Below are 202,340 nucleotides of genomic sequence, written 5' to 3' on the forward strand. Positions count from 1 at the left end.
CCGCATCGCGGCGAGGGCGGCGAGCGACTTGCCCGACCCGCTCTCGCCCACGAGGCAGACGATCTCGCCCGCGCGGACCTGCAATGTCAGCCCGTCGAGCGCCAGCGGCCGGTCGCTGCCCGGCGGCAGCGCGACGGTCAGGTCGCGGAACTCGAGGACCGGGGCGCCGTCGCTCATTTCTTCTGCCGCGGGTTCAGCGCCTCGTTCAGCCCCTCGCCCATCAGGCTGAAGCTGAGGACGGTCAGGAGGATCGCGATGCCGGGCAGGACCGCCACATACCAGTCCGAGCGCAGGACCGAGCGCCCCTGCCCGATCATGTTGCCCCAGCTGGCATGGTTCGGATCGCCGAGCGCGAGGAAGGCGAGCGCGCTTTCCAGCAGGATCGAGGTCGCCATGATGACCGAGGCGAAGACGATCACCGGCGGCAGGGCATTCGGCAGGATCTCGCGGAAGATCGTGGCGACGGGCCGCTGGCCGAGGCTGCGGGCGGCCTCGACGAACTCACGATGCCGCAGCGACATGAACTCGGCCCGCACCATGCGCGCGGGCGAGGTCCAGGAGACGATGCCGATGCCGAAGATGATGCTCTCAAGCGACGCGCCCATGATGGCGACGAGGGCGAGCAGCAGGATGAAGCTCGGCACCGTCTGGAAGGCGTCGGTGAAGCGCATCAGCACGTCGTCCACCCAGCCGCCCCAATAGCCGGCCACGGCGCCGATCACGATGCCGATGCCGACCGAGATCAGCGTGGCGACGACGCCGATCATCAGCGACACGCGCGCCCCGTGCATCAGGCCGGCGAGGATGTCGCGGCCGAGTTGGTCCGTGCCCAAGGGCGCCACCGGGTTGGTGAAGGGATCGGTCAGCGGCTGCGCCACGCGGCGCAGCGGGTCGCCGGGGGTGATGACATCGGCCAGCAGCGCGGCGGCGACCACGAGGACGAACAGCACGAGGCCGAACACCGCCGCGCGGTTGCGTCGGAAGCGGCGCCAGAACACGGCGAGGCGGCCGGGCTCCTCCGGCGGCAGCTCGGACGGCTCGACGAGGGCCGTGGCGAGGTCGGGATCGAGGCTCATCTCAGCTCGATCCGCGAGTCGAGCCGGGCATAGATCAGGTCGGTGATGAAGTTCACCGCGATCACCAGCAGAGAGGACAGGAAGACGATCCCCATGAGCGTGTTGAGGTCGCGCCGGATGACCGAGTTGTAGGCCAGTTGCGCGATACCGGGCAGCGCGAACATGGTCTCGATCACGACCGAGCCGCCGAGCACCGTGGCGAATTGCAGCCCGAGCAGCGTGACCACCGGCAGCATGGCGTTGCGCATGATGTGGTGGCGCATGATGCGCCCCTCGGGCGCACCCTTGGCCCGCGCGGTGCGGACGAAATCGAGCTCGGAGACCTCGATCACGCTCGACCGCATCAGCCGCATGTAAAAGGCGAGATAGATCAGCGACAGCGCCGCCACCGGCATGATCATGTGGATTGCCATGTCGAGCCACAGCCGCCAGCCGGTGTGGAAAGCGGCGATGTCGCGCAGGCCGCCCACCGGCAGCCAGCCAAGATGGATGGAGAAGAGCAGGATCATCAGCAGCGCGAGAAAGAAGTTCGGCATCGCATAGAAGACGAGGCCAAGCGTCGAGATCAGGTTGTCCGCCGCGCTGTAGGCGTGCCGCCCGGCCCAGGCGCCGAGGGCCACGCCGCCCACGAAGGCCAGCGTCAGCGAGGCTGCCATCAGCGCCAGCGTCACCGGCAGGCGGTCCAAGAGCAGCGTCGAGACCGGTTGCTCGTAGACATAGGACCAGCCGAAATCGAAGGTGGCGAGCTTGCCCATGTAGCGCATGAGCTGCACCCAGACCGGCTGGTCGAGGCCGTATTCCTGCCGCATCCGCGCGATGAAGGCGGCATCCGCTCCGCCCATGTCGCCCACGAGCGCGTCCACCATGTCGCCTGGCGCCAGTTGCATCAGCAGGAACGTCCCGACCATCACGATGAGGATGGTCGGGACCGCCTGCAGCAGCCGCCGCAGCGCATAGGCAAGGATCGGGGGCATTCGCATCGGGTTTCCCTGTCGCGGCGATCCGGGCGGACGCATCACCCGCCCGAACGCCCGCGTCAGCTCACTGGTTCAGCCACAGGTCGTACCAGCTCGAGCTTTCCCACCGCGGCGTGTTGGTGTGGTTCATCAGCACGTTGTTGTAGATGCCGATGAACGGATGCTCGATGGCGAAGATCACCGGCAGGTCGATCATCTCGAGCCGCTGGATCTGGTGATAGAGGTCGGCGCGTACCGCCGGGTCCAGCTCATGCGCGGCGGCGTCGATAAGGGCGTCCATCTCGGCCGACTGGTAGCCGAACTGGTTGGTCCAGGGCTGGCCGGGCGGCGTGCCCGAGCGCAGCCAGACCGTGGTCGAGACCGCCGGGTCCGAGCGGAACTGGTGCCAGCCGTTCGCGGTGTCGAAGTCGTGGTCGCGGTAGACGCCGTTCAGGAAGGCCGGCGTGTCGTTGGTGACGATGTCCACCTGGATGCCGATCTCGCGCATGGCCTGGGCGAAGTATTCCCCCCAGAGCTGCGTGTATTCGCCATAGGGCGCTGAGCGGTGGCGCAGCGTGAAGCGGATGCCGTTGTTGCCGACGGGGTATCCCGCCTCGTCCAGCATCTGCCGCGCGAGGTCGGGGTCGTAGGGATAGGTGGTCACGTCGTCGGTGTAGTTGATGCCGCCGGTCGAGGGGATCGGCCCGCGGCCTTCCTGCGCGAAGCCCCGCATGATGCTGTCGATGGCGAATTGCAGGTCGAGCCCGTGATAGATGGCTTTCCGCACCTCCGGGTTGGCGAGGATCTCGTTGCGCAGATTGAACTCGATGGTCGAGTGGGCGACGTTGTTCTCGTAGCCCTTGGTGCCGACCGAGAAGCGCGGATCCTCGCCCAGCCGGATCATGTCCGCCATTGGGATGCCGATGAAGCCCGAGCCGTGGATCTCGCCCGCCTCGATCGCCGCCGCCGCGGCCGACTTGTCGGGGATGAAACGCCAGATCACGCGGTCGAGATAGGGGAACTCCTCGCCGCGCCAGTAGTCCTCATTGCGCTCGGCGATGATGTGCTGGCCGCGCTGATACTCGCGGAAGACGAAGGGGCCGGTGCCCACGGGCGCGGTGTTGTGCTCGTTGCGCTGGTAGTCGGTGCCCTCGTAGAGGTGTTTGGGCACCGGATGGCCGAGGTCCGGCATGGCGGCGACCATCAGCGCCAGAGGCATCGGCTTGCTGTAGTTGAAGACCGCCGTATGCGGGTCCGGGCAGTCCACCGACTCAAGGTTGGCCTGGAGGGTCGAGCTGTAGTTCAGCAGCGGCTTCCAGAACTCCATCGCCGAGAAGGCCACGTCATCGCAGGTGAAGGGCTCGCCGTCGTGCCAGTTGACGCCTTCGCGCAGCTTGAAGGTGATCTGCAGCCCGTCCTCGGACGAGGACCAGTCGGTCGCCAGAACGCCCACCGGGCCGTCATAGGTCAGGTCGATCAGCGGCTCCATGATCTTGCCGGTGATCTGGTAGACGCCGGTCGAGGCGCGCAGCGCGGGGTTCAGCACGCCCTGCTCGGTCACCAGATGGAAGATCGCGGTGCCCCCGCGCTTCGGCTCGGGGGCGGCGGCCTCCTGCGCGAGCGTCGCAACGGGCAGCACGGTCGAGAGCGCAAGGGCCGCGAACAGGGTGCGGTGGGTCATGGGGTTCTCCTCGTGGCGGATCGGGCGGCGGGCGCCCCGGCCTCGTCGGTTGACACTTGCTGACTAAAGCTGTGCGACTGTCAAACGCAAGACGGCAAAGGGATTGGCATGGGCGCAGGGGCGGAAGGCGGCAGGCCCGCGGTCTGGATCACGGGCGCAGGCTCGGGGATCGGCCGCGCCATGGCCGTGGCCTTCGCCGCAGCGGGCTTTGTCCCGGTGCTGACCGCGCGCGGCAGCGAGGGACTGGAGGCCACGGCCGCCGCCGTGGCGCAGGCGGGCGGCGACTGCCTGCTGCGGCCCGGCGACGTCCTCGACCGCGCCGCGATGGCCGCCATCACCGAGGAGGCCGAGGCCGCGGGCCGGTCCTTCGCCGTGGTCTGCAACAACGCCGGGACCAACGGCCCGAACCGGAGCTGGGAGGCCCTCGACTGGGCCGAGTGGGACCGCATCCTCGATCTCAACATCAAGGGCGCGCTCGCCGTCATCGCCGCCGCCCTGCCCGCCATGCGCCGCCGCGGCGGAGGCACCTTCGTCCACACATCATCATGGGCCGGGCGCTTCCATGCGCCGCGGGCGGGCGTGCCCTACGGCGCCTCGAAGCACGCGCTGAACAGCCTCTCGGCCAGCCTCAACGACCTCGAAGGGCCGCATGGCATCCGCTCGACGGCGCTCTGCCCGGCGGATGTGAGGACGCCGCTGCTCGCCCGCCGTCCCGGCTACGATCCCGAGAACCCGGCGCTCGACCCCGAGGTGGTCGCCCGCGCCGCGGTCTTCGCCGCCACCCTGCCGCCCGGCGCGGCAGTGCCCGAAATCACCCTGACCGCGCTGCTGCGCGCCATGCCCGAAGGAGCCCCGACATGACCGACCATCCCGTGACCGGCATCGACCACGCCTTTCTGCTGGTCGACGACCTCGAGGCCGCCGCAGCGGACTGGCGGCGCATGGGCTTCACGCTCTCGCCGCGGGGCCTGCACAGCGCCGCCATGGGCTCGGCCAACTACACCATGATGTTCCCGCGCGACTATCTGGAGCTGCTGGGCGTCGTCAGCGCGGTCGAGGGCAGCGCCGCGCACCGCAGGAAGCTCGCCGAACAGGGTCAGGGCCTCCACGCCATCGCCGTCCGCATCGAGGGCACCAAGGCCGAGGACGCGACCGCGCGGCTTTCGGAGCGCGGGATCGCCACCGGCGCGGTGCAGCACTTCTCGCGCCCCGTGGACCTGCCCGGCGGCGGTCAGGGCGAGGCGGCGTTCTCGATCTTCCCCTACGCGCCCGAGGAAATCCCGCAGGGCCATGTCTTCGCCTGCGGCCACCACACCCGCGACACGGTCTGGCTGCCGGAACTGCTGGAGCATCCGAACGGCGCGCAGGGGCTCGACAGCTTCACCGTCCTCAGCCCGGAGCCGGAGAAGGCCGCGCGCGGCTATGCCCGCCTCTTTGCCCATGGCGAGGTCAGCGCCGAAGGCGACGGCTTCCGCGTGGCCACCGGTCTCGACTCGGCCGTGCTGCGCGTGCTGCCGCGCGAGGCCGCCGCGGCCCTCTGGCCCGGCCTCGATCTGACCCGCCTGCCCCGCGACGCCTATGCCGGGGTGGCGATCAGGGTCCGCGACCTCGCCGCGACCGAGGCGCTGCTGCGCGGCGCGGGCCTGAACCCGGCCCGCCTGCCGTCGGGGAGCATCGCCCTCGGCCCCGAGGCGACCGCGGGCGCGGTGGTCGAGTTCGTGGCCGACTGACCTCACCCGCCCCCGCCCAGCACGGCGCGGGCGGGGGTCCGCGTGCCATTCCCGGCCCGGACCAGCTCGTGGATGTCGCGCTCGACGGCGGGGGCGAGGAACAGGTAGCCGGTCGAATACTGGCCGGTGGCGATCAGCGCGGGCAGGTTGTGGATCAGCACCCGCCCCTCGGCCAGGGTGCAGACGCCCTCCAGCCGCAACTCGCGCAGCAGGCGGTTGACGTGGACCGCGGTCATGCCCGTGACCTCGGCGAGGTCGTTCTGCGACAGCGGCAGCGTGTAGCCGTCGGGCATGCAGAGGCCGCGGGCGTAAAGGCGCACGAACATCTCCGACAGGAAGTTCGCCAGCCGCGCCCGTCCCGCCAGCCGCCCGGTGCGGAACACCCAGTAGCGGTAGATCGAGGCGTCGATCAGCGAGATGTGCCACAGCTTGCGGTAGAGATCGGGCCGCTCGCTCTCCAGCCGGTCGAGGTCGGCATGCGCCGTGGGCCGCACCATCGCATCGCCGAGGGCGTCCACCTCATGATCGAGGACGCGCAACTGGTAGGCCGAGAGGTCGAAATAGTCGCCGGGGATCTGCAGCGCGAGGAACTGCCGCCGTCCGCGCCGGTCGAGGTTGTAGCGCCCGACGAAGCCGCGGGTGAGATAGAGGCTGCGGTCGAGAGGGACGAAGGAGCGCACCACTCGGGTCCGCGCACGGCAGAGCTCGGGTGGTCCCATCATGCCCGCGAGCCGGGCCGCGTCCTCGGGCGAGAAGATGCCGGGATACGCCCGGTCGATGGGGAAGTCCTGCAAGGTGGCGGTCTCCGTCTTTACTTCATCCGACGGTTGAGGCGTGCCATCGCGCCCGCGGTACGGGACGTGCCATCGTTTTCCAGAGGGTTTCGCGCATACCCGCGCAAGTTCCGGCGGCGCAGGCTGATTTAGTTGAGTCTGGTTCCACAATGCGCCGTGCGGAAGCTCAAGTCTAGTTCACGGGAATGTCACACCGTGCCCCCCTCGCCCGGAACACGGCAAGGCGAGGATGCGTTCACGCCACGACTGCCTCCTCGCGCCTTACGGCGCAGCGCCGAAAGGAAGCCTTCATGAACGACGCCTCGCCGCTGCCGCTCTCCCTCTCCCGTACCGACGCGGCCCACGCCGAACCGCTGATCTGCTTCTCGCATCTGCGCTGGGACTTCGTGCTGCAACGCCCGCAACACCTGATGCGCCGCTTCGCCAGGGACCGGCGCGTCCTCTACTGGGAGGAGCCGATCCCGACCGAGCATCACCTCGCCTATCTCGAGTTTCACGGCTTCGAGGGCACCACCGTGCAGGCGATCCGCCCGCGCCTGCCGATGCGCTGGTCGCCCGAGGAGCAACAGGCCGCGCTGCCGCGCCTCTACGACCAGATGCTGGCGCTGACGGGCATCCGGCGGCCGGTACTGTGGTTCTACACGCCGATGATGTGGCCCATTGCGGCCCATGCCGAGGCCGCCGCCGTGGTCCACGACTGCATGGACGAGCTGAGCGGGTTCCGCTTCGCCCCGCCCGAGCTGCTGGAGCGCGAGGCCGAGCTTCTGGCCGCCGCCGACGTGGTCTTCACGGGCGGCTGGTCCATCTGGGAGGCCAAGCGCCACCGCCACGACAACATCCACGCCTTCCCCTCGAGCGTGGACGCCGCCCATTTCGCCGCCGCCCGACGCGGGTTGCCGGAGCCGGCGGATCAGGCGGGAATACCCGGCCCGCGGCTCGGTTACTATGGCGTCATCGACGAGCGGCTGGACCTCGACCTGATCCGCGCGGTTGCATCGGCGCGGCCGGGCTGGTCCATCGTCATGGTCGGGCCGCTGGCGAAGATTTCACAAGCCGACCTGCCGCAGGCGCCGAACCTGCACTGGCTGGGGGGGAAGGATTATGCCGAGCTTCCAGCCTATCTCGCCGGCTGGGATGTGGCGCTGATGCCGTTTGCGATCAACGACGCCACCCGCTTCATCTCGCCGACCAAGACGCCCGAGTATCTGGCGGGCGGCCGGCCCGTGGTCTCGACGCCGATCCGCGACGTGCAGCGCCACTATGGCGATCTCGCCGCCGTCCATATCGCCGAGCGCGGCCAGCCCTTCCTCGCCGCCTGCGACGCGGCGATGGCTCAGGCGCGGCGCCCCGGGGCGTGGCGCGCGGCGGCCGACCGGGCGCTCGCCTCGCTCAGCTGGGACACGACCCATCGCCGCATGGCGGAGCTCGTCTCCGAGGCCGCCCATCGCCGCATGGAGGCCGCGCCCACGGACCGCTTCCCCGCGCCCGGCATCCGCCGCGGGATGCGCCGCTATGACGTCACCGTCTGCGGCGCCGGTTTCGCGGGCGCCGTGTTGGCCGAGCGGCTGGCCGAGGCATCTGGTCAGCGGGTGCTGATCGTGGACCGCCGTCCGCATGTGGCGGGCAACGCCTACGACCACCGCGACGCGGCGGGCATCCTCGTCCACCGCTACGGGCCGCACATCTTTCACACCAACAGCGACGATGTGGTGGCCTATCTCTCGCGCTTCACCTCATGGCGCCCCTATGAGCACCGGGTGCTGGCGCAGGTCGGCGAGCAGCGGGTGCCGATGCCGATCAACCGCACCACGCTGAATGCGCTCTACGGCCTTTCGATGACCACCGACGAGGAGGCCGCTGGGTTCCTCGCCCAGCAGGCCGAGCCGGTGGCGCAGATCCGCACCTCGCGCGACGTGGTGGTGAATGCCGTTGGATCAGCCCTCTACGAGACCTTCTTCCAAGGCTACACGCGCAAGCAATGGGGCCTCGACCCGAGCGAGCTCGACAAGTCGGTCACGGCGCGGGTGCCGACGCGCACCAGTGACGACGACCGCTACTTTACCGACAGCTTCCAGGCCATGCCGGCCGAGGGCTTCACGCGCATGTTCGAGCGGATGCTGGACCACCCCCGCATCGACCTCGCGCTCGGCGTGGACTACCACGACCTGCCCGCCTCCGATCGCGGCCCGCTCACGGTCTACACCGGCCCGATCGACGCCTATTTCGGCCAATGCTTCGGCCGGTTGCCCTATCGCAGCCTGCATTTCCGCCACGAGACCCACGACTGCCGCCGCTTCCAGGAGGTCGCGGTGGTGAACTATCCGGCCGAGGAGGTGCCCTGGACGCGGGTGACCGAATACAAGCACCTGACCGGCCAGGTGCATCCCAGGACCTCGATCACCTACGAGTTTCCCGCCGCCGAGGGCGACCCCTATTACCCCATCCCGCGGCCCGAGAACCAGGCGCTCTACCGCCGTTACGACGAGCTTGCCGCGCAGCAGAAGGACGTGATCTTCGCCGGGCGGCTGGGGAGTTATCGTTACTACAACATGGACCAGGTGGTCGGTCAGGCCTTGGCCACCCACCGCCGCCTCGCGCCGCGCTTCGCTGCCCTTGGCGTGTCCGCCGCTGGGGCCTGACGGTGGCGCGACCGCTGCGCCTGCTGCTGGCGACCGACAGCCCCGAGCCGTCCGGGGTGGGCGAGCACATGCTGACGCTCGCGGCCGAACTCGCGCGTGGGGCGGTGGTCACGCTGGCCTTCTGCGACCACGACGCCGGGCGGCTGCTGGCGCGGCGCGCCGACGGGCTTGGACTGGTGGCGCGGATGGTCGCGGAAGACTGGTGCGAGGCGATTGCCGCCTGCGCGCCCGACCTCGTCCATGTCCATGCCGGGATCGGCTGGGAGGGGCATCCGCTCACCGCCGCCGCTTCGGCTGCGGGCGCGGCGGTGGTCAGGACCGAGCATCTGCCGTGGCTGCTGAATGACCCGGCTCAGGTGGCCGAGTATGCGGAGGCTTCCGCCGATGTGGACGCGGTGATCGCCGTCTCGCGGGCGGCGGGCCTTGGGTGGCGGCGGGCGCTCGCGCCGATGCCGGGGCCGCGCCTGCCGCTCGCCTGCGTGCCGAACGGCATCGCCGCGACCCCTCGCCAGCGGCGGCCGGACGGCCCCACCATCCTCTGCGTCGCCCGCTTCACGCCGCAGAAGCTGCACGCGACGCTGCTCTCGGCCTTCGCCCGCCTGCTGCGGCAGCGTCCCGATGCGCGCCTCATGCTGGTCGGCAACGGCCCGCTCGAACCTGTCCTGCGCCGCCGCGCCGCCCGCCTCGGCATCGCCGATGCCGTCGCCTTCCTCGGCCGCCGCGACGATGTGCCCGACCTGATGGCGCGGGCCTCGGTCCTCGCCCTCCCCTCCGCCTTCGAGGGGCTGCCGCTGGTCGCGCTCGAGTCCATGTCGGCGGGCCTGCCCGTCGTCGCCACGCGCATCGGCGGCACGCTTGAGGCGCTCGGCCCCGATCACCCCTGGCTGGTGCCGCAGGGCGACGCCCGCGCGCTTGCCGCCGCGCTGGCCGAGGCGCTTGCGGAACCGGATCGCGCAGCCGCCGTTGCGGCGTTGCAGCAGGCGCGGTGGCGGCAGCAATTCACCGCCGCGCGCATGGCCGCGGACACCAGACGCATCTACGAGGCCGCCCTGAAGCGGCGCCGGAACGAGGGACCTATGCACCACGTCAGACTGGGCTTCATCGGCGCGGGCGGCATCGCCCACCGCCATTTCGGGGTGCTGGAGACCATGCCCGATGTCGAGGTTGTGGCGATTGCCGACCCCGACATCGGCCGGGCCGAGGACGCCGCCCGCCGCATGAACGCGACACCCTATGCCGACCACGAGGCGATGCTCGCCCGCGAGGACCTCGACGCCGTCTATATCTGCGTCCCCCCCTTCGCACACGGCGCCCCCGAGCGCGCCTGCATCGCCAGCGGCCTGCCGTTCTTCGTGGAAAAGCCCATCTCGCTCGACCTCGACCTCGCCGAGGAGATCGCGGCCGAGGTCGAGACCGCGGGCCTTGTCACCGCCGTCGGCTATCACTGGCGCTATCTCGACACGATGGACGAGGCCCGCGCGCATCTGGCGCGCAACCCGGCGCATCTGATGCAGGGCTTCTGGATCGACCAGACGCCGCCGCCCGAATGGTGGTGGCGCGAGGACCGCTGCGGCGGGCAGGTGGTCGAGCAGGCGACGCATATCATCGACGCCGCGCGCTTCCTCGCGGGCGACGTGACCGAGGTCTTCGGCCTCAGCGCCCGCCGCGACCGCGAGGATTTCACGGGCCTGACGGTGCCGACCGCCACCGCCGCCACGCTGCGCTTCGCCTCGGGCGCGCTCGCGAACCTCGCCGCGACCTGCCTGCTGCGGTGGAACCACCGCGTCGGCCTGCATGTCTTCGCCGACGCGCTCGCGCTCGAGATCACCGATTTCGACCTGATGGTGGACACGGGCCAGGGCCGCCCGGTGCGCCGGGCCGAGGGCGATCCCGTCTGGCGCGAGGACCGCGACTTCGTCGAGGCGGTCATGGGCCGCGAGAACCGCATCCGCTGCCCCTATGCCGAGGCGCTCGAGACGCACCGCGTCGCCCTCGCCATCAGCCGCTCGGCGCGTGAGGGCGCCCTCGTGAAGATGGAGGGGCTGCGGGCTGACCCGCAGCCCATCTTTCGTGCGGCCCTTGCGTAAGGCCCCGACAGTGCCGACCGAACACCGCCACATCCGCAGCCTCGGCATCGAGGTCGAGGGCCAGCCGTTCTTCTTCGGCTATGACGAGGGGCCCGCGGGCGACGGGCAGGTGCGCCTCGACCTGCTCTACACCGGCCTCAGCGCCGGAACGGAACTCACCTTCCTCAAGGGCACCAACCCCTATCTGCACAGCCGCTGGGACGGCGAGCGCGGCGTCTTCGTGCCGGGCGAGCCCTCGGCCCGCTTCCCGGTCAACTTCCTCGGCTACATGGAGGTCGGCCGCGTCTGCGACTCCCGCGCGGCGGGTTTCCGGCAGGGGGATGTCGTCGCCTCGACCTTCGGCCACAAGACCGGCCACACCGCGAACCCGGCGCATGACCTGCTGCTGAAGCTGCCCGAGGGAATGGACCCGATGCTCGGCATCTTCGTCGCGCAGATGGGCCCGATCGCGGCGAACGGCATCCTGCATGCCGATGCCGAGCAGTTCGGCGCCAACGTTCCGCATCTCGGCGCGGGCGTCGAGGGCCGGCCGGTGCTGGTCTGGGGCGGCGGCACCGTGGGTCTCTTCTGCGCGCTCTTCGCCCGGCGGGGCGGCGCGGCCGAGGTCGTCGTGGTGGACCCGTCGCCGTTCCGGCAGGACCTTGCGCGGCGCATGGGCTTTCTGGCGATGGGCGAGGAGGAGGCGGTGCATTACGCGAAATCGGCGTGGCACCACCGGGTCGGCGGCAGGGGCGCGGAATACGTCTTCCAGACCCGCGCGCGCTCGGACAGCCTGAACCGCGCGCTGCGGGCGCTGAGGCCGCAGGGGACGGTGATCGACCTCGCCTTCTATCAGGGGGGCCTCGGCGAGACGCGGCTGGGCGAGGAGTTCCACCACAACGGCCTCTCGATCCGCTGCGCCCAGATCAGCCGCATGCCGCGGCCGCTCGCCCATGCCTGGGACCAGCGGCGGCTGGCGGCCGAGACGGTCCGGCTGCTGGAACGCGAGGGCGTGGCGATCCGGCAGCACATGATCACCCATGTGGTGCCCTTCGACGAGGCCCCGGACTTCCTGCGCCACCTCGTCGCCGAACGGCCCGAGTTCCTCCAGATCGTGTTCGACGCGACATGACCCTCGAACTGGAACAGAACGCGGCGATGCTGACCGAAGCGCCGGAAGCGGGCGCGGAGCCCGCGCATCACGGCGCGCAGGCGACCGAACACGTCTGGGGCACCATCCCGCCCGACCACTTCCCGCAGCCGCATCCGGACGCCGGAAAAATCCGCATCCTCTTCGTCTTTGCGTGGCTGGTGGTCGGCGGCGAGGAGACCGAGGTGCGGCTGCTGGCCCCCAACCTGCCCCGCGAGCGCTACCGCATCGACGTGATCCCCTGCTTCCGCAAGGAGGGGATGCCGGACCAGTCGCACGACCAGCTGCGCGACCTCGGCATCCACGTGGATACCGCGGCCTACGAGATGAGCTTCGAGGACACGGTCGACTACCTGCGCCGCAGGCTGCCGGGCTATGACGTGGTTATCTCCTGTCAGGACGTGGCCGACATCTACCCCGCGCTCGAGCGGCTGAAGCTGCGGCCGCCGCTGATCGAGCATGGCGGGCTCGTGCGCGAGGCGCTGTCCGGGCCGAAGCACTTCACCGCCCGCTATGTCGGCGTCTGCGACAACATCCGCGAGGCCGCGGCGTCGCGGATGCCCGACCGGCCGCAGCACGCGATCGAGATTCCGTCGATGGTGGACCTTACGGAGTTCCGGCCGGAAGCGCGCGGTCCGGCGCGGGCGACGCTCGGGGTGGCGCCGGGCGAGGTGCTGATCGGCTGGGTCGGGCGGCTGGACCGCAAGAAGCGGGTCGAGGATTTCATCGAGGCCGCGGCGGCGGTTGCGGCGAAGGAGGCGAAGGCGCGCTTCGTCGTCGTCGGCGGGCCGGATGCCTTCATGCCGGAATATGCCGAGGAGTTGCGCGGCCGCGCGGCGGCCCTCGGCCTTGCCGGGCGCCTGATCTTCACCGGCGACCGGCGCGACGTGCCCGACCTCATGGCGGCGATGGACGGCTTCTGCTGGCTCAGCCGCGGCGAGGGGATGCCGCATGTCATTGCCGAGGCCGGGGCGGCCCGGCTGCCGGTGATCGCCACCCCCGACAACGGCGCGCTGCAGCAGATCGTGCACGGCGAGACAGGCCTCTTCGTCCCGCACGAGGACCCCGCCGCCGTCGCCGCCGCCATGCTGCGCCTGATCCGCGAGCCGCGCCTGCGCGCCCGCCTCGGCAATGGCCTGCGCGCGCATGTCGAGGCCAGCTACTCGGCCGAGGTCGTCGTCCCGCGATGGCAGGCGCTGATCCATGAGGTGCTGGCCGAGGTGCCGCCCGCGCCGCCGCCGAGCCTGTTCCGCAGTTTCGTCCTCGGCGGCTGGGAATGCTCGACCCACCGCGTCGGCTGGACCCACCACCGCGACCTGCTCGCCGCCACCGGCCACGATGCCCACGCGGCGCAGGACTATCGCCAGCTTGCCTCGCTCGGCATCCACGCCTGCCGCGACGGCGCGCGGTGGCACCTGATCGACCGCGGCGGCAGCTACGACTTCTCCAGCCTTACGTCGATGGTCGAGGCCGCGCGGGATACCGGCACGCAGGTGATCTGGGACCTGCTGCATTACGGCTGGCCCGAGGACATCGACATCTACCGCCCCGACTTCGTCCACCGCTTCGCCCGCTACGCCCGCGCCGTGGCCGAGCACATCCGCGGCCTGACGGATGAAACCCCCTTCTGGTGCCCGGTCAACGAGATCAGCTTCTTCGCCTGGGCCGGCGGCGATGCGCGCTATCTCAACCCCTACGGCGCCGGACGCGGCTGGGAGCTGAAATGCCAGCTCGCCCGCGCCTCGATCGCCGCGATGATCGAGCTGCGCGCCGTGGACCCGCGCGCCCGCTTCGTCCATGCCGAGCCGCTGATCGCCATCCACCACGTCGACTGGACCGGCCGCCCCCGCTGGGAGGCGCAGGGCTGGCACGACGCCCAGTTCCAGGCCTTCGAGCTGCTGGGCGGCTGGATGTGGCCGCAGATCGGCGGCGATCCCTCGTTCCTCGATATCGTCGGCGTCAACTATTACTGGAACAACCAGTGGATCCACGGCGGTCTTCCGGTGGACGTGGACGACGTGATCTACCGCCCGCTCTCGGACCTGCTGGTCGAGGTCGCGGCGCGCTACGGCCGGCCGATGATGATCGCCGAGACCGGCACCGAAGGCCCGCGCCGCGGCCCGTGGTTCGACTATGTCGCCGCCGAGACCGTCCGCGCGCGCGCCCGCGGGGTGCCGGTCGAGGGCATCTGCCTCTACCCCGTCGCCGACCATCCCGGCTGGGACGACGACCGCATGTGTCCGAACGGCCTCCTCGGTCCCGATCCGCGCGGCGGTGCCCGCGCCGTCGATCCGGGCCTCGCCGGCGCGCTGCGGCGCTCCGGGCTTGTCGCCACGGCGCGATGACGGTTGCGGCGGGCGGCCCGGACCGCTACCCAAACGCTTGCTCTCCCGGCGCTCCGCCGCGCCCCAGCCGAGGTCTGACGCTTGGACCCTGCCATCGACGCCATCGTCCGGCGCGCCGCGATCCTCGAGACCGCGCCGCCCGCCCTGCAGGATCAGGTGCTGGCCGAAGCGAGCGTGCGGCGCATCGCGGCCGGCTCGACGATTTTCCTGCAGGGGGAGCCCGCGCAGGCGGTGTTCATCCTGGCCGAGGGCTGGGTCAAGCTCTACCGCGTGACGCCCAGCGGCAACGAGGCCGTGGTGTCGGTCCTGACGCGCGGCCGCAGCTTCGGCGAGGCGGTGGCGCTGCGCGAGCTGCCCTACCCGCTCTCGGCCGAGGCGATCACCGACGCGACCCTCGTGCGGATCGACGCCGCGCGGCTGCGCCAGAAGATGCAGGAGAACCCGCAGATCGCCATCGCGCTGCTGTCGGCGACCTATGTCCACCTTCAGCACCTGCTGAACCAGGTCGAGCAGCTCAAGGCCCGCTCGGGGCTGCAGCGGGTGGCGATGTTCCTCGCCGACCTCGCCCGCTGCGAGGACGGCGCCTGCGAGGTGACGCTGCCCTACAACAAGGCGCTGATCGCCGGGCGGCTCGGCATGAAGCCCGAAAGCCTGTCGCGCGCCTTCGCCCGCCTGCGCGAACACGGGGTGCAGATCGACAGCAACACCGCGCGGATCGAGAGCCTCGAGGCGCTGCGCGACCTCGCCTCGGACGACCCCGGAAAGGCATGGAGCCGATGACCCGACTCGAGACCGCCTTCGCCGCCATCGACGCCGCCAACGCCGCCGATCCCCGGCGCGAGAACAGTGAGCCGGGCGAGTTGCTCTACGGCCGCCGCATGACGCAGGAGCAGGAGCGGATGCATCCCGGCGCCTCCGAGTCGCTCAGGATCGCCTGCCGCGGGCAGCATATCGAACGCTGGCTGCTGCCGCGGGCCGAGTTTCCGCCGGGCCGCGAGGGCTATCTCGCCTGGCGGCGCGAGCAGGGGCGGCGGCACGCGGACCGCGTCATGGGTATCATGCGCGCGGCAGGCTACGGCGAGGCCGAGGCCGAGGCCGCCGGGCGGATGTTGCGCAAGGAGGGAATCAAGCGCGACCCCGAGGTGCAGGCGCTCGAGGACGTGGCCTGCTTCACCTTCATCCGCCATTATCTGGGCGATTTTGCCAGCACGCAGGACCCCGACGCGCTGCTGAAGATCATTGAGCGGACCGCGCGGAAGATGTCGCCTGAGGCGCGGGCACGCGCACTCGAGGAGTTCCCGATGCCGGATGCCTTCGCGGAGGCGTTCCGCGCGCTCGAGGGGGCGCGCTAGGCGGCGAGATAGAGGCCGAAGGCCACCGCCATCACGAGGCCGAGCGCCAGACCGAAACCGCGCCCCACGGCCGGATAATCCGCGAGGCCGAGATAGGTGCCAAGGATCACCCGCGCCTTCATCCAGGCAAGGATCAGGATCGCTACCCCTGTCAGCCGCAGCGCGTCGGGCGCGAGGCCGGGCAGGAAGATCGCAATGGCGGTGGAGGCGGCCGAGAGGACCAGCAGCCAGATCCAGGCGCGGGTGAGAGGATCGCGCATCACCCTCACCGCAGCAGGTAGATGATCGGAAACAGGATCACCCAGACCAGGTCCACCATATGCCAGAACTGCGCCCCGGCCTCGACCTGATCGGGCTTCAGCCGGATCGCCACGAGGGCGAGGACGATCACGCCCGCCACGACATGCGCGGCGTGAAAGCCGGTCAGCAGGTAGTAGAAGGTGAAGAAGGCGTGGGTCTCGGTGCCGAGACCCTTGGCGGCGGCGTCGGCGTATTCGACGCCCTTGAGGATCAGGAACACGATCCCCAGCAGACCCGCCGCAAGGAGGTTCCAACGGGCCGCGCGGTTGCGCCTGGCCTCGGTGTCGCTCACGGCGCGGGCGGCGAACCAGCCGGAGGTCACGAGGACGGCGGTGTTGATCCCGGCCGAGACGCGATGAAGCTGGTCCTGCGCCGCGGCGAAGCCCGCGGGGTCCGCGAGGCGCACGGCGAGGAAGGCCAGCAGCCCGGCGCTGAACACCGCGAGTTCGCTGACGATCAGCACCCACATCATCAGGTCGCCCGGCAGCGGTCGGCGGGCCGGGTCGGCCGCCCCGGTCACGCCCCGACCAGCTGGCGGTAGATCTGCGGCAGCGCCTCGGGAAGGCGATCCGGGTCCGCGATCAGCGCATGGCCTCCCTGCCCGAAGAGCCGCGGGAACCACGACTTGCCGTCACGATCCACGGCAATGCCGAAGACCGCTTGGCCCGCGCGCCGCGCCTCGCGCACCGCCATCGCGCTGTCCTCGATGCCGTGGCGGCCCTCGTAATGGTCGAGGTCGTTGGGCTTGCCGTCGGTGATGACGATGAGCAGCCGCCGCTTCTTCGCCTCCGCCGCGAGGCCCGCCGAGGCATGGCGGATGCCGGCGCCGAGGCGGGTGTAGAAGCAGGGGCGCAGGCCGGCGATGCGGCTCTCGATCGTGGCGCTCATGGGTTCGTCGAAGCGTTTGCAGGTGGTGACGAAGACCCGCTCGCGGCGCAGGCTGGAAAACGCCTGCACCATCACCCGGTCGCCGCAGGCGTCCAGCCCCCAGGCGAGGGCCGCAAGCGCCTCGCGCTCGACGTCAATCACCGGGCGGCCCGTCACCGCGCTCTCGGTCGAGCGCGAGATGTCGAGCAGGATCGCCACCGCGAGGTCGCGCGCCTGCGGGTCGGTGCGCTTCCAGATGCGGTCGCTGCCCTCGCCCGCAACCTTGAGGCCGACCTCGCGGCGGACGGTGGCGTCGAGGTCCAGCTCGTCGCCGTCGCGGTGGCCGGAGGTCGTCACCCGCCCCGGCCGCAGCGCCTCGAACTGGCGGCGGACGGCGCGGATGCGTCGGCGGGCGCGGGCGTCGAAGGTGAAATCGCCCAGGCGCTCGGGGTCGATGTCGTTTTCCAGCACGCGGACATGGGCGGGCAGGTACTTGCCCGAGCGCGCCTCCCATTCGGGATAGGTGAAGACGCCCGCAAGCGCCTCGCGGTCCACGTCCTCGGGCGCGAGGTCGAGATGGACCTTGAGCCGCGTGGCCGGGGCCTTGCTGATCTGGCCGAGACCCAGCTCCTCCTGATCGTCGAGCGCCTTCCTCGCATCGTCGTGGTCGTCATCCTCGACCCGGCGGTTGAGGTTGAGGAACTCGGCCCAGCTCAGGATCGCCTCGAAGCGGCTGATGATGAGGCTGTCGCGCCGCTCGGCCTGATCGCTCTCGCGGCGCTTGGCGCGGACGGTCTTTTCGGGACCCTCGGAGACATCGGGCGCGCCTTCGGTCTCGCGGCTCTCGACGCGGGTGGCGGCGGAGTGGGTGGAGGTGCCGGTGTGCGGCCAGAGGACCACGGGGCGCATGGCGCGGTAGCCCTTGGGCGCCTCGCCCGGCGGGTCCGTGGCGAGCGGCGGCAGGGGCGCATCGTCGCCCAGCATGTGACGGACGAGCGCCTCGACCGCCGCCTCGGCCTCGGGCAGCTTGCCGACCGGCCGCGTCGCGAGGGTCAGGGCGCGCAACTCTTGGTAGAGCGGCGCGAGGCCGGGGGCGGCGTCCAGCGTCGCGTTGATGGTGGCCTCGACCGCGGCGAGGCGGGCGAGGTCGGCGCGCAGCGGGTCATCCTCGGCCGCCGCCGGCACCGCATGGGCGGCGGCGGCGGCGAGCCAGAGATAGAGCGCGCCATTCGCCTCGCGCGCGGGCATCACCGCGAGCGAGGCCGGCAGGCGCAGGATCTCGCCGTCGAACTCGGCCTGCGGGGTGACCTCGACCGCGTTGCCGAGCCGCCGCCGCCAGCTCAGGCGGTGGCGGCTGACGCGGTCGGCGGCGGCGCGGATCTCGACCGAATGGGCGCCGCCGAGGCCGCGGAAGAGGACCGCGAGGCGGCCCGCGACCTCGGGCAGGTGGACCCGCGCGGTGTCATGGCTTTCGGGCGCGTCGAGGCCCGAGGCCCAGCCGTGCCACAGCTTGCCGACCGATTCCTCCGGCTCCCAGAACTCGATCTCGCGCCAGCCCGCCGCCATCGCCCCAGCCTCAGCCGAAGACCGCGACCACGAGGTCCTGCAAGCCGCGCTTGACCTCGGCGTCGTCGGTCAGCGGTTCGATCATCGCCGCCTCGATGGCGCGGGGCAGCGCCATGCCGCCCGCGATGAGCGTCGCGGCATAGACCACGAGGCGGGTCGAAACCCCCTCTTCCAGGTCCTGCCCCTTCAGCGCCCGCAGCTTGCCCGCCAGCCGCACGAGCTGCGCGGCCCGGGCCTGATCCAGCCCGCTCTCCTGCACCACGATCGCGGTCTCGGCGGCGGGCGCGGGGAAGTCGAACTCCATCGCCAGGAAGCGCTGCCGGGTGGAGGGCTTCAGGGTCTTGAGGATGTTCTGGTAGCCGGGGTTGTAGCTCGCCACCAGCATGAAGCCAGGCGCGGCCTGCAACTCCTCGCCGGTGCGGTCGATCGGCAGGATGCGCCGGTCGTCGGTCAGCGGGTGCAGCACCACGGTCACGTCCTTGCGGGCCTCCACCACCTCGTCGAGATAGCAGATCGCCCCCTCGCGCACCGCGCGGGTCAGCGGCCCGTCCACCCAGACGGTCTCGCCGCCCTTGAGCAGGTAGCGCCCGATCAGGTCGGCGGCCGAGAGGTCGTCGTGGCAGGCGACGGTATAGAGCGGCCGCCCGAGGCGCGCGGCCATGTGGGTGACGAAGCGGGTCTTGCCGCAGCCGGTCGGGCCTTTCAGCAGAACCGGCAGGTCGTTGGCGGCGGCCGCCTCGAACAGCGCGACCTCGTCGCCCTGGGGAAGGTAGAAGGGGGCCGAGGCCCCCTCCGTGTCGTTGGTCATGACGTTCACGTCAGGGCTCCTCACTCGGCCGGGGTGGCGCGGGGATCATGCGCCTCCTCTTCGATCCTGCGCTGCAGCGGGCCGGGATCGACCACCTCGCTGCGGACGACGAGCACCGAGTAGATGAAGAGCAGCGCGCCCACCACCACGGCGACACCCGACCCGAACCGCATCCAGTAGAAAATGAGAAGCTGGTCCTGGACGTCCATGTAGGCCTCGCCGTTCACCCTTTGAAGGTGGGTCTGCACGGTGCCGGCGAAGGTCAGCGTGAAGGTCATGAACAGCATGCCGCCCGAGAGCAGCCAGAAGCTGGCCATGTTCAGCACTTGGTTGTAGGGATCGCGGCCCCGCAGCAGCGGCATCGCATAGGTGACGATCGCCAGCACCAGGCAGACATAGGCGCCGTAGAAGGCCAGGTGGCCGTGCGCCGCCGTGATCTGGGTGCCGTGGGTGTAGTAGTTCACCCCGTGCAGCGTGTGCATGAAGCCCCAGACCCCGGCGCCGAAGAACGCCAGCACGGTGCAGCCGAGGCTCCACAGCATCGCGGCCTTGTTCGGGTGGTCGCGGCGGCCCTTCCAGACCATCACGAAGCCGAAGGACATCATGGCGAAGAAGGGCACGACCTCGAAGCTCGAGAAGATCGAGCCGATCCACTGCCAGTAGGCCGGCAGGCCGATCCAGAAGTAGTGATGCCCGGTCCCGAGGATGCCCGAGAAGAGGGCCGTCGCGACGATGACATAGAGCCATTTCTCGACGATCTCGCGGTCCACGCCGGTGAGCTTGAGCATCAGGAACGCGAGGATCGCGGCCATGATGAGCTCCCACACGCCCTCGACCCACAGGTGGACGACATACCACCAGTACATCTTGTCCAGCACGATGTTGTGCGGGTTGTAGAAGGCGAAGAGGAACAGCAGCGCCAGACCCCAGAGGCCCATCAGCAGGATGGTGCTGACCGCGGTCTTGCGGCCCTTGGCTACGGTCATGGTGACGTTCCACAGGAACAGCAGCGCCGCCACGACGATGCCGATCTTGACCCAGGTGGGCTGCTCGAGGAACTCGCGCCCCTGGGTGCCGAGGAAGTAGTTTCCGTGGAACCAGTTGAAGATGTAGGTCAGCACCGCGCCCAGCGTCCCCACGACGAGGATGATGAGCTGCAGATAGGCGATCGCGGGCGAGTGGATCTCGCGCTCGGCCTCCTCGGGCACGAGGAAGTAGGCAGCGCCGAAGAAGCCCAGCAGCAGCCAGACGATCAGCGCGTTGGTGTGCAGCATCCGCACGATGTTGAAGGGCGCGATTTCGGCCAGGAAGTTCGGGCGGACATACATGTAGCCCATGGTCAGGCCGAAGATGACCTGCAGCCCGAAGAGCGCCATCGCCGCAACGAAGTACCAGTAGGCGACGCTTTGGGTGGAGTATTTCATGATGTTCTGTCCCCTCTCAGCCGGCGTCGTTCGGCGGCCAGCCCTGCGTGTCGACCGAGTTCACGAACAGCAGGAAGTCGGCCAGCGCGCGGTATTCGTCGTCCGACAGGTTGAACCCAGGCATCTGCCGCCGCCCCTCGATCCCGGTCGGCATCGCGTCCATCCAGGCCTTCAGCGCCTCCATCGCCGCCTCGGGGTCGTCCCGCACGCCCCAGCGCGCCATGACGTTGCCGAGTTCGGGGGCGAAGTAGGCGCCCTCGCCCAACAGCGTGTGGCAGTTGATGCAGGCCTTGTTCTCCCACACCAGCTTTCCGGCGGCGACGCTGTCGGTGAGCATGGCGGGATCGGTCGAGACGTTCCTGGCGTGGAGATGGCTGTGGACGGACAGCGCGCCGAAGATGGCTATGAAGAACAGTGACCCGCCGTAGAAGACGTTTCGGGCCATGCTCTTGGTCATGACGTCGCTCATGGCGGCGGGTTCCTTCGAGCCGTTGCGTGGATCACGAAATCGCGCGGCGAGCGTGACACAGCCTTAACGAAAGTCAAACCCGGGGTTTTTCTCTCGCCGCGGACTGGGGCAGAGATGCATCATGCGGGCGCCAGCAGCTCGAGCCGCGTGCCGGGGAAGGCCGCGAGGGCGCGGTCGATCGCGCGCCGGTCCATGACGCAGGCCGCCGTCGAGAGCGCGTCGGCGAGCGCGGCCGAGGGCGCGCTGACGGAGGCGAGCGACCATCGCGGCGCCCCGCCCCTGGGGTCGAGGATATGCGGCGCGTCGCCCTCGGGGCCGATGCGGGTGCCGAGCGGCGCCGAGGTCGCAAGGGCGCGGTCGCGCAGCGTGAGCCGGCGCAGCATCCTGCCGTCCGGCGCCGCAATGCCCGCGTCCCAGTCGCGCCCGGTGCCGACGATTTCGCCGGTGTCGATCAGCACCTCGCCCAGACCATGCCGCAGCGCCACCGCCGCCAGCCGGTCCGCGGCCCAGCCCTGCGCGATCCCGTTCAGCGTCAGCGCCATGCCTGGCCGCGGCAGCCGGACCTCGGCCTCCGAGACCGACACCGCGGCAAAGCCCAGCAGGGCGCGGTCGGGCGCCCTGCCCTCCCGCACCGCCTGCCAGAGCGGCTGCACCGTGGGATCGAAGGCGCCGCCGGTCGCATCGTGGACGGCACGGGCGAGGGTCAGCAGGTGCCGGAACTCCGCCGGGGGGCGCGAAAGCCTGCCGATGGCGTTGAGGCGGCGCAGGTCCGAGCCGCGATAGAGCGAGAAGCGGTCCTCGACCGAGCGCAGCGCGCGGGCCGCCTCCGCGAAGAAGGCGCGGGCGCGGCCCGCCTCCGCCCCCTCCACCCGCAGCACCACATCCGCGCCGAGGGCCAGGCCGCGCCACTCCCGCCGCGGCACCGCCGCCTGCGCGGGCAGCGCAAGGGCGCAGGCGCTGAGTGCGAGGAAACGGCGGCGCCCGATCATGTCGCGCCCTCCGCCGGGCGGCGCGGGGTGGTCCAGATCGGCCAGAGCGCGATCAGGTAGAGCGTGAAGGCCAGACACCAGAGCAGCCCCGCGCCAAGGGTGCCGATGTAGTAGAAGCCTCCCGGCCAGGTCGAAGCCGCCCACCGCAGCGCCACCGCCGCGGGGATCATCGCGTAGCCGAGCGCGACCGGGCCGGGCGCGACCAGCGGACGCCCCGAATGGCCGATCGAGGCGCGGCTCATGACGGCGAGCGTCATGCCGCCCACGGCGCCGATGCCGAGGATGTGGAGCGCGGCGACCTCAAAGCCATAGCCCAGTTCCGCCAGCCCCCAGGCGATCAGCCCGAGCGCCAGCATCGCGTAGCCCAGATGCAGCGCCCAGACGATCGGGTCGCCCAGCGTCCGCGCCGTCCGCCATCCCGCCAGCCGCACCGCCGCCACGCTCCCGGCGGCGAGGGCGAGCGTGCCGGTGATCCCCGCGGACAGACCGGCGAGCGCGGCGAGCGCGGTCAGGATCGGCAGCGCGATCCCCGCCATCTCGGCCGGCCGGCGCGAGACCGGCAGCGCGCTCTCGTCCACGCCGGCGCGCAGCAGCGCGTTGCGGGTGAAGGCGGGGGTCACGCGACCGCCGAGGACCGCGATCATCGCGCAGACGCCCAGCAGCCCGGCGCGCAGCCCCTGATACTCGGTCGAGGCGATGCCCATCCAATCGAGATGCACCAGCAGGTTCGCCGTCCAGACCAACGACAGCAGCAGCAGAAACATCATGTTCTGCGGCTTCGGCCGCTTGAGCAGCTGCGTCAGCACCTTCGCCGCCAGCACCGGCAGGAAGGCAAGATCCACCACCGCCACCAGCCACAGCGGCAGGTCGCCCGAGAACCACACCGCGATCCGTCCCGCGAGCCACAACCCGGCGACGATGCCGATGAAGCGCGCCGGCGCGGATTTCGCTCCGGTCCAGTTCGGCACCGCGGTCAGGAAGAAGCCGCCGAGCGCCGCGGTGGCGAAGCCGAAGATCATCTCGTGCCCGTGCCACAGATGCGGTGCCGCGGCGAAGGGCAGGTCGGACATCATGCCGCCCGCGGCATGGACGCCGAGATAGAGCAGCCAGACCAGCATCGCGAAGACGGCATAAAGGCCGGCGGCGACGAAGAACACGCGCCAGCCGTCGCGGAGAAGGAGGGGACTCATGGATGCACCTGTGTCGAACGGAAGGCAGGGGGCTGGGCCGAGCGGGCCGTGACCGTCGGCCCCGGCGTGACCGGCGGCGGCACCAGCGGCGGGACCGGGGCGGCATGGGCGCCCGAGGGATGCTGCCCGCCGGTGGGCGCACCGCGGGCCCGGCGCTTGAGCACCGGGCAGGTGTTCGGATCGTCCATGATGACCTGGCAGCGCAGGCAGAGATGGCATTCGTTGGCGTTGATCCGCCCCAGCGCGTCGATCGCGCCGACCGGGCAGCGCGTCTCGCAGAGCCGGCACTCGCGCCCGCATTGCGGCCGGCGCTTCAACCAGTCGAAGATCTTCAGTTTCGCCGGGATCGCGAGGCCCGCGCCCAGCGGGCAGACGTAGCGGCAGAAGAACCGCTCGATGAAGAGCGAGGCAGTCAGCAGCGCCAGGGCATAGGCGACGAAGGGCCAGGGCCGCAGGAAGCGCATCGAGATCGCGGTCTTGAACGGCTCGACCTCGGCCAGGATCAGCGCGTGCTGCATCGAGTAGAAGCTGAGCGCGACGATGGCGACGAACAGCGAATACTTGATGACCCACAGCCGCTCATGCAGAGCCTGCGGGACCGCGATCTGCTTGACGCCCAGCCGCACGGCGGCGGCGTTGACCAGTTCCTGCAACGCGCCGAAGGGGCAGAGCCAGCCGCAGAAGACGCCGCGGCCCCAGAACAGCATCCCGAGGGCGACCGCGCTCCACAGGATGAAGATCAGCGGCGCGACGAGGAACGTCTCCCAGCGGAAGCCCGAGAGCAGCGCGTGGAGGAACGCCACCACCTGCACGACCGAGAGCTGCGCCCCGAGGCCCCAGCCGAGGACGACGAGGGTCACGCTGAGATAACCCAGTCGCACCCACGGATAGAGGCGGGTCCGGCGCACCAGCCATTCCTGCCCGAAGAGGATCAGCGCGAGGACCAGCAGCATCGCCCCCACGACCGCGATCTGCGGCTTCTTGACTTGCCAGAACTCGACCCAGAGGGGGGTCTCGGGCGCGGGCGGGGCCTGGATGAACTGCGCCGGAATCGCGGTCGTGACCGTCACCGGAAAGGCGATCTCCGTTCCGTCCGCGGCCTCGCGGGTGCTGGTCACGGTGACATCGAGGGGCTGCGTCAGGTCGAAGCCGCCTGCCTCCGGGTCGGCAGGGATGGGAAAGAGGCTGATCTCGCGGAAGCTCGGCGCGCCTTCGGCCTCGAGACCCGCGATACGGGCCGAGCCCTCGGCGGTCGGCGTGAAGCTGCGCCCCGCCTGCGAGACGGTCACGCGCTCGAACCGGCCCGAGCGGCGCCATTCGGTGCCCCGATGCCCGGTCAGGCCGTTCGTCGCCACCAGCAGCAGCGCCTGATCGGGCGCGAGCGCGGCGGCGGCCTCGGCGAAGCGCGCGGGGCCCAGCAGGTTGCGCCCGATCGTGGGCGGGTCGATCACCCCGGCCCAGAGGTCGAGGAACTGCCGGTCGGACGGCGTGACCGGCCGCCGCGACGCGGCGAAGGCTTCGGCGGCCTCCGCCATCGTGGCGGTGGCGTGGCCGAGCGCGCCCATCTGGACGAGCGCCGCCCAGTCGGCGGGCGCGTAGCCCACGCGGTCCACCGGCCCGCCGCCGCCGACGCCCTGCGCCAGCGTCAGGATGCGCGCGGTCCTGAGGATCGCGTCGCGGATGACGCCGGTCGTCACGGTGGCGCGGCTGATGACGTCGGGCAGGGCGTCCGAATGGGCGAGCGTGTTGCCGCCGGCCGCCGCCTGCCGCATGTCGAAGCCGGCGAACCCGTCCACATAGGTGGCGATGTCGGCGTCGGAGATGCCGAGCGTCAGCACCGGCTCGTTATGGCGCATCAGCCGCGCGCCCGCGATCACGCCCGCGGGGGTGACGGCGACCAGCACGTCGAGCGGGCGGCCGGAATAGCCGAGCGACTCGGCCAGCTCCCAGGTCGAGCCGACGAGGCCGAGGGGCTGGCCACCGGCCGAGGCCCGCCAGGCGGGCGGCTGCTCGACCCGGGCCAGCGCGAGGCCCTCCTCGGGGACGCCGAAGAGGTCGGCGGCGAGGGCGTCGGTCGGTTGGGCGGCCGGCACCGTGTCGCCGCGCAGGACGCCGCGGTCGGCGGTCTGCGCCGTCGCGATCTGGCCCGGACCCAGCGTGGCGGCGGCGAGGCCGAGCGCGAGGAGAAGGCGGCGGAACGGGCGGAGGCGCGGAGAGGAGGACATGGTTTCCTTCGCGGCGGACGCGGCCAAGGGGACGCGGAGGGAACCGAACCACAGGCCGCTGGTTCCGGTCAGCGCGATCTTGCGCCAGGGGAGACGGGGCCATCCTTAACCGAAGTCAAGGAAAGTTGATTGCTCTCTCCCTATGCGCGAAGCTGTGCCTCACCACACCAGGGAGTGACTGTTCCATGCCAACCCCCGCGAAACATACCTCGCTCTGGGCCTCGGCGGCGCTTGCGCTCGTCCTCGGCTCGGGCTTTGCGGTCGCCCAGGCGCCCGCGCCGGCGCCCGACACGGCTGCTCCCGCAGCCGACGCCCCCGACGCCGCCGCCCCCGCGCCGGCCGCCGAGGCCCCCGCGGGCGACGCGGCCGGCGCCGACGCCCCGGCGGCAGATGCCCCCGCGACCGACGCGCCCGCGACCGATGCCGCGGCAGGCGAGGCCGCCCGCGACGCCGCCGGGACCGAGGCCGCGGCCGATCTGAACGCCGTCACCGGTCCGATCGCCGGACCCGACACCGAGGTGGAGATCGCGCCGCGCTCGCAAGGCGCGCAGCTCACGACCGAAGAGCAGAAGGTGATGGAGTCGGAGGTCCAGGACCACACCTCGAAGCCGCAGGACCAGTACGAGCCCGCGCTGACCACGCTGGCACAGGAGCAACTGGCGGTTCCCGGCGCCCCCGAGGGCGTCCCGACGCTGTCCCAGGTCGAATTCGACGAGGCCAACACCATCTACTTCGAGCGTTGCGCGGGCTGCCACGGCGTGCTGCGCAACGGCGCGACCGGCAAGGCGCTGACGCCCGACCTGACGCGCGAGCTGGGCTTCGACTACCTGCACAGCTTCATCACCTACGGCTCGCCCGCGGGCATGCCGAACTGGGGCACCTCGGGCGAACTGACCGAGGAGCAGGTGACGCTGATGGCGAACTACCTGCTGAACGACCCGGCCGCGCCTCCGGAATGGGGCATGCCCGAGATGATGAACTCGTGGCAGGTGTTCATCCCGCCTGAGGAGCGCCCGACCGAGAAGATGAACGACTGGGACATCGAGAACCTGTTCTCGGTGACGCTGCGCGACGCCGGCCAGATCGCGCTGATCGACGGCAGCACCTACGAGATCCGCAAGGTCATCGACACCGGCTACGCCGTCCACATCAGCCGCATGTCGGCCTCGGGGCGCTATCTCTTCGTCATCGGCCGCGATGCCAAGGTCGACATGATCGACCTCTGGGCCGAGGACCCCTCGGTGGTCGCCACGCTGAAGATCGGCCTCGAGGCGCGCTCCGTCGAGACCTCGAAGTTCGAGGGCTGGGAGGACCGCTACGCCATCGCCGGGGGTTACTGGCCGCCGCAATACGTCATCATGGACGGCGCCACGCTCGAGCCGCTGAAGATCGTCTCGACCCGCGGCATGATCTATGACGAGCAGACCTACCACCCCGAGCCGCGCGTGGCGGCGATCCTGTCCTCGCATTTCCGGCCCGAGTTCCTCGTCAACATCAAGGAGACCGGCAAGATCCAGCTGGTCGACTACACCGACCTCGAGAACCTCAAGATCACCGAGATCGAGGCCGAGCGGTTCCTGCATGACGGCGGCCTCGACAGCACCAAGCGCTACTTCATCACCGCGGCGAACGCGCGCGGCAAGCTGGTGGTGATCGACACCCAGGAAGGCCGCCTCGAGGCCATCACCGAGACCGGCGGCGAGACCCCGCATCCGGGCCGCGGCGCCAACTTCGAGCATCCGACCTTCGGGCCGGTCTGGGCGACTTCGCACCTCGGCGACGACTCGGTGGCGCTGATCGGCACCGACCCGGAGGGCCATCCCGACCAGGCATGGCAGATCGTGGACAGCTTCCCGGCGCTCGGCGGCGGCTCGCTGTTCGTGAAGACCTTCCCCGGCAAGTCGAACCACCTCTACGTGGACGCCACGCTGAACCCCGAAGCGGAAATCTCGGGCTCGGTCGCGGTGTTCAAGATCGACGAGATGCCCGGCGACGGCTCGGACCCGGAGATCATCACCCTGCCGCTCGCGGAATGGGCCGAGATCACCGAGGGCCAGCCGCGCGTCGTGCAGGGCGAGTTCAACAAGGACGGCACCGAGGTCTGGTTCTCGCTCTGGAACGGCAAGGACGAGGAATCGGCGATCGTCGTGGTTGACGATGCGACGCTTGAGCTGAAGCACGTCATCAAGGACCCGCGCCTGATCACGCCGACCGGCAAGTTCAACGTCTACAACACCCAGAACGACGTTTACTGATCGTTCCGGTTGAAACCCGCCGGGGGGCGCCAGCCCCCCGGCCCACCCCAGACACGGGAGTGACGGATGACGGGCAAGGTCTTCCTCATCGGCGCAGGACCGGGCGACCCCGACCTGCTGACCGTCAAGGCGCTGCGGCTGATCGAGAGCGCCGATGTGGTGGTCTATGACCGTCTGGTCTCGCCCGAGATCATGGCGCTCGTCCCCGCCGGGACGCGCCGGATCTCCGTCGGCAAGGAGGCCGGCAACCATTCCGTGCCGCAGGAGCGGATCAACGCGCTGCTGGTCGAGCTCGCGCGTGAGGGGCTGACCGTTGCGCGCCTCAAGGGCGGCGACCCGCTGATCTTCGGCCGCGGCAGCGAGGAGGCCGAGGAACTGGCCGCCGCGCGCGTGTCCTACGCTTATGTCCCCGGCATCACCTCGGCCCAGGGCGCGGCCGCCTCGACCGGCGTGCCGCTGACGCATCGCGGGCTCGCAACCGGCGTGCGCTACGTCACCGGCCACCGGGCCGAGGATGGCGCGCTCGACCTCGACTGGGCCTCGCTGGCGAACCCCGACACGACGCTCGTGGTCTACATGGGCGCCGGCAACATCGCCGAGATCGCGGCGCGGCTGATCGCCCACGGGTTGCCCTACGACACGCCGGTCCTCGCGGTGGCGAGCGCGACGACCCCGCGCGAGCGGCGCACGGCCTCGACGCTGGCGCAGATCGCGGCCGACATCGCCGCGAGCCCGATGCCCGCCCCGGTGCTGTTCATGATCGGCCGCACCGCCGGCCTCTACGCGACGGCCGGGCTGCCCCTGCCCTCGGCCAAGGGGCCGCATCTGAGGATCGTGGCCGCCAATGGCTGAGCGGCGCCTTCGCGGCGCGGCCCTCGCGGTGGCGGCGACCCTCGCGGCGGGCGCGGCGCCCACCGGCGAGATCTCGGCGGAACGTGCGGCGCAGTTGCAGCACATGGTCGTGCAGGATTGCGGCTCCTGCCACGGGCTGACAATGAAGGGCGGCCTCGGCACCGCGATCACGCCCGAGGCGCTCGCGGGCCGCGACCCGGAGGGGCTGGCCGAGATCGTGCTCGACGGCATCCCCGGCACCGCCATGCCACCCTGGCGGCCGCTGATTACCGAGGCCGAGGCGCTGTGGATCGCCCGCTGGCTGCTGGAGGACAAGACCGAATGACCCGACCCCTCGCCGCCCTCGCCGTCGCCCTGACGCTGCCGCTTGGCGCCGTCGCCCAGACGGTGCCCGGCACCCCGGCGGGCGTCGAGGTCCCGGCGGTGCCGGTCCCTGCCCCGCCGTCCGTCCCGCCCGAACTGCTGCGCGCGACCGGCGACCTAGGCGTGGTGATCGAGCGCGCGACCGGATCGGTCCTCGTCGTGGACCGCTCGGACCGCGCGGCGCTCTGCCGGGTCGAGGGGCTGGGCGACCTCTCGCACGCCAGCCTCACCTTCTCGCCCGACGAGCGTTACGCCTATGTCTTCGGCCGCGACGGCGGCTTGAGCAAGGTGGACATCCTCGCCTGCGCCATCGAGGCGAGGATCATCCAGGCCGGCAACGCCATCGGCGGCGCGATCAGCGACGACGGCCGGCTGGTCGCGGTGTCGAACTACGAGCCGGGCGGTGTGCGGGTATTCGACGCGGAAACGCTCGCGTCGGTGGCGGACATCCCGATGGGCGGCAAGACCGTGGGGCTGGCCGACGCGCCCGGCTCGCGCTTCGTCGTGGCGGGCTGGGATTCGGGCGAGGTCTGGGTGCTGGACCATTCTGACGACCCGGCGAACCCCGAGATCACGCGGATCGAGGACGTGGGCGCGAACCCCTACGACGCGCTGATGGCGGGGTCGCGGACGTATATCGTCGGCCTCTTCGGCGAGAAGGGGCTCAGCGCCATCGACCTCTGGGCCGACGAGCCGCTGGCCGAGCGTTTCCTGCCCGACTACGGCAAAAACGAGCCCGACCTGCCGGTCTACAAGATGCCGCATCTGCAAGGCTTTACGCTGACCGGCGAAAGCTGGGCGCTGCCGGCGGTCGGGCTGCATCAGGTGCTGTGGGTGGATGCCGCGACGCGCGAGGAGGCCGGGCGCACGGAGGTCGCGGGGCAGCCGGTATTCGTCGTGGCGCGGCCTGACGGGCGCGAGCTCTGGGTCAACTTCGCGCCGCCCGACAACGGCAAGGTGCAGGTGATCGACGCGGTGACGCATGAGGTGATCGAGACGCTCGAGCCCGGCGCAGGCGTGCTGCACATGGAGTTCGCGCCGCGTGGCCGCGAGGTCTGGCTCTCGGCGCGCGACGACAACAAGGTCGTGATCTATGACACCCGCACCTACGAGAAGCTGGGCGAGATCGGGGCGCAGGCGCCCTCGGGCATCTTCTTCACCCATCGCGCCCATAGGTCGGGGCTGTGAGGATGGACGCGCTCGACACCCGCCTTCTCGACGAGTTCCAGCGGGACCTGCCGCTGGTCCCGCAGCCCTTCGCGGCGATGGCCCAGGCGCTCGGGAGCACGGAGGCCGAGGTGCTGGCGCGCCTGCGCCGGTTGCGCGAGACGGGCCGCATCGCCCGCGTCGGCGCGACCTGCCGGCCAAACACCGCCGGGGCCTCGACCCTGGCCGCGCTCGCCATTCCCGAAGACCGCATCGAGGAGGTCGCGGCGGTGGTCGGTCGGGAGCCGGGCGTCAACCACTCCTATCTGCGCGAGGACCGCTGGAACCTGTGGTTCGTGGCCACCGCCCCGGACAGCGCCGAACTCGGCCGCAGCCTCGCGCGGATCGGTGAGGGCGCGCGGCTGCCGGTCCTCTCCCTGCCCCTCCTGCGGCCCTTCAACATCGACCTCGGCTTCCGCCTCAGCGGCCCGCGCGAGGCGCTCGGGCTGGACCGGCCCGCCGACATGGACGTGCTGCGCGGCGATGACCGGCCGCTGATGCAGGCGCTCTCCGAGGGGCTGCCGCTGGTTGCGCGGCCCTTCGCCGCGCTCGCCACGCTTCTCGGGCGTGACGAGGCGGAAGTGATCGCGCGGATCGACACCCTCGCCCGTGCCCGCCTCCTCACCCGCGTCGGCGTCATCGTGCGCCACCGCGCGCTCGGCTGGAAGGCGAACGCCATGGTCGTCTGGCAGCTTCCCGAAGCGCGGATCGAACCCGCGGGCCGGGCGCTCGCCAGTGTGCCCGGCGTCACCCTCTGCTATCACCGCCGCACCGTGCCGGGGGTCTGGGACTGGCCGCTCTTCTGCATGATCCACGCCCGCGCGCGGCCCGAGGCCGAGGCCGTCCTCGCCCGCGCCGAGGCCCTGCCGGAGCTTCGGGGCGTGCCGCACAAGACCCTGTTCTCGACCCGCTGCTTCAAGCAGACGGGCGCCTTGATCGAAAGCCGCGCCGCATGAACCGCCGCACTGTCCTGCCCGAGGGCAGCCTCGACGCCACCGACCGCGCCATCCTCAACGCGCTACAGGACGGCTTCCCGCTCTCGCCTCGTCCCTTCGACGAGGCCGCCGAACCCCTCGGCCTCGCCGGGGCCGAGCTGATCGCCCGCCTCGCCCGGCTCCGCGAGGTCGGCGCCACCACCCGCTTCGGCCCGTTCTTCGACGCCGCCGCGATGGGCGGCGCCTTCTGCCTCTGCGCCATGGCGGTGCCGGAGGCGGATTTCGAGGCGGTCGTGACAAAGGTCAATGCGCATGACGAGGTCGCGCACAACTATGCCCGCGACCACGCGCTCAACATGTGGTTCGTGCTGGCGACCGATACCCCCGAGGGGATCGACCGGACCGCGGCCGAGATCGAGCGCGAGACCGGGCTGGAGGTGCTGATGTTTCCCAAGCTGGAAGAGTTCTTCATCGGCTTCCGGGTGCAGGCGTGAACGAGGTCGCCGACCGGGTGCCCGAGACGCTCGACCCGGTGGACCGCCGGATCGTGACGGCGACGCAGGCCGGGCTGCCGCTGGTCCCCGCGCCCTATGCCGAGATCGGGCGCTGGCTGGGACTGACCGAGGCCGAGGTGATCGCGCGCATGGAGGCGATGCAGGCGCGCGGCGTGATCCGCCGCATCGCCGTGGCGCCGAACCACTACGCGCTCGGCATGACCGCGAATGGCATGAGCGTCTGGGACGTGGACGACGCCCGCGCCTCGGCGCTCGGGCAGCGGGTGGGCGCCCTGCCCTACGTCACCCATTGCTATCTGCGACCGCGCGCCCGGCCGATGTGGCCCTACAACCTCTTTGCGATGCTGCACGGCTCGACCCGCGAGGAGGTCGAGGCGAAGCGGCAGGACGTCGCGGCGCTGCTGGGGGATGCCTGCGCGGCCAGTGACATCCTCTATTCCACCCGTATCCTGAAGAAGACCGGCCTGCGGCTGCGCGACGGCGACTGAAAGGCGAGCGATGTTCCGACTGACCCAATACATGCACCAGCTGGTCGAGCCGACCCCGCCGCGGCGACGGTCCCGTCCCGAGGCGGTGCGGCCGGTGGTGATCTGGAACCTGACCCGCACCTGCAACCTCAAGTGCCGCCACTGCTACACGGTGTCGTCCAACAACGTCTTTCCGGGCGAGCTGACGCATGAGCAGGCGATGGGCGTTCTCGACGACCTCTCCGCGTTCCGGATCCCGGCGCTGATCCTCTCGGGGGGCGAGCCGCTGTCGCGCTTCGATTTCTGGCAGCTGGCCGAGCGGGCGCGCGAGCTGGACTTCCGCCACCTGTCGCTCTCGACCAACGGCACCAAGCTGGGGATCGAGGACAATGCCGACCGGGTCGCGGCCCTGGGTTTCGACTATGTCGGCATCTCGCTCGACGGGATCGGGGCCACGAACGACTGGTTCCGCGGCGTGGACGGGGCCTTTGCCGATGCGCTGAAGGGGGTGCGGGCCTGCAAGGCGCGGGGCGTCAAGGTGGGGCTGCGCTTCACCATCACGAAGGATAACGGCGACCAGCTGCCGCAGATGCTCGACCTCTGCGAGAGCGAGGGCGTGGACAAGTTCTACCTCAGCCACCTCGTCTATGCGGGTCGGGGCGACAAGCACCGGGGCGAGGATCAGGAGCACGCGCATACGCGGGGGGCGATGGACCTGCTGATCGAGCGCGGCTGGGAAGCGGTGGCCGGCAAGCGCCCGCCGCTGGAGATCGTGACCGGCAACAACGACGCCGACGCCGTGTGGTTCATGCGCTGGGTCGAGCAGCGGTTCGCGCCTGAGAAGATCGCCCACCTGCGCGGGCATCTGGAGGCCTGGGGCGGCAATTCCTCGGGCCTCGGCGTCGCCAATATCGACCCGCAGGGGAAGGTGCATCCCGACACCTACTGGTCGGACTACACCGTGGGCTCGGTCAAGGAGAAACCGTTCAGCGCGTGGTGGACCGGCGACGACCCGATGCTGGCAACGCTGCGGACCCGGCCGCGGCCGCTCAAGGGCCGCTGCGGCGCCTGCGCCTTCCAGTCGGTCTGCGGCGGCAACACCCGCATCCGGGCGCTGCAGCTGACCGGCGATCCCTGGGCCGAGGACCCCGCCTGCTACCTTTCCAATGCCGAGATCGGGGTCGCGGATGACGCCGGCCGGCTGGCCGTCACACCCTTCCGCGGAAAGTCGCATGATCCGGTTCATCAGTTTTTCTAAGGGTTCGTCGGCTGACGCCGCCGGCCTCCGGCGGGGATATTTGGACAAGGCAAAGCTGGCAGCCGCGGCGCTGTTGCTGGCGGGGGGCGCTTGGGCGGAGCCTGCGGCCGATTACGCCGAGCATTGCGCCTCCTGCCACGGCGAGGAGCGACTGGGCGGCACCGGCCCGGCGCTGATCCCGGAGACGCTCGGCCGGGTGCGCGGGATCGAGGACGTGATCGCGCATGGCCGTCCCGCGACGCAGATGCTTGGGTTTTCGGACGTGCTGGACGAGGCGCAGATCGCAGGGCTGGTGGAGTTCATCAAGACGCCGCTGGAAGCGGTGCCGGAATGGACCGAGGCCGACATCGCCGCCTCGCGCGAGATGGCGCCCGACTACGCCCCCGCCCAGGCGCCGGTCTTCGACGCCGATCCGCTGAACATCACGCTCGTGGTGGAGACCGGCGATCACCACGTCAGCGTGCTCGACGGCGATACGTTCGACGTCCTCGACCGCTTCCCGACGCCCTACGCCGTGCATGGCGGGCCGAAGTTCTCGCCCGATGGCCGCTACGTCTTCATCATGTCGCGCGACGGCTGGGTGCAGAAATACGACATCTGGTCGCTCAAGGAGATCGGCCGCGTCCGCGCGGGGCTCAACAGCCGCAACATCGCCATGAGCGAGGACGGTCAGTGGCTCGCGGTCGCCAACTACCTGCCGCAGACGCTGACGATCCTCTCGACCGAGACGCTCGAGCCGGTGAAGGTGATGCCTGTGGTCGCCCGCGACGGCACCCCCTCGCGGGTGAGCGCGGTCTACCAGGCCCCGCAACGCAAGAGCTTCATCCTCGCGCTGAAGGACGCGCCGGAGATCTGGGAGGTCACGACGGATCCCGAGGGCGGGCCGTTCCATGACGGCTTCGTCCACAGCTACGAGAAGGGCATGGAGGAGAGCGTCGGCGCGCAGAAGGGCCTGTTTGCCCGACGCCGGATCGTGGTGGAGGAGCCGCTCGACGACTTCTTCTTCGACCCCGACTACCGTCATCTGATCGGCACCAACCGCGAGGGCACCAAGGGCGTCGTCGTCAACCTCATCGTCGGCCGCGAGATCGCCGAGCTGCCGCTGCCGGGGATGCCGCATCTGGGCTCCGGCATCTCGTGGGAGCGCAACGGCCACCGCGTCATGGCGACGCCGCATCTGAACGAGGGGGTGCTGTCGGTGATCGACACCGAGGACTGGAGCATCGTGAAGACGATCCAGACCCACGGCCCCGGCTTCTTCCTGCGCAGCCACGAGACCAGCCCGCATGTCTGGGCCGACGTGTTCTTCGGCCCGCACAAGGACGAGGTCCACATCATCGACAAGCAGACGCTGGAGATCGTCGCAACCCTGAACCCCGCCCCCGGCAAGACCGTGGCCCATACCGAGTTCACCCGCGACGGCCGTTACGCGCTCGTGTCGATCTGGGAGGACGACGGCGCGGTTGTGGTCTATGACGCGCAGACGCTGCAGGAAGTGCGGCGGCTGCCGATGCGCAAGCCCTCGGGCAAGTACAACGTCTGGAACAAGATCACCTTCTCGGATGGCACCAGTCACTGAAGCCGCGATCATCGCCCACGGCCAGCCGGGCAACCCGGCGCCGATGCAGGCCCAGATCGACGATCTCGCGGTGCGGGTCGCGGGCGAGCTCGGTGGCGGCTGGGTCGTCCACGGCGCGACGCTGGCCTGCGGCTGCTCGATTCGGCGCGCGGCGCGGGCCTCGGTGGTCTATCCGCTGTTCATGGCCGAGGGATGGTTCACGCAATCCGAGATGCCGAAGCGGCTGCAGATGGCAGGAGCCGACGGCTACGCGATGCTGCGGCCGCTGGGCCTCGACCCGGCGCTGCCCGCGATCGGCTTGCGGCTGGCGCGCGAGGCGGCGGAGGGCGCGGGGCTGGACCCGGCGGTGACGCGGCTGATCGTCGTCGGCCACGGCTCGGCCGGAAAGTCGCGCGGCTCGGCCGAGGCAACGCGGGCCTTCGCCGACGAGATCGCGGGCACGGGCGCCTTCGCCACCGTCGAATGCGCCTTCATCGAGGAACCGCCGTTCCTGCACGACCTCGACGGCAGCACGCCCGCCGTCTGCCTGCCCTTCTTCGCCACCCCCGCGGAACATACGACCGAGGACATCCCCGAAGGCTTGGCTGCGGCCGGCGCGCCCGGCCCGATCGCCCCGCCCGTGGGCGTGGCAGCCGAAATCCCGGCGCTGATCGCCGCCGCGCTGAGGGCCGCAAGATGACCGACCACCGCAACCGCCGCCTCTGGCTGATCCTCTATCCTACCGTGACCTTCGTGGTCTGGATCAACTTCTGGATGCTCGCCCTGATCGGTCCCGCGCTTGGCCTGCCGGTGCTGTCGCCGACGCTGTCGCTGATCCTCTCGCCGCTGCTCGGCCTGCCCGCGACGGCGCTCGCGGTCCGCTGGGTGCGCGGCCTGCTGGACGAAGCCGAGGAGTAAGGCCGCCTTGCGCCCCTCCGCCACGGGGGGCTACATCGGGCCATGCATATCCTCGACCGCATCCGCGCCTACAAGCTCGACGAGATCGCCGCCGCCAGGGCCGCGCGCCCCCTCTCGGTCCTGGAGGCCGAGGCCCGCGCCGCCGGTCCCGTCCGCCCCTTCGCCGCGGCCCTCGATGCCGCCGCCGCGCAGGGCTACGGGCTGATTGCCGAGATCAAGAAGGCCAGCCCCTCGAAGGGCCTGATCCGCCCCGACTTCGACCCGCCAGCCCTCGCCCGCGCCTATGCCCATGGCGGCGCCGCCTGCCTGTCGGTCCTGACCGACGCGCCCTCCTTCCAGGGCCGGCCGGAGTTCCTGACTGCCGCCCGCGCCGCCTGCGATCTGCCGGTGCTGCGGAAGGACTTCCTCTACGACCCCTATCAGGTGGTCGAGGCCCGTGTCTGGGGCGCCGACTGCATCCTCATCATCATGGCGAGCGTGGACGATCCGCTCGCGGCGGAACTGGAGTCCGCCGCGCGCGAGCACGGGATGGACGCGCTGATCGAGGTCCATGACGAGGCGGAGCTGGAGCGCGCGCTGCAGCTCGCCTCGCCGCTGATCGGCGTGAACAACCGCGACCTGCGGACATTCGAGGTGTCGCTCGACACCACCCGCCGCCTCGCGCCGCTGGTTCCCAAGGACCGCGTCGTGGTGGCCGAGAGCGGGCTGTCCGGCCCCGCCGAACTGGCCGAACTCGCCGCGGGCGGCGTGCGCCGCTTCCTGATCGGCGAGAGCCTGATGCGCCAGCCCGACGTCACCGCCGCCACCCGCGCGCTTCTGGACACACCGACATGACGCTGACGCATTTCGACGCCGCCGGGCAGGCGCATATGGTCGATGTGTCGGAGAAGCCCGAGACCGCCCGCGAGGCCACAGCCGAGGGGGCGGTCGTCATGGCGCCCGAGACGCTGGTCCTTGCCCTCGGCGGGGCAGAGAAGGGCGACGTCCTCGGCGTCGCGCGCCTGGCCGGGATCATGGGCGCCAAGCGCACCGCCGAGCTGATCCCCCTCTGCCACCCGCTGCCGATCACCAAGGTGACGCTGGACCTCGCCGCCGACGAGGCGCTCCCCGGCATCCGCATCCGGGCCACGGTCCGCACCTCGGGCCGCACCGGCGTCGAGATGGAGGCGCTGACCGCCGTCAGCGTGGCGGCGCTGACCGTCTACGACATGCTCAAGGCCGCCGAGAAAGGCATGCGGATCGAGGGGATACGCCTGCTTTACAAGGCCGGCGGCAAGTCCGGCATCTGGGAGGCCGCGCCGTGATCCCGGTTGCCGAAGCCCTCGCCCGCACCCTCGCGCTTGCCGGTCCCGTTGCGGTCGAGGAGATTCCGCTGGTCGAGGCCTTCGGCCGCATCCTCGCCGCCCCCGCCACGGCCCGCCTGACGCAACCGCCCTTCGATACCGCCTCGATGGACGGCTACGCGCTGCGCCGCTCCGACGCCGATCGCGCCTTGCGCGTGGTGGGTGAGGCGGCGGCGGGACGACCATGGACCGGTCGCTTGGAGCCCGGCGCGGCGCTCAGGATCTTCACCGGCGCCCCGGTCCCCGACGGCGCCGACTGGGTGGTGATGCAGGAGAACACGGTTCGCGCAGGCGACCGGGTCACGATCAACGAGCCCGGAACGCACTCGAACATCCGCCTGCAAGGCAATGATTTCAGGGAAGGGTCGATTCTCGAACCGGGCCGTCGCCTGAATGCCGCCGATATCGGCCTGCTGGCTGCGATGAACTGCCCCCGGGTCGGCGTCGCGAAGCGCCCGCTGGTCGCCATCCTCCCCGGCGGTGACGAGTTGGTGCCCCCGGGCCAGACGCCTGCCCCCGGTCAGATCGTCAGCTCCAACGACCTCGCCATTGCGGCGCTTGTTGCCGAGACCGGCGCCCTACCCCGCATCCTGCCCATCGCCCGCGACACCGAGGCGAGCCTGCGCGAGAGCCTGGAGGCCGCTTCGGATGCCGACCTGATCGTGACCATCGGCGGCGCCTCGGTCGGCGATCACGACCTCATCGGCCGCGTGACCGAGGGCATGGGCATGGACCGCGCCTTCTACAAGGTCGCCATGCGCCCCGGAAAGCCGCTGGTCGCCGGGCGCCTGGGCCGCACGGCGATGCTGGGCCTGCCGGGGAATCCGGTGTCGGCCCTGGTCTGCGGCATGATCTTCCTGCAGCCGCTGCTGCGGCGGATGATGGGGCTTGCCTCCGATCCGCCGGTGCTCAAGGCCCGCCTCGGCCGCGATCTGCCGCCGGAGGGGCCGCGCCAGCACTACCTGCGCGCGGCGCTCGCGCCCGGCGCCGACCTGCCGGTGATAACGCCGCACGAGGATCAGGACAGCGCCCGCCTCCGGCTGCTGGCCGATTCCGGCGCGCTGCTGATCCGTCCGCCGGGCGATCCGGGGCGGATGACGGGCGAAATCATGGACTATCTCGCACTGCGCCGCGCCGGTTAACCCGCGATTTACCGCTTGCGCGCTATTCCGTTGACCGGGAGACGTGATTCGTCTAGAACGAACGCGGAACACTTTGCGGCGGGCAGCGCGGGGGCCACGAGATGTTGACGAAGAAGCAGGTGCAATTGCTGGAGTTCATCCAGAAGCGGATGGACCGTGACGGGGTGCCGCCCTCCTTCGACGAGATGAAGGACGCGCTCGACCTGCGCTCGAAGTCCGGCATCCACCGCCTCGTCACCGCGCTCGAGGAACGCGGCTTCATCCGCCGCCTGCCCCATCGGGCCCGCGCGCTCGAGATCGTCCGACTGCCGGACGCCATGGCCCGCGCACGCGCCCCCGGTTTCACGCCCGCGGTGATCGAGGGCGACCGGATCGATCCGCCGCGCGGCGCGATGGTGGTGGAGGCCGCGGCCATAGAATTGCCGGTCATGGGCCGCATCGCCGCGGGCGTGCCGATCGAGGCGATCTCCGAGGTCTCGCACCATATCGCCGTGCCGGGCAGCATGCTCGCGGGACGGGCGCATCACTATGCGCTCGAGGTGAAGGGCGATTCGATGATCGAGGCGGGCATCAACGACGGCGATGTGGTCGTGATCCGCGAGCAGACGACCGCCGACAACGGCGACATCGTCGTGGCCCTGGTCGAGGGATACGAGGCGACGCTGAAACGCTTCCGCCGCCGCGGCGCGATGATCGCGCTCGAGGCCGCCAACCCGGCCTTCGAGACCCGGATCCTGCCGGAGGAAAAGGTGAAGGTTCAGGGGCGCTTGGTGGGGCTGATCCGCAGTTACTGAGATCGGTGCTTGGCAGCACCTGTTCCGGGGCGCACCGGCTCTCGCCTTCTGAGCGACGGGGCGGTGATCGGAGGCGATAATGGCGAGGCATGTTGTCGCAGCCGAACATCGCAGGCTGTCGCCATCGGCGCGAGCCGCTGGTCCGGCGCGAGCCTTACAGCGGTGGCAATGCCATGAAGTCCGGCCCGGCTCGCTCAAGCAGTTCCGCCGCAAGATCGTCGCCCATCGCCATCGCGTCCGACTGGCTCCCCCGCCGCTCGCCGGTGATCGCGTCCGAGCCGTCGGGCCGCAGGATCTCACCGCGCAGCCACAAGCCGCCATCGGCCTCGATCTCGCAGAGGCCCGCAATCGGGGTCTCGCAGGAGCCGTCGAGGCGGGCCAGATACGCCCGCTCGGCCGCAACCCGCACCGCGGACGGCGCGTGGTTGATGGGCGTCAGAAGCATCGCGGTGAGGTCGTCATTCGCCCGGCGCTCGACCCCGATCGCGCCCTGCGCCACCGCGGGCAGCATCTCCGCCACCTCGACGGGGCCGCGGGCGACGTCGCGTTGGTCGAGGCGGCTCAGGCCGGCCATCGCGAGGAAGGTGGCGTCGGCCACGCCGTCCTCGAGTTTCTTCAGCCTCGTCTGCACGTTGCCCCGGAACTCGACCAGCTTCAGGTCGTGGCGGCGCAGCGCGACCTGCGCCCGCCGGCGCAGGCTGGAGCTGCCGACCACCATGCCCGCGGGCATGGAGGCGAGGCTCTCGAAGCGGTGGCTCACGAAGGCGTCGCGGGGGTCCTCGCGGGGCAGGATGCAGTCGATGACCAGGCCTTCGGGCTGCAGGACGGGCATATCCTTCATCGAATGCACGGCGATGTCGATCTCGCCATCGCCGAGGGCCTGCTCGATCTCGCGGGTGAAGAGGCCCTTGCCGCCAATCTCCCGCAGCGACCGGTCGAGGATGCGGTCGCCGGTGGTGCGGATGATGACGATCTCGAAGGCTTCGGTCGGCAGGTCATGGGCTTCGGCCAGCCGGTCGCGGGTCTCGTTGGCCTGGGCGAGCGCGAGGGCCGAGCCGCGGGTGCCGATGCGGAGGGGCTTCAGGGGCGTGGGCATGTCCATGCGCATCGGCTAGCGCGACCCGCGCGGCTTGACAACCATCCCCCTGCGGGGTGGAACCGGCCAAAGCCCGGAGGCCCCATGACCAAGACCATCCTGCGCGCCCTCGCGGGCGAGCGGCTGCCCGTCCCGCCGATCTGGATGATGCGCCAGGCCGGGCGCTACCTGCCCGAATACCGCGCCACGCGGGCGCAGGCGGGGGATTTCCTCAAGCTCTGCTACAACCCCGACCTCGCGGCCGAGGTGACGCTGCAGCCGATCCGCCGCTTCGGCTTCGACGCGGCGATCCTGTTTGCCGACATCCTGCTGGTGCCGCAGGCGCTCGGGGCCGACCTGTGGTTCGTGACCGGCGAGGGGCCGCGGCTCTCGACCGTGACCACCGGCGAGGGCGTGGCCGGGCTGCGGCCCGCGGGCGCGGTCCACGAGACGCTGTCGCCGGTCTACGAGACGGTTCGCATCCTCTCCCGCGAACTCCCGGCCGAGACGACGCTGATCGGCTTCGCCGGTGCGCCGTGGACCGTCGCGACCTACATGGTCGCCGGTCGCGGCACCAGGGACCAGGGCCCGGCGCATGATTTCATCGCCCGCGACCGGGCGGGTTTTCAGGCGCTGATCGACCTCATCACCGGGGCGACGGTGGAATATCTCTCGGCGCAGGTCGAGGCCGGGGCTGAGGTGATAAAGCTCTTCGACAGTTGGGCCGGCAGCCTGCGCGGTCGCGACTTCGACGACTTCGCCGTGGCGCCGACCCGCGCGATCATCGCGGCGCTCAAGGCGCGGCACCCGCACACACCCGTCATCGCCTTCCCGCGCGAGGCGGGGCCGCGCTACGAGGGCTTCCACAAAGCCGTTGGCGCCGATTGCGTGGCGCTCGACAACAGCGTGGACCCGGACTGGGCCGCGGCCCACGTCCAGCGCGACGGCTGCGTGCAGGGGAACCTCGCGCCGGGGCACATGGTCACCGGCGGGCAGGCGCTGATCGACGAGACCCGGCGGATCGTTCGCGCCTTCTCGGGCGGGCCGCACATCTTCAATCTCGGCCACGGCATCACCCCCGACGCCGATCCCGAGAACGTGCGCCTGATGATCGAGACGGTGCGCGAGGGCGCCTGAGCTTCCCATCCGCGGGGCGGCGGCTTATCCGGGCGGCCGACCGGCGGCGCGAGGAATCATGATCTATCAAGGCGGCGAGGACTGGCGGGCGGCCGAGGCCAAGCGCGTGATGCTGTTTGGCATGTCGGGCCTCGGCAAGACCTGGCTCTCGGCGCTGCTGCGCGGCTCGGGCGACTGGTTCCACTACTCGGTCGATTACCGCATCGGCACGCGCTACCTCGGCGAGGCGATCGCGGACGAGTTCAAGCGCGAGGCGATGCGGGTGCCCATGCTGCGCGAGCTGCTGATGAGCGATTCGGTCCGCATCACCTCCAACATCACCTTCGAGAACCTCGCCCCCCTCTCCTGCTGGGTCGGCAAGCCCGGCGATCCGGCCAGGGGCGGCCTGCCGATCGAGGAATACCGCCGCCGGCAGGCGCTGCACCGCGAGGCGGAGGTGGCGGCGCTGCTCGACACCGGGGCCTTCATCGACAAGGCGCGCGAGATCTACGGCTACCCGCATTTCGTCTGCGACACCTCGGGCTCGATCTGCGAGGTGGTGGACCCGGCGAACCCGGACGATCCGGTGCTGGACCGGCTCGGCGGCCTGATGCTGCCGGTCTGGATCAGGGGCAGCGAGGCGCATACGGAGGAGCTGATCCGCCGCTTCGACCGGGCACCGAAGCCGATGTATTACCGGCCCGAGTTCCTCGACGAGGCCTGGGCGGACTACACCGCCGCCCATCCCGGTCCGGTGGACCCCGACGCCTTCATCCGCTGGACCTATGCCCGCGCGCTGAAGGAGCGCCAGCCCCGCTATGCAGCCATGGCAAACCGGGGTGTCACCATCAGCGCCGAGGAGGTCGCTGCGCTGAAGACCCCGGACGACTATATCGACCTGATCGCCCGCGCGATCGACCGGAAGGAAGCCTGAGAGATGCCGATCACCCTGCCCGAGGACCTGCCCGCCTACGACATCCTGAAGTCGGAAGGCGTGATGGTCATGTCGCCGGGCCGGGCCGCCATGCAGGACATCCGGCCGCTCAGGATCGGGCTGCTGAACCTGATGCCGAAGAAGATCCAGACCGAGAACCAGTTTGCCCGGCTGATCGGCGCGACGCCCTTGCAGATCGACCTGTCGCTGATCCGCATGTCCGACCACGAGAGCAAGAACACCGCCGCCGACCACATGGCCTCGTTCTACCGGCCCTTCTCGGAGGTCGAGGCCTCGGGCGAGCGCTTCGACGGGCTGATCGTGACCGGCGCGCCCATCGAGCACCTGCCCTTCGAGGAGGTGACGTATTGGGACGAGCTGACCCGGGTCTTCGACTGGACCCAGAGCCATGTCCATTCGACCTTCGGCGTCTGCTGGGGCGGCATGGCGATGGCGTGGCATTTCCACGGGCTGCCCAAGCACCTGCTGGGGGGCAAGGCCTTCGGCTGCTTCCGGCACCAGAACCTCGCGCCCGCCTCGCCCTTCCTGCGCGGCTTTTCGGACGACGTGCTGATCCCCGTCAGCCGCTGGACCGAGGTGCGGCAGGAGGACATCGACGCCCGGCCCGGCCTGACGACGCTGCTCGCCTCGGACGAGGTGGGGCCGTGCCTGGTCGAAGACCCGGGCCACCGCGCGCTCTACATCTACAACCACCTCGAATACGACAGCGACACGCTGAAGCAGGAATATGACCGCGACGCGGCCCTGGGCGCCGCCATCGGGGTGCCGGTGAACTACTACCCCGACGACGACCCGTCCTGCCTGCCGACAAACCGCTGGCGCAGCCACGCGCATCTGCTCTACGGCAACTGGATCAACGAGATCTACCAGACGACGCCGTTCGATCTGGCCGACCTGCGCCTGCCCTGACCCCGCGCAGCCGCATTGCATTCGCGCGGCGCGGAGGGCTACGCCTGTGCAGGACGGGGGCACAGGGGGACGGCGTCGTGAGCAAGAAGTCCGGGCTGAAGATTCCCTTCGTCGGCGACATCACCCGCTACCTCAAGGAGGACGCCCCGAAGGAGGTCCGCCGCGCCATCGAGAAGGCCGACGAGGACGACATCCTCGACCCGAGCTATCCCTATCGCGACGAGATGAAGAAGGACGACTACAACGACGGCATCGACGCGCTGCAGGTCGAGCTGGTCAAGATGCTGCGCGACGTGATCAGCACCGGCAAGCGGCTGGCTGTGATCTTCGAGGGGCGTGACGCCGCCGGCAAGGGCGGCGCCATCGAGACCCTGCGCGAACACCTCAATCCGCGCAGCGCCTATATCGTGGCCCTGCCGACCCCGACCGAGCGCGAATCCGGTCAGTGGTATTTCCAGCGATACGTGGCCCAGCTTCCCGCCGCAGCCGAGTTCGCCCTCTTCGACCGCAGCTGGTACAACCGCGGCGTGGTCGAGACGGTGTTCGGCTTCACCACCGACGAGGACCGGCAGCGGTTCTTCCGCCAGCTTCCCGAGTTCGAGCGGATGCTGGTGGATGACGGCATCATCCTCGTGAAACTGTGGCTCAGCGTCGGCCGGGCCGAGCAGCTCAAGCGGTTCCTCAAGCGCGAGCGCGATCCCCTGAAGCAGTGGAAGCTGAGCCGGATCGACGTCGAGGGGCTGGCGAAATGGGAGGACTACACCCGCGCCATTTCGGAGACGCTGACGCTCAGCCATACGATCGACGCCCCCTGGACGGTGATCCGCAGCGACGACAAGCGCCGGGCCCGGATCGCCGCGGTGCAGACGGTGCTGGGCCGCGTGGACTATGCGGGCAAGGATGAGGGCGTCATCGGCGAGGTGGACGCCGGCATCTGCGGCGGCCTCGACCTGCTGGCGCCCTGAGGAAAGGAGAGACGGATGGAACTTGCTGAGCATCGGGTGGTGGTGACGGGCGCGGCCTCGGGCCTTGGCGCCGCGACGGCGGCGCATCTGGCGGCCGAGGGCAGCCGGGTGTTCCTGCTCGACCGCGAGGCCTCGGTGGCCGAGACGGCGGAGGGGATCGGCGGCGGCCATGCGCTCTGTGATGTCACCGACGAGGGCTCGGCCCAGGCCGCAATCGCGGCGGCGGTGGAGCACATGGGCGGCATCACCGCGGCCGTGAACTGCGCCGGGATCGCGCCCGCGGCGCGCGTGGTCGGCCGCGAGGGTCCGCATCCGCTCGACCTCTTCCGCCGGGTGATCGAGGTGAACCTGATCGGCAGCTTCAACATCGCCCGCCTCGCCGCCGCCGAGATGGCGAAGAACGCGGGCGAGGAGAAGGGCGTGATCGTCAACACCGCCTCGGTCGCCGCCTTCGAGGGGCAGAAGGGCCAGGCCGCCTATGCCGCCTCCAAGGCCGGGATCGCCGGGCTGACGCTGCCGATGGCACGCGACCTCGCAGGCTTGGGCATCCGCGTCTGCGCCATCGCGCCGGGCATCTTCGGCACGCCGATGCTGCGGGGGCTGCCGCAGGAGGTGCAGGACAGCCTCGCCGCCGAGGTGACCTTCCCGCGAAGGCTGGGAGAGCCGGAGGAGTTCGCGCGCACGGTCGCGTTCATCCTGCGCACGGGCTATCTCAACGGCGAGGTGATCCGGCTCGACGGCGCGCTCAGGATGCGCTGAGGCCCGATCCTTCGCCAGAAGGATCGTTTCTTCTGCGAGGAAACGGCTTTCAATCGAGCAGGCCCTCGCGCAGCGCCGCCTCCAACTCGTCCACCACTTCGGCCAGCCGCGCGTCGATGACCGGCAGCGCGTCGGACCAGTCGCCGATATGGCCGAGCTCGTCCGCCCCGTCCGAGATGCCGCGCAGCCCGATCATCGGCACGCCGAAATGCTGGCAGGCGCGGAGGTGGGCGTAGGTCTCCATGTCCACCATGTCCTCGGCGATGGCCGCGTAGGCGCCGCCGCTGACGACGTTCGCGCCGGTCGAGAGGCTGGCAGCGGGCAGGCCCGGCAGGCGCAGCGGCAGTTCGACCAGCACCGGCAGGTCGAGGAACGGCACCTGCCCGCGCGGGAATCCGAGGGGCGAGCCGTCGATGTCGCGCCAGGCGACGTGGCTGACCTGATAGACCTCGCCCTGCTTCAGCCGCCGCGAACCGGCCGAGCCGAGCGAGACCACGAGGTCGGGGCGCTCGGCGGCCAGCATCGCGGTCAGCCGGACGGCGGCCTCGACCGGGCCGATGCCGGTTATCAGCGGCGCGATCCGCGCGCGCAGGGCGGGCCCGTATTCCAGCTCCGCCGCCATGACGAACAGCACCCGCCTGCCGCCCATGCCTGCGATTTCCGTCATCCGTTCACCCGTCCTTAACCCCTGACCCCCACAATCGCGTCAACACCCGCGCGCCGCTTGCACGGGGCCAAGGGCGCCTCTAGCTTTCTGCCGCGAACTCCACCCGAAAGGCCACCTGCATGACCTTCCTCCGCCCCGCCCTGCTCGCCAGCACCGCCGTCCTGGCGCTCGGCGTGCCGGCGCTCGCCGCCGATCCCGAACTCACGGTCTTCGACTGGGCTGGCTTCGAAGAGCCGGCCATCTTCCAGGGCTACATCGACCAGCACGGCGACAGCCCGACCTTCTCCTTCTACGGCGACGACGACGAGGCGTTCCAGAAGCTCGCCTCGGGCTTCCGCGCGGACGTGGCGCATCCCTGCAGCCAGATGGTTTCGAAATACCGCGACGCCGACCTGATCGAGCCCTGGGACGTGAGCCGCATCCCGGCCTTCGGGACCATCGACCCCGAGATCATGGCCTCGCCGGTGTTCCAGGACGAGGGCGGCGTCTGGTACATCCCGGCCGACTGGGGCGCGACCGCGATCGCCTACAACACCGAGACGGTGCCGGAGGAGGACGTCTCGACGCTGCAGGTGTTCGTGAACCCGGACTACGCGGGCCGCACCTCGCTGCCCGACAGCGCGGATGACGTCTGGGCGCTGGCCTATCTGGCGACCGGCGTTACCGACTGGACCGACGTGACCGACGAGCAGTTCCAGGCCGCCGCCGATTGGCTGCGCGAGGCGCATCAGAACGTCTCGGCCTACTGGTCCGATCCCAATCAGATGGCGCAGATGATGGCCTCGGGCGCGGTGGACGTGGCCTGGTCGTGGAACGACGGGCCGACCTATCTCAAGGAAGACGGTTTCCCGGTGGGCTTCCAGCGCGAGGCGAAGGAGGGTTCCTCGACCTTCATCTGCGGCTTCGTGAACCTCAAGAACGGGCCCGGCAGCGAGGACAAGGCCTATGACTTCATCAATGCCTGGCTGGCCCCTTCGGCCGGGCCGGCGCTGCTCGACGTGATCGGCTACGGGCACAGCTCCTCGGCAGCGATGGCCGAGATCAGCGAGGAGGACAAGGTCGCGGCCGGGATCAGCGCGATCGACGCCCCGGTGCTGGAGCAGACCCCGAACGACCCCGCGCAGCGCGAGCGGCAGCTGGCCGAGTTCGAGAAGATCAAGGCCGGGTTCTGAGGGGATGCCGGGGTCCGGCGCCATGCCGGGCCCCGGTCAGAAGGCGATCTCGGCGCCGGTGTCGTCCACTTCCCAGGTCAGCGCGCGGCCGCGCGCGCGGCACTCGGCTGCGAGCAGCGGAAACTGCACCTCGGCGGGCAGCGGCTGCGGCCGGTCGAGGTCATGCGCGGCCCCGTCCAGCCAGCCCCAGAGGCCGTCGTCCCGCCGGGTCCGGGTGGCCTCCGCGACCAGTCGCCAGCCGGGACCGCCGCGGCAGACCAGCACCCGCCCGCCCCAGGGCAGCGCCGATTCGAGGCACATGACGCCGAGCAGGATCATCTTCGCCTCGCCGCGCGAGAGGTCGCCCTCGGCCTCGAGGTCCACGCGCAGCCGCGCGCTTGCGCCCGCGAGAAGCTGGCGCAGGTCGCCCCGCGCCATCCGCTGCTCGCCCCGGGCCAGCCCGAAGGCGAGACGGAAGGTCGAGATGCGGGCCTGCATCGCCCCGAGGCTGTCGGTGATGAGCGCCAGCTCGCCGCTCTGCCCCTGGGCGGGCATCGCCATCTCCAGCAGCTCGATCCCGTTGCCGATGGCGCCGAGGGGCGAGACGATGTCGTGGCACATCCGCGCCACCACGAGGCCGGCGAGCGTCGCGGGCTCGATCATTGTCCGGGGGGCGTTCATCGGCCCCGAGGCACCCCTTTGCAGGCGGCTCCCCCGATGAACGAGATGCTGGAACCGGGGATGCTCGTCCGCCATCCGGGCGCGCCGGAATGGGGCACCGGCCAGGTGCAGTCGCGCATCGGCGACCGGGTGACTGTGAACTTCGAGGAGGCGGGCAAGCAGGTGATCGACGGGCGCAGGGTCATGCTGATCGTGGTCTCCGGCACGTGAAGGGCCGGCGCACTGTGGGATACAACCAGAACGTGCGTCAAGTTTTAGGCAGACAACCGCCGACGCGATGAATGCTGTATTGACACATCTTTGTCACAGCCCGGTCAGACGAATTGCTCGCGGATCAGGCGCTCCTCCAGCCCGTGGCCGGGATCGTGCAGCAGGACATGCGACATCTGGGGAAAGGTGGTGATTTCGACCCAGACGACCGATTCGACCCCGCGCGAATCGGCGTGGGCCATGACCGGGCGCTTCTCGGGCTCGAGGATGTCGAAGCGCACCCTGGCGGTGTCGGGCAGGATCGCGCCACGCCACCGCCGCGGCCGGAACGGCGCGATCGCCGTCAGCGCCAGCACGTTCGAGCCGAGCGGCACGATCGGCCCATGGGCCGAGTAGTTGTAGGCGGTCGAGCCCGCGGGCGTGGAGAGCAGCGCGCCGTCGCAGACCAGCTCCTCCATCCGCACCCGGCCATTGACGCTGATCCTCAGCCGCGCCGCCTGCATGCCGACCCGCAGCAGGCTGACCTCGTTGATCGCAAGGGCCTGATGGCGGCCGCCGTCGGTCGCCTCGGCGATCATCTTCAGGGGATGGATCACGGTATGCTCGGCCGCGGCGATGCGCTCGGGCAGACCATCCTCGTGGTAGTCGTTCATCAGGAAGCCGACCGTGCCGCGGTTCATGCCATAGACCGGCAGGCCGAGATCGCGGTGCAGGGTCGAGAGCATCAGCCCGTCGCCGCCGAGCGCGACGATCACTGCCGCCTCCTCGACCGGCGTCTGGCCATAGCGGGCCACAAGACTTCCATGGGCGAGCCGGGCCGTGTCGGTGTCGCTCGCGACGAAATGCATCCGCTCCATGCGGGAGAGTGTTGGGAGCCCGCGCCCGGATTGGCAAGCCGGGCTTTGAAGCGGCGGCGGAACCGGCTATGCGGTTTTCCATCACGCCCGAGGGGAGACCGCCGATGTCCAGTGCCGCCACGACTGCCTTCTTCACCGAGGACCTCGCCACGCGCGACCCGGAGATCGCCGAGGCGGTCCGGCTGGAGCTGGGCCGGCAGCGCGAGGAAATCGAGCTGATCGCGTCGGAGAACATCGTCAGCCGCGCGGTGCTCGAGGCGCAGGGCTCGGTCCTGACGAACAAATATGCCGAGGGCTATCCCGGCAGGCGCTACTACGGCGGCTGCCAGTTCGTGGACATCGCCGAGGAGCTGGCAATCGAGCGGGCGAAGAAGCTCTTCGACTGCGGCTTTGCCAACGTGCAGCCGAACTCGGGCTCCCAGATGAACCAGGCCGTGTTCCTCGCGCTGTTGAAGCCGGGCGACACCTTCATGGGGCTGGACCTGAACGGCGGCGGGCACTTGACGCATGGCTCGCCCGTCAACATGTCGGGCAAGTGGTTCGACGTGGTCAGCTACGGCGTGCGCCAGCAGGACCAGCTGCTCGACATGGACCAGGTCCGCGACCGCGCGAGGGAGAGCCGGCCGAAGCTCATCATCGCCGGCGGCACCGCCTACAGCCGCATCTGGGACTGGGCCGCCTTCCGCGAGATCGCGGACGAGGTGGGGGCGTATCTGATGGTCGACATGGCGCATATCGCGGGGCTGGTCGCAGGCGGCCAGCACCCCTCGCCCCTGCCCCATGCCCATGTCGTGACCACGACCACGCACAAGTCGCTGCGCGGCCCGCGCGGTGGCATGATCCTGACGAACGACGCCGAGATCGCCAAGAAGATCAACAGCGCCGTGTTCCCCGGCCTGCAGGGCGGCCCGCTGATGCATGTGATCGCCGCCAAGGCCGTGGCCTTCGCCGAGGCGCTGCGGCCGGAGTTCCGCGACTATGCCGCGCAGGTGGTGGGCAACGCCCGTGCGATGGCCGACGAGCTGATGAAGGGCGGCATCGACATCGTCTCGGGCGGGACGGACAACCACCTGATGCTGGCCGACCTGCGCCCGAAGGGCGTGACGGGCAAGGCGACCGAGGCGGCGCTCGGCCGCGCGCATGTCACCGCGAACAAGAACGGGGTGCCGTTCGACCCGGAGAAGCCGTTCGTGACCTCCGGTGTGCGCCTGGGGACGCCGGCGGGGACGACGCGCGGCTTCCGCGACGAGGAGTTCCGCCAGATCGCCCGCTGGATCGTGCGGGTGGTGGACGGGCTCGCCTCGGGCGGTGAGGCGGGGAATGCGGCGGCGGAGGCGGCGGTGGCCGAAGAGGTGAAGGCGCTCTGCGCGCGCTTCCCGCTCTATCCGGAGCTGTAGGCGGTCAGACGAGGCCCCGCCGCACCATCATCCACAGCACGAAGGCGCCGAGCAGCAGCAATCCGAACAGCACCGTGGCGGCGATATTCGTCGCCCGGTGCTGCGCCCGGCTCATCTTCCCGAGGGGTCGCAGATGCCGCACGAGCGCCGCATGCGCGCGCTCGGCCGCGCCCTGGTCGATCTGCCTTGCGATCCGGGCCGAGCCGGCCAGCCGCTGCGTCTCGGCCAGCCGCTTCGCCTCGCGCCGGAGCGGGCGCGGCAACGCCCCGCCCCTGCGGCGCAGCATCAGATCGAGGTCCGCATGCGCCCCGCGCTTCAGGCCGCCGAACCGCTCGGCCATCAGCACCGCGATCTCGTCGGCCATCTGCCCGACCCGTTCGGCATCCATCCTGCGCGTCTCCCTGCCCTGGAGCCAAGCCTAATCCCCGTGGCGAACCCGCACCAGACCGGCTAGACCCGGCGCATGGAGCTGAACCGCATCACCACCGGCGAACCCGGTGCCGATCCGCCCGTGATCCTCGCCCACGGCCTCTTCGGCGCCGCCCGCAATCTCGGCGGCCTCGCCCGGCGGCTCGAGGGCCGGCGGCGGGTGCAGGTGGACATGCGCAACCATGGGGACAGTCCGTGGAGCGACGATCACTCCTATCCGGCGCTCGCCGATGACCTCGCGCGGGTGATCGAGGCCGAGGGCGGGGTCGCGGATGTCGTGGGGCATTCGATGGGCGGCAAGGCGGCGATGGCGCTCTCCCTCATGCACCCCGAGAAGGTCCGGCGGCTGGTCGTGCTCGACATCGCGCCGGTCGCTTACAACCACAGCCAGGCCGACATCGCCGCCGCCGCGCAGAGCGTCGACCTCGCCGCGGTTGAGCGCCGCTCGGATGCCGACCGGCTGCTGGCCGCGGCGGGCGTCGAGGACCCCGGCACCCGCGCCTTCCTGCTTCAATCGCTGGAGGTGCGGCCCGATGCACGGGCCCGGTGGCGGATGAACCTTGACGTGCTGGAGGGCGCGATGGACGGCCTCACCGGCTGGCCCGAGGAGGCGTTGACGCCGGGCGCCTTCGACGGACCCGTTCTCGCCCTGCACGGCGCGAACTCCAGCTATGTCAGCGACAAGGGCCGCGCCGGGTTCGGCCGCTGGTTCCCGCAGGCCGAGCTTCGCCGCGTCGAGGGCTGCGGCCACTGGCTGCATGCCGAGCGGCCGGAGGCAGTGGGCGACGCCGTGGCGGGCTTCCTCGCCTGAGCTCACTCCGGCGGGCGGTTGGGCTTCGTCACCACGCCATAGGGGTTGTCGGCATGCAGCCCCTCGGGGTCCTCGGGGTGATGCTCGATCTCGCGCCGGAGCAGCATCCGGGCGATGATCCAAGCCGCGGCGATGCCGATCACCGCGCCAATCCCGCCCCAGATCAGGATCGAGGCCGCGTTCACGTGGCCGAGCGACAGCGCCGCGATGACGCCGATCCCGGCGCAGCTGCCCATCGCGATGATGAGGATCAGGGGGAACAACCGTGTCATGCGGCCTCCTAGCGCGTGTCGGAGCGCAACATGCGCGCGATCAGGTTGTCGCGCAGCCAGAACTGGTGGAACAGCGCCCCCGCGATGTGCAGCAGCACGACCGCGACCAGCAGCGACTTCAGCGTGGCGTGCAGCTCGCCCACCGCCTCGGATTTGCTGAGCCAGGCGCTGAGCCCTGCCAGCGGGACGGCGTAGAGCAGCACATACATCGCGGTATGCGAGGCCCGCGACAGGAGCACGTCCCAGCGGGGCGAGGCTGGGGACGCGGGCGGCACCCCCTGCAGGGCGCGGGCCAGCGTGCGGAGGACGACGAGGACCAGGATCGTCGCGCCGATGCCCATGTGCAGCCGGGCCGTGGCGGGGGCCTCGCCCTCGGAACTGGTCTCGCGCACCCGCTCGAAGGCGTCGGCCATGTCGCCGCCGGTGAGGAGCTGCGCCACAACCAGCGCGGCGATGGTCCAGTGGATGAGGATCTGCAGGGTCGAGTAGCCGGTCGAGAGGCGCATGGCGGCGGTCCTTGATGCGTGGCTGCAAAGGCAACACCGGTCGCGTCAAGTCGTTCCCACGGCGCGGAAATCTCAGGCGCAGTTGACGCAATGGGGCGTGTCGGGCAGCGCCCTCAGCCGCGCCGGCGCGATCTCGTCGCCACATTTGACGCAGGTGCCGTAGCTGCCCTCCTCGATCCGCCCAAGCGCCGCGTCGATCCGCCGAACCTCGGCCCGTTCGGCCTGGCCCAATGCCGAGAGCACCTCGTCCCCCTGCCGCTCGCTCGCCGCATCCTCCCAGTCGCGCGGCATCGGGTCGTCGAGCTGGTCGGCGATGACGGCGAGGTTGCCGATGAGCTCGGCCCGGCGGGCGAGGAGACGGTCGCGGGCGGTGGCGGGGGTCATGGCGGGCTCATGGGTTGGGCATTGGGGGTGAGGATGGGACAGCGGCGGGGCTCCGGTCAATGATTGCGTGCGTGGAGGTTTGTTAAGGGATCTCGGGCAGGATGCAGGGATGTCGCGCTACAGCCGCCCTCACCTGCCCGGTGCCACGGTGTTCTTCACGGTCGCTCTGGCGGATCGGGGATCGGGGCTGCTGACGGCGGACGTGGCACGGCTGCGCGAGGCGGTGCGGCGGACGCGGGCGGAACGGGCCTTCGGAATCGAGGCCTTCGTGGTCCTGCCCGACCACCTGCATTGCATCTGGACGCTGCCGGAGGGCGATGCGGACTACGCGACCCGGTGGCGGATCATGAAGGCGCGTTTCTCGCGCGGGGTGGAGGTGGGGGAGCGGCGGGCGAGCCATGTGGCGCGGGGCGAGCGCGCGGTGTGGCAGCGGCGGTATTGGGAGCACCACATCCGCGACGAGGCGGATTTCGCCGCGCACCTGCGCTATTGCTGGTTCAACCCGGTGAACCACGGATTAGTAGCGCGGCCGGAGGATTGGCCGTATTCCTCGGTCCACCGCGAGATCGGCGGCCCGCGATGGGAATGGGCGTGGGGCGTTACGATCGACGTCCCCGAACCGTAGGGTGCGTGGTTTCCACGCACCGTGTTGCGGCGGGATGGTGCGTGCAGAGCACGCACCCTACAGGTTGTTATTGTTCGCTCAAAATGGAATACGATCAGGGTCCAATTCGTCCAATCGAGAAATTAGCTCATCAAGGGTTTCTTCGGCACCCGTCGCCTTCCGCTCAATGACCCTAATCATGTCCCTTATCCGAGAGAAGTAGGGCATTCCGCCTATATCGTCATCGGTAAAAGAGTCAACCTCTTCATCGATGAAATTATGAATGCTGATCTTGAAGAATGGGTGCGGATTGCCGCGCTCATCGACAGCCTCCATCTCTTGCAAAACAATCGTTTCACTCCCCATACTGGTTAGATACTTGCCCTCTTGAGCCGTCTTCTCCCAAGATATTTTTCCTATCTCAGTGAGCTTTAGCAAAAGATCGGTCAAGCGCCGCCATTTAGCTACCGTAGCAGTAGGAGCATCAGCCATTATTCGCCCTCGCGATACCTCGTAGCAACTCAACCACTTTCGTGATTTGATCCTTCTGCGCGGTGGCGACGCTCCTCAAGCGCTTTGCGTCTGAAGCGGCATTCGCCCGCCCGTCTCCCCGATCTGCCGACGCCGCGATGGTGCGAAACTGGTGCCCAGCCCTTGCCAATCCGGCGCGCGCATCCCCGTCCAACATTCCCTCTGTCTGTGCAACTACCGAATTGATGGCATCCGCTATCCGGTTGGCACGATCAGCTACAAGTATCCAAGTGTGCGAAGCGATCGCGGTATGCAGTTCGTCCACCATCCCGGCTATCCTTGTCGCCTCATATAGCAGGTCAACGTTAAGGACGCGCGCTCTTGCAGCCTCCGAGGCGCGTTGGGCAGCTCGTGCTGCGTGCTCAGCGTCCCTTGCGGCAGACCCTGCCTTTCTTGCGAAGTGAACAGTGAGAATGGTACCCACTAGGGAAATCAGTATCCCGAGAGCGCCGTATGTGTGAGCAAGCCAATTTGGCACCCTCACCCATCCATCTTCAACGCCGAGATGAACGCGCTCTGCGGGATCTCCACCTTCCCGAACTGGCGCATCTTCTTCTTCCCGGCCTTCTGCTTCTCCAGCAGCTTCTTCTTCCGCGTCGCGTCGCCGCCGTAGCACTTGGCGGTCACGTCCTTCCGCAGCGCCGCCAGCGTCTCGCGGGCGATCACGCGGCCGCCGATGGCCGCCTGGATCGGGATCTTGAACATGTGCCGCGGGATCAGGTCCTTCAGCTTCTCGACCATCGCCCGGCCCCGCGCCTCGGCCCGGTCGCGGTGGACCATGATCGAGAGCGCGTCCACTGGCTCGTCGTTCACCAGGATCGACATCTTCACCAGATAATCCTCGCGGTATTCGCTGATCTGGTAGTCGAAGCTGGCATAGCCCTTGGTCACCGACTTCAGCCGGTCGTAGAAGTCGAACACCACCTCGGCCAGCGGCAGGTCGTAGACCACCATCGCGCGCGAGCCGGCATAGGTCAGGTCGAGCTGGATGCCGCGGCGGTCCTGGCAGAGCTTCAGCACGTCGCCCAGATACTCGTCGGGGACCATGATCGTGGCCTTGATGCGCGGCTCCTCGATGTGGTCGATCAGCATCGGGTCGGGCATGTCGGCGGGATTGTGCAGCTCGCGCACCTCGCCGTCCTTCATGTGCAGCTTGAAGACCACGCTCGGCGCGGTGGTGATGAGGTCGAGGTCGTATTCCCGCTCCAGCCGGTCGCGGATCACCTCGAGGTGCAGCAGCCCGAGGAAGCCGCAGCGGAAGCCGAAGCCGAGGGCGGCCGAGGTCTCCATCTCGTAGGAGAAGCTCGCGTCGTTCAGCGCCAGCTTCTCGATCGCGTCGCGGAGCGAGTCGAAGTCGGCCGCATCCACCGGGAAGAGGCCGCAGAAGACCACCGGCTGCGCGGGCTTGAAGCCGGGCAGCGGCTCGGTCGCGCCCTTCCGCTCATGGGTGATGGTGTCGCCGACGCGGGTGTCGCGGACCTGCTTGATCGAGGCGGTGAAGACGCCGATCTCGCCGGGGCCGAGCTCGGGGATGTCCACCATCTGCGGGGTCAGGACGGCGAGCTTGTCGATGCCGTAGAGCGCGCCGGTCTGCATCATGCGGACCCGGTCGCCCTTGCGGATCACGCCGTCCATGACGCGGATCATGACGACGACGCCGAGGTAGGGGTCGTACCAGCTGTCCACCAGCATCGCCTTCAGCGGCGCGTCCCGTTCGCCCTTGGGCGCAGGCAGGCGGTGGACGATGGCCTCCAGCACGTCTGGGATGCCAAGGCCGGTCTTGGCGCTGATCGGGATGGCGTCGGAGGCGTCGATGCCGATCACGTCCTCGATCTGGGCCTTGACCTGCCCCGGCTCGGCGGCGGGCAGGTCGATCTTGTTCAGGACGGGGACGATCTCGTGCCCCGCGTCGATCGCCTGATAGACGTTGGCCAGCGTCTGCGCCTCGACCCCCTGCGTGGCGTCCACCACCAGCAGCGAGCCTTCGACCGCGCGCATGGAGCGGCTCACCTCGTAGGCGAAGTCCACGTGGCCGGGGGTGTCGATCAGGTTGAGGATGTAGGTCTTCCCGTCCTGCGCCGGATAGGCGATGCGGACGGTGTTGGCCTTGATGGTGATGCCGCGCTCGCGCTCGATATCCATGCTGTCGAGCATCTGCGCCTTCATGTCGCGCTCGGCGACGGTGCCGGTCAGCTGGATCAGCCGGTCGGCAAGCGTGGATTTGCCGTGGTCGATATGCGCCACGATGGAGAAATTGCGGATTTGCGAGAGCTCGGTCATGGCGCGGCTATAGTGGCAGGCGGGGGGGCTGGAAAGGGGCGTCAGCGGGCGATGCAGTCGGTCAGCAGCGGCGTTTCGTCCGGGCCTTCGTAGAGGCTGGCTTGGTCGCCCTTGGTCCAGAAGGTGAAGGGCGGCTCGCCTTCCACGGAGGTATAGCGCGCGCCCGAGCCGCTGATGGCTTGGGACATGGGCATCAGGCCCTCGCCGCGGGTGACGACGGCGTGGCTGTCGCCGGCCGTGGTGTTGATGAACACGGCCTCCAGCACCGCGCCGCTTGGGCAGTGATAGGTGACGTGGAGGAACTGGTCGCCCTCGGCATGGGCGGTAGTGGCGGCGAGGGCGGCGAAAGCGAGGCGGGTCATCGGCGGGCTCCTGGCTGGCGACGGCCAGCATAGCCGCCGATTCGCGCGCGCGGCACAAGATTTCGCGCGCGGGGAACCTTTCCCGCACCACCCCTGCGTGTTGAGCGGAAGGCCCGGTTTTGCTACCCTCGCCGGATCAAGAGGGGCGGCCAAGCGTCCCCGCGAAACATGAGGGACGACAAAGCCATGAACCGCGCACTCCTCGCCGCCGCCACCGTGGTCCTGACCACGCCCTTCGCCGTGGCCGGCCCCATCGACAACGCCTGCGTCCGGTCCGAGCGGGCCGCGCGCGCGGGCCAACTCTGCGGTTGCATCCAGCAGGTCGCGAACATGACGCTCTCGACCCAAGACCAGCGGCGTGCGGCGGCGTTCTTCCGCGATCCCGATCAGGCGCAGCAGGTTCGCATGTCGAAGAGCGGCGCCGACAACGCCTTCTGGGGCCGCTACAAGAACTTCGCCGCCACGGCCGAGGCCTACTGCGCCCGCTGAACCGATGCGGGTCGTGGTCCTGACCGGCGCCGGCATCTCGGCCGAGAGCGGGCTTGCGACCTTCCGCGGGGCCGGTGGGTTGTGGGAAGGGCATGCGGTCGAGGACGTGGCGACGCCCGAGGCCTTCGCCCGCGACCCGGCCCTCGTCCACCGCTTCTACGACATGCGCCGCCCGCGAGCGAAATCGGCGCAGCCGAACGCCGTGCATCGGGCGCTCGCCCGGCTGCGCGAGGTTCACGACCTGACCCTCGTCACGCAGAACGTGGACGACCTGCACGATCGCGGCGGCGCGAACGACGTGATCCACATGCACGGCCGCCTCGACGGCGCTCTCTGCGCCGGCTGCGGCCATCGCTGGCCGGCGCCGGAGAGCCTCGCCGGCCTCCTCTGCCCCGCCCGCGGCGCGAAGGAAGCGCGCCCCGACATCGTCTGGTTCGGCGAGATGCCCTACGAGATGGACCGCATCCTCGCCGCGCTCGAGGCCTGCGACGTCTTCGCCGCCATCGGCACCTCGGGCCAGGTCTACCCCGCCGCGGGCTTCGGCCGGATCGCGGCGCAGGCCGGCGCGCATACGGTCGAGCTGAACCTCGACCGCTCGGCCATCAGCCGCGACTTCCATGAGCACCGCATCGGCCCGGCGACCGAGACCGTGCCCGCCTGGGTCGAGGAACTCTCGGCCCGTGCCTGAGCGTCAGGGCGCCCGGTTGTAGCGGATGAAGGGCGACTTCACCGCCACCCGGTCGTAGAGCATCCGCCCGGCATAGTTGAACTCCTGCGTGAGCCAGTAGACCGCGGGCACAGCCGCCGCGTCGGCGGCGGCATAGACCGCCTCGATCAGCGCCCGCCCCACCCCGCGCCCGCGCGCCTCGGGGATCGTGTAGAGGTCCTGGAGGTAGCACACGCCCTCGGGCCGCCAGAGGTTCGGGTGGAAGACGTAATGCGTCAGCCCCAGCAGCCGGCTGTCCTCCTCGGCCACCAACCCGTGGAAGTCCCGCGGATCGCCCGAGAGAAGCCGCGCGAAGGCCTGGTCGAAGAACGCCTGCGGCTGGTCCGGCCGCTCGTAATAGAGCTGGTAGCCGTCATAGAGGACCTGCCACTGCTGCCTGTCGCCGGCCTCGACCGGCCTGATCCTGACGCTCATGCCATTCCCCCTCAGCCGCGCACAGTCTGGCCGAACCCCCGCGCCTGCGCCAGCCAAGCGCTAATTTTTTCGTACGAAAATCGTGGACGTTTCTTCGTACGAAGAAACGTGGCGCGCGGGGCGGCTGAACCGCGCGGCACCCCGGCGCGTTGCCGGCACACGAAACCGGAGGACCGATCATGGCAGAGGCCAGCGAGATCCAGAAGGACATGGAGGTCATCGGCGCCGATGGCGTGCATGTCGGCATCGTCGACCACATGGAGGGCGACCGCATCAAGCTCAAGCGCAAGGACGAGGCGCACGGGATGGAGCGGGACCACCACCACTACGTCCCGCTCGCCAATGTCGCGTCGGTCGATGGTGGCCGGGTGCGGCTGTCGGCCAAGGCGGCCGAGGCGAAGATCCTGATGGAGGAGAAGGACGGCTCGGGCGTCGAGGGCGCCTGAACGGCCGGGCGGCAGGCGGGTTCAGCGCCCCTGCCGCCGCGCCATGAAGGCCAGCCGCTCGAACAGCGCCACGTCCTGCTCGTTCTTCAGCAGCGCCCCGTGCAGCTTCGGCAGCATGCTGGCCGGATCGCGCTTCAGGTCCTCGGGCGAGAGGTCCTCGGCCAGGATCAGCTTCAGCCAGTCCAGCAATTCGCTGGTCGAGGGCTTCTTTTTCAGGCCCGGCGCCTCGCGCAACTCGAAGAACTGGTGCAGCGCCTCGTCCAGCAGCCGCGGCTTCAGGCCGGGATGGTGGACGTCCACGATCCGCTTCAGCGTCTCGGCATCGGGGAAGCGGATGTAGTGGAAGAAGCAGCGGCGCAGGAAGGCGTCGGGCAGCTCCTTCTCGTTGTTGGAGGTGATGATGACCACCGGGCGGTGCGCGGCGCGGATGGTCTCGCCCGTCTCGTAGACGTGGAATTCCATCCGGTCGAGTTCCTGCAGCAGGTCGTTCGGGAACTCGATATCCGCCTTGTCGATCTCGTCGATCAGCAGCACGACCTTGGCCTCCGCCTCGAAGGCCTGCCACAGCTTGCCCTTGCGGATGTAGTTCTTCACGTCATTGACGCGCGCGTCGCCCAGCTGGCTGTCGCGCAGCCGGCTGACGGCGTCGTACTCATAGAGGCCCTGCTGGGCCTTGGTCGTGGACTTGATGTGCCATTCGACGATCGGCAGGCCAAGGCTTTCCGCCACCTGCCGCGCCAGTTCGGTCTTGCCGGTCCCCGGCTCGCCCTTGACCAGCAGCGGCCGCTCCAGCGTCACCGCGGCGTTCACCGCCATCTCGAGATCGGGCGGGGCGACGTAGCTCGGGGTCGAGCGGAACTGCATGGCGTGACCTCCTGCGGCGGCGCGCAGGCGGGATAGCCCCGCCATGCGCCAGCCGCAAGGCGCGAGGGGCGTGACAAGGCGGCAGCCATACCTTAAGGGGACGCGCGGGAGGCCGGGTGCCCTCACCCCCGGCCGAGGGAGAGACTATGAAGCCGCAGAATTTCCTGCCTGAAGATTATCGCCCGGCCGAAGACGAGCCTTTCATGAACGAGCGGCAACTCGAGTATTTCCGCCGCAAGCTGAGAGCCTGGAAGCACGAGTTGCAGGAGCAGTCGGCCGAGACGCTGGAAGGGCTGCAGGACAGCGCCCGCAACGTTCCCGACATCGCCGACCGCGCCTCCGAGGAGACCGACCGCGCGCTCGAACTCAGGACCCGCGACCGGCAGCGCAAGCTGGTCAGCAAGATCGACGCGGCGCTGCGCCGGATCGAGTCCGGCGAATACGGCTATTGCGAGATGACCGGCGAGCCGATCAGCCTCAAGCGCCTCGACGCGCGGCCGATCGCCACCATGACGCTGGAGGCGCAGGAGCGTCACGAGCGGCGCGAGCGGGTGCATCGCGACGACTGACGGCGCGGGCAGCGACGCCGGGGGCTGCGCGCCCCCGGACCCCTGCGGGATATTTCCAGACAGAAGAACAGGGTGCGGCCATCGGTCCCACCCGGTTGGCGGGTGTGGCGCGATCCGCGAGGCTGCGTTAGCATCGCGGTCATGACCGAACCCGCTCGCCTCCACGAACGCCCTGTCGCCGTGATCGGCGGCGGCATCGCCGGGCTGACCGTGGCCGCGGCCCTCGCCCGCCGGGGCGCCAGCGTCACGGTCCATGAGCGCGCCGAGGCACTGCGCGAGGTCGGCGCAGGCATCCAGATCTCGCCCAATGCGCGCCGCGTCCTCGACGCACTCGGGCTCGCCGACCGGCTCGAGGCGATCTCGGCTCGCGCCGAAGCGGTGGAGTTGCGCGATGCCTCGGGGCGCAGGGTCACGCGGCTGGACCTGCAATCGCAGCGCCCCGGCGAGACCTTCCACTTCGTGCATCGCGCGCGGCTGCTGGCGCTGCTCGAGGAGGCGGCGCGGTCATCGGGCGTGACGATCCGCCTCGGCGAGGCCGTGGAGGATGTGCCCGACGCGGCGCTGATCGTCGGCGCCGACGGGCTGCACTCGCAGCAGCGCGAGCGGCTGAATGGCTCCGGCCGACCGTTCTTCACCGGCCAGGCCGCCTGGCGCGCGCTGATCCCGGCCGAGGCCAACCCCGCCCCCGTGGCGCAGGTCTTCATGGGCCCCGGCCGCCATCTGGTCAGCTACCCGCTGGGCGAGGGCTTGCGCAACATCGTGGGCGTGCGCGAGACCGACGACTGGACGGCCGAGGGCTGGTCGCGCGAGGACGACCCGGCGGCCATGCGGGCCGCCTTCCAAGGGTTCGGCGGCCCGGTGCACGACTGGCTGGCGAAAGTCGAGCGCTGCGGCTGGTGGGGCCTCTTCCGCCACGAGGTCGCGCGGCACTGGCATGACGGCCGCCGCGTCCTGATCGGCGACGCCGCCCACCCGACGCTGCCCTTCCTCGCGCAGGGCGCCTGCATGGCGATCGAGGACGCCTGGCGCCTGGCCGTGCATCTGGACCGCACGCCGCAGGCCGAGGCGCTCGCCGCCTTCGAGGCCGAGCGGCGGCCGAGGGTCACGCGGATCGTGGACGCGGCGACCGCGAATGCGCGGAACTATCACCTGACCGGGCTGCCGAAGGTCGCCGCGCATACGTTCCTGCGGGTGGGAGCATGGGTGGCACCGGGCGCGGTATTCGGGCGTTATGCGTGGGTCTACGACTACGATCCGACGGTGGAGTAGCGGCGCGGTGCGTGCAGAGCACGCACCCTACAGGAGCCGTAGGGTGCTTGCTCTGCACGCAGCCCCCCTCACGCCGCCCGCTCCACCGCCGCGACGATCCCCTCGACCACCTCGCGCAGCACCGCCTCGTCCTCGGCCTCGGCCATGACGCGGATCAGCGGCTCGGTGCCGGAGCGACGGATCAGCACGCGGCCCTCGCCGTTCAGCCGCCCCTCGGCCGCCTCGATCACGCGGCGGACCTCGTCGCGGGTCAGAGGGTCGTCGCCCTCGCGGTAGCGCACGTTCTTGAGCATCTGCGGCACCGGCTCGAACTGCTCGACGAGGCGGCTGGCCTTCTCGCCGGTCTCGGCCATGGCGGCCAGCACCTGCAGGCCGGCGATCAGGCCGTCGCCGGTCGTGGCGTAGTCGGTCATCACGATATGACCCGACTGCTCGCCGCCGAGGTTGAAGCCGCCGGCGCGCATCCGCTCGACCACGTAGCGGTCGCCGACCGCCGTGCGCTCAAGGGCAAGGCCGCGCGCGGCCATGAACCGCTCGAGCCCGAGATTCGACATCACCGTCGCCACGAGCGCGCCGCCCTTTAGCCGCCCCTGCTCGGCCCAGCGGCCGGCGAGCAGCGCCATGATCTGGTCGCCATCCGCCACCCGGCCCTTCTCGTCCACGATCATCACCCGGTCGGCATCGCCGTCGAGGCTGATGCCGAGGTCGGCGCGGTGGCGCAGCACCGCATCGCGGCAGGCCTCGACATGGGTGGAGCCGACGCCGTCGTTGATGTTGAGGCCGTCCGGCTCGACCCCGATCGGCACCACCTCGGCGCCGAGCTCCCAAAGCACCTCCGGCGCGACCCGGTAGGCGGCGCCATTGGCACAGTCCACGACCACGCGCAGCCCGTCGAGCCGCAGCCCCGCGGGGAAGGTGGTCTTGGCGTATTCGACATAGCGCCCGCGCCCGTCCTCGATCCGGCGCGCGCGGCCGATCTGGCGCGGCTCGGCCAGCGGGATCTCGCCGGCGACAATGGATTCGATCTCCGTCTCGGCCTCGTCGGAGAGCTTGAAGCCGTCGGGGCCGAAGAACTTGATCCCGTTGTCAGCCGCCGGGTTGTGGCTGGCCGAGATCATGATGCCGAGATCGGCGCGCATCGACCGCGTCAGGAACCCGACCGCGGGCGTCGGCACCGGGCCGAGCAGCAGCACGTTCATGCCGGTCGAGGTCAGCCCGGCCGTTAGCGCGTTCTCCAGCATGTAGCAGCTGAGCCGCGTGTCCTTGCCGATCACCACGCGATGCGCCGAGGTGCCGTCGCGGCGGAAGAAGCGGCCGGCGGCGGCGCCGAGGCGCAGCGCCATCTCGGCCGTCATCGGGTGGCTGTTGGCGCGGCCGCGGACCCCGTCCGTGCCGAAGAGCGTCCTGCCCATGCGTCCCCCGTCTTCTAGCGCGTGACCGCCTGCCACAGGGCCAGCCCCTGCGCCGCGTCCGCGACATTGTGGACGCGATGTATCTGCACCCCCTGCGCCACGGCGGCAAGCGTCACGGCCAGCGATCCGGGATCGCGCGCGGGCGCCGGCAGGTCGCCGCCTGCCGGGGCGCCGACGGTTCCGATGAAGCGCTTGCGCGAAACGCCGAGGAGGACCGCGCAGCCAAGACCGTGAAAGACCGAGATGCGGCGCAGGAGCGCGAGGTTGTGCGCGGCGGTCTTGCCGAAGCCGATGCCGGGATCGACGGCGATGCGCGCGCGCGGAATGCCTGCGGCCTCGGCCCGGGCGACGCGGGCCTCGAGCGCCTCGTAGACCTCGAACACCACGTCGCCGTAGCGCGGGTCCGCCTGCATCGTCGCGGGCAGGCCTTGCGCGTGCATCAGCACAAGATGCGCGCCGGTGGCCGCCACGGCGGCGGCCATGCCGGGATCGAAGTCGAGACCGGAGACGTCGTTGACCACCGCCGCGCCCGCCGCCACAGCCTCGCGCGCGACCGCGGCCTTTCGGGTGTCGGCGGAGAGGACCGCTTGACCCGAAAGCGCCTCAAGCACGGGCAGGATGCGGGCAGCCTCGGTCTCGGTGGGCAGTTCCTCGGCGCCGGGACGGGTCGACTCGCCGCCGATGTCGAGGATCGTGGCGCCCTGAGCGCCCAGATTGCGGCCATGCGCGACGGCGTCCGCGGGGTCGGCCCACAGCCCGCCATCCGAGAAGCTGTCAGGGGTGACGTTGACGATGCCCATAAGCTGCGGCCGGTCCAAGGCCAGGTCCGCGAAATCCGGCCGCGGTGCGGTGAGCGTCTCCAGCACCTCGGGCGGCGCGTCCTCTGCCGCGAGTTCCTCGGGGGCGCGCCCGGCGCGCAGCGTCTCGATGCGCGAGAAGCGGACCCAGCCCCCGGCGAGCGGCAAGCCGGATTCGGCGGGCACGGGACGATAGAGGCGGCGGTCGGTCATCGGGCGTCCGGCTTTGCGTGAAAGGCCGGAGGACGGGGGCCCCTCAACCCCTGCCCTCCGGCCGCGCCGGGCGACGCCGCTCCGCCAGGGAGGGCGTCAGCGCCGGCGCCCGTCACTCTAGGCAGGGCGCCGCGCGTTAAACAAGATCAAGCTGCGGAGGCTTGCGGCGGGCTCTCGACGGCGCCCAGCCCCAGCTTCAGCCGCAGCGCCGCGGGCAGTTGCCGCGCCGAGGTGACGCGGGGCAGAGGCGACTCGACGATGCGGCGGTCCGCGCCCCAGAGGCGCAGGTACTCATCGTAATTGTCGAAACGCGCGCGCTCGGCGTGATCGACCCAGGTCTCGGCCGGCGCGCCTTCCGCGAGGACGACGTCATGCGCCTCGGTCTCGATATGGTAGAAGGTCGCGCGCTCCGGCATTTCCTCGGCCGCAAGCCGCCGGATGCCGCGCCCGTCGACGAGCGCCGCGGCCGTGATCGCGAGCCCGCCGAGGATCAGCGCATGATCCGCCGTCACCACCAGATCGCGCCGCGGCAGCGCCGCCAGGTCCGGCCCGGCCCCGAGCGCCCCCGCCGCGATCCGCACCGGCGCCAGGCGCCCCGAGGCCGCGGCGCGGCGCACCGTCTGCCGTCCGACCCAGCGGACCGGAACCGCCCGGCCGTCGGCGGTCGCGACCTCGTCGCCGGGGGCCAGCGTCTCCACCGCGCGTTCGCCCGCAGGGGTGGCGATCAGCGTGCCCGCGGCGAAGCAGAAGAGCTGCGAGGGATCGAGGATATCGGCTGCCGCATTATCCCCACCGTCAAAGACCTTGAACGTGGAGTTCGGCAGCAGAGGCTTGTTCGAGGCGACGCCAACCGTGGTATAGCTGCCCCCGCCCCTGTCGACGTTGATGGTCCAGACCGTCTGCTCCGACCCGTCCGGGTTCCTGACCTCCATGCGAAAGCCGACATGGATCCCGGTGCCGGTGGGATAGGTCTTGCCGCCCATCGTCAGGGGCTCGAGCAGCCGCTGGAACATGCCCTCCACAATCTGGTCGTTGAAGGTCGTGTCGTTGTCCTCGACCCGAACGGTGAGGTAGTCGCTCGGCGTGAAGGAACCCGTGGGAATCAGATCGTTGATGCGGGACGTGAAACCCTCGGTGCCCGGATTGCTCCGATCCTCCCCGTTGAGCAATCTGATCCCGGTCCCGAAGGCGTCCGCGGCGAGGAACGAGATCGTGTACGTGTTGGCCACGGCATGCCTCGGTGATAATCCGGTCGCCTTCCCGCATACAGGCAACCCCGAACAATCTCCAAGAGAAATCTGCTGTGTTATTCAACCTTTGCATGTGATACGTGCAACGGCGCCACCCCGGCCGCCGCGCATGGCTTGACAGCCCCCGCCCCGCCCCGCACGGCTGGCCGACACCGCGATGGAAACGGGAGAGGCGGGACAAGCATGGCTGAGGCAGGCGCTGCCCAACCGCCCGAGCGGGTGATGCTCGAGGGCAGTCTTGGCATCGCCACGCTCGCCGCGCTCGCGCGCAACCTCGCCGACCTGCCGGCCGACCGGCCGCTGATCCTCGATCTGACGGCGGCGAGTTCGGTGGATACCGCCGCCGTCATGGCGCTGCTGGAGGAGCGCGACCGGCGCCTGGCCGCCGGCCAGCCGGTCGAGATCGCCCCCGGCCCTGCGCGCGAGCGGCTGCTGGCGCTGATCGACGAGACCGTGCCGCTTGCCCCCGACCCGGCCCCGCGACGCCGGACGCTCGCCGACGATCTGGAGCGGATCGGCCGCGGGACCGCGGGCTTCGTTGTCACCGGGGCCGAGCTTCTGGGCTATCTCGGCCTCTTCCTCGACCGCCTCGCCCGCGCCATCGTGCAGCCCCGGCGCTTCCGCCTGACGGCCTTCGTGGCGCAGGCCGACGCCGCCGGGCTGCAGGCGGTGCCGATCGTGCTGCTGATCTCGTTCCTGATCGGCGTCGTCATCGGCTTTCAGGGGGCGCTGCAGCTGCGCCAGTTCGGGGCCGAAATCTTCGCCGTGGACCTGATCGCAATCTCGGTGCTGCGCGAACTGGCGGTGCTGCTGACCTCGATCATCGTCGCCGGCCGCACCGCCTCGGCCTACACCGCCACCATCGGCAGCATGAAGATGAACGAGGAGATCGACGCCATGCGGACCCTCGGCATCGACCCGGTCGAGGCGCTGATCGTGCCGCGCATCCTGGCGCTGATCGTCACCCTGCCGATCCTCGTGCTGCTGGCGGACATCGCGGGCCTGATCGGCGGCGCGGCGATGAGCTGGGCCACGCTCAACATCTCGCCCAGCATGTTCGCCACCCGGCTGATCGAGGGCGTGGACTGGATCCACGCCGTCGTCGGTCTGGTGAAGGCGCCGGTCTTCGCGCTGCTGATCGGGCTCATCGGCTGCCATGCGGGGATGCGGGTCAAGGGCGACGCGGCCTCGCTGGGGATGATGACCTCGCGCGCGGTGGTGGCGGCGATCTTCGCGGTGATCGTGGCGGATGCCGGCTTCTCGATCGTCTTCGCGGAGGTGGGGTTGTGATGGCGGAACGCGACGCCGTCATCCGAGTCCGAGGCCTCAGGAACGCCTTCGGCGATCATGTCGTCCACGAGGACCTCGACCTCGACCTCTGGCGCGGCGAGATCCTCGGCATTGTCGGCGGTTCGGGCACCGGCAAGTCGGTGCTGCTGCGGTCGATCGTGGGGCTGCAGAAGCCGCAGGCGGGCACCATCGAGATGCTGGGAAGCGAGGTCACCGGCCCCTCGGACGCCGAACTCGAGGCTTTGCGCGGGCGCTTTGGCGTCATGTTCCAGGATGGGGCGCTGTTCTCGTCGCTGACCGTGCGCGAGAACGTCGAGGTGCCGCTGCGCGCCGTCGAGGGCCTTTCGCCCGAGGCGCGGACTGCGCTGGCCGATCTCAAGATCGCCCTCGTGGGCCTGCCCGACAAGGCGCGCCACGACTATCCCGCCGAGCTTTCGGGCGGCATGAGGAAGCGCGCCGGGATCGCCCGGGCGCTCGCGCTCGACCCGGACATCCTGTTCCTCGACGAGCCGACCGCCGGCCTCGACCCGATCGGCGCCTCGGGTTTCGACCGACTGGTGGTGGAACTCGCCCGCGGCCTCGGCCTCAGCGTGTTCCTCGTCACCCACGACCTCGACACGCTCTACGCCTGTTGCGACAGGGTCGCGGTGCTGGCGAACCGCAAGGTGCTGGCCGAGGGGACGCTGGACGACATGCTCAAGGTGGATCATCCGTGGGTGCAGGAGTATTTCCACGGGCCACGGGCGCGCGCGGCCTTCTCGGCGGGCGGATAAGGGAGAGACGATGGAGACCCGCGGCCGCTACGTCCTGATCGGCGCCTTCACCGTCTTCGGCTTCCTCGGGATCGTCGGTTTCCTGATGTGGTTCGGCGCGGCGCAATCGAACCGTCAGTTCGCCTATTACGACGTGCTCTTCGACACCGTCTCGGGCATCACCCGCAGCTCCGAGGTCCGTTTCGCGGGCCTGCCGGTGGGACAGGTGCAGGAGCTCGACCTCGACCCGCTTGGTTCGGGCATGGTCCGTGTGCGGCTCGAGATTGCGGCGCTGACGCCGGTGCGGACCGGCTCGGTCGCCACGCTCGAGGGGCAGGGCGTGACCGGCACCTCGATCGTCGCCATCACGCCCGGCGATCCCTCGCAGCCGCTGCTGCGCGACACCGTCGAGGGCGTGCCGATCATCCCTTCCGGCCTCTCGCCGCTGCAGAGCCTCACCGTCAGCGGGCCGGCCCTGCTCGAGCAGGCGCTGCAGGCGGCGGAGCGGATCAACACGGTGCTCTCGGCCGAGAACATCGAACACGTGGAGTCGATCATCGCCAATGTGGACGAGGCCTCGGCGCGGCTCGCGAACACGCTGGCCAATGCCGACGAGGCGATGGCGGGCATTGGTGGCGCGGTGGAGGCGATCTCGGGCCTCTCCGACGCCGCCAACGTCATCGCCGAGCGGGCCGGGCCGCTGATCGACACCGCCGGCGCCGCGATCCGCGATTTCGCCGGGCTGCGGGATCAGGCCGCGAGCGCGCTCGACGCCGGGACAAGGGCGCTGACGGCGGCCGAGGAGGCCATCGCCACCGACCTGCGGCCCGCGCTCGCCGATCTCGCGCAGACCTCGGGCCAGCTGCGCGAGACGGTGGCGACGCTTGCACCGGAAGCCGAGGGGCTGGTCAGCTCGTGGAACGCCACCGGGCAGGCCGCCGCCGCGCGACTGGCCGAGGCCGAGCCGCTGATCGCGAGCCTGACCGCCACCGCGCAGGCCATCGACGCCGAGACCATCGGCCGGCTGAACGCCACGCTCGACACCCTCTCGACCGAGCTGCCGCAGATCGCCGCGCAGCTGCGCGAGACCGCCGACGCCCTCGGACCCGGCGTGCAGGACCTGGTGGCGACCTGGGGCGAGACCGGGACGCAGGCCACCGCGCGGCTGGCCGAGGCCCAGACGCTGATCGCCTCGCTCGACGCCGCTGCCACGCGGGTCACGGCGCTGACCGATACATGGACCGCGGCCGGGTCCGCCGCCACCGCCCGCCTGAACGAGGCCGAGCCCCTGATCGCCAGCCTCCGCGCCTCGGCCTCGGCCATCGAGGCCGAGACCCTCGAGCGGCTGAACGCCACACTCGACACGCTCTCGACCGAACTGCCGCAGATCGCCACGCAGCTGCGGCAGACGGTGGACCGCCTCGCCCCGGGCGCCGAGCAGCTGCTGGCAACCTGGGACGAGACCGGCACGGCCGCCGCCGCGCGGCTGGCCGAGGCCGAGACGCTGATCGCCACGCTCGACACCGCCGCCGCCGCGGTGACCGCGGTGAGCCAGACCTGGAACAGCACCGGCACCGAAGCGACCGCCCGTCTCGACGAGGCCGAGGCGCTGATCGCGAGCCTGCGCGCCTCGGCCGATGCGCTCGACGCCGAGACCATCGGCCGGGTCAACGCCGCCCTCGACCAGATGGCCACCGACCTGCCGGCGCTCACCGGCGACCTGCGGCAGGCCGGGGCCAGCGCGGCCGAGGCCTTCACCGCGATCTCGGACATGGTCGGCCGCATCCGGGGCCCGCTCGACAGTTTCCTCAGCGCCGGGCTGCCCGAATACACGCGCCTCGGCGGCGACCTGCGCGGCCTGACCAGCAACCTCAGCAGCCTCGTCGCGGGCCTGCGCTCCGGCCCGGCCGGGGGGCTCATCAGCAATGACCGCAACGTCCCGGAGTTCCGCCGATGACCCGCCCCGCCCGCCTCGCGCTCGCGCTCGCCGCCGTCTCGCTCATGCCCGGCTGCGCCGCCCTCGGCGCGCTCGGCGGCGGCGGCCCGCCGCGCGACGCCTACGAGCTGCGCGGCCCTCTGCCGGGCGAGCGGCCCCCCGCGCGCACGAGCCTGCATGTGATCGTCGAGCCGCCCATCGTCACCGGCGCGCTCGACACCGACCGCATCCTGATCCGCCCCAACCGCCTGCAGGCGCAGTACCTGCCCGACGGCAACTGGACCGACAAGCCGGCCGAAATGCTGCAGGCGGCGCTCGTCCGCGCGATCGACGGCAGCGGCGCCTTCCGCTATGTCGGCCGCGAGCCGCTGGGCCTCGGCGGCGACTACGCGCTCGTGACCGAGATCACCGATTTCCAGGCCGAGGTGGGCTCGGACGGCAGGGTGACGGACCGGCTGCGGGTCTCGGCCAAGCTGGTGCGCGAGAGCGACGTGGACGTGATCGCGCAGCGGATCTTCGACGTGGCGGTGCCGGTGGCCTCCAGCGGCACCCTCGACATCGTGGCCGCGCTCGACGGGGCGATGACCGCCATCGTGGCGCAAATGACCGAATGGACCGTGGCCACGCTGACCTGATCTTTTCGGGGGCCAAGGATCGGCTTGCATATCCGGCCGCCGACCGCGACTGTTGCGCCCGGAATGAAGGAGCCCCCCATGACCAGACGCATCGCACTCGCCGGTTTCGTGCATGAAAGCAACAGCTTCGCGCCGACACCTGCGGGGATCGAGGCGTTCCGGCACGGCGGCGGCTACCTGCCGATGGCGCGCGGCGCGGCGATCTTGGAGGCGCCGCGCGGGGTCAACCTGCCCATCGTCGGCGCGATCCTGCATGGCGAGGCGCAGGGCTGGGACATGGTGCCGATCCTCTACGCGGGCGCCCTGCCCTCGGCCCCCGTGACGCGCGACGCCTATGACCGGATCGCCGGCGAGATCGTTGAGGGCATCGCCGGGGCGGGCAAGCTCGACGGCGTGTTCCTCGACCTCCACGGCGCCATGGTGGCCGAGCATCTCGAGGACGGCGAGGGGGAGTTGCTTGCGCGTATCCGCCAGGCGGTCGGCCCGGCCGTGCCGGTGGTCGCCGCCCTCGACCTGCACGGCAACATCAGCCGCGAGATGGTCGAGGCGGCGGACCTGCTGGTGGGCTTCCGCACCTATCCGCATGTGGACATGGCCGAGACCGGCCGCCGCGCGGCGAAGCAGCTCGACCGGCTGATCGCGCAGGGGAAGCCCGACGCCAAGGCCTTCCGGCAGCTCGACTTCCTCATCCCGATCGCGTGGCAGTCCACCTCCATGCAGCCGGGCGCGGGCCTCTATGAACTGGCCGCCGAAGCCGAGGGGATGCCGGGCGTCGCCTCGGTGTCGCTCTTCATGGGTTTCCCTGCGGCCGATATCCGCGACTGCGGCCCCTCGGTCGTGGCCTATGGCGAGACGCCTGAGTTGGCGCGCCGGGCTTGCGACCGGGTGGCCGACGCCGTTGGCATGTGCGAGCCCGCCTTCTCGGGCGAGGTGCTGGAGCCGGAGGCCGGGGTACGCCGGGCGATGGAACTGGCGCAGCGGGCGGGCGAAGGCCCGGTCATCATCGCCGACACACAGGACAACCCCGGCGCGGGCGGGGACAGCAACACCACGGGGATGCTGAAGGCCCTCGTCGCCTGCGACGCGCAGGATGCCGCCATCGGCCTGATGGTGGACGCCGAGGCCGCCGCCGCCGCCCATGCCGCGGGCGAGGGCGCCGAGGTCGAGCTGACGATGGGCGGCCGTGCCGGCATCCCCGGCGACACGCCCTTCACCGGGCGTTTCACCGTCGAGCGTCTCGCCGACGGCCGCTTCGACGCCAAGGGCCCGTTTTACGGCGGCGTGACGCTGGAACTCGGCCCCTCGGCCTGCCTCCGCATCGGCGGCGTGCGGGTGGTGCTGACCTCGGAGAAGACCCAGATGGCCGACCGCGAGATGTATCGCTTCGTCGGCATCGACCCCGAGGCCCAGGCGATCCTCGTGAACAAGAGCTCGGTCCATTTCCGCGCCGACTTCCAGCCGATCGCGCGCACGATCCTCGTCTGCGCGGCGCCGGGGCCGATGCCGGTCTCGCCCGCATCGCTGCCCTTTACGCGCCTGCGCCGCGGCGTCAGGCTGGCGCCGATGGGGCGGTCCTTCGTGCCCGCCTGAAGCCACTGGCCGGACCCGGCGCCAAGACCGGGCCGTCCGACCCAGAGTCCACCAGAGAGGAGACCACGAATGACCCTGACCTTCCGCCCTGCCCGCCTCGCGGCGGCCGCGCTGATCGCCTCGACGGCGCTCACCGGCGCGGCCTGGGCCGAGACCACCATCACCGCGGTGATGCATTCCGGCCTGCGCGTCCTCGACCCGGTGATCACCACCGCGCATATCACCCGCAACCACGCCTACATGATCTACGACGTGCTGCTGGCGCAGGATTCGAACTTCCAGCCGCAGCCGCAGATGGCCGACTGGACGGTCTCGGACGACAAGCTGACCTATACCTTCACGCTGCGCGACGGCCTTGTCTTCCATGACGGCGCGCCGGTGACCGCGGCCGATGCGGTCGCCTCGCTGAACCGCTGGGGACAGAAGGACGCGGCCGGGCAGGTCATCTTCGACCGCACCGCGAGCCTCGAGGCGACCGACGACAAGACGATCACCTGGACGCTGACCGAGCCGTTCCCGCCGATGCTCGACGTGCTCTCCAAGCAGTCGGCGCTGCCGCCCTTCATCATGCCCGCCCGCGTGGCCGAGACCTCGGCCGACGAGGCGATCACAGACTACACCGGCTCCGGCCCCTTCCGCTTCGTCGAGGCGGAGTTCCAGCCGGGCCTCAGCGTGACCTACGAGAAGTTCGACGACTACGTCCCGCGCGACGAGCCGGCCGACTGGATGGCGGGCGGCAAGGTCGTGAACGTGGACCGGGTGGTCTGGAGCGCGATCCCCGACATCCAGACCGCGGTGAACGCGCTCTCGGGCGGCGAGATCGACTATATCGAGCAGATGCAGGTGGACCTGATCCCGCTCCTCGAGGGCGACCCGAACGTCGTGGTCGAGGTGCGCGAGCCGACCGGCATGATGACCATGGTGCGGCCGAACTTCCTTCACCCGCCCTTCGACAACCAGGAGGTCCGGCAGGCGGCGCTGAAGGCAGTTTCGCAGGAGCCGGTGTTGGCGGCGATGATCGGCAACCCGGAATACTACACGATCTGCGGCGCGATCCTCGGCTGCGGCACGCCGCTCGGCAGCGAGGCCGGCACCGAGACCCTGACCGGCGGTGGCGGGGCCGACGCCGCGCGCGAGCAGCTGACGGCGGCGGGCTATGACGGCACGCCGGTGGTCATCATGCAGCCCACCGACATGGTGGCGCTCGTGAACCAGCCGGTCGTCGTGGCGCAAGCGCTGCGCGACGCGGGCTTCACGGTCGAGCTGCAGCCGATGGACTGGCAGACGCTGGTCACGCGCCGCGCGAGCCAGGCTGCGCCCTCCGAGGGCGGCTGGAACATGTTCATCACCAACTGGATGGTGCCCGAGATCTCGAACCCGATCGGCAACCCGATGCTGAACGGGCGCGGCGACGACGCCTGGTTCGGCTGGCCGACCGACGAGACCGCCGAGGCGCTGAAAGAGGAATACATCGACGCCACCACGCCGGAGGAGCAGAAGGCGGTGGCCGAGCGCATCCAGGCGCACGGCATCGACAACGTCCTGCTGATCCCGCTGGGGCAGTACACCCTGCCGCAGGCCCGGCGCAGCAACCTTGAGGGGATGCTGAACTCGCCCGTGCCGGTGTTCTGGAACGTCTCGAAGCCCGAAAGCTGAGGCTCGCGGCGCGGCCCTCCAAGGGGGGCCGCGCCATCAATCCCTGATCCGCTCCGAGGCCCCGTCCCCTGATGATCGGCTATATCCTGCGCCGCGTCCTGGCCGTCATCCCGGTCCTGCTGATCGTGGCGGTCTTCGTCTTCCTGCTGCTGCGCCTCACCCCCGGCGATCCGGCGGCGATCATCGCCGGCGATCAGGCGACACCCGCCCAGCTCGAGCGCATCCGCGAGGCCATGGGGCTGAACGACCCGATCCCGGTGCAGTTCGCCACCTGGGTCGGCCAGCTCGCGCGCGGCGATCTCGGCACCTCGCTGATCTCGAACCAGCCGGTGTCGAACCTCATCGCGGCGCGCATCGGGCCGACGATTTCGATCGCGCTGCTGACGATCCTGATGTCGGTCGCGCTTGCCGTGCCGATGGGGGTGCTGGCGGCCTGGCGGCACGGGAAATGGGTCGATTACCTCGTCATGACCTTCTCGGTCCTCGGCTTCTCGATCCCGGTCTTCGTGATCGGCTACCTGTTCATCCTGCTCTTTTCGATCGAGCTCGGCTGGTTCCCGGTGCAGGGCTTCACGCCCATATCGGCCGGCCTCGGGCCGTTCCTCCACAAGGCCTTCCTGCCGGCGCTGACCCTGACCACGATCTATGTCGCGCTGATCGCGCGGATGACGCGCGCCAACATGCTGGAGGTGCTGGGCGAGGACTATATCCGCACCGCCCGCGCCAAGGGCGCGCCTGAGCGGCAGGTGCTGTTCCGCCACGCGCTGAGGAACGCCGCCGTGCCGATCCTGACCGTGATCGGCACCGGCTTCGCGCTGCTGATTGGCGGCGTGGTCGTGACCGAGTCGGTGTTCAACATCCCCGGCATCGGCCGGCTGACGGTGGATGCGGTGCTGGCCCGCGACTATCCGGTGATTCAGGCCATGATCCTGCTGACCGCGGGGATCTACGTCCTCGTCAACCTGCTGATCGACCTCAGCTACACGCTCTTCGACCCGAGGATCCGCTATTGACCGACGCGACCCTCCCCCCGCCCGCTGGGCCGGGCCTCCTGCGCCGCTTCTTCCGCGGCTTGGGCTGGGCGCCACGCATCGCCCTCGTCGTGCTGAGCGTGATCGTCGCCGTCACGCTGCTCTCGCCCTGGATCGCGCCGCATGACCCGCTGGAGATGAACCCGCTGCAGCGGTTGCAGGGCCCCTCGGCCGAGCATCCGCTGGGCACCGACAACTTCGGCCGCGACCTGTTCAGCCGGGTCCTGATCGGCGGCCGCATCTCGCTGCTGATCGGCATCGGCGCCGCGGTCGTCAGCTTGCTGATCGGCCTCTTCATCGGCATGATCGCGGGTTTCTTCCGCCTCGCCGACGCGATCATCATGCGGCTGATGGACGCGCTGATGGCGATCCCCGCGATCCTGCTCGCCATCGCGCTCGTGGCGCTGAACGGCCCCTCGATCGGCTCGGTCATCGCCGCCATCACCATCCCCGAGATCCCGCGCGTCGTGCGCCTCGTGCGCGCCGTGGTCCTCAGCGCCCGCGAGGAGCCCTATGTCGAGGCCGCCATCGCCCTCGGCTCGCGGATGCCGAAGGTGCTGGTCCGGCATCTGGTCCCGAACACCCTCGCGCCGCTGATCGTGCAGGGCACCTACATCCTCGCCTCGGCGATCCTGACCGAGGCGATCCTCAGCTTCCTCGGCGCCGGCGTCTCCACCGAGACGCCGACCTGGGGCAACATCATGGCCGAGGGGCGGATGTTCTTCCGCCTCAAGCCCGAGTTGATCCTGTGGCCGGGCCTCGTCCTCTCGCTCTGCATCCTGTCGGTGAACCTGCTGGGCGATGCGGCGCGCGACATGCTCGACCCGAAGCTGAAAAAGAGGGCCGGCTGATGCATCGCGGACAGGATTTCTCGGCCGAGCCCGAGGTGGTGGCGATCCGCGACCTGACCGTGCGCCTCGCAGGCGTGCCCGGCGCCGCCCCGGTCCTCGACCGCGTCAGCCTCTCGATCCGGCGCGGCGAGACGCTCTGCCTCGTGGGCGAGAGCGGCTCGGGCAAGTCGGTCACGTCGCTCGCGACGATGGGCCTGCTGCCGGATGCGCTGACGGTCGCGGGCGGCTCGATCCGGCTGCTGGGCGACGAGCTTCTGGGCAAGTCCAAGGCCGAGATGCGCTCCCTGCGCGCGAGCCGCGTGGCGATGATCTTTCAGGAGCCGATGACCGCGCTGAACCCGGTCCTGCGCGTCGGCGACCAGGTGGCCGAGGTGCTGCAACTCCACACCCGGCTCTCCGCCTCGGCCACCCGCGCCCGCGTCCGCGACATTCTCGAGCAGGTGCATCTGCCCGATGTAGACCGGATGCTGCGCGCCTATCCGCACCAGCTTTCGGGCGGGCAGCGGCAGCGCATCATGATCGCGATGGCGCTGATCCTCGAGCCCGCGCTGCTGATCGCCGACGAGCCGACGACTGCGCTCGACGTGACCACGCAGAAGCAGATCCTGACGCTGATCGACGAGTTGAAGACCCGGCACGGGACCGCGGTGCTGTTCATCACCCACGACATGGGCGTGGTGGCCGAGATCGCGGATTCCGTCTCGGTCATGCGCCACGGCCGCATCGTGGAGACCGCGCCGATCGGCGGGTTGCTGCGCCAGCCGCGCGAGCCCTACACCCGCGACCTGTTGCAGGCGGTGCCGAGCCTCAACCCGCGCGACCCGCGGCCCGACCCGCCCGACGCCGAACCGGCGCTGAAAGTCGAGAAGCTCGAAAAGGTCTATGGCGGCGGCGGCTTCCTGCGAAAAATCCCCGAGGTCCATGCCGCGCAGAACGTGGACTTCACCCTCGCCCCTGGCCGCACCTTGGGCATCGTGGGCGAGAGCGGCTCGGGCAAGTCCACCGTCGCGCGCTGCATCATGCGGCTGATCGACCCGACCTCGGGACGGGTGCTGCTCGACGGCACCGACATCGCGCATCTGTCGCGCTCGGCCCTGCGGCCGCACCGGCGGAACATCCAGGTGGTCTTTCAGGACCCCAACCGCTCGCTCAACCCCCGCTGGACCGTGGCCGAGAGCCTGATCGAGGGGCCGGTCAACTTCGGCACACCCCGCCGCGAGGCGCTCGACGAGGCGCGGCGGCTGCTTGGCGTCGTCGGCCTGCCCCGCGACGCGATGGACCGCTATCCGCACCAGTTCTCGGGCGGCCAGCGGCAGCGCATCGCCATCGCCCGTGCCGTCGCCATGCGGCCGGACGTGCTGGTCGCCGACGAGGCGGTGTCTGCGCTCGACGTCTCTGTGCAGGCGCAGGTCTTGGAGTTGCTGGACGAGCTGCAGCGCGACCTTGGCATCGCCATCGTGTTCATCACCCACGACCTGCGCGTCGCGGCGCAGATCTGCGACGACGTGATGGTGATGCAGAAGGGCCGCGTGGTCGAATACGGACCCGCCGCCGAGGTGCTGGCCCATCCCCGGGACGCCTATACCCGCGCGCTGATCGAGGCCGCGCCGGGCCGTGGCTGGGACTTCCAGAACTTCCGCGAAATGGCCGCAACCGCTTGAAAGGTGACATGTCATGCCTGTGCTCCCCGAAATCGCCATCCGCGCCGAAGACCTGACCGCGGTCTTCCGCGACCTCCACGCCAACCCCGAGATCGGCTTCGAGGAGACCCGCACCTCGGGCATCGTGGCCGAGCGTCTTCGGGCGGCGGGGGTGGACGAGGTGCATGAGGGCATTGGCGGCACCGGCGTCGTCGGCCTGATCCGCGGCAAGGGCCAGGGCAACCGCCGCATCGGCCTGCGCGCCGACATGGACGCGCTGCCGATCGAGGAGGCGAGCGGCCTCGACTACGCCTCCACGAAGCCGGGCAAGATGCACGCCTGCGGCCATGACGGGCACACGACCATGCTGCTCGGCGCGGCCGAATACCTCGCCGCCACGCGCGACTTCGACGGCACCGCCGTGGTGATCTTCCAGCCCGCCGAGGAGGGCCTCGGCGGCGCGCGGCGGATGATCGCGGAGGGCCTCTTCGAGCGTTTCCCGGTGGACGAGGTCTACGGCATGCACAACGCGCCCAGCGGGCAGCCGAACCGCGTCGGCATCGCCAAGGGCGCGGCGATGGCAGGCGCGTCGTTCTTCGACATCCGCGTGAAGGGCAAGGGCAGCCACGCCGCCATGCCGCAGCAGTCGAAGGACGCGCTGATGATCGCGGCGGGCCTGGTGACGCAGTTGCAGAGCATCGTGTCGCGCAACGTCCCGCCGCTCGACGCCTGCGTCGTGTCGGTGACGCAATTCCACGCCGGCGCCGCCTACAACGTCGTCCCCGAGGTCGCGGTGCTGACCGGCACCATCCGCTTCTTCAAGCCCGAGGTCCGGGACCTCGCCCAGACCCGGATGCGCGAGCTTTGCGACGGCTTCGCCCGCGCCTTCGGCGTCGAGATCACCTGCGACATCCGCGAGGTCTTCGACGTGCTGATGAACGACCCCGACCTCAGCGACGCCTATATGGAGGCCGCGGCGGACGTGGTCGGCCCCGCCATGATCGACCCCGACGAGGAGCCCGCCACCGGCAGCGAGGATTTCGCGGACATGCTGCAACTGGTGCCCGGCGCCTACTGCCGGGTGGGTCACTCCGGGACGATCGGCCTGCACAACCCCGGTTTCGTTCTCGACCCTGCCATCCTGCCCGTGGGCGCCTCGATCTACGCCCGCATCGTCGAACGCCGCCTGCCGCTGAAGGAAGCCGCCTGATGACCGACGCCGTGACCACCACCGAGGGCCGCGACCCGATTGCCCTGCCCTTCGACGAGACCGACATGCTCGCACGCCTGCGGCCATGGATCGAGTGCGAGAGCCCGACCTACGACCCGGCCGCGGTCAGCCGCATGATGGACCTCGCCGCCCGCGACATGAAGGCGATGGGCTGGGAGGTCGAGGTCATCCCCGGCAGCGGCGGCTTCGGCTCGTCGGTCCGCGCGAAGGTGCCGCATCCCGACCACGGGAAGGTGCCGGGGATCATGGTCTCGGGCCACATGGACACCGTCCACCCAGTCGGCACGCTGCAGAAGAACCCGTGGCGGGTCGAGAACGGCACCGCCTGGGGGCCGGGTATCCAGGACATGAAGGGCGGCAACTTCGTCATGGTCGAGGCGGCGCGGCTGATCGCGCAGGCCGGCTGGCAGACGCCGCTGCCGATCACCTTCCTCTTCACCCCCGACGAGGAGGTCGGCACCCCCGCCACCCGCGGGCTGATCGAGGACGAGGCGAGGAAGAACGCCGCCGTGCTGCTGCCGGAACCAGCGCTCAGGAACGGCGACGCGGTCATCGGCCGCTTCGCCATCGCGCGCTTCAACCTGCGGACCGAGGGCAAGCCCAGCCATGCCGGCTGGCTGCTTAAGGAGGGCCGCAGCGCCATCGCCGAGATGGCCCGCCGCATCCTCGAGATCGAGGCCATGACCAGCGACGACTGCACCTTCTCGGTCGGGGTGATCCATGCCGGGAAATGGGTGAACTGCGTCAGCTCCACCTGCGACGCCGAGGTGCTGAGCATGGCGAAGACCCAGGCCGATCTCGACGGCGGGGTGGCGGCGCTGAAGCGGCTCGAAGGCGAGCGCAACGGGGTGGCGTTCACCGTCGCGCGCGGCGTGACCCGGCCGGTCTGGCCCCTCGGTCAGGCGGGCGACCAGCGGCTGCTGGCGGTCGCGCAGGGCGTGGCGAAGCGGATCGGGTTCCAGCTGGGGGCGCAGCCCTCCGGCGGCGGGTCGGACGGCAACTTCACCGGCGCGCTCGGCATCCCGACGCTCGATTCCATCGGCGTCCGCGGCGAGGGGCTGCACACGCTCGGGGAGCGGATCGAGACCGCGAGCCTCGTGGAGCGGGGCAAGCTCGCCGCGGGGCTGTTCATGGGCATCCGCTGAGAGGTCTCACCGCCGCCGCCGCGATGGCAGCACCGACTCGGCCGAGAGCAGGATCGCGACCGGCCGGGTCGCCGTGAACTCGCCCAGCACGATGATGACGCTCGCCGTCAACGGCACCGCGAGGATCGCGCCGGGGATGCCCCAGATCAGCGCCCAGAAGGCGACCGAGACCAGCACCACCAGCGGGCTGAGGTTGAAGGCACGGCCCATCAGCGGCGGCTCGATGGCGCTGCCGACGATCACCTGGATCACCGTCAGCGCCCCCATCGCGATCCCCGCGCTCCACAGCGAGCCGGTCTGCGCCAGCGTCAGCAGCACCGGGAAGGCCACGCCGACGACCGAGCCGATATAGGGAACGTAGTTCATCAGCCCGATCAGCACCGCCCAGAAGGCCGCGAACTCGATCCCAAGGGCCACCATCACCGGGTAGCTGAGGACGCCGAGGATCACGTTGACCAGCGTCTTGACCGCCAGGTAGCGGCCGATCCGCTCGTTGACCCGCGCGAGAACCGCGAAGGTCGAGGCCCGGGTTTCCGGGTCCTGGATGATGCGGCCGAGCTTGTCGGCGAAGGCGCGGCGCTCGATCAGGATGAAGGCGGAATAGAGCAGGATCAGGAAGATCGACGAGCCGAGGCCGCGCAGCGAGTTCAGGACCGTGACCGCGAGCGAGCGCATGTCGATCGAATCGAGCGTGATCTGGCGCAACCGCGCCCAGCCCGGCTCGCCCGAGATGCCGAGCCAGCCGGCAAAGCGGGTCATCAGCGCCACGATGTTGTCCTCGTAGCGTGGCAGCGCGGCGACGACGCGGGCGACGTTGTCGGCGAGAATCATGAGCATCACGGCCACACCGATGCCGAGGACCAGCGCCACCGCCAGGGTGACCAGCCATTGCGGCAGCCGCGCGGCCGGCGGAAAGGCGCGGACCGCCTGCGCGGCCTCGACGAGGACATAGACCACGATCACCGCGGTCAGCAGCGGCAGGATCAGCGGGCGGCCGATATAGAGCACCCAGACGAGCAGGATCGCGAAACCGAGGGCATAGACCCCGTCGCGCAGTCCGGTCGCCCAATGCATGTCCGCCATCCCTCCCTCCAACGGTTTTCGCGCGCAGGCTAGCGGCAGCGGCGGCGCTTGTCCCGCGCGACCTCGTCAGCGGCGCGCGACGATTTTTCGTACGAAAAATCGATCCGATTCTTCGTCCGAAGAATCGGGTTTCGGCGGCGCGCAACCGCAAACCGGGGCCGCACGCTCGACGCGGCCCTTGCGGCTGACCGGGCAGCGACCTAGGCCACCCCTGCCCGGCACGATGCGCGGGCTGGATAAATGTTGCTCCGGGGTCGGACCGCGATACACATGACCGAACGGTCGGTCCATTTATCGCGCGCCCCGGTCGGATCTGGGAGAACGGAATGGCCGAGGCATTCATCTGTGACGCGGTGCGCACCCCCATCGGGCGCTATGGCGGGGCCTTGTCGCAGGTGCGGGCGGACGACCTCGCGGCGGTGCCGATCGCGGCCCTGATGGCGCGCAATGGCGGCGTCGACTGGGCCGCGGTGGACGACCTGGTCTTTGGCTGCGCCAATCAGGCGGGCGAGGACAACCGCAATGTGGGCCGCATGGCCGCGCTGCTGGCGGGGCTGCCGGTCAGCGTGCCGGGGACGACCGTGAACCGCCTCTGCGGCTCGGGGATGGATGCCGTCGGCATGGCCGCGCGCGCGATCCGGGCGGGCGACTGCCGCATGGTGATCGCCGGCGGGGTCGAAAGCATGAGCCGCGCGCCGTTCGTCATGCCCAAGGCCGAGGCCGCCTTCAGCCGCCAGAACGCCGTCTATGACACCACCATCGGCTGGCGTTTCGTCAATCCGAAGATGAAGCACGCCCATGGCACCGACTCGATGCCCGAGACCGCCGACAACGTCGCCGCCGACTACGGCGTCAGCCGCGCGGACCAGGACGCCTTCGCCGCCCGCAGCCAGGCCCGCTGGGCCGCGGCGCAAGAGGCGGGGCGCTTCAGGGACGAGATCGTGCCGGTGAAAATCCCGCAGCGGAAGGGCGACCACATCACCGTGGACACCGACGAGCATCCCCGCCCCGGCACTTCGGTCGAGCAGTTAGCGAAGCTGAAGGGCGTGAACGGTCCCGACCTGACGGTGACGGCGGGCAACGCCTCGGGCGTGAACGATGGCGCGGCGGCCCTGATCGTCGCCTCGGAGGAAATGGCGGCGGCGCAGGGCCTCACGCCCCGCGCCCGCGTCGTGGCGATGGCGGCGGCGGGGGTGGAGCCGCGGGTGATGGGCATCGGCCCGGTCCCGGCAGTCCGCCGCGTGCTGGACATCGCGGGGCTGAGCCTCGACCAGATGGACGTGATCGAGCTGAACGAAGCCTTCGCGGCGCAGGGCCTCGCCGTCACGCGCGAGCTTGGCCTGCCGGACAACGCGCCGCATGTGAATCCGAACGGCGGCGCGATTGCCCTGGGCCATCCGCTCGGCATGTCGGGGGCGCGGCTCGTGACCACGGCGACCTGGCAGCTGGGCCGCACCGGCGGGCGCTATGCGCTTTGCACGATGTGCGTTGGCGTGGGCCAGGGCATCGCGCTCGTGCTCGAGAGGGTCTGACCAAGGCCGGACAGGGCTGGAGGGGAAGACGGCCGGGGCGAGCCGGTGGGACAGCGTGAGGGGGCTGACGAGACCCCGTTCAGATCGAAATCGGTGGGGCGGGTGCGGGCCATTCCCGTTCTGCCCGCCTTTCGGCCGGTCGTCTTGCACGCAGGGGGCCTCGCGCTCGACGCGGATGGTCAGCGGCGTCGGGTCCTCCATGACGCCGCCCTCGCATGGGGGTCACTCGGGCACGTGGCTGCCGGCGATGGTCCGCGCGAGGCCGCGGAAATGCGCGATGATGCGGCCGTCCTGGTTCGTCACGTCGACGTCGTAGACGCCCGAGCGCCCGGTCCGGGACTGCTCGCGCGCCGTCGCTGTCAGGCGGTCGCCGAGGCGGACGGGCGCGGTGAAGTTGATCGAGGCCTGCTGCGCGACCGTGACGGCGTTGTGGCTGTTGCAGGCGAAGGCGAAGGCGCTGTCGGCGAGCGTGAAGATGTAGCCGCCATGGCCGTTGCCGAGGCCGTTCAGCATCGCTTCGGTGACGGTCATGCTCATCACCGCCTCGCCGGGCGCCACGCGGTCGAGGCGCATGCCGAGATGCTGCGCGGCGCGGTCGTCAGCCCAGATGGCGGCGGCCGAGGCTTCGGCGAGCGCCTGCGGGGTCATGTCCGCGGCGCGGGTCATCGGCCGCGGAACCCGGCCGGACGCTTCTCCAGGAAAGCTGTCACGCCCTCGCAGTAATCCTCGCTGCGGCCCGCCGCGGCCTGCAGGTCGCGCTCGTGGTCGAGTTGCTCGTCGAAGCTGCGGGAGGCGGCGCCGTTAATCAGCCGCTTGGTCAAGCCGTGGCTCAGCGTCGGCCCGGCGGCGAGGCGGCGGGCGAGCGCGGTCGCCTCCTCCATCAGAACCGCGTCGTCCACGGCCTTCCAGATCATGCCCCATTCCGCCGCGGTCGCGGAGGGCAGCGGCTCGGCCGTCAACGCGAGGCCCTTGGCCCGCGCCTCGCCCACCAGCCGCGGCAGCAGCCAGCTTCCGCCTGCGTCGGGCACGAGGCCGATTTTCGAGAACGCCTGGATGAACGTCGCCGAGCGCGCGGCAAGCACGATGTCGCAGGCGAGCGCCACATTCGCCCCCGCCCCCGCGGCGACGCCGTTGACGGCGCAGACGACGGGCTTCTCGAGGCCCCGGATCAGGCGCAGCAGCGGGTTGTAGTAGGTGTCGAGCGTGGTGCCGAGGTCGGGGATTTCGCCGCCGTTCCTCGGGTCGCGCCCGCCGAGGTCCTGCCCCGCGCAGAAGCCGCGGCCCGCGCCGGTCAGCAGCACGGCGCGGATTTCGGCATCGTCGCGGGCGCGCTCGAAGCCCGCCTGCAGCGCACCGAGCATCTCGGGCGTGAAGGAATTGAGCTTGTCGGGGCGGTTGAGCGTCAGCGTCAGGACGCCCTCGTCCAGCCCGGTCAGAACGGTGTCGGTCACGCGCGAAGCCTCCTCCTCGCCAGCCCCTCCGGCGGCGCAAAGACCCGTCACATAGACCCGGCGGCCAGTCAATTCGGTTCGCAGGAGGGGGAGGAGAACGCCGCCGGTGCCTGCCCTGGCTGTTCACCGGCTTCCCTTCGGCTTGTCCCGCGATCCAGCGGTTGCCTCGGCCCCGCGCCTCCGTCATGCCAAGGCAGGCAACGGAGGAGCCAGACGTGACCAGCCCGACGCGCGATTTCCACCTGCCCGGCCGCTCGGCCGTCTTCGCGCGGAACGGCGCCTGCGCCACCTCGCATCCGCTGGCGGCCAAGGTGGCGCTGGACATCCTCGCGCGCGGCGGCAACGCGATGGACGCGGCCATCGCGGGGGCGGTGCTGCTCGGCGTCTGCGAGCCGCATATGTGCGGCATCGGCGGCGACTGCTTCGTGCTGGCCAGCCGCGAGGGCGAGGCGGAGGTCATCGGGCTGAACGGCTCGCGCCGCGCGCCCGCCGCCGCCGACGCCGCGCGCCTGCGCGAGCGCGGCATCGAGGCGGTGCCGCTGCACGCGGCCGAGGCGGTGACGATCCCCACGGCGATCGACGGCTTCCTGCGCCTGCTCGGCGATCACGGGCGGATCGGCGTCGATGCCGTCCTGGCCCCCTCGATCCGCTATTTCGACGAGGGCGTGCCCGTCGCCCCGCGCGTGGCCCATGACTGGCCGACCTACGCGAAGGCGCTGCATCCCGCGGCCCGCGGGCATTTCCTGCCCGGCGGCCGCGCGCCGCGGGTGGGAGAGATCTTCGCCCTGCCCGGCCAGGCCGAGGTTCTGCGCCGCATCGCCCGCGACGGCCGCGACGGCTTCTACGCGGGAGAGGTGGCCGAAGACATGCTGGCCGCGCTGTCCGACGCCGGCGGCGTCCACACCGCCGACGACCTGGCCGCCGCCGCCGGCGAGTATTGCGCGCCGATCTCGACCGACTACCGCGGCACCGAACTGATCGAGCTGCCGCCGAACGGCCAGGGCGCGGCGGCGCTGCTGATGCTCAACATCCTGTCGCATTTCCACCTCGCCGCCATGGACCCGTTCGGGGCCGAGCGGGTGCATCTGGAAGCCGAGGCGGCGAAGCTCGCCTACGACGCCCGCAACCGTTTCATCGCGGAGGGGGGCGGCCGCCTCGACCACATGCTGAACCCCGCTACGGCCGAGGCGCTCGCCGCGCTGATCGACCCGGCCCGTCCGATGGCAGATCCCGCGCCGCTGACCGAGGCGATCCACCGCGACACGATCTACATTACCGTGGTGGACCGCGACCGCATGGCAGTGTCGCTGATCTATTCGCTGTTCCACCCCTTCGGCTCCGGCATCGCCTCGCCGCGCTTCGGCATCATGCTGCAGAACCGTGGCGCGGGGTTCTCGCTGGCCGAAGGGCATCCGAACGAGATGGCGCCGGGGCGGCGGCCGCTGCACACGATCATCCCGGGGATGCTGCGGCGCGAGGGGCGCGTGGTGATGCCGTTCGGCGTGATGGGCGGCGCCTATCAGGCGGCGGGCCATGCCCGCTTCGTGTCGAACTTCGTCGATTACGGCATGGACCTGCAGGCCGCCATCGACGCCCCGCGCAGCTTCCCCGAGGCGGGCGCGCTGCGGCTCGAGCGCGGCTATGGCGATGCAGTTGCTGCGGAACTCGCCGCGATGGGCCACCGGATCGAGCGGCCGGAGGGACCCATCGGCGGCGCGCAGGCGATCTGGATCCGCGGGGACGGCGTGCTGGAGGCGGCGTCGGACGGGCGCAAGGACGGCTGCGCGCTCGGCTGCTGAGGCGATTGTGCCGCTTCCGGCCCCAGCCTAGACTGCCCGGCATGACCGACACCGCCGCCCCGCCGATCAGCGGCCCCGAGGCCGCCGCCCGCATCCGCGCAGGCCTGCCGCACGAGCCCTGCATCTCCGGCGCGGTCGAGATCCTGAAGGTCTGCGCCGACCTCACGCGGATGAAGATCCTGCTGGCGCTGCGCGGGCGCGAGATGCGGGTCGCGGACCTGGCCCGCGTCGCCGGCATCTCCGAAAGCGCCGCCAGCCACCAGCTGCGCCTGCTGCGCGCCCACCAGATCGTGGCCTTCCGCAAGGAAGGCCGCACCGCGTGGTATCGGCTGGCCGACCACCACGTCGCCACGCTGCTGCAGAACGCGCTCGACCACGCGCATGAGGGGCACGGGTCCTGAGCTTCATCGGCGTCCTGAGCCTCGACACGCGCTTCCCCCGCATCTTGGGCGATGCCGGGCATCCGGGCAGCTATCACCTGCCCGCGCGGGTGCGGGTGGTGACGGGAGCGGACAGCCCCGAGATCGTGCGCGACGGGGTGCCGCCGCCGGAGCTGGCGGAACGCTTCGTCGCCGCCGCCCGCGAGCTGGAGGCCGAGGGCGCGGTGATGCTCACCTCGACCTGCGGCTTCCTGGTCTCGATGCAGGAGCGGATCGCGCAGGCGGTGGCGATCCCGGTGCTGCTGTCGGGCTTGAGCCTCGTGCCGCTCGCGCGGGCACTCACGGGCAACCGCCCGGTGGGCGTGCTGACCGCCTCCGCCGCAAGCCTCGGGCCGCGCAGCCTCGCGGCGGCCGGGACTGCGCCGGACGAGGTGCGGATCGCCGGGCTGGACGGCTTCGCCGAGTTCGCGAGCGTGTTCCTGCGTCCGCGCGACGAGCAGGCCGGGAGCTTCGATCCCGCGCGGATGGGAGCGCTCGTCGTGGAGACCGGGCGCGCGCTGACTGCGCGGCACCCCGATATCGGCGCCATCGTCCTCGAATGCGGGAACCTGCCGCCCTATGGAGCCGCCCTGCGCCGCGCCCTCAAACGCCCGGTGCTCGGCATCCTCGACGGCGCGAGGATGCTGGCCGGCTGAGGCTACCCCTCGATCTTCGAGGCGATGCGGCCCACGCGGTCGATCTCGATCACGATCTCGTCGCCGGGCTTCATGAACACCGGAGGCGTGCGCGCGTAGCCGACGCCCGAGGGCGTGCCGGTGGCGATCAGGTCGCCGGGCTTCAGGGTCATGAACTCGCTGATGATCGAGATCGCCTTCGCGACGGGGAAGATCATCATGTCGGTGTTGGCGTCCTGCATCACCTGCCCGTTCAGGATCGCGCGGATGCCGAGGCCGGTGGCACCCTTGGGCAGCTCGTCGGGCGTGACGATCTCCTCGCCGGTGACGCCGGTGCGGTCGAAGTTCTTGCCTGGCGTCCATTGCGCGCCCTTGCGCTGATAGTCGCGGATCGAGATGTCGTTGAAGACGCCGTAGCCGAAGACGTGGTCGAGCGCCTGCGCCTCGGGGATCGCGCGGCCGCCCTTGCCGATCACGACCAGAAGCTCGGCCTCCCAGTCCATGCGGTCGCTGACCGCGGGCATCGGCACCGCCTCGCCATTGGCGGCGAGCGAGGTGTCCACCCGCAGGAACAGGCCCGGATAGTCCGGCGGCTCACGGCCGCCCTCCTTGGCGTGCTCGGCATAGTTCAGGCCGATGCAGATGATCCGCGCGCCGGGGATCAGCGGGATGGCCGGGGTCCAGCCCTCGGGCACCCTCGTGCCGGGTTGCAGGCCGGTTTCCGCGAGGCTGCCGAACGCTTCGGCACTGGCCGGGAAGGCCCCCGCGTCCCGCAGCCCGTCCTCCGTCCTGATGCCGATGCGGGTCTCGTTGCCCGTCCGATAGCTCACGATGCGCATTGTCTGCTCCCTGGTTCAGTCGTCTTCAGATGCCCGGCCGGAGGCGAGGCCCGACAGCCGGAAATAGGTTGCCCGCGCGGCATGGAGATGCGCGGTCATCACCGCCTCGGCCCAGTCGGGATCGTTGAGGCGGAAGGCGGCCAGCAGCTCGCGGTGATGCGACTGGCTGCGCTCCAGCTCCTCGGCGGTCCAGCCGCGGAAGGTCGGGCTGGTGATCCGCCGCCGCGCCACGCTGCGCACCGTGCTGTCGAGCGCGCCGCTGCCCGACTGCTTGAGGATCGCCCAGTGGAAGCCCTCGTTCGCCTGCCGGTAGAGGCGCAGGTCCGGCTCGGCCGCGAGGCGGGCGGTCTCCATCTCCGCGATCCGCGCCTCGAGGGCGGCGAGGAAGCCCTCGTCCACCCGCGACGCCGCCAGCTTCGCGGCCATCGGCTCGAGCCGGGCGCGGACCATGAAGATATCCACGACCGTGACCGGGTTCACCTCGGCCAGATAGGCGCGGCGGTTCTCGCGCCGCTCGATGATTCCTTCGGATTGCAGCCGCTTCATCGCCTCGCGGACCGGGGTGCGGCTGACCTGCAGACGCTCGGCCAGCTGCTCCTCGGGCATCGGATCGCCGCTGATATACTCGCCCGCGAGGATCAGGCCGCGGATCAGCTCATAGACGTCCTGGCGCATGGCTGCGTCAGACGAAGTCCCGCGCGCGCAGCCAGTCGAGGACATGGCCCGCGGCGGTGTTCAGGTGCTCGGGCTGACCGACGAAGTAGTGGTTCGCCCCCTCCACCAGATGCATCGTCTTGTCGCGGCTGCCCATCGCGTCGTGGATCAGGCGCGTATGGCTCTGCGGCACGGCATCGTCGGCGCCGCATTCGATGGCGAGGAACGGCACCGTGATCGCGCGGCCGCATTTCAGGCTGTCGGCGCGGGCGTCGTCGATGGACCATTGCGACAGCCAGCTGCGCAGCGTCGAGAAGCGGGCGAGGCCGACGGGGCCGCTGTTCACCGTCTCCGGATGGCCGAGATAGGTCCAGAGCGGCTTGCGGCCGTTCGGCTCGATCGTGGTGTCGATGAAGCGCGGGTCGGCCATGGTGCGGTAGGTGACGAAACCGCGCTCGACCTCGGCCCCGCCGCGGGCCTTGAGCGTGTCGAGCGTGTCGCGCACGCGGGCGGTGATGCGGCGCACGCGGTCAAGCTGGGCGGCGCGGTAGGTGTCGAGGAACTCCGCGTCGAAGCGCCGGTCGGCATAGCCGGGACCGTAGAGGTCGAGCGCCGGGTCGCGGTCGTCGGGGTCGTTCTCGTCCCGCACCGAGGGGTCGATCCATTCCGCCAGCAGCCGCGCCCGCGAGTAGTGTGCCGCGAGGTTCATCTGCGCGTCCGCGGGGATCAGCCCGGCGGCGCGGATATCGGCCGGATCGCCCGCGGGCGTGTCGGTCACGGTCGGGTTCTCGGCCTGGCTCTGGTAGTAAGAGGCCAGCGAGCCGCCCCCGCTCCAGCCGCAGAGGACGATCTTCTCGTAGCCCCAATCCTCCTTCGCGGCGCGGATATAGGCGCCGAGATCGACCAGCACGTTCTCCATGATCAGCGCCGTGTCGTTGCGCTGATAGCGGCTGCCGGCGGCGAGGACATGGCAGCCGAGCGCCGCGAGGCGGTTCGGCAGCGGCAGCAGTTGCAGCGTCGAGGCCGGGTGCATGAAGATCAGCAGGGTCTTGCTCTCGTGCCCCTGGGGGCGGATCAGCACGCCCTCGAGGTTGACCATGCCCTGACTGCCGGAGAAGCCGTAGGTTTCCGTGAAGGCGGCCGGATTGCGGAAGGCGATGTGCTTCCAGAGGCGTTCGACGGGGTATTCCTGCGCTTCGGTCATGTCGTCTTCCTGTGGGTCTTCGTGTGTCAGATCAGGCGGCGATGGCCGCGGCATCCTTCGCCGCCTCGGCGGCCACGGGGGTTCCGGCGAGCGCGCCGTAGAGGTGGCAGCGCGCCGTGCGGCCGTCGCCCTCGCGCAGCAGGTCCGGCTCCGCCCTTCGGCAGATCTCCTGCGCGTAGGGGCAGCGGGTCACGAAGCGGCAGCCCGCAGGCACGTTTAGCGGCGAGGGCACGTCGCCCTCGAGGACCACGCGCGGGCGACGGACCAGCGGGTCCACGTTCGGGATCGCCGCCATCAGGCGCTGCGTATAGGGGTGCTTCGGGTGCCGCAGGATGGTCCGGACCGGCCCCTCCTCGACCACGCGGCCGAGATACATCACCGCCACGCGGTCGCAGATGTAGCCCACGGTGGCGATGTCGTGCGAGATGTAGAGCACCGCGAGGCCGAGATTGCGCGACAGCTCGTCCAGCAGTTCCAGCACGCCCGCCTGCACCGACACGTCCAGCATCGACACCGGCTCGTCGGCGACGATGAAGGACGGATCGAGGACGAGGCCGCGGGCGATCGCCACCCGCTGCCGCTGGCCGCCCGAGAGGTCGGAGGGGAAGCGGTCCTCGAACTCCTCCGGCGGCAGGCGGACCTTGCGCAGCGCGTCGCGCATCCGCTCGGTCCGGTCGGCGCGGGTGCCGATGCCGTGGATCTGCAGCGCCTCGCCGACGATCCGGCCCACGGTCAGGCGCGGGTTCAGCGAGCTGTAAGGGTCCTGAAAGATGATCTGCGCGCGGGCGCGATAGGCCTTGAGGCGGGCGCCCGCGATGCCGGTGATCGGCTGGCCGTCGTGGAGGATCTCGCCGCCGGTCGGCTCGACCATCCGCACGAGGGTCATGCCGAGGGTGGACTTGCCGCAGCCGCTCTCGCCCACGAGGCCCACGACCTCGCCCGCGCGGATCGTCAGGTCGACGCCGTCGAGGGCGCGGGCGACTTGCGGCTTCTGCCCGGCGAGCGCCGTAAAGACGCCGCCGCCGACGCGGAAATGGGTCTTCAGGTCGCGGGCCTCGATCATCGGCGCGGCGGAGGCTGGCTGTCTCACGCGGCGGCTTCCTTCACGGCCCAGGTCTCGGGCAGCAGGCCCAGCCGGCGGAAATCCTCGGCCCGCTCGGCGTAGTGGCAGGCCGCGGAATGGCCCGGCTCAAGCTCCCGCAGGGGCGGAGTTTCGACCCGGCAACGCTCGGTGGCAAAGGGGCAGCGCGGGGCGAAGCGGCAGCCGGGCGGGGGGTTCAGCAGGTTCGGCAGGCCCCCGGCGATGGAGATCAGCGGCGGCCGCGCCTCGCCCTCCTCCGGCATCCGCGGGAAGGCGTTGTGCAGCCCGATGGTGTAGGGGTGGCGCGGCTTCACCAGCACTTCGGCTACCGGCCCCTTCTCGATGATCTGGCCGGCATACATCACCGCCACCATGTCGCAGTTCTCGGCCACGAGGCCGATGTCGTGCGTGACCAGGATCATCGAGCGGTGCAGCAATTCCTGGATGCCGCGGATGCGCGACATGATCTGGTCCTGCATGATCGGGTCGAGCGCGGTGGTCGGCTCGTCCGCCAGCAGCAGCCCGGCGTTGAGGCTGAGCGCCATGGCGATCACCGCCCGCTGCCGCATCCCGCCCGAGAACTGGTGCGGGAACTCGTTCAGCCGATGGGCGGGGAGGCCGACGAGGCGGAACAGCGTCTCGGCCCGGCGCCACGCGGTGGCGCGGTCCACCGCCTCATGCGCGCGGATCGACTCGACGATCTGGTCGCCCACGCGGATCACCGGGTCGAGCGCGTTCATCGCGCTCTGCGTGATGAGCGCGACCTTGTTCCAGCGGACCCGGCGGAGGGCGCGCTTGTCCATCGCCAGCAGGTCCTGTCCATCGAGCAGCACTCGCCCTTCGATCCGCGTGCCGTCCGGCAGCAGCCGCATCAGCGCCTTGACGACCGTGCTCTTGCCACAGCCGCTCTCGCCCACGAGGCCGAGGACGGTGCCCGGCTCGACCTCGAAGGAGATGCCGTCAACCGCCTGGAACGGGCCGCGGCGTGTGCGGTAGATGACGCGCAGCCCCTCGACCGTCAGCCGCACCGGGGGCTTGAGGTTCAGGCGGCGGTCGAAGTCGGTTTCGGTCGCGTCGGCCATGGTCAGTTCCTCCGCAGGCGGGGGTTGGTCTGCTCCTCGAAGGCGCGGCCGATCAGGTAGAGTGCCGAGATCAGCATCACGAGCGCGACCGAGGGCGGCACCACCCACCACCAGGCGGTTCGCAGGTTGCCGCTGGAAAAGGCGGTGTTGAGCATCTGCCCCCAGCTGACCACCGAGGGGTCGCCGAGGCCGATGAAGCTGAGGCTCGCCTCGGTCAGGATGGCGAAGGCGACCGACATGGTGATCCACAGGAACACCACGCGGAACACGTTGGGCAGGATGTGGCGCAGGATGATGTGGAGGTGCGAGGCCCCCGCCGCCCGCGCCCAGCGGACATAGACCCGCTCGCGCTCGGTCAGCACGGCCGAGCGGATGATCCGCGCGCCGTTGCGCCAGAACAGCAGCGCGATCACGAGGATGATGTTGTTGATGCTGGGACCGAGAAGGCCCACGGCGACGATGGCGAAGGGCAGCGTCGGGATCGACAGCGCGACATCGGTGATCCGCATCAGGATGTCGTCGATCAGACCGCCGAAATAGCCCGAGATCACCCCGAACATCGTCGAGATCACGCCCACCGCAAGCGCGCCCAGCACTCCCACCATCAGCGCGATGCGGAAGCCGAGGATGAACTGCGAGAAGACGTCATGGCCGAAGGTCGTGGTGCCGAACCAGTGCTCGGCCGAGGGCGGTTGCAAGCGCAGCAGCCGGCCCTCGGGCGAGAGCGCGGATTCGTAGGGCGGATGGGTGGCGATCCAGGGCGCGAAGATCGCGATCAGGACGAAAATGCCGAACACCGTCACGCCCGCCACCGCGAAGCTGTCGCTCATCAGCAGGCGCAGCGGATCGGTCAGCCAGGCCAAGCGGCGGGGCGAGGCGTGTTCTGCGGTCACGGACATGCGGCCCTCACTTGTAGACCACGCGGGGGTCGAGCTTGCCGTAGGTCAGGTCGGCGGCGAGGTTCGCCAGCACGATCATCACCGCGAGTAGGAAGAAGGCGGCCTGCGCCACCGGATAGTCCTGCCGCGTGACGGCGAGGACCAGTTCGCGGCCGATGCCGGGCCAGCTGAACACGATCTCGATCACGACGATGCCGGCGATGGTCTCGGCCAGCGCCGGGAACAGCCAGGTGATGAGCGGCAAGAGCGAGTTGCGCCCCGCGTGCCACGCCACCCGCGCGTCCGAGACGCCCTTGGCGCGGACCAGTTCGATGTAGTCCTCGGTCCGGTTCTCGACCACGCCGGAGCGCATCAGGAGCAGGTTCTCAGGCAGGAAGTAGATCACCACCGCCATCAGCGGCAGGATCAGGTGCAGCAGGAAGTCCCAGCGCAGATACCGCGCGAGGCCGGTCGCGCCGCCCGCATCGCCCATGCCGAAGCCGGGCAGCCAGCCGAGCCAGCTCGAGAAGATCGCCAGCAGCGCGATGCCGATGATGAAGCTCGGCGTGCCGCGGATGATGGTGGCGACGAGGATCCCGCCGCGCTCGACCGCGCCGCCGCGGCGCGCCCAGCCGACGACCATGCCGAGCGCCGAGCCGATCAGCGCGCCCAGCAGCAGGCCCGGCACCGCGATCCAGAGCGTGTTGGCGATGCGCGGCAGCAGCACGTCCCAGACCGGCTGGCGGTAGAAGAACGAGCTGCCGAAATCGCCGACCAGCAGGTTGCCCATGTAGCGCAGGTACTGCTCCCAGAGCGAGCCGGTCAGCCCCCAGCGTTCCAGCAGCGCCTGCCGCGCCTCCTCCGAGATGCCGCGCTCGACCAGCATCACGGTCGGGTCCGAGGGCACCACCCGGAACATGAAGAACATGATCGTGGTCACGGCCAGCACCACGAGCACGGACTGCGCGAGGCGTCGCAGGATATAGGCGCGCATGGTCGGCCGGTTCCCTCAGAAGGTCATGGATGGGCCGGGACGCGAACGCCCCGGCCGGATCGCTTGCGTGGCCTCAGCCCGGCGGATAGTGCAGCGCGCCGCGCGAATCCCAGCCGTAGCCGGCCTCCTCGAGGATCGCGCGGGCGGCCTCCACGTCGAACTCGATCTGCTCGAGCTCGCCGTTGTGCCAGCGGCCGAGGACGCGCGGCACCTGCCCTTCGGCGGCCGGGATGCCGAAGCCCTGCCAGCCCTCGATCACCACCCGCTGCTTGTTCGAGGCGGTGCGCAGCGCCATGCGGAAGGCGCGGTCGTCGAAGGGCGCCTTCTCGTTGTTGAGCCAGACGAACATGGTCGAATGCGACGGCACTTCGATGAATTCGAGATGGTCGTTCTGCATCGCGAGGTCGTTCATCGTCGCCACAGGCAGCACGGTCGTGGCGATGTCGCCGGTGCCGTCGAGGAGCGCGGCGCGGATCGCGTCCGCCTGACCCAGCGCGAGGCGGCGCAGGCCGTCATACTGCGGCGGGTTGAAATGGGTCGGATAGGCCTCGAGCTCGTGGACCTCGTTCACGCGCCAGGTCTTGAACTTGAACGGGCCGCTGCCGACCACCTTCCCGGCGGCGACGATGTCCCATTCGACCGCGTTCTCCGGCGCCTCGGCCCAGACATGCTCGGGCAGCAGGAACAGGAAGGTCAACACGGTGGTCTCGAAGGCGGCGTCGGGCTCCTTCAGCTGGACGCGGAAGGTCAGGTCGTCCACCTTCTCGGCGCCCTCGAGGTTGCCGATCCGCGCCGACATGGCCGGCGGCTGCCACGCGATGACGTTCTGGATGGTGAACACGGCATCGTCCGCCGTCACCGCCTCGCCGTCGTGGAATGTCATGCCGTCCCGCAGCTTCACCTCGACCGTGCGATCGTCCACCCAGGTCCAGGATTCCGCCGCCCAGGGCACCGTCTCGCCGGCGGCGTTGTTCTTGGCGAAGGTGTCGAAGATGTAGCGCACCCAGCCGACCGCGCCTTCCTCGGCGAGCGGGTTGTAGGTGCTGACATCCTCGAAATAGGCCCAGTCGAGCCAGCGGTCGTCGGTCAGCGGCCGCGCCGAGAGCCACGGGTCCACCAGCGATTCATGCGCCGCGACCGGCTCGGGGGAGGTCACGCTCTCCCATTTGTCGCTGTTGTAGATGATGCCGTAGGTGCGGTTGATGACCGGAAAGAAGGGCATCTCCTCGACCAACATCTCCTGCAACTCGTGCACCGCCTCGAGCCGCTCGTCGGGATTGATCATCGCGCGCTGCGCGGTGGCGAGCGCGGTGTATTCCTCGTCGCACCATTTCGAGCCGTTGCGCCGCTGGCCGCAGGCGGCGATGTCGTGGACCCAGTAGGCCGGATCGACCCGGTCGGGGTCGGCGCCCACGGTGAAGACGCCGATATCCTCGAGCTGGCCGCCGACGACGAACTGCGACACGAAGGTCGAGAACTGCACCGGCACCAGCTGCAGCGTGACGCCCAGCTTCTGCCATTCGTCGGCCAGCGCGCGGGCCGACTGCTCGAACTCCGGGCCCATGTCGGCGGCGTAGTAGACAACGCTCAGCGGCTGCACCGCCTCGCCGAGCGCCGCGTCCTGCGCGAGCGCCGAGGTGGCCGCCAGCAGCCCGACCGCGAGCCCCGCGCCGAAGCGGCGCGGCTTCAGATGGATCATGTCCTCTCCCTCCCCCCAACTGTGCCTGTTGGCACTGTCGCGCCCTCGCCGGGGCGCGAATGGCGGCGAGGTTTGTATACATTGTTGCCCTGGTCAAGCGATTTTGATCCGGTGTTACCTGCGCTGTTTGGCGGTTCGCGAGCGGGTCGTGCCGGACCGGCGGTTGGCCCTGCCCGGCTTTGTATGCAGAAACCCGGCCGGGTTGGCGCCGCTCCACGGCATCATGCCGCGGCCGATCGCGGAGCGATGTCCGCCCGGCCCTCGCTCGCTGCCGGGGAGCAATCTGAACCTCAGGCGGGGGCCTGCTGCCCCTTCCGCTCGGCCGGATAGCCGGCCTCGGCCAGAGCGGCGAGGATCGCCTGCTCCTCCGCCTGCGTCGTGACCTGCAGATCACGGGCGGGCGGATCGGTGACGACCTCGGCCTTCGGATCGACGCTCAGGATGGCGTTGGTGACGCGCCGGGCGCAGGCGCCGCAATGCATGTCGGGGACGGCGAACTGGAACATGCGAACTCTCTTTCGGGGTTGTCCTCCGGTCAAGCTGGGCCTTGCCACGATGGCAAGGTCAAGGGCCGCCACCCCGCAGGACAGGCCTTGACCTTCCCATCATGGGAACCCTTATCTGCACGGGCATGGATCAGGAGGAACGCTTGCCATGACAAAGGCCGCTCCATCTCCGCGCTCACTCAGCCTCCCGGTCGAGGGCATGACCTGCGCCTCCTGCGTGGCCCATGTCGAGAAAGCCATCGCCAAGGTGCCGGAGGTGGCGAAGGTCAACGTGAACCTCGCCACCGGGCGCGCGGATGTCACGTTCAGGGGCCAGCCCGACGCCGCGGCACTCGTGCGCGCGGTCGAAGGCGCGGGCTACGAGGTGCCGGAGGTCACGACCGAGCTGGGCGTGACCGGCATGACCTGCGCCTCCTGCGTCGCCCATGTCGAGAAGGCGGTGAAGGCCGTGCCGGGCGTCAGCGCCGCGACGGTCAACCTTGCGACCGAGCGGGTGAGCGTGCGCCATCCCCCCGGCGTTACCCCGGTCGAGGCCCTTGAGGCCGCGATCCGGGGCGCGGGCTACGAGCCGCATCGGATCGAGGGCGCCTCTGCCGACCGCGAACGCGAGGCCCGCGAACGCGAACTCGAGGACCTCCGCCGTTCGACCCTGATCGCGGGGCTGCTGACGCTGCCGATCTTCGTAATCGAGATGGGCTCGCATTTCATTCCCGCGATCCATGACCTGGTGATGAACACCGTCGGGATGCGGACCAGCTGGCTCATCCAGTTCGTGCTGACGACCATCATCCTCTTCGGCCCCGGCCGCCGCTTCTTCCGCCGCGGCGTGCCCGCGCTGCTGCGCGGCACGCCCGACATGAACTCGCTGGTGGTGGTCGGCACCTCGGCCGCCTGGGCCTATTCGGTGGTGGCGACCTTCGCGCCGCAGGTGCTGCCCGAGGGCACCGCCAACGTCTATTACGAGGCCGCCGCGGTCATCGTCACGCTGATCCTGCTCGGCCGCTATCTCGAGGCGAAGGCCAAGGGCCGCACCTCCGAGGCGATCAAGCGGCTGGTCGGGCTGCAACCCCGGACCGCCCGCGTCGAGCGCGACGGCCGCACGGTCGAGCTGCCGCTGTCCGAGGTTCGCGCGGGCGACATCGTGCAGGTCCGCCCCGGCGAGCGGGTGCCGGTCGATGGCGAGGTGGTCGAGGGAACTTCCTACGTCGACGAGTCGATGATCACCGGGGAGCCGGTCCCGGTCGCCAAGGGCGCGGGCGCCGAGGTCGTGGGCGGCACGATCAACAGGACCGGCGCCTTCTCCTTCCGCGCGACGCGCGTCGGCGCCGAGACGGTGCTGGCGCAGATCATCCGCATGGTCGAGGAGGCGCAGGGCTCGAAGCTGCCGATCCAGGCGCTCGTGGACCGGGTGACTGCGTGGTTCGTGCCCGCCGTCATGGCGGCAGCCGGGCTGACCTTCGTCGTCTGGCTGGTCTTCGGCCCCGACCCCGCGCTCACCTTTGCGCTGGTCAACGCGGTCGCCGTGCTCATCATCGCTTGCCCCTGCGCTATGGGGCTGGCGACGCCGACCTCGATCATGGTCGGCACCGGCCGCGCGGCCGAACTGGGCGTGCTCTTCCGCCGCGGCGAGGCGCTGCAGGCGCTGCGCGAGGTCTCGGTGGTGGCGGTCGACAAGACCGGCACCCTGACGAAGGGCCGCCCCGAACTCACCGACCTGACCCCCTCCCCGGGCTTCGAGCGCGACGAGGTGCTGGCGCTGGTCGCCGCCGTCGAGGCCCGGTCCGAGCATCCCATCGCGACCGCCATCGTCGCGGCGGCCGAGGCGCGCGGCTTGCGGATCGGCACGCCCGAGGGCTTCGACGCGGTGCCCGGCTTCGGCGTCGCGGCCACCGTGGACGGCCGCCATGTCGCGGTCGGCGCCGACCGCTACATGGTGACGCTCGGCCATGACGTGACAGCCTTTGCGGGCGAGGCGGCGCGGCTCGGCGGCGAGGGCAAGTCGCCCCTCTACGCCGCCATCGACGGCCGGCTGGCCGCGGTGATCGCCGTCGCCGACCCGATCAAGGAGACCACGCCCGAGGCGATCCGCGCGCTGCACGATCTCGGCCTGCGCGTCGCCATGATCACCGGCGACAACCGCGCCACCGCCGAGGCCGTGGCACGTCAGCTCGGCATCGACGAGGTGGTGCCGGAGGTGCTGCCGGACGGCAAGGTGACGGCGGTCAGGGAACTGCGCGCAGGGGGCCGCAAGGTCGCCTTCGTGGGCGACGGCATCAACGACGCCCCGGCGCTGGCCGAGGCGGATGTCGGCCTCGCCATCGGCACCGGCACGGACGTGGCGATCGAATCCGCCGATGTGGTGCTGATGTCGAGCGACCTGCGCGGCGTGGTGAACGCCATCGCGCTGTCGCAGGCGACGATCCGCAACATCCGGCAGAACCTGTTCTGGGCCTTCGCCTACAACGCGGCGCTGATCCCGGTCGCGGCCGGGGTGCTGTATCCGGTGTGGGGCGTGCTGCTGTCGCCGGTGCTGGCGGCGGGCGCCATGGCGATGTCGAGCGTTTTCGTGCTGTCGAACGCGCTGCGCCTCAGGGGCTTCATGCCGGTTCTGGCGGCGGACCTTGCGGACGGCACCGAGGCAGGGCGGCGGCTGGCCGCGGCATTGAAAGGAACCGGACCATGAATATCGGCCAGGCCGCCGAGGCCTCCGGCGTCAGCGCCAAGATGATCCGTTACTACGAGCAGACCGGCCTGATCCCCAAGGCCGCCCGGCTCGAGAGCGGCTATCGCGACTACGACGAGGCCGACATCCACCGCCTGCGCTTCATCCGCGGCGCCCGCGATCTCGGCTTCACGGTCGAGCAGATCGGCGCGCTGCTGGCCCTCTGGAGCGACCGCGGACGGGCGAGCGCCGATGTGAAGGCGCTGGCCCTCGGCCACGTCGATGCGCTGAAACAGAAGCAGGCCGAGATCGGCGCCATGATCGCCACGCTGGAAAACCTGGCGAAACGCTGCCACGGCGACGACCGGCCGGATTGCCCGATCATCGACGGGCTGGCCGCGGACGAGGCCGGAGCGCCGCGGCGAAGGGCGCCCCGCCGCTTCGGCAAGGTGGATGCGCTGCGGGCGTGAGGGGACGCGGGGGTATTGACGCGGGTGACGGCGCGCTGACCCTCATAAGCTACTGAACTTACACAGAAACCGCCGGCACGACTGCGACCTCCGCGAGACTTGACGAGGGACCGGGAAGCTGGAATACGGCTGAAGCATGTGTCGGAGGGCGGGATCCCGGCCTCCGCCACGGAAACAGCCCCGCGCGCCTGATCGTCCCCGCGCCGAACGCCGCGCCCGGATGAGACGAGAGGCCAAGCCCATGACCCGCATCGCCGCCTGCTTCGACCGCCTGCGCCGGCAGGACCGCAAGGCCTTCGTCTCCTACATCATGGCGGGCGATCCCGACCGCGAGCGCTCGGCCGCGATCATCGCGGGACTCCCCGGCGCGGGCGTCGACATCATCGAGCTGGGGATGCCCTTCACCGATCCCATGGCGGACGGGCCGACCATCCAGGCGGCCGGGCAACGCGCGCTCGCCCAGGGCGGCAGCGTCCAGCAGACGCTCGACATGGTGCGCGAGTTCCGTCGCAAGGACGACACGACGCCGATCGTGCTGATGGGCTACTACAACCCCATCTATGCCGGGCCGGGCGGGGTCGAGGGCTTCCTTTCCCGCGCGGTTGCGGCTGGGATCGACGGGCTGATCGTCGTGGACCTGCCGCCCGAGGAGGATGCCGAGCTCTGCATCCCGGCGCGCGAGGCGGGCCTCGACTTCATCCGCCTCGCCACGCCCACGACCGACGACCGCCGCCTGCCCAAGGTGCTGCAGAACACCTCGGGTTTCGTCTATTACGTCTCGATGACGGGCATCACCGGCACCGCCACGGCCGACGCCGCCGCGGTCGGGCCGGAGGTCGCGCGGATCAAGGCCGCGACGCCGCTGCCGGTGGTGGTAGGGTTCGGCATCGCTTCCCCCGAGGCCGCGGCCGAGGTCGCGGCGGTTGCCGACGGCTGCGTCGTCGGCTCGGCCATCGTGCGGCTGATCGGCGAGGGGCGCAGCACCGCGGAGGTGCTGGCCTACGTCGCCGGCCTCGCCGTGGGCGCGCATGGCGAGCGGAGCCTCGAGGTCCCTGCCCCGGCCGCGGCGCCCGAGACCATGGCGGGCAAGGCCCCCGACGCGCAGGCCGCCGCCGCCGCGAAGAACGACGCCGACGCCCCCGGTCAGGGCTGAGTCAGCCGTCGCTCGCCGCCTGCGCCGCCGCGGCTCGGGCGGCCTGCTCGGCCTCGATCTCGCGCCAGCGGGCGACGTTGCGGTTGTGCTCCTCGAGCGTGGTGGCGAAGGCGTGGCCGCCGGTCCCGTCCGCGACGAAGTAGAGATATTCGGTATCCGCCGGGTTCAGCGCCGCCTCGATCGCCGCCCGGCCGGGGTTGGCGATCGGCGTCGGCGGCAAGCCGTCCACCTGATAGGTGTTGTAAGGCGTCCGCGCGTCCAGCTCCGACCGCCGCAAGCCGCGGTCCAGCACCTCGCGGCCCATCGTCACGCCATAGATCACCGTTGGGTCGGTCTGCAGCCGCATGCCGTCGCGCAAGCGGTTCACGAAGACGCTCGCCACCTGCGGGCGCTCGTCGGCCACCCCGGTCTCCTTCTCGACGATGGAGGCCATGATGAGGGCCTCCTCGGGCGAGCCGTAGGGCAGGTCGAACGGCCGCGCCTCCCAGGCCGCCTGCAGGATCTGCGCCTGCCGCGCGGACATGTCGGCCAGCAACCGGGCACGCTCGGTCCCCGGCTCGACCGAATAGGTGTCGGGCGCGAGGCTGCCCTCCGGCGGCACCGGCCCCGGCTCGCCCGCCAGCACGTCGATCTGGCGCAAGCCCTCGACCACCTGCCAACTGGTCACGCCCTCGGCTACCGTCAGCCGCATCCGCGTGTCGCGCCCGGCCTCGGCCTGCGTGATCGCCTCGGGCGCGGGCTCGGCCGCGGGGTTGTAGCGGGCGCTCTCGACATATTCGCCGGTCGCGGGGTCCACCTCGCGCAGCAGCACGCTGTTGCCGCGCACCCCCACGCGGTAGATGATCTCGGTCCCGCAGGTCGAGGGCCCCCCCGCGGTGATCGCGTCCACGATCTCGGCCATGCTGGCGTTCGGCGGCACGAGGTAGCTGCCGAACTTCAGGTCGCGCGAGCGGCCCGCATAGTCGGCCCCGGTGCGGAAGATATAGGCCGAGCTGATCGCCCCCTGCTCGCGCAATTGCTTCGAGACCGCATCGAGGCTCGCCCCCGGCCGCACCTGCACGCATTGCGCCATGGCCGAGGGCCCCGGCCCCGCATACTGCTGCTTGCCCCAGGCCACGACACCCGCGGCCGCGACCAGCAGCACGACCAGCAGCGTCAGGAAGTTCGAGGCGAGGTTGCGCCAGATCATGCGTCGTAGCGGCCCATCACGAGGCTGGCGTTCGTGCCGCCGAAGCCGAAGCTGTTGGACATGACCAGATCGACCTTGCGGCGCACCGCGGCATTGGCGGCGAGGTCGACCTTCGCCGCCACCGCTGGGTTGTCTAGGTTGATCGTCGGCGGGCAGATCTGGTCGCGGATGGCGAGGATGCAGAAGATCGCCTCGACCGCACCCGCCGCGCCCAGCAGGTGCCCGATCGAGGACTTGGTCGAGGACATGACCGCGCCCGAGGCGGCATCGCCCAGCAGCCGCTCGACCGCGCCGAGTTCGATCACGTCGGCCATCGTCGAGGTTCCGTGGGCGTTGATGTAGTCGATGTCCGCCGCCTTCCGTCCCGAATGCTTCAGCGCCGCCGTCATGGCGCGGAAGCCCCCATCGCCGTCCTCGCTCGGCGCGGTGATGTGATAGGCGTCGCCGGAAAGGCCGTAGCCCAGCACCTCGGCATAGATCCGCGCGCCGCGCGCCTTGGCGTGCTCCAGTTCCTCCAGCACCACAACGCCCCCGCCCTCGCCCATGACGAAGCCGTCGCGGTCCGCGTCCCAGGGCCGCGAGGCGCGCTTCGGCTCGTTGTCCCAGCGGGTCGAGAGCGCCTTGCAGGCGTTGAAGCCGGCAATGCCGATCTCGCTGATCGGCGCCTCGGCGCCGCCCGCAACCATGACCTCCGCGTCGCCCGCGCGGATCAGCCGCGCCGCGTCGCCGATGGCATGCGCGCCGGTGGCGCAGGCGGTCACGACCGAATGGTTTGGCCCCTTGAAGCCGAAGCGGATCGAGACCTGCCCCGAGGCGAGGTTGATGAGCGAGCCGGGAATGAAGAAGGGCGAGACGCGCTTGGCGCCGCGCTCCTTCAGCAGCACGGCGGTCTCGGCGATGGTCGTGAGCCCGCCGATGCCGGAGCCGATCATGACGCCGGTGCGCTCGCGCTCGTCCTCGGTCGCGGGCGCCCAGCCGCTGTCCTCGACCGCCATCTGCGCCGCAGCCATGGCATAGACGATGAAATCGTCCACCTTGCGGCGGTCCTTGGCCTCCATGCAGTCGTCGGGATCGAAGCCGCCCTCGCCGCCCATCGGGATCTCGCAGGCGTATTTCGTCACCACGCCCGAGGCGTCGAAGCGGGTGATCGGCCCGGCGCCCGACTCGCCCGCGATCAGGCGCGACCAGACCGGCTCCACCCCCGCGCCAAGCGGCGTGACCATTCCCATCCCGGTGACGACGACCCTGCGCATGATGTCCCTCGCGGCTGCCTTGCGGTGGGGGCGGTCATACACGCGGGGGCCAGACCGCGCAACGCGCGCCGGTCGCCCCCGCAAATGACAAGGCGGCGCCCCGCGGGACGCCGCCTAACTCCGATGGTCCATCAGGCCCGCGCGGGCTTCGCCCTCAGGCGGTCGCCTTGTCGATGAATTTCACCGCGTCGCCGAAGGTCTGGATGGTCTCGGCGGCGTCGTCCGGGATCTCGATGCCGAACTCTTCCTCGAAGGCCATGACCAGCTCGACCGTGTCGAGGCTGTCGGCGCCCAGGTCGTCGATGAAGGACGCGCTCTCGGTCACTTTCTCTTCCTCGACGCCGAGGTGTTCGACGACGATCTTCTTCACGCGCTCGGCAATGTCGCTCATGTCACTTCCTTCGTTGGCGGGCCTCCGCCCGGTGGAATGCCGCCCACGCGGCGGCCCCAGCCGAAACGGAACAACCGTCGGCCTTCGATCCGCCGGATACAACACCCTCACCGTCGCGCGCAAGACTGTGAGCGGCGGGCGTCAGATCATCGCCATGCCGCCGTTGACATGCAGCGTGGCCCCGGTGACGTAGCCCGCCTCGTCGCTGGCGAGGTAGAGCGCCGCGGCCGCGATCTCCTCGGGCCGCCCCATGCGGCCCATCGGCACGACGCCGAGGATGCGGGCCTTCTGCTCGTCGTTCAGCGCCGCGGTCATCGCCGTCTCGACGAAGCCCGGCGCGATGCAGTTGACGGTGATTCCCCGGCTCGCCACCTCGGCCGCGAGGCTCTTGGACATGCCGACGAGGCCCGCCTTGGCAGCGGCATAATTGCCCTGCCCCGGATTGCCGGTGGTGCCCACGACGCTGGTCACGGTGACGATCCGACCGTGCCGGGCCTTCATCATGCCCCGCAGCACCGCGCGGCTGAGGCGGAAGGCCGAGGTCAGGTTCACCTCCAGAACCTGCGCCCACTCCTCGTCCGACATCCGCATGAAGAGGTTGTCGCGCGTGATCCCGGCATTGTTGACGAGGATGTCGATCCCGCCGCCGAGCGCCTCCGCCGCCGCCTTCGGCAGCGCCTCGACCGAGGCCGCATCGGAAAGGTCCGCCGTCACCACATGCGCCCGCTCGCCCAAGCTCCCGGCCAGCTCCCGCAGCGGCGCCTCGCGCGTCCCCGACAGCGCCACCGCGGCCCCCGCCCCGTGCAGCGCCCGCGCCACCGCGCCGCCGATTCCGCCCGAGGCCCCCGTCACCAGGGCCCGCCGGCCGCCCAGATCGAACATCGCATTCCCCTTCTTCTGTCCCGAAATATCCCGCGGGGGTCCGGGGGCGCGAAGCCCCCGGTTCACAAGCGCAGGCGTCAGGTCAGTGCGTCCCACAGCAGCCGCAGCGAGACAAGCAGCAAGGTCCAGGTGATGAAGCGGTAGAACACCGCCATGGGCATGATGCGGACCAGCCGCACTCCGATCCAGACCGAGGCGAAGGCCAGCGGCACCAGCACCGCCGAGACCCGCAGGTTCCCCGCCGAGAGCTGCCCGAGCGCCCAGTAGGGCGGCAGCTTGGCCGCATTCACCACCGCGAAGAACACCGTGCTCGTGCCCGCGAAGGTCAGCGGCGCGAGGCCGAGCGGCTGGATATAGACCTGCCACGGCGGTGCGCCGGAGTGGCTGACGAAGCTGGTGAACCCCGCGAGCAGCCCCCAGAAGCTGCCGCGCCCCGGATGCGGCTGGCGCAGCGTCCGCCCCGCGGGGCGGGTCAGCGCATTCAGCGCGAAGACCGCTCCGATCAGCCCGACGAGGCCGGTGACGAACGCCTCCGGCACGATCGAGGCCGTCGCCCAGCCGAGCCCGATCCCGGCCAGCGCCCCGGGCAGCGCCGTGGCCAGCACCCGCCGGTCGAAGCGGCGCCGATAGGCGATCAGCCCGCCCATGTCGCTGACGATATAGACCGGCAGCAGGATGCCCGCCGCCTGCACCGGCGACATCACGAGCGCCATCACCGGCACCCCCAGCATCCCGACCATGCTGAGCCCGCCCTTCGCCATCCCGACGGCGACCGCCGCCACGACGGAGAGCGCCCAGGCTTCGGGCGTCATGCGAGGGACGGGCGCGGCAGGGCGGACATATGCGGCCTCTAGGCCCCTTGCCGCGCCGCCACAAGCCGGGCCCGGGCTGGACAGGGCCGCCCTGCGGGCATAACGGGGGCGCCATCATTTCAGGACGGAGGGACGTCATGGCCAGGGCTAGGATCGCGCTGATCGGCGCGGGGCAGATCGGCGGCACGCTCGCGCATCTCGCGGCGATGAAGGAGCTTGGGGACGTCGTGCTGTTCGACATCGCCGAGGGGGTTCCGCAGGGCAAGGCCCTCGACATCGCCGAATCCGGCCCCTCCGAGGGCTTCGACGCGCATCTCAAGGGCACCAACGACTATGCCGACATCGCCGGCGCCGACGTCTGCATCGTGACCGCCGGCGTGCCGAGGAAGCCCGGCATGAGCCGCGACGACCTGCTGGGGATCAACCTCAAGGTCATGAAGGCCGTGGGCGAGGGCATCAAGGCCCATGCCCCCGACGCCTTCGTCATCTGCATCACCAACCCGCTCGACGCGATGGTCTGGGCGCTGCGCGAGTTCTCGGGCCTGCCGCATGAGAAGGTCTGCGGAATGGCGGGCGTGCTCGATTCGGCCCGCTTCCGCCACTTCCTCAGCCTCGAGTTCGGCGTCTCGATGCGCGACGTGACCGGGTTCGTCCTCGGTGGGCATGGCGACACGATGGTGCCGCTGGTCCGCTACTCGACGGTCGCCGGGATTCCGCTGCCTGACCTCGTGCAGATGGGCTGGACGACGCAGGAGAAGCTCGACCAGATCGTGCAGCGCACCCGCGACGGCGGGGCCGAGATCGTGGGCCTGCTGAAGACCGGCTCGGCCTTCTACGCCCCCGCGATGAGCGCGATCGAGATGGCCGAGGCCTATCTCAAGGATCAGAAGCGCGTCCTGCCCTGCGCCGCTTGGGTCTCGGGCGCATACGGCCTCGACGGGATGTATGTGGGCGTGCCGACCGTGATCGGCGCGGGTGGGATCGAGAAGGTGATCGACATCGCGCTGAACGGCGACGAGCAGGCGATGCTCGACAAGTCGGTGGACGCGGTGAAGGGTCTTGTGGAGGCCTGCAAGGGCATCGACCAGAGCCTCGCCTGATCCAACCCGGCGATTGCCTCAAGGCCCCGGCATCCGTCCGGGGCCTTTTCGCATCCTGGCTTTGCCTTGATGAAATATCCTCGGGGGTGCGGGGGCAGACAGCCCCCGCGGCGACTGCCCCAAGCGTTGCGGCGCTAGGCCGCTTCGGTGTAACCCTGTCGCCAAACAGGCAAGGACGTCCCGATGCAACCGCTCGCCCGCCTTCTCGCCGCGTTGGCGGCGATCGCCGCTTTCGCGCTGCCCGCGCAGGCCTTCGACACCACCGCCCGCGCCGCCTGGGTCTATGACGTCGCCACCGGCACCGTGCTGATGGAGAAGAACGCCGACGTCGCCCTGCCGCCCGCGTCGATGTCGAAGCTGATGACCCTCTACATGGTCTTCCAGGCGCTCGAGCAGGGGCGGCTCGAACTCGACACGCAGCTGCCGGTCTCGACCAAGGCGCGGCAGATGAAGGGCTCGACCATGTTCCTCAACGAGCTCGACCGCCCGACGGTGGACGAACTCATCAAGGGCATCATCGTCCTTTCCGGCAACGACGCCTGCGTGGTGGTGGCCGAGGGCCTCGCCGGGACCGAGGACGCCTTCGCGCGGCGCATGAACGAGGAGGCCAAGCGCATCGGACTGACGAACACGCATCTGACCAATGCCTCGGGCTGGCCCGACCCCGAGCATCGCATGTCGGCGCGCGACCTCGGCATCGTCGCGATGCACCTGATCGAGGACTTTCCCGACCTCTATCCCGATTTCGCGCTGACCGAATTCGCCTATGATGACCGCGCGCCCGCCAACCGCTTCAACCGCAACCCGCTGCTGAAGCTCGGGATCGGCGCAGACGGGCTGAAGACCGGGCACACCTCCGAGGCGGGCTACGGACTCGTCGGCAGCGCGGTGCAGGACGGGCGGCGGATCATCTTCGTGCTGAACGGGCTCGAGACCGAGGCCGCCCGCGCCGAGGAATCCGAGCGCATCGTCAACTGGGCCTTCCGCGAGTTCTCGATGGAGACGCTGGTCCCGCAGGGCCAGTCGGTGCTGGTCGCGCCGGTGTGGCTGGGACAGCCCGGCCGCGTGGCGCTGACCACGGCCGAGGGGGTGCGGGTGCTGATCCCGGCGGGCGCCGAGGACGGGGTGACGGCCGAGGCGGTCTATGACGGGCCGCTCGCGGCGCCGATCGCCAAGGGGGACCGGCTGGGCGAGCTGGTCGTGACCATTCCCGGCGGCGCGGTGGCGCGGACGCCGCTGATCGCGGCGCAGGACGTGGCCGAGTCGGGATTCCTCGGGCGGATGCAGGCCGCGGCCATGCGGCTCGGCGGCCGCGCCTGGACCGCGGCGCAGCAGCAGGGCGGCTGAGGCGCCCTTGTTCATCAGCTTCGAGGGCATCGACGGCTGCGGCAAGTCCACGCAGGCCCGCCTTCTGGCCGAGGCCTTGCTCGCGGAGGGTCGCACCGTCCACCTCACCCGCGAGCCCGGCGGCTCGCCCGGCGCCGAGGAGATCCGCCGCCTGCTGGTCGAGGGCCGCGCCGATCGCTGGTCGCCCGAGACCGAATGCCTGCTCTTCACCGCCGCCCGGCGCGACCATGTCGAGCGGCTGATCCGCCCGGCGCTCGCGGCAGGCGAGAGCGTCGTCACCGACCGTTTCGCCGATTCGACCCGCGTCTATCAGGGTGCGGCGCGGGCCGACCTCGCCGCGACGGTGGACGCGCTCCACGCGCTGATGATCGGGGTCGAGCCCGACCGAACCTTCGTGCTGGACATGGACCCCGCCGAGGCCCTCGCCCGCGGCACCGCGCGCGGCGGGTCCGAGGACCGTTTCGAGGGCATGGGGCTGCCGTTCCAGACCCGCCTGCGCGAGGGTTTTCTCGCGCTCGCCGCCGCGCACCCGGCGCGTATTCGCGTGATCGACGCGACCGGGACCGCCGATGCCGTCGCCGCCCGCATCCGCGCGGTGCTCTGACATGGCCCGCGCCCCCGCCGAACCCGATCCGCCGCCCGAGCCCGACCGCGTCCCCGGCGCCCCGCATCCGCGCGAGGCTCACGCCGTCATCAGGCAGGACGAGGCAACCCGGACCTTCGTCGACGCCGCCCGCTCTGGCCGCCTGCACCACGCCTGGCTGCTGACCGGCCCGCGCGGCACCGGCAAGGCCACCTTCGCCTGGGCCGCCGCCCGCTGGCTGCTCTCGGGCGCCGCCTCCGACGACCTCACCGTCCCGCCGGACGACGCGACCGCCCGCCGTATCCGCGCACTCAGCGAGCCGCGCCTCGCCCTCGTGCGTCGCCCCTGGGACGAGAAGGCCAGCCGCCTGCGGGCCGAGATCACAGTCGAGGAAATCCGCAAGCTGCTCTCCTTCTTCCACCTCAGCGCCGCCGAGGGCGGCCGCCGCGTCGCCATCATCGACGCCGCCGACGAACTGAACCCTTCAGCCGCGAACGCGCTGCTGAAGATGCTGGAGGAGCCGCCGAAGGACGCCACCATCTTCCTTGTTGCGCATCAGCCCGCGCGGCTCCTGCCCACGATCCGCTCACGCTGCCGGGTACTGCGGCTCGCGCCGCTCGCGCCCGAGGCGATGGCGGGCGTGCTGGCGGATTTTGGCGCCGAAGGCGACCCGGCCCGCCTGGCGGCGCTCTCGGGCGGGTCGGTCGGCGAGGCGCTGCGGCTGACGGGGCAGGACGGCCTCGCGGTTTACCAGCAGATCGTGGACCTCTTCGCCACCCTGCCACGCATGGACCGTCAGGCGGCCGCCCGTCTCGCAGCAGCCGCGGGTGCGCGGCCCTCGGCCGAGGGCGATCCCTTCGACCTGACCCTCACGCTGCTCGACCGCTTCCTCGGCCGGCTCGCTCGCACCGGCCTGCTCGGCGCGCCCTTCCCCGAAGCCGCCGAAGCCGAGGCCGAACTGCTCACCCGCCTCGCACCGGACGCCGATGCCTCGCGCGCATGGGCCACGGCGCAGGCCGAGACCTCGGCCCGCGCCCGCGCCGGGCGGGCGGTCAACCTTGACCCCTCGGCGCTCGTCATGGATATGCTGCTGACGCTCGCGCAGGTTCCGGCCGCGCACGGACAGAAAGCGCCCGCATGAGTGAAGCCGCCGCGCTGCCGCCTCTGGTCGACAGCCATTGCCACCTCGATTTCCCCGACTTCGCGGACGAACTGCCCGAGGTCGTCGCCCGCGCCCGCGCCGCCGGGGTCACGCGCATGGTGACGATCTGCACCCGCCTCGCCGCCGAACCCGCCGTCCGCGCCATCGCCGAGGCGCATGTCGGCGTCTTCTACGCCGCCGGAACGCATCCAATGGCCGTGGCCGAGGAGCCGATGGCGACGGTGGAAGCGCTGACCGCCCTCGCCGCGCATCCGAAATTCGTGGGCATCGGAGAGACCGGACTCGACTATCACTACACCGCCGAAAGCGCCGCGCAGCAGCAGACCTCGCTGCGCATCCACATCGAAGCCGCGCGCCGCACCGGCCTGCCCCTCATCATCCACGCCCGGGACGCCGACGAGGACATGGCCCGCATCCTCTCCGAGGAACATGCGGCCGGGGCCTTCACCTGCGTGATGCACTGCTTCACCTCCGGCGCGGCGCTTGCGCGCACGGCGCTCGACCTCGGCTTCTATCTCTCCGCCTCGGGCATCGCCGCCTTCCCCCGCTCGGAAGAACTGCGCGCCATCTTCGCCGCCGCGCCTCTCGACCGCATCCTGGTCGAAACCGACGCACCGTATCTCGCACCGCCGCCGCATCGCGGGCGCCGCAACGAGCCGGCCTACACCGCCCTGACGGCGGCGAAACTCGCGCCCCTCTGGGGTCTCGAATACCCGGAGTTCGCCGCCGCGACGTCCGCCAATTTCGACCGCCTGTTCCCGAAAGCCCGATGATCCGCGCGACGATCCTCGGCTGCGGCTCCTCGGGCGGCGTGCCGCGGATCGGTGGCAACTGGGGGGCGTGCGACCCGAGCAATCCCAAGAACCGCCGCCGCCGCTGCTCGCTGCTGGTCGAGCGCGTGGGTCGGGGCGGCACCACCACGGCGCTGATCGACACCGGCCCCGATTTCGTGCCGCAGATGCTCGACGCAGGCGTCCGCACGCTCGACGGCGTGCTCTGGACCCATCCCCATGCCGACCACATCCACGGCATCGACGACCTGCGGCAGGTGGCGATCAACGCCCGCGCGATGGTCCGCAGCTGGGCCGACGCGCCGACCGCGCGGGCCTTGCAGAAGCGTTTCGGCTACATCTTCGAGACCCCGCCGGGATCCTCCTACCCGCCAGTCTGCCGCCTCTACCGGATCGAGGACCAGCCGATCATGGTCGAGGGCAAGGGCGGCGAGATTCGCTTCGCGCCCTTCGAGGTCAGCCACGGCGACATCCCCGCGCTCGGCTTCCGCATCACCGCCGAGGGCGCGGGCGGCCTCGTCTACCTGCCCGACGTGCTGGAAATCCCCGACGCCGCCTGGCCGCTGATCGAGGGGGCCGAGGTCTTCGTCGTGGACGCGCTGCGCTATCACCCGCATCCGAGCCACGCGCATCTCGCCCTCGCGCTCGAATGGCTCGCGCGCTCGGGCGTGCCGCGAGGAGTGCTGACGAACCTGCACCACGACCTCGACTACGAGCGGCTGATGGCCGAGACGCCGGAGAACGTGGTCCCGGCCTTTGACGGCATGGTGATCGAGACCAGCGGCTGAGATGGTCGCCCTCATCGACGTCATCCTGCCGGTGTTCCTGGTCCTCGGCTTCGGCTATGCCGCCGCGCGCCTCGGCCTCTTCGGCGACGCCGCGATCGACGGCGTGCAGCGGTTCGCGCAGAACTTCGCCGTGCCGGTGCTGCTGATGCAGTCGATGGCGCGGCTGGACCTTTCGCTCGATTTCGATCTGGCGATGCTCGCGGCCTTCTACGCGGGCGCCTTCGCGGGCTACTTCGCCGGCTGGGCCGCCGCGCGCTTCGCCTTCGGCCGCGGGTCCGAGGATGCCGTGGCGATCGGCTTCGTCTGCATGTTCTCGAACACGCTGCTCCTCGGCCTGCCGATCACCGAGCGCGCCTATGGCGAGGCGGCGCTCGCCGGCAACTTCGCGATCATCGCGATGCATTCGCCGCTGCTCTACACCTTCGGCATCACGGTGATGGAGTTCACCCGCGCCCGCGGGCAGCGGCTCTCGGTCGGGAGCGTGGCCCTTCGGGCGCTCATGGGGGTTTTGCGGACGCCGCTGGTCATCGGCATCATGGCCGGGCTGGCGCTGAATCTCGCGCTCTCGGCCGGGCTGGTGCTGCCGCAAGGGGCGTGGGACGCGGTCGGGATAATGGCGCGGGCGGCGATCCCCGCGGCGCTGTTCGGGCTAGGCGGGGTGCTGCACCGCTACCGGCCGGCGGGGGATGCCGGGATGATCGCGGTCTGCGTTGCCGCCTCGCTGCTCCTGCATCCGGCGATCACCTGGGGCGTCGCTGGCGCGCTCGAGGTCGGGACGGACGGGCTCCGCTCGGCGGTGGTGACGGCGGCGATGCCGTCGGGGGTCAACGCCTACCTCTTCGCGGCGATGTATGGGGTGGCGATGCGGGTGGCGGCCTCGTCGGTTCTGATCGGGACGGCGGCGACGATCGTGACGGCGGCGTTCTGGCTGTCGGTGCTGCCGTAACGCGCGGGATGGTGCGTGCAGAGCACGCACCCTACGCGCCCGCAGGGGGCGTGGTTTCCACGCATCGCGTCCTTATACCCTGATCCCGTGCGCCCCCATCGCCGGGGCAAGCCGCGTCTCCTCGTAGCCGAAATGCGAGCGCACCACCGCCAGCAGCCGCGCGTAGAGCCTCGCGCAGTCCGCAAAATGCTCGGCCACTGCCGCCTCGGCCAGCCGCTCGGCCGCGACCGCAAGCGCCTCGATCCCGGCCTCGATCACCTCGTGCTCGGCCTTCAGGCGGGCGACAAGTGGCCCGTGCCCCTCGGCCCGCTCGGCCACCTCGGGAAACAGCCACATGTCCTCGAGCATGTGGTGATTCGTCAGCGCCCGGCAGGCGGCGCCGCAGGCGGTGCCGAAGAGGCGGAGGTTCTCGGCCATCGGCATGCCCCGCACCGCGGGCGCGAGTTCCGCCGGATGGGCCAGCCCGGCGCGGATGTCGTTCATCAGCACCTCGATCCCGCGCAGGTCGCGCAGATAGAGGCGGTGGATCGCCGCCAGCCCGCGCCCGTCCAACTCCTGCAACGGCGTCAACCCCTCGATCGCCGGCGGCTCGGGGCGGCCGCGGCCGGCGATCACGTCGTCCTCGGAAAGCGCCATCAGCTTGGCGTGACGCCGCGCAGCCGCTCGCCCCGGCGGCGCAGGAGTTCGACCACCGTCAGGAGCGCAATCGAGAAGAACACCAGCAGCGTCGCGACAGCGAGGATCGCCGGGCTGATCTGCTCGCGGATGCCGTTCCACATCTGCCGCGGGATGGTCTGCTGGTCCGGGCCGGCGATGAACAGCACCGCCACCACCTCGTCGAAGCTGGTCACGAAGGCGAACAGCGCGCCCGAGATCACGCCGGGCAGGATCAGCGGCATGATGACCTTGAAGAAGGTCGTGCGCGGGTTCGCCCCGAGGCTCGCCGCCGCGCGGCTGAGCGAGCGGTCGAAGCCGACCAGCGTCGCGGTCACGGTGATGATGACGAAGGGCACGCCGAGCGTCGCATGGGCGAGGATCACGCCGAGATAGGTTCCCGCCAGCCTTCCGCAGGCCGGCTCGAGCCCGATCCAGGCCAGCGGCGCGCAGGGGTTCGAGTAGAAAAAGAACATCCCCGTCGCGGTGATGATGAGCGGCACGATCATCGGCGAGATCAGGATCGCCATGATCGCCCGGCGCGCCGGCATCTCGGGCCGCGAGAGGCCCAGGGCGGCGAGCGTTCCCAGCACCGTGGCGATGATGGTCGCGAACACGCCGATGATGAACGAGTTCTTGGCCGCGTTCACCCATTTGGAGTTGCGCCAGACATCCGCCCACCAGTTCGCGTCGCGCGGATAGTCCGGCTGCGCCATGCCGAAGGTCAGCAGGTTGTCATACCAGCGTAGGCTGAACCCGTCCGGGTCGAGCGCGCGCATTTTCGGGGTGAAGGTGAAATAGGGCTCGGCGTTGAAGCTGAGCGGGATGATGACGATGATCGGCGCGATCAGGAAGAAGAAGATCGCAAAGCAGATCACCAGATAGGTGTAGTGCCAGACACGCTCGAGCGGCGAGGCATAGGTGGGCAGCGCCATGATCCGTCACCCCAGCTTCAGGTTGTCGATGCCGACCAGCCGGTCGTAGATCCAGTAGAGGGCCAGCACGCCCGCCAGCAGCAGTGCTGCGAGCGCGGCGGCCAGCGACCAGTTCAGCGTGTCGGTCATGTGGACCGCGATCATGTTCGAGATCAGCTGCCCCGACGAGCCGCCGACCAGCGCCGGCGTGATGTAGTAGCCGACCGCGAGGATGAAGACGAGCAGCGCCCCGGCGCCGAAGCCCGGCAGCGTCTGCGGGAAATAGACCCGCCGGAACGCGGTCCATGAGGTCGCGCCCAGGCTGCGGGCGGCGCGGACATAGCTCGGGTTGATGGTGCGCATGACGGAATAGAGCGGCAGCACCATGAAGGGCAGCAGGATATGGGTCATGGCGACGATGGTGCCGGTCTGGTTGTAGATCATCTGCAACCGCTGGCCGTTGCCAATCACCCCTAGCCAGACGAGGATGTCGTTGACCACGCCTTGCTGCTGCAAGAGCACGATCCAGGCCGTGGTGCGGACCAGAAGCGAGGTCCAGAACGGCAGAAGCACGAGGATCATCAGCAGGTTCGACCTGCGCGTCGGCAGCGTCGCCAGCAGATGCGCGATCGGGAAGCCCAGCACGAAGGTCAGCCCGGTGATGAGCAGCGACAGCATGAAGGTCCGCCAGAACAGCATCAGATAGACGCGCTGGTTCTCGGCCACCCGCATCACGGCGCCGTCCTCGTTGCGGGTCCGGTCCACGGCGGCGAGGTAGAAGTTGCCGGTCACCGCCGTTGAGGCGCTGCGCATCGCAACCCAGAGGCGGTCGTTGTCCCATTGCGGGTTGATCTCGACCATGGCCTTGCGGAATGGCGGATCAGGCAACTCGCGCAGCTGCCGCCCCGACGAGGTGAAGAGCGAGCGGGTGCCGGGCACGTCGTAGTTGATCCGGGTGCCGACGATGCCGATCGTGCGCGCGGCCGCGGCGTCCGAGATGTCGCGCGCCAGCGCCTCGAAGGCGGCCTCCTCGCGCTCGGTGCCGGGCGGGTTCGCGGCGAACCACGCGGCCATCCGCGACATGTTGGCCGAATAGCCGTCGTTATGGACCGAGCGGCCGAGCATCTGGCCGATGGGCAGTGCGAAAGTGACGAGGATGAAGGCCAGCAGCGGCAACACCAGCATGAAGGCGCGGCGCCGCGCCACCCGCTGGCTGCGGGCGAGGGCGCGGGTCAGCGGCTGGCCGTCCGCGGTGGTCAGCGGCGCCGGCGTCGCGGCCGAGGCCTGGACGACGATCGCGGCATGGGGATCAAGTGCGTTGGCCATTCCGGTCCTTCGTGTCGTGCCGCCGGTCGGGGCGGATGGGCGGCCACCGCCCCGTCGCGGGCGGCGGCCGGTCTTGCGTCAGCGCGCCAGCCAGGAGTTGAAGCGCTCGGTCAGTTCGGCGTCGTGGTCGGCCCAGAAGGTCGGGTCGTCGGTCACGGCCGTGGCGACGTTTTCAGGCGTCGTCGGCATATGCGGCGCCATCTCGGTCTTGTCGTCCTGGTAGAGGCCGACCAGCGGGGCCGAGGATTTCCGCGCCGGGCCGTAGCTGATGTAGCGGGCCTGGTTGGCCAGCGGCTGCGTGCCGGTGGCGAACTTGATGTATTCGAGGCCCGCCTCCGGGTTCGGCGCGCCCTTCGGGATCACGAAGGCGTTGATCTCGAGATACTGGCCGTCCCAGATCACGCCGAAGGGCTTGCCCTCGCCCACCATCGCGTCGAAGACGCGGCCGTTGTAGCCGGTGGTCATGGTCACCTCGCCGTCGGCCAGCAGCTGCATCGGCTGCGCGCCCGCCTCCCACCAGACCACGTCGTCCTTGATGGTGTCGAGCTTGGCGAAGGCCCGGTCCACCCCCTCGGGCGTGCCGAGCACGTCATAGACATCCGCCGCCGGCACCCCGTCCGCGATCAGCGCCAGATAGAGCGTCCGCTTGGCCGATTTCGGCAGGCCGCGCTTGCCGGGGAAGGCTTCGGTGTCGAAGAAGTCGGCGACGGTCTGCGGCGGGTTGTCGGGGAACTTGGTCGTGTCATAGGCGATCACCGTGCCCCAGACGATGTTGCCGACCGCGCAGTCCTGCAGCGAGCCCTCGACGAAGTCATCCACCGCCGGGGTGCCGTCGGCGCCCGCCGGCAGCGTGGCCGGGTCGATCTCCATCAGCGCGCCCTCGTCGCAGAGGCGGATGGCGTCCGACATTGCGAGGTCGAAGACGTCCGAGGTGACGTTGCCCGCCTCCACCTGCGCCCTGAGCGGCACGGCCGGGTCGTCGGCGGCGATCATGCGAACGGTGTTGCCGGTCGCCTCGGTGTAGGGCTTGTTGTAGCCCTCGACCTGGCTCATCTCGTAGGCGCCGCCCCAGGACACGACGCTCGTGTCCTCGGCCGCGGCGATCCCGCCGAGACCGGCGCTGATTCCGAGGGCGGTGGAAAGGATCAGAATCTTCCTCATCTCGGTTCGTACTCCCTGTGTGCCGGCTTCGGGGCCGGCTTGTTTCGGCGCCGCGGCGCCGTCCTCCCGTCAGCGGGCCAGCCAGCCGCTGAACCGCTCCTTGGTCTGCGGGCCGAGGTCGGCCCAGAACTCTGTGTCCACCTCGAGCGCGCGGGCCATGTTGGCCTCGCTCGTGGGCAGGTGTGGCGTCATCTCCGTCTTGCCGTCGCGATAGGTGCCGACGAGCGCCGCGCTCGACCGTCGCGGCGGGCCGTAGCTGATCTCCTCCGCCAGTCGGGCGAGCGGCTCCGGCGCGGTGCTGAAGGCCACGAAGTCGCGCGCCGCCGCCTCGTCGGGGGCGCCCATGGGGATCACCCAGCCCTCGATCTCGTAGACCTGCCCGTCCCAGATGATCTCGAAGGGCATGCCGTCATTCACGGCGGCGTCGAAGATGCGCCCGTTATAGGCGAGCGCCATCGAAACCTCGCCATCGGCCAGCAGCTGCGCGGGCTGCGCCCCGGCTTCCCACCAGACCACGTCCTCGCGGATGGTGTCGAGCTTCGCGAGCGCGCGCTCGAACCCCGCATCGGTGCCGAGCGCGTCATAGACCTGATCCAGCGGCACCCCGTCCGCGATCAGCGCCATCTCGAGCATGAACTGCGGGTCGCGCGGCGCCGAGCGGCGGCCGGGGAAAGCCTCGGTGTCGAAGAAATCCGCGAGTGTTTTCGGCCCCTGCCCCGCCGGGAAGGCGCGACGGTCCCAGCCGACGATCATCGAGTAGATGTCGGTGGCGACAAAACACTCGCCGAGGCCGTTCGGCAGGAAGTCCTCCGCCGCAGGCGTGCCGTCCGGGGCGGGCGCGATGCTCGCGGGGTCGATCGGCAGGACCAGCCCCTCCTCGCAGAGCCGGGTGGCGTCGGGGAAACCGACGCTCGCCAGATCGGCGGTGACGTTTCCCGCCTCGACCTGCGCCTGCAGCACCGCCGGCGGGCTGTCGGCATCCACCATCTTCACATGGATGCCGGTCGCGGCGGCGAAGGGTCGCCCCATCGCCTCCATCTGCGCCTCGCCGAACGCCCCGCCCCAGTTCAGCACGTCGATCACCACCCGTTCCTGCGCCTGGGCGGCGGAGGCGGCGAGGATCGAGATAGAGAGGGCGAGGCGTTGCATTGCAACCGTCAGTTCGCCGCCAGCCAGGCGCTGAACCGCTCGGTCAGTTCGGTCCCGTGATCGGCCCAGAAGCCCGCGTCGTTGACGAGCGCGACTGCGGCATTCTCGGGCGTGGTCGGCAGGTAGGGCGCCATCTCGGTGGTGCCGTCCTTGTAGAGCCCGACATTCGTCGCGGCCGAGAGGCGGGACGGGCCGTAGGCGATGTATTTCGACAGGTCGGCCTGCCGCACCGGGTCCGTGGAATAGGCGATATACTTCATCGCCGCCTCGGTATTCGCTGCGCCCACCGGGATCACCCAGTAGTCCATGTCGAGGTTCTGGCCGTCCCAGATGAAGGCGAAGGGCTTGCCCTCGGCCACGATGGCGTCGAAGATCCGGCCGTTATAGGCCAGCGTCATCGACACCTCCCCGTCGGCCAGCAGCTGCGGCGCCTGCGCGCCCGCCTCCCACCAGACCACCTGGTCCTTGATCTCGTCAAGCTTGGCGAAGGCGCGGTCCACGCCCTCGGGGGTCGCGAGGACGTCATAGACCTCCTCCGGAGGCACGCCGTCACCCATCAGCGCGAATTCGAGCGCGTATTTCGGCCGCTTGATGATGCCGCGCTTGCCGGGGAAAGTCTCGAGGTCGAAGAAGTCGGCCACCGTCGCCGGGGCGGCGTCGGGGAAGGCCTCGGTGTCGTAGGCGATGACCGTGGACCAGACCATGATCGCCACGCCGCATTCATGCAGCGCGCCGGGCAGGTAGTCGTCCGCGGCGGGGGTGCCGTCGGCGGCCGCCGGCAGCAGCGCGGGGTCGATCGGCTCGATCAGCCCCTCGTCGCAGAGGCGGATCACGTCCGACTGCTCGACGTCATAGACCTCGCTCGTGACGTTGCCCGCCTCGACCTCGGCCTTCAGCTTCGCCGGCGGGTCCGAGTTGTCGATCATCCGCGCCCCGATGCCGGTCTCGGCGGCGAAGGGCTTGGTATAGGCCTCGTTCAGCGCCTCGGCGAAGGCGCCGCCATAGGTCGTGATGTTGATGTCCTGTGCCAGCGACGGCGACGCCAGAAGCGTCAGCGCAGCGCCGAGGATCGATGCGGTTCTCATGGGCTTTCCCTCCGCGGGCCATGCGGGGCCCGATGGCCTCTCCGACAGGAAAGGCTGCCGCGGCGCAGATCGCGCCGCGGCAGCCCGGGGGTCAGTTCGCCAGCCAGGCGTTGAAACGCTCGGTCAGCTCGGCGTCGCGGTCGACCCAGAACTCGGCGTCCGACCCGATGCCCAGCGCGAGGTTCTCGGGCGCGGTCGGCAGGTGCGGACCCATGGCGATGTCCTTGCCCTCGACATTGCCCACGAGCGCGCTGGACGAGGCGCGCAGCGGGCCGTAGCTGATCAGCTCGGCGGCGCGGGCCTGGCGCTCGGGCGTGGTGGAGAAGGCGATGTAGTCCATCGCGTTCTGCAGGTTCGGCGCCCCCTTCGGCACGACCCAGCCCTCCATCTCGTAGACCTGGCCGTCCCAGACGATGTTGAACGGCTTGCCCTCGCCGATCGCGGCGTTGAAGATCCGGCCGTTGAAGGCATAGGCGATCGTCGCCTCGCCATCGGCCAGAAGCTGCGGCGCCTGGGCCCCGGCCTCCCACCAGACCACGTTGTCCTTGATCTCGTCGAGCTTGGCGAAGGCCCGGTCCACCCCTTCCGGGGTCGAGAGGACGTCATAGACCTCCCCGGGCGGCACGCCGTCGCCCATCAGCGCGAATTCGAGGTTGAACTTCGCGCCCTTGCGCATGGTCCGCTTGCCGGGGAAGTCGGCCACGTTGAAGAAGTCGGCCGGGCTCGCGGGCTTGGCGTCGGGGAACTTGCTGTCGTCATATGCCATGACCATCGACCAGACGTCGGTGCCCACGAAGCACTCGGTCACGCCGCCCTCGAGGAAGTCCTCGACGGCCGGGGTGCCGTCCGCAGCGGGGGCGAGGATCGCCGGGTCGATCATCTCGAGCGCGCCCTCGTCGCAGAGGCGCACGGCGTCGGCATATTCGACCGAAGCCACGTCCGCGGTGACGTTGCCGGCCTCGACCTGCGCCTTGATCGGCACCGCGGGGTTGTCGGCGTCGGTCACGACGATGTTGATGCCGGTCTCCTGCGTGAAGGGCGCGTTGTAGGCCGTCGCGTGGGACTGGCCGTAAGCCCCGCCCCAGTCGAGGACGTTCAGCGTCTTGCCCTGCGCCAGCGCCGCGCCGCCGGTCGCCGCGGCGAGCGCGAGGCCGGAGAGCAGTGAGGTCTTGAAGTTCATGGCAGCCCTTTCCTGTCGGGGTTGTCGCGCGCCGGTTCCTTGCCGGCGCGTCGTCTCGTCACGCGGGGATGTAGCCGGCCTCGACCGGGTCCAGCGCCCGCGCATCCTGCTTGTGCCAGCCCACCTTGACCTTCTGCCCCGGCGCGAGGCGGATCTGGCCCACGGTGTTGCGGCTCTTCATCACGAAATCGTCGCTGTCGGCGACCCGCATCCGGGTCCGCAGGATGTCGCCCATGTAGATGACCTCCAGCACCTCGGCCTCGACCGTATGGGCGCCGGGGGGCATCATCTCGGGCTTGAACTCCACCCGCTCGGGCCGGATTGACACGGTGGTCGGCTGGCCGACCTCGCGGATGTTGACCGCCGTCGCGTCGATCAGCGTGCCGTCACCCAGCCGCACCAGCGTGTGGTCCCCTTGCAGCTGCTCGATCCGGCCCTGCAGCGCATTGTTCTCGCCGATGAAGCCGGCGACGAAGCTGTTCGATGGCCGTTCATACAACTCTGAGGGGGTCGCCAGTTGCTGGATGCGGCCATCGTTGAAGACGGCAATGCGGTCCGACATGGTCAGTGCCTCGCCCTGGTCGTGGGTCACGTAGACCACGGTGATGCCCAGGCGCTCGTGCAGGGCCTTGATCTCGAACTGCATATGCTCGCGCAGCTGCTTGTCGAGCGCGCCCAGCGGCTCGTCCATCAGCACCAGCTTCGGGTCGAAAACCAGCGCGCGGGCCAGCGCGATGCGCTGCTGCTGCCCGCCCGAGAGCTGCGCCGGGCGGCGGTTCGCGAAGGCGCCCATCTCCACCATGTCGAGCGCCCGCCTGATGCGATCCGCGCGCTCGGGTTTGCCCATGCCACGGACTTCCAGCGGGAAGGACAGGTTCTCGCCCACCGTCATGTGCGGGAAGAGGGCGTAGTTCTGGAACACCATGCCGATGCCGCGCCTGTGCGGCGGCACGTCGTTGATGTTGCGCCCGTCAAGCCGGATCTCGCCATGCGTGGCGGTCTCGAAGCCCGCGAGCATCATCAGGCAGGTGGTCTTGCCCGAGCCCGAAGGCCCCAGCATCGTCAGGAACTCGCCCTGCGCGATATCGAGGTTCAGGTCTTTGACGACCAGGGTCTGCCCGTCATAGCTTTTCTGGACGTGGTCGAAAACGACGTAGCCGCCGTCCCTGGCTTGCGATGACACCGCTTGTCGTCTCCCCGTGGTCGGTCGCGTGGCGCGTTCCGCGTCTCGTTGCCCGTGAAACTAGGCGCGATGCGGCCGGGGATGCAACAGGCTTGTCTCTGCGCTGCGGCGTTCAGGCGTCGAGATCGACCCAGACGGGAACATGGTCCGAGGGCTTCTCGCGGCCCCTGACCTCGCGGTCGATCCCGGCGTCGCGCATCAGGTCCGCGGCCTGGGGCGACAGCAGCAGGTGGTCGATGCGGATGCCTTGATCGCGCTCCCAGGCGAGGCGCTGATAATCCCAGAAGGTATAGGGCCCGCGCTCGGCCCAGGGGTCGCGGATGCGGATGGCGTCGGTCCAGCCCTGGTTGAGGATGCGGCGGAAGGCCGCACGGGACTCGGGCAGGAACAGGGCGTCGTCGACCCAGTTCTCGGGCTTGGCCACGTCGCGCGGCTCGGGGATGACGTTGTAGTCTCCCAGCAGCACGGTCGGCATCTCGGTCGCCAGCAGCGCCTCAGCATGGACCCGCAGCCGCTCCATCCAAGCCAGCTTGTAGTCGTATTTCGGCCCCGGCGCCGGGTTGCCGTTCGGCAGATAGAGATTCGAGACCCGGACCGCCTCGCGCTTGCCGACCACGGTCGCCTCGATGAACCGCGCCTGTTCGTCCTCGTCATCGCCGGGCAGCCCACGGCTCACATCCTCCAGCGGCAGGCGCGAGAGGATCGCGACGCCGTTGAAGCCCTTCTGCCCATGCGTCTCGACATGCCAGCCCGCATCCTCATAGGCCTCGCGCGGGAAGCCCTCGTCCACGGTCTTGATCTCCTGCAGGACCGCCACGTCCGGCTCGGCGTCCGCGAGCCATGCGTCCAGCGCATGAACCCGCGCGCGGATGCCGTTGATGTTGAAGGAGGCGATCTTCACGGCGCGTCCCCGATCATGGCGCCAAGCCCGCGCATCAGCGGCAGGAAGTCCGGGAAGCTGGTCGCAATCGGGCTGGCGTCGTCCACCGTGATCGGCGCGCGCGAGGCGAGGCCGAGGCAGAGGAAGCTCATCGCGATGCGGTGGTCGAGATGCGTGGCGCAGGTGCCGCCGCCCGGCACCTCGGCCATGCCGTGAACGGTGAGGCTGTCGCGCGTCTCCTCGACCCTTACGCCGCAGGCCTCCAGCCCCCGCGCCATCGCGTCGATCCGGTCGCTCTCCTTCACCCGCAGCTCGGCCACGCCATGCATGACGGTCGTCCCCTCCGCTGTCGCGGCAAGGGCGGCAAGGATGGGGAACTCGTCAATCATGCTCGCGGCGCGCTCGGGGGCCACCTCTACGCCCTTGAGGCCGCCGTGGCGGACCACCAAGTCCGCCACCGGCTCGCCCCCCTCCTCGCGCGCGTTCTCCCAGGCGATGTCCGCGCCCATGTCCTCCAGCACGAGGAAGAAGCCGTCCCGCGTCGGGTTACGGCTGACGCCCGGGATGCGGACCTCGGAGCCGGGCACCATCAGGGCCGCCGCCGTCGGAAAAGCAGCCGAGGACGGATCGCGCGGCACGGCGATCGGTTGCGGGCGCAGCTCGGGGCGGCCGGTCAGGGTGATAACCCGCCCCTCCGCCGTGACCTCGGTGCGGATCGTGGCGCCGAAGCCCGCCAGCATCCGCTCGGTATGATCCCGTGTCGCCTCGGCCTCGATCACCACCGTCTCGCCCGGCGCGTTCAGCCCGGCGAGCAGCACGGCCGACTTCACCTGCGCCGAGGGCATCGGCGTGCGGTAGCGCACCGGTACCGGATCGAGCGCACCGCGGATCGTGATCGGCAGCCGCCCCCCGTCGCGCGCGACCACCTTGGCCCCGAACAGCGCCAGCGGATCGGTCACGCGCCCCATCGGCCGGCGCGAGAGGCTGGCGTCGCCGGTGAAGGTCGCGGTGATCGGCGTCGTCGCCATCGCGCCCATGATGAGGCGCACGCCGGTCCCCGAATTGCCGCAGTCGATCACCCCCGCAGGCTCCGCAAAGCCGCCGACGCCGACCCCGTCCACGGTCCAGCGCCCCTCCCCCGTCCGCTCCACCCGCGCCCCGAAGGCGCGCATGGCGGCGGCGGTGTCGAGCACGTCCTGCCCCTCCAGCAGCCCGGTGATCTCGGTCCGGCCCACGGCCAGCGCGCCGAGGATCAGCGCCCGGTGGCTGATCGACTTGTCGCCCGGCACCCGCGCCTCGCCATGGAGCGGGCCGGAGCGGCGGGCGGTCAGCGGCTGCGGTGCGGCATGGGTCATGGACGGCTCCCTCACATTCGGCCGCAGGGATAGCGCGCCCGCCCGGGACCCGCCATGCCTTCTTCTGTCCGACAAATATCCCCGCCGGAGGCCCGCCGCGTCAGCGGCGGAAGGTCAGGTAATGCGGCGCCCGCCCCTCGCGCAGGGCCTTCTGCTCGTAGCGGGTCGAAGGCCAATCCGCCCACGGCTCCGCGCCCTCGGAGACCAGCGTGAACCCGGCCGCCGGCACCTCCTCGAGCGCCTGCCGGACATAGTCGGGGATATCGGTCGCCACCCGGAACTCCGCCCCCGGCGCCATGACGCGGGCGAGCGGGCCGAGATGTTCGCGCGTCACGAAGCGGCGGCGGTGGTGGCGGGCCTTGGGCCAGGGGTCGGGGTAGTTGAGGAAGCCCCGCGCGACCGAGGCGTCGGGCAGCACGTCCATCAGGTCGCGCGCATCGCCCGGATGCACGGCGAGGTTCGAGACCCCGGCGGCGCGGATCTTCCCCAGCAGCATCGCCACGCCGTTGATGAAGGGCTCGGCGCCGATGATGCCCACATCAGGGTAGCGCGCCGCCATCGCCACCATGTGCTCGCCGCCGCCGAAGCCGATTTCGAGCCAGACCGGCCGCCCGCCGAACATGGCCGCGAGGTCGAGCGGGCGGCGCTCGGGGTTCTCCTCCCACGACACCCCGCGCGGGCGCAGCTCGCCGAGGTCCTCGGCGAGATAGCCCTTCTGGCTCGGCCGCAGGGTCTTGCCGTGGCGGCGGCCGTAGAAGTTGCGGTGCGGGCGAGCGGTCACGGCCGGCGCGGCCTCACTCCGCCAGCCGCGAGATCACCACCGTGACCTCGGGCTTCTTGCCCACTTCCTCCATTGACACCTGCCGCGTGATGCGGCGGATCGCCTCGTCCATCTTCCCGTCGTCGGCCACCGTGCGCGGATCGGCGCGGTCGAGGAATTCGGCCAGCTCGGCCTCGATCTGCGCGGCGAGATCCGCGCGCGAGCGGCCCTTCGCGGGCAGGCCCATGCACTCGACCCAGGCGTCGGGCAGCGGGCGGTCGTCCTCGTCGATGATGATCGAGACCACCGCATGGCCGTTCAGCGCCATGCGGATGCGGTCGCGCACCACGCCGTCCATGCTGCCGATCAGCACCGTGCCGTCGAGATAGGTCCGCCCGGTGTCGATCTGGTCCACGAGCTTCGGCCGCTCGCCGGTCAGGTCGATCATGTCGCCGTTGACCGCCACCATCGAGGCGATGCCCTTGGCGCGGCCGAGCTTCATGTGCTCGCGCAGATGCATGTGTTCGCCATGCATCGGGATCAGGATCTGCGGCTTCAGCAGGTCGTGGATCGCCTCAAGGTCGGGGCGGTTGGCGTGGCCGGAGACGTGGTAGGTGCCCGAATCGGCGTCGAACACGTCCACGCCCTTCTCCGACAGCCAGTTCATGATGCGGATCACCGGCCGCTCGTTCCCCGGAATCGTGCGCGAGCTGAAGAGGAAGCTGTCGCCCTCCTTCAGTTCCAGCCCCAGATAGCGGCCCCGCGCCAGTTGCGCCGAGGCCGCGCGGCGCTCGCCCTGCGAGCCGGTCACGATCAGCATCACCTCGCCGCGCGGCAGCTTGGCCGCCTCCTCGGGCGCGATGGTGTTGGGGAAGCTGGTCAGCACGCCGGTCTCGACCGCGGCGCCGATCATCTTCCGCATCGCCCGGCCCAGCAGGCAGATCTGCCGGCCCGCCGCGACCCCCGCCTCGGCCAGCGTCTTCACTCGCGCCACGTTGCTGGCGAAGGTCGTGGCGACCACCAGTTGCTTGCGGCCCATGACGAAGTCGAGCAGCGGATTGGCCAGCAGCGCCTCGGACCGCCCCGGATGAGTCGAGAAGACGTTGGTCGAATCGCAGGTCAGCACCTTCACGCCGCGCCCCTCGCGGGCGATCTCGTGCCAGAGTATCGGGTCGAAGGCCTCGCCCACCACGGGCGTGCCGTCGAGCTTGAAGTCGCCGCTGTGGATCACGCGGCCGGCGGGGCTGTCGATGATGAGCGCGGCGCTTTCCGGGATCGAGTGGCTGACCGGCAGGAACTGGACCCGGAACGGGCCGGCCTCGACCACCGCCGGGCGCGGCTCGACGATCCGCAGGCTGTCGAGCGGGCGGCCGTTCTCCTCCATCTTCAGGCGGGCAAGCGCGCCGGTGAACTTGCGGCAATAGACCGGCACCTTCAGCCGGTCCCAGAGGAGGCCGAGGGCGCCGACGTGATCCTCGTGCCCGTGGGTGATGAAGATCGCCTCCAGCCGGTCGCGGTTCTCCTCCAGCCAGGTGAGGTTCGGCATGATAAGGTCGATGCCGGGCGAGCCGTCCATGTCGCCGAAGGTGACGCCCAGATCGACGAGGATCAGCCGCTCGCGCCCCGCAGGCCCGTAGCCGTAGACATAGGCGTTCATGCCGATCTCGCCGGCACCGCCGAGGGGCAGATAGATCAGTCGGTCAGCCATCGGCATGCTCCCGGTTGAAGTCGTGAATGAGGCGCAGGCCGTGCATGGTCAAATCGTCCTCGATGGCGTCGAAGAGGTCGGCGCCCTGTGCGAACAGCGGCGCGAGGCCGCCGGTTGCAATGATTTTCATCGGCCGCCCGCGTTCGGCGCGAATGCGGCGGTTTATGCCTTCGATGAGGCCGGTATAGCCCCAGAACACGCCCGACTGGATGCAGGCCACGGTGTTGGTGCCGATCACCTTCTCGGGCATGGTCACGTCCACATGCGGCAGCGCCGAGGCGCCCATGTGCAGCGCCTCGAGGCTGAGGTTCACGCCGGGCGAGATCACGCCGCCGACATAGGCGCCGTCGGTGTCCACCACGTCGAAGGTGGTCGCGGTGCCGAAATCGACCACGATCAGGTCGCCGCCGTGGCGGTCGAAGGCGCCCACCGTGTTCACCAGCCGGTCGGAGCCGACATTGGTGCCGGGATCGACCCGCGGCGGCACCGGCAGCAGGCATTCGGGTTTGCCGACGACGACCGGGCGGATGTCGAAGTAACGGTTGCAGAGGACGCGGAGGTTGAAGACCACCCGCGCCACGGTCGAACTGATGATGCAGTCGGTGATCTTCGGGTCGAGCTTTTCCAGCGTCTTGAGGGCGGAAAGCCAGACGAAATACTCGTCCGCCGTGCGGCGGTGATCGGTGGAGATGCGCCACTGGGCGAGGAAGCGCGAGCCGTCCCAGACCGCGAAGGTGGTGTTGGTGTTGCCACAGTCGATGCAGAGGAGCATGGGCCTCACCCGAAATGGACGTCGGCGGCGGGGATCGCCTCGCGCCCCGCAGCGGTGGTCAGGATCAGCGCGCCGGTGGCGTCGATGCCGTCGAAGCGGCCCTGCCGGGTGACGGCCCCGGTGCGGGCGGTGATCGTCTCGCCCAGCCGCGCGGCGCGGGCGAGCCAGGCGGCGCGTGTGGCGGCGAAGCCCTCGCGGGCCAGTTCCCGCTCGCGCGCGGTGAAGGCGGGGGCGAGGAGGTCGAGGAGCGTCTCCGGGTCGACGTGGTGCCCCGTCTCGCCCGCGACCGAGACCGGCGGCACCGCGCCCGGCTCCAGCGTCTGCGGTTCAGGCGCATGGGCGAGGTTCACGCCGATGCCGATGGCGAGCGCGGCGGGGCGGCGGCCCGAGCCGGCGCTCTCCAGCAGGATGCCCGCCACCTTGCCGCCGTTCAGCAGCACGTCGTTCGGCCATTTGAGCGCCAACCGCGCCGAGGGTCCGCAGACCTGCGCGAGCGCGTCCTGGAGCGCGAGCGCGGCGACGAAGCTGAGCCGGGCTGCATCGGCGGGCGGCCCCGCCGGAAAAGTCAGCAGCGTGGCCGCGAAGTTGCCGGGCGGGTCGGACCAGGCCCGCCCGCGCCGCCCGCGCCCCGCCGTCTGGCGGAGGGCGAGGAACCACGCCGGGCCGGTCAGCTCCGGCGCGCGGCGCAGCGCCTCGGCATTGGTGCTGTCGATCTCGGCCAGGACATGCCGGGCCACGCCCTCGGGCCAGGCGGCGGCGTCAGTCAACGGGCGCGAGCCCGATGGCCACCGGGTCGAGGCTGGGCGCCGGGGCCGGCACCTGCGCCACCAACTCGCCCGCGGCGACCGCGGCGGCATCGTCCACCCCGAACATCGTGACCGCGCCGAACACCAGGATCGCCGCCGACGCGCCCAGCATCAGCGCCTGCCAGGTGCCCATGCGGGTCGTCGCCGGGTCGTTCTCGGCCCCGAAATACATGTAATAGACGATCCGCAGGTAGTAGTAGGCGGCGATCACCGAGGCGATCACCCCCGCCACCGCCAGCCATGCGAGCCCCGCGTCCAGTGCTGCCGCAAGAACCGCGAACTTGGCGAAGAAGCCCAGCAGCGGCGGCACGCCGGCGAGGCTGAACATCAGCACCAGGACGGCAAAGGCCTGCAGCGGCTCGTCTCGGGAAAAGAGGTTCAGGCTGCGCAGGTCGGTCACCGGATGGCCGTTTCGCTCCATCGACAGGATGAAGGCGAAGACGCCCACGTTCATGACGGTGTAGATCGCCATGTAGATCAGCATCGCCTCGACGCCGAGCGCCGTGCCCGCGGCGAGGCCCATCAGCGCGAAGCCCACATGCGAGATCGAGGAATAGGCCATCAGGCGCTTGAAGTCGGTCTGCCCGATCCCCGCGAACGCGCCGAGGAACATCGACAGCAGCGAGAGCGCGACCAGGATCTGGGTCCAGTCCTCCGGCACCTGGCCGAAGGCGCCGAACATCAGCCGCGCGATCAGCGCCACGCCCGCGACCTTGGGCGCCGAGGCCAGCAACGCCGTGATCGGCGTCGGCGCGCCCTCGTAGACGTCCGGGGTCCACATGTGGAACGGCACCGCCGAGACCTTGAAGGCGAGACCGGCGAGCAGGAAGACCAGCCCGAAGAGCAGCCCGGTGGGCAGATGCCCGGCCTGCACCACCTGCACGATGCCCCCGAACTGGGTCGTGCCGGCGAAGCCGTAGACCAGCGAGGCGCCGTAGAGGATCAGGCCCGAACTCAGCGCGCCGAGGACGAAATACTTCAGGCCCGCCTCGGAGGAGCGCTCGGACTGGCGGCGCATGGCGGCGAGGACGTAGAGCGACAGCGACTGCAGCTCGAGCCCCATGTAGAGGATCAGCAGGTCGCCGGCCGACACCATCAGCATCATGCCGATGCTGGACAGCGTGAAGAGGATCGGCACCTCGAAGCGCAGCATGCCGTAGCGCTGCAGGTGGTTGGCGCTCATGGCGAGGACCGCGGCGCTGCTGACGAGGATCAGCACCTTGGAGAAGCGCGCAAAGCCGTCATCGATGAAGATGCCGCCGAAGGCCGGGGCATAGGGCTGCCGCATGGCGACGGCGAGGGCGGCCGCGAGGAGCGCGGCGACCGTCGTCCAGAGGATCGCGGATGCAGCCTCGTCCTTGCCGAAGAAGGCGCCCGCCATCAGCGCGACGAGCGCGTAGAGGGCGAGGCCCGCCTCGGGCAGGATGGTGGCGAAATCGAGTGCAGTCATCTCTCTCTCCGCCTTCTCAATGCCCGCCCAGGGCGGCGGTCTCGACCGCCGTCCCAAGGCCGACCCCCGCCAGGCTCGCGTCATCGGCCGGGATGCCGGCGTCGACATGGTTCAGCAGCGCCGCCACTGACGGCCCGGTGATGCCGGTGACGAGGCGGGGATAGACGCCGAGCAGCAGGGTCATCGCGACCAGCGGCACGAACAGGAACTGCTCGCGCCGGGTCATGTCGGTGATCCCGCGCAGCCCCTCCTTCACCAGCGCGCCAAAGGCGACGCGCCGGTAGAGCCAGAGGCCGTAGGCTGCCGACAGGATCACGCCGGAGGTCGCGACCACGGCGACCCAGGTGTTGACCCCGAAGACGCTGAGCAGCGTCAGGAATTCGCCCACGAAGCCCGAGGTGCCGGGCAGGCCCACATTGGCCATGGTGAAGAACATGAACACGAGCGCGTAGACCGGCATCCGGTTCACCAGCCCGCCATAGGCGTCGATCTCGCGCGTGTGCATCCGGTCGTAGATCACGCCCACGAGGAGGAACAGCGCGCCAGAGATGAAGCCGTGCGAGATCATCTGGAAGATCGCGCCGTCGAGCCCGGTGTGGTTCATCGCGAAGATGCCCATGGTCACGAAGCCCATATGCGCGACCGAGGAATAGGCGATCAGCTTCTTCATGTCGGTCTGCGCCAGCGCCACCAGCGAGGTGTAGACGATGGCGATGGCCGAGAGCCACAGGATCAGCGGCTGGAAGATCTCGGCGGCGACCGGGAACATGGGCAGGCTGAAGCGCAGGAAGCCGTAGCCGCCCATCTTCAGCAGCACCGCCGCCAGCACGACCGAGCCCGCGGTGGGCGCCTGCACATGGGCGTCGGGCAGCCAGGTGTGGACCGGCCACATCGGCATCTTCACCGCGAAGCTGGCGAAGAAGGCGAGGAACAGCAGCGTCTGCACGCCGCCCACGATGGTCAGCCCGAGGACGCGCATCGGCTCGGCCGCGAAGGGATGCGTCAGCAGCGTCGGGATGTCGGTCGTGCCGGCCGCGAAATACATCGCCACCATCGCGACCAGCATCAGCACCGAGCCGAGGAAGGTGTAGAGGAAGAACTTGAAGGCCGCATAGACCCGCTCGCGCCCGCCCCAGATGCCGATGATGAGGAACATCGGGATCAGGCCGCCCTCGAAGAACAGGTAGAAGAGGATCAGGTCGAGCGCGGTGAACACGCCGATCATCAGCCCCTCGAGGACGAGAAAGGCGATCATGAAGTGCTTGACCCCGTCCTCGACATGCCAGGCCGACAGGATCACCAGCGGCATCAGCACCGTGGTCAGCATCACGAACAGGATCGAGATCCCGTCCACGCCCATCTTGTAGCGCAGCCCGAGAATCCAGGCGCGGTCCTCGACGAACTGGAAGCCGGTGTTCTGCGGATCGAACCCCCAGAGCAGCGCCAGCGAGATCAGGAAGGTCGCGGTGGTCGCGGTCAGCGCCAGCCACCTGGCGTTGTGACCGGCGCCTTCCTCGTCGCCCCTGAGGAAAACGGCGAGGACGATCGCCGCGACGATCGGCAGGAAGGTGATGATCGAGAGCAGGTTCGTCATGTCAAAGCGCGCCCCGCATCGTCACCCAGAGAAGCAGGGCGACGAGGCCCAGAACCATGGCGAGGCCATAGTGGAAGATGTAGCCCGACTGCAACCGCTGCGCCCCGCGCGTGAGCCAGGGCACGATGCCCATCGCCAGCCCGTTGATCCCGCCGTCGATCACCCGCCCGTCGCCGCCCCGCCAGAGCAAGCGGCCGATCCCGCGGGCGGAGCGCACGAAGACCCAGTCGTAGATCTCGTCGAAATACCACTTGTTGAGCGCGAACTCGTAGAGGGGCCGCAGGTTCGCCGCGAGCCGGTCGGCCGCGCCGCGGTCGCGGATGTAGAACATCCAGGCGACCAGCAGCCCGAGCAGCATCGCCACGAAGGGCGAGGCCTTCACGAGCGCGGGCGAGTGGTGCGCCTCGTCGAGGACGTGGTTGTCGGGGTGCATGTAGATCGCGCTGCCGACCGGCGGCGGCACGTCGGTCCGGGGCGGGCCGCCGCGGAACCAGGTCCCGGAGGCGTCGGGCTGCGCCGCGACCACGCCCTCGGCCGCTTCGGCCGGGGCCGTGGCGCTGTCGGCCGGGTCCGCCTCGGCATGGGCGGCCGCCTCGGCGGTGCCGTGGCCCATGTGGAACCACTCGGCCACGCGGTCGTGGCTGCCGAAGAACGGGCCATACCAGACCATGCCCGCAACCACCGCGCCGACGGCGAGGGCCACCAGCGGGATGGTCATCACCCGCGGGCTCTCATGCGCGTGCTTGTAGGCGTGGAGCGGGTCGTGGTGGTCGTCGTGATGCCCACCGGGGACCGGCTGGACCTCCTCCTCGGCCTTGATCTCGGGGTCCCAGACCCGCTGCGGGCGCGGCTCGCCGAAGAAGGTCAGGAACATCAGCCGCCACGAGTAGAAGCTGGTGAAGGCGGCCGCGATCACGAGGAGCCAGAAGGCGTAGCCGGAGCCGGAGGCCCAGGCGCTCTCGATGATGGCGTCCTTCGACAGGAAGCCGGCGAAGCCGATGGTGGTCAGCGGGATGCCGACGCCGGTGATGGCCAGCGTGCCGATCATCATGGTCCAGAACGTCACCGGCAGCTTCGAGCGCAGCCCGCCGTAGTTCCGCAGGTCCTGCTCGTGATGCATCGCGTGGATGACCGAGCCGGCGCAGAGGAACAGCAGCGCCTTGAAGAAGGCGTGGGTGAAGAGGTGGAACATCGCCGCCGAATAGACGCCGACGCCCGCGGCCACGAACATGTAGCCGAGCTGCGAGCAGGTCGAATAGGCGATCACGCGCTTGATGTCGTTCTGCACGAGGCCGACCGTCGCCGCGAAGAATGCGGTCGAGGCGCCGATGAAGACGATGAAGGTCCGCGCGTCGGGCGCGAATTCGTAGAGCGGCGACATCCGGCAGACGAGGAACACCCCCGCCGTCACCATGGTCGCGGCGTGGATCAGGGCCGAGACCGGGGTCGGACCCTCCATCGCGTCGGGCAGCCAGGTGTGCAGCCCGAGCTGCGCCGACTTGCCCATCGCGCCGATGAAGAGGAGCACGCCGATCAGGTTCGCGGCGTTCCACTCGGTCCAGAGAAAGCTCACCTGCGTCTCGGCCAGCACCGGCGCGGCGGCGAAGATCGCGTCGAAGGCGACGCTGCCGGTCAGCCACCAGATGCCGAAGATGCCCAGCAGGAAGCCGAAATCGCCGACGCGGTTGACGATGAAGGCCTTCATCGCTGCGGCGTTGGCCGAAGGCTTGCGGTAGTAGAAGCCGATCAGCAGGTAGGAGGCCAGGCCCACCCCCTCCCAGCCGAAGAACAGTTGCAGCAGATTGTCGGCCGTCACCAGCATCAGCATGGTGAAGGTGAAGAACGACAGATAGGCGAAGAACCGCGGCCGGTAGCTCTCGCCCGGCCCCCAGTTGTCGTCATGGGCCATGTAGCCCACCGAGTAGAGGTGCACGAGCGCCGAGACCGTCGTGACCACCACCAGCATGATCGCCGTCAGCCGGTCGATCTTCAGTGCCCATTCCGAGTGGAAGTCGCCCGAAACGATCCAGTCGAATACCGGCACCGTGTAGGGCACCCCGTCGAAGCCGAGGAAGATGACCCAGCTGAGCGCGCAGGCGATGAACAGGACGCCCGTGGCGAGCCAGACGGCCCCCTCCTCGGAGATCACCCGCCAGCCGAAGCCCGCGATCACCGCCGCGAGGAGCGGTGCGAAGACGATGAACAGTTCCATGCGTTCAGCCCCGCATCCGGTTGGCGTCCTCGACCTCGATGGTCCCGCGGTTGCGGAAGAAGACCACGAGGATCGCGAGGCCGATGGCCGCCTCGGCCGCGGCGACGGTCAGGACGAACATGGTGAACACCTGGCCCACGAGATCGCCCAGATAGGCCGAGAAGGCGACGAAGTTGATGTTGACCGCCAGCAGCATCAGCTCGAGCGACATCAGGATGACGATGACGTTCTTGCGGTTGACGAAGATGCCGAAGATCCCGGTGACGAACAGGATCGCCCCCACGACGAGGTAGTGTGTCAGTCCGATCATCGCGCCTTCGTCCCTCCGGTCCGTTGCCGGTCGTCGTTCGTCTCTGCCCCGGCTCGCCCCGCCGGGTGGGTCTGCCAGTGCGGGGGGCCTAGAGCCCCTGGCCCGGCTTAGGGTCGGTCATCCGCATGGCCTTGGCCGGGTCGCGCCACATCTGCTGCAGCACGTCCTGGCGCTTGATGTCGCGGCGGTGGCGCATGGTCAGCAGGATCGCCCCGATCATCGCCACCAGCAGGATCAGCCCCGCCAGCTGGAAGGCCAGGAGGTAGCGGTCATAGAGGACCATCCCGAGCGCGTGCGTGTTCAGCGTGTTCCCGGCGATCGGCACCTGCCGCATCTCGGCCGCCGCGCCCGCCGGCTCCCAGGCGCCATAGGCGAGGGCCAGCATCGTCAGGATCACGAGGCCCATGACCAGCGCCAGCGGCAGATAGCGCGCGAACTCCGCCTTCAGCCGGGCGAAGTCGATGTCGAGCATCATCACCACGAAGAGGAACAGCACCGCGACCGCGCCGACATAGACGATCACCAGCAGCATCGCCACGAACTCGGCCCCGAGCAGCACGAAAAGGCCCGCCGCGCAGAGAAAGGCGAGGATCAGCCACAGCACCGAATGGACCGGGTGGCGCGAGATCACGACGCCGACGCCGGAGACCACGGCCGTCACCGCGAAGAGGTAGAAGGCGAAGGTCATCATTCCTGCGTGCCCTCCTCGGGTTCCTCGTCGAACACGGCCTGCGCCAGTTCGAGGCCCTTCTGCATCGCCGGCAGGCCACCGAACATCGCGCTCTGGAAGATCGTCTCGGCGATCTCGCGGCGTCCGGCACCGGCGGTGCGGGCATGGCGCACGGTCAGCCGGATCTGCGGCTCCGCCACCGCGCCCTGCGCGATCAGCCCGGCCAGCGTCACCAGCAGCCGCGTGCGGGCGTCGAGGCCCTCGCGGTTGAAGGTCTTGCCCCACCACATCTCCAGCATCTCGGCCGGCATGGTGGGGATCATCTTCTCGAAGCTCTTCGGGTTGAAGGTCTCGAGCGCCGGGTTGAAGGCGCGCGCCATCTCCTGCCCGGAGGCCAGCATCTGCTGAATGAGTCGGGTATAGGCGTCGCTCATCGGTAGGGCGCGTCCAGCGCGAGGTTGCGGGCGATCTCGGCCTCCCAGCGGTCGCCGTTCTCGAGCAGCTTCTCCTTGTCGTAGAACAGCTCCTCGCGGGTCTCGGTCGCGAATTCGAAGTTCGGCCCCTCGACGATGGCATCGACCGGGCAGGCCTCCTGGCAGTAGCCGCAGTAGATGCATTTCGTCATGTCGATGTCATAGCGGGTGGTGCGGCGCGAGCCGTCCTCGCGCGGCTCGGCGTCGATGGTGATCGCCTGCGCCGGGCAGATCGCCTCGCAGAGCTTGCAGGCGATGCAGCGCTCCTCGCCGCTGGGATAGCGGCGCAGCGCGTGCTCACCCCGGAAGCGGGGGCTGAGGGGGCCCTTCTCATGCGGGTAGTTGATCGTCGCCTTGGGCGCGAAGAAGTAGCGCATCCCGATGCCGAAACCCTTGATGAAGTCCCACATCAGGAAATACTTGGTCGCGCGGGCGAAATCGACGGCCATCAGCCGAACTCCCGGCCGTCGCGCGCGATGGCCTTCGCCTCGGCATCCTCCTGCGCCTCGTCCACCGGCCGCGCGTAGCGGTCGAAGGCCGCGACCACCTGCCGCTTGGCGGCATCGGCGTCGGCGAGGTCCAGCCGCGCCAGTTCGGCCGTCAGGAACGCCGCAAACTCGGCCTTCTCGATCTCGGTGGCGTTGGCGAGCGCAGTCGCAATCTCATGGGCCATGGGTCAACCTCCGGTAACGACGGTGCCGATCTGGGTCAGGTGGTCCCACCGCGCCCAGGCGCCGCCGAGCACCTGGAACTTGGCGAGGAAGGCCACGATCACGACCCAGGCCAGCGACAGCGGCAGGAACACCTTCCAGCCGATCCGCATCAGCTGGTCGTAGCGGTAGCGCGGCACGATCGCCTTCACCATCGCGAACATGAAGAACCAGATCCACATCTTCAGGACCATCCACAGGGCCCCGTCGGGCAGCCCCGGAATGGGCGACAGCCAGCCGCCGAAGAACAGGATCGAGATCAGCGCGCACATCAGGAAGATCGCGATGTACTCGCCCGCCATGTAGAGCAGGTATGGCGTCGAGCTGTATTCGACCATGTGCCCGGCCACCAGCTCCGACTCGGCCTCGACGAGGTCGAAGGGCGGGCGGTTGGTTTCGGCGAGGCAGGACACGAAGAACAGCGCCAGCATCGGCAGATGCGGCAGCCAGTACCAGTTGAGGAACCCGTAGGCGCCATCCTGGCTCGCGACGATGCCCGACAGGTTCAGCGTCCCGGCCGAGATGATGATGCCGATGATGATGAGGCCGAGGCTGACCTCGTAGGAGATCATCTGCGCGGCCGAGCGCAGCGAGGCGAGGAACGGGTATTTCGAGTTCGAGGCCCAGCCGCCCATGATGACGCCGTAGACCTCGAGCGAGGACACGGCGAGGACGAAGAGGATGCCGACATTGATGTCGGCCATCACCCAGCCGGGCGCGAAGGGGATGGCCACGAAGACGGTCAGCGCCAGCGTCATGGAGAGGAACGGCGCCAGGAAATAGACGAACTTGTCGGCGCCCGCCGGGATGACGATTTCCTTCACCACATATTTGATCGCGTCGGCGAAGGTCTGGAACAGGCCCCAGGGCCCGACGACGTTCGGCCCGCGACGCATCTGGACCGCGGCCCAGATCTTGCGGTCGCCATAGACCATGTAGACCAGCGACAGCATCACGAAGGCAATGATCGCCAGACCCTGCGCGAGGTAGATGACGAAGAGCCCGAGCGGCGATGCAAAGAACTCAGCCATTCACGTCCGTCCTCTTACGCCGCGGGGATGCCGCGGGCCTCGCATTCCGCCAGCGTCGCATCTGCCTGCACGACGCTCAAGCCCATCGGCTCCTGACCGGACACGGTAAAGACCGATGCCACGCGCAGGCGGCCGCCGGCGCTCTGCTGAAGGGTGCGGATGTGGCGCGCATAGGGCGTGCCGGTCCGCTTCGCCCAACCGGCGAGCGCGCATGTCGCATAGGCGAAGGCGGTATCCGCGTCCACCCCCTGCTTCAGATTGGCCGTGACCTCGACCAGCCGCGCGCCCTCGCCGATGGCACCGCGCGCGGGCCGCCCGGCGATCTGCGGCGACTCGCCGGGCTGCAGCTCCGCCACCCGCGTGCCAAGGAAAATCGACGGATCGGCGGCCTCGCCCCCCTCCGGCAGTGAGGGGCGGCGGAGGGCCCCGAACTCGGCCTCCATCAGCTCCTGCGCCGTGGCGCGCGGCGACGCTGCGGCACTTGCGGCCGCGACCAGCTCCGCCTCGCTGCGCGCCATGGCCGCCTGGCCCCGCGCGCTGCCGAGCGGCAGCCGCCGCACCCGCCCCTCGAGGTCGCGCACGAGGATCTCGCCCGAGCGGGTCTCGACCGTGGCGGGGAGCGCGCCGGTGTCGGTCTGGAGCACGGTCTGGAAGGTCTCGGGCTTGGCGCGGGGCCGCCCCGTGGCGTCGGTGCCCGCGCCGCCGCAGCCGGCCAGCAGCAGCGCGGCGGCGAACCCCGGCCCCGCTGACCACCTGCCCGCCATATGACGCGCGCCTACTCGGCCGCCAGCGGCGCCGGCGCCCGGCGCTCGGCGGCAATCGCGGCAAGCTCGGCCATCAGCACCGAGGCGCGGGCGATCGGGTTCGTGAGGTAGAACTCCTCCACCGCCGGGCGGAAGTCCACGCGTCCCTCGGCCCCGCCCATGTCGCGGAGCGGCAGCGCCTGCCACTCGTTCTCGGCCACCTCGTCCACGCGGCCAAGATGCGGATGCGCCGCGACGAGGTTGCGGCGAAGCGCCGCGAGGTTGTCCCAGGGCTGCGTCGCGCCCAGTTCGGACGAGAGCGCGCGCAGGATGGCCCAGTTCTCCTTCGCCTCGCCCGGCGGGAAGTTGGCGCGCAGGGCAAGCTGCGGGCGGCCCTCGGTGTTGACGAAGAGGCCGTTCTCCTCGGTGTAGCAGGCCGCGGGCAGGATTAGGTCGGCGCGATGCGCGCCGCGGTCGCCGTGGCTGCCCTGGTAGATCACGAACGGCCCGCCCTTGGCCCGCGGTGCGATCTCGACCTCGTCGGCGCCGAGCGAGAAGATGACCTCCGCCCCCTCGATCGCGGCGGCCAGCCCGCCCTCCGTCACCGCGCCCACATCCATGGCGCCGACCCGGCTCGCGGCGGTGTGCAGGACCAGCAGCTTCGAGGCGCTGTTCTCGGCCAGTCGCATGGCATGGGCCAGCACCGCCTCGCCATCGGCCTCGCGCAGCGCGCCCATGCCGACGACAACGACGGTCGGCTTGGCCCGCGTCTCGTCGGTGATGTCCGCGCCCGAGAGCCCGGCGAGCGCCGCGCGGTCGGTTCCCACATGCGCGTAGTCATAGGTCAGGTCCGCCGCCGGACCGATCAGCCCGATCTTCGCGCCATGCAGCCACGCCTTGCGGATGCGGGCGTTCAGCACCGGCGCCTCGTTGCGGGGATTGGTGCCGATCAACTGGATCATCTGCGCGTCGTCGAGGTCCGCCACGCGCGCCGTCCCGACATAGCCCGAGCGGTTGCCCGCAGGCAGCCAGGCGCCATCAGTGCGGCATTCGACCACGCCGCCCTGCCCCTCGATCAGCTGCTTCAGCGCGAACACCGCCTCGACCGGGGCCAGATCGCCGATCAGCCCCGCGACCCGCCGCCCCTTCATCGCCGCGGCCGCCGCCTCGAGCGCCTCGGGCCACGACGCCTCGCGCAGCCGGCCGTTCTCGCGGATATAGGGCCGGTCCAGCCGCTGCCTCCGCAGCCCGTCCCAGACGAAACGCGACTTGTCCGACAGCCACTCCTCGTTGGTGCCGTCATGGTTGCGCGGCAGGATGCGCATGACCTCGCGGCCCTTGGTGTCGATGCGGATGCTGGAGCCAAGCGCGTCCATCACGTCGATCGATTCGGTCTTGGTCAACTCCCAGGGCCGCGCCGTGAAGGCATAGGGGCGGGACACGAGCGCGCCGACCGGGCACAGGTCGATGATGTTGCCCTGCAGGTTCGTGTCGAGCGTCTGGTTGAGGTAGCTGGTGATCTCGCTGTCCTCGCCGCGGCCGGTCTGGCCCATCTGCGGCACGCCCGCGACCTCGGTGATGAAACGCACGCAGCGGGTGCAGCTGATGCAGCGGGTCATGTGCGTCTCGACCAGCGGGCCGAGGTTCAGCTCCTCCACGGCGCGCTTGGGCTCGCGGTAGCGGCTGAAATCGACGCCGTAAGCCATCGCTTGGTCCTGCAGGTCGCACTCGCCCCCCTGATCGCAGATCGGGCAGTCGAGCGGGTGGTTGATGAGCAGGAACTCCATCACCCCCTCGCGCGCCTTCTTCACCATCGGCGAGTTGGTGCGAATCTCGGGCGGCGCGCCGTTCTGGCCGGGGCGCAGGTCGCGCACCTGCATGGCGCAGGAGGCGGTCGGCTTGGGCGGCCCGCCCACGACCTCCACCAGGCACATGCGGCAGTTGCCCGCGATCGAGAGCCGCTCGTGATAGCAGAAGCGGGGAATTTCGATGCCCGCGATCTCGCAGGCCTGGATCAGGGTCAGGTTCGGATCGACCTCGATGTCGCGGCCGTCGATGCGGAGGGTGCGGAGGTCGGTCATGGTGTCTCAGCCTTCGTGTGAACCCGCCTCAGGGGAGGCGGGTGAAACGGTATACCTGGGGCGCCGTGGACTGCCCAATGTCGGAGGGATCGGCCAGCACCTGCAGCCGCATCCATCGCGCGTTCGGCCGCCAGGTCGCAAGCCCCTCGACCGTCTGGCTGAGCGGGCGGCGGCTGTCGGCGGGCAGCGCGGTGCGCCAGCGGCTGCCGTCGGGCGCGGTGCAGGTGATGGAGGCGGTGGAGATATCGCCGGTGACGGTGATCCGCGGCATGCCGCGCAGGTCCTGCCCGCGACGAACCGACGCATGCGGGGCCGAGGCCTCGCAGTTCACGCCCTTCGGCGTGAAGAGGTCGAAGCGCAGCGTCCAGGAGTGATGCGGCGCGGCCATCAGGTCGCCCGCGAGCATGGCGACGGCGGCCAGCGCCAGCAGGGTCACGCCAATCCATTTCATGAGCGCGTTCCTCATTTCGCCACCAGAAGGCTGCCGATGATCGACCGCCGCTCGATCTCGGCCCGGCCGAGGGCGCAGGCCCCGGCCTGATCGGTCGCGCCGTTGCGGGCGAGGTAGTCGTCGGCGATGGCGTAGATGCGCGCCTTGTCGGCGTCGCTGTCGAGAAAGGCGTCGATCTGCGCCGCGCTGTAGCCTTCCTGCTCGGCATAGCGCTTCAGCGCGCGGGCCTCGCTCCAGGCATAGACCAGCCGCGCGTCGATGCTGGGGCAGGTGCGGCGGATGCGGTCGGCGATGCGGGCTGAAATCAGACGGTCGTTGATGTAGCGCTCCTCGGAGAGCGGCTCGAGCGCCACGGCCGGCATGGCGGCGCCGAGGCCAAACGCGAGGGCGAGCGAGGCGGCAAGGATCTTCATCGACGGGTCTCCCCTGCGGTTGAGCCCGCGAGCCTACCACGCCGCTCCGGCCGCGGCCCGACACGGTCGCGTGTGGCGCGCGTCAGAACCACGGCCTGTGCCCGACGACATAGGCCTCATGGAACTCCTCGTCGGTGCGCAGCAGGTAGAGGATGCCCTCGACGATCGCGATGATGCCGACGATCCAGGTGGGGACGAAGAAGAACAGCCAGCCGAACAGCGTCGCCAGAGCCATGACCGCGCCTGCGCCGTTATAGCCGAGGTAGAACTTGTGGATGCCGAGCGAGCCGAGGAAGATGGCGAGCAGCCCGGCGGTGATCCGGCTCTTGCTGCCCGCGTGCACCGGCAGGTCATGCCGCGCCACGCGCGGGGCGCCCGGATCGGGGTAGACGTCGACCGCGCGGCCCTCCTGCGCCTCGAAATCCACCGCCACGCCCACCGCCGCGATCTGGCCGGAGCCTTTCAGGTCGCCGGCGGTGAAGGCGTAACGGCTGCCGTTGACCGCCCGGATGACACCGTCGCCGGTGTGATCGTCGATGTGGAGGATCTGGCCTTTCATCGCCTCAGGGTCTCGACTCAAGCTCCGCCACGCGCTGCTTCAGCGCGTCGATTTCGTGGGTCAGAAGATCAAACCGCTCGCCGGCCTTCTCGGTCACGAGCGAGGCATGGGCGGAATAGCCCATCGCCGTGATGGCGGTGTCGCGCAATTCCTCGAGGGTGCGGTCGATCCGGGTCAGGCGCTCGCCATGCGTTTCCTGCATGCGGCGCATCACGCTCATCTCGGCGCGGATTTCGCGCAAAAGGTGCAGGACAAGGTTGTCGTCGCTCTCGGCCATCCAGATTACTCCGCCGCCATCGCCCCCATGCGCCCGGTCTGCCGGGCCTTGATCCGGTCCTCGATCTCTTCGCGGAAGTTTCGGATAAGCCCTTGAATCGGCCAAGCCGCGGCATCGCCGAGCGCGCAGATCGTATGGCCCTCGACCTGCTTGCTCACATCATAGAGCATGTCGATCTCCTCGATCTCGGCCTCGCCCCGGACCAGCCGCTCCATCACCCGCATCATCCAGCCGGTGCCCTCGCGGCAGGGGGTGCATTGCCCGCAGCTCTCGTGCTTGAAGAACTTCGACAGCCGCCAGATCGCCTTCACCACGTCCGTCGACTGGTCCATGACGATCATGCAGGCGGTGCCGAAGGACGAGCGCAGGTCGCGCATGCCGTCATAATCCATGATCGCGTCCTCGCACTGCTCGGCCGTCAGGACCGGGCAGGAGGCGCCGCCGGGGATCACCGCCTTGAGGTTCTTCCAGCCGCCGCGCACGCCGCCGCCGTGCCGGTCGATCAGCTCGCGAACCGAGATCGACATCGCGTCCTCGACCACGCAGGGGGCGTTGATGTGCCCGGTGAGGCCGTAGAGCTTCACGCCCGCGTTGTTCGGGCGGCCGAAGCCCGCGAACCACTCGGCTCCGCGGCGCAGGATCGTCGGCACCACGGCGATCGATTCGACGTTGTTGACGGTCGTCGGGCAGCCGTAGAGGCCCGCGCCCGCCGGGAACGGCGGCTTCATGCGCGGCATGCCCTTCTTGCCCTCGAGGCTCTCCAGCAGCGCCGTTTCCTCGCCGCAGATATAGGCGCCCGCCCCGTGGCTGAGGTAGAGGTCGAAGTCCCAGCCTGACTTCGCCGCGTTTCGGCCCAGCAGGCCCGCGTCGTAACACTCGTCGATGGCGGTCTGGAGCGCTTCGCGCTCGCGGACGAACTCGCCGCGGATGTAGATGTAGGCGGCATGCGCGCCCATGGCGAAGCTGGCGATCAGCGCGCCCTCGATCAGCGTGTGCGGATCGTGGCGCATGATCTCGCGGTCCTTGCAGGTCGCGGGCTCGGATTCGTCGGCGTTGATGACGAGGTAGGAGGGGCGGCCGTCGCTCTCCTTCGGCATGAAGGACCATTTGAGGCCGGTGGGGAAGCCTGCGCCGCCGCGGCCGCGCAGGCCGGAGGCCTTCACCTGCTCCACGATCGCGTCGCGGCCGCGCGCCAGGATCTCGGCCGTGCCGTCCCAGGCGCCCCGCGACCGCGCGCCCTTCAGGCTGCGGTCGCGCATGCCGTAGAGGTTCTGGAAGATGCGGTCCTGATCGCTCAGCATGTCGAAGTATCCTTGAAGATCGCGGCCCTCAGGCCCGCCGCCGCTGCCAGATGCGCCATGTCACGGCCAGCGACCAGACGAAAGCCGCGATGGCGGCCAGATCGAAGAGGAAGGCGAAAGCCGGGTCCCAGCCCAGACGTCCGCCGAGCCACGAGAGGCCCAGCCACAGCACCATCGCCGCGGTCATGACCACCGCGACGAGGCGCGCCTGCCCGGCGTCGCGGCGCTCGGCCTCGGTGGGCGCGCGCGGGATGGGGCGGGCGGCGCTCACGGCGCGAGATCCCCGCCTCCGGCAAGACGGCGGGCCTGTCCGACCCAATCCTCGCGGCGGATGCGCTGCCCGAGCGGCCCCATCATGGCGGAAACGCGGGTGATGTCGGCGTCCGACCAGGCGGCGATCTGCGAAAAGCGGGTGATGCCGTTGTCCGCGAACCAGTCGCGCGCCATCGGCCCCACGCCGCGGATGCGGGTCAGGTCGTCACCGGTCCCGGCGCCGGCTTCGTCGCGGCGCTCCAGCGGGACGATGTGCCCCTCGGGCCCGCCATCCGCGCCGGCTTCGGAGTCAGCCGAGGGCGGGGCCATGCCCGAGGATTCGAGCGCCGCCTGCTCCGACGCCGAATCCGCGTGCCGCATGGGCACCTGCGGCATGTTGTCGGACAACTGGTCCGGATTGCCCTCGACCGAGACATCCCCGGACCGGACATTCTGCTCCGGCGCGCCGCGGGCCGGATCGCCTTGCGCGGAGAGCGCGGGAGAGCGCGTCATGGCGGCCGGCTCAGGCTCGCCGCCGGCCGGGACCTGGCTGGTCGTGGCGTCCTGTTTCGAGGTTGCAGCCGCGCCCTGCGCACCGCCGGTCGCCGTTCCGTCCGCGCTCTGCATCGCCCGCACGCCTTCGCCAATCCGCACCGGCTCGTCGCCGCGCGCCATCGTCACCCTTTCGAGTGGCGGGCCGGGGGGCACGCGCGCAATCGGGTTGAGCGGCCCCTCCTCGCTCACGTCGCCGCCAGGCTTCACCACGCGGCGGGTCGGCACGAAGGGCTCGGACCGCCAATCCGCGGCGAGGATCGCCGAGTGCTCCTCGGCGCCGCCGCGGCCCTCGCAGACGCCCCAGACCAGCAGCCCGGTGATGAGCACCCATGCCAGGATGCCGAGAACCAGCGCTGCCAGCAGCGACATGCCCCCGATCGTCACCAGCCACATCAGCACGAAGAGGCCGATGACCCCGCCTGCGACCTGGCTCCGCTGCCTGCAATTCCCGCCCATGCAACCCTCCTTGCGGCTCAGCCCCCGCCTTCGCTGCGTCCCCCGCCTTCGGCGGCAGGCTGCCGCCTCACCGTCGCCTCGCCGGGGTCCACGTCCTGCAGGCGCGCGGCCGCAGCGTCAGGCTCCCGCGCGCCGGCCGGGCGGCCGGGGGAGCCGGCCTGGGCTTCCTGAACCGTAACGCCGGTCGCATCGACTGCGATCCCGGCGCCGGGCTGCGGTTCGATTTCTGCCGGCACATCGACATCCTCGCCCGCGGTCAGCCACGGCGTGCGGAGCGGCACCTCGCGGCCGTCGATCCGCTTGAGCGTGTCGCGCAGATCCACCGCCGCCTGCGCGCTCGCGTTGTAGCGCAGCACCGGCGGGGCCTGGTCGGAAAGCGTGGTCGCCCCGCCCAGCGGCTCGGAGGCATAGCGGCCGTTCTGCGGCCCCGGCACCGGCACCTGCCCTGCTGCCATGGCGTCGATCAGTTCCGCCAGCTTCTGCGGCGTCAGGTCTTCGTAGTAGTCCTTGCCGATCTGGGCCATCGGCGCATTGGCGCAGGCGCCCGCGCACTCGACCTCCTCCCAGCTGAAGTTGCCGTCGGCGCTGAGGGTATGCGGCTCGGGCGCGATCTTCTCGCGGCAGACAGCGATCAGGTCCTCGGCCCCGCAGATCATGCAGGTGGTGGTGCCGCAGATCTGGATGTTCGCAATGCGGCCAACGGGCTGCAGCTGGAACATGAAGTAGAATGTGGCGACCTCGAGGCCGCGGATATAGGGCATCCCCAGCATGTCGGCCACGTATTCGATCGCCGGACGCGAGAGCCAGCCCTCCTGCTCATGCGCGCGCCACAGGATCGGGATGATGGCCGACGCCTGCCGCCCCTCGGGGAACTTGGTCATCTGCGCCCTCGCCCAGGCGAGGTTCGCGGGCGTGAACTCGAAGCTCTCGGGCTGGACGGGGGCGAGGCGGCGGAGCATGGGACCCTCAGTGTTGGGCAGTCAGCAGCAGGGCCGCGCCGGCAAGCGAGGCGATCCCGGCGACGGTATGGGGACGGTGGCGGTGCCCGGCGCGGGCATGGACGAGCGCATCGACGAAGGAGGCGAGCGCGAAGGACAGGAGCAGCGCCAGCAGGAAGCCGGCATGGGCGGTGACGGCGGCGGCGAAGGCCAGCAGCGCCTGCGCGGCGTAGCGCCCGGCCATCACCTGCCCCAGCAGTTCGGGCCGGTGGTCGAGCCGCGCCAGCCCGCCCTGCGGATCGGCAGCCACCATGACCGTCAGCCCGAGGGTGACGGCCACGGCGATCCAGCCGACCAGCGGCAGGGCGAGGCCGGCGCTCATCTGTCGATCTCGCCGAACACGACGTCGATGGTGCCGATGATGGCGGCGACATCGGCCAGCATGTGGCCCTTGGTCATCCAGTCGGCCGCCTGCAGGTGCAGATAGCCCGGCGCCCGCAGCTTGGCGCGATAGGGCTTGTTGGTGCCGTCCGAGACCAGATAGACGCCGAACTCGCCCTTGGGCGCCTCGACGGCGGCATAGACCTCGCCCTCGGGCAGCTTGAACCCTTCGGTGTACAGCTTGAAGTGGTGGATCAGCGATTCCATGTCCCGCTTCATCTCGGCCCGGCGGGGAGGCGACAGCTTGCCGCGATGCATCACGTCGCCCGGCGGCTCGGCCTTCAGCTTGGCCACCGCCTGGCGGATGATGCGGGTCGACTGGATCATCTCCTCCATGCGGCAGAGATAGCGGTCGTAGCAGTCGCCATTGGTGCCCACGGGCACCTCGAACTCGAACTCGTCATAGCACTCATAGGGCTGGCTGCGGCGCAGGTCCCAGGCGAGCCCGGAGCCGCGCACCATCGGCCCGGAGAAGCCCCAGTCGAGGATGTCCTGCTCCTTCACCACGCCGATATCGACGTTGCGCTGCTTGAAGATGCGGTTCTCGGTCAGCAGCGTGTGCAGGTCGTCCACCCGGCGGGGGAAGGCCACGGCCCAGTCGTCGATGTCGTCCAGAAGCTGCGGCGGCAGGTCCTGATGCACGCCGCCAGGGCGGAAATAGTTGGAATGGACCCGCGCGCCGCTGGCCCGCTCGTTGAAGATCAGCAGCTTCTCGCGTTCCTCATAGCCCCAGAGGGGCGGCGTCAGCGCGCCCACGTCCATGGCCTGCGAGGTGACGTTCAGCAGGTGGTTCCCGACCCGCCCGATCTCCGAGAAGAGGACCCGGATCAGCTGCGCCCGGCGCGGCACCTCGACGCCCGCCAGCTTCTCGATCGCGAGGCACCAGGCGTGCTCCTGGTTCATCGGCGCGGCGTAGTCGAGGCGGTCGAGATAGGGCAGGTTCTGCAGGTAGGTGCGGCTTTCCATCAGCTTCTCGGTGCCGCGGTGCAGCAGGCCGATATGCGGGTCGGCACGCTCGACCACCTCGCCGTCGAGTTCGAGGATCAGCCGCAGCACGCCATGCGCCGAGGGGTGCTGGGGGCCGAAGTTGAGGTTGAAGTTGCGGATGCGCTGCTCGCCCGTCAGCCGGTCCTGGCTGCCGTCGTCATAGACGTTCTGACGAATGTCGCCGTCCATCTCGGCCTCCTCAAAGCCCGGCGGCGGCGCGCTTGGCGGCCAGCCGTTCGGTAAAGTTGCTCGATCGGACTACCGCCCGCCGGTGACGCCCGCCGCCAATGCGCTCGACGCCGTCATGGGCCTCGACCCGGAACCAGATGAAGCGGCCATCGACCTCTTCGACCTCGGTTTCGACGGTGATCGTCTGCCCCGGAAGCGTCGGCGCGGCGTGGTCGAAGTCCACATGGACGCCGAGCGAGGTCTCGCCCTCTTCCTGGAAGGGTCGCATCTGCTCAAGGCAGGCCCATTCCATCAGCGCCACCATCTGCGCGGTGGCGAAGACGGGGGGCAGGCCGGGAAACGCCCCTGCCCCGTCCCGCTGCTCGGACAGCAGCGCGGGCACGAGATGCGACGGCTCGACCACCATCTCATGGCGCGCGCGGGCGCCGGGTTCGAGGCCGGGCTTCACGGCGCCTTCCGCTCCGGGGCGGGCGCGGCCGGCACCGGCTCGGTCGATTTCTCGTCGCCCGGCAGGATGTATTTCGCCCCCTCCCAGGGCGAGAGGAAGTCGAACTGCCGGTATTCCTGCGTCAGCTTCACCGGCTCGTAGACCACGCGCTGCCGGGTCTCGTCGTAGCGGACCTCGACATAGCCGGTGGTGGGGAAGTCCTTGCGCAGGGGATGGCCGCGGAAGCCGTAGTCGGTGAGGATGCGGCGCAGGTCCGGGTGGCCCGAGAACAGGATCCCGAACATGTCGAAGACCTCGCGCTCGAACCAGTTGGCGCTCGGGTGGAGGCCGGTCAGCGATGGCACCAGCTCGTCCTCGCGCACCGCGGCCTTCAGCCGGATGCGGCGGTTAGTATACATCGACAGGAAGTGCCAGACCACGTCGAAGCGGGCCGGACGCTCCGGGTAGTCCACCGCGGTGATGTCCACGAGCGTGGAGAAGCGGCAATCGGGTGCGCTCCGCAACCCCTCGACCACGGAGAGCAGGCCGGAGAGCGTGACGGTCAGCGTCAGCTCGCCGAGGGCCACGCTGGCGTCGATCACCTCGTCGGCGAAGCGGGCCGGCAGTTCGGCCGCGAGGTCGTCGAGCGCCTCGAGATCGGGATAGACGGCCATCGCGTTCACCTCACCAGCGTGCCGGTGCGGCGGATCTTCCGCTGCAGCTGCAGGATGCCGTAGAGCAGCGCCTCGGCCGTCGGCGGGCAGCCGGGCACGTAGATGTCCACCGGCACGATCCGGTCGACGCCGCGCACGACGCTGTAGCTGTAGTGATAGTAGCCGCCGCCATTGGCGCAGCTGCCCATCGAGATCACGTAGCGCGGCTCGGGCATCTGGTCGTAGACCTTGCGCAGCGCCGGGGCCATCTTGTTGGTCACGGTGCCCGAGACGATCATCAGGTCCGACTGCCGCGGCGAGGCACGCGGCGCGGTACCGAACCGCTCGAGGTCGTAGCGCGGCATCGAGGCGTGGATCATCTCGATCGCGCAGCAGGCGAGGCCGAACATCATCCAGTGCAGGCTGCCGTTGCGGGCCCAGTTGATGATGTCCTCGGTGGTCGTCAGGATGACGCCCTTGTCCTGCAGCTCGCGGTTCAGCGCCCGCACCGCGACATCGCGGTCGCCCCCGGCGGTATTGAGGCCGGTCTGCACGCCCCCCGTCTGCAGCGCGCCCCTTTGCGCGCCTTCGGGAAAGATCAGCCCCGACTGCACCCCGGTCGGATGCGCGCCGTGATGCGACGGACCGGCGCCGCCGACCCGCTCGCCCTGCTTGTCCATCACGCCCATTCCAGAGCCCCCTTGCGCCACTCATAGGCGAAGCCGACCGTGAGGACGGCGAGGAACACCATCATCGACCAGAACGCCACCTCGCTGATCGAGTGGAAGCTGGCCGCCCAGGGGAACAGGAACGCCACCTCGAGGTCGAAGATGATGAACAGGATCGAGACCAGGTAGAAGCGCACGTCGAACTTCATCCGGGCGTCGTCGAAGGCGTTGAAGCCGCATTCATAGGCGCTGACCTTCTCGGGGTCGGGGTTGCGGACGGCGACGAGCGCCGCCGCGGCGACCAGCACGATGGCGAGCGCCGAGGCCATGCCGAAGAAGATCAGGATCGGCAGGTATTCGCGGGGCAGGTAATCCAAGGGCCAAGGCTCCCTGTTGCGCGCCGCGTCACCGCGCGCGGGTGTGGATGCGCCGGTTTAGACCGGGGGCGGGATGGGGTCAACCGAAGCCGAGGCCGCCACGCGGCCTGCGACGCCGCGGCTCACCCGCGCCGGTGCGTCGCCGCGACCCGCGCCGCCTCGGCATAGATGCCGGTCATCAGGTTCAGCGCATGCGCCGCCTCGTCGAGCCGCCCCGCCAGCCCCGGCAACGCCTGGATGGCGCCGATCAGCAGGCGGCGGCGCAGCGCGGCGTAGTCCTCGCAGACCCGCCGCCCCTCCACGGTCGCCTCGTAGGTGACGCCGGTCCGGCCCGAGCCGCGCTTCTCGACCAGCCCGGCGCCGATCAGCTTGCGCAGGCTGTACTGGATATTCGGCACGTCGTCGCGGTTCGTCAGCCGCGCCAGCTCCTTCACCGATTTCGGCCGTCCGTTCATCGCGATGACGTGCAGCATCGCGTTCTCCGGCCCCGTGGCCGCGAGGTCGCTGACGCAGGCGAGGCATTCCGACTGCCAGCGCCCGAAACCCTCGAAGGCGCGCATCAGCGCGAATTCGAGTTCGGTGATCCCGACCTCGGCCGCGTCGGCCGCCAGGTGCCAGCGGCGGTCGAGGCCGGGGATGTCGGGGGATGTCGTCGGCTTGCCGGTCATGGCCGCAGTCTGGCGCGGAAGCCGGGCCGCAAACAAGTGTTGACGGGGCGGGATCAGATAGAGTTTCAATCTTAAATTACGTCATAACGTCGCAGGGGAGGATTCGCGACCATGGCCGACCATCCGATGCTTTCGGGCAATGCCTTCAAGCTGGGCACCTTCGCCTCGAACTGCTCCTCGGGCATGACGCCCACCACGGTCCCGGACCGCTGGGTGAACAGTTGGGAGAACAACCTCAAGCTGGGCCAGATGCTGGACGAGGCGGGGATCGACTTCATGCTGCCGATCGCCCGCTGGATCGGCTACGGCGGCGAGACCGATTTCCACGGCGGCGTGCTGGAGACGATGACCTGGGCCGCGGGGCTGCTGGCCCGGACGAAGCGCATCGGCGTCTTCGCCACCATCCACACCGCCGCCAACCATCCGGTCGTCGCCGCCAAGCAGATCGCCACCATCGACCACATCAGCGGCGGCCGCGCCGGGCTCAACATCGTCGCCGGCTGGAACAAGCCGGAATACGAGGCCCTCGGCCTCACCCTCCCCGACGACCACGAGAGCCGCTACGGCTACGCGCAGGAGTGGTTCGACATCGTCCGCAAGCTCTGGTCCTCGGAGGAATATTTCGACTGGGACAGCGAGCATTTCCACCTCAGGCACGTTCATGGCGACCCGAAGCCGCTGCGCGGCACGGTGCCGATCCTGAACGCCGCGGGCTCGGGCCTGGGGCGAGAGTTCGCAACTCGGAACGCCAATTTCCTGTTCACCCCGGCGATCGACCTCGCCCGCTCGACCGACGAGATCGCGCAGCTGAAGGAGCAGGCGCGCGGCCAGGGTCGCGAGGTCGGCGTGCTGACCTTCAGCCACGTCATCTGCCGCCCGACCGAGGCCGAGGCGCAGGCCGAGATGGAGCGCACTGCGGTGCAGAACAGCGACACCGCCGCGGTGGACAACCTCGTGCGGCTGCAATTCGCCCATGCCCACAGCTTCCCGCATGACCTCCTGGCGCAGATCAAGCACCTGTTCGCCATGGGGCACGGGGGTTTCCCGCTGGTCGGCACGCCCGAGCAGGTGGCGGAGGGGATCCTCAAGCTGCACGCGGCCGGCTTCTCGGGCACGACGCTGAGCTTCGTGGATTACGTCAAGGAGTTCCCGTATTTCCGCGACGAGGTGCTGCCGCGCCTCGCGGCGGCGGGGATCCGGGACGCATGAGCGAGAGCGTGGACAAGCAAGCCTTCCGCGAGGGCCTCAAGGCCTTCGCGGGCAATATCTCGGTCATCACCGCGGCGCATGGCCGCGAGGCTTCGGGCATCGTCTGCACCTCGGTCGTCAGCCCCTCGGCAGAGCCGCCGCTGCTGATGGCCGCGATCAACGCGGGCGGCCACACGCTGCCGCTCATCCGAGACGCGGGCTGCTTCGGCTGGTCCTCGCTCGGCGCCGGGCACGAGGCGGTGGCGCGGGCCTTCTCGGGCTTCGGCGGGGTCGAGGGCGAGGAGCGCTATGCCGGGGCCGAGTGGGAGACCGCCGTGACCGGCGCGCGACTGCTGAAGGGCGCAGCGGCGGGGTTCGACTGCGTGACGCAGGAGATCATCGACCGCGACGGCTGGTCCATCGTCATCGGCCGTGTGGTCGCGGTCCGCAACGATCCGGGCGCGGGCGGCATGATCTGGTGGCGCGGGGGCTTCCGGGCGCTCGACGCGTGACGGGCCTTACTCGCGCCCGATCCGGCCCAGATGCGTGTCCTGGAAGTCGGTCGGCAGCTTCAGCCGATAGCCGAGCGCGCGGTCAAACCCGGCATGCGCCATCCAGAGCGCGCCCGCAGCGATCAGGCCCGGCTGGCCGGTCGCCACTCCGGCGAGGGCGAGCGCGAGGCCGCAGCCGTAGAGATGCAGCAGGTTGTATACTCGCGCGCCGACGACGGGACCGGCGAGGTAGCCAAGAAAACCGAGGTCCGGCGCGAAGAAAGCAACGGGCCAGAGCCACACCGGCCAGCCTGGCATAACCGCCACGGCAAGGGCGAGGCCCGCAAACGCGACCAGCGCGCCCTCGGCCCGCTGCCAGGCGACCGCCCCGCCGGTTGCGTCCCGTAGGGTGCGTCCTCCGGACGCGCCGGCATGGTACCGCTGTCCACCGTCCACCCCGCTCATTCCGCCGCCGCCAGCCGTCGCGTCCTGCGCTTCGGCGCCGCCTCCTCCACCGCCGCCTCGCGGCCTTCCAGCATCGGCCCGAGATACCGCCCCGTATGGCTTTCCCCGGCCTGCGCCACCGCCTCCGGCGTCCCCTCGGCCACGATCCTGCCACCGCCATCGCCCCCTTCAGGGCCGATGTCGATGATCCAGTCGGCAGTCTTGATGACGTCGAGGTTGTGCTCGATCACCACGACCGAGTTCCCCTCCTCGACGAAACGGTGCAGCACCTCCAGCAGCTTCCGCACGTCCTCGAAATGCAGTCCCGTGGTCGGCTCGTCTAGTATATACAGGGTCTTGCCCGTCGAAGCTCGCGAAAGTTCCTTCGCCAGCTTCACCCGCTGCGCCTCGCCGCCCGAGAGCGTCGTCGCCTGCTGACCGACCTTCACGTAACCGAGGCCCACCTCCATCAGCGCGTCCATCTTCGAGCGGATCGAGGGTACCGCCCTGAAGAAGTCCTGCGCCTCCTCGATGGTCATGTCCAAGACGTCTGCGATGGACTTGCCCTTGAACTGCACCTCCAGCGTCTCGCGGTTGTAGCGCTTGCCCTTGCAGGTCTCGCATTCGACATAGACGTCGGGCAGGAAGTGCATCTCAATCTTGATGACGCCGTCGCCCTGGCAGGCCTCGCAGCGGCCGCCCTTGACGTTGAAGCTGAAGCGGCCGGGACCGTAGCCGCGCGCCTTGCTCTCGGGCAAGCCCGCGAACCAGTCGCGGATGGGGGTGAAGGCGCCAGTATAGGTCGCGGGGTTCGAGCGCGGGGTGCGGCCGATGGGCCGCTGGTCGATGTCGATGACCTTGTCGAGATGTTCGAGGCCCTTGACCGTCTCGCAGGGGGCGGGGGTCTGGCGGGCGCCGTTGAGGCGCATCGAGGCGGTCTTGAACAGCGTCTCGATGGTCAGCGTGGACTTGCCGCCGCCCGACACGCCGGTGACGCAGACGAACTTCCCCAGCGGGAAGGCGGCGGTCACGTGTTTGAGGTTGTTGCCGGTCGCGCCGACCACCGTCACGGCCTTGCCGCTTCCGGCGCGGCGGGCGGCGGGCACGGCGATCTCTCGCGCGCGGGACAGGTATTGCCCAGTCAGGCTGGCGGCGTCTGCCGCGATCTCCTCCGGCGTGCCCTTGGCCACCACCTCGCCGCCGTGCACGCCCGCGCCCGGCCCCATGTCGAAGACATAATCGGCGCTGCGGATCGCGTCCTCGTCATGCTCGACCACGATGACCGAATTGCCCGCGTCGCGCAGGTTCTTCAGCGTCGTCAGCAGCCGGTCGTTGTCGCGCTGATGCAGGCCGATGGAGGGCTCGTCCAGCACATAGAGCACCCCGGTCAGCCCGCTGCCGATCTGGCTGGCGAGCCTGATGCGCTGGCTCTCGCCGCCCGAGAGCGTCCCTGCGGCGCGGGAGAGCGTCAGGTAGTCCAGGCCCACATTGACCAGAAACCCCAGCCGCTCGCGGATTTCCTTGAGGATGGCGACGGCGATCTCGTTCTTCTGCTTGCTCAGATGCTGCGGCGCGTCCTGGACCCAGGCCAGTGCCTCGCGGATCGAGCGTTCGACCAGCTGCCCGACATGCTCGCCCGCAATCTTCACCGCGAGGGCCTCGGGCTTCAGCCGGTAGCCGTTGCAGACATGGCAGGGGCGGCTGTTCTGGTACCGTTCCATGTCCTCGCGCGACCAGGCGCTGTCGGTCTCGCGGTAGCGGCGCTCGAGGTTCGGGATCACGCCCTCGAAGCTGCGGCTGACCTCGTAGACGCGGCCGGCGTCGTCAAAGCGGAAGCGGATTTCCTCGTCGCCCGAGCCGCGCAGGAACATCTCGCGCACCTCGCCGGGCAGGTCCTTCCACGGCGTCTTGCGGTCGAAGCCGTAATGCTTCGAGAGCGCGTTGATGGTCTGCGTGAGATAGGCCGATTTCGATTTCGCCCAGGGTGCGATGGCCCCCTGCGCGATGCTGAGGGTGATGTCCGGGACCACCAGCCGCTCGTCGAAGAACAGCTCCGCCCCCAGTCCGTCGCAGGCCGGGCAGGCGCCCATCGGGGCGTTGAAGGAGAACAGCCGCGGCTCGATCTCGGGCAGGGTGAAGCCGGAGACGGGGCAGGCGAACTTCTCGCTGAAGGTGATGCGCTCCGGCTCGCCCTCGCTCGGGGCGGTCTCGAGCACCGCGATCCCGTCCGCGAGGTTCAGGGCGGTCCTAAAACTGTCGGCGAGCCGCGTCTCAAGCCCCTCGCGCACGACGATGCGGTCCACGACCACGTCGATGTCGTGGCGAAACTTCTTGTCGAGGGTGGGCGGCTCGTCCAGCTCGTAGAAGGCGCCGTCGACCTTCACCCGCTGGAAGCCCTGCTTGCGGAGGTCGAGGAACTCCTTTTCGAAAGCGCCCTTGCGGTCGCGCAGCACCGGGGCGAGCAGATAGGCGCGGGTGCCCTCGGGCAGGGCCATGACGCGGTCGACCATGTCCTGCACCTGCTGCGCCTCGATCGGCAGGCCGGTCGCGGGGCTGTAGGGGGTGCCGACGCGGGCGAAGAGGAGGCGCAGGTAGTCGTAGATCTCGGTGACGGTGCCGACGGTCGAGCGCGGGTTCTTCGAGGTGGTCTTCTGCTCGATGCTGATCGCCGGGCTTAGGCCCGAAATATGGTCCACGTCGGGCTTGCCGGCCATGTCGAGGAACTGCCGGGCATAGGCGCTCAGGCTCTCGACATAGCGGCGCTGACCCTCGGCATAGATGGTGTCGAAGGCGAGGCTGGACTTGCCCGAACCGGAAAGCCCGGTGATGACCACCAGGCTGTCGCGGGGAATGTCCATGTCCACGTTCTTGAGGTTGTGCTCGCGCGCGCCCCGAACCTCGATGAACTTCTGCTCCATGCCGCCTCCGCGCGCGCCTGCGGCCGGCGCCGGAGGGGCGCGCGACTCTCGCCGGTATCAGATAGGGGCGCGTCCCGCGAGTGCAACGGGGGAGTGGGAACGGAGATGGAACACGGCGGCGGTTTGCCGAGGGACGTCATGCCTTACCGTTCCGCGTCCGCAAATGGGACCCTGTGCCCATTTGCGTGCAGCGTCGGCCACTAGACGACCGATCCGCCCCGCGGATCGGTCAGCGTCCGCCCTCCCCCAGGCGGACGCTTCGCGTCCACCAGGGCGGACGCTGCCCTCTGTTTCGACAAGGCCCGTGACAGGCGTTCTTGAGCGTTACTCCCGCACCTCCCCCGGATCGACGCCCCAGATCTCCGATTGCCGCACCCAGCCCGAGGTGCCGCCGCCGGTGATCTGGCACCACCCCGGCGTGCAACTGCCCAGCTTGACGATCGCGCCCGCCTCGGCCCGGGCGATGACGGCGGCGTTTTCGTCTCCCCGCGCCCGCAGCTCGGCCATGTCGCGGTGGACGAGCGCCGTCCGCACCCCCGAGAGCAGCGAGTAATGCACCCAACCCCCCGCCCCCTCGCTGTCCTCGACCCGGCGCCAGTGGCCGTATTCCGCCGTCACCCGCAGCGGCATCCCGGCATGGCGATAAACCCAGTCGATCCGGTGCGAGAGCGACGGCCCGCGCCGGGCGTTGCCCTCGGAACCCTTTAGCGAGACGTAGCGCGGCAGCGGCAGGTTCGTCACCGGGCCGCGGTGCGGGTCGCGCGTGCGGGCGAGGCTGGGGTCCGGGGCCGCTGCCTGCGCCGCGGGGGCCTCGGCCGTCGCCGCCGGCTCCTGCGCCCCGACCGGGACCGCCATCAGGGCGAGCCCCACCCCGACCGCCGCCAGCCGCGCGGTCGCCCGCCCGTTGATCTGAAGCCTCGTCATCCGCATCGTCCTGCTCACTGTCCGGGGTCTTGTGCCTGCCCCCTGCGCTTGGCAGTTTGCCAAAACCCCAAGGGCCTTGAAAGGCCGACACGATAAAGTCCCGGAGAGACCGTGCCCATGACGACACCTCCCCGCCCCTCGATCCCCGGCCGCCGAATCCGCCCGGTCGTGACCGTCACCCGGCGACTGCCCGAGGCGGTGGAGGCGCGGATGGGCGAGCTCTTCGACTGCACCTTCCGCGCCGACGACCGCCGCATGACCCGCGACGAGCTGGCGGCGGCGATCCGCACCTCGGACGTGCTGGTGCCGACGCTGACCGACCAGATCGACGCGAACCTGCTGGCGCAGGCGGGCGAGCGGCTGCGGCTGATCGCCAATTTCGGCGCCGGGGTGGACCATATCGACGTGGCCTCGGCCCGGCAGCGCGGGGTGATGGTCTCGAACACGCCCGGCGCCGTGACCGACGACACGGCCGACATGACCATGGCGCTGATCCTCGCCGTCACCCGCCGGATGCCCGAGGGCATGGCGGTGATGCAGTCCGGCCGCTGGGAAGGCTGGGCGCCGACCGCCTTCCTCGGCGGCAGGCTGGCGGGGCGGCGGCTCGGCATCCTCGGGATGGGGCGCATTGGTCAGGCCGTGGCGCGGCGGGCGAATGTCTTCGGCATGCAGGTCCACTACCACAACCGCCGCCGCCTGCGGCCGGAGATCGAGCAGGAGTTGCAGGCGACCTACTGGGAGAGCCTCGACCAGATGCTCGCCCGCGTGGACATCATCAGCGTGAACGCGCCGCACACGCCCTCGACGTTCCATCTGCTGAACGCCCGGAGGCTGAAGCTGATGAAGCCGACCGCGGTCGTGGTGAACACCTCGCGCGGCGAGGTGATCGACGAGAACGCGCTGACCCGGATGCTGCGCACGGGCGAGATCGCGGGCGCCGGCCTCGACGTCTTCGAGCACGGGGCCGAGATCAACCCGCGCTTGAGGGAGTTGCCGAACGTGGTCCTGCTGCCGCACATGGGCAGCGCCACGGTCGAAGGCCGCGCCGAGATGGGCGAGCGGGTGATCGTGAACATCAAGACGTTCGCGGACGGGCACCGGCCGCCGGATCTGGTGGTGCCGGGGATGTTGTGAGGGGTAGCGCCCGTTGACCAGCATGCGGATGTGAACTATAGTTCACAGTGATCGAGGTTCGACAGACATCGGAGTTCTCGGGCTGGTTGACCCGCCTTCGGGACCATCGGGCACGCGCCCGCATTCTCGTGCGGATCGACCGGCTGGCAGACGGCCATTTCGGCGATGCCAAATACTTCGAGGGGATCGGCGAGCTTCGCGTCGACTACGGACCCGGCTACCGGGTCTATTTCGTGAGGCGTGGCGGCACCTTGGTCGTCCTTCTCTGCGGCGGCGACAAGGGCTCGCAGAAACGGGACATCCAGCGGGCCAGCGCCATGGCGCAGGAGGTATGAACATGACGATCGAGACCAGCCACTTCGACGCCGCCGACTATCTGGGCGATTCCGAGGCGCAGGCTGCCTTCATCGAGGCCGCATTCGAGACCGGGGATGCAGCCTATGTCGCGCGTGCCCTTGGCGTCGTCGCGCGGGCTCAAGGCATGACGAAGGTCGCCACCGAGGCCGGGGTCACACGCGAGGCGCTTTACAAGGCGCTGAGCGAGAATGGCGATCCGCGTCTTTCGACGTTCTTCGGCGTGGCCAAGGCACTCGGCCTCAAGATCACGGCCGTTTCCGCCACGACCTGACTCCGCCACCTGCGGCAACCGCTTGCCAAGTGGACCGACCGCAACCCCATGTCGCTTTCGCCCCGCCACATGTCGGGGCCTCTCGCCTCCCGGACTTCCCGCGTGGCAGAAGAACGGCAACGCGAGGGAAAGGGACAGGCAGCGATGAAAACCCATGTGAGGGCCCTTGTGGTCGGCGGCGGCGCGGTCGGCTGCGGCATCCTTCTGGCGCTCGCCCGGCGCGGCTGGGACGCGATGCTGGTCGAGCGGGACGAGCTGACGGCGGGCTCCACCTGGCACGCGGCGGGACTGCTGCCGCTCTTCAACATGGGCTATGCCACCAGCCACATCCACGACTTCAGCGTGAAGCTCTATGCCGGGCTCGAGGCCGAGACGGGGCTCAACCCTGGCTTCGCCCGCGTCGGCAACCTGCGGATGGCGCAGACGGATGCGCGGATGGACGAATACATGCTCTATTCCGCCACCGCCGAGACGGTGGGGATCGAGCATGAGTTCCTGACGCCCGCGCAGATCAGCGACCGCTGGCCGCTGGTCCGCACGGACGACCTCAAGGGCGCGCTGTTCCACCCGACCGACGGCTACATCAACCCCGCCGACGTGACGCAGGCGATGGCCCGCGCCGCGCGGCAGGCAGGCGCGCATATCGAGCGGAAGGTGCAGGTCAACGGCTACCGCTGGACCGGCACCGAATGGATCGTCACCTGCGACCGCATGGTCGAGCGCGGCGGCAACCTGATCCCCGCGGGCGAGCCCTTCGAGATCACCGCCGAGCATGTCGTGACCGCCACCGGCAACCACGCGCAGCGCACCGCGCGGCTCCTCGGCATCAAGATCCCGGCGATCCCCGTCGAGCACCAGTATATCGTCACCGAGCCCGACCCCGCCCTCGTCGCCTGGCGCCGCGAGGGCAACCCCGAGCATCCCGTTTTGCGCGACGCCGACGCGAAATGGTATGTCCGCGAGGAGCGCAGCGGCTGGATCCTCGGCCCCTACGAGCGGCTGGCCCCCGCGCGTTTCCTCTACGACGTGCCCGAGAGCTTCCGCGCCGACCTGTTCCAGCTCGACCTCGACCGCATCGAGGAAGAATACGCCGCGATGCTGCATCGAATCCCGTCCTCCGAGACGGTGGGCCTGAAGGACGATTTCAACGGCCCGATCTGCTACACGCCGGACGGCAACCCCCTGGTCGGCCCGGCGCCGGGGCTGCGGAACATGTGGCTGGCCGAGGGCTTCAGCTTCGGCATCACCGCGGCGGGCGGGACCGGGCACTACCTCGCGCAGATGATGGTGGAGGGCGAGGCCGAGATCGACATGGCCTCGCTCGACCCGCGCCGCTTCGGCGGCTGGATGACGACCGAATACGCCGCCCGCAAGAACGAGGAGGCGTATGACCACGTCTTCGTCCTCCACCACCCCGACGAGGAGCGGCCTGCCTGCCGGCCGCTCAGGACCTCGCCCGCCTACGACCGCCAGAAGGCCGCAGGCGCGCAGTTCGGGCAGGTGAACGGCTGGGAGCGGCCGAACTACTACGCGCCGGAGGGTTTCGACGACCACGCCAGCCGCAGCTTCCGCCGCGGAAAGTGGTGGGAGCATGCGGTCGCCGAGGCGAAGGCGATCCGCGAGACAGCGGGGCTGATCGACGCCACGGCATTCGCCAAGCATCGCGTCAAGGGCGAGGGGGCGACGGCGTTCCTCGACTGGTTTACCACGAACAAGCTGCCTAAGGTCGGTCGCATCAACCTGACCTATGCGCTGACCGAGGCCGGGACCGTCAGGACCGAATACACCGTCGTCCGGCTGGCCGAGGATGATTACTACCTCGTCTCCGCCGGGGCGTGGGCCGCCTATGACGGCGATGAGTTGCGCAAGGCCGCGGCCGATGCCGAGGCGCGCTTCGGCCGCATCGAGGTGCAGGACGTGACGACGCAATGGGGCGTCCTGGCGCTCGCCGGGCCGAACAGCCGCGCCATCCTGAACGAGTTGATCCGCGACGCCGACCCGACAACGGCGCTCTCCAACAAGCGATTCCCCTGGCTCTCCATGCGCGAGATCGAGCTCGGCATGGTCCCCGTCCGCGCCATCCGCGTGGCCTATACGGGCGAGCTGGGCTGGGAGTTGCACCACCCGATCGAAATGCAGAACCACCTCTGGGACCGGCTGCTGGAGGCCGGAAAGCCTCACGGCCTACGCCTCGTCGGCGCGCGGGCGCAGAACTGGCTGCGGCAGGAGAAGAGCTACCGCGCCTTCGGCACCGAACTCGGCCGCGACGCCTCGCCGCTGGAGGCGGGGCTGGATCGCTTCGTGGATCTGTCCAAGGAGTTCCGCGGCAAACCCGCGATGGAGGCCATCGGCATCCGCGCCGCCTGCGTGACACTGCTGATCCACGGTCCCGCCGATGCCGATCCCTGGGGCCGCGAGGGGCTGTTCCGTGAGGGCCGGAAGATCGGCCGCCTGACCTCGGGCGGCTGGTCGGTCGCGTTCGGCAGGCAGATCGGCATGGGCTACGTCCGCCCCGACCTCGCCACGCCCGGCACCCGCCTCAAGGTGCGGATGCAGCGCGAGCTGTGGGATGCCGAGGTGACGGAGGACTCGCCCTACGATCCGCAGAACGCCCGCATCCGGCGGGACGGGTGAGGGCCTTGATAGGCGGCTGATCGCGCGAGGCCCGGCTTCGTGCTACACTCCTTCCCACGTCTTCCCGCCGTCCCTCGCGGACAGCGCGTCATGGGAGAGCGTGATGAGCGACGAACTGGTGGCGCCCGAGACCCGAGGCGTGACGGTGGAACTGCTGGCGGCGGTCGATCTCGGGCAGGAGATCGAGGGCATGGCCGGACGCCAGCTGCGGATGCGAAAGGTCACGATCGCGCCCGGTGGCGTCTTCGGCCCGGTTCACGACCACAAGGACCGGCCGGGCATGGTCTTCATCCTGCAGGGCACGATCACGGACCACCGGAACGGAATCGCCACCGACTACGGGCCGGGTCCCGGCTGGCCCGAGGATCGGAACACGACGCACTGGCTGGAGAACCGGGGAACGACGGCCGCGGTCGAGATCTCGGTCGATATCGTCAGGGCGTAGGCGCCACGAACGCGCGACGGAGGAGGCCGCACCGCGCACTCTCAATGCTCATGCGGGTCGTTCTCGGCGGGCTGCTGCGTCCCGTGGCTCGTGCCGGGCTCGTGGTCCGGCGGCCCTGTCCTGCGGCGGAAGGTCGCCTCAGAGGCTCGCCCCGTCCATTGCCCGGCTGGGCAGTTCGCGCGCGTTCACGCCTTCGAGGCAGTTGACGTTCACGGCGACGATCGGCTTGCCGTCCATCTCGCCCAGGCCATGCGTCTGGATGCCGCAGACGGGGCAGAAATGGTGGCCGATGACCTTGCGGTTGAAGCGGTATTCGGTCGAGCCGTCCCGCAGGAACGTGACCGCATCGGCCGGCACGAAGGTCAGCACGCTGCCGAGGCGGCGGCAGCGCGAGCAGTTGCAGGTCACGGTGTTGTCGAGGTCGGCATCGACCTCGAACGAAATGGCGCCGCATTGGCAGCTGCCGGTGTAGTGGCGTGTGGTCATGGTCTCTCCCTCTCAGTTGCAGCGGATGCGCGGGGTGGATTGACCGCCTGTGGTAACGATGACTCCGTTGTGCGTCGGCGTGAAGTCGCGGCTGTCGCTCCAGGTCTCGCCCTCGCCCGTGCAGGCGAGCTGCGCCTGCACCCCGCCCGCCGCCGCTTCCTGTGACAGCACGCGGCAGGAGGATTCGTGGAACATCACGCGGTCGGCGGCGATGGTCAGGCGCATGTCGGAGCCGGGACCGGCACAGGCGGCGGGGCTGGCGTCGTAGCCTCCGGCAAGGTCCACAAGGGTCATGGGCGGCATTGCCGGCGGGGCTTCAACCGGGGCGCAGCTGGTCAGCCCGGCTACGGCAAGCGCGGAGAGAAGCCGCATCACGCCTCCTCCTCGACCGGCAGCAGCCCGCGCCCCTTCAGCAGCGGCTCCACCCCCGGCATGCGCTCGCGGAACCCGGTCCACAACGCCTCCGGCGGGGCCGAGCCGCCGCGCGACAGGATCTCGGCCTCGAGCCGCGCCGCCACCTGCGAGTCGAACGGCCCGCCCGCTTCGGTGAAGGCGGCGAAGGCGTCGGCGTCCATCACCTCGGACCACATGTAGCTGTAGTAGCCGGCCGAATAGCCATCGCCCGCGAAGGCGTGCTGGAACTGCGGCACCCCGTGCCGGGCCGGGATCGCGCGGGGTGCACCGAGGTCTGCCAGCACTTCCGCCTGCCGCGCCATCGCGTCCTCAACCGGCTCGCCCCGGTGCAGCGCCATATCCACGAGGGCGCTTTCCACAAACTCCACCGTCGCGAAGCCCGCATCCGCCGTGTCCGCCGCCAGCAGCCGGTCGCGCAGCGCCGTGGGCAGCGGCTCGCCCGTCGAGACATGGCGGGCGTGGCGGTCCAGGACCTCGGGAACGGTCAGCCAGTGCTCGTAGAGCTGGCTCGGCAGTTCGACGAAATCGCGCGCGACCGAGGTGCCGGAGATCGAGGGCCAGGTCACGTCCGACAGGAAATGGTGCAGCGCATGGCCAAACTCGTGGAACACGGTGCGGGCGTCGTCCCAGCTGAGTAGCACCGGCTCGCCCGGCGCGGCGGGGGTGAAGTTGCAGCTGTTGGTGACGATGGCGCGCTGCCCCTGCCCCATCTTGTGCTGCTGTTGCAGCGCGCCGCACCAGGCACCCGACCGTTTGCCGGGGCGCGCGAGGAAATCGCCGAGGAAGATCGCCATCTCGCGCCCGTCGCGGGTCACGCGCCAGGCGCGGACATCGGGGTGCCAGAGGGTCGCGTCGAAGGGCTCGAACGCCAGCCCGAAGAGGCGATGGGACACGTCGAAGGCGGCGGCGAGCATGGAGTCGAGGCTGAAATGCGGCTTCACCTCGGCCTCGTCCAGCGCATGCTCGGCCGCCCGGCGGCGGGCGGCGTAGTAGCGCCAGTCCCAGGCCTCGAGCGGGCCGTTGACGCCGTCCTCGCGCGCCATGCCTTCCAGCACGGCGGCGTCCTTGCGCGCGCGGGCAAGCGCCGGGGTCCAGACCTGCGCGAGCAGCGCCTCGACCCGGTCGGCCGATCCGGCCATCTCGGTCTCGAGCTTGTAGGCCGCGAAATCCTCGTAGCCCAGCAGCCGCGCCTTCTCGTGCCGCAGCGCCAGTACTTCCGCGACCAGCGGCAGGTTGTCGGCCTCCGCCCCGGCAAGCGCGCCGGTTCCCCGCGCCTCCCACATCCGCTGCGCCGCCTCGCGCAGCGCGCGGTCGGGGGCGTGTTCGAGGAACGGGACCAGCAGCGAACGGCTCGCGGTGACGATGGCGCCCTCCGCCCCGCGCTCCTTGCCGGCCGCCCGCATCGCCCCGGCGAGCCAGCCGGGCAGCGCGGCCAGCACATCCTCCGGCACCGGGAGCGCCGAGGCGCGCTCCTCCGCCAGCAGATTCTGCGAAAACTGCGTCGTCAGCTCCGCCAGCCGCGCGCCGATGGCGGCCATGCGGGCGCGGCCCGCCTCGTCCAACCCCGCGCCGCCACGCCGGAAGCCGCGCCGGGCGAGCTCGGTCAGCCGCGCGTCCGCGGGCGAGAGGGCGCCGCGCGCCTCCCACACCGCCTCGATCCGGGCGAGCAGCCGCGGGTCGGTCACGATCTTTGCGTGGTGCCGGGCAAGATCGGGCGCGAGGGCGCGCTCGATTGCCTCGCGGGCGGGGGTCGAGACGTTGCCGGTGAGGGTGAAGAAGACGGCGAGGATGCGCTCCAGCTCCTCCTCGGCGGTCTCCATCGCCGCGACGGTGTTGGCGAAGTCGGGCGGCGCGGGGTTTGTGGCGATCGCCTCCCAGCGGGCTTCGGCAATGCGGATCGCCTCACCCACGGCGGGGCGGATGTCGGCATCGGCGATCAGGTCGAAGCGCGGCAGGCCGTGGGGACCGGACCAGCGGATCAGTTCGGGGTTCATGCGGGTCCTCCGTTGCGGCTTTCGGCCGCACCCTAGCGGCAAAGCCGGGCGGGCCGCCATAGGCTCAAGGGGCGCGCAGCAGCGTGACGAGCGTGTCGCCATAGCGGCGCTGGTCGAGCAGGTCGAAGCCGCCGGGAATGGCGGGCGCGGCCCCCTCCTCCCAGACCACCATCGCGCCGGGCGCGAGCCAGCCGCCCGCCTGCGCCGAGGCAAGCGCCCGCTCGCCCAAGCCCTGCCCATAGGGCGGATCGAGGAACACGAGGCCATAGCCCGTCCCGCGGTTCGGGCCGAGGTCGGTCGCATCGCGGCGCCAAACATCTGTCACGCCCTGCGCGCGCGCCAGCTCGATGTTGCGCCGGAGGAGCGCCCGGCCCGCGGCCCCCTCCTCGACGAAGGCGACCCGCGCCGCGCCGCGCGACAGCGCCTCCAGCCCGAGCGCCCCGGTCCCGGCGAACAGGTCCAGCACCCGCGCCCCCGTCACCGGATCGCCGTGGCCGCCGTTCAGCAGCAGGTTGAAGACCGCCACGCGCACCCGGTCGGAGGTCGGGCGCAGATGCGCCGCCGGATCGCCCGCGCCGACATCGGCCAGCTTCAGGCCGCGCAACCGGCCCCCCACTATCCTCACGCGCCGATCCTCACCGCATCAGGGCCTTGAGGTCGGTCGCCGGGTCCGCCACCGCCGCCGGATCGGCGCTGCGCCCGGCGTCGATCAGCCGCTTGCCGACCATGTAGGCGCGGGCGTCGTTCAGCGCCTCCACGCAGAGAAGCCGCGGGCCCGCGAAGCTCCAGACGCTGGCCCCGTGACCGCCCTCGCCTTCGCGCACGACCTCGTGGTCGGCGCCGGTGGCGAGGCCCGCGATCTGCAGCTTGGCGTCGAACTGGTCGGACCAGAACCACGGTCTGGGGATGTAGGGCTTCCCCGCCCCGAGGATGTTCGCCGCCACCGCCTCGGCCATGTCGATGGCGTTTCCGACGCTCTCCAGCCTGAGCCGCCGGCCCTCATGGGGAAAGCTGGCGCAGTCGCCCGCGGCCCAGATGGCCGGGTCCGAGGTCCGGCCGAACGCATCCACCGCGATGCCGTTGTCGAGCGCCAGCCCCGCCTCGCCCGCAAGCGCCGTCTCCGGCAGCACGCCGATGCCGCAAATCGCGAGATCGCAGGGCAGTTCGCGCCCGTCCGTCAGATGCACCGCCTCGACCCGCGCAGCCCCCGCCAGTTCCGACACGCCCGCGAGCTCGACAATGTCGACCCCATGCCCCTGCTGCAGCGCCCGGATACGGTCGGCCATCGGCTCCGAGGCGACGCGGCCGAGGATGCGCGGCCCGGCCTCGACCACAGTGACCTCGAGCCCCAGCTTGCGCGCCACCGCCGCCGCCTCGAGCCCGATATAGCCGCCACCGACCACGACCAGCCGCCGCCCCGGCCGCAACTCCGGCGCAAGGGCATCGATGTCGGCGAGGCTGCGGACCACATGCACGCCCTCCCGCTCGCCTCCCATCGCCGCCGGCAGCCGCCGGGCCGCAGCGCCGAGCGTCAGCGCGAGCGCGTCGTAGCGCTCGCGCCCGCGCGTCGTCTCGATCTCGCGGGCCGAAGGGTCGATCGCGAGCACCCGCTCGGCCTTGCGCAACTCGATCCGGTTCTCCTGCCACCACTCGTCTGCGCGCAGGGTCAGGCGGTCCAGCGGCATCTCGCCCAGCAGGTAGCCCTTGCTCAGCGGCGGGCGCTGATAGGGCGCGACCGGCTCCTCGCCGATCACCACGATCTCCACGTTGGCGTCGAGCGCCCGCAGCCTGGCCGCCAGCGAGGCCGCGGCCTGCCCCGCGCCGGCGATCACGATCTTCATGGGGCACCCCGCTGGCGAACCGAACCGCGTGACCGTAGGTTGAGGCGAATGGTGATGCAATTCTCACGAAAGGACGCGTCATGGCGATCAAGGAAGGCGACCGGCTGCCCTCGGCCGAGGTGCTGAAGAAGGGCGAGAACGGGCTGGAGAAGGTGGACCTGTCGCAGGTCAAGGGCCGCATGGCGCTGTTTGCCGTGCCGGGCGCCTTCACCTCGACCTGCTCGAACAGCCACCTGCCAAGCTTCGTGAAATCGGCCGAGGGGCTGCGCGGCAAGGGCGTGGACCGGATCATCTGCGTGGCGGTGAACGACCCCTCGGTGATGGAGGCCTGGGGCAAGGCCGGGGGTGCTGGGGATGCCAGGATCGAGATGATGTCGGATGCCGATGGCAGCTTCACGCGCGCGCTCGGGATGGAATTCGACGCGCCGCAGTTCGGCATGTATGGCCGCTCGCGCCGCTACTCGATGCTGGTCGAGGACGGCGTGGTCAAGGTGCTGAACCTCGAGGCGAATCCGGGAGCGTTCGAGGTCTCCGGCGGCGACAAGATGCTGGAAAGGCTGTAGGCTCATGCGGCGCGGCGGCTGGCGCTGCGCCCTTTCCGAGAGGGTGCCGAAATGAGCGACCTCGCTTCCCGCAGATGCGTGCCCTGCGAGGGCGGCACCCCGCCGCTGCCGTCCGAGCGGGCGCGCGAGATGCTGGGCGAACTCGACGGCTGGAGCCTGACCGAGGACGGCCGCGCGATCACCCGCCGCCTGAGCTTCAAGGGCTTCGCCAAGGCGCAGCAGACCGCGAACGTGGCCGCCTGGGCGGGCGACCGCGAAGGGCACCACCCGGATATCCGCTTTGGCTGGGGCTATTGCGAGGTCAGCTATACGACGCATGAGGCGGGCGGGCTGACCGACAACGATTTCATCTGCGCGGCGAAGCTTGACCGGATTCTGGCGGGGTGATCGGACCGCCGGGGCAACGCGCAGGGTGCATGCTCTGCACGCACCGTCGCGCCTCGTGGTGCGTGCGGAGCACGCACCCTACGTCTCCCTGACAACGTAGCCCGCGCTTGCCCCCTCCCCCTCCCCGCACTAGGACAAAGCCGATCCGAGGGAGTCCGCCGCCATGAAGAACAGCCGCTTCGACAAGTCCCGCCTGCCCAGCCGCCACGTCACCGAGGGGCCGGAGCGGGCGCCGCACCGCTCGTATTTCTACGCGATGGGGATCACCGACGAGGAGATCCACTCGCCCTGGGTCGGCGTTGCCACCTGCTGGAACGAGGCCGCGCCCTGCAACATCGCGCTGAACCGGCAGGCGCAGTCGGTCAAGCAGGGCGTCAAGAAGGCGGGCGGCTGCCCGCGCGAGTTCACCACCATCACCGTGACCGACGGCATCGCCATGGGGCATGAGGGGATGCGCTCGTCGCTCGCCAGCCGCGACGCCATTGCCGACACCGTCGAGCTGACCATGCGCGGGCATTGCTACGACGCGCTCGTGGGCCTCGCCGGATGCGACAAGTCGCTGCCGGGGATGATGATGGCGATGGTTCGCCTCAACGTGCCAAGCGTGTTCATCTACGGCGGCTCGATCCTGCCCGGCAATCTCAACGGCCGCGATGTGGTGGTGCAGGACGTGTTCGAGGCGGTGGGCCAGCACGCCGCGGGCAACATGTCGGACGCCGAACTCGACATCCTCGAGCGCGTGGCCTGCCCTTCGGCCGGGGCCTGCGGCGGGCAATACACCGCCAACACCATGGCCTGCGTCAGCGAGGCAATCGGCCTCGCGCTGATGAACTCCTCCGGCATGCCCGCGCCCTACGAGAGCCGCGATGCCTTCGGCCTCGCCTCCGGCGAGGCGGTGATGAACCTGATCGAGAAGAACATCCGCGCCCGCGACGTCGTGACGCGCAAGAGCCTCGAGAACGCCGCCCGCGTCGTCGCCTGCACCGGCGGCTCGACCAACGCGGGCCTGCACCTGCCCGCGATCGCGCATGAGGCGGGGATCGACTTCGACCTCTTCGATGTCTGCGACATCTTCCGCGAGACCCCCTATTTCGTGAACCTCCGGCCCGGCGGCGATTATGTCGCCAAGGACCTGTTCGAGGCGGGCGGCGTGCCGGTCGTCATGCGCGAGTTGCAGAAGGCCGGGCTGATCCACGAGGACTGCATGACCGCCTCGGGCCGCACCATCGGCGAGGAACTCGACCGCGTGACCCGCGAGCCGGACGGCAAGGTGATCCACCCGGTCGCCACGCCGATCACCGCGACCGGCGGAGTCGTCGGCCTCAAGGGCAACCTCGCCCCCGACGGCGCCATCGTGAAGGTGGCGGGCATGGCCCCGGAACAGCAGGTCTTCACCGGCCCGGCCCGCGTTTTCGAATGCGAGGAGGACGCCTTCGAGGCCGTCACCCATCGCGGCTACAAGGAAGGCGAGGTCATCGTCATCCGCAACGAGGGCCCGGCGGGCGGTCCCGGCATGCGCGAGATGCTGGCCACCACTGCCGCCCTCTCCGGGCAGGGCATGGGCAAGAAGGTCGCGCTCATCACCGACGGCCGCTTCTCGGGCGCGACGCGGGGCTTCTGCGTCGGGCATGTGGGCCCCGAGGCCGCGCATGGCGGGCCGATCGCGTTCCTTCGGAACGGCGACGTCATCACCATCGACGCCATCCGGGGCGAGATCAGCGTGGCGCTGAGCGACGAGGAGCTGGCCGCACGCAAGGCCGGCTGGGCCGGGCCGCGCACGACCGATTACGCGTCCGGCGCGCTCTGGAAATACGCCCGGCTGGTCGGGCCGGCGCGGCAGGGCGCGGTGACGCACCCGGGTGCCGAGGCCGAGACGCATGTCTACATGGACCAGTGACGGTCCCTTGCGGCGGCTCCTCGGCCGCCGCCACCCGGTCCGCGACTGGCGCCGCCTCGCCCGCGAGGCGGCGCGGCCCGGTCCCCAGACCGATGCTTTGCGCGGCGAGGCCCGCGCGCTCCGGCGCGACCTCGACCACTATCTGCTGGCCTCCGATCCCGCGGTCGTCCGCGACGCCGGGGGCCTCGCGGACCTGACGCTGCCCGCCGGGACCGACTGGCGGTGGCGGCCGCCGGTCCTGTCGGCGGCGCTCGCGCACCATACGCTCATCACGCCCGAGAACGGCCGCGGCCTCGGCGAGGCGGCGCAGATCTTCCACGACTGCCCGCTCCGCGCCCTGATCCTGCGCCAGATCCGCAACCGCCGCAACGAGGACCCCGCCCCCTTCGGGCTGAAGGTCGAATGCTTCGGCTTCCTCGGCAGCTACGCCGCCCTCGCCATCCCGCTGCCGCCCGAGGCCGTCGCCGGGCTGACCCGCGGCCATATCCTTCGGATGGCGCTGCAATTCGACGTGGACCGGCCGGTGGGCGTCGCGGCGCGGCTCCACATCCGCAACGGGCCGAACACCGACCGCCTGCATGTGCCGCTCGAGGGCGTCGTCGCGGGCCGTCCGAACCGGCACCTGGTCGAGTTCGACATGGCCGACACCGAGATCGACGAGGCGCGGCTCGAGGGCGGCTGGATCGACCTGATGATCATCGAGCCGGCGATGACCGGGCTGGCGCTGCGCGACATGGTCGTCTCGCGTCACCCGCGGGCCGAGATCTGAGGAGGCTGGCGATGGAACGCTGGGAGGAACTGGGGCTGCGGGGCGGCGTCTGGCAGGGGGTCTGGCACGCGCCCGAGGCGCCGGGAGCGGTCGGGCTAATTCACGCGGGCGAGCGCGTCGGCGCGGCCGAGGTCGAGCCGCTCGACGCTGGCCGCTGGCGGATCACGGCGCGGCTGCCGGCCGACCTCCTGACGCTCGGGACCAGCTGCCTGATGCTGATGGCGGGCGAGCCGGGCACGCGGCTGATCGCGGCGCTGCCGCTGCATGTGGGGGCGGGGGAGGAGCCGGACCTGCGGGCCGAGATGGAGCTGATGCGGGCCGAGCTGGACTTCCTCAAGCGCGAGTTTCGCAACTTCGCGGGCGCGCTGATGTCGGAGGCCTGAAGTCAACGGACCTGCGGGCTCGTTCCTATAGAGCGCCCGTCGCTACCCTCAAGCAACAGAGGTCGGCGTCCTCCGCGGGAGGGCGGACGCTGACCGATCCGCGGGGCGGATCGGTCGTCCCTTGGCTGACGGTGCGCGCAAATGGGCACAGGGTCCCACTTGCGGACGCGGCAAGCTTGGCACCGCGGCGCATCGCCGCTACCGACGCCGCCAGTAGCCGTAGCGGCCCACATCAGTGAAGCCGAGCCGGCGGTAGAGCGCGATCGCGGGCCCGTTCTTCTCCGCCACGGCCAGCGCCATGCGGGTCGCCCCATGCGCCGCGGCCCAGAAGGCCGCCCGGCGCAGCATCGCGCCGCCAACGCCGAGCCGCCGGAAGCCCGGCGCGACCTCGATCCCGTGCAGCATGGCCACGTCGCCATGCACCGCGCAGAAGCCCGCGCCGGCCGCGCGATCCTTCACCCGCCCGAGCAGCGCCGCCTTCGGCTGCGGCGCGCGCGCCATCACCCGCTGCCGCGGGGCATCGACCGCCCCCGCGGACCACAGCTCGCGTTGCACGGCGAGCGGCGGCCAGAGCGCGAAGGCGGTCATGTCCGGCACCGCCTCCCCCGTCAGCGCGTCGAGCGCTGTTGCAAGAATCAGCGTCGGCTTCTCCGCCCGGTAACCACGCGCCTCGAGCGCGGCGATCAGGCGCGCATCGCCCTCCAGAACCCGGAACAGCAGCGGCTGATGCCAGGCCTCGTGCTGCAGCTCCGCCGAGGCGAGGTCGGCCTCGGTCCAGTCCTCGGCGACTTTCCGGGCCGAGCTGACCCGGCCCCCGGCCCCTTCTCCCCGGCCGACCACGAAGCCGCCGCATTCCGCAAGCTCCGCCGGCGGCCAGGTCGCCTCGAAGGCGGCGCGCAGCGCGGCGTCGATCACGACGCGGCGCCGATGCGGCGCTTGAGCACCGCCATCGCCTCCGCCACGCGGGCCGGATCGAGGCCGCGCACCACGAGGTTGGTGCCCCAGCCGCGCTCGTCCCGGAACGGGTAGGAGCCGAGGGCGAGGTCGGCGAACTCGCCCTGCACGGCCTCCAGCTCCACCGCCACCTCGCTCTCCCCGCGGCGGACCTCGAGGCTCTCGCTGACCTGCGGCCGCCCGCCCTGAAGCGTCGGGATCAGCGCCTCGACCATCGAGCGGAACACCTCCGGCACCCCCGCCAGCACATGAGTCGCCCCGATAGAGAAGCCGGGCGCGGCCGAGACCGCGTTCTCGATCAGCCGCGCGCCGACCGGGATGCGCGCCATCCGCAGCCGGTTCTCGTTCAGCTCGAGGCCGATGCGGGCGTAACGCTCGGCCATCGCCTCGCGAGCGCGCGCGTTGATCTCCAGCACCGTGCAAAAGGCGTCGGCCACGGCATCCGCGGTGATGTCGTCATGGGTCGGGCCGATCCCGCCCGAGGTGAAGACGTGGTCCCAGGCCCCGCCGAGCGTCCGGTCCATCCCCCGGATCGCCGCCACGATGCGGTCGTGGTCGTCGGGCACGACACGGATCTCCTGCAGGTCGAAGCCCGCGGCCGCCAACACGCCGGCCAGGTGATGGGCGTTGCCCTCGCGCGTGCGGCCGGAGAGGATCTCGTCGCCGATGACCAGGATGCCGGCGGTCGGGTTGTCGGACTGCATCTCGGCTCCCTGAGGCTGATGCCGCCTTCATGGCAGGGCGGCGGGGCTGGAACAAGCCGCGCCGAGGGTCTATCTCGGCCTGCATGAGCGATCTGCGAGACCCCATGCTGAACGGCCGCCTGACCCGCGACGGCATCCGCATCCACGCGCCCGAGGATTTCGAGGGCATGCGCATCGCCGGCCGACTCGCCGCCGAGATCCTCGACCAGGTCGGCCCGCTGGTCGTGCCCGGCGCCACCACGGCCGAACTGGACGATTTCGTCCGCGGCCGGGTCGAGGCGGCGGGCGCGGTCTCGGCCACCATCGGCTACAAGGGCTACCAGCACGCCTCCTGCATCAGCGTGAACCACGTCGTCTGCCACGGGATTCCGGGCGAGAAGGTGCTGGCCGAGGGCGACATCCTCAACATCGACGTGACCGTGATCGTGGACGGCTGGTTCGGCGATTCCTCGCGGATGTATGCCGCCGGTACGGCGCCGCGCAAGGCCGTGCGGCTGATGCAGGTGACGCATGACGCCCTGATGCGCGGCATCGCCGCCGTCCGCCCCGGCAACACCTTCGGCGACATCGGCGCCGCGATCCAGGCCTTCGCCGAGGGCCACCGCATGTCGGTCGTGCGCGAGTTCTGCGGCCACGGGCTCGGGCGCGTGTTCCACGCCCCGCCGAACGTGCTGCATTTCGGCCGCCCAGGCCGTGGCGCGGTGCTGGAAGAAGGCATGTTCTTCACCATCGAGCCGATGATCAATCTCGGCCGCCCCGAGACCAAGGTGCTGGCAGACGACTGGACCGCGGTGACGCGCGACAAGTCGCTCTCGGCGCAATACGAGCATGCGGTGGGAGTGACGGCGGAAGGCTGCGAGATCTTCACGCTCTCGCCGCAGGGGCTTTACGACGGGGCGTTCCGAGACGGGTGAGGGCCGGTGCGTGCATAGCACGCACCCTACGCATCCGTAAGGTGCGTCCTCTGGACGCACCAACTCACCCCTCCAGCCGCGAGAAATCCGCGATCCCCTGCCCCGCCGCCCTGATCCGGTGCAGCAGGTTCAGCCGGTTCCGCCGCACCACCTGATTGTCCGTATTCACCTGCACCGCCTCGAAGAAGGCGTCGATCGGAGCGCGCAGGGCGGCGATGGCGCTCATCGCGGCGGGGAAGTCCTCGGCCTTGATGGCGCGGGCGATGGCGGGCTCGGCAGCGTCGAGGGCGGCGAAGAGAGCGCGCTCCTCATCGGTCTGCGCCAGCTTCGGCTCGGGGCCGAAGGAGTATTCGACGCCGTCCTTTTCCTCGGCCTGCACGAGGATGTTCTCGGCCCGCCGCAACCCCTGCACGAGGTTCTCGCCGTCCGGGGTCTTGAGCATGTCCGAGAGCGCCGTCGCGCGGGCGACCACGGCCACGAGGTCGTCGTTGCCCGGCAGCGCGAGCACGGCGTCGATCACGTCATGGCGGATGCCCTGCTCCCGCAGGTGGACCTTGAGGCGGTCGTGGAGGAAGGCGAGGAGGTCGTTGGCGACTGCTTCACCGCGCATCTCCTCCCTACCCAATCCCTGGATGCCGCTATCCGGGTCAACAGGAACCATTCGCCCTTCAATACGAAGGCGCGCTTCTTCAGCCAAATCCTCGGGAAGCGGGTCAAGCTGGGAGAGTTGAGCATCGAACCCTCGCATCTGGGCTTGCCCAAAGACAGATCCAAGTTGCGAAACGATAACCCTCTTCAGCGGCAAGCGAGAACCACTGGAAAGAACCAAGCGTATCACCCCTAGTGCGGCGCGGCGCAGCGCAAAGGGATCCTTGCTTCCAGTGGGTTTCTCGTCAAACCACCAGAATCCCGTCAGCGTGTCGAGCTTGTCGGCCAGTGCCACCGCCACGCTCACCGGCGCGGTCGGGACCGGCTCCTCCGGCCCCCGCGGCGCGTAGTGGTCGCGGGCGGCGTCGGCCACGGCCTCCGGCAGCCCCGCGGCCTGCGCGTAGTAGCGGCCCATCACGCCCTGCAACTCGGGGAACTCGCCCACCATCCCCGAGCGGAGGTCGAGCTTCGCCACCCGCGCCGCCTGTCCGGCCTCGTCCGGGTCGGCCCCCACCGCCGGGGCAAGCTCGCGTGCCAACGTGGCGATGCGCTCGATCCGGTCAGCCTCGCTGCCGAGCTTCGCGTGGAAGGTCACATGCTTCTGCGCCTCGGCCCAGGCGCCCATCCCGGCCTTGGCCTCGCGTAAATCGTTTTCCCAGAAGAACGCCGCATCCGACAGCCGCGCGGCCAGCACCCGGCGGTTGCCGGCCAGAATGGCCTCGCCGCCGTCCGCCGCCTCGATGTTGGCGACCGTGACGAAGCCCTCGATCCGCCCGGTCTTCGGGTTCCGGGCCGAGAAGAACTTCTGGTGCTCCTTCATCGAGGTCCGCAGCACCTCGGGCGGCAGATCCAGAAACCGCGCCTCGATCGCGCCCATCAGCGGCACCGGCCATTCGAGCAGCCCGGCGACCTCCGCCAGCAGGCCGTCATCCGCGACGATCTCCCAGCCGCGCGCAAAGGCCATCTGCGCGGCCTCGTTGCGGATCGCCTCGGCGCGCTCGGCCGCGTCCAGCATCACCTTCGCGGCGCGCAGTTTCGCGGCGTAGTCGTCGAAGGAGGTCACGCGGAGGGCATCCGGCGCCATGAAGCGGTGGCCGCGGGTAGTATCGCCGGCCACCAGGTGCTCGACCGTCAGCGGCACGACCTCGGCCCCCGCCTCGTCGGTCAGGATGCAGAGGATCGAGTGCAGCGGCCGCACCCAGCGCAGGCTGCCGCCGCCCCACCGCATCGACTTCGGCCAGGGGAAGTCGCGGATCACCTCGTCCAGCACCTCGGCCACGATCTCCGCCGCCGGGCGGCCCGGCCGCTCGATCACGGCGAAGAAGGCCTCGCCCTTCTTCTCGGCCCGCCGCTCCAGCTGCTCCAGCGTCAGCCCTGTCGAGCGCAGGAAGCCCTCGATCGCCTGCGCGGGGGCGTCGGTGCGCGGCCCCTTGCGCTCCTCGCGCTGCGCCTTGCTCGCCGCGCTGAGCCCCTCGACCGCGAGCGCCAGCCGCCGCGGCGTGGCGAAGGCCCCGGCCGAGGCATAGGTCAGCCCCGCCTCGACCAGCCCGTCCGTCACGAGGCGCTTGAGGTCCGCGGCCGCACGGGCCTGCATCCGGGCGGGGATTTCTTCCGAGAACAGCTCGATCAGAAGGTCGGGCATCAGTCCATCACCCCGCGTTCCGGCGTCTTGTCGTTCAGCTGATGCCAGGCAAAGGCGCGGCCGTCCGGGTAGACCGCGATCACCCGGTCCACGTCCGGCCGCACCTCGGCCTGCCCCAGATAGGCCGTCGCCGCGCCGCTCTCGAGGTCGGCGGTCAGCGCCCGGGCCGAGTAGCAGTGGAACCAGTTCGGCCCGTTCAGCGGCGTCGCGCCCTCATAGGGCTGCGCGGTCGCGGCCAGCGCGGGATCGATCTCGAAGCAGGCGCGGTAGCGGATCGGCGAGGAACTCGCGTCGATGGCGCGGAAATCGGTGATCGCCACCGGATGCTCGGCGCCCGAGGCGTCCGTCAGCACGATCTCCTGCGCGCCGGTGAGCTCGTTCCACGGCTCGTCCACGGGGTCGTAGAAGGCGTAGACCTGCAGATACCACACCGCCACGCCGGTCAGCAGCGCGACCAGCAGCAGCATCGAGACGACGATCTTGCCCGAGTTCACGCCGCCGCCCCTTCCGCCGCGACCCAGGCATCCGCGCAGGCTTTCGTCAGCGCGCGCACGCGGCCGATATAGGCCTGCCGCTCGGTCACCGAGATGACGCCGCGGGCGTCGAGCAGATTGAAGAGGTGGCTGGCCTTGATCGCCTGGTCGTAGGCGGGCAGCGGCATCGGGATCGCGCGGCCCGCGGCATCCTCAAGCGGCGCGGCGAGGATGCGCGCGCATTCGGCCTCGGCGTCGCGGAAATGCTGGAGCAGCATGTCGGTGTCAGCGACCTCGAAGTTCCAGCGGCTGTATTGCCGTTCCGCGTCGCGGAACACGTCGCCATAGGTCAGCGGGATCGGCGCGTCGGGGTCGTTGAAGGGCATGTCCATGACATGCTCGACGCCGAGGACATACATCGCGAGGCGTTCCAGCCCGTAGGTCAGCTCGCCGGAGACCGGGTGGCAGTCATGGCCGCCGACCTGCTGGAAATAGGTGAACTGGCTGACCTCCATGCCGTCGCACCAGACCTCCCAGCCGAGGCCCCAGGCGCCGAGTGTCGGGCTCTCCCAGTCGTCCTCGACGAAGCGGATGTCGTGGCGCAGCGGGTCGAGGCCGATGGCGCGGAGGCTGTCGAGATAAAGCTCTTGCAGGTCCGGCGGCGAGGGTTTGATGATGACCTGATATTGATAGTAATGCTGGAGCCGGTTCGGGTTCTCGCCGTAGCGCCCGTCGGTCGGGCGGCGCGAGGGCTGGACATAGGCTGCCGCCCAGTGCCGCGGGCCGAGCGAGCGCAGCGTGGTGGCCGGGTGGAAGGTGCCCGCGCCCACTTCCATGTCGTAGGGCTGCAGGATCGCGCAGCCTGATGCCGCCCAATGCGCCTGCAGCCTCAGGATCACGTCCTGGAAACAGCGCGGACGATCCTCGCGGCCGGGGCTGGTCATGGGCTGGTCCTTTTGCGTAACTGCCGCCCGAAGGCAGCCCCGGCCTTCTAGGCAGGGGCAAAGCAAGGGTCAACGGAGGGGCGGCATGCGGCTGCGCGCAGGACTGGCGGTGATGGCAGTGGCGGCGGCTTGGGCCGGAACGGCGGCGGCGCAGGACGTCTATATCCGTATCGAGGCCAAGCGTGGGGCGGCGGCGGAGGAGGCGGCGGACGGCTGGGCCGCGCGGTTCGACGACGTCGTGACCTTCACGCTGCCGAACGGCATGACGGGCATCGCCCTCGGCCCGCTGGAGCCGGGCGCGGCGTCGGCGCGGATGGCGGAACTGAAGGAAGCGGGCGAGATCCCGCAGGACAGTTTCGTGACCGCGGTGGCCGGGGCGGAGCCGGTGGCCGCTGCGGCGGCGCCGGAGACAGAGGCGCCCGCGGCTGGTCCCGGCGGCTTCGAGGCGGCGCTCGACCGTTTCGCGCCGGGCGCCGGGGCATCGACCGCGGGGCTGGGCGATGCGAGTGCGCCGGACGCGGTGGCGCCGGGGTCCGATTCCGCCCCTCCCTTGCCCGAGGCGGCCGCCGCGACCCACCAAATCCAGCTTCAGGCCACGCCCGGCGCGACCGCGGGCGTCGAACTTCTCGCCCGGTGGCGCGAGCAGTTCCCCGATGCGGGCCTCTGGCTGCAGCCGGGTGGCTGGTATTCCATCGCCCTTCCCGCCCAGCCCGAGGCCGAGGCGCAGGCCCGGCTGGACGCGCTGATCGGCGAGGGGCGCATACCGGCGGATGCGTTCCTGACGGCCGCCGCGGAGATGGGCGAGCTGATCGACGCGCCGGATAACGTCGGCGAGGCCGTGGCGGACGCGACTGCCGGGATGGAGTCGCCCGCCGGGGCGGAGGATGCCGCAGCGGGCGGCCCGGAGCCGGATGCTGAAGCGCAGTCCGGGGAGACCGCTGCCGCTGCTTTTGAATCGGAGGCAGTGGCGGATGAGCCGGTCGCTGGCGAGCCGGTGGCGTCCGATGACGTGTCGCCGGAGGTTGCCGCCTCAGAGGGTGTAGAGGGCGCGGCGCAGCCCCCGGAAGTTGTGGCCGATGCGGAAGACACGACCGCCAATGCAGAGGCTGCCAGTGAGGGCGCCCCGGCGGAGGGCACGGATGCCGGAGAACCTGCACCCGAGGCGGCGGAGGATACCGTTACCGAGGCCCCCCCCGCCCCGGCGACCCCCGCGGTCATGCCCCCGATCGAGGACATCCAGCAGGCCCTCCGCTGGGCCGGCTACTATGACGGCCCGATCGACGGCATCTCCGGCCCCGGCACGCAGGCAGCCATCGAAGCGGAGATCGAGGCGGTCTCGCCCGGCGCCGACCCGGCCGAGGCGATGGTGGCGCTGCTCGCCCGCCGCGAGGCCTGGCGCGAGGAGCTGGGCCTCTGGCCGCTGCGCGATGCCGAGACCGGGATCACCCTCACCGCCCCGACCGCGCGGCTGGCCTTCGACCGGGTCGAGCATGGCCTGTCAATCTACGGCCCGAAGGACGGCTCCGGCGCGGCGCTGATCCTGTTTGCGCAGGAGGGCGACGCGGCGGCGATGAGCGAGCTGGCGGGCTTCGTCACGGCGCTCGGCTGGGTGCCGGACCCCGAGCGGGTCGAGGAGCGCAACCGGATCGTGCTGGAGGGCGCCGATGGCGACCACGCCTCGCGGGCCGAGTTGCGGCTCGTGGACGGGGTGGTCGAGGGATTTGTGCTGATCTGGCCGGCGGCGGATGCGGACAACGCGCGCAGGCTGGCGGTGGAGGCGGCGGAGAGTTTCGTGCGGGCGCCGGTGGGCGACTGATGCGGCAGCCTGCCTCGGGGCTTGTCGCTGGCCTTGTCGATCCAGAGGTCAGCGTCCGCCCTGGTGGACGCGAAGCGTCCGCCGGTGGGAGGGCGGACGCTGACCGATCCGCGGGGCGGATCGGTCCTCCAGCGGCTGAGGGCGCGCGCAAATGGGGGTGGGGCCCCATTTGCGGACGCGGGGCGTCGGCAGCTCACGCCGTCTGCGACCGCCAGAACCGCGGCAGCAGCAGCACCAGCACCGAGACCAGCTCCAGCCGCCCGAGATACATCCCCGCGATCATCAGCCACCTGGCCGAGGCCGGGAACTGATCCACCGCGCCTGTCCCGCTCACGCCGGGGCCGAACACCGGGCCGATATTGGCGATCGACGTCCAGGCCGCCGTCAGCGCCGTCCTCGGCGCGAGGCCGGTCAGCCCGAGGCCGACGATCAGCAGGCCGAAGGTCAGGATGAATAGCGCCATGAACGACATCACCGAATCGAGCACGTCTTGGTCCAGCCGCCGGCCCTCGTAGCGCAGCGGCAGGATGCGGTGCGGCGCGGCCATGCGCCGCAGCTGGACCCGGATCGCCTCGGCCAGCACGAGGTAGCGGAACACCTTGATCGAGCAGACGGTCGAGCCGGTGCAGCCGCCGATCAGCCCGCAGAGAAACAGCACCGCCAGAACGAACGGCCCCCAGCCGCTGACATCGCCAAGCGCGAAGCCGGTCCCGGTGAAGATCGAGATCGTGTTGAACAGCGTCTCGCGGGCCATCGTCTCGGTGACCAGCGGCGCGCCCACCGGCAGCGCCGTGGTGACGCCGCGATAGAGGATGATCGCCGCCGTCGCATAGGCGATCCAGCGCAGGAAGGCGCGGGCCTGCGGGTCGCGCCAGAGCGGCATCGGGTCGCCGTGCATCAGGTGGACCAGCCGGATGAAGGGCAGCGCCGCCAGCACCATGAACAGGCAGGCGGTATACTGTGCGCCCGCGCCGAAGACCGCGAAGCTCGCATCGTGGTTCGAGAAGCCGCCGGTCGAGCAGGTGGCGAAGGCGTGCAGCACCGCGTCGTAGCCGGACATGCCCGACACCCGATAGAGGAGCGCGCAGGCCACCGTCATGGCGACGTAGACGGCGGTGAGCTGGCGCGCGAGACCGGCCGCCGAGGGCAGGTCCTTGCTGCGCATGTCGAAGCCCTCCGAGCGGAAGAACTGCATCCCTCCGACGCGCATCACCGGCAGGAACAGCATGGCGACCACGACGATCCCGAGGCCGCCCTCCCACTGCAGCATCGCCCGCCACATGTTGGCCCCAGGCGAGAGCAGGTCGAGGTCGGGATAGATCGTGGTTCCGGTCGTGGTCATGCCCGACATCGCCTCGAACAGCGCGTCGAGAAAGCCGGTCTGCGTCTCGCCGACCATCAGCGGCACGGCCCCGAAGAGCGGCGCGACCAGCCACAGGAGCGAGGTCAGCAGGAAGGCCTGCTCGACCGTCAGCGGCTCGGCCGGGCCATCGGTCGCGGCGGCGACGAGGCCTCCGGCCAGCGCGCCAAGACCCGCCGTGAGCGCGAAGGCGAGCCAGTCCGGATGTCTGGCCTGCCAGTCGAGCCAGGCGGGCAGGATCATCGTCCCGGCCATCGCGACGATGACCTTGGCGGTGACGCGGATGACCGGACGGACGGCAAGCATTGCCTTGCATCCTCCTGCGCAGGCCCGGCGGTCAAGCGCCCCCCGCGCAGGCGCGCCCGCGCGTTGCCGCCTTGCCTCGGCGCGCGCCGCCGCTAGGGTGCGCGCCAGATTGCCGCAGGAGGACCGGCCGCGATGTTCAACAAGATCCTTGTCGCCAATCGTGGCGAGATCGCGATCCGGGTGCTGCGCGCCGCGAACGAGCTCGGGAAGCGGACGGTGGCGGTCTATGCCGAGGAGGACAAGCTGAGCCTCCACCGCTTCAAGGCGGACGAGGCCTACCGGATCGGCGCGGGCCTCGGGCCGGTCGCGGCCTATCTGTCGATCCCCGAGATCATCCGCGTGGCGCGGGAAGCCGGCGCCGACGCGATCCATCCGGGCTACGGGCTGCTCTCCGAGAACCCGGATTTCGTGGACGCCTGCACCGCCGCCGGCATCGCCTTCATCGGCCCGACCGCCGCCACCATGCGGGCGCTCGGCGACAAGGCCTCGGCGCGGCGGGTCGCCATCGAGGCCGGGGTGCCGGTGATCCCGGCGACCGGCGTGCTGGGCGACGACATGGACGCGATCCGGGGCGAGGCTGAGGCAATCGGCTATCCGCTGATGCTCAAGGCGTCATGGGGCGGCGGCGGGCGCGGGATGCGGCCCATCGCCGGGCCGGAGGAGCTGGAGGCCAAGGTCCGCGAGGGGCGGCGCGAGGCGGAGGCCGCCTTCGGCAACGGCGAGGGCTATCTCGAGCGCATGATCGAGCGCGCCCGCCACGTCGAGGTGCAGCTCCTCGGCGACAGCCACGGCGGGCTCTACCATCTCTATGAGCGCGACTGCACCGTGCAGCGCCGCAACCAGAAAGTGGTCGAGCGCGCGCCGGCGCCCTACCTTTCGCCGGAGCAGCGCGAGGAGGTCTGCGGCCTTGCGCTCAGGATCGGCCGCGCGGTCGGCTATGTGAACGCGGGCACGGTCGAGTTCCTCCAGGACATCGACTCGGGCGATTTCTACTTCATCGAGGTGAACCCCCGCGTTCAGGTCGAGCATACCGTGACCGAGGAAGTCACCGGCATCGACATCGTGCAGGCCCAGATCCGCATCGCCGAGGGCGCGCGGCTGGCCGAGGCGACCGGGGTGCCGTCACAGGATGCGGTCGCCCTTCGCGGCCACGCCATCCAGTGCCGCGTCACCACCGAGGACCCGCAGAACAACTTCATCCCCGACTACGGCCGCATCACCGCCTATCGCAGCGCCACCGGCAACGGCATCCGCCTCGACGGCGGCACCGCCTACGAGGGCGCGGTCATCACCCGCTTCTACGATTCGCTGCTGGTCAAGGTCACGGCCTGGGCGCAGACCCCCGACGCCGCCATCCGCCGCATGGACCGGGCGCTCAGGGAGTTCCGGGTCCGAGGCGTCTCGACCAACATCGACTTCGTCATCAACCTGCTGAAGCACCCGGTGTTCCTCGCCGACGAGGCGACCACGCGCTTCATCGACACGACGCCCGAACTCTTCGACTTCCGCCCCCGCCGCGACCGCGCGAGCCGCATCCTCACCTACATCGCCGACATCAGCGTGAACGGCCACCCGGAGACCGCCGGTCGCCGGCTGCCCCCGGCCGCCGCCCGCGACCCGGTCCCGCCGACACCCAAGGGCGAGCCCCGGCGCGGCACCCGCCAGATCCTGGACGAAGGCGGGCCGCAGGCGGTGGCCGACTGGATGGCCGCCCAGCAGCGTCTCCTCGTCACCGACACCGCCATGCGCGACGGGCACCAGTCGCTGCTGGCGACGCGGATGCGCTCGATCGACATGATCCGGGTGGCGCCGGCCTATGCCGCGAACCTGCCCGGCCTCTTCTCGGTCGAGTGCTGGGGCGGGGCCACCTTCGACGTGGCTTACCGCTTCCTGCAGGAATGCCCCTGGCAGCGGCTGCGCGACATCCGCGCCGCGCTGCCGAACGTGATGACGCAGATGCTGCTCAGGGCCTCGAACGCGGTCGGCTACACCAACTATCCCGACAACGTGGTGCAGAGCTTCGTGGCCCAGGCGGCGCGCTCGGGCGTGGACCTGTTCCGCGTCTTCGACAGCCTCAACTGGGTCGAGAACATGCGCGTGGCGATGGACGCGGTGATCGAGAGCGGCAAGGTCTGCGAGGCCGCGATCTGCTACACCGGCGACATCCTCGACCCCGCCCGCGCGAAATACGACCTGCGCTACTATGTCGGGATGGGCCGCGAGCTGCGCGATGCGGGCGCGCATGTTCTGGGCCTCAAGGACATGGCGGGGCTGCTGAAGCCCACGGCTGCCGGCGCGCTGATCCGCGCGCTGAAGGAGGAGGTGGGGTTGCCAATCCACTTCCACACCCACGACACCTCGGGCGCCGCCATCGCCACCGTCCTCGCCGCCGCCGAGGCGGGCGTGGACGCCGTGGACGCCGCGATCGACGCCATGTCGGGCGGCACCTCGCAGCCCGCGCTCGGCTCGATCGTCGAGGCGCTGCGGCATACCGAACGCGACACCGGCCTCGACATCGAGGCCATCCGCGCGATCTCGAACTACTGGGAGCGGGTGCGCGACCAGTATGCCGCCTTCGAGGCCGGCAGCCGCGCGCCTGCCTCCGAGGTCTATCTCCACGAGATGCCGGGCGGGCAGTTCACCAACCTCAAGGCGCAGGCGCGCTCGCTCGGGCTCGAGGACCGCTGGCACGAGGTGGCCGAGACCTATGCCGAGGTGAACCGCATGTTCGGCGACATCGTGAAGGTGACGCCGTCCTCGAAGGTCGTGGGCGACATGGCGCTGATGATGGTGGCGCAGGGGCTGACGCGGGAGCAGGTCGAAGACCCGGCGGTCGAGGTCGCCTTCCCGGACTCGGTGGTGGACATGATGAAGGGCAATCTTGGACAACCGCCGGGGGGCTGGCCCGAGGCGCTGCAGCGCAAGGTGCTGAAGGGCGAGGCGCCAGTCACCGAGCGTCCCGGCGCGCTGATGCCCCCGGTGGACCTCGGCGCCGAGCGCGCGACGCTCGAGGCGCGGCTCGAGGGGATGGAGATCGACGACGAGGACTTCAACGGCTACCTGATGTATCCCAAGGTCTTCACCGACTACGCTGAACGCCACCGCAGCTACGGCCCGGTGCGAACCCTGCCGACGCGAACCTTCTTTTACGGCATGGAGCCGGGCGAGGAGATCTCGGCCGAGATCGACCCCGGCGTGACCCTGGAAATCCGCATGCAGACCATCGCCGAGGCCGACGAGACCGGCGAGGCGAGGGTGTTCTTCGAGCTGAACGGCCAGCCCCGCAACGTCCGCGTCCCGAACCGCCGCCTCACCGCCCGCGCCGCCGCCCGCCCCAAGGCCGATGCGGCCGATCCCTGCCAGATCGGCGCGCCGATGCCGGGCGTGGTGGCGACGGTCGCGGCGCAGCCCGGCCAGCCGGTGAAGCCGGGCGACCTGCTGCTCACGATCGAGGCAATGAAGATGGAGACCGGGCTCCACGCCGACCGCGAGGGGCGGGTGAAGGCGATACATGTGACTCCCGGGACGCAGATCGACGCCAAGGATCTGTTGGTCGAACTGGAGTGAGGGGAGGCGGCTGCCGCGCGAGGGATTGGGCGCAGGGTCCCAATCCCGCTTGGAACCTCGACGCGGCGAAACAGAGGGTCCGCGCCCGCACGAAGGTCGGCGCAATCGCGCCCGCCTGTGGGGCGGGCGGGCGCGGACCCGTCCGCTTTGGCGGATGGGCGGGAGTTAGCGGGACGGTCAGCCTATGAAGGAAGCCGAGCCGTAGGGTGCGCCCTTCGGGCGCACCGCGCCGTCCTCACCCGAGCACCACCAGCGCGTGCCGCTTGCGCCCGGCCGTCAGCTTCAGCGGCGCGGCCAGCATCTCCGCCCCGACCAGCTTCCCCGCATCCTCCGCCGGCGCGTCGTTCACCCGCGCGCCGCCCTCGGCGATCAGGCGCTTCGCATCCTTCCCCGACTTCGCCAGCCCGCTCCGCACGAACAGCTGCGCCAGCGTGATGCCCTCGCCCAGTTCCTCGGCCGTCAGCGCCAGCGTCGGCAGGTCGGCCCCGGCGCCGCCCTGCTCGAAGACCTCGCGCGCGGTCGCCTCGGCGCGCGCGGCGGCCTCCGGCCCGTGCAGCAGCGCCGTCACCTCGTTGGCGAGCCGCACCTTCGCCTCGTTGATCTCGGCCCCCTGCAGCGCGCCGAGCCGCTCGCATTCCTCCACCGGCAACTCGGTGTAGAGCTTCAGGAACCGCCCCACGTCGGCATCGGTCGTATTCCGCCAGAACTGCCAGAACTCATACGGGCTCAGCATCTCCGCCGAGAGCCACACCGCGCCGCCCGCCGACTTGCCCATCTTGCGCCCGTCCGAGGTCGTCAGCAGCGGCGAGGTCAGGCCCCACAGCTCCGCCTCCTCGACCCGGCGCCCGAGGTCGATGCCGTTCACGATGTTGCCCCACTGGTCCGAGCCGCCCATCTGCAGCCGGCAGCCATAGCGGCGGTAGAGCTCGGTGAAGTCGTAGGCCTGCAGGATCATGTAGTTGAACTCCAGGAAGGACAGCGATTGCTCGCGGTCCAGGCGCGACTTGACGCTCTCGAAGCTGAGCATCCGGTTGACCGAGAAATGCCGGCCGATGTCGCGCAGGAAGTCGAGGTATTTCAGCCCGTCGAGCCACTCGGCGTTGTTGACCATGACGGCATCCGTCGTGCCCTGGCCGTAGTCCAGGTAGCGCCCGAAGACGCGCTGCATGCCCTCGATGTTGGCGTCGATCTGGGCGGGCGACAGCAGCGGCCGCTCGCTCTCGCGGAAGGACGGGTCGCCGATCTTGGTGGTGCCGCCGCCCATCAGCGTGATCGGCCGGTTGCCGGTCTTCTGCCACCAGCGCAGCATCATGATGTTCAGCAGGTGCCCGACATGCAGCGAGGCGGCCGTTGCATCGTAGCCGATATAGGCCGTGACCGTGCCCTCGATCAGCGCCTCGTCGAGCGCCTCGATGTCGGTGCAGTCGGCCATGTAGCCGCGCGCGATCATCACCCGCAGGAATTCGGACTTGGGCTGGATGGGCATCGGGTCGATCCTTCTGAATCCCCGCGCTATACCGGCGCGGGCGGGTGAGGGGAAGCGGATGCTGGCGCTCGGGATGATGTCGGGGACCTCGCTTGATGGGGTGGACGCGGCGCTGATCGACACGGATGGCGCGGCGATCGCGGGTTTCGGGCGCAGCGGCTATCGCGCTTATGGCGGCAACGAGGCGGCGGTGCTGCACGGCGCGCTCGGGCGGTGGCCGGGGGAGCCGGGGGTTGCGGAGGCCGCGGCGCTGTCCGTCGCCGCCCATGCGGCGCTGGCGGGCGATTTCCCCGAGGCGGAGGTGATCGGCTATCACGGCCAGACACTCGCCCACGACCCGCAGGGGCGCGGCACGCATCAGGCCGGGTCGGGCGCGGCGCTTGCGCGCGAGACCGGGCGGCGGGTGGTCTGGGATTTCCGCGCCGAGGACGTGCGCCGCGGCGGCGAGGGGGCGCCGCTCGCGCCGTTCTTCCACCACGCCTGCGCCCGCTGGGCCGTGGCGCGCGGCGCATTGCCCGAGGCGCCGGTGGCGTTCCTCAACCTCGGCGGCGTCGGCAACCTGACCTGGACCGACCCGCGGATCGCGGCGCCGGAGGCGCCGGAGGCCTGCCTCGCCTTCGACACCGGCCCCGCGAATGCACCGCTGAACGACCTGCTCCGCGCCCGGCGCGGGGTGGCGCGGGACGAGGGCGGCGCGGTCGCCCTCGCCGGGACGCCCGACGAGGCGGTGGTCCGCGCGGCCCTGTCGCAGCCGTTCTTCGCCCGGCGGCCGCCGAAGTCGCTCGACCGGGACGCCTTCGCCGGACTGGCGGGGCAGCTCGACGGCATGTCGGACGCGGACGCCGCGGCCACGCTGGTCGCCGTCGCGGCTGCTTCCGTGGCCGAGGGGTTCCGCTGGCTGCCCGCCCATCCCGCCACGCTGCTCGTCTGCGGCGGCGGGCGGCACAATGCGGCGATGATGGGTGCCGTTGCCGCGCGGCTGCCCTGCGAGGTCGCGCCAGTCGAGGCGGCCGGGCTCGACGGCGACATGCTGGAGGCGCAGGCTTTCGGCTGGCTGGCCGTGCGGGTGCTGCGCGGGATGCCGACCTCCGGCCGCTCCACGACCGGCGTCGGCGCTCCCTGCTGCGGCGGGCGCATCTCGGCCCCGCGGGGCTGAGCGTCCGTTTCCGCGTATGAACTTCAAACACTTCGGGAACCGTTGCCGCCACGCTGCGGTTTGGACGGCATGGTGCGGCGGCGCGCCGTTCATGTAACGAGTAGAGGAACCGACATGCTTAAGCATCTTCTTGGCACGGCGGCATTCGCCACCCTGATCGCCACGGGCGCCTACGCGCAGAACAACAACAACGTGACCGACACGCCCCCCGAGGCCGCCGCTGACGCGGTTGGCAATGCGGTCTCCGATACGGTCGGGGACGCGGTCGACGCCGATAACGTCGACCAGGACGCCGAGGCGGGCGCGGTTTCGCCGGCATCACCCGCGGGCCAGGAAGGCACCCCTGACCAGAGCACCGCGCCCGCCGGCGACGCCGCTGCCGTGACGACCGCTCCGGCCGCCGGCACCGCTCCGGTCGCTGGCGCCGCCACGACGACCGACTCGACCACGGCCCCGGCCGTCGGCACGACCGCGGTTCCCGGCGGCGGCGAGGTGGTCGTGCAGCAGGCCGAGCCCGTCGTGGACGTGACCGTCCCCGAGCCGGAGGTCAAGGTGGAGCAGGGCGCACCGCAGATCTCGGTCGAGCAGCCCGAACCGACCGTCACCGTGACCCAGGCCCCGCCGACCGTCGACGTGCAGGAATGCGCGCCGACGATCACCGTGACGCAAGCGCAGCCCACCGTCACCGTGAACATCCCGCAGCCGGTCGTGTCGGTGCAACTGCCCGACCCGGTCGTGACCGTGGGCCAGACCCAGCCGCAGGTGAGCGTCACCACGCCCGAGCCGGTGGTGAGCTTCGTCCAGCCCGAGCCGCGGGTCGTGGTCGAGGACGCCCAGGCCCAGGTCAACGTGACGGGCGCCGAGGCCAACGTGCAGATCTCGACCGCCGATGCCGCCGAGGTCGCGATCACGACGGCCGAGCCCGATGTGCAGGTCCAGGAAACCGGTGAGGCCCAGGTCAACGTGACCGAAGCCGATGCTCAGGTGAATGTCGAGGAAGCCGGGGAGGCCCAGGTCGCGGTCCAGCAGAGCGACGCCGCGGTCAACGTGACCCCCGGCCAGGCGGTCGTCGCGACCGATGCCACCGCTCCCGCTACCGGCACTGCCGCGACCACCACCGTCGCGCCGGTGATGGCCACCGATGTCGTGGTCCGCGAGGGCTACGAGCTTGTTCCGGCCGACGCGCTCACCGTTGACGAGATCCAGGGCGCGCCGGTTTATGCCGCGGACGACGAGCATATCGGCGACATCAACGACGCCGTGGTGAGTGCCGACGGCCAGATCGAGCAGATCGTGGTCGGCGTCGGTGGCTTCCTCGGGATCGGCGAGCGTAACGTGGCCTATCCCTTCGACCAAGTCTCGTTCCAGCGTCAGGCGGACGGCTCGGACCTGCGCGCCTATGTCGGCACCACGGGCGCGGACGTGCAGAACCTGCCGCCCTACGAGAACTGATCCCGTCCTCCCTCAGGATCACCACGGCCCGCGCATCCCGCGCGGGCCGTTTTTCTTCGCGCTCGCCACCGCCTCGGACGATCCGGCCTTGACGCCCCGCAGGGCTTTCCGTAAGTCCCCGTCACCTCGGAGGCGATCCGGGGGTGGTCTGCGCGGTTGTAGCTCAGTTGGTTAGAGTACCGGCCTGTCACGCCGGGGGTCGCGGGTTCGAGCCCCGTCAACCGCGCCACCACCACATGTCGCCACGGGAAGCGCGCGGTTGTAGCTCAGTCGGTTAGAGTACCGGCCTGTCACGCCGGGGGTCGCGGGTTCGAGCCCCGTCAACCGCGCCACCCTCCCCCTGCGATTTGCATGTCAACGTGTCCGATCCTCACGCGGCGTCGCGCGGCGCAGCTGCGCGTTCACCGCGTTGTTGCGTGGCGCATGATTTTGGACAAAGAGCCTTGCTTTCGAAAATCCTCGCCGATAACTTTGCGGCGAACACTCGGGAGAGGGGAAGGCACATCATGGCGCGCGAGAACTATCGCGAGGACGTCGCCGGCCGCGCGAACGTCGAGGACACGCCCGAACTGCTGGCCTATTACGACGAGCTCGAGAGGCTCGAGGCGGGCGCGCTCTGGACCGTGGCGAACAAGATCGAGCCTTGGCAGCCCGCCTCGGCTTCCAAGCCCGTCCTCTGGCGCTACCGCGACCTGCGCGAGCATGTGCTGCGCTCGGTCGATCTGGTCACGCCCGAGAAGGCGGGCCGCCGGGTGATCTATCTCAACAACCCGGGCCGGCAGGAGGTCTCGGCGGCGGTCGGCTGGCTCTATTCCGGCCTGCAGGTCATGCAACCGGGCGAGGTCGCCTCGGCCCATGCCCATTCCGCCTCGGCGCTGCGCTTCATCATGGAAGGCGCAGGCGCCTACACGATCGTCGATGGCCACAAGATGACGCTCGGCGCCAACGACTTCGTGCTGACCCCGAACGGCACCTGGCACGAGCATGGCGTTTCCGAGGACGGCGAGCCCTGCATCTGGCAGGACGGCCTCGACATCCCGCTGATGAACGCCCTCGAGGCGAACTTCTATGTCGTCCACCCCGAGTTGCAGCAGGCGGTGGGGCATCCGGTGAACTCGATGCCCGCGGCCTGGGGCAATCCCGGCCTGCTGCCGGCCGGCGAGACCTGGACCAAGCCCTACTCGCCGCTGCTGAAGTATGAGTGGACCCGCACCTACGACGCGCTGACGCGCTATTCGGAGGTCACGGACGGCTCGGATTTCGACGGCGTGATGATGAACTACATCAACCCCGTGAGCGGCGGGCCGGTGATGCAGACCATCGGCGCCTCGATGCAGATGCTGCGGCCGGGCGAGAAGACCCGCGCGCATCGCCATACCGGCAGCTTCCTCTACCAGTGCGCCAAGGGCCGGGGCTATTCGATCATCAACGGCAAACGCTTCGACTGGCAGGAGCGCGACATCTTCTGCGTCCCCTCATGGGCCTGGCACGAGCATGCCAACGCCTCGGACAGCGAGGATGCGTGCCTGTTCGCCTTCAACGACATGCCGGTGATGAACGCCCTCGGCCTCTATCGCGAGGAAGCCTTCGGCGAGAACGGCGGCCAGCAACCCATCCTGACCTGAAGGAAGCGACATGCGCCTTGTGACCTACCGCAGCGGCATCGAGGCCGCGGCACGCCTCGGGGTGGTCGAGAATGACCTCGTGATCGACGTCGAGCTGCTCGGCGAGGCTGCGGGTGTGGCCATGCCCGACTCGATGCTGGACCTGATCGACCTCGGGCCGACCGCGCTCGACACCCTGCGCGAGCTGCTGGAGGAGAGCCGCGGCCGCCTCGTGCCGGGGGTGGCGCTGCCGCTCGTGGACGTGAAGCTGCTGGCGCCGATCCCCCGGCCGCGGAAGAACATCTTCGGCATCGGCCTGAACTATGTCGAGCATATCGCGGAATCCGCGCGCACCCTCGACACCTCGAAGGACCTGCCGAAGCAGCCGATCATCTTCACCAAGCCGCCGACCACCGTCATCGGCCCCGGCGAGGCGATCGAGCATAACGCGAAGATCACCCAGCAGCTCGACTGGGAGGTGGAACTGGCCGTCATCATCGGCCGCACCGCGCGGCGCATCGACGAGGCCGACGCGCTCTCGCATGTCTTCGGCTACAGCGTGATGATCGACGTGAGCGCGCGCGACAACCGCCGCGCCGGCCAGTGGGTCTATTCCAAGGGCATGGACACCTACGCCCCCTTCGGCCCCTGCATCGTGACCGCCGACGAGATCCCCGACCCGCAGGCGCTCGACCTGTGGCTGACCGTGAACGGCGAGGAGAAGCAGCGCTCGAACACCCGGCACATGCTCTTCAACGTGGCGCATCTGGTGGCGGATATCAGCGCCGGGATCACGCTCGAGCCCGGCGACATCATCGCCAGCGGCACGCCGGACGGCGTCGGCGCGGGGCGCGAGCCGCAGGAATGGCTCTGGCCCGGCGACGTGGTCGTCGCCTGCGTCGAGGGGATCGGCACCATTCGCCACCCCGTCGTGGCCGTCTGAGGGGAGGCCCCCATGAAGCCCTGGAAAGCCGCCGTCGCCCAGCTCGCCTCGGTCCCCGACGATCCCGCCGCCTCGGCCCGCAAGGCCGCCGACGCGATCCGCAAGGCGGGTGCCGAGGGCGCGAGCCTGATCGTCTTCCCCGAGGCCTTCATCGGCGGCTATCCCAAGGGCGCCTCCTTCGGCGCACCCATCGGCATGCGCCGCCCTGAGGGCCGCGAGGCCTTCCGCCGCTACCACGAGGCCGCCATCGACCTCGGCGGCGAGGAGGTGGCGATCCTCGCGGAAGCCACCGCCGCCACCGGCATCTTCGCCGTCATGGGCGTGATCGAGCGCGACGGCGGCACCCTCTACTGCACCGTCCTCTATCTCGACGGCGCGAAGGGGCTGATCGGCAAGCACCGCAAGCTGATGCCCACCGCGGGCGAGCGGCTGATCTGGGGTTTCGGCGACGGCTCGACCATGCCGGTCTTCGAGACGCCGCTCGGCCGGGTAGGCGCGGTGATCTGCTGGGAGAACTACATGCCCATGCTGCGGATGCACATGTATTCGCAGGGCGTCGGCATCTACTGCGCGCCCACCGCCGACGACCGCGACACCTGGCTGCCGACGATGCAGCACATCGCCCTCGAAGGCCGCTGCTTCGTGCTGACCGCCTGCCAGCACATCACCCGCGGCGCCTATTCGGCCGAGCACGAATCGGCCCTCGGCGACGAGGGCGGGACGGTGATGATGCGCGGCGGCAGCGCCATCGTGGACCCGCTGGGCCGGGTGCTGGCCGGGCCGGATTTCTCGGGCGAGACGATCCTCTATGCCGAGATCGACCCCGACCAGATCCTGCGCGGCAAGTTCGACTTCGACGTGGCCGGCCACTACTCGCGCCCCGACGTGTTCCGCCTGACGGTGGACGACCGGCCGAAGGCGCCGGTGGCGGTGCTCTCGGCTGCGGACCCCTGACATGCTCTTCGACCTGGAGACGCTGACGGCGCAGGAGGCCTACAAGGTGCTGTCCGCCTTGATCGTGCCGCGTCCGATCGCCTGGATCACCAGCCTGTCGCCCGAGGGCGTCCGCAACGCGGCGCCCTACAGCTTCTTCAACATGATGGGGCCGAACCCGCCCACCGTCGCCATCGGCCTGATGCCCGCCGAGGGGCGGCTGAAGGACAGCGCCCGCAACATCCTCGAGACGGCCGAGTTCGTCGTGAACCTCGTGGACGAGGCGAACGCCGCGGCCATGAACGAAACCTGCATCGACGCGCCGCCCGACGTGGACGAGTTGGCCCTCGCCGGGCTGGAGACAGCCGAGTCGCGCTCCGTCCTCCCGCCCCGGATCGCCAGTGCGCCAGTGTCGCTGGAATGCCGGATGCTGACCTCGCTGGTGACGGGGCCGTTGCAGACCATCGTGATCGGACGCGTCCTCTGCGCGCATATCGCGGACCGCTACGTGCTGGACGCCGGGCGCTGCTACATCGACACCGTGGGACTCAGCCTGATCGGGCGGATGCACGGCAGCGGCGGCTATGTCCGCAGCACCGACCGCTTCCAGATGGAGCGCCCGACCTGGGCGGCGCGGCAGGAGGCAACAGGATGACGCTGGCCGAAAGCACTTATCACAGCCTGCGCGACGACATCCTGCGCGGCCGCCTGCTGCCCGACCAGCCGCTGCGGCTGGAGTTCCTGAAATCCCGCTACGGCACCAGCTTCTCGCCGCTTCGCGAGGCGCTGAACCGGTTGCAGGCCGAGCGTCTCGTGGTGAACGGGCCGGGCCGCGGCTTCGTCGTCTCGCCGGTCTCGCCGGCCGAGCTCTGGGACGCGATGGAGGTGCGCATCCTGATCGAGGCCGAGGCGCTGCGCCGCGCCATCGCCCGCGGCGACGACGCCTGGGAGGCGGAGGTGGTGGCCACCTTCCACGCGCTCGACCTCCTGTCGCGGCGGCTCGACGGGGCCGAGGCGGCGGCCGACGCGGACCTTGCGGAGCTGGAGGCCCGGCACCGTGACTTCCACCTCGCGCTGCTCCGCGCCTGCGGCTCGCCGCGGCTGCTCGACCTCTTCCACCAGCTCCACGCCGAGACGCAGCGCTACCGCCTGCTGACCTTCACGCCGGCCCGCGGCAGGACCCGCCGCGACGTGTCGAGGGAGCATCGCGAGATCATGCACGCCACGCTGGATCGGCGCGAGGACGAGGCCGTGGAGTTGCTGACCGCCCATTACCGCCGCACGGCAGAGGCGATCCACCCGCTCGAAGCCTAGGCCAGCGCCGAGGCGGCGCCGTGCTGATCCCACTGGCTGTCGGGCACGATCACCAGCTTGCCGAGGAAATCCGCGCCGCGGTCGGCAAACCGCGCCTCGGCCTCGCGCAACTGCGAAAGTCGCATTGTCCCGGCGAGGATCGGCCGGAGGCGTCCCTCGCGAATCCAGCCGACGAGCCGCCCTGCCTCCGCGCGCGTGCCATGCGAGACGCCGAAGATCTGGACCTGGTTGAGATAGATCAGCGCCCAGGGGATGCGCGTCACCGCGCCAGCCGAGGCTCCGGCGATGGAGAGTCGCGGGGGCGTTCGGCGCGCGCGCAGGTCGCGGCACATGAGCTCGATCAGCCGCGGCGTCATCTCGCCGCCGACGAGGTCCATGACTGCGTCGACCCCCGCGCTGCCGGCCGCATCGGGCCAGTCCGACCGCGAGCGGTCGATCACCGAAGCGGCACCGAGGCCCAGCAGGCCCGCCTCCTTGCCGGGGCTGGCAAGGGCGTGGGGCACCGCGCCCAGCACCCGGCAGAGCTGGATCAGCGCCGCGCCGACCCCGCCGCTTGCGCCGGTGACCAGCACATGCTCGCCCTCCGCGACCCCGGCCGAGGTCAGCATGTGCAGCGCCGTCTGCCACGAGCACATGCCGAGCGTCGCCAGTTCGGCATCGGTCAGCGCGCCCGCGACGGCGTGGAACTGGTCGGACGGGAACACCCCGTATTCCGCAAAGCCTCCGTCCGCCCCGTGACCGTAGTAGTCCGGCGCGAGGTTCAGGTCGGGCTGCGCGTCGGGGTAGATGTTGAAGTCCAGCAGCCCCCGCTCGCCGATCCGGGCGGCGTCCACGCCCTCGCCCACGGCGGCGACGCGGCCGACCACGTCCGCCCCCTGGATGCGCGGAAAGCGCAGCGTGTCGCCCGCCATTGCGAAGGACGCCACCGCCGCGTCATCGCGCGTGGAATAGAGCCCCTCGCGCACCTTGCGGTCGGTGTTGTTCTTCGCGGTGGCGGTGATGCGGACCAGCACCTCGCCCGGTCCCGGCCTCGGCACCGGCCAGTCGCTGCGGATATCCAGCATCTCGGGGCCGCCATGCCCGGTCAGCACGGCGGCCTGCATCGTGGCGGGGAGGTCAGCCACAGACTTCCCGCACCGCTTCGGCCGTCGCGCCGACGATGGTGTCGGCCTCGGCCCGCGTGAGGCAGAGCGGCGGCGCGAAGCCGAGGATATCGCCCTGCGGCATCGCCCGCGCGATCACGCCCCGGCGCAGCATCGCCGCGGCGACCTTGGCCCCGGTGCCCTCGGAGCTGTCGAAGAACACGCGGCCGTCGCGGTCCTTCACCAGTTCGACCGCGCAGAGCATCCCCTCCCCGCGGATGTCCCCGACATTCGGGTGGTCGCCAAAGGCCGCCCGCATCTGCTGGTTCAGATAGGCGCCCACGGTCCCGGCGTTCTCCACCAGACCAAGCGAGTCGATCAGCTTCAGGTTCGCCACCCCCGCCGCCGCGCCGATCGGATGCGCCGAATAGGTCCAGCCATGCCCCAGCACCCCATTTTCGTCCGTGCCCTGCATCAGCACGTCCCACATCCGTTGCCCCACGATGCTGCCCGAGAGCGGCGCATAGGCCGAGGTCAGGCCCTTGGCGCAGGTGATGAGGTCGGGCCGCATCCCGTAGTGGTCCGAGCCGAACATGGACCCGAGGCGACCGAAGCCAGTCACCACCTCATCCGCGATCAGCAGGATGTCGTGGCGGTCCAGCACCGCCTGGATCGCCTGCCAGTAGCCCTCGGGCGGCGGCACGATGCCGCCGGTGCCCAGGACCGGCTCGCCGATGAAGGCAGCGATGGTATCGGCGCCCTCCTGCGCGATCAGTTTTTCGAGCGCGTCCGCGCAATAGGCCACGAACTCCGCCTCGGACATCGAGAGGTCAGGGCGACGGTAGTAGTAGGGCGCCTCGGTGTGGATCACCTGCGCGAGCGGCAGGTCGAACTTCCTGTGGAACAGCTCGAGCCCGGTCAGCGAGCCCGTCATCAGGCCCGAGCCATGATAGCCTCGCCAGCGGCTGATTATCTTCTTCTTCTGCGGCAGCCCGCGGATGTTGTTGTAATACCAGACCAGCTTGATGTTGGTCTCGTTCGCGTCAGACCCCGACAGCCCGAAATAGACCCGCGCCATCCCCTCGGGGGCGCGGTCCATCACCATCTTGGCAAGCGTGATCGACGCCTCGGAGCCGTGCCCGGCATAGGCATGGTAATAGGCCAGCTCGCGCGCCTGCTCGGCGATGGCCTCCGCGATCTCGGACCGGCCATAACCCACGTTGACGCAATAGAGCCCCGCGAAGCCGTCCAGCAGCCGGTTGCCGTCGCGGTCCGTGATGTGACAGCCCTCGCCGCCGGTCACGATCCGCTGCGCCCCCTCGCCGCGCGCGAATTGCGCGAGGTGGGTCGAGGGGTGGAAGAAGCTCTCGCGGTCCCAGCGGGCGAGTTCGTCATTCGTCAGCATCAGATGTTCCTCATTCCGACCAGTCGCGGCAGATGTATTTGATATCGGTGAAGGCTTCGAGCCCGTGGCGCGAGCCCTCGCGGCCAAGGCCCGACTGCTTCATGCCACCGAAGGGGATCGGCGGCCCTGTGACCTTGGTGCGGTTGACCGCGACCATGCCGAAGTCGAGCGACCGCGACAGCCGGTAGATGCGGCGCGGGTCCTGGCTGTGGAGATAGGCGACGAGGCCGTATTCGGTGGCGTTGGCGAGCCGCACGGCGTCGTCCTCGGTGTCGAAAGGGGCGATGGCGGCGACGGGGCCGAAGGTTTCCTCGCGGAAGATCAGCGCATCGGTGGGCACATCGGCCAGCACGGTCGGCTGAAAGAACAGCGGCCCCTGCGGGTCGCGCTCGCCCCCGGTCAGCAGCTTCGCACCGCGAGCGATCGCATCGCGCACATGCTCCTCCTGCTTGGCGACGGCGCTCTCGTTCATCAGCGGGCCGAGGTCGCGGTCCTCCATGCCGGGGCCGAGGGTCAGCGCCTTCACCGCTTCGGTGAACCGCGCGCAGAAGGCGTCATAGACCGGGCGCTCGATCAGGAAGCGGTTGGCGCCGAGGCAATCCTGCCCGGTGGTGGCGAACTTGGCCTTGATCGCCTCCGCCACGGCGAGATCGAGGTCGGCCTCGGCGAAGACGATGAAGGGCGCGTGCCCGCCAAGCTCCAGCACGAGGCGCTTCACGGTGTCGGCCGACTGGCGGTAGAGGAGCCGGCCGACCTGCGTCGAGCCGGTGAAGGAGAGCGCGCGGACACGGGCGTCGGCGGTCCAGGCGCCGACGATCTCGGGCGCGTCGCCGGTGACGACGTTGAAGACGCCCGGCGGGAGACCGGCCCGGTTGGCCAGTTCCGCGAGCGCGAGGGCCGAGAGCGGGGTCTCGGCGGAAGGATGGCAGACGCAGGTGCAGCCCGCGGCAATGGCGGCGGCGGCCTTGCGGGCCAGCATGGCGGAGGGGAAGTTCCACGGCGTGATCAGCGCCGCGACGCCCACCGGCTCGCGCCACAGCTCCATCTCGGCGGTTGCGAGGTGCGAGGTCACGCCCTCGATGTTCGGACGCTTGGCCTCCTCGGCGTAGAACTCGACGAAGCTCGCCGCATAGTCGATCTCGCCCCGCGCTTCGGAGAGCGGCTTGCCCTGCTCGGCCACCATGATGCGGGCGAGGTCCTCGCGGTGCTCCACGATCAACTCGAACCAGCGGCGCAGCAGCGCGGCCTTGTCGCCCGGCAGCGCCCAGGCCCAGTCGTCGAAGGCGCGGTGCGCGGCATCGACGGCGGCACTCGCGGCGGCGGCGTCGAGCCGCGCGACCTGCGCCACCACGTCGCCGGTCGCGGGGTCGGTCACGGCGAAGCGGCCCGCGCCCTCGACCCATGCGCCATCCACCCAGGCGTCGCGCCGCAGCAGCGCCCCGTCCCGCAACCCGAGCGTCATACGAGGCTCTCCACTTCGCGCGGCCCCGGCCCTTCCATGTCCTCCGCCCCGCCAACCTCGACCGCGACCACGGCCACGCAGTCGCCGGGCTTGACGATCCCCGGCACATGCCGTGCGCAGAGAATGCCCGAGCGGCCCGCGGGCAGGACCGTCGGCGGCACCCCGGTGCGGCCCGTGGGCCAGAGGCAGGCGATCGGCTCGCCCTTGCGCACCTTGTCGCCAAGGTCGGCCTTGAACTCGACCAGCCCGCCATCCTCGGCGAAGACGAAACAATCGGAGTCGGGCATGTCGAGCCAGCGGGTTTTCGCCGGCGGAACCTCCCCCGGCAGGATGCCCGACGCGACCAGCACGTTCCGCAGCCCCTCCCGCGCGATCCGCGTGGTGCGGGCGGTGGCGGTACCGCCGCCGCCGAGTTCGGTCGTGACGAATACCTTCCCCATCTCCTCGGCGGCGGTGTCATACATGCCGATGGCGTCGATCTCGAGCATCCGCACGGACCACGGCGCGCCGAAGGCCTCGACCAGCTCGAAGGCGCGGGCCTCCTGCGCGCGGGTCTCGGGATTGTCCCCCGGCAGGATATGCGCCGCGCACCAGGGCAGGAAATCCAGCGTCTTGCCGCCCGAGTGGAAGTCCAGCACCACGTCGGCCATCGGCAGCAGCACCCGCTGGAAGTAGTCCGCGATCTTTTCCGTGACGGTGCCGCCCGGATGCCCCGGAAAGCTGCGGTTGAGGTTGCCGCGGTCGATGGGCGAGGTCCGCGTGCCCGCCGCGAAGGCGGGCTGGTTCATCGCGGGCACGATGATGACGCGGCCGCGGATGTCCTCGGGCTTCAGGCTCGCCGCGAGGTCGAAGAGCGCCAGCGGCCCCTCGTATTCGTCGCCGTGGTTGGCCCCGGTCAGGAGCGCGGTCGGCCCCTCGCCGTTGCGGATCACGGTGACGGGGATCACCACCGACCCCCAGGCCGAGTCGTCGCGGCTGTAGGGCAGGCGCAGAAAACCGTGCTGGATGCCGTCGCGGTCGAAATCCACCGTGGCGAGGACCGGCGAGGGGCGCAGTTCGGGGGCGTGGACGAGCATCGCCTCAGTCCTTCACGAAGAGCTGGCGCGGGACGTTGGCCAGCAGTTCCGGCGCGCCCTCGGTGATGACCAGCGACTCGGTGATCTCCAGCCCCATCTCCTCGGACCAGAGGCCGGTCATGAAGTGGAAGGTCATGCCCGGCTGCATCACGGTCCGGTCGCCGGGACGCAGCGACATGGTGCGCTCGCCCCAGTCGGGCGGGTAGCTGACGCCGATGCCGTATCCGGTGCGGCCGTCCTTCACGATGCCGTATTTCTTCAGCACGTCGAAGAAGGCGCCCGCGAACTGCTCGCAGGTGTTGCCCGCGCGGGCGGCCTCGAGGCCCGCCTCCATCCCCTCCAGCACCGCCTTCTCGCCCTCGATGAAGACCTTGGGCGGCTTGCCCAGGAACACTGTGCGCGAGAGCGGGCAGTGGTAGCGGTTGTGGCAGCCGGCGATCTCGAAGAACGTCCCCTCGCCCGCGCGCAGGGGCTTGTCGTCCCAGGTCAGATGCGCCGCCGCCGCCTCGCGCCCCGAAGGCAGGAGCGGCACGATGGCCGGGTAGTCGCCGCCGAACTCCTCGGTGCCGCGGATGCCCGCGTCATAGATCTCCGCCACGAGGTCGTTCTTCCGCATCCCCGGCTCGATCACCTCGACGATCCGGCGGTGCATCTCGGTCACGATCGCGCCGGCCTTGCGCATGTAGTCCAGTTCGGTCGGCGACTTGACCGCCCGCTGCCAGTTCACGAGGGCGGTGGTGTCGGAGAACCTCGCGTCGGGCAGGCCCGCCTGCAAGGCCGCGAAGGCGCGGGCGGTGAACCAGTAGTTGTCCATCTCGACGCCGATGCGCCGGGCACCCCAGCCCTTGTCCTTCAGGATCGAGGACAGCAGGTCCATCGGGTGCTTGGCCGTGTTCTGCACGTAGTCGTCGGGGTAGCCGATGATGCTGGCTTCGGCGATGTAGGCCGTGAAGCGCGCGCCCACGGCATCCATCGCGCGGCCGAAGAAGATCGGCTCGCCGTCCGGCGGGACCACCACGCATTGATGGACGTAGAAGGACCAGCCGTCATAGCCGGTCAGCCAGTTCATGTTGCTGGGATCGGTGACGATCAGCAGATCGACGCCTTTCGCCTCCATCGCGCGACGGGTCTTGTCGAGGCGCTGCGCGTATTCCTCGCGGGTGAACTTCAGGGGGATGTCTGGCATGATGGTCCCAAATCAGACGGTGAAACGTTGCCCTGCCCCCGCCGCCTTGGCGCGGGAGAGCGCGAGCGCGGCGATGGCGGTGTCCTGGATGCCGGTGCCGGTGAGGTCGGCGATGGTGATGGCCTGCGCGTCAGGCCGGCCGGGGGCGAGGCCGGCGACGATCTGGCCGAGTTCGGGAAAATCGGCGTCGGCCGCGATCAGGCCCGCGGTGATGGCGTGGTGCAATTCGCCGAGACGGCGGGTCTGCGCGAGGCGGTCGGCAACGTAGGTCGCCCGGGCGAGCAGCGCCGGCGCCAGTTCGTTCTTGTGCTCGGCGTCCGAGCCCATCGCGGTGAGGTGGGTGCCGGGCGCGACGTCGGAGAGGATCGGCGTGGTCGCGGGGGTGGTGGTCAGGACGACGTCAGCGCCGCGCGCGGCCTCCATCGCGGTGGCCGAGACGGTAACGGTAACGCCCCGCGCCTCGCCCATCTCCGCGGCGAAGCACCGCGCCTGATCGGGGTCGCGCGCCCAGACGCGGACCTCGTGGATGCGCCGCACCAGCTTCAGCGCGAGAAGCTGCATCCGCGCCTGCATCCCCGCGCCCAGCACCGCCGCCACCCGCGCCTCCTCGCGCGCCAGATGCCGCGCGGCGACCGCGCCCGCGGCGGCGGTCCGCACATCCGTCAGGTAGCCGTTGTCGAGCAGCAGCGCCTCGACCAGCCCGGTGCGCGCCGACAGCACCACCATCATGCCGTTGGTCGAGGGCAGGCCGAGGCCTGGATTGCCAAAGAAGCCGGGGCTGATCTTGATGGCGAAGTGGTCGAGGCCGGGGATATACGCCGTCTTCACGTCCACCTCGCCGCGATGCTCGGGAATGTCGAGGCGCAGGACCTCTGGCATGGCGACGGGCTTCGTCGCGAGCGCGGCGAAGGCGGATTCGATGCAGTTGATGGCATCGAGGTCGAGCGGCACGAGGACGCGAAGGTCGGCCTCGGTCAGGATGGTGACGGGCGGTCTCATGCGACGGCCTCCGCCCCAGCCATGATGCGGGCATGGAGGTCGAGGGCGATGTTGCCGCCGGAGAGGAGGGCGACGGTCGGGCCATCCGCGCGGACCTTCCCCGCAAGCAACGCGGCGATGCCGACGGCGGCCGCGCCCTCGACGGTATGGCCTTGGCGGCCAAGGTGGCGGATGCCCGCGGCGATCTCGGCCTCGGTCAGCAGCACCGTGCCATCGAGCAGCGCACGGCAGAGCGGGAAGGTGACGCGGTTCTGCAGCCCGATGCCGCCGCCGAGGGAATCGGCGAGGCTCGGGAGTTCCTCGACCTCGACCGGCCGGCCTGCCGCCAGGCTCGCATGCATCGCCGCCCCGCGTTCCATCGTGACGCCGATTACCCGCGCCTGCGGTCGCAGCGCCTTGACAGCGACGGCGATGCCCCCGGCCAACCCGCCGCCAGAGAGCGGCACCAGGACGGACGCGACCTCCGGGCAGTCCTCGACGATCTCCAGCCCCAGCGTCCCTTGCCCCGCCACCACCGCCGGGTCATCGAAGGGCGGAACCTCGGTCATGCCCTCCTCGGCCACCGCACGGGCGACCTCGAGCATCGCATCATCCTGACTGGCACCCACGATACGGACCTCCGCCCCAAGATCGCGGATCGCGGCGACCTTGTTCTGCGGGACCAGCCGCGACAGGCAGACCACCGCCCGCACCGCCAACTCCCGCGCCGCATGCGCCACCGCGCGGCCGTGATTGCCGGTCGAAGCCGTCACGACGCCGCGCGCCAGCCGTTCGGGCGGCAGCGTGAGCAGCGCGTTGGTTGCGCCGCGCAGCTTGAAGGCGCCGGTGGCCTGCCGGTATTCGCATTTCAGCAGCACCGGATGGCCGAGCCGCGCCGTGAGCGCCTCGTCGCGGACCATCGGCGTTCGGCGTACGCGGCCCGCGATCCGGTCGCGGGCGGCCTCGATGTCGGAAAGTGTTACCGGCAGCGCGCTCACGGCATCCCCAAGGTCATCAGTCGCCCCGGCGCTGCCGCCCCCGCGTCGCCGCAGGCACGCAGGACGGCCCAGGCGGTGGCGTAATTGGCCGAGACCGCGGGGATGCCGGTCGCCGCCTCGATGCGGTCGATCACGCCCGCGGCGCGGACGGCGGTGCAGGCGAAGAACAGCGCCTCGCTGCCGGGGATCACGGCCGCGCGGGCGGCCTCCACGATGCTGTCCCGCGAAATCCGCGCCATCGCGCGGTCGTCGGTCAGGCCGAGGCAGGTCACGCCGGCCAACTCGAACCCGCCGGCCTCGAAGCATGCGGCCATCGGCCGGGTCGTCTCAGCCGTATAGGGCGTCACCAGCGTGATCCGCCGCGCGCCGAGCGCCTTGAGCGCGGCGAAGCCCGCGGAGATGGGCGTGATCGCCTCCGCCCCCGGCTTGCCGGCGCGGATCGCCTCGCGCACCGCCTCGTCGCCGATCACCACCGAGGCCGAGGTGCAGCTATAGACGACCGCATCCAGCGGCTCGTCGGGCAGGATCAAGGCCGCCGCCGCGGTGACGTCGGGCGCCATGGCGGCCAGCGTCGCGGGCGTCACCGGATTGGCGAAGGGGATGCGGGTCGCGTAGATGCCGATGCCGCGGGGGCTGAGGATGCGGTGGAAGTCGGGCTCGGTCGTGTGGTCGGTGGCGAGCGCCACCAGCCCGACGCGGTGCGGCTGAGGCCGGTCGTCGAGGACCACGCTCATCGGTGCCCTCCCCCGAAGCGCCGCTCGAGCCAGCGCAGGCCGAAGACGGACATGATGCTGATGACGAGGAAGATGACGCCGACCAGCGTCATCGGCTCGATGTAGCGGTAGGTCGAGTTCGCAACCGACCGCGCCTGTCCCATCATCTCGATCACCGTGATCGCGGACAGCAGCGGCGTCTCCTTGAACATCGCCAGCAGGTAGTTCGCCATCGCCGGGATCATCGGCGGGAGCGCCTGCGGCAGGATCACATGCACCCAGGCTTGACGCGTGGTCAGGTTGGTGGCTTTCGCGGCCTCCCACTGCCCGCGCGAGACAGCCTCGATGCCGCCGCGATAGACCTCGGAGGCGTAGGTCGCGTAGTGCAGGCCCATGCCGAGGACGCCTGCCGCGAGCGGGGAGAGGCGGATGCCGATCTCGGGCAGCACGTAGAAGATGAAGTAGAGCTGCACCAGCAGCGGCGTGCCGCGGATGAACTCGACCACGAAGCCGGTCGGGCGCGAGATCCAGTGGTTGGGCGAGCGGCGCAGGATCGCGAAGACCAGCCCCAGCACCGCCGCCACGCCGGCGCCGAGGACCGTGGCGATCAGCGTGACCCTCAGCCCCGACAGCAGCAGCGGCAGGACCCGGCCGGCGAACTCCCAGTCCCACTCCATCAGCGCACCCCGTCGAGGCCGCGGGTCACGCGCCGCTCGAGCGCGCGGACCCCGGTGGAGATGACCGAGGACATCAGGAAGTAAAGGAGCAGGATCGTCAGGAACGGGATCAGCGTGCTGCCGGTCTGCGAGCGGACCACCTGCGCCTGGAAGGTCATGTCCGAGAGCGAGATCAGCGACACGATCGCGGTGGCCTTCAGCAGTTCGATCGCGTTGTTGCCGAAGGTCGGCAGCATCAGCGGCAGCGCCTGCGGCAGGATGACGTGGCGCATCCGCTGGAAGCGGGTGAGGTTCAGCGCCACCGTCGCCTCGAACTGCTCGCGCGGCACGGCGAGGATCGCGCCGCGCACGACCTCGGCCGCATAGGCCCCGACATTGAGGCCGAGCGCGGTGACGCCCGCCTGCATCGGCGTCAGCGAAAGGCCGGCGAAGGGCAGCACGAAGTAGATCCAGAACAGCTGGACGAAAATCGAGGTGCCGCGGAAGAACTCGATATAGGCGGTTGCCAGCCAGCGAACCGGCGCATGGCGCGAGAGCCGCCCGAGGCCCGCGGGAAACGCCACCAGCAGGGCCAGGATGGAGCCCATCACGGTCAGCTTGACCGTGACCCAGGCCCCTTGGACGATGAGCGTGAGATATCCGGGCCAGTCGCCCATGCGGCAGCCTGCCTTGCGAGGTTCAGGGATCGGCCGCGGGGACGCGTGCCCCCGCGGCCGATGGCATCACTGCGCGGCGCAGAGCTGCTCGCGCGTGGTGGATTTCGCGGCGTCGGCCGAAAAGCCGTAGGGCTCGATGATCTGGGCGAACTCGCCCGATTCCTTCATCGCTGCCAGCTCGACGTCGAAGGCATCGCGCAGCGCGGTGTCGTTCTTGTTGAAGGCGGCGCCGTCGCAATAGACCGGTGCGCCGACCACCGGCGCGAAGACCTCGAGGCTGTCATCGCCCGACTTCGACAGCAAGTCGTTCAGCGACAGGACCGGCAGCGAATAGGCGTCGATCCGGCCCTGTTGCAGCATGGTCAGCCCCGACTGCGGGTCCGGCACCACGATCACGCGGTCGCGCGGCACGCCGGCGTCCAGCGCCAGCCGCTCCTCGGTGCCGCCGCCGGGCGCCCCGATGCGGGCGTCGGGCTGGTTGGCGAAGTCCTCGTAGGACCGGAAGCCCTTGGGGTTGCCCGCGGGGACCAGCAGCGCCTCGGCGTCGCAGAGGATCGGCTCGGAATAGGCCACCGCGTCGCACCGCTCCTTCTTCATGAAGAGGCCCGCGGTGATGACGTCGACGCGGCCCGCCTGCAGGCTGGGGATCATGGCGCCGTATTCGGCGATCGAGGCTTCCAGGTCCGGGATGCCGAGCTTCTCGAACACCGCGCGGGCCACGTCGGGCGCCGCGCCGGACACGGTGCCGTCCGAGCCCACCGCCGTGTAGGGCGGCTCGTTGCCGATCGCGATCCGCACGAAGCCCTGCTCGCGCAGGTCGTCCAGCTTCTCGGCAAGCGCCGGCAAGGGAGCCGCGAGCAGCAGCGCGGCAATCAGGGTCGTTCTCATCGTTTTCTCCGCTGTTGGACTGGCCGTTTGTTGCATCAGACGCGGTGCCCCGCGGCGATAATCTTGCGCAGGAAGGTGCGGGTGCGCTCCTCCTCGGGGTTTCGGAAGATCTTGTCGGGCGGCCCCTGCTCGCAGATGCGGCCTTTGTCGAAGAAGAGCACGCGGTCCGCGAATTCGCTGGCAAAACCCATCTCATGCGTGACCAGCAGCATGGTCATGTCGGTCTCGGAAGCGAGCCGGCGCATGACCTGCAGCACCTCGTCCACCAGTTCCGGATCGAGCGCCGACGTCACCTCGTCGAAGAGCATGATATCCGGCTGCAGCGCCAGCGCGCGGGCGATCGCCACCCGCTGCTTCTGCCCGCCCGAGAGCTGCGCGGGCATGGCCTTTTCCTTGTCGGCCAGCCCCACCATCTCCAGCAACTCGCGCGCCCGCGCCGCGGCATCGGCCCGCCGCTCGCCCTTGGTCAGGATCGGCGCGAGGGTGATGTTGTCGAGCACGCTCTTGTGCGGAAACAGGTTGAAGTGCTGGAACACCATGCCGATGTGGCGGCGCATCCGGTGCAGATGCGCCTCGTCGGCGGGCACCTCGGCGCCGTTCTTCGCCATGTGGAACAGCGGCTCGCCCGCGACCTCGATCCGCCCGCCCGAGATCGTCTCGAGCGTCATGAGGATCCGCAAGATGGTGGTCTTGCCCGAGCCGGACGGCCCGATCAGCGCCAGCTTCTCGCCCCTCGCCACGTCGAAGGACAGGCCGTCGATGACGGTCAGCGTGCCGAACGACTTGCGCAGGTTGTCGATGCGGATGATCGGCTCGGCCAAGCACTGCCCCCTGTCAGATGCGCGCAGGCTTGCATCAGGACAAATGCCGGGCAACCGGAATCTTGGATCATGACAATCGGCGTCAGAACAGCGGCAGCAGCGCCTCGGCGGGCTCGGACCGCAGCATCTCGGCGACGACGCCGAGGCCGCGGCGCAGGTCCTCGGCCCGCGTCGCCCCGAGGGCGATGCGGACGGCAGGGCCGCTGCCCTCGCCGAGGCGGAAGGCCCGGCCCGAGGCGATGGCCACGCCGCGCAGGCGCGCCTGCGTCACGAACTCGTCCTCGCGGCGGCCGGGCGGCAGGTCGAGCCAGAGGTGCAGCGCCTGGGGGTGGCTGCGGAAAGGAACGCCAGCCAGCACCTCGGCGGCCAGCGCCTGCCGCCCGGCCAGCGCCGCCCGCTGCCAGCGGATCAGCTCGTCCACGGTGCCATCGGTGATCCAGTGGCTCAGCAGTTCGACCATGACCGGCGTGGCGACCCAGTTGGTCACCAGATGCCGGTTCGCCGCCGCCGCTGCGAACCGCTCAGGGACGGTGAGATAGGCCAGCCGCAAACCCGGCAGGGTCGATTTGGTGAAGCCGTTGATGTGAAACACCCGCTCGGGCGCGAGCGCCGCGAAGGGCGCGGGCCGGGGTGCGATCATCGCGTTCAGCATGTCGTTTTCGATGATGGCGAGGTCGTGGCGGCGGGCGACCTCGACGATCTCGGCCCGGCGCGCGGGCGGCATCAGGATCGCCAGCGGGTTGATCGCCGCCGGTTGCAGATAGACCGCCCGCACCGCCCCCCGCCGCGCTGCCTGGTCGAGGGCTTCGGGCAGCAGGCCCTCGCCGTCCATCGCCAGCCCCTCGAGGCTCACGCCCAGATACTGGCAGAGCGGCATCAGCAGGTGATGCGTCAGCGCCTCCGCCGCCAGCGTCCCGCCCGGCACCACCGCCGCCATCACCGCCGTCGTCACCGCCGAGGTCGCACCGTCGGTGATGACGATGCTGTCGGGCGAGGCCTCCACCCCGCCCCGCGCGAGCCAGTCGGCGGCGATCCGGCGATGCACGGGCATGATGGAACTCGGCCGGAAGGACAGCGCCGCCGGGGCCGCCATGTGGTCCGCGACCCAGTGCAGCCCGTCGCGCAGAAGCTGCAGGTGCATCGGCTCGCTGACGGGCTTGAGGATCGACAGATCGACGATCTCGCTCGGCCGCTCGGCGAGATAGGGCGGCGCGCTCTCGGCCGCAGGGGGCAGCACGAAGGAGCCGCGCCCCACCTCCCCCGAGATCAGCCCGCGCCGGATCAGCTCGCGATAGGCGCGCGAGACGGTCTGGACCGAAAGGCCGAGATCGTAGGCGAGGCTGCGATGCGGCGGCAGCCTGTCGCCCGGCCCCAAGCTGCCCGCGCGGATCGCGCGCACATACTGGTCGGCCAGCGACAGATAGGCCGGGCGGCCGAGCCTCGCGGGATCAGGCTTCCAGTGGCTCACGACAATGCGCCCGTGGTGAGGACAATCAGGACAAGGTGCATCGGCAGTACCGTTTGGCAAGGGGCGAGGGGCCGGCTTCGGATGCCGCCCGCTTGGTCGGGGTGCCCGAAGGGGGAGCTCCCGTAACCCGCCGGCGGTGGTCTGACTTCGTCAAGGCGTTGCGACCCGGCGCGTCGTGACCCTCATCTCGCACTGGCGAACTCATGCAGGAGCGCGACGCGCTCGCGGGGCGGCTGGCCCTGTCCGACGCGCCGGATCGGTGAGCGTACGCGGCGTGACGGGCCGGCTTGCGCCACCATCTCGCGGACCGCCACGGGACGGCCTGCCGCCTCCCGCACAAAGCGGTCGGTCGCGATGTGTCCGATCAGGACATGGGGCATGCTCCTCCAGTCGCCCGCGCGCGACGCGAGCAGCGTCCTCGGGCGGGAAGCGGGCGTCCGCGCCTGCGTCGTCATAGTGGCCCTCATGCGCCAGCGCTGGATGACCGGCGCGAAGGCCAGCGCGAGCGCGAGAAATCCGGGAAGTCGAAATCGAGTCGTCGTGTCACCACGAAGAAGAGCAGCGGAATTCGCGGCCGTCCGCCGCCACCAGCGTGGCGATGAACCGCGAGCGCTCTGGATGATCTGTTCAAGCGCCTTGACCGGGCGATCACGGCGGCGGGCTGTCTGCCGCGCGGCCAGATCCTCGTCGCGACGCGGTTGTCGCCCCCGCGGCAGCGCACACCAACGGCGAGAAGGCGCAGATCAAGGGAAGGCCGCACCGCCTTCGATGGCCGCTGGACGATCAGGTATCCAAGGCAACGGCCCGTCCGGATGGCACGAAGCCCGCCGACATCGCCGTCCCGGTCCATGGCTGCAAGTGGCCATCCATGTCGACCCGTCGGAGATCGCTGCGATCTGTGCACCCTAGCCTGAGGGGGAGGTTTTCAGCAGGGTCTTGTCAGGTCGTTGGCGGAAGCCCGCGTGCAACCGATGCGAGAACCCTCGAAATATGCCGCTACCATCTACCGTAAGGCTGACATTCGATCGCAATTCTGAAGCGATAGGGCCCTAGAGTCATTCACTCTCGAATAGTAAAATCGCCCTTCCGGGCGGCTTATTCTTCTCATGCGCGCACGTTTGGAGAGTGAGGACGAAATATGCCTTGCGAAAGGAAGATTCCGTCGTCCAACAAGCGTTTTTCCCGCGTGAGAACAATAATTTAGCCTGCTGAACGGAAACTCTTTAGCCGCGCGGACAAGTGTGCGACAAGCATTTTCTGGGCCATCGCAGGCATGATACACATTCTGAGCCTCAAACGCTGTGGCGGGTGCCTTTCAGATATTTTGAATCATGCTTGGATCTCGCGTGGCGTGCCGTTGTCGCGTGGGGTGACACCACCGCCAGTCACCAACCCGAACCGACCGAACCCGAGAATGACCTGATACTCCGCGCCATCCGTCAGAACCGCAACGTCGGGGCCAATTTCCGAGGCGAAAAGCGCTGACCTGCCCCCCCCGGCGTCCCTCGATCATGACGAGAGTCCTTGGACTTGGTATTGGTCGGTTTCGGGTTGGGCAAGCGCGCCGGGCGCGGAGCTCACGGATTGCTCAAGTGCCCGGCGCGCTTGT

202 protein-coding genes and 2 tRNA genes (1 of these 204 running past the window's edge) are annotated in these 202,340 nt (G+C 70.2%); 87 read left to right on the forward strand and 117 right to left on the reverse strand.

Annotation, left to right across the window (positions count from 1 at the left end; all coding sequences use genetic code 11):
• The 4 genes from GI374_RS08405 to GI374_RS08420 all read right to left on the reverse strand — a co-directional run.
• A protein-coding gene (locus GI374_RS08405; protein ID WP_154336580.1) for an ABC transporter ATP-binding protein crosses the window boundary here: on the reverse strand, positions 1–177 show its 5' end (the start). It extends 1,476 nt beyond the left edge of the window; the window shows 177 of its 1,653 coding nt (coding positions 1–177); the start codon lies at positions 175–177; the stop codon falls past the left edge of the window.
• Positions 174–1,076: an ABC transporter permease gene (locus tag GI374_RS08410; RefSeq protein ID WP_154336581.1), complete on the reverse strand. Its 903-nt coding sequence runs from the start codon at positions 1,074–1,076 to the stop codon at positions 174–176. The genes GI374_RS08405 and GI374_RS08410 overlap by 4 nt, the downstream gene beginning before the upstream one ends.
• Positions 1,073–2,056 (reverse strand): ABC transporter permease, encoded by a 984-nt coding sequence (locus GI374_RS08415; RefSeq protein WP_154336582.1) that lies wholly within the window; start codon positions 2,054–2,056, stop codon positions 1,073–1,075. The genes GI374_RS08410 and GI374_RS08415 overlap by 4 nt, the downstream gene beginning before the upstream one ends.
• Positions 2,057–2,117: 61 nt before the next feature.
• Positions 2,118–3,713 carry an ABC transporter substrate-binding protein gene (locus tag GI374_RS08420; protein WP_154336583.1) on the reverse strand — a complete coding sequence of 532 codons (1,596 nt, stop codon included), beginning with the start codon at positions 3,711–3,713 and terminating at the stop codon, positions 2,118–2,120.
• A gap of 108 nt (positions 3,714–3,821) precedes the next feature.
• Between GI374_RS08420 and GI374_RS08425 the strand changes: the two genes are divergently transcribed.
• Positions 3,822–4,574, forward strand: coding sequence for an SDR family oxidoreductase (locus GI374_RS08425; RefSeq protein ID WP_154336585.1), 753 nt, complete (start codon positions 3,822–3,824; stop codon positions 4,572–4,574).
• Entirely contained in the window at positions 4,571–5,443 is an 873-nt protein-coding gene (locus GI374_RS08430) for a VOC family protein (RefSeq protein WP_154336586.1), read from the forward strand. Before GI374_RS08425 ends, GI374_RS08430 begins: the two co-directional genes overlap by 4 nt.
• A 2-nt stretch (positions 5,444–5,445) precedes the next feature.
• Here GI374_RS08430 and GI374_RS08435 read toward each other — a convergent pair whose 3' ends face one another.
• On the reverse strand, positions 5,446–6,237 hold the full coding sequence (locus GI374_RS08435; protein WP_154336588.1) for a Crp/Fnr family transcriptional regulator: 792 nt from the start codon (positions 6,235–6,237) through the stop codon (positions 5,446–5,448).
• Between the two features lie 290 nt (positions 6,238–6,527).
• Here GI374_RS08435 and glf point away from each other — a divergent pair, with 290 nt between their 5' ends.
• The 6 genes from glf to GI374_RS08460 all read left to right on the forward strand — a co-directional run bounded on the left by glf (position 6,528) and on the right by GI374_RS08460 (position 15,789).
• Positions 6,528–8,876: a UDP-galactopyranose mutase gene (gene glf, locus GI374_RS08440; RefSeq protein WP_154336589.1), complete on the forward strand. Its 2,349-nt coding sequence runs from the start codon at positions 6,528–6,530 to the stop codon at positions 8,874–8,876.
• Between the two features lie 2 nt (positions 8,877–8,878).
• The gene (locus tag GI374_RS19170; RefSeq protein ID WP_370515234.1) at positions 8,879–10,963 is read left to right on the forward strand and encodes a glycosyltransferase; all 2,085 of its coding nucleotides are present in this window, start codon (positions 8,879–8,881) and stop codon (positions 10,961–10,963) included.
• A gap of 10 nt (positions 10,964–10,973) precedes the next feature.
• Positions 10,974–12,074, forward strand: a complete 1,101-nt coding sequence (locus GI374_RS19790; protein ID WP_370515235.1) for a zinc-binding alcohol dehydrogenase — start codon at positions 10,974–10,976, stop codon at positions 12,072–12,074.
• Entirely contained in the window at positions 12,071–14,437 is a 2,367-nt protein-coding gene (locus GI374_RS08450; protein WP_229582971.1) for a glycosyltransferase, read from the forward strand. The genes GI374_RS19790 and GI374_RS08450 overlap by 4 nt, the downstream gene beginning before the upstream one ends.
• Before the next feature lie 81 nt (positions 14,438–14,518).
• The gene (locus GI374_RS08455) at positions 14,519–15,217 is read left to right on the forward strand and encodes a Crp/Fnr family transcriptional regulator (RefSeq protein ID WP_154336591.1); all 699 of its coding nucleotides are present in this window, start codon (positions 14,519–14,521) and stop codon (positions 15,215–15,217) included.
• Positions 15,214–15,789 (forward strand): DUF4202 domain-containing protein, encoded by a 576-nt coding sequence (locus GI374_RS08460; protein WP_154336593.1) that lies wholly within the window; start codon positions 15,214–15,216, stop codon positions 15,787–15,789. The genes GI374_RS08455 and GI374_RS08460 overlap by 4 nt, the downstream gene beginning before the upstream one ends.
• Here GI374_RS08460 and GI374_RS08465 read toward each other — a convergent pair.
• The 9 genes from GI374_RS08465 to GI374_RS08505 form a co-directional block, all read right to left on the reverse strand.
• Positions 15,786–16,049: a hypothetical protein gene (locus tag GI374_RS08465; protein WP_154336594.1), complete on the reverse strand. Its 264-nt coding sequence runs from the start codon at positions 16,047–16,049 to the stop codon at positions 15,786–15,788. The genes GI374_RS08460 and GI374_RS08465 overlap by 4 nt on opposite strands.
• A gap of 5 nt (positions 16,050–16,054) precedes the next feature.
• On the reverse strand, positions 16,055–16,561 hold the full coding sequence (locus GI374_RS08470; protein WP_229583004.1) for a cytochrome c oxidase subunit 3: 507 nt from the start codon (positions 16,559–16,561) through the stop codon (positions 16,055–16,057).
• 44 nt (positions 16,562–16,605) lie between these two features.
• Positions 16,606–18,522 (reverse strand): nitric oxide reductase activation protein NorD, encoded by a 1,917-nt coding sequence (locus tag GI374_RS08475; protein ID WP_154336596.1) that lies wholly within the window; start codon positions 18,520–18,522, stop codon positions 16,606–16,608.
• A 10-nt stretch (positions 18,523–18,532) separates the two neighbouring features.
• Positions 18,533–19,330, reverse strand: a complete 798-nt coding sequence (locus GI374_RS08480) for a CbbQ/NirQ/NorQ/GpvN family protein (RefSeq protein WP_154336818.1) — start codon at positions 19,328–19,330, stop codon at positions 18,533–18,535.
• Positions 19,331–19,350: 20 nt separating this feature from the next.
• Positions 19,351–20,754, reverse strand: a complete 1,404-nt coding sequence (locus GI374_RS08485; protein ID WP_154336598.1) for a cbb3-type cytochrome c oxidase subunit I — start codon at positions 20,752–20,754, stop codon at positions 19,351–19,353.
• A 16-nt stretch (positions 20,755–20,770) separates the two neighbouring features.
• Positions 20,771–21,223, reverse strand: coding sequence for a cytochrome c (locus GI374_RS08490; protein ID WP_154336599.1), 453 nt, complete (start codon positions 21,221–21,223; stop codon positions 20,771–20,773).
• A gap of 119 nt (positions 21,224–21,342) precedes the next feature.
• Positions 21,343–22,212, reverse strand: coding sequence for an FAD:protein FMN transferase (locus tag GI374_RS08495; protein ID WP_154336601.1), 870 nt, complete (start codon positions 22,210–22,212; stop codon positions 21,343–21,345).
• Positions 22,209–23,402 (reverse strand): NnrS family protein, encoded by a 1,194-nt coding sequence (locus GI374_RS08500; protein WP_154336602.1) that lies wholly within the window; start codon positions 23,400–23,402, stop codon positions 22,209–22,211. The genes GI374_RS08495 and GI374_RS08500 overlap by 4 nt, the downstream gene beginning before the upstream one ends.
• Positions 23,399–25,627, reverse strand: a complete 2,229-nt coding sequence (locus tag GI374_RS08505; protein WP_154336604.1) for a NosR/NirI family protein — start codon at positions 25,625–25,627, stop codon at positions 23,399–23,401. The genes GI374_RS08500 and GI374_RS08505 overlap by 4 nt, the downstream gene beginning before the upstream one ends.
• A gap of 575 nt (positions 25,628–26,202) precedes the next feature.
• Between GI374_RS08505 and GI374_RS08510 the strand changes: the two genes are divergently transcribed.
• From GI374_RS08510 to lexA, 15 genes are all read left to right on the forward strand, one after another.
• Entirely contained in the window at positions 26,203–27,882 is a 1,680-nt protein-coding gene (locus GI374_RS08510; protein WP_154336819.1) for a cytochrome D1 domain-containing protein, read from the forward strand.
• Between the two features lie 66 nt (positions 27,883–27,948).
• Positions 27,949–28,734, forward strand: coding sequence for a uroporphyrinogen-III C-methyltransferase (gene cobA, locus GI374_RS08515; RefSeq protein ID WP_154336605.1), 786 nt, complete (start codon positions 27,949–27,951; stop codon positions 28,732–28,734).
• A complete protein-coding gene (locus GI374_RS08520) occupies positions 28,727–29,059 on the forward strand; it encodes a cytochrome c (protein ID WP_154336606.1) in 333 nt (110 codons plus the stop codon). Before cobA ends, GI374_RS08520 begins: the two co-directional genes overlap by 8 nt.
• The gene (locus GI374_RS08525; RefSeq protein ID WP_154336608.1) at positions 29,056–30,285 is read left to right on the forward strand and encodes a cytochrome D1 domain-containing protein; all 1,230 of its coding nucleotides are present in this window, start codon (positions 29,056–29,058) and stop codon (positions 30,283–30,285) included. The genes GI374_RS08520 and GI374_RS08525 overlap by 4 nt, the downstream gene beginning before the upstream one ends.
• 2 nt (positions 30,286–30,287) lie before the next feature.
• Entirely contained in the window at positions 30,288–31,259 is a 972-nt protein-coding gene (locus tag GI374_RS08530; protein ID WP_154336610.1) for an AsnC family transcriptional regulator, read from the forward strand.
• Complete coding sequence (locus GI374_RS08535) at positions 31,256–31,732, forward strand: Lrp/AsnC family transcriptional regulator (protein ID WP_154336611.1); 477 nt, start codon at positions 31,256–31,258, stop codon at positions 31,730–31,732. The genes GI374_RS08530 and GI374_RS08535 overlap by 4 nt, the downstream gene beginning before the upstream one ends.
• Entirely contained in the window at positions 31,729–32,241 is a 513-nt protein-coding gene (locus tag GI374_RS08540; protein ID WP_370515236.1) for an AsnC family transcriptional regulator, read from the forward strand. Before GI374_RS08535 ends, GI374_RS08540 begins: the two co-directional genes overlap by 4 nt.
• A 10-nt stretch (positions 32,242–32,251) precedes the next feature.
• Positions 32,252–33,478 (forward strand): heme d1 biosynthesis radical SAM protein NirJ, encoded by a 1,227-nt coding sequence (gene nirJ / locus GI374_RS08545; protein ID WP_154336613.1) that lies wholly within the window; start codon positions 32,252–32,254, stop codon positions 33,476–33,478.
• A gap of 40 nt (positions 33,479–33,518) precedes the next feature.
• Complete coding sequence (locus GI374_RS08550) at positions 33,519–35,057, forward strand: nitrite reductase (protein WP_229582975.1); 1,539 nt, start codon at positions 33,519–33,521, stop codon at positions 35,055–35,057.
• Positions 35,041–35,736, forward strand: a complete 696-nt coding sequence (locus GI374_RS08555; protein WP_195759884.1) for a CbiX/SirB N-terminal domain-containing protein — start codon at positions 35,041–35,043, stop codon at positions 35,734–35,736. The genes GI374_RS08550 and GI374_RS08555 overlap by 17 nt, the downstream gene beginning before the upstream one ends.
• Complete coding sequence (locus GI374_RS08560) at positions 35,733–35,954, forward strand: hypothetical protein (protein ID WP_154336617.1); 222 nt, start codon at positions 35,733–35,735, stop codon at positions 35,952–35,954. The genes GI374_RS08555 and GI374_RS08560 overlap by 4 nt, the downstream gene beginning before the upstream one ends.
• 42 nt (positions 35,955–35,996) lie before the next feature.
• Positions 35,997–36,788: an indole-3-glycerol phosphate synthase TrpC gene (gene trpC, locus GI374_RS08565; RefSeq protein WP_154336618.1), complete on the forward strand. Its 792-nt coding sequence runs from the start codon at positions 35,997–35,999 to the stop codon at positions 36,786–36,788.
• Positions 36,785–37,258 (forward strand): cyclic pyranopterin monophosphate synthase MoaC, encoded by a 474-nt coding sequence (gene moaC, locus GI374_RS08570; protein WP_154336620.1) that lies wholly within the window; start codon positions 36,785–36,787, stop codon positions 37,256–37,258. Before trpC ends, moaC begins: the two co-directional genes overlap by 4 nt.
• Positions 37,255–38,439 (forward strand): gephyrin-like molybdotransferase Glp, encoded by a 1,185-nt coding sequence (gene glp, locus GI374_RS08575; RefSeq protein WP_370515237.1) that lies wholly within the window; start codon positions 37,255–37,257, stop codon positions 38,437–38,439. The genes moaC and glp overlap by 4 nt, the downstream gene beginning before the upstream one ends.
• A 101-nt stretch (positions 38,440–38,540) precedes the next feature.
• Positions 38,541–39,233, forward strand: a complete 693-nt coding sequence (gene lexA / locus GI374_RS08580; RefSeq protein WP_154336622.1) for a transcriptional repressor LexA — start codon at positions 38,541–38,543, stop codon at positions 39,231–39,233.
• 154 nt (positions 39,234–39,387) lie between these two features.
• Here lexA and hemC read toward each other — a convergent pair whose 3' ends face one another.
• Positions 39,388–40,329, reverse strand: a complete 942-nt coding sequence (gene hemC / locus GI374_RS08585) for a hydroxymethylbilane synthase (RefSeq protein WP_195759891.1) — start codon at positions 40,327–40,329, stop codon at positions 39,388–39,390.
• Between the two features lie 84 nt (positions 40,330–40,413).
• Between hemC and hemE the strand changes: the two genes are divergently transcribed.
• The 5 genes from hemE (at position 40,414) to GI374_RS08610 (ending at position 45,012) form a co-directional block, all read left to right on the forward strand.
• Positions 40,414–41,445 (forward strand): uroporphyrinogen decarboxylase, encoded by a 1,032-nt coding sequence (hemE, locus tag GI374_RS08590; RefSeq protein ID WP_154336625.1) that lies wholly within the window; start codon positions 40,414–40,416, stop codon positions 41,443–41,445.
• Positions 41,446–41,503: 58 nt separating this feature from the next.
• Positions 41,504–42,358: an ATPase gene (locus GI374_RS08595; RefSeq protein ID WP_154336627.1), complete on the forward strand. Its 855-nt coding sequence runs from the start codon at positions 41,504–41,506 to the stop codon at positions 42,356–42,358.
• Positions 42,359–42,361: 3 nt separating this feature from the next.
• Positions 42,362–43,288, forward strand: coding sequence for a homoserine O-succinyltransferase (gene metA, locus GI374_RS08600; RefSeq protein ID WP_154336628.1), 927 nt, complete (start codon positions 42,362–42,364; stop codon positions 43,286–43,288).
• A gap of 95 nt (positions 43,289–43,383) precedes the next feature.
• The gene (gene ppk2, locus GI374_RS08605; RefSeq protein ID WP_154336821.1) at positions 43,384–44,253 is read left to right on the forward strand and encodes a polyphosphate kinase 2; all 870 of its coding nucleotides are present in this window, start codon (positions 43,384–43,386) and stop codon (positions 44,251–44,253) included.
• A 15-nt stretch (positions 44,254–44,268) separates the two neighbouring features.
• Positions 44,269–45,012, forward strand: coding sequence for an SDR family NAD(P)-dependent oxidoreductase (locus GI374_RS08610; protein WP_154336630.1), 744 nt, complete (start codon positions 44,269–44,271; stop codon positions 45,010–45,012).
• Positions 45,013–45,061: 49 nt separating this feature from the next.
• On the opposite strand, the gene GI374_RS08615 is transcribed toward GI374_RS08610, so the two are convergent.
• The gene (locus GI374_RS08615) at positions 45,062–45,679 is read right to left on the reverse strand and encodes a 5'-methylthioadenosine/S-adenosylhomocysteine nucleosidase (RefSeq protein ID WP_154336632.1); all 618 of its coding nucleotides are present in this window, start codon (positions 45,677–45,679) and stop codon (positions 45,062–45,064) included.
• 119 nt (positions 45,680–45,798) lie between these two features.
• Between GI374_RS08615 and GI374_RS08620 the strand changes: the two genes are divergently transcribed.
• Positions 45,799–46,851 (forward strand): PotD/PotF family extracellular solute-binding protein, encoded by a 1,053-nt coding sequence (locus tag GI374_RS08620; protein ID WP_154336633.1) that lies wholly within the window; start codon positions 45,799–45,801, stop codon positions 46,849–46,851.
• A gap of 36 nt (positions 46,852–46,887) precedes the next feature.
• Here GI374_RS08620 and GI374_RS08625 read toward each other — a convergent pair whose 3' ends face one another.
• Positions 46,888–47,493, reverse strand: coding sequence for a histidine phosphotransferase family protein (locus tag GI374_RS08625; RefSeq protein WP_229582982.1), 606 nt, complete (start codon positions 47,491–47,493; stop codon positions 46,888–46,890).
• Between the two features lie 54 nt (positions 47,494–47,547).
• Between GI374_RS08625 and GI374_RS08630 the strand changes: the two genes are divergently transcribed.
• Positions 47,548–47,721: a DUF3553 domain-containing protein gene (locus tag GI374_RS08630; protein ID WP_154336637.1), complete on the forward strand. Its 174-nt coding sequence runs from the start codon at positions 47,548–47,550 to the stop codon at positions 47,719–47,721.
• A gap of 104 nt (positions 47,722–47,825) precedes the next feature.
• Here GI374_RS08630 and GI374_RS08635 read toward each other — a convergent pair whose 3' ends face one another.
• The gene (locus GI374_RS08635) at positions 47,826–48,578 is read right to left on the reverse strand and encodes an NAD kinase (protein ID WP_154336638.1); all 753 of its coding nucleotides are present in this window, start codon (positions 48,576–48,578) and stop codon (positions 47,826–47,828) included.
• 104 nt (positions 48,579–48,682) lie between these two features.
• On the opposite strand from GI374_RS08635, the gene glyA reads away from it, so the two are divergent.
• Entirely contained in the window at positions 48,683–49,975 is a 1,293-nt protein-coding gene (glyA, locus tag GI374_RS08640; RefSeq protein WP_154336640.1) for a serine hydroxymethyltransferase, read from the forward strand.
• Between the two features lie 4 nt (positions 49,976–49,979).
• Here the strand turns inward: glyA and GI374_RS08645 are convergent, their stop codons facing one another.
• Complete coding sequence (locus tag GI374_RS08645) at positions 49,980–50,363, reverse strand: hypothetical protein (protein WP_154336642.1); 384 nt, start codon at positions 50,361–50,363, stop codon at positions 49,980–49,982.
• Positions 50,364–50,438: 75 nt separating this feature from the next.
• Here GI374_RS08645 and GI374_RS08650 point away from each other — a divergent pair, with 75 nt between their 5' ends.
• Positions 50,439–51,215 (forward strand): alpha/beta fold hydrolase, encoded by a 777-nt coding sequence (locus GI374_RS08650; RefSeq protein ID WP_154336644.1) that lies wholly within the window; start codon positions 50,439–50,441, stop codon positions 51,213–51,215.
• Between the two features lie 2 nt (positions 51,216–51,217).
• Here the strand turns inward: GI374_RS08650 and GI374_RS08655 are convergent, their stop codons facing one another.
• From GI374_RS08655 to GI374_RS08665, 3 genes are all read right to left on the reverse strand, one after another.
• Positions 51,218–51,487, reverse strand: coding sequence for a hypothetical protein (locus GI374_RS08655; RefSeq protein WP_154336646.1), 270 nt, complete (start codon positions 51,485–51,487; stop codon positions 51,218–51,220).
• An 8-nt stretch (positions 51,488–51,495) separates the two neighbouring features.
• On the reverse strand, positions 51,496–51,993 hold the full coding sequence (locus tag GI374_RS08660; RefSeq protein WP_154336654.1) for a cytochrome b: 498 nt from the start codon (positions 51,991–51,993) through the stop codon (positions 51,496–51,498).
• 72 nt (positions 51,994–52,065) lie between these two features.
• Positions 52,066–52,377 (reverse strand): TraR/DksA C4-type zinc finger protein, encoded by a 312-nt coding sequence (locus tag GI374_RS08665; protein WP_154336656.1) that lies wholly within the window; start codon positions 52,375–52,377, stop codon positions 52,066–52,068.
• 109 nt (positions 52,378–52,486) lie between these two features.
• Here GI374_RS08665 and GI374_RS08670 point away from each other — a divergent pair, with 109 nt between their 5' ends.
• Positions 52,487–53,002 carry a transposase gene (locus GI374_RS08670; RefSeq protein ID WP_154336658.1) on the forward strand — a complete coding sequence of 172 codons (516 nt, stop codon included), beginning with the start codon at positions 52,487–52,489 and terminating at the stop codon, positions 53,000–53,002.
• Between the two features lie 78 nt (positions 53,003–53,080).
• On the opposite strand, the gene GI374_RS08675 is transcribed toward GI374_RS08670, so the two are convergent.
• The 4 genes from GI374_RS08675 to GI374_RS08690 all read right to left on the reverse strand — a co-directional run bounded on the left by GI374_RS08675 (position 53,081) and on the right by GI374_RS08690 (position 56,154).
• Positions 53,081–53,473 carry a hypothetical protein gene (locus GI374_RS08675; protein WP_154336660.1) on the reverse strand — a complete coding sequence of 131 codons (393 nt, stop codon included), beginning with the start codon at positions 53,471–53,473 and terminating at the stop codon, positions 53,081–53,083.
• A complete protein-coding gene (locus GI374_RS08680; RefSeq protein WP_154336662.1) occupies positions 53,466–53,780 on the reverse strand; it encodes a hypothetical protein in 315 nt (104 codons plus the stop codon). The genes GI374_RS08675 and GI374_RS08680 overlap by 8 nt, the downstream gene beginning before the upstream one ends.
• A 212-nt stretch (positions 53,781–53,992) precedes the next feature.
• Positions 53,993–55,792 (reverse strand): translation elongation factor 4, encoded by a 1,800-nt coding sequence (lepA, locus tag GI374_RS08685; RefSeq protein ID WP_154336664.1) that lies wholly within the window; start codon positions 55,790–55,792, stop codon positions 53,993–53,995.
• Between the two features lie 41 nt (positions 55,793–55,833).
• Positions 55,834–56,154 carry an MliC family protein gene (locus GI374_RS08690; protein ID WP_154336666.1) on the reverse strand — a complete coding sequence of 107 codons (321 nt, stop codon included), beginning with the start codon at positions 56,152–56,154 and terminating at the stop codon, positions 55,834–55,836.
• Positions 56,155–56,340: 186 nt separating this feature from the next.
• On the opposite strand from GI374_RS08690, the gene GI374_RS08695 reads away from it, so the two are divergent.
• Both GI374_RS08695 and GI374_RS08700 read left to right on the forward strand, forming a co-directional pair.
• Positions 56,341–56,643: a hypothetical protein gene (locus GI374_RS08695; RefSeq protein WP_154336668.1), complete on the forward strand. Its 303-nt coding sequence runs from the start codon at positions 56,341–56,343 to the stop codon at positions 56,641–56,643.
• Between the two features lie 4 nt (positions 56,644–56,647).
• Complete coding sequence (locus GI374_RS08700; protein WP_154336670.1) at positions 56,648–57,331, forward strand: NAD-dependent deacylase; 684 nt, start codon at positions 56,648–56,650, stop codon at positions 57,329–57,331.
• 3 nt (positions 57,332–57,334) lie between these two features.
• On the opposite strand, the gene GI374_RS08705 is transcribed toward GI374_RS08700, so the two are convergent.
• Complete coding sequence (locus GI374_RS08705) at positions 57,335–57,784, reverse strand: GNAT family N-acetyltransferase (protein WP_154336671.1); 450 nt, start codon at positions 57,782–57,784, stop codon at positions 57,335–57,337.
• A gap of 179 nt (positions 57,785–57,963) precedes the next feature.
• On the opposite strand from GI374_RS08705, the gene GI374_RS08710 reads away from it, so the two are divergent.
• Positions 57,964–58,230 (forward strand): DUF2171 domain-containing protein, encoded by a 267-nt coding sequence (locus tag GI374_RS08710; RefSeq protein ID WP_154336673.1) that lies wholly within the window; start codon positions 57,964–57,966, stop codon positions 58,228–58,230.
• A 21-nt stretch (positions 58,231–58,251) separates the two neighbouring features.
• Here GI374_RS08710 and GI374_RS08715 read toward each other — a convergent pair whose 3' ends face one another.
• Positions 58,252–59,094, reverse strand: a complete 843-nt coding sequence (locus tag GI374_RS08715; protein ID WP_154336822.1) for a MoxR family ATPase — start codon at positions 59,092–59,094, stop codon at positions 58,252–58,254.
• Positions 59,095–59,240: 146 nt separating this feature from the next.
• On the opposite strand from GI374_RS08715, the gene dksA reads away from it, so the two are divergent.
• Together dksA and GI374_RS08725 are read left to right on the forward strand one after the other, a co-directional pair.
• Positions 59,241–59,663 carry an RNA polymerase-binding protein DksA gene (dksA, locus tag GI374_RS08720; RefSeq protein WP_154336675.1) on the forward strand — a complete coding sequence of 141 codons (423 nt, stop codon included), beginning with the start codon at positions 59,241–59,243 and terminating at the stop codon, positions 59,661–59,663.
• A 141-nt stretch (positions 59,664–59,804) separates the two neighbouring features.
• Positions 59,805–60,932: an FAD-dependent oxidoreductase gene (locus tag GI374_RS08725; protein ID WP_154336677.1), complete on the forward strand. Its 1,128-nt coding sequence runs from the start codon at positions 59,805–59,807 to the stop codon at positions 60,930–60,932.
• 68 nt (positions 60,933–61,000) lie between these two features.
• On the opposite strand, the gene glmM is transcribed toward GI374_RS08725, so the two are convergent.
• The 3 genes from glmM to GI374_RS08740 all read right to left on the reverse strand — a co-directional run bounded on the left by glmM (position 61,001) and on the right by GI374_RS08740 (position 64,583).
• Positions 61,001–62,344, reverse strand: coding sequence for a phosphoglucosamine mutase (gene glmM, locus GI374_RS08730; protein WP_154336679.1), 1,344 nt, complete (start codon positions 62,342–62,344; stop codon positions 61,001–61,003).
• 14 nt (positions 62,345–62,358) lie between these two features.
• Complete coding sequence (folP, locus tag GI374_RS08735) at positions 62,359–63,354, reverse strand: dihydropteroate synthase (protein ID WP_154336681.1); 996 nt, start codon at positions 63,352–63,354, stop codon at positions 62,359–62,361.
• A gap of 146 nt (positions 63,355–63,500) precedes the next feature.
• Complete coding sequence (locus tag GI374_RS08740) at positions 63,501–64,583, reverse strand: Hint domain-containing protein (protein ID WP_370515238.1); 1,083 nt, start codon at positions 64,581–64,583, stop codon at positions 63,501–63,503.
• Positions 64,584–64,787: 204 nt separating this feature from the next.
• Here GI374_RS08740 and GI374_RS08745 point away from each other — a divergent pair, with 204 nt between their 5' ends.
• The 11 genes from GI374_RS08745 to GI374_RS08795 all read left to right on the forward strand — a co-directional run bounded on the left by GI374_RS08745 (position 64,788) and on the right by GI374_RS08795 (position 78,361).
• On the forward strand, positions 64,788–65,894 hold the full coding sequence (locus GI374_RS08745) for an ABC transporter permease (protein WP_154336682.1): 1,107 nt from the start codon (positions 64,788–64,790) through the stop codon (positions 65,892–65,894).
• A complete protein-coding gene (locus tag GI374_RS08750; RefSeq protein WP_154336683.1) occupies positions 65,894–66,667 on the forward strand; it encodes an ABC transporter ATP-binding protein in 774 nt (257 codons plus the stop codon). The genes GI374_RS08745 and GI374_RS08750 overlap by 1 nt, the downstream gene beginning before the upstream one ends.
• Positions 66,668–66,677: 10 nt before the next feature.
• On the forward strand, positions 66,678–68,603 hold the full coding sequence (locus GI374_RS08755) for an MlaD family protein (protein ID WP_154336684.1): 1,926 nt from the start codon (positions 66,678–66,680) through the stop codon (positions 68,601–68,603).
• Complete coding sequence (locus GI374_RS08760) at positions 68,600–69,217, forward strand: ABC-type transport auxiliary lipoprotein family protein (protein WP_154336685.1); 618 nt, start codon at positions 68,600–68,602, stop codon at positions 69,215–69,217. Before GI374_RS08755 ends, GI374_RS08760 begins: the two co-directional genes overlap by 4 nt.
• Before the next feature lie 78 nt (positions 69,218–69,295).
• A complete protein-coding gene (locus GI374_RS08765; protein WP_154336686.1) occupies positions 69,296–70,807 on the forward strand; it encodes a M81 family metallopeptidase in 1,512 nt (503 codons plus the stop codon).
• A 69-nt stretch (positions 70,808–70,876) separates the two neighbouring features.
• Positions 70,877–72,463 (forward strand): ABC transporter substrate-binding protein, encoded by a 1,587-nt coding sequence (locus GI374_RS08770; RefSeq protein ID WP_154336687.1) that lies wholly within the window; start codon positions 70,877–70,879, stop codon positions 72,461–72,463.
• A gap of 71 nt (positions 72,464–72,534) precedes the next feature.
• Positions 72,535–73,476, forward strand: coding sequence for an ABC transporter permease (locus GI374_RS08775; protein WP_154336688.1), 942 nt, complete (start codon positions 72,535–72,537; stop codon positions 73,474–73,476).
• Between the two features lie 59 nt (positions 73,477–73,535).
• Positions 73,536–74,345 carry an ABC transporter permease gene (locus GI374_RS08780; RefSeq protein ID WP_370515252.1) on the forward strand — a complete coding sequence of 270 codons (810 nt, stop codon included), beginning with the start codon at positions 73,536–73,538 and terminating at the stop codon, positions 74,343–74,345.
• On the forward strand, positions 74,345–76,006 hold the full coding sequence (locus tag GI374_RS08785) for an ABC transporter ATP-binding protein (RefSeq protein WP_154336690.1): 1,662 nt from the start codon (positions 74,345–74,347) through the stop codon (positions 76,004–76,006). Before GI374_RS08780 ends, GI374_RS08785 begins: the two co-directional genes overlap by 1 nt.
• Before the next feature lie 13 nt (positions 76,007–76,019).
• Positions 76,020–77,195 carry a M20 aminoacylase family protein gene (locus tag GI374_RS08790; protein ID WP_154336691.1) on the forward strand — a complete coding sequence of 392 codons (1,176 nt, stop codon included), beginning with the start codon at positions 76,020–76,022 and terminating at the stop codon, positions 77,193–77,195.
• Positions 77,195–78,361: a M20/M25/M40 family metallo-hydrolase gene (locus GI374_RS08795; protein WP_154336692.1), complete on the forward strand. Its 1,167-nt coding sequence runs from the start codon at positions 77,195–77,197 to the stop codon at positions 78,359–78,361. The genes GI374_RS08790 and GI374_RS08795 overlap by 1 nt, the downstream gene beginning before the upstream one ends.
• A gap of 6 nt (positions 78,362–78,367) precedes the next feature.
• On the opposite strand, the gene GI374_RS08800 is transcribed toward GI374_RS08795, so the two are convergent.
• Positions 78,368–79,435 carry an AI-2E family transporter gene (locus tag GI374_RS08800; protein WP_154336693.1) on the reverse strand — a complete coding sequence of 356 codons (1,068 nt, stop codon included), beginning with the start codon at positions 79,433–79,435 and terminating at the stop codon, positions 78,368–78,370.
• A 335-nt stretch (positions 79,436–79,770) separates the two neighbouring features.
• On the opposite strand from GI374_RS08800, the gene pcaF reads away from it, so the two are divergent.
• Complete coding sequence (pcaF, locus tag GI374_RS08805) at positions 79,771–80,976, forward strand: 3-oxoadipyl-CoA thiolase (RefSeq protein ID WP_154336694.1); 1,206 nt, start codon at positions 79,771–79,773, stop codon at positions 80,974–80,976.
• 222 nt (positions 80,977–81,198) lie between these two features.
• Here the strand turns inward: pcaF and paaI are convergent, their stop codons facing one another.
• The gene (paaI, locus tag GI374_RS08810) at positions 81,199–81,624 is read right to left on the reverse strand and encodes a hydroxyphenylacetyl-CoA thioesterase PaaI (RefSeq protein ID WP_154336824.1); all 426 of its coding nucleotides are present in this window, start codon (positions 81,622–81,624) and stop codon (positions 81,199–81,201) included.
• A 14-nt stretch (positions 81,625–81,638) separates the two neighbouring features.
• Positions 81,639–82,427, reverse strand: coding sequence for a 2-(1,2-epoxy-1,2-dihydrophenyl)acetyl-CoA isomerase PaaG (paaG, locus tag GI374_RS08815; protein ID WP_370515239.1), 789 nt, complete (start codon positions 82,425–82,427; stop codon positions 81,639–81,641).
• A 215-nt stretch (positions 82,428–82,642) separates the two neighbouring features.
• Here paaG and GI374_RS08820 point away from each other — a divergent pair, with 215 nt between their 5' ends.
• Genes GI374_RS08820 through GI374_RS08830 form a run of 3 tightly spaced genes read left to right on the forward strand, consistent with a single transcriptional unit; the run spans position 82,643 to position 85,301 of the window.
• Positions 82,643–84,226, forward strand: a complete 1,584-nt coding sequence (locus GI374_RS08820) for a gamma-glutamyltransferase family protein (RefSeq protein WP_370515240.1) — start codon at positions 82,643–82,645, stop codon at positions 84,224–84,226.
• Between the two features lie 41 nt (positions 84,227–84,267).
• Complete coding sequence (locus tag GI374_RS08825; RefSeq protein ID WP_154336697.1) at positions 84,268–84,627, forward strand: metalloregulator ArsR/SmtB family transcription factor; 360 nt, start codon at positions 84,268–84,270, stop codon at positions 84,625–84,627.
• Between the two features lie 44 nt (positions 84,628–84,671).
• Positions 84,672–85,301 (forward strand): aspartate/glutamate racemase family protein, encoded by a 630-nt coding sequence (locus GI374_RS08830; RefSeq protein WP_154336698.1) that lies wholly within the window; start codon positions 84,672–84,674, stop codon positions 85,299–85,301.
• 2 nt (positions 85,302–85,303) lie between these two features.
• On the opposite strand, the gene GI374_RS08835 is transcribed toward GI374_RS08830, so the two are convergent.
• The 9 genes from GI374_RS08835 to GI374_RS08875 all read right to left on the reverse strand — a co-directional run bounded on the left by GI374_RS08835 (position 85,304) and on the right by GI374_RS08875 (position 94,217).
• Positions 85,304–86,119: a fumarylacetoacetate hydrolase family protein gene (locus GI374_RS08835; RefSeq protein ID WP_154336699.1), complete on the reverse strand. Its 816-nt coding sequence runs from the start codon at positions 86,117–86,119 to the stop codon at positions 85,304–85,306.
• 15 nt (positions 86,120–86,134) lie between these two features.
• Positions 86,135–86,794 (reverse strand): GntR family transcriptional regulator, encoded by a 660-nt coding sequence (locus GI374_RS08840; RefSeq protein ID WP_195759886.1) that lies wholly within the window; start codon positions 86,792–86,794, stop codon positions 86,135–86,137.
• Between the two features lie 7 nt (positions 86,795–86,801).
• Positions 86,802–87,977, reverse strand: coding sequence for a S9 family peptidase (locus GI374_RS08845; protein WP_154336701.1), 1,176 nt, complete (start codon positions 87,975–87,977; stop codon positions 86,802–86,804).
• A 31-nt stretch (positions 87,978–88,008) separates the two neighbouring features.
• Entirely contained in the window at positions 88,009–89,067 is a 1,059-nt protein-coding gene (locus GI374_RS08850; protein WP_370515241.1) for an ABC transporter ATP-binding protein, read from the reverse strand.
• Positions 89,064–90,140 (reverse strand): ABC transporter ATP-binding protein, encoded by a 1,077-nt coding sequence (locus GI374_RS08855; protein WP_154336702.1) that lies wholly within the window; start codon positions 90,138–90,140, stop codon positions 89,064–89,066. The genes GI374_RS08850 and GI374_RS08855 overlap by 4 nt, the downstream gene beginning before the upstream one ends.
• A gap of 2 nt (positions 90,141–90,142) precedes the next feature.
• Positions 90,143–91,039 (reverse strand): ABC transporter permease, encoded by an 897-nt coding sequence (locus GI374_RS08860; RefSeq protein ID WP_154336703.1) that lies wholly within the window; start codon positions 91,037–91,039, stop codon positions 90,143–90,145.
• Between the two features lie 7 nt (positions 91,040–91,046).
• Positions 91,047–92,012: an ABC transporter permease gene (locus GI374_RS08865; protein ID WP_154336704.1), complete on the reverse strand. Its 966-nt coding sequence runs from the start codon at positions 92,010–92,012 to the stop codon at positions 91,047–91,049.
• A gap of 73 nt (positions 92,013–92,085) precedes the next feature.
• Positions 92,086–93,711, reverse strand: coding sequence for an ABC transporter substrate-binding protein (locus GI374_RS08870; RefSeq protein WP_154336705.1), 1,626 nt, complete (start codon positions 93,709–93,711; stop codon positions 92,086–92,088).
• Between the two features lie 290 nt (positions 93,712–94,001).
• Complete coding sequence (locus GI374_RS08875) at positions 94,002–94,217, reverse strand: heavy-metal-associated domain-containing protein (RefSeq protein ID WP_154336706.1); 216 nt, start codon at positions 94,215–94,217, stop codon at positions 94,002–94,004.
• A gap of 148 nt (positions 94,218–94,365) precedes the next feature.
• Here GI374_RS08875 and GI374_RS08880 point away from each other — a divergent pair, with 148 nt between their 5' ends.
• From GI374_RS08880 to trpA, 3 genes are all read left to right on the forward strand, one after another.
• Positions 94,366–96,900, forward strand: a complete 2,535-nt coding sequence (locus GI374_RS08880; protein ID WP_154336707.1) for a heavy metal translocating P-type ATPase — start codon at positions 94,366–94,368, stop codon at positions 96,898–96,900.
• Complete coding sequence (cueR, locus tag GI374_RS08885) at positions 96,897–97,349, forward strand: Cu(I)-responsive transcriptional regulator (RefSeq protein ID WP_154336708.1); 453 nt, start codon at positions 96,897–96,899, stop codon at positions 97,347–97,349. The genes GI374_RS08880 and cueR overlap by 4 nt, the downstream gene beginning before the upstream one ends.
• A 241-nt stretch (positions 97,350–97,590) precedes the next feature.
• Positions 97,591–98,502 (forward strand): tryptophan synthase subunit alpha, encoded by a 912-nt coding sequence (gene trpA, locus GI374_RS08890; protein ID WP_154336709.1) that lies wholly within the window; start codon positions 97,591–97,593, stop codon positions 98,500–98,502.
• 1 nt (position 98,503) lies between these two features.
• On the opposite strand, the gene mltG is transcribed toward trpA, so the two are convergent.
• The 5 genes from mltG to GI374_RS08915 form a co-directional block, all read right to left on the reverse strand.
• Positions 98,504–99,691: an endolytic transglycosylase MltG gene (mltG, locus tag GI374_RS08895; protein WP_154336710.1), complete on the reverse strand. Its 1,188-nt coding sequence runs from the start codon at positions 99,689–99,691 to the stop codon at positions 98,504–98,506.
• Positions 99,688–100,944, reverse strand: a complete 1,257-nt coding sequence (fabF, locus tag GI374_RS08900) for a beta-ketoacyl-ACP synthase II (protein WP_154336711.1) — start codon at positions 100,942–100,944, stop codon at positions 99,688–99,690. Before fabF ends, mltG begins: the two co-directional genes overlap by 4 nt.
• Positions 100,945–101,098: 154 nt before the next feature.
• The gene (locus GI374_RS08905; RefSeq protein ID WP_154336712.1) at positions 101,099–101,335 is read right to left on the reverse strand and encodes an acyl carrier protein; all 237 of its coding nucleotides are present in this window, start codon (positions 101,333–101,335) and stop codon (positions 101,099–101,101) included.
• 141 nt (positions 101,336–101,476) lie between these two features.
• On the reverse strand, positions 101,477–102,217 hold the full coding sequence (gene fabG / locus GI374_RS08910) for a 3-oxoacyl-[acyl-carrier-protein] reductase (RefSeq protein ID WP_154336713.1): 741 nt from the start codon (positions 102,215–102,217) through the stop codon (positions 101,477–101,479).
• Between the two features lie 77 nt (positions 102,218–102,294).
• Positions 102,295–103,029, reverse strand: a complete 735-nt coding sequence (locus tag GI374_RS08915; RefSeq protein WP_154336714.1) for a sulfite exporter TauE/SafE family protein — start codon at positions 103,027–103,029, stop codon at positions 102,295–102,297.
• 137 nt (positions 103,030–103,166) lie between these two features.
• On the opposite strand from GI374_RS08915, the gene mdh reads away from it, so the two are divergent.
• From mdh to GI374_RS08950, 7 genes are all read left to right on the forward strand, one after another.
• Positions 103,167–104,129: a malate dehydrogenase gene (gene mdh / locus GI374_RS08920; protein ID WP_154336715.1), complete on the forward strand. Its 963-nt coding sequence runs from the start codon at positions 103,167–103,169 to the stop codon at positions 104,127–104,129.
• Between the two features lie 183 nt (positions 104,130–104,312).
• Entirely contained in the window at positions 104,313–105,476 is a 1,164-nt protein-coding gene (locus GI374_RS08925; protein ID WP_154336716.1) for a D-alanyl-D-alanine carboxypeptidase family protein, read from the forward strand.
• A gap of 7 nt (positions 105,477–105,483) precedes the next feature.
• On the forward strand, positions 105,484–106,080 hold the full coding sequence (tmk, locus tag GI374_RS08930) for a dTMP kinase (protein ID WP_154336717.1): 597 nt from the start codon (positions 105,484–105,486) through the stop codon (positions 106,078–106,080).
• A gap of 1 nt (position 106,081) precedes the next feature.
• The gene (locus tag GI374_RS08935) at positions 106,082–107,200 is read left to right on the forward strand and encodes a DNA polymerase III subunit delta' (protein WP_154336718.1); all 1,119 of its coding nucleotides are present in this window, start codon (positions 106,082–106,084) and stop codon (positions 107,198–107,200) included.
• Complete coding sequence (locus GI374_RS08940) at positions 107,197–107,994, forward strand: TatD family hydrolase (RefSeq protein WP_154336719.1); 798 nt, start codon at positions 107,197–107,199, stop codon at positions 107,992–107,994. The genes GI374_RS08935 and GI374_RS08940 overlap by 4 nt, the downstream gene beginning before the upstream one ends.
• Positions 107,991–108,800 (forward strand): MBL fold metallo-hydrolase, encoded by an 810-nt coding sequence (locus GI374_RS08945; RefSeq protein WP_154336720.1) that lies wholly within the window; start codon positions 107,991–107,993, stop codon positions 108,798–108,800. The genes GI374_RS08940 and GI374_RS08945 overlap by 4 nt, the downstream gene beginning before the upstream one ends.
• A 1-nt stretch (position 108,801) precedes the next feature.
• Complete coding sequence (locus tag GI374_RS08950; protein ID WP_154336721.1) at positions 108,802–109,746, forward strand: AEC family transporter; 945 nt, start codon at positions 108,802–108,804, stop codon at positions 109,744–109,746.
• A gap of 72 nt (positions 109,747–109,818) precedes the next feature.
• On the opposite strand, the gene GI374_RS08955 is transcribed toward GI374_RS08950, so the two are convergent.
• The 40 genes from GI374_RS08955 to GI374_RS09150 all read right to left on the reverse strand — a co-directional run bounded on the left by GI374_RS08955 (position 109,819) and on the right by GI374_RS09150 (position 145,565).
• Positions 109,819–110,382 (reverse strand): hemerythrin domain-containing protein, encoded by a 564-nt coding sequence (locus tag GI374_RS08955; RefSeq protein WP_154336722.1) that lies wholly within the window; start codon positions 110,380–110,382, stop codon positions 109,819–109,821.
• On the reverse strand, positions 110,382–111,335 hold the full coding sequence (locus GI374_RS08960) for an ABC transporter permease (RefSeq protein WP_154336723.1): 954 nt from the start codon (positions 111,333–111,335) through the stop codon (positions 110,382–110,384). Before GI374_RS08960 ends, GI374_RS08955 begins: the two co-directional genes overlap by 1 nt.
• Positions 111,336–111,341: 6 nt before the next feature.
• Entirely contained in the window at positions 111,342–112,640 is a 1,299-nt protein-coding gene (locus GI374_RS08965; protein ID WP_154336724.1) for an ABC transporter permease, read from the reverse strand.
• 78 nt (positions 112,641–112,718) lie between these two features.
• Positions 112,719–113,801 (reverse strand): ABC transporter substrate-binding protein, encoded by a 1,083-nt coding sequence (locus GI374_RS08970; protein WP_154336725.1) that lies wholly within the window; start codon positions 113,799–113,801, stop codon positions 112,719–112,721.
• Between the two features lie 69 nt (positions 113,802–113,870).
• A complete protein-coding gene (locus tag GI374_RS08975; protein WP_154336726.1) occupies positions 113,871–114,950 on the reverse strand; it encodes an ABC transporter substrate-binding protein in 1,080 nt (359 codons plus the stop codon).
• 8 nt (positions 114,951–114,958) lie between these two features.
• A complete protein-coding gene (locus tag GI374_RS08980) occupies positions 114,959–116,035 on the reverse strand; it encodes an ABC transporter substrate-binding protein (protein WP_154336727.1) in 1,077 nt (358 codons plus the stop codon).
• Between the two features lie 91 nt (positions 116,036–116,126).
• Positions 116,127–117,215 carry an ABC transporter substrate-binding protein gene (locus GI374_RS08985; RefSeq protein WP_154336728.1) on the reverse strand — a complete coding sequence of 363 codons (1,089 nt, stop codon included), beginning with the start codon at positions 117,213–117,215 and terminating at the stop codon, positions 116,127–116,129.
• A gap of 58 nt (positions 117,216–117,273) precedes the next feature.
• Entirely contained in the window at positions 117,274–118,398 is a 1,125-nt protein-coding gene (locus GI374_RS08990; protein ID WP_370515242.1) for an ABC transporter ATP-binding protein, read from the reverse strand.
• A 112-nt stretch (positions 118,399–118,510) separates the two neighbouring features.
• Positions 118,511–119,299 (reverse strand): exodeoxyribonuclease III, encoded by a 789-nt coding sequence (gene xth / locus GI374_RS08995; protein ID WP_195759887.1) that lies wholly within the window; start codon positions 119,297–119,299, stop codon positions 118,511–118,513.
• A complete protein-coding gene (gene aroA, locus GI374_RS09000) occupies positions 119,296–120,633 on the reverse strand; it encodes a 3-phosphoshikimate 1-carboxyvinyltransferase (RefSeq protein WP_154336730.1) in 1,338 nt (445 codons plus the stop codon). Before aroA ends, xth begins: the two co-directional genes overlap by 4 nt.
• Before the next feature lie 100 nt (positions 120,634–120,733).
• Positions 120,734–121,414 carry a tRNA (guanosine(46)-N(7))-methyltransferase TrmB gene (locus tag GI374_RS09005; protein ID WP_370515243.1) on the reverse strand — a complete coding sequence of 227 codons (681 nt, stop codon included), beginning with the start codon at positions 121,412–121,414 and terminating at the stop codon, positions 120,734–120,736.
• Positions 121,415–121,427: 13 nt separating this feature from the next.
• Positions 121,428–123,101 (reverse strand): ribonuclease J, encoded by a 1,674-nt coding sequence (locus GI374_RS09010; protein ID WP_154336732.1) that lies wholly within the window; start codon positions 123,099–123,101, stop codon positions 121,428–121,430.
• Complete coding sequence (locus tag GI374_RS09015) at positions 123,094–123,873, reverse strand: type III pantothenate kinase (protein ID WP_154336733.1); 780 nt, start codon at positions 123,871–123,873, stop codon at positions 123,094–123,096. The genes GI374_RS09010 and GI374_RS09015 overlap by 8 nt, the downstream gene beginning before the upstream one ends.
• Positions 123,874–123,878: 5 nt before the next feature.
• On the reverse strand, positions 123,879–124,640 hold the full coding sequence (locus GI374_RS09020) for a biotin--[acetyl-CoA-carboxylase] ligase (protein ID WP_229582985.1): 762 nt from the start codon (positions 124,638–124,640) through the stop codon (positions 123,879–123,881).
• Positions 124,633–126,129 carry an NADH-quinone oxidoreductase subunit NuoN gene (gene nuoN, locus GI374_RS09025; RefSeq protein ID WP_154336735.1) on the reverse strand — a complete coding sequence of 499 codons (1,497 nt, stop codon included), beginning with the start codon at positions 126,127–126,129 and terminating at the stop codon, positions 124,633–124,635. The genes GI374_RS09020 and nuoN overlap by 8 nt, the downstream gene beginning before the upstream one ends.
• Positions 126,130–126,145: 16 nt before the next feature.
• Positions 126,146–127,723, reverse strand: a complete 1,578-nt coding sequence (locus GI374_RS09030; protein ID WP_154336736.1) for an NADH-quinone oxidoreductase subunit M — start codon at positions 127,721–127,723, stop codon at positions 126,146–126,148.
• A 1-nt stretch (position 127,724) separates the two neighbouring features.
• Complete coding sequence (gene nuoL / locus GI374_RS09035; RefSeq protein ID WP_154336738.1) at positions 127,725–129,935, reverse strand: NADH-quinone oxidoreductase subunit L; 2,211 nt, start codon at positions 129,933–129,935, stop codon at positions 127,725–127,727.
• A 4-nt stretch (positions 129,936–129,939) separates the two neighbouring features.
• Positions 129,940–130,245, reverse strand: a complete 306-nt coding sequence (gene nuoK / locus GI374_RS09040) for an NADH-quinone oxidoreductase subunit NuoK (protein WP_154336739.1) — start codon at positions 130,243–130,245, stop codon at positions 129,940–129,942.
• An 88-nt stretch (positions 130,246–130,333) separates the two neighbouring features.
• On the reverse strand, positions 130,334–130,936 hold the full coding sequence (locus GI374_RS09045) for an NADH-quinone oxidoreductase subunit J (protein WP_154336740.1): 603 nt from the start codon (positions 130,934–130,936) through the stop codon (positions 130,334–130,336).
• Entirely contained in the window at positions 130,933–131,349 is a 417-nt protein-coding gene (locus GI374_RS09050) for a carboxymuconolactone decarboxylase family protein (protein ID WP_154336742.1), read from the reverse strand. Before GI374_RS09050 ends, GI374_RS09045 begins: the two co-directional genes overlap by 4 nt.
• Positions 131,346–131,837 (reverse strand): NADH-quinone oxidoreductase subunit NuoI, encoded by a 492-nt coding sequence (nuoI, locus tag GI374_RS09055; RefSeq protein WP_154336743.1) that lies wholly within the window; start codon positions 131,835–131,837, stop codon positions 131,346–131,348. The genes GI374_RS09050 and nuoI overlap by 4 nt, the downstream gene beginning before the upstream one ends.
• The gene (locus tag GI374_RS09060; RefSeq protein ID WP_154336745.1) at positions 131,837–132,061 is read right to left on the reverse strand and encodes a hypothetical protein; all 225 of its coding nucleotides are present in this window, start codon (positions 132,059–132,061) and stop codon (positions 131,837–131,839) included. The genes nuoI and GI374_RS09060 overlap by 1 nt, the downstream gene beginning before the upstream one ends.
• A gap of 3 nt (positions 132,062–132,064) precedes the next feature.
• A complete protein-coding gene (gene nuoH / locus GI374_RS09065) occupies positions 132,065–133,129 on the reverse strand; it encodes an NADH-quinone oxidoreductase subunit NuoH (RefSeq protein ID WP_154336746.1) in 1,065 nt (354 codons plus the stop codon).
• A 14-nt stretch (positions 133,130–133,143) separates the two neighbouring features.
• Positions 133,144–133,893 (reverse strand): hypothetical protein, encoded by a 750-nt coding sequence (locus GI374_RS09070; protein ID WP_154336748.1) that lies wholly within the window; start codon positions 133,891–133,893, stop codon positions 133,144–133,146.
• Positions 133,894–133,904: 11 nt separating this feature from the next.
• A complete protein-coding gene (nuoG, locus tag GI374_RS09075) occupies positions 133,905–135,953 on the reverse strand; it encodes an NADH-quinone oxidoreductase subunit NuoG (RefSeq protein WP_154336749.1) in 2,049 nt (682 codons plus the stop codon).
• 28 nt (positions 135,954–135,981) lie between these two features.
• Positions 135,982–136,404, reverse strand: a complete 423-nt coding sequence (locus GI374_RS09080) for a hypothetical protein (RefSeq protein WP_154336751.1) — start codon at positions 136,402–136,404, stop codon at positions 135,982–135,984.
• A gap of 11 nt (positions 136,405–136,415) precedes the next feature.
• Positions 136,416–136,817, reverse strand: a complete 402-nt coding sequence (locus tag GI374_RS09085; protein ID WP_154336752.1) for a DUF5333 domain-containing protein — start codon at positions 136,815–136,817, stop codon at positions 136,416–136,418.
• A gap of 82 nt (positions 136,818–136,899) precedes the next feature.
• Positions 136,900–137,376, reverse strand: coding sequence for a TM2 domain-containing protein (locus GI374_RS09090; protein WP_154336753.1), 477 nt, complete (start codon positions 137,374–137,376; stop codon positions 136,900–136,902).
• A gap of 4 nt (positions 137,377–137,380) precedes the next feature.
• The gene (locus GI374_RS09095; RefSeq protein ID WP_154336754.1) at positions 137,381–137,653 is read right to left on the reverse strand and encodes a hypothetical protein; all 273 of its coding nucleotides are present in this window, start codon (positions 137,651–137,653) and stop codon (positions 137,381–137,383) included.
• A gap of 5 nt (positions 137,654–137,658) precedes the next feature.
• The gene (gene nuoF, locus GI374_RS09100) at positions 137,659–138,954 is read right to left on the reverse strand and encodes an NADH-quinone oxidoreductase subunit NuoF (protein WP_154336755.1); all 1,296 of its coding nucleotides are present in this window, start codon (positions 138,952–138,954) and stop codon (positions 137,659–137,661) included.
• A 28-nt stretch (positions 138,955–138,982) separates the two neighbouring features.
• Positions 138,983–139,225 carry a DUF5337 domain-containing protein gene (locus GI374_RS09105; RefSeq protein ID WP_154336756.1) on the reverse strand — a complete coding sequence of 81 codons (243 nt, stop codon included), beginning with the start codon at positions 139,223–139,225 and terminating at the stop codon, positions 138,983–138,985.
• Entirely contained in the window at positions 139,222–140,217 is a 996-nt protein-coding gene (locus GI374_RS09110; RefSeq protein WP_154336757.1) for a hypothetical protein, read from the reverse strand. The genes GI374_RS09105 and GI374_RS09110 overlap by 4 nt, the downstream gene beginning before the upstream one ends.
• A 17-nt stretch (positions 140,218–140,234) precedes the next feature.
• A complete protein-coding gene (nuoE, locus tag GI374_RS09115; protein WP_154336758.1) occupies positions 140,235–141,176 on the reverse strand; it encodes an NADH-quinone oxidoreductase subunit NuoE in 942 nt (313 codons plus the stop codon).
• 7 nt (positions 141,177–141,183) lie between these two features.
• On the reverse strand, positions 141,184–141,537 hold the full coding sequence (locus tag GI374_RS09120) for a hypothetical protein (protein WP_154336759.1): 354 nt from the start codon (positions 141,535–141,537) through the stop codon (positions 141,184–141,186).
• Complete coding sequence (locus GI374_RS09125) at positions 141,534–142,772, reverse strand: NADH-quinone oxidoreductase subunit D (RefSeq protein WP_154336760.1); 1,239 nt, start codon at positions 142,770–142,772, stop codon at positions 141,534–141,536. The genes GI374_RS09120 and GI374_RS09125 overlap by 4 nt, the downstream gene beginning before the upstream one ends.
• Positions 142,773–142,782: 10 nt before the next feature.
• Entirely contained in the window at positions 142,783–143,220 is a 438-nt protein-coding gene (locus GI374_RS09130) for a thioesterase family protein (protein WP_154336761.1), read from the reverse strand.
• Complete coding sequence (locus tag GI374_RS09135) at positions 143,217–143,873, reverse strand: NADH-quinone oxidoreductase subunit C (RefSeq protein WP_154336762.1); 657 nt, start codon at positions 143,871–143,873, stop codon at positions 143,217–143,219. Before GI374_RS09135 ends, GI374_RS09130 begins: the two co-directional genes overlap by 4 nt.
• Positions 143,874–143,878: 5 nt before the next feature.
• Complete coding sequence (locus GI374_RS09140; protein ID WP_370515244.1) at positions 143,879–144,541, reverse strand: NADH-quinone oxidoreductase subunit B family protein; 663 nt, start codon at positions 144,539–144,541, stop codon at positions 143,879–143,881.
• Positions 144,532–144,897, reverse strand: a complete 366-nt coding sequence (locus GI374_RS09145) for an NADH-quinone oxidoreductase subunit A (RefSeq protein WP_154336763.1) — start codon at positions 144,895–144,897, stop codon at positions 144,532–144,534. The genes GI374_RS09140 and GI374_RS09145 overlap by 10 nt, the downstream gene beginning before the upstream one ends.
• A 122-nt stretch (positions 144,898–145,019) precedes the next feature.
• A complete protein-coding gene (locus GI374_RS09150; protein ID WP_154336764.1) occupies positions 145,020–145,565 on the reverse strand; it encodes a winged helix DNA-binding protein in 546 nt (181 codons plus the stop codon).
• A gap of 111 nt (positions 145,566–145,676) precedes the next feature.
• Between GI374_RS09150 and GI374_RS09155 the strand changes: the two genes are divergently transcribed.
• Together GI374_RS09155 and GI374_RS09160 are read left to right on the forward strand one after the other, a co-directional pair.
• Positions 145,677–146,774, forward strand: coding sequence for an LLM class flavin-dependent oxidoreductase (locus tag GI374_RS09155; RefSeq protein ID WP_154336765.1), 1,098 nt, complete (start codon positions 145,677–145,679; stop codon positions 146,772–146,774).
• Entirely contained in the window at positions 146,771–147,265 is a 495-nt protein-coding gene (locus GI374_RS09160) for a flavin reductase family protein (protein WP_154336766.1), read from the forward strand. Before GI374_RS09155 ends, GI374_RS09160 begins: the two co-directional genes overlap by 4 nt.
• Positions 147,266–147,271: 6 nt before the next feature.
• Here the strand turns inward: GI374_RS09160 and GI374_RS09165 are convergent, their stop codons facing one another.
• The 3 genes from GI374_RS09165 to GI374_RS09175 all read right to left on the reverse strand — a co-directional run bounded on the left by GI374_RS09165 (position 147,272) and on the right by GI374_RS09175 (position 151,530).
• Positions 147,272–147,709: a DUF4260 domain-containing protein gene (locus tag GI374_RS09165; protein WP_154336767.1), complete on the reverse strand. Its 438-nt coding sequence runs from the start codon at positions 147,707–147,709 to the stop codon at positions 147,272–147,274.
• Positions 147,706–150,606, reverse strand: a complete 2,901-nt coding sequence (gene uvrA / locus GI374_RS09170) for an excinuclease ABC subunit UvrA (RefSeq protein ID WP_154336768.1) — start codon at positions 150,604–150,606, stop codon at positions 147,706–147,708. Before uvrA ends, GI374_RS09165 begins: the two co-directional genes overlap by 4 nt.
• A gap of 324 nt (positions 150,607–150,930) precedes the next feature.
• The gene (locus GI374_RS09175) at positions 150,931–151,530 is read right to left on the reverse strand and encodes an SH3 domain-containing protein (protein WP_154336769.1); all 600 of its coding nucleotides are present in this window, start codon (positions 151,528–151,530) and stop codon (positions 150,931–150,933) included.
• 117 nt (positions 151,531–151,647) lie between these two features.
• Between GI374_RS09175 and GI374_RS09180 the strand changes: the two genes are divergently transcribed.
• The 5 genes from GI374_RS09180 to GI374_RS09200 all read left to right on the forward strand — a co-directional run bounded on the left by GI374_RS09180 (position 151,648) and on the right by GI374_RS09200 (position 156,371).
• On the forward strand, positions 151,648–152,664 hold the full coding sequence (locus tag GI374_RS09180) for a D-glycerate dehydrogenase (protein ID WP_154336770.1): 1,017 nt from the start codon (positions 151,648–151,650) through the stop codon (positions 152,662–152,664).
• Positions 152,665–152,711: 47 nt separating this feature from the next.
• On the forward strand, positions 152,712–152,999 hold the full coding sequence (locus GI374_RS09185) for a type II toxin-antitoxin system RelE/ParE family toxin (RefSeq protein ID WP_370515245.1): 288 nt from the start codon (positions 152,712–152,714) through the stop codon (positions 152,997–152,999).
• Positions 153,000–153,001: 2 nt separating this feature from the next.
• Entirely contained in the window at positions 153,002–153,292 is a 291-nt protein-coding gene (locus tag GI374_RS09190) for an addiction module antidote protein (RefSeq protein ID WP_154336772.1), read from the forward strand.
• Positions 153,293–153,436: 144 nt separating this feature from the next.
• Positions 153,437–155,926 (forward strand): FAD-dependent oxidoreductase, encoded by a 2,490-nt coding sequence (locus GI374_RS09195; RefSeq protein WP_154336773.1) that lies wholly within the window; start codon positions 153,437–153,439, stop codon positions 155,924–155,926.
• 103 nt (positions 155,927–156,029) lie between these two features.
• Positions 156,030–156,371 (forward strand): cupin domain-containing protein, encoded by a 342-nt coding sequence (locus GI374_RS09200; RefSeq protein ID WP_154336774.1) that lies wholly within the window; start codon positions 156,030–156,032, stop codon positions 156,369–156,371.
• 138 nt (positions 156,372–156,509) lie between these two features.
• Here GI374_RS09200 and GI374_RS09205 read toward each other — a convergent pair whose 3' ends face one another.
• The 5 genes from GI374_RS09205 to GI374_RS09225 form a co-directional block, all read right to left on the reverse strand.
• Entirely contained in the window at positions 156,510–156,857 is a 348-nt protein-coding gene (locus GI374_RS09205; RefSeq protein WP_154336775.1) for a GFA family protein, read from the reverse strand.
• Between the two features lie 12 nt (positions 156,858–156,869).
• Entirely contained in the window at positions 156,870–157,229 is a 360-nt protein-coding gene (locus GI374_RS09210; protein WP_154336776.1) for a hypothetical protein, read from the reverse strand.
• Positions 157,229–159,265, reverse strand: a complete 2,037-nt coding sequence (locus GI374_RS09215) for a M3 family metallopeptidase (RefSeq protein WP_154336777.1) — start codon at positions 159,263–159,265, stop codon at positions 157,229–157,231. Before GI374_RS09215 ends, GI374_RS09210 begins: the two co-directional genes overlap by 1 nt.
• Before the next feature lie 64 nt (positions 159,266–159,329).
• The gene (rsmD, locus tag GI374_RS09220) at positions 159,330–159,890 is read right to left on the reverse strand and encodes a 16S rRNA (guanine(966)-N(2))-methyltransferase RsmD (protein WP_370515246.1); all 561 of its coding nucleotides are present in this window, start codon (positions 159,888–159,890) and stop codon (positions 159,330–159,332) included.
• 10 nt (positions 159,891–159,900) lie between these two features.
• On the reverse strand, positions 159,901–161,106 hold the full coding sequence (locus GI374_RS09225; protein ID WP_154336778.1) for an NAD(P)/FAD-dependent oxidoreductase: 1,206 nt from the start codon (positions 161,104–161,106) through the stop codon (positions 159,901–159,903).
• Between the two features lie 80 nt (positions 161,107–161,186).
• Here GI374_RS09225 and GI374_RS09230 point away from each other — a divergent pair, with 80 nt between their 5' ends.
• The 5 genes from GI374_RS09230 (at position 161,187) to GI374_RS09250 (ending at position 165,105) form a co-directional block, all read left to right on the forward strand.
• Complete coding sequence (locus GI374_RS09230; RefSeq protein ID WP_154336779.1) at positions 161,187–161,669, forward strand: peroxiredoxin; 483 nt, start codon at positions 161,187–161,189, stop codon at positions 161,667–161,669.
• A 51-nt stretch (positions 161,670–161,720) separates the two neighbouring features.
• The gene (locus GI374_RS09235; protein WP_154336780.1) at positions 161,721–162,056 is read left to right on the forward strand and encodes a 4a-hydroxytetrahydrobiopterin dehydratase; all 336 of its coding nucleotides are present in this window, start codon (positions 161,721–161,723) and stop codon (positions 162,054–162,056) included.
• A gap of 163 nt (positions 162,057–162,219) precedes the next feature.
• Positions 162,220–163,953 carry a dihydroxy-acid dehydratase gene (ilvD, locus tag GI374_RS09240; protein ID WP_154336781.1) on the forward strand — a complete coding sequence of 578 codons (1,734 nt, stop codon included), beginning with the start codon at positions 162,220–162,222 and terminating at the stop codon, positions 163,951–163,953.
• Positions 163,934–164,722: a DUF6478 family protein gene (locus GI374_RS09245; protein ID WP_154336782.1), complete on the forward strand. Its 789-nt coding sequence runs from the start codon at positions 163,934–163,936 to the stop codon at positions 164,720–164,722. Before ilvD ends, GI374_RS09245 begins: the two co-directional genes overlap by 20 nt.
• Before the next feature lie 11 nt (positions 164,723–164,733).
• Positions 164,734–165,105 (forward strand): hypothetical protein, encoded by a 372-nt coding sequence (locus tag GI374_RS09250; RefSeq protein WP_154336783.1) that lies wholly within the window; start codon positions 164,734–164,736, stop codon positions 165,103–165,105.
• A gap of 198 nt (positions 165,106–165,303) precedes the next feature.
• Here GI374_RS09250 and GI374_RS09255 read toward each other — a convergent pair whose 3' ends face one another.
• Both GI374_RS09255 and GI374_RS09260 read right to left on the reverse strand, forming a co-directional pair.
• The gene (locus GI374_RS09255; protein ID WP_370515247.1) at positions 165,304–166,020 is read right to left on the reverse strand and encodes a GNAT family N-acetyltransferase; all 717 of its coding nucleotides are present in this window, start codon (positions 166,018–166,020) and stop codon (positions 165,304–165,306) included.
• Positions 166,017–166,763, reverse strand: a complete 747-nt coding sequence (locus GI374_RS09260) for a molybdopterin-binding protein (RefSeq protein ID WP_154336784.1) — start codon at positions 166,761–166,763, stop codon at positions 166,017–166,019. Before GI374_RS09260 ends, GI374_RS09255 begins: the two co-directional genes overlap by 4 nt.
• 83 nt (positions 166,764–166,846) lie before the next feature.
• Here GI374_RS09260 and map point away from each other — a divergent pair, with 83 nt between their 5' ends.
• Complete coding sequence (gene map / locus GI374_RS09265) at positions 166,847–167,677, forward strand: type I methionyl aminopeptidase (protein WP_229582989.1); 831 nt, start codon at positions 166,847–166,849, stop codon at positions 167,675–167,677.
• Positions 167,678–167,741: 64 nt separating this feature from the next.
• Here map and glyS read toward each other — a convergent pair whose 3' ends face one another.
• The 3 genes from glyS to GI374_RS09280 are packed head-to-tail and all read right to left on the reverse strand — an operon-like array spanning position 167,742 to position 171,384.
• On the reverse strand, positions 167,742–169,967 hold the full coding sequence (glyS, locus tag GI374_RS09270) for a glycine--tRNA ligase subunit beta (protein WP_154336785.1): 2,226 nt from the start codon (positions 169,965–169,967) through the stop codon (positions 167,742–167,744).
• Positions 169,967–170,461 (reverse strand): DUF6446 family protein, encoded by a 495-nt coding sequence (locus GI374_RS09275; RefSeq protein WP_370515248.1) that lies wholly within the window; start codon positions 170,459–170,461, stop codon positions 169,967–169,969. The genes glyS and GI374_RS09275 overlap by 1 nt, the downstream gene beginning before the upstream one ends.
• Positions 170,458–171,384, reverse strand: a complete 927-nt coding sequence (locus GI374_RS09280) for a glycine--tRNA ligase subunit alpha (RefSeq protein WP_154336786.1) — start codon at positions 171,382–171,384, stop codon at positions 170,458–170,460. The genes GI374_RS09275 and GI374_RS09280 overlap by 4 nt, the downstream gene beginning before the upstream one ends.
• 85 nt (positions 171,385–171,469) lie before the next feature.
• Here GI374_RS09280 and GI374_RS09285 point away from each other — a divergent pair, with 85 nt between their 5' ends.
• Positions 171,470–173,200 (forward strand): peptidoglycan-binding protein, encoded by a 1,731-nt coding sequence (locus GI374_RS09285; protein ID WP_154336787.1) that lies wholly within the window; start codon positions 171,470–171,472, stop codon positions 173,198–173,200.
• Positions 173,201–173,393: 193 nt separating this feature from the next.
• On the opposite strand, the gene GI374_RS09290 is transcribed toward GI374_RS09285, so the two are convergent.
• Positions 173,394–174,866, reverse strand: coding sequence for a TrkH family potassium uptake protein (locus tag GI374_RS09290; protein WP_154336788.1), 1,473 nt, complete (start codon positions 174,864–174,866; stop codon positions 173,394–173,396).
• Between the two features lie 132 nt (positions 174,867–174,998).
• Here GI374_RS09290 and GI374_RS09295 point away from each other — a divergent pair, with 132 nt between their 5' ends.
• Positions 174,999–178,433 (forward strand): pyruvate carboxylase, encoded by a 3,435-nt coding sequence (locus GI374_RS09295; protein WP_154336789.1) that lies wholly within the window; start codon positions 174,999–175,001, stop codon positions 178,431–178,433.
• A 235-nt stretch (positions 178,434–178,668) separates the two neighbouring features.
• Here GI374_RS09295 and tyrS read toward each other — a convergent pair whose 3' ends face one another.
• Positions 178,669–179,919, reverse strand: coding sequence for a tyrosine--tRNA ligase (gene tyrS, locus GI374_RS09300; RefSeq protein WP_154336790.1), 1,251 nt, complete (start codon positions 179,917–179,919; stop codon positions 178,669–178,671).
• Positions 179,920–179,977: 58 nt separating this feature from the next.
• Here tyrS and GI374_RS09305 point away from each other — a divergent pair, with 58 nt between their 5' ends.
• The 9 genes from GI374_RS09305 to GI374_RS09345 all read left to right on the forward strand — a co-directional run bounded on the left by GI374_RS09305 (position 179,978) and on the right by GI374_RS09345 (position 187,321).
• Entirely contained in the window at positions 179,978–181,075 is a 1,098-nt protein-coding gene (locus GI374_RS09305; protein WP_229582992.1) for an anhydro-N-acetylmuramic acid kinase, read from the forward strand.
• 114 nt (positions 181,076–181,189) lie between these two features.
• Entirely contained in the window at positions 181,190–182,527 is a 1,338-nt protein-coding gene (locus tag GI374_RS09310; RefSeq protein ID WP_154336791.1) for a PRC-barrel domain-containing protein, read from the forward strand.
• A 152-nt stretch (positions 182,528–182,679) separates the two neighbouring features.
• Positions 182,680–182,756: transfer RNA gene (locus tag GI374_RS09315), tRNA-Asp, on the forward strand.
• 26 nt (positions 182,757–182,782) lie between these two features.
• Positions 182,783–182,859 (forward strand) — tRNA-Asp (locus GI374_RS09320).
• Positions 182,860–183,033: 174 nt separating this feature from the next.
• Complete coding sequence (locus GI374_RS09325) at positions 183,034–184,152, forward strand: cupin domain-containing protein (protein ID WP_154336792.1); 1,119 nt, start codon at positions 183,034–183,036, stop codon at positions 184,150–184,152.
• Positions 184,153–184,162: 10 nt separating this feature from the next.
• Complete coding sequence (locus GI374_RS09330; protein ID WP_154336793.1) at positions 184,163–185,074, forward strand: fumarylacetoacetate hydrolase family protein; 912 nt, start codon at positions 184,163–184,165, stop codon at positions 185,072–185,074.
• Between the two features lie 12 nt (positions 185,075–185,086).
• A complete protein-coding gene (locus GI374_RS09335) occupies positions 185,087–186,028 on the forward strand; it encodes a carbon-nitrogen hydrolase family protein (RefSeq protein ID WP_154336794.1) in 942 nt (313 codons plus the stop codon).
• A gap of 1 nt (position 186,029) precedes the next feature.
• A complete protein-coding gene (locus tag GI374_RS09340; RefSeq protein ID WP_154336795.1) occupies positions 186,030–186,662 on the forward strand; it encodes a flavin reductase family protein in 633 nt (210 codons plus the stop codon).
• Positions 186,659–187,321 (forward strand): GntR family transcriptional regulator, encoded by a 663-nt coding sequence (locus GI374_RS09345; protein ID WP_154336796.1) that lies wholly within the window; start codon positions 186,659–186,661, stop codon positions 187,319–187,321. The genes GI374_RS09340 and GI374_RS09345 overlap by 4 nt, the downstream gene beginning before the upstream one ends.
• Here GI374_RS09345 and GI374_RS09350 read toward each other — a convergent pair.
• The 14 genes from GI374_RS09350 to GI374_RS09415 all read right to left on the reverse strand — a co-directional run bounded on the left by GI374_RS09350 (position 187,318) and on the right by GI374_RS09415 (position 201,581).
• Positions 187,318–188,445 (reverse strand): zinc-binding dehydrogenase, encoded by a 1,128-nt coding sequence (locus GI374_RS09350; protein WP_370515249.1) that lies wholly within the window; start codon positions 188,443–188,445, stop codon positions 187,318–187,320. The genes GI374_RS09345 and GI374_RS09350 overlap by 4 nt on opposite strands.
• Positions 188,438–189,808 carry an aspartate aminotransferase family protein gene (locus GI374_RS09355; protein WP_154336797.1) on the reverse strand — a complete coding sequence of 457 codons (1,371 nt, stop codon included), beginning with the start codon at positions 189,806–189,808 and terminating at the stop codon, positions 188,438–188,440. The genes GI374_RS09350 and GI374_RS09355 overlap by 8 nt, the downstream gene beginning before the upstream one ends.
• A 10-nt stretch (positions 189,809–189,818) precedes the next feature.
• Positions 189,819–191,270: an NAD-dependent succinate-semialdehyde dehydrogenase gene (locus GI374_RS09360; protein WP_154336798.1), complete on the reverse strand. Its 1,452-nt coding sequence runs from the start codon at positions 191,268–191,270 to the stop codon at positions 189,819–189,821.
• The gene (gene doeB, locus GI374_RS09365; RefSeq protein WP_154336799.1) at positions 191,267–192,346 is read right to left on the reverse strand and encodes a N(2)-acetyl-L-2,4-diaminobutanoate deacetylase DoeB; all 1,080 of its coding nucleotides are present in this window, start codon (positions 192,344–192,346) and stop codon (positions 191,267–191,269) included. The genes GI374_RS09360 and doeB overlap by 4 nt, the downstream gene beginning before the upstream one ends.
• Positions 192,347–192,350: 4 nt before the next feature.
• Positions 192,351–193,532: an ectoine hydrolase DoeA gene (gene doeA / locus GI374_RS09370; RefSeq protein WP_154336800.1), complete on the reverse strand. Its 1,182-nt coding sequence runs from the start codon at positions 193,530–193,532 to the stop codon at positions 192,351–192,353.
• Between the two features lie 12 nt (positions 193,533–193,544).
• Positions 193,545–194,531 carry a cyclodeaminase gene (locus GI374_RS09375; protein ID WP_154336801.1) on the reverse strand — a complete coding sequence of 329 codons (987 nt, stop codon included), beginning with the start codon at positions 194,529–194,531 and terminating at the stop codon, positions 193,545–193,547.
• On the reverse strand, positions 194,528–195,499 hold the full coding sequence (eutB, locus tag GI374_RS09380; protein WP_154336834.1) for a hydroxyectoine utilization dehydratase EutB: 972 nt from the start codon (positions 195,497–195,499) through the stop codon (positions 194,528–194,530). Before eutB ends, GI374_RS09375 begins: the two co-directional genes overlap by 4 nt.
• Positions 195,500–195,504: 5 nt before the next feature.
• Positions 195,505–196,242: an ectoine utilization protein EutA gene (gene eutA, locus GI374_RS19180; RefSeq protein WP_154336802.1), complete on the reverse strand. Its 738-nt coding sequence runs from the start codon at positions 196,240–196,242 to the stop codon at positions 195,505–195,507.
• On the reverse strand, positions 196,239–196,898 hold the full coding sequence (gene ehuD, locus GI374_RS09390) for an ectoine/hydroxyectoine ABC transporter permease subunit EhuD (RefSeq protein ID WP_154336803.1): 660 nt from the start codon (positions 196,896–196,898) through the stop codon (positions 196,239–196,241). Before ehuD ends, eutA begins: the two co-directional genes overlap by 4 nt.
• Positions 196,898–197,554, reverse strand: a complete 657-nt coding sequence (ehuC, locus tag GI374_RS09395) for an ectoine/hydroxyectoine ABC transporter permease subunit EhuC (RefSeq protein ID WP_154336804.1) — start codon at positions 197,552–197,554, stop codon at positions 196,898–196,900. The genes ehuD and ehuC overlap by 1 nt, the downstream gene beginning before the upstream one ends.
• 66 nt (positions 197,555–197,620) lie before the next feature.
• Complete coding sequence (ehuB, locus tag GI374_RS09400) at positions 197,621–198,442, reverse strand: ectoine/hydroxyectoine ABC transporter substrate-binding protein EhuB (RefSeq protein ID WP_154336805.1); 822 nt, start codon at positions 198,440–198,442, stop codon at positions 197,621–197,623.
• 35 nt (positions 198,443–198,477) lie between these two features.
• Positions 198,478–199,263 carry an ectoine/hydroxyectoine ABC transporter ATP-binding protein EhuA gene (gene ehuA / locus GI374_RS09405; RefSeq protein WP_154336806.1) on the reverse strand — a complete coding sequence of 262 codons (786 nt, stop codon included), beginning with the start codon at positions 199,261–199,263 and terminating at the stop codon, positions 198,478–198,480.
• Between the two features lie 82 nt (positions 199,264–199,345).
• Complete coding sequence (locus GI374_RS09410) at positions 199,346–200,731, reverse strand: PLP-dependent aminotransferase family protein (protein WP_370515250.1); 1,386 nt, start codon at positions 200,729–200,731, stop codon at positions 199,346–199,348.
• Positions 200,732–201,194: 463 nt separating this feature from the next.
• Complete coding sequence (locus GI374_RS09415; RefSeq protein ID WP_154336808.1) at positions 201,195–201,581, reverse strand: hypothetical protein; 387 nt, start codon at positions 201,579–201,581, stop codon at positions 201,195–201,197.
• Between the last annotated feature and the right edge of the window lie 759 nt (positions 201,582–202,340).

The organism is Paracoccus sp. S-4012 (genome assembly GCF_009674885.1).
Lineage (GTDB): Bacteria > Pseudomonadota > Alphaproteobacteria > Rhodobacterales > Rhodobacteraceae > Paracoccus.

What these genes read in the sequence shown, in the direction of transcription:
- pcaF (WP_154336694.1), top strand. Translation starts at nt 79,771, where the DNA reads ATGGCCGAGGCATTCATCTGTGACGCGGTGCGCACCCCCATCGGGCGC.
- GI374_RS08410 (WP_154336581.1), bottom strand. Translation starts at nt 1,076, where the DNA reads ATGAGCCTCGATCCCGACCTCGCCACGGCCCTCGTCGAGCCGTCCGAG.
- GI374_RS08770 (WP_154336687.1), top strand. Translation starts at nt 70,877, where the DNA reads ATGACCCTGACCTTCCGCCCTGCCCGCCTCGCGGCGGCCGCGCTGATC.
- GI374_RS08680 (WP_154336662.1), bottom strand. Translation starts at nt 53,780, where the DNA reads ATGGTGGACGAACTGCATACCGCGATCGCTTCGCACACTTGGATACTT.
- cobA (WP_154336605.1), top strand. Translation starts at nt 27,949, where the DNA reads ATGACGGGCAAGGTCTTCCTCATCGGCGCAGGACCGGGCGACCCCGAC.
- GI374_RS09345 (WP_154336796.1), top strand. Translation starts at nt 186,659, where the DNA reads ATGACGCTGGCCGAAAGCACTTATCACAGCCTGCGCGACGACATCCTG.
- GI374_RS08955 (WP_154336722.1), bottom strand. Translation starts at nt 110,382, where the DNA reads ATGGCGCTTTCCGAGGACGACGTGATCGCCGGCCGCGGCCGCCCCGAG.
- GI374_RS09140 (WP_370515244.1), bottom strand. Translation starts at nt 144,541, where the DNA reads ATGGGCGTGATGGACAAGCAGGGCGAGCGGGTCGGCGGCGCCGGTCCG.
- GI374_RS08655 (WP_154336646.1), bottom strand. Translation starts at nt 51,487, where the DNA reads ATGACACGGTTGTTCCCCCTGATCCTCATCATCGCGATGGGCAGCTGC.
- GI374_RS09200 (WP_154336774.1), top strand. Translation starts at nt 156,030, where the DNA reads ATGAGCGACGAACTGGTGGCGCCCGAGACCCGAGGCGTGACGGTGGAA.
- nuoN (WP_154336735.1), bottom strand. Translation starts at nt 126,129, where the DNA reads ATGACTGCACTCGATTTCGCCACCATCCTGCCCGAGGCGGGCCTCGCC.
- GI374_RS09375 (WP_154336801.1), bottom strand. Translation starts at nt 194,531, where the DNA reads ATGAGACCGCCCGTCACCATCCTGACCGAGGCCGACCTTCGCGTCCTC.
- dksA (WP_154336675.1), top strand. Translation starts at nt 59,241, where the DNA reads ATGAAGCCGCAGAATTTCCTGCCTGAAGATTATCGCCCGGCCGAAGAC.
- GI374_RS08480 (WP_154336818.1), bottom strand. Translation starts at nt 19,330, where the DNA reads ATGACCAACGACACGGAGGGGGCCTCGGCCCCCTTCTACCTTCCCCAG.
- tyrS (WP_154336790.1), bottom strand. Translation starts at nt 179,919, where the DNA reads ATGCCCATCCAGCCCAAGTCCGAATTCCTGCGGGTGATGATCGCGCGC.
- GI374_RS09080 (WP_154336751.1), bottom strand. Translation starts at nt 136,404, where the DNA reads ATGAAATGGATTGGCGTGACCCTGCTGGCGCTGGCCGCCGTCGCCATG.
- GI374_RS08745 (WP_154336682.1), top strand. Translation starts at nt 64,788, where the DNA reads ATGGCTGAGGCAGGCGCTGCCCAACCGCCCGAGCGGGTGATGCTCGAG.
- GI374_RS09090 (WP_154336753.1), bottom strand. Translation starts at nt 137,376, where the DNA reads ATGAAAGGCCAGATCCTCCACATCGACGATCACACCGGCGACGGTGTC.
- GI374_RS08520 (WP_154336606.1), top strand. Translation starts at nt 28,727, where the DNA reads ATGGCTGAGCGGCGCCTTCGCGGCGCGGCCCTCGCGGTGGCGGCGACC.
- GI374_RS08630 (WP_154336637.1), top strand. Translation starts at nt 47,548, where the DNA reads ATGAACGAGATGCTGGAACCGGGGATGCTCGTCCGCCATCCGGGCGCG.
- GI374_RS09060 (WP_154336745.1), bottom strand. Translation starts at nt 132,061, where the DNA reads ATGGCCCATGAGATTGCGACTGCGCTCGCCAACGCCACCGAGATCGAG.
- GI374_RS08860 (WP_154336703.1), bottom strand. Translation starts at nt 91,039, where the DNA reads ATGTCCGTGACCGCAGAACACGCCTCGCCCCGCCGCTTGGCCTGGCTG.
- GI374_RS08535 (WP_154336611.1), top strand. Translation starts at nt 31,256, where the DNA reads ATGAACCGCCGCACTGTCCTGCCCGAGGGCAGCCTCGACGCCACCGAC.
- trpA (WP_154336709.1), top strand. Translation starts at nt 97,591, where the DNA reads ATGACCCGCATCGCCGCCTGCTTCGACCGCCTGCGCCGGCAGGACCGC.
- GI374_RS08875 (WP_154336706.1), bottom strand. Translation starts at nt 94,217, where the DNA reads ATGTTCCAGTTCGCCGTCCCCGACATGCATTGCGGCGCCTGCGCCCGG.
- GI374_RS08495 (WP_154336601.1), bottom strand. Translation starts at nt 22,212, where the DNA reads ATGATCGGGCGCCGCCGTTTCCTCGCACTCAGCGCCTGCGCCCTTGCG.
- GI374_RS08825 (WP_154336697.1), top strand. Translation starts at nt 84,268, where the DNA reads ATGACCGACACCGCCGCCCCGCCGATCAGCGGCCCCGAGGCCGCCGCC.
- GI374_RS08530 (WP_154336610.1), top strand. Translation starts at nt 30,288, where the DNA reads ATGGACGCGCTCGACACCCGCCTTCTCGACGAGTTCCAGCGGGACCTG.
- GI374_RS09125 (WP_154336760.1), bottom strand. Translation starts at nt 142,772, where the DNA reads ATGGACGGCGACATTCGTCAGAACGTCTATGACGACGGCAGCCAGGAC.
- GI374_RS08845 (WP_154336701.1), bottom strand. Translation starts at nt 87,977, where the DNA reads ATGACCGAAGCGCAGGAATACCCCGTCGAACGCCTCTGGAAGCACATC.
- eutA (WP_154336802.1), bottom strand. Translation starts at nt 196,242, where the DNA reads ATGAGCGTGGTCCTCGACGACCGGCCTCAGCCGCACCGCGTCGGGCTG.
- GI374_RS09030 (WP_154336736.1), bottom strand. Translation starts at nt 127,723, where the DNA reads ATGACGAACCTGCTCTCGATCATCACCTTCCTGCCGATCGTCGCGGCG.
- GI374_RS09120 (WP_154336759.1), bottom strand. Translation starts at nt 141,537, where the DNA reads ATGAGCGCCGGCCTCGCCCTGCCGCTGGTCGGCTGGATCGCCGTGGCC.
- nuoF (WP_154336755.1), bottom strand. Translation starts at nt 138,954, where the DNA reads ATGCTGAGCGATCAGGACCGCATCTTCCAGAACCTCTACGGCATGCGC.
- GI374_RS08625 (WP_229582982.1), bottom strand. Translation starts at nt 47,493, where the DNA reads ATGATCGAGCCCGCGACGCTCGCCGGCCTCGTGGTGGCGCGGATGTGC.
- GI374_RS09295 (WP_154336789.1), top strand. Translation starts at nt 174,999, where the DNA reads ATGTTCAACAAGATCCTTGTCGCCAATCGTGGCGAGATCGCGATCCGG.
- GI374_RS08940 (WP_154336719.1), top strand. Translation starts at nt 107,197, where the DNA reads ATGAGTGAAGCCGCCGCGCTGCCGCCTCTGGTCGACAGCCATTGCCAC.
- glyA (WP_154336640.1), top strand. Translation starts at nt 48,683, where the DNA reads ATGTCCAGTGCCGCCACGACTGCCTTCTTCACCGAGGACCTCGCCACG.
- ehuB (WP_154336805.1), bottom strand. Translation starts at nt 198,442, where the DNA reads ATGAGAACGACCCTGATTGCCGCGCTGCTGCTCGCGGCTCCCTTGCCG.
- paaI (WP_154336824.1), bottom strand. Translation starts at nt 81,624, where the DNA reads ATGACCCCGCAGGCGCTCGCCGAAGCCTCGGCCGCCGCCATCTGGGCT.
- fabF (WP_154336711.1), bottom strand. Translation starts at nt 100,944, where the DNA reads ATGCGCAGGGTCGTCGTCACCGGGATGGGAATGGTCACGCCGCTTGGC.
- doeA (WP_154336800.1), bottom strand. Translation starts at nt 193,532, where the DNA reads ATGCCAGACATCCCCCTGAAGTTCACCCGCGAGGAATACGCGCAGCGC.
- GI374_RS09135 (WP_154336762.1), bottom strand. Translation starts at nt 143,873, where the DNA reads ATGGCCGTCTATCCCGATCTCGAGGCGCTCGACGACCTCGCGGCCGAA.
- GI374_RS08905 (WP_154336712.1), bottom strand. Translation starts at nt 101,335, where the DNA reads ATGAGCGACATTGCCGAGCGCGTGAAGAAGATCGTCGTCGAACACCTC.
- GI374_RS08690 (WP_154336666.1), bottom strand. Translation starts at nt 56,154, where the DNA reads ATGACCCGCCTCGCTTTCGCCGCCCTCGCCGCCACTACCGCCCATGCC.
- GI374_RS08765 (WP_154336686.1), top strand. Translation starts at nt 69,296, where the DNA reads ATGACCAGACGCATCGCACTCGCCGGTTTCGTGCATGAAAGCAACAGC.
- GI374_RS08475 (WP_154336596.1), bottom strand. Translation starts at nt 18,522, where the DNA reads ATGGCGGCGGGCTGGCGCGAGATCGAGTTCTGGGAGCCGGAGGAATCG.
- GI374_RS08725 (WP_154336677.1), top strand. Translation starts at nt 59,805, where the DNA reads ATGACCGAACCCGCTCGCCTCCACGAACGCCCTGTCGCCGTGATCGGC.
- GI374_RS09110 (WP_154336757.1), bottom strand. Translation starts at nt 140,217, where the DNA reads ATGGGCGGGAATTGCAGGCAGCGGAGCCAGGTCGCAGGCGGGGTCATC.
- GI374_RS08950 (WP_154336721.1), top strand. Translation starts at nt 108,802, where the DNA reads ATGGTCGCCCTCATCGACGTCATCCTGCCGGTGTTCCTGGTCCTCGGC.
- GI374_RS08695 (WP_154336668.1), top strand. Translation starts at nt 56,341, where the DNA reads ATGAACCGCGCACTCCTCGCCGCCGCCACCGTGGTCCTGACCACGCCC.
- glyS (WP_154336785.1), bottom strand. Translation starts at nt 169,967, where the DNA reads ATGCCCGACCTTCTGATCGAGCTGTTCTCGGAAGAAATCCCCGCCCGG.
- hemC (WP_195759891.1), bottom strand. Translation starts at nt 40,329, where the DNA reads ATGCCCACGCCCCTGAAGCCCCTCCGCATCGGCACCCGCGGCTCGGCC.
- GI374_RS08785 (WP_154336690.1), top strand. Translation starts at nt 74,345, where the DNA reads ATGCATCGCGGACAGGATTTCTCGGCCGAGCCCGAGGTGGTGGCGATC.
- GI374_RS08705 (WP_154336671.1), bottom strand. Translation starts at nt 57,784, where the DNA reads ATGAGCGTCAGGATCAGGCCGGTCGAGGCCGGCGACAGGCAGCAGTGG.
- nuoE (WP_154336758.1), bottom strand. Translation starts at nt 141,176, where the DNA reads ATGCTCCGCCGCCTCGCCCCCGTCCAGCCCGAGAGCTTCGAGTTCACG.
- GI374_RS08505 (WP_154336604.1), bottom strand. Translation starts at nt 25,627, where the DNA reads ATGTCCTCCTCTCCGCGCCTCCGCCCGTTCCGCCGCCTTCTCCTCGCG.
- GI374_RS08460 (WP_154336593.1), top strand. Translation starts at nt 15,214, where the DNA reads ATGACCCGACTCGAGACCGCCTTCGCCGCCATCGACGCCGCCAACGCC.
- GI374_RS08650 (WP_154336644.1), top strand. Translation starts at nt 50,439, where the DNA reads ATGGAGCTGAACCGCATCACCACCGGCGAACCCGGTGCCGATCCGCCC.
- GI374_RS08490 (WP_154336599.1), bottom strand. Translation starts at nt 21,223, where the DNA reads ATGAGCGACGTCATGACCAAGAGCATGGCCCGAAACGTCTTCTACGGC.
- GI374_RS08795 (WP_154336692.1), top strand. Translation starts at nt 77,195, where the DNA reads ATGACCGACGCCGTGACCACCACCGAGGGCCGCGACCCGATTGCCCTG.
- moaC (WP_154336620.1), top strand. Translation starts at nt 36,785, where the DNA reads ATGACGCTGACGCATTTCGACGCCGCCGGGCAGGCGCATATGGTCGAT.
- GI374_RS08800 (WP_154336693.1), bottom strand. Translation starts at nt 79,435, where the DNA reads ATGCATTGGGCGACCGGACTGCGCGACGGGGTCTATGCCCTCGGTTTC.
- GI374_RS09150 (WP_154336764.1), bottom strand. Translation starts at nt 145,565, where the DNA reads ATGACCGGCAAGCCGACGACATCCCCCGACATCCCCGGCCTCGACCGC.
- nuoG (WP_154336749.1), bottom strand. Translation starts at nt 135,953, where the DNA reads ATGACCGACCTCCGCACCCTCCGCATCGACGGCCGCGACATCGAGGTC.
- GI374_RS08980 (WP_154336727.1), bottom strand. Translation starts at nt 116,035, where the DNA reads ATGAGAACCGCATCGATCCTCGGCGCTGCGCTGACGCTTCTGGCGTCG.
- GI374_RS09180 (WP_154336770.1), top strand. Translation starts at nt 151,648, where the DNA reads ATGACGACACCTCCCCGCCCCTCGATCCCCGGCCGCCGAATCCGCCCG.
- ehuC (WP_154336804.1), bottom strand. Translation starts at nt 197,554, where the DNA reads ATGGGCGACTGGCCCGGATATCTCACGCTCATCGTCCAAGGGGCCTGG.
- ehuD (WP_154336803.1), bottom strand. Translation starts at nt 196,898, where the DNA reads ATGGAGTGGGACTGGGAGTTCGCCGGCCGGGTCCTGCCGCTGCTGCTG.
- GI374_RS08865 (WP_154336704.1), bottom strand. Translation starts at nt 92,012, where the DNA reads ATGCGCGCCTATATCCTGCGACGCCTCGCGCAGTCCGTGCTCGTGGTG.
- GI374_RS08835 (WP_154336699.1), bottom strand. Translation starts at nt 86,119, where the DNA reads ATGCGCATCGTGAGCTATCGGACGGGCAACGAGACCCGCATCGGCATC.
- GI374_RS08430 (WP_154336586.1), top strand. Translation starts at nt 4,571, where the DNA reads ATGACCGACCATCCCGTGACCGGCATCGACCACGCCTTTCTGCTGGTC.
- GI374_RS09155 (WP_154336765.1), top strand. Translation starts at nt 145,677, where the DNA reads ATGGCCGACCATCCGATGCTTTCGGGCAATGCCTTCAAGCTGGGCACC.
- GI374_RS09085 (WP_154336752.1), bottom strand. Translation starts at nt 136,817, where the DNA reads ATGAAGATCCTTGCCGCCTCGCTCGCCCTCGCGTTTGGCCTCGGCGCC.
- lepA (WP_154336664.1), bottom strand. Translation starts at nt 55,792, where the DNA reads ATGACCGAGCTCTCGCAAATCCGCAATTTCTCCATCGTGGCGCATATC.
- GI374_RS08760 (WP_154336685.1), top strand. Translation starts at nt 68,600, where the DNA reads ATGACCCGCCCCGCCCGCCTCGCGCTCGCGCTCGCCGCCGTCTCGCTC.
- GI374_RS08985 (WP_154336728.1), bottom strand. Translation starts at nt 117,215, where the DNA reads ATGAACTTCAAGACCTCACTGCTCTCCGGCCTCGCGCTCGCCGCGGCG.
- GI374_RS08555 (WP_195759884.1), top strand. Translation starts at nt 35,041, where the DNA reads ATGGCACCAGTCACTGAAGCCGCGATCATCGCCCACGGCCAGCCGGGC.
- GI374_RS09360 (WP_154336798.1), bottom strand. Translation starts at nt 191,270, where the DNA reads ATGACGCTCGGGTTGCGGGACGGGGCGCTGCTGCGGCGCGACGCCTGG.
- GI374_RS08880 (WP_154336707.1), top strand. Translation starts at nt 94,366, where the DNA reads ATGACAAAGGCCGCTCCATCTCCGCGCTCACTCAGCCTCCCGGTCGAG.
- GI374_RS08750 (WP_154336683.1), top strand. Translation starts at nt 65,894, where the DNA reads ATGGCGGAACGCGACGCCGTCATCCGAGTCCGAGGCCTCAGGAACGCC.
- GI374_RS09245 (WP_154336782.1), top strand. Translation starts at nt 163,934, where the DNA reads ATGTCTACATGGACCAGTGACGGTCCCTTGCGGCGGCTCCTCGGCCGC.
- GI374_RS09190 (WP_154336772.1), top strand. Translation starts at nt 153,002, where the DNA reads ATGACGATCGAGACCAGCCACTTCGACGCCGCCGACTATCTGGGCGAT.
- GI374_RS08415 (WP_154336582.1), bottom strand. Translation starts at nt 2,056, where the DNA reads ATGCGAATGCCCCCGATCCTTGCCTATGCGCTGCGGCGGCTGCTGCAG.
- GI374_RS09335 (WP_154336794.1), top strand. Translation starts at nt 185,087, where the DNA reads ATGAAGCCCTGGAAAGCCGCCGTCGCCCAGCTCGCCTCGGTCCCCGAC.
- GI374_RS08775 (WP_154336688.1), top strand. Translation starts at nt 72,535, where the DNA reads ATGATCGGCTATATCCTGCGCCGCGTCCTGGCCGTCATCCCGGTCCTG.
- nuoH (WP_154336746.1), bottom strand. Translation starts at nt 133,129, where the DNA reads ATGGCTGAGTTCTTTGCATCGCCGCTCGGGCTCTTCGTCATCTACCTC.
- nuoK (WP_154336739.1), bottom strand. Translation starts at nt 130,245, where the DNA reads ATGATCGGACTGACACACTACCTCGTCGTGGGGGCGATCCTGTTCGTC.
- aroA (WP_154336730.1), bottom strand. Translation starts at nt 120,633, where the DNA reads ATGACCCATGCCGCACCGCAGCCGCTGACCGCCCGCCGCTCCGGCCCG.
- GI374_RS09230 (WP_154336779.1), top strand. Translation starts at nt 161,187, where the DNA reads ATGGCGATCAAGGAAGGCGACCGGCTGCCCTCGGCCGAGGTGCTGAAG.
- GI374_RS08935 (WP_154336718.1), top strand. Translation starts at nt 106,082, where the DNA reads ATGGCCCGCGCCCCCGCCGAACCCGATCCGCCGCCCGAGCCCGACCGC.
- GI374_RS08915 (WP_154336714.1), bottom strand. Translation starts at nt 103,029, where the DNA reads ATGACGCCCGAAGCCTGGGCGCTCTCCGTCGTGGCGGCGGTCGCCGTC.
- GI374_RS08970 (WP_154336725.1), bottom strand. Translation starts at nt 113,801, where the DNA reads ATGAGGAAGATTCTGATCCTTTCCACCGCCCTCGGAATCAGCGCCGGT.
- glmM (WP_154336679.1), bottom strand. Translation starts at nt 62,344, where the DNA reads ATGGGCAGGACGCTCTTCGGCACGGACGGGGTCCGCGGCCGCGCCAAC.
- GI374_RS08710 (WP_154336673.1), top strand. Translation starts at nt 57,964, where the DNA reads ATGGCAGAGGCCAGCGAGATCCAGAAGGACATGGAGGTCATCGGCGCC.
- folP (WP_154336681.1), bottom strand. Translation starts at nt 63,354, where the DNA reads ATGACCGACCGCCGCCTCTATCGTCCCGTGCCCGCCGAATCCGGCTTG.
- mdh (WP_154336715.1), top strand. Translation starts at nt 103,167, where the DNA reads ATGGCCAGGGCTAGGATCGCGCTGATCGGCGCGGGGCAGATCGGCGGC.
- GI374_RS08465 (WP_154336594.1), bottom strand. Translation starts at nt 16,049, where the DNA reads ATGCGCGATCCTCTCACCCGCGCCTGGATCTGGCTGCTGGTCCTCTCG.
- GI374_RS09195 (WP_154336773.1), top strand. Translation starts at nt 153,437, where the DNA reads ATGAAAACCCATGTGAGGGCCCTTGTGGTCGGCGGCGGCGCGGTCGGC.
- map (WP_229582989.1), top strand. Translation starts at nt 166,847, where the DNA reads ATGAGCGATCTGCGAGACCCCATGCTGAACGGCCGCCTGACCCGCGAC.
- GI374_RS09165 (WP_154336767.1), bottom strand. Translation starts at nt 147,709, where the DNA reads ATGAGCGGGGTGGACGGTGGACAGCGGTACCATGCCGGCGCGTCCGGA.
- GI374_RS08855 (WP_154336702.1), bottom strand. Translation starts at nt 90,140, where the DNA reads ATGGCCGACGCGACCGAAACCGACTTCGACCGCCGCCTGAACCTCAAG.
- GI374_RS09045 (WP_154336740.1), bottom strand. Translation starts at nt 130,936, where the DNA reads ATGATGACCTTCGCCTTCTACCTCTTCGCGGTGACGGCCGTGGTCTCC.
- GI374_RS08665 (WP_154336656.1), bottom strand. Translation starts at nt 52,377, where the DNA reads ATGACCCCCGCCACCGCCCGCGACCGTCTCCTCGCCCGCCGGGCCGAG.
- GI374_RS09280 (WP_154336786.1), bottom strand. Translation starts at nt 171,384, where the DNA reads ATGACCAGCCCCGGCCGCGAGGATCGTCCGCGCTGTTTCCAGGACGTG.
- GI374_RS09250 (WP_154336783.1), top strand. Translation starts at nt 164,734, where the DNA reads ATGGAACGCTGGGAGGAACTGGGGCTGCGGGGCGGCGTCTGGCAGGGG.
- GI374_RS09070 (WP_154336748.1), bottom strand. Translation starts at nt 133,893, where the DNA reads ATGGCGGGCAGGTGGTCAGCGGGGCCGGGGTTCGCCGCCGCGCTGCTG.
- nuoI (WP_154336743.1), bottom strand. Translation starts at nt 131,837, where the DNA reads ATGGCCGTCGATTTCGCCCGCGCGACCAAGTATTTCCTGATGTGGGAC.
- GI374_RS08925 (WP_154336716.1), top strand. Translation starts at nt 104,313, where the DNA reads ATGCAACCGCTCGCCCGCCTTCTCGCCGCGTTGGCGGCGATCGCCGCT.
- GI374_RS08965 (WP_154336724.1), bottom strand. Translation starts at nt 112,640, where the DNA reads ATGGCCAACGCACTTGATCCCCATGCCGCGATCGTCGTCCAGGCCTCG.
- hemE (WP_154336625.1), top strand. Translation starts at nt 40,414, where the DNA reads ATGACCAAGACCATCCTGCGCGCCCTCGCGGGCGAGCGGCTGCCCGTC.
- GI374_RS09160 (WP_154336766.1), top strand. Translation starts at nt 146,771, where the DNA reads ATGAGCGAGAGCGTGGACAAGCAAGCCTTCCGCGAGGGCCTCAAGGCC.
- GI374_RS08450 (WP_229582971.1), top strand. Translation starts at nt 12,071, where the DNA reads ATGACCCTCGAACTGGAACAGAACGCGGCGATGCTGACCGAAGCGCCG.
- GI374_RS09340 (WP_154336795.1), top strand. Translation starts at nt 186,030, where the DNA reads ATGCTCTTCGACCTGGAGACGCTGACGGCGCAGGAGGCCTACAAGGTG.
- GI374_RS08595 (WP_154336627.1), top strand. Translation starts at nt 41,504, where the DNA reads ATGATCTATCAAGGCGGCGAGGACTGGCGGGCGGCCGAGGCCAAGCGC.
- ilvD (WP_154336781.1), top strand. Translation starts at nt 162,220, where the DNA reads ATGAAGAACAGCCGCTTCGACAAGTCCCGCCTGCCCAGCCGCCACGTC.
- GI374_RS09290 (WP_154336788.1), bottom strand. Translation starts at nt 174,866, where the DNA reads ATGCTTGCCGTCCGTCCGGTCATCCGCGTCACCGCCAAGGTCATCGTC.
- cueR (WP_154336708.1), top strand. Translation starts at nt 96,897, where the DNA reads ATGAATATCGGCCAGGCCGCCGAGGCCTCCGGCGTCAGCGCCAAGATG.
- GI374_RS08610 (WP_154336630.1), top strand. Translation starts at nt 44,269, where the DNA reads ATGGAACTTGCTGAGCATCGGGTGGTGGTGACGGGCGCGGCCTCGGGC.
- GI374_RS08500 (WP_154336602.1), bottom strand. Translation starts at nt 23,402, where the DNA reads ATGAGTCCCCTCCTTCTCCGCGACGGCTGGCGCGTGTTCTTCGTCGCC.
- GI374_RS08635 (WP_154336638.1), bottom strand. Translation starts at nt 48,578, where the DNA reads ATGGAGCGGATGCATTTCGTCGCGAGCGACACCGACACGGCCCGGCTC.
- GI374_RS09285 (WP_154336787.1), top strand. Translation starts at nt 171,470, where the DNA reads ATGCGGCTGCGCGCAGGACTGGCGGTGATGGCAGTGGCGGCGGCTTGG.
- GI374_RS09355 (WP_154336797.1), bottom strand. Translation starts at nt 189,808, where the DNA reads ATGCTGACGAATGACGAACTCGCCCGCTGGGACCGCGAGAGCTTCTTC.
- GI374_RS08525 (WP_154336608.1), top strand. Translation starts at nt 29,056, where the DNA reads ATGACCCGACCCCTCGCCGCCCTCGCCGTCGCCCTGACGCTGCCGCTT.
- GI374_RS09010 (WP_154336732.1), bottom strand. Translation starts at nt 123,101, where the DNA reads ATGGCTGACCGACTGATCTATCTGCCCCTCGGCGGTGCCGGCGAGATC.
- GI374_RS08425 (WP_154336585.1), top strand. Translation starts at nt 3,822, where the DNA reads ATGGGCGCAGGGGCGGAAGGCGGCAGGCCCGCGGTCTGGATCACGGGC.
- GI374_RS08975 (WP_154336726.1), bottom strand. Translation starts at nt 114,950, where the DNA reads ATGCAACGCCTCGCCCTCTCTATCTCGATCCTCGCCGCCTCCGCCGCC.
- GI374_RS09415 (WP_154336808.1), bottom strand. Translation starts at nt 201,581, where the DNA reads ATGGACCGGGACGGCGATGTCGGCGGGCTTCGTGCCATCCGGACGGGC.
- GI374_RS09210 (WP_154336776.1), bottom strand. Translation starts at nt 157,229, where the DNA reads ATGCGGCTTCTCTCCGCGCTTGCCGTAGCCGGGCTGACCAGCTGCGCC.
- GI374_RS08870 (WP_154336705.1), bottom strand. Translation starts at nt 93,711, where the DNA reads ATGATCCATCTGAAGCCGCGCCGCTTCGGCGCGGGGCTCGCGGTCGGG.
- nuoL (WP_154336738.1), bottom strand. Translation starts at nt 129,935, where the DNA reads ATGGAACTGTTCATCGTCTTCGCACCGCTCCTCGCGGCGGTGATCGCG.
- lexA (WP_154336622.1), top strand. Translation starts at nt 38,541, where the DNA reads ATGTTGACGAAGAAGCAGGTGCAATTGCTGGAGTTCATCCAGAAGCGG.
- GI374_RS08675 (WP_154336660.1), bottom strand. Translation starts at nt 53,473, where the DNA reads ATGGCTGATGCTCCTACTGCTACGGTAGCTAAATGGCGGCGCTTGACC.
- GI374_RS08700 (WP_154336670.1), top strand. Translation starts at nt 56,648, where the DNA reads ATGCGGGTCGTGGTCCTGACCGGCGCCGGCATCTCGGCCGAGAGCGGG.
- GI374_RS08840 (WP_195759886.1), bottom strand. Translation starts at nt 86,794, where the DNA reads ATGCGCCAGGACGTCTATGAGCTGATCCGCGGCCTGATCCTCGCGGGC.
- GI374_RS08960 (WP_154336723.1), bottom strand. Translation starts at nt 111,335, where the DNA reads ATGGCGCTGCCCACCTATGCCTCGCCGCTCGAGCGTGTCTGGCACTAC.
- glf (WP_154336589.1), top strand. Translation starts at nt 6,528, where the DNA reads ATGAACGACGCCTCGCCGCTGCCGCTCTCCCTCTCCCGTACCGACGCG.
- nirJ (WP_154336613.1), top strand. Translation starts at nt 32,252, where the DNA reads ATGTTCCGACTGACCCAATACATGCACCAGCTGGTCGAGCCGACCCCG.
- GI374_RS09305 (WP_229582992.1), top strand. Translation starts at nt 179,978, where the DNA reads ATGCTGGCGCTCGGGATGATGTCGGGGACCTCGCTTGATGGGGTGGAC.
- GI374_RS09175 (WP_154336769.1), bottom strand. Translation starts at nt 151,530, where the DNA reads ATGACGAGGCTTCAGATCAACGGGCGGGCGACCGCGCGGCTGGCGGCG.
- GI374_RS08560 (WP_154336617.1), top strand. Translation starts at nt 35,733, where the DNA reads ATGACCGACCACCGCAACCGCCGCCTCTGGCTGATCCTCTATCCTACC.
- GI374_RS09015 (WP_154336733.1), bottom strand. Translation starts at nt 123,873, where the DNA reads ATGCTCCTCTGCATCGACTGTGGCAACACCAACACCACCTTCGCGGTC.
- GI374_RS08620 (WP_154336633.1), top strand. Translation starts at nt 45,799, where the DNA reads ATGACCTTCCTCCGCCCCGCCCTGCTCGCCAGCACCGCCGTCCTGGCG.
- GI374_RS09205 (WP_154336775.1), bottom strand. Translation starts at nt 156,857, where the DNA reads ATGACCACACGCCACTACACCGGCAGCTGCCAATGCGGCGCCATTTCG.
- GI374_RS08420 (WP_154336583.1), bottom strand. Translation starts at nt 3,713, where the DNA reads ATGACCCACCGCACCCTGTTCGCGGCCCTTGCGCTCTCGACCGTGCTG.
- GI374_RS09235 (WP_154336780.1), top strand. Translation starts at nt 161,721, where the DNA reads ATGAGCGACCTCGCTTCCCGCAGATGCGTGCCCTGCGAGGGCGGCACC.
- GI374_RS09050 (WP_154336742.1), bottom strand. Translation starts at nt 131,349, where the DNA reads ATGAGCGACGCCTATACCCGACTCATTCAGCAGATGCTGGCCTCCGGG.
- mltG (WP_154336710.1), bottom strand. Translation starts at nt 99,691, where the DNA reads ATGATCTGGCGCAACCTCGCCTCGAACTTCCTGACGCTGCTGGTCGTG.
- GI374_RS08485 (WP_154336598.1), bottom strand. Translation starts at nt 20,754, where the DNA reads ATGAAATACTCCACCCAAAGCGTCGCCTACTGGTACTTCGTTGCGGCG.
- trpC (WP_154336618.1), top strand. Translation starts at nt 35,997, where the DNA reads ATGCATATCCTCGACCGCATCCGCGCCTACAAGCTCGACGAGATCGCC.
- GI374_RS08790 (WP_154336691.1), top strand. Translation starts at nt 76,020, where the DNA reads ATGCCTGTGCTCCCCGAAATCGCCATCCGCGCCGAAGACCTGACCGCG.
- GI374_RS09095 (WP_154336754.1), bottom strand. Translation starts at nt 137,653, where the DNA reads ATGGCCGAGAGCGACGACAACCTTGTCCTGCACCTTTTGCGCGAAATC.
- GI374_RS09260 (WP_154336784.1), bottom strand. Translation starts at nt 166,763, where the DNA reads ATGCAGTCCGACAACCCGACCGCCGGCATCCTGGTCATCGGCGACGAG.
- GI374_RS09310 (WP_154336791.1), top strand. Translation starts at nt 181,190, where the DNA reads ATGCTTAAGCATCTTCTTGGCACGGCGGCATTCGCCACCCTGATCGCC.
- doeB (WP_154336799.1), bottom strand. Translation starts at nt 192,346, where the DNA reads ATGCTCGTCCACGCCCCCGAACTGCGCCCCTCGCCGGTCCTCGCCACG.
- GI374_RS08755 (WP_154336684.1), top strand. Translation starts at nt 66,678, where the DNA reads ATGGAGACCCGCGGCCGCTACGTCCTGATCGGCGCCTTCACCGTCTTC.
- GI374_RS08470 (WP_229583004.1), bottom strand. Translation starts at nt 16,561, where the DNA reads ATGATGTGGGTGCTGATCGTCAGCGAACTCGCGGTGTTCAGCGCCGGG.
- GI374_RS09325 (WP_154336792.1), top strand. Translation starts at nt 183,034, where the DNA reads ATGGCGCGCGAGAACTATCGCGAGGACGTCGCCGGCCGCGCGAACGTC.
- uvrA (WP_154336768.1), bottom strand. Translation starts at nt 150,606, where the DNA reads ATGGAGCAGAAGTTCATCGAGGTTCGGGGCGCGCGCGAGCACAACCTC.
- fabG (WP_154336713.1), bottom strand. Translation starts at nt 102,217, where the DNA reads ATGTTCGATCTGGGCGGCCGGCGGGCCCTGGTGACGGGGGCCTCGGGC.
- GI374_RS08670 (WP_154336658.1), top strand. Translation starts at nt 52,487, where the DNA reads ATGTCGCGCTACAGCCGCCCTCACCTGCCCGGTGCCACGGTGTTCTTC.
- metA (WP_154336628.1), top strand. Translation starts at nt 42,362, where the DNA reads ATGCCGATCACCCTGCCCGAGGACCTGCCCGCCTACGACATCCTGAAG.
- GI374_RS08660 (WP_154336654.1), bottom strand. Translation starts at nt 51,993, where the DNA reads ATGCGCCTCTCGACCGGCTACTCGACCCTGCAGATCCTCATCCACTGG.
- GI374_RS09330 (WP_154336793.1), top strand. Translation starts at nt 184,163, where the DNA reads ATGCGCCTTGTGACCTACCGCAGCGGCATCGAGGCCGCGGCACGCCTC.
- GI374_RS09215 (WP_154336777.1), bottom strand. Translation starts at nt 159,265, where the DNA reads ATGAACCCCGAACTGATCCGCTGGTCCGGTCCCCACGGCCTGCCGCGC.
- GI374_RS08945 (WP_154336720.1), top strand. Translation starts at nt 107,991, where the DNA reads ATGATCCGCGCGACGATCCTCGGCTGCGGCTCCTCGGGCGGCGTGCCG.
- GI374_RS08715 (WP_154336822.1), bottom strand. Translation starts at nt 59,094, where the DNA reads ATGCAGTTCCGCTCGACCCCGAGCTACGTCGCCCCGCCCGATCTCGAG.
- GI374_RS08510 (WP_154336819.1), top strand. Translation starts at nt 26,203, where the DNA reads ATGGAGTCGGAGGTCCAGGACCACACCTCGAAGCCGCAGGACCAGTAC.
- GI374_RS09225 (WP_154336778.1), bottom strand. Translation starts at nt 161,106, where the DNA reads ATGAAGATCGTGATCGCCGGCGCGGGGCAGGCCGCGGCCTCGCTGGCG.
- GI374_RS08615 (WP_154336632.1), bottom strand. Translation starts at nt 45,679, where the DNA reads ATGACGGAAATCGCAGGCATGGGCGGCAGGCGGGTGCTGTTCGTCATG.
- GI374_RS08645 (WP_154336642.1), bottom strand. Translation starts at nt 50,363, where the DNA reads ATGGATGCCGAACGGGTCGGGCAGATGGCCGACGAGATCGCGGTGCTG.